The organism is Kribbella sp. NPDC049584 (genome assembly GCF_040675555.1).
Lineage (GTDB): Bacteria > Actinomycetota > Actinomycetes > Propionibacteriales > Kribbellaceae > Kribbella.
The window spans coordinates 1-226735 of record NZ_JBFAPF010000004.1 but is presented as its reverse complement, the minus strand read 5'-3'; the positions used below and the strand labels follow the sequence as shown (position 1 = coordinate 226735).

221 protein-coding genes, 2 pseudogenes and 1 riboswitch (1 of these 224 cut by a window edge) are annotated in these 226735 nt (G+C 68.5%); of the genes and pseudogenes, 98 read left to right on the top strand and 125 right to left on the bottom strand.

From position 1 onward, the window contains the following. Positions 1–866 carry the 5' portion of a peptidoglycan recognition protein gene (locus AB0J62_RS17330; protein WP_363871134.1) on the bottom strand. 514 nt of this gene lie to the left of the window's left edge, so 866 of the gene's 1380 nt are visible here — the first part of the coding sequence; the start codon lies at positions 864–866; its stop codon lies beyond the left edge, outside the window. A gap of 155 nt (positions 867–1021) precedes the next feature. Between AB0J62_RS17330 and AB0J62_RS17325 the strand changes: the two genes are divergently transcribed. Beyond that, positions 1022–1882, top strand: coding sequence for a hypothetical protein (locus AB0J62_RS17325; RefSeq protein ID WP_363871131.1), 861 nt, complete (start codon positions 1022–1024; stop codon positions 1880–1882). A 47-nt stretch (positions 1883–1929) separates the two neighbouring features. Here the strand turns inward: AB0J62_RS17325 and AB0J62_RS17320 are convergent, their stop codons facing one another. The 3 genes from AB0J62_RS17320 to AB0J62_RS17310 form a co-directional block, all read right to left on the bottom strand. Continuing rightward, positions 1930–2838: a hypothetical protein gene (locus AB0J62_RS17320; protein ID WP_363871128.1), complete on the bottom strand. Its 909-nt coding sequence runs from the start codon at positions 2836–2838 to the stop codon at positions 1930–1932. A gap of 4 nt (positions 2839–2842) precedes the next feature. Continuing rightward, positions 2843–3742, bottom strand: coding sequence for a hypothetical protein (locus AB0J62_RS17315; RefSeq protein ID WP_363871125.1), 900 nt, complete (start codon positions 3740–3742; stop codon positions 2843–2845). A gap of 76 nt (positions 3743–3818) precedes the next feature. Then, complete coding sequence (locus AB0J62_RS17310) at positions 3819–5198, bottom strand: NAD(P)H-quinone dehydrogenase (RefSeq protein WP_363871122.1); 1380 nt, start codon at positions 5196–5198, stop codon at positions 3819–3821. 31 nt (positions 5199–5229) lie between these two features. On the opposite strand from AB0J62_RS17310, the gene AB0J62_RS17305 reads away from it, so the two are divergent. Both AB0J62_RS17305 and AB0J62_RS17300 read left to right on the top strand, forming a co-directional pair. After that, on the top strand, positions 5230–5691 hold the full coding sequence (locus tag AB0J62_RS17305; RefSeq protein ID WP_363871119.1) for a gamma-glutamylcyclotransferase: 462 nt from the start codon (positions 5230–5232) through the stop codon (positions 5689–5691). A gap of 10 nt (positions 5692–5701) precedes the next feature. Next, positions 5702–7336, top strand: coding sequence for a phospho-sugar mutase (locus AB0J62_RS17300; RefSeq protein WP_363871116.1), 1635 nt, complete (start codon positions 5702–5704; stop codon positions 7334–7336). A gap of 35 nt (positions 7337–7371) precedes the next feature. On the opposite strand, the gene AB0J62_RS17295 is transcribed toward AB0J62_RS17300, so the two are convergent. The 4 genes from AB0J62_RS17295 to AB0J62_RS17280 all read right to left on the bottom strand — a co-directional run bounded on the left by AB0J62_RS17295 (position 7372) and on the right by AB0J62_RS17280 (position 10514). Next, positions 7372–7821 carry a hypothetical protein gene (locus AB0J62_RS17295; RefSeq protein ID WP_134105292.1) on the bottom strand — a complete coding sequence of 150 codons (450 nt, stop codon included), beginning with the start codon at positions 7819–7821 and terminating at the stop codon, positions 7372–7374. A 170-nt stretch (positions 7822–7991) separates the two neighbouring features. Then, positions 7992–8942, bottom strand: a complete 951-nt coding sequence (locus AB0J62_RS17290; protein WP_363871111.1) for a neutral zinc metallopeptidase — start codon at positions 8940–8942, stop codon at positions 7992–7994. Positions 8943–9054: 112 nt separating this feature from the next. Beyond that, positions 9055–9906, bottom strand: coding sequence for an alpha/beta hydrolase-fold protein (locus AB0J62_RS17285; RefSeq protein WP_363871108.1), 852 nt, complete (start codon positions 9904–9906; stop codon positions 9055–9057). Positions 9907–9953: 47 nt separating this feature from the next. Next, positions 9954–10514 carry a PH domain-containing protein gene (locus tag AB0J62_RS17280; protein ID WP_363871105.1) on the bottom strand — a complete coding sequence of 187 codons (561 nt, stop codon included), beginning with the start codon at positions 10512–10514 and terminating at the stop codon, positions 9954–9956. Between the two features lie 46 nt (positions 10515–10560). Between AB0J62_RS17280 and deoC the strand changes: the two genes are divergently transcribed. Genes deoC through AB0J62_RS17260 form a run of 4 tightly spaced genes read left to right on the top strand, consistent with a single transcriptional unit; the run spans position 10561 to position 14841 of the window. Next, on the top strand, positions 10561–11517 hold the full coding sequence (gene deoC / locus AB0J62_RS17275) for a deoxyribose-phosphate aldolase (RefSeq protein WP_363871102.1): 957 nt from the start codon (positions 10561–10563) through the stop codon (positions 11515–11517). A gap of 5 nt (positions 11518–11522) precedes the next feature. Further along, a complete protein-coding gene (locus AB0J62_RS17270; protein ID WP_134105296.1) occupies positions 11523–12959 on the top strand; it encodes an aldehyde dehydrogenase family protein in 1437 nt (478 codons plus the stop codon). Positions 12960–12978: 19 nt separating this feature from the next. Further along, positions 12979–13824, top strand: coding sequence for an aldehyde dehydrogenase family protein (locus AB0J62_RS17265; RefSeq protein WP_363871097.1), 846 nt, complete (start codon positions 12979–12981; stop codon positions 13822–13824). Between the two features lie 3 nt (positions 13825–13827). Next, the gene (locus tag AB0J62_RS17260) at positions 13828–14841 is read left to right on the top strand and encodes a S66 peptidase family protein (protein WP_363871094.1); all 1014 of its coding nucleotides are present in this window, start codon (positions 13828–13830) and stop codon (positions 14839–14841) included. Here the strand turns inward: AB0J62_RS17260 and AB0J62_RS17255 are convergent. Then, a complete protein-coding gene (locus AB0J62_RS17255; RefSeq protein ID WP_363871091.1) occupies positions 14835–15428 on the bottom strand; it encodes a hypothetical protein in 594 nt (197 codons plus the stop codon). The two genes, AB0J62_RS17260 and AB0J62_RS17255, sit on opposite strands and share 7 nt — an antisense overlap. Positions 15429–15445: 17 nt before the next feature. Beyond that, positions 15446–16456, bottom strand: coding sequence for a serine/threonine-protein kinase (locus tag AB0J62_RS17250; protein WP_363871088.1), 1011 nt, complete (start codon positions 16454–16456; stop codon positions 15446–15448). 52 nt (positions 16457–16508) lie between these two features. Between AB0J62_RS17250 and AB0J62_RS17245 the strand changes: the two genes are divergently transcribed. Further along, entirely contained in the window at positions 16509–17048 is a 540-nt protein-coding gene (locus AB0J62_RS17245) for an RNA polymerase sigma factor (RefSeq protein ID WP_363871085.1), read from the top strand. On the opposite strand, the gene pepN is transcribed toward AB0J62_RS17245, so the two are convergent. From pepN to AB0J62_RS17230, 3 genes are read right to left on the bottom strand one after another with little or no spacing between them, the layout of a single operon-like run. Further along, positions 17035–19482, bottom strand: a complete 2448-nt coding sequence (pepN, locus tag AB0J62_RS17240) for an aminopeptidase N (RefSeq protein ID WP_363871082.1) — start codon at positions 19480–19482, stop codon at positions 17035–17037. The two genes, AB0J62_RS17245 and pepN, sit on opposite strands and share 14 nt — an antisense overlap. 10 nt (positions 19483–19492) lie before the next feature. After that, entirely contained in the window at positions 19493–19867 is a 375-nt protein-coding gene (locus tag AB0J62_RS17235) for a hypothetical protein (RefSeq protein WP_363871079.1), read from the bottom strand. A gap of 9 nt (positions 19868–19876) precedes the next feature. Further along, complete coding sequence (locus AB0J62_RS17230; RefSeq protein WP_363871076.1) at positions 19877–20953, bottom strand: NAD(P)/FAD-dependent oxidoreductase; 1077 nt, start codon at positions 20951–20953, stop codon at positions 19877–19879. Positions 20954–21024: 71 nt separating this feature from the next. Between AB0J62_RS17230 and AB0J62_RS17225 the strand changes: the two genes are divergently transcribed. Then, positions 21025–21729 carry a TetR/AcrR family transcriptional regulator gene (locus tag AB0J62_RS17225; protein WP_363871073.1) on the top strand — a complete coding sequence of 235 codons (705 nt, stop codon included), beginning with the start codon at positions 21025–21027 and terminating at the stop codon, positions 21727–21729. Here the strand turns inward: AB0J62_RS17225 and AB0J62_RS17220 are convergent. From AB0J62_RS17220 to AB0J62_RS17185, 8 genes are all read right to left on the bottom strand, one after another. After that, positions 21726–22601 (bottom strand): LysR family transcriptional regulator, encoded by an 876-nt coding sequence (locus AB0J62_RS17220; RefSeq protein ID WP_363871070.1) that lies wholly within the window; start codon positions 22599–22601, stop codon positions 21726–21728. The two genes, AB0J62_RS17225 and AB0J62_RS17220, sit on opposite strands and share 4 nt — an antisense overlap. A gap of 311 nt (positions 22602–22912) precedes the next feature. Beyond that, positions 22913–23065 carry a hypothetical protein gene (locus AB0J62_RS17215; RefSeq protein ID WP_363872015.1) on the bottom strand — a complete coding sequence of 51 codons (153 nt, stop codon included), beginning with the start codon at positions 23063–23065 and terminating at the stop codon, positions 22913–22915. A 26-nt stretch (positions 23066–23091) separates the two neighbouring features. Beyond that, entirely contained in the window at positions 23092–23400 is a 309-nt protein-coding gene (locus AB0J62_RS17210; RefSeq protein WP_363872012.1) for a hypothetical protein, read from the bottom strand. A gap of 17 nt (positions 23401–23417) precedes the next feature. Continuing rightward, positions 23418–24860 (bottom strand): FGGY family carbohydrate kinase, encoded by a 1443-nt coding sequence (locus AB0J62_RS17205; protein ID WP_363871067.1) that lies wholly within the window; start codon positions 24858–24860, stop codon positions 23418–23420. 9 nt (positions 24861–24869) lie between these two features. Next, the gene (locus tag AB0J62_RS17200) at positions 24870–26333 is read right to left on the bottom strand and encodes a mannitol dehydrogenase family protein (RefSeq protein WP_363871064.1); all 1464 of its coding nucleotides are present in this window, start codon (positions 26331–26333) and stop codon (positions 24870–24872) included. Then, complete coding sequence (locus tag AB0J62_RS17195) at positions 26330–27175, bottom strand: carbohydrate ABC transporter permease (RefSeq protein WP_134105309.1); 846 nt, start codon at positions 27173–27175, stop codon at positions 26330–26332. The genes AB0J62_RS17200 and AB0J62_RS17195 overlap by 4 nt, the downstream gene beginning before the upstream one ends. After that, the gene (locus AB0J62_RS17190) at positions 27172–28134 is read right to left on the bottom strand and encodes a sugar ABC transporter permease (protein ID WP_363871060.1); all 963 of its coding nucleotides are present in this window, start codon (positions 28132–28134) and stop codon (positions 27172–27174) included. Before AB0J62_RS17190 ends, AB0J62_RS17195 begins: the two co-directional genes overlap by 4 nt. 12 nt (positions 28135–28146) lie before the next feature. Continuing rightward, complete coding sequence (locus AB0J62_RS17185) at positions 28147–29532, bottom strand: sugar ABC transporter substrate-binding protein (RefSeq protein ID WP_363871057.1); 1386 nt, start codon at positions 29530–29532, stop codon at positions 28147–28149. Positions 29533–29640: 108 nt separating this feature from the next. Here AB0J62_RS17185 and AB0J62_RS17180 point away from each other — a divergent pair, with 108 nt between their 5' ends. Further along, complete coding sequence (locus AB0J62_RS17180) at positions 29641–30588, top strand: sugar-binding domain-containing protein (RefSeq protein ID WP_363871054.1); 948 nt, start codon at positions 29641–29643, stop codon at positions 30586–30588. 6 nt (positions 30589–30594) lie between these two features. Continuing rightward, the gene (locus AB0J62_RS17175) at positions 30595–31389 is read left to right on the top strand and encodes a phosphotransferase (RefSeq protein ID WP_363871051.1); all 795 of its coding nucleotides are present in this window, start codon (positions 30595–30597) and stop codon (positions 31387–31389) included. On the opposite strand, the gene AB0J62_RS17170 is transcribed toward AB0J62_RS17175, so the two are convergent. Beyond that, entirely contained in the window at positions 31346–31777 is a 432-nt protein-coding gene (locus tag AB0J62_RS17170) for a hypothetical protein (RefSeq protein WP_363871048.1), read from the bottom strand. The genes AB0J62_RS17175 and AB0J62_RS17170 overlap by 44 nt on opposite strands. Positions 31778–31837: 60 nt before the next feature. Here AB0J62_RS17170 and AB0J62_RS17165 point away from each other — a divergent pair, with 60 nt between their 5' ends. Beyond that, positions 31838–32437, top strand: coding sequence for an ATP-binding protein (locus AB0J62_RS17165; RefSeq protein WP_363871045.1), 600 nt, complete (start codon positions 31838–31840; stop codon positions 32435–32437). A 151-nt stretch (positions 32438–32588) separates the two neighbouring features. Beyond that, positions 32589–33206 (top strand): hypothetical protein, encoded by a 618-nt coding sequence (locus AB0J62_RS17160; protein WP_363871043.1) that lies wholly within the window; start codon positions 32589–32591, stop codon positions 33204–33206. Between the two features lie 5 nt (positions 33207–33211). Here the strand turns inward: AB0J62_RS17160 and AB0J62_RS17155 are convergent, their stop codons facing one another. The 6 genes from AB0J62_RS17155 to AB0J62_RS17130 form a co-directional block, all read right to left on the bottom strand. Continuing rightward, entirely contained in the window at positions 33212–34486 is a 1275-nt protein-coding gene (locus AB0J62_RS17155) for a thymidine phosphorylase (protein WP_363871040.1), read from the bottom strand. Beyond that, a complete protein-coding gene (locus tag AB0J62_RS17150; protein ID WP_363871037.1) occupies positions 34486–34896 on the bottom strand; it encodes a cytidine deaminase in 411 nt (136 codons plus the stop codon). The genes AB0J62_RS17155 and AB0J62_RS17150 overlap by 1 nt, the downstream gene beginning before the upstream one ends. After that, positions 34871–36160, bottom strand: a complete 1290-nt coding sequence (locus tag AB0J62_RS17145) for an ABC transporter permease (RefSeq protein WP_363871034.1) — start codon at positions 36158–36160, stop codon at positions 34871–34873. Before AB0J62_RS17145 ends, AB0J62_RS17150 begins: the two co-directional genes overlap by 26 nt. Continuing rightward, positions 36157–37362 carry an ABC transporter permease gene (locus tag AB0J62_RS17140; protein WP_363871031.1) on the bottom strand — a complete coding sequence of 402 codons (1206 nt, stop codon included), beginning with the start codon at positions 37360–37362 and terminating at the stop codon, positions 36157–36159. Before AB0J62_RS17140 ends, AB0J62_RS17145 begins: the two co-directional genes overlap by 4 nt. Beyond that, positions 37363–38913: an ABC transporter ATP-binding protein gene (locus tag AB0J62_RS17135; RefSeq protein ID WP_363871028.1), complete on the bottom strand. Its 1551-nt coding sequence runs from the start codon at positions 38911–38913 to the stop codon at positions 37363–37365. Between the two features lie 118 nt (positions 38914–39031). Next, entirely contained in the window at positions 39032–40108 is a 1077-nt protein-coding gene (locus AB0J62_RS17130; protein WP_363871025.1) for a BMP family ABC transporter substrate-binding protein, read from the bottom strand. 274 nt (positions 40109–40382) lie between these two features. Between AB0J62_RS17130 and AB0J62_RS17125 the strand changes: the two genes are divergently transcribed. Further along, a complete protein-coding gene (locus AB0J62_RS17125) occupies positions 40383–41564 on the top strand; it encodes an amidohydrolase (protein WP_363871022.1) in 1182 nt (393 codons plus the stop codon). Positions 41565–41788: 224 nt separating this feature from the next. On the opposite strand, the pseudogene AB0J62_RS17120 reads toward AB0J62_RS17125, so the two are convergent. Next, positions 41789–42148: pseudogene (locus AB0J62_RS17120) on the bottom strand (AraC family ligand binding domain-containing protein); the annotation flags it as partial. A gap of 23 nt (positions 42149–42171) precedes the next feature. Between AB0J62_RS17120 and AB0J62_RS17115 the strand changes: the two are divergent. Next, positions 42172–42999: a M55 family metallopeptidase gene (locus AB0J62_RS17115; protein WP_363871019.1), complete on the top strand. Its 828-nt coding sequence runs from the start codon at positions 42172–42174 to the stop codon at positions 42997–42999. Here AB0J62_RS17115 and AB0J62_RS17110 read toward each other — a convergent pair. After that, positions 42974–43708 carry an alpha/beta hydrolase gene (locus AB0J62_RS17110; RefSeq protein ID WP_363871016.1) on the bottom strand — a complete coding sequence of 245 codons (735 nt, stop codon included), beginning with the start codon at positions 43706–43708 and terminating at the stop codon, positions 42974–42976. The genes AB0J62_RS17115 and AB0J62_RS17110 overlap by 26 nt on opposite strands. 54 nt (positions 43709–43762) lie before the next feature. On the opposite strand from AB0J62_RS17110, the gene AB0J62_RS17105 reads away from it, so the two are divergent. Together AB0J62_RS17105 and AB0J62_RS17100 are read left to right on the top strand one after the other, a co-directional pair. After that, entirely contained in the window at positions 43763–44173 is a 411-nt protein-coding gene (locus AB0J62_RS17105) for a MarR family transcriptional regulator (RefSeq protein WP_363871013.1), read from the top strand. Between the two features lie 44 nt (positions 44174–44217). Next, entirely contained in the window at positions 44218–44640 is a 423-nt protein-coding gene (locus tag AB0J62_RS17100) for a DUF2000 domain-containing protein (protein ID WP_363871010.1), read from the top strand. Between the two features lie 18 nt (positions 44641–44658). Here AB0J62_RS17100 and AB0J62_RS17095 read toward each other — a convergent pair whose 3' ends face one another. The 5 genes from AB0J62_RS17095 to sdhC all read right to left on the bottom strand — a co-directional run bounded on the left by AB0J62_RS17095 (position 44659) and on the right by sdhC (position 49223). Further along, entirely contained in the window at positions 44659–45819 is a 1161-nt protein-coding gene (locus AB0J62_RS17095) for a sialidase family protein (RefSeq protein WP_363871007.1), read from the bottom strand. Between the two features lie 106 nt (positions 45820–45925). After that, positions 45926–46630: a succinate dehydrogenase iron-sulfur subunit gene (locus AB0J62_RS17090; protein ID WP_134105327.1), complete on the bottom strand. Its 705-nt coding sequence runs from the start codon at positions 46628–46630 to the stop codon at positions 45926–45928. Beyond that, on the bottom strand, positions 46630–48372 hold the full coding sequence (gene sdhA, locus AB0J62_RS17085; RefSeq protein ID WP_363871003.1) for a succinate dehydrogenase flavoprotein subunit: 1743 nt from the start codon (positions 48370–48372) through the stop codon (positions 46630–46632). Before sdhA ends, AB0J62_RS17090 begins: the two co-directional genes overlap by 1 nt. Positions 48373–48379: 7 nt before the next feature. After that, on the bottom strand, positions 48380–48844 hold the full coding sequence (locus AB0J62_RS17080; protein WP_363871000.1) for a succinate dehydrogenase hydrophobic membrane anchor subunit: 465 nt from the start codon (positions 48842–48844) through the stop codon (positions 48380–48382). Between the two features lies 1 nt (position 48845). Further along, entirely contained in the window at positions 48846–49223 is a 378-nt protein-coding gene (sdhC, locus tag AB0J62_RS17075) for a succinate dehydrogenase, cytochrome b556 subunit (RefSeq protein WP_134105324.1), read from the bottom strand. Positions 49224–49406: 183 nt separating this feature from the next. On the opposite strand from sdhC, the gene AB0J62_RS17070 reads away from it, so the two are divergent. Further along, a complete protein-coding gene (locus AB0J62_RS17070) occupies positions 49407–50216 on the top strand; it encodes an MBL fold metallo-hydrolase (RefSeq protein ID WP_363870996.1) in 810 nt (269 codons plus the stop codon). On the opposite strand, the gene AB0J62_RS17065 is transcribed toward AB0J62_RS17070, so the two are convergent. The 3 genes from AB0J62_RS17065 to AB0J62_RS17055 all read right to left on the bottom strand — a co-directional run bounded on the left by AB0J62_RS17065 (position 50213) and on the right by AB0J62_RS17055 (position 55762). Next, positions 50213–51439: a glycosyltransferase gene (locus tag AB0J62_RS17065; protein WP_363870993.1), complete on the bottom strand. Its 1227-nt coding sequence runs from the start codon at positions 51437–51439 to the stop codon at positions 50213–50215. The genes AB0J62_RS17070 and AB0J62_RS17065 overlap by 4 nt on opposite strands. After that, the gene (locus AB0J62_RS17060) at positions 51439–52563 is read right to left on the bottom strand and encodes a glycosyltransferase family 1 protein (RefSeq protein ID WP_363870990.1); all 1125 of its coding nucleotides are present in this window, start codon (positions 52561–52563) and stop codon (positions 51439–51441) included. Before AB0J62_RS17060 ends, AB0J62_RS17065 begins: the two co-directional genes overlap by 1 nt. Positions 52564–52684: 121 nt before the next feature. Beyond that, on the bottom strand, positions 52685–55762 hold the full coding sequence (locus tag AB0J62_RS17055; protein WP_363870987.1) for a M14 family zinc carboxypeptidase: 3078 nt from the start codon (positions 55760–55762) through the stop codon (positions 52685–52687). 129 nt (positions 55763–55891) lie between these two features. Between AB0J62_RS17055 and AB0J62_RS17050 the strand changes: the two genes are divergently transcribed. Continuing rightward, positions 55892–57466 (top strand): methylmalonyl-CoA mutase family protein, encoded by a 1575-nt coding sequence (locus AB0J62_RS17050; RefSeq protein WP_363870984.1) that lies wholly within the window; start codon positions 55892–55894, stop codon positions 57464–57466. Between the two features lie 16 nt (positions 57467–57482). Here AB0J62_RS17050 and AB0J62_RS17045 read toward each other — a convergent pair whose 3' ends face one another. Beyond that, positions 57483–58127 carry a GNAT family protein gene (locus tag AB0J62_RS17045; protein WP_363870981.1) on the bottom strand — a complete coding sequence of 215 codons (645 nt, stop codon included), beginning with the start codon at positions 58125–58127 and terminating at the stop codon, positions 57483–57485. Between the two features lie 35 nt (positions 58128–58162). On the opposite strand from AB0J62_RS17045, the gene AB0J62_RS17040 reads away from it, so the two are divergent. Continuing rightward, complete coding sequence (locus AB0J62_RS17040) at positions 58163–58393, top strand: helix-turn-helix transcriptional regulator (RefSeq protein WP_363870978.1); 231 nt, start codon at positions 58163–58165, stop codon at positions 58391–58393. Here the strand turns inward: AB0J62_RS17040 and AB0J62_RS17035 are convergent. The 8 genes from AB0J62_RS17035 to AB0J62_RS17000 form a co-directional block, all read right to left on the bottom strand. Then, a complete protein-coding gene (locus AB0J62_RS17035) occupies positions 58365–58595 on the bottom strand; it encodes a hypothetical protein (protein ID WP_363870975.1) in 231 nt (76 codons plus the stop codon). The genes AB0J62_RS17040 and AB0J62_RS17035 overlap by 29 nt on opposite strands. After that, positions 58596–61358 (bottom strand): AAA family ATPase, encoded by a 2763-nt coding sequence (locus AB0J62_RS17030; RefSeq protein WP_363870972.1) that lies wholly within the window; start codon positions 61356–61358, stop codon positions 58596–58598. It abuts the gene before it with no gap. A 240-nt stretch (positions 61359–61598) separates the two neighbouring features. Further along, entirely contained in the window at positions 61599–63101 is a 1503-nt protein-coding gene (locus AB0J62_RS17025; RefSeq protein ID WP_363870969.1) for an amino acid permease, read from the bottom strand. Between the two features lie 94 nt (positions 63102–63195). Further along, the gene (locus AB0J62_RS17020; protein WP_363870966.1) at positions 63196–63915 is read right to left on the bottom strand and encodes an FCD domain-containing protein; all 720 of its coding nucleotides are present in this window, start codon (positions 63913–63915) and stop codon (positions 63196–63198) included. A gap of 9 nt (positions 63916–63924) precedes the next feature. Then, positions 63925–64701 (bottom strand): 3-oxoacyl-ACP reductase, encoded by a 777-nt coding sequence (locus tag AB0J62_RS17015; RefSeq protein ID WP_363870963.1) that lies wholly within the window; start codon positions 64699–64701, stop codon positions 63925–63927. Then, positions 64702–66048 carry an aldehyde dehydrogenase family protein gene (locus AB0J62_RS17010; protein WP_363870955.1) on the bottom strand — a complete coding sequence of 449 codons (1347 nt, stop codon included), beginning with the start codon at positions 66046–66048 and terminating at the stop codon, positions 64702–64704. Next, positions 66045–66752, bottom strand: coding sequence for a gamma-glutamyl-gamma-aminobutyrate hydrolase family protein (locus AB0J62_RS17005; protein WP_363870952.1), 708 nt, complete (start codon positions 66750–66752; stop codon positions 66045–66047). Before AB0J62_RS17005 ends, AB0J62_RS17010 begins: the two co-directional genes overlap by 4 nt. Further along, positions 66733–68085: a glutamine synthetase family protein gene (locus AB0J62_RS17000; protein ID WP_363870949.1), complete on the bottom strand. Its 1353-nt coding sequence runs from the start codon at positions 68083–68085 to the stop codon at positions 66733–66735. The genes AB0J62_RS17005 and AB0J62_RS17000 overlap by 20 nt, the downstream gene beginning before the upstream one ends. A gap of 172 nt (positions 68086–68257) precedes the next feature. On the opposite strand from AB0J62_RS17000, the gene AB0J62_RS16995 reads away from it, so the two are divergent. After that, complete coding sequence (locus tag AB0J62_RS16995) at positions 68258–69202, top strand: zinc metalloprotease (RefSeq protein ID WP_363870946.1); 945 nt, start codon at positions 68258–68260, stop codon at positions 69200–69202. 57 nt (positions 69203–69259) lie between these two features. Then, positions 69260–70387: a D-alanyl-D-alanine carboxypeptidase family protein gene (locus AB0J62_RS16990; RefSeq protein WP_363870943.1), complete on the top strand. Its 1128-nt coding sequence runs from the start codon at positions 69260–69262 to the stop codon at positions 70385–70387. 5 nt (positions 70388–70392) lie between these two features. Here the strand turns inward: AB0J62_RS16990 and AB0J62_RS16985 are convergent, their stop codons facing one another. The 6 genes from AB0J62_RS16985 to AB0J62_RS16960 are packed head-to-tail and all read right to left on the bottom strand — an operon-like array spanning position 70393 to position 75734. Further along, on the bottom strand, positions 70393–71466 hold the full coding sequence (locus AB0J62_RS16985) for a YhjD/YihY/BrkB family envelope integrity protein (protein ID WP_363870940.1): 1074 nt from the start codon (positions 71464–71466) through the stop codon (positions 70393–70395). Between the two features lie 28 nt (positions 71467–71494). Then, a complete protein-coding gene (locus AB0J62_RS16980) occupies positions 71495–72025 on the bottom strand; it encodes a 2'-5' RNA ligase family protein (protein WP_363870937.1) in 531 nt (176 codons plus the stop codon). A gap of 7 nt (positions 72026–72032) precedes the next feature. Then, a complete protein-coding gene (gene trpS, locus AB0J62_RS16975) occupies positions 72033–73088 on the bottom strand; it encodes a tryptophan--tRNA ligase (RefSeq protein ID WP_363870934.1) in 1056 nt (351 codons plus the stop codon). Between the two features lie 51 nt (positions 73089–73139). Next, the gene (locus tag AB0J62_RS16970; protein ID WP_363870931.1) at positions 73140–73541 is read right to left on the bottom strand and encodes a hypothetical protein; all 402 of its coding nucleotides are present in this window, start codon (positions 73539–73541) and stop codon (positions 73140–73142) included. 58 nt (positions 73542–73599) lie between these two features. Continuing rightward, positions 73600–74943, bottom strand: coding sequence for an N-acetylglucosamine/diacetylchitobiose ABC transporter substrate-binding protein (gene ngcE, locus AB0J62_RS16965; protein ID WP_363870928.1), 1344 nt, complete (start codon positions 74941–74943; stop codon positions 73600–73602). A 41-nt stretch (positions 74944–74984) separates the two neighbouring features. Then, positions 74985–75734, bottom strand: a complete 750-nt coding sequence (locus AB0J62_RS16960) for an SIS domain-containing protein (RefSeq protein WP_363870925.1) — start codon at positions 75732–75734, stop codon at positions 74985–74987. A 246-nt stretch (positions 75735–75980) separates the two neighbouring features. Here AB0J62_RS16960 and AB0J62_RS16955 point away from each other — a divergent pair, with 246 nt between their 5' ends. After that, positions 75981–76979 carry a BadF/BadG/BcrA/BcrD ATPase family protein gene (locus AB0J62_RS16955; protein ID WP_363870922.1) on the top strand — a complete coding sequence of 333 codons (999 nt, stop codon included), beginning with the start codon at positions 75981–75983 and terminating at the stop codon, positions 76977–76979. A gap of 55 nt (positions 76980–77034) precedes the next feature. Here AB0J62_RS16955 and AB0J62_RS16950 read toward each other — a convergent pair whose 3' ends face one another. Next, positions 77035–77418 carry a YciI family protein gene (locus tag AB0J62_RS16950; RefSeq protein WP_363870919.1) on the bottom strand — a complete coding sequence of 128 codons (384 nt, stop codon included), beginning with the start codon at positions 77416–77418 and terminating at the stop codon, positions 77035–77037. Positions 77419–77514: 96 nt separating this feature from the next. Here AB0J62_RS16950 and AB0J62_RS16945 point away from each other — a divergent pair, with 96 nt between their 5' ends. Beyond that, positions 77515–78357 (top strand): alpha/beta hydrolase, encoded by an 843-nt coding sequence (locus AB0J62_RS16945; RefSeq protein WP_363870916.1) that lies wholly within the window; start codon positions 77515–77517, stop codon positions 78355–78357. Here AB0J62_RS16945 and AB0J62_RS16940 read toward each other — a convergent pair whose 3' ends face one another. Next, positions 78358–79956: an MFS transporter gene (locus tag AB0J62_RS16940; protein ID WP_363870913.1), complete on the bottom strand. Its 1599-nt coding sequence runs from the start codon at positions 79954–79956 to the stop codon at positions 78358–78360. Positions 79957–80068: 112 nt separating this feature from the next. On the opposite strand from AB0J62_RS16940, the gene AB0J62_RS16935 reads away from it, so the two are divergent. Both AB0J62_RS16935 and AB0J62_RS16930 read left to right on the top strand, forming a co-directional pair. After that, complete coding sequence (locus AB0J62_RS16935) at positions 80069–80659, top strand: helix-turn-helix domain-containing protein (RefSeq protein WP_363870910.1); 591 nt, start codon at positions 80069–80071, stop codon at positions 80657–80659. Between the two features lie 14 nt (positions 80660–80673). Next, positions 80674–81927 (top strand): MFS transporter, encoded by a 1254-nt coding sequence (locus AB0J62_RS16930; protein WP_363870907.1) that lies wholly within the window; start codon positions 80674–80676, stop codon positions 81925–81927. Here the strand turns inward: AB0J62_RS16930 and AB0J62_RS16925 are convergent. After that, positions 81878–83200, bottom strand: coding sequence for a hemolysin family protein (locus tag AB0J62_RS16925; protein WP_363870904.1), 1323 nt, complete (start codon positions 83198–83200; stop codon positions 81878–81880). The genes AB0J62_RS16930 and AB0J62_RS16925 overlap by 50 nt on opposite strands. A gap of 167 nt (positions 83201–83367) precedes the next feature. Here AB0J62_RS16925 and galT point away from each other — a divergent pair, with 167 nt between their 5' ends. Further along, on the top strand, positions 83368–84414 hold the full coding sequence (gene galT / locus AB0J62_RS16920; protein WP_363870901.1) for a galactose-1-phosphate uridylyltransferase: 1047 nt from the start codon (positions 83368–83370) through the stop codon (positions 84412–84414). Continuing rightward, complete coding sequence (gene galK / locus AB0J62_RS16915; RefSeq protein ID WP_363870898.1) at positions 84411–85538, top strand: galactokinase; 1128 nt, start codon at positions 84411–84413, stop codon at positions 85536–85538. Before galT ends, galK begins: the two co-directional genes overlap by 4 nt. Here the strand turns inward: galK and AB0J62_RS16910 are convergent. Then, positions 85531–86343 (bottom strand): DeoR/GlpR family DNA-binding transcription regulator, encoded by an 813-nt coding sequence (locus AB0J62_RS16910; protein ID WP_363870895.1) that lies wholly within the window; start codon positions 86341–86343, stop codon positions 85531–85533. The two genes, galK and AB0J62_RS16910, sit on opposite strands and share 8 nt — an antisense overlap. A gap of 115 nt (positions 86344–86458) precedes the next feature. On the opposite strand from AB0J62_RS16910, the gene AB0J62_RS16905 reads away from it, so the two are divergent. From AB0J62_RS16905 to AB0J62_RS16890, 4 genes are all read left to right on the top strand, one after another. Further along, the gene (locus AB0J62_RS16905) at positions 86459–87589 is read left to right on the top strand and encodes a GNAT family N-acetyltransferase (protein WP_363870892.1); all 1131 of its coding nucleotides are present in this window, start codon (positions 86459–86461) and stop codon (positions 87587–87589) included. Positions 87590–87735: 146 nt separating this feature from the next. Continuing rightward, entirely contained in the window at positions 87736–88401 is a 666-nt protein-coding gene (locus tag AB0J62_RS16900) for a GNAT family N-acetyltransferase (RefSeq protein WP_134105359.1), read from the top strand. 81 nt (positions 88402–88482) lie between these two features. Next, complete coding sequence (locus AB0J62_RS16895; RefSeq protein ID WP_363870888.1) at positions 88483–89304, top strand: CAP domain-containing protein; 822 nt, start codon at positions 88483–88485, stop codon at positions 89302–89304. A gap of 229 nt (positions 89305–89533) precedes the next feature. Then, positions 89534–90511: a CAP domain-containing protein gene (locus AB0J62_RS16890; RefSeq protein ID WP_363870885.1), complete on the top strand. Its 978-nt coding sequence runs from the start codon at positions 89534–89536 to the stop codon at positions 90509–90511. Positions 90512–91056: 545 nt separating this feature from the next. On the opposite strand, the gene AB0J62_RS16885 is transcribed toward AB0J62_RS16890, so the two are convergent. After that, complete coding sequence (locus AB0J62_RS16885) at positions 91057–91233, bottom strand: hypothetical protein (RefSeq protein ID WP_363870882.1); 177 nt, start codon at positions 91231–91233, stop codon at positions 91057–91059. 533 nt (positions 91234–91766) lie between these two features. Here AB0J62_RS16885 and AB0J62_RS16880 point away from each other — a divergent pair. Continuing rightward, positions 91767–92273 carry a hypothetical protein gene (locus AB0J62_RS16880; protein ID WP_363870879.1) on the top strand — a complete coding sequence of 169 codons (507 nt, stop codon included), beginning with the start codon at positions 91767–91769 and terminating at the stop codon, positions 92271–92273. A gap of 28 nt (positions 92274–92301) precedes the next feature. Here the strand turns inward: AB0J62_RS16880 and AB0J62_RS16875 are convergent, their stop codons facing one another. Continuing rightward, a complete protein-coding gene (locus AB0J62_RS16875; protein ID WP_363870877.1) occupies positions 92302–92619 on the bottom strand; it encodes a hypothetical protein in 318 nt (105 codons plus the stop codon). A gap of 64 nt (positions 92620–92683) precedes the next feature. Here AB0J62_RS16875 and AB0J62_RS16870 point away from each other — a divergent pair, with 64 nt between their 5' ends. Next, entirely contained in the window at positions 92684–93037 is a 354-nt protein-coding gene (locus tag AB0J62_RS16870; protein ID WP_363870874.1) for a hypothetical protein, read from the top strand. Between the two features lie 71 nt (positions 93038–93108). Further along, positions 93109–93369 carry a hypothetical protein gene (locus AB0J62_RS16865; RefSeq protein WP_363870871.1) on the top strand — a complete coding sequence of 87 codons (261 nt, stop codon included), beginning with the start codon at positions 93109–93111 and terminating at the stop codon, positions 93367–93369. On the opposite strand, the gene AB0J62_RS16860 is transcribed toward AB0J62_RS16865, so the two are convergent. After that, entirely contained in the window at positions 93345–94298 is a 954-nt protein-coding gene (locus AB0J62_RS16860; RefSeq protein WP_363870868.1) for a helix-turn-helix domain-containing protein, read from the bottom strand. The genes AB0J62_RS16865 and AB0J62_RS16860 overlap by 25 nt on opposite strands. Before the next feature lie 82 nt (positions 94299–94380). Between AB0J62_RS16860 and AB0J62_RS16855 the strand changes: the two genes are divergently transcribed. Both AB0J62_RS16855 and AB0J62_RS16850 read left to right on the top strand, forming a co-directional pair. Beyond that, positions 94381–95142, top strand: coding sequence for an MBL fold metallo-hydrolase (locus AB0J62_RS16855; RefSeq protein ID WP_363870865.1), 762 nt, complete (start codon positions 94381–94383; stop codon positions 95140–95142). Positions 95143–95252: 110 nt separating this feature from the next. Beyond that, the gene (locus tag AB0J62_RS16850) at positions 95253–95723 is read left to right on the top strand and encodes a lamin tail domain-containing protein (RefSeq protein WP_363870862.1); all 471 of its coding nucleotides are present in this window, start codon (positions 95253–95255) and stop codon (positions 95721–95723) included. On the opposite strand, the gene AB0J62_RS16845 is transcribed toward AB0J62_RS16850, so the two are convergent. Next, positions 95720–96571 carry an MOSC N-terminal beta barrel domain-containing protein gene (locus AB0J62_RS16845; protein ID WP_363870859.1) on the bottom strand — a complete coding sequence of 284 codons (852 nt, stop codon included), beginning with the start codon at positions 96569–96571 and terminating at the stop codon, positions 95720–95722. The genes AB0J62_RS16850 and AB0J62_RS16845 overlap by 4 nt on opposite strands. A gap of 58 nt (positions 96572–96629) precedes the next feature. Here AB0J62_RS16845 and AB0J62_RS16840 point away from each other — a divergent pair, with 58 nt between their 5' ends. Then, the gene (locus AB0J62_RS16840) at positions 96630–97232 is read left to right on the top strand and encodes a helix-turn-helix transcriptional regulator (protein WP_363870856.1); all 603 of its coding nucleotides are present in this window, start codon (positions 96630–96632) and stop codon (positions 97230–97232) included. Here AB0J62_RS16840 and AB0J62_RS16835 read toward each other — a convergent pair. Then, on the bottom strand, positions 97195–98001 hold the full coding sequence (locus AB0J62_RS16835) for a fused MFS/spermidine synthase (RefSeq protein ID WP_363870853.1): 807 nt from the start codon (positions 97999–98001) through the stop codon (positions 97195–97197). The two genes, AB0J62_RS16840 and AB0J62_RS16835, sit on opposite strands and share 38 nt — an antisense overlap. A gap of 16 nt (positions 98002–98017) precedes the next feature. Beyond that, positions 98018–99103 (bottom strand): glycerophosphodiester phosphodiesterase, encoded by a 1086-nt coding sequence (locus AB0J62_RS16830; protein ID WP_363870850.1) that lies wholly within the window; start codon positions 99101–99103, stop codon positions 98018–98020. A 192-nt stretch (positions 99104–99295) separates the two neighbouring features. Between AB0J62_RS16830 and AB0J62_RS16825 the strand changes: the two genes are divergently transcribed. After that, complete coding sequence (locus AB0J62_RS16825) at positions 99296–100288, top strand: malate dehydrogenase (RefSeq protein WP_363870847.1); 993 nt, start codon at positions 99296–99298, stop codon at positions 100286–100288. Between the two features lie 58 nt (positions 100289–100346). Here the strand turns inward: AB0J62_RS16825 and AB0J62_RS16820 are convergent, their stop codons facing one another. The 4 genes from AB0J62_RS16820 to AB0J62_RS16805 all read right to left on the bottom strand — a co-directional run bounded on the left by AB0J62_RS16820 (position 100347) and on the right by AB0J62_RS16805 (position 109157). Further along, complete coding sequence (locus tag AB0J62_RS16820) at positions 100347–103592, bottom strand: S8 family serine peptidase (protein WP_363870844.1); 3246 nt, start codon at positions 103590–103592, stop codon at positions 100347–100349. Positions 103593–103662: 70 nt separating this feature from the next. Beyond that, positions 103663–106980, bottom strand: coding sequence for a S8 family peptidase (locus tag AB0J62_RS16815; protein WP_363870841.1), 3318 nt, complete (start codon positions 106978–106980; stop codon positions 103663–103665). Between the two features lie 180 nt (positions 106981–107160). Further along, entirely contained in the window at positions 107161–107871 is a 711-nt protein-coding gene (locus AB0J62_RS16810; protein WP_363870838.1) for a transporter substrate-binding domain-containing protein, read from the bottom strand. A 56-nt stretch (positions 107872–107927) separates the two neighbouring features. Beyond that, positions 107928–109157, bottom strand: a complete 1230-nt coding sequence (locus AB0J62_RS16805; RefSeq protein ID WP_363870835.1) for a hypothetical protein — start codon at positions 109155–109157, stop codon at positions 107928–107930. 110 nt (positions 109158–109267) lie between these two features. Between AB0J62_RS16805 and AB0J62_RS16800 the strand changes: the two genes are divergently transcribed. Both AB0J62_RS16800 and AB0J62_RS16795 read left to right on the top strand, forming a co-directional pair. Then, positions 109268–110542 carry a glycoside hydrolase family 18 protein gene (locus AB0J62_RS16800; protein WP_363870832.1) on the top strand — a complete coding sequence of 425 codons (1275 nt, stop codon included), beginning with the start codon at positions 109268–109270 and terminating at the stop codon, positions 110540–110542. Next, the gene (locus AB0J62_RS16795; protein ID WP_363870829.1) at positions 110543–111184 is read left to right on the top strand and encodes a phosphotransferase; all 642 of its coding nucleotides are present in this window, start codon (positions 110543–110545) and stop codon (positions 111182–111184) included. Here the strand turns inward: AB0J62_RS16795 and AB0J62_RS16790 are convergent. Next, positions 111172–112092 (bottom strand): helix-turn-helix domain-containing protein, encoded by a 921-nt coding sequence (locus tag AB0J62_RS16790; protein ID WP_363870826.1) that lies wholly within the window; start codon positions 112090–112092, stop codon positions 111172–111174. The genes AB0J62_RS16795 and AB0J62_RS16790 overlap by 13 nt on opposite strands. A 71-nt stretch (positions 112093–112163) precedes the next feature. Here AB0J62_RS16790 and AB0J62_RS16785 point away from each other — a divergent pair, with 71 nt between their 5' ends. Next, entirely contained in the window at positions 112164–112475 is a 312-nt protein-coding gene (locus tag AB0J62_RS16785; RefSeq protein ID WP_363870823.1) for a cupin domain-containing protein, read from the top strand. 4 nt (positions 112476–112479) lie between these two features. Here AB0J62_RS16785 and AB0J62_RS16780 read toward each other — a convergent pair whose 3' ends face one another. After that, a complete protein-coding gene (locus AB0J62_RS16780; RefSeq protein ID WP_363870820.1) occupies positions 112480–113421 on the bottom strand; it encodes a hypothetical protein in 942 nt (313 codons plus the stop codon). Positions 113422–113482: 61 nt separating this feature from the next. Then, on the bottom strand, positions 113483–114469 hold the full coding sequence (locus AB0J62_RS16775; protein WP_363870817.1) for a pirin family protein: 987 nt from the start codon (positions 114467–114469) through the stop codon (positions 113483–113485). 237 nt (positions 114470–114706) lie between these two features. Here AB0J62_RS16775 and AB0J62_RS16770 point away from each other — a divergent pair, with 237 nt between their 5' ends. Continuing rightward, positions 114707–115564, top strand: a complete 858-nt coding sequence (locus AB0J62_RS16770) for a bifunctional methylenetetrahydrofolate dehydrogenase/methenyltetrahydrofolate cyclohydrolase (RefSeq protein WP_363870814.1) — start codon at positions 114707–114709, stop codon at positions 115562–115564. A gap of 37 nt (positions 115565–115601) precedes the next feature. Next, positions 115602–115871: a DUF3017 domain-containing protein gene (locus AB0J62_RS16765; RefSeq protein WP_363871989.1), complete on the top strand. Its 270-nt coding sequence runs from the start codon at positions 115602–115604 to the stop codon at positions 115869–115871. Here the strand turns inward: AB0J62_RS16765 and AB0J62_RS16760 are convergent. Beyond that, positions 115858–116478 (bottom strand): helix-turn-helix domain-containing protein, encoded by a 621-nt coding sequence (locus AB0J62_RS16760; protein WP_363870811.1) that lies wholly within the window; start codon positions 116476–116478, stop codon positions 115858–115860. The genes AB0J62_RS16765 and AB0J62_RS16760 overlap by 14 nt on opposite strands. Before the next feature lie 66 nt (positions 116479–116544). On the opposite strand from AB0J62_RS16760, the gene AB0J62_RS16755 reads away from it, so the two are divergent. After that, entirely contained in the window at positions 116545–117177 is a 633-nt protein-coding gene (locus AB0J62_RS16755; protein WP_363870808.1) for a hypothetical protein, read from the top strand. Positions 117178–117223: 46 nt separating this feature from the next. Next, positions 117224–117688: a GNAT family N-acetyltransferase gene (locus AB0J62_RS16750; RefSeq protein ID WP_363870805.1), complete on the top strand. Its 465-nt coding sequence runs from the start codon at positions 117224–117226 to the stop codon at positions 117686–117688. Here the strand turns inward: AB0J62_RS16750 and AB0J62_RS16745 are convergent. From AB0J62_RS16745 to AB0J62_RS16725, 5 genes are all read right to left on the bottom strand, one after another. Continuing rightward, positions 117685–118368 carry a hypothetical protein gene (locus AB0J62_RS16745; RefSeq protein ID WP_363870802.1) on the bottom strand — a complete coding sequence of 228 codons (684 nt, stop codon included), beginning with the start codon at positions 118366–118368 and terminating at the stop codon, positions 117685–117687. The two genes, AB0J62_RS16750 and AB0J62_RS16745, sit on opposite strands and share 4 nt — an antisense overlap. 20 nt (positions 118369–118388) lie before the next feature. Then, complete coding sequence (gene fes, locus AB0J62_RS16740; RefSeq protein WP_363870799.1) at positions 118389–119579, bottom strand: enterochelin esterase; 1191 nt, start codon at positions 119577–119579, stop codon at positions 118389–118391. 115 nt (positions 119580–119694) lie between these two features. After that, a complete protein-coding gene (gene purH / locus AB0J62_RS16735) occupies positions 119695–121251 on the bottom strand; it encodes a bifunctional phosphoribosylaminoimidazolecarboxamide formyltransferase/IMP cyclohydrolase (RefSeq protein WP_363870796.1) in 1557 nt (518 codons plus the stop codon). Next, a complete protein-coding gene (gene purN / locus AB0J62_RS16730; RefSeq protein ID WP_134105383.1) occupies positions 121248–121874 on the bottom strand; it encodes a phosphoribosylglycinamide formyltransferase in 627 nt (208 codons plus the stop codon). The genes purH and purN overlap by 4 nt, the downstream gene beginning before the upstream one ends. A gap of 10 nt (positions 121875–121884) precedes the next feature. Then, positions 121885–123150, bottom strand: a complete 1266-nt coding sequence (locus AB0J62_RS16725) for a DUF6350 family protein (protein ID WP_363870792.1) — start codon at positions 123148–123150, stop codon at positions 121885–121887. A 175-nt stretch (positions 123151–123325) separates the two neighbouring features. On the opposite strand from AB0J62_RS16725, the gene AB0J62_RS16720 reads away from it, so the two are divergent. Further along, entirely contained in the window at positions 123326–124660 is a 1335-nt protein-coding gene (locus AB0J62_RS16720; protein WP_363870789.1) for a hypothetical protein, read from the top strand. Positions 124661–124722: 62 nt separating this feature from the next. On the opposite strand, the gene sucD is transcribed toward AB0J62_RS16720, so the two are convergent. Together sucD and sucC are read right to left on the bottom strand one after the other, a co-directional pair. Continuing rightward, positions 124723–125613: a succinate--CoA ligase subunit alpha gene (sucD, locus tag AB0J62_RS16715; protein ID WP_134105386.1), complete on the bottom strand. Its 891-nt coding sequence runs from the start codon at positions 125611–125613 to the stop codon at positions 124723–124725. Positions 125614–125627: 14 nt separating this feature from the next. Next, positions 125628–126800: an ADP-forming succinate--CoA ligase subunit beta gene (gene sucC, locus AB0J62_RS16710; protein ID WP_363870784.1), complete on the bottom strand. Its 1173-nt coding sequence runs from the start codon at positions 126798–126800 to the stop codon at positions 125628–125630. A 128-nt stretch (positions 126801–126928) separates the two neighbouring features. On the opposite strand from sucC, the gene AB0J62_RS16705 reads away from it, so the two are divergent. Beyond that, positions 126929–128578, top strand: coding sequence for a glycoside hydrolase family 13 protein (locus AB0J62_RS16705; RefSeq protein ID WP_363870781.1), 1650 nt, complete (start codon positions 126929–126931; stop codon positions 128576–128578). A 76-nt stretch (positions 128579–128654) separates the two neighbouring features. Here the strand turns inward: AB0J62_RS16705 and AB0J62_RS16700 are convergent, their stop codons facing one another. The 4 genes from AB0J62_RS16700 to AB0J62_RS16685 form a co-directional block, all read right to left on the bottom strand. Then, on the bottom strand, positions 128655–129509 hold the full coding sequence (locus tag AB0J62_RS16700; RefSeq protein WP_363870778.1) for a carbohydrate ABC transporter permease: 855 nt from the start codon (positions 129507–129509) through the stop codon (positions 128655–128657). Beyond that, entirely contained in the window at positions 129509–130570 is a 1062-nt protein-coding gene (locus AB0J62_RS16695) for a sugar ABC transporter permease (protein ID WP_363870775.1), read from the bottom strand. The genes AB0J62_RS16700 and AB0J62_RS16695 overlap by 1 nt, the downstream gene beginning before the upstream one ends. A 97-nt stretch (positions 130571–130667) precedes the next feature. Continuing rightward, positions 130668–131951 carry an ABC transporter substrate-binding protein gene (locus AB0J62_RS16690; RefSeq protein ID WP_363870772.1) on the bottom strand — a complete coding sequence of 428 codons (1284 nt, stop codon included), beginning with the start codon at positions 131949–131951 and terminating at the stop codon, positions 130668–130670. A gap of 392 nt (positions 131952–132343) precedes the next feature. Further along, a complete protein-coding gene (locus tag AB0J62_RS16685; RefSeq protein WP_363870769.1) occupies positions 132344–132763 on the bottom strand; it encodes a cobalamin B12-binding domain-containing protein in 420 nt (139 codons plus the stop codon). A 132-nt stretch (positions 132764–132895) separates the two neighbouring features. On the opposite strand from AB0J62_RS16685, the gene AB0J62_RS16680 reads away from it, so the two are divergent. The 4 genes from AB0J62_RS16680 (at position 132896) to AB0J62_RS16665 (ending at position 136734) form a co-directional block, all read left to right on the top strand. Beyond that, the gene (locus AB0J62_RS16680) at positions 132896–133759 is read left to right on the top strand and encodes an alpha/beta fold hydrolase (RefSeq protein ID WP_363870766.1); all 864 of its coding nucleotides are present in this window, start codon (positions 132896–132898) and stop codon (positions 133757–133759) included. 218 nt (positions 133760–133977) lie between these two features. After that, positions 133978–134877 carry a M23 family metallopeptidase gene (locus tag AB0J62_RS16675; RefSeq protein WP_363870763.1) on the top strand — a complete coding sequence of 300 codons (900 nt, stop codon included), beginning with the start codon at positions 133978–133980 and terminating at the stop codon, positions 134875–134877. Between the two features lie 61 nt (positions 134878–134938). Beyond that, positions 134939–135457 carry a DUF6886 family protein gene (locus tag AB0J62_RS16670; protein WP_363870760.1) on the top strand — a complete coding sequence of 173 codons (519 nt, stop codon included), beginning with the start codon at positions 134939–134941 and terminating at the stop codon, positions 135455–135457. Next, on the top strand, positions 135421–136734 hold the full coding sequence (locus AB0J62_RS16665) for a lanthionine synthetase LanC family protein (protein ID WP_363870757.1): 1314 nt from the start codon (positions 135421–135423) through the stop codon (positions 136732–136734). The genes AB0J62_RS16670 and AB0J62_RS16665 overlap by 37 nt, the downstream gene beginning before the upstream one ends. On the opposite strand, the gene AB0J62_RS16660 is transcribed toward AB0J62_RS16665, so the two are convergent. From AB0J62_RS16660 to AB0J62_RS16640, 5 genes are all read right to left on the bottom strand, one after another. Next, entirely contained in the window at positions 136724–137704 is a 981-nt protein-coding gene (locus AB0J62_RS16660) for an NAD(P)-dependent alcohol dehydrogenase (RefSeq protein ID WP_363870754.1), read from the bottom strand. The two genes, AB0J62_RS16665 and AB0J62_RS16660, sit on opposite strands and share 11 nt — an antisense overlap. A 135-nt stretch (positions 137705–137839) precedes the next feature. After that, a complete protein-coding gene (locus AB0J62_RS16655; RefSeq protein WP_363870751.1) occupies positions 137840–138523 on the bottom strand; it encodes a TetR/AcrR family transcriptional regulator C-terminal domain-containing protein in 684 nt (227 codons plus the stop codon). A 39-nt stretch (positions 138524–138562) separates the two neighbouring features. After that, positions 138563–139123, bottom strand: a complete 561-nt coding sequence (locus tag AB0J62_RS16650; protein ID WP_363870748.1) for a hypothetical protein — start codon at positions 139121–139123, stop codon at positions 138563–138565. A 163-nt stretch (positions 139124–139286) separates the two neighbouring features. Then, positions 139287–141602, bottom strand: a complete 2316-nt coding sequence (gene pcrA, locus AB0J62_RS16645) for a DNA helicase PcrA (RefSeq protein ID WP_363870745.1) — start codon at positions 141600–141602, stop codon at positions 139287–139289. A 52-nt stretch (positions 141603–141654) separates the two neighbouring features. Continuing rightward, on the bottom strand, positions 141655–142011 hold the full coding sequence (locus tag AB0J62_RS16640) for a hypothetical protein (RefSeq protein WP_363870742.1): 357 nt from the start codon (positions 142009–142011) through the stop codon (positions 141655–141657). A gap of 98 nt (positions 142012–142109) precedes the next feature. Here AB0J62_RS16640 and AB0J62_RS16635 point away from each other — a divergent pair, with 98 nt between their 5' ends. Next, positions 142110–142709: an ATP-dependent Clp protease proteolytic subunit gene (locus AB0J62_RS16635; protein WP_363870739.1), complete on the top strand. Its 600-nt coding sequence runs from the start codon at positions 142110–142112 to the stop codon at positions 142707–142709. A gap of 76 nt (positions 142710–142785) precedes the next feature. Beyond that, positions 142786–143394, top strand: a complete 609-nt coding sequence (locus AB0J62_RS16630; protein ID WP_363870736.1) for an ATP-dependent Clp protease proteolytic subunit — start codon at positions 142786–142788, stop codon at positions 143392–143394. Here the strand turns inward: AB0J62_RS16630 and AB0J62_RS16625 are convergent. After that, complete coding sequence (locus tag AB0J62_RS16625) at positions 143391–144461, bottom strand: serine hydrolase domain-containing protein (protein ID WP_363870733.1); 1071 nt, start codon at positions 144459–144461, stop codon at positions 143391–143393. The genes AB0J62_RS16630 and AB0J62_RS16625 overlap by 4 nt on opposite strands. A 44-nt stretch (positions 144462–144505) precedes the next feature. On the opposite strand from AB0J62_RS16625, the gene AB0J62_RS16620 reads away from it, so the two are divergent. Together AB0J62_RS16620 and AB0J62_RS16615 are read left to right on the top strand one after the other, a co-directional pair. Next, a complete protein-coding gene (locus tag AB0J62_RS16620) occupies positions 144506–145234 on the top strand; it encodes a PIG-L deacetylase family protein (protein ID WP_363870730.1) in 729 nt (242 codons plus the stop codon). Positions 145235–145275: 41 nt separating this feature from the next. After that, the gene (locus AB0J62_RS16615; protein WP_363870727.1) at positions 145276–146034 is read left to right on the top strand and encodes an alpha/beta hydrolase; all 759 of its coding nucleotides are present in this window, start codon (positions 145276–145278) and stop codon (positions 146032–146034) included. Between the two features lie 68 nt (positions 146035–146102). Here the strand turns inward: AB0J62_RS16615 and AB0J62_RS16610 are convergent, their stop codons facing one another. Next, positions 146103–147425, bottom strand: coding sequence for a C1 family peptidase (locus AB0J62_RS16610; RefSeq protein ID WP_363870724.1), 1323 nt, complete (start codon positions 147423–147425; stop codon positions 146103–146105). Between the two features lie 138 nt (positions 147426–147563). On the opposite strand from AB0J62_RS16610, the gene rpsR reads away from it, so the two are divergent. Continuing rightward, on the top strand, positions 147564–147806 hold the full coding sequence (rpsR, locus tag AB0J62_RS16605) for a 30S ribosomal protein S18 (protein ID WP_130443954.1): 243 nt from the start codon (positions 147564–147566) through the stop codon (positions 147804–147806). 12 nt (positions 147807–147818) lie between these two features. On the opposite strand, the gene AB0J62_RS16600 is transcribed toward rpsR, so the two are convergent. The 3 genes from AB0J62_RS16600 to AB0J62_RS16590 form a co-directional block, all read right to left on the bottom strand. Next, entirely contained in the window at positions 147819–148811 is a 993-nt protein-coding gene (locus AB0J62_RS16600; RefSeq protein WP_363870720.1) for an ABC transporter permease, read from the bottom strand. A 63-nt stretch (positions 148812–148874) separates the two neighbouring features. Next, entirely contained in the window at positions 148875–149516 is a 642-nt protein-coding gene (locus tag AB0J62_RS16595; RefSeq protein WP_363870717.1) for a response regulator transcription factor, read from the bottom strand. Continuing rightward, complete coding sequence (locus tag AB0J62_RS16590; RefSeq protein WP_363871986.1) at positions 149513–150889, bottom strand: PspC domain-containing protein; 1377 nt, start codon at positions 150887–150889, stop codon at positions 149513–149515. Before AB0J62_RS16590 ends, AB0J62_RS16595 begins: the two co-directional genes overlap by 4 nt. Before the next feature lie 365 nt (positions 150890–151254). Between AB0J62_RS16590 and AB0J62_RS16585 the strand changes: the two genes are divergently transcribed. The 10 genes from AB0J62_RS16585 to AB0J62_RS16540 all read left to right on the top strand — a co-directional run bounded on the left by AB0J62_RS16585 (position 151255) and on the right by AB0J62_RS16540 (position 161418). After that, a complete protein-coding gene (locus AB0J62_RS16585; RefSeq protein WP_363870714.1) occupies positions 151255–152592 on the top strand; it encodes a PspC domain-containing protein in 1338 nt (445 codons plus the stop codon). After that, a complete protein-coding gene (locus AB0J62_RS16580) occupies positions 152589–152786 on the top strand; it encodes a hypothetical protein (RefSeq protein WP_363870710.1) in 198 nt (65 codons plus the stop codon). Before AB0J62_RS16585 ends, AB0J62_RS16580 begins: the two co-directional genes overlap by 4 nt. Before the next feature lie 114 nt (positions 152787–152900). Next, on the top strand, positions 152901–154037 hold the full coding sequence (locus AB0J62_RS16575; protein WP_363870707.1) for a Cmx/CmrA family chloramphenicol efflux MFS transporter: 1137 nt from the start codon (positions 152901–152903) through the stop codon (positions 154035–154037). A gap of 26 nt (positions 154038–154063) precedes the next feature. Continuing rightward, positions 154064–154288, top strand: a complete 225-nt coding sequence (locus tag AB0J62_RS16570) for a cold shock domain-containing protein (RefSeq protein WP_363870704.1) — start codon at positions 154064–154066, stop codon at positions 154286–154288. A 57-nt stretch (positions 154289–154345) separates the two neighbouring features. Beyond that, the gene (locus AB0J62_RS16565; protein WP_363870701.1) at positions 154346–155497 is read left to right on the top strand and encodes an L-histidine N(alpha)-methyltransferase; all 1152 of its coding nucleotides are present in this window, start codon (positions 154346–154348) and stop codon (positions 155495–155497) included. Further along, entirely contained in the window at positions 155494–156057 is a 564-nt protein-coding gene (locus AB0J62_RS16560) for a hypothetical protein (protein ID WP_363870698.1), read from the top strand. Before AB0J62_RS16565 ends, AB0J62_RS16560 begins: the two co-directional genes overlap by 4 nt. Positions 156058–156235: 178 nt before the next feature. Continuing rightward, complete coding sequence (locus tag AB0J62_RS16555) at positions 156236–158257, top strand: hypothetical protein (protein ID WP_363870695.1); 2022 nt, start codon at positions 156236–156238, stop codon at positions 158255–158257. A gap of 106 nt (positions 158258–158363) precedes the next feature. Beyond that, complete coding sequence (locus tag AB0J62_RS16550; protein ID WP_363870692.1) at positions 158364–159629, top strand: extracellular solute-binding protein; 1266 nt, start codon at positions 158364–158366, stop codon at positions 159627–159629. A 101-nt stretch (positions 159630–159730) separates the two neighbouring features. Then, positions 159731–160546 carry a sugar ABC transporter permease gene (locus AB0J62_RS16545; protein WP_363870689.1) on the top strand — a complete coding sequence of 272 codons (816 nt, stop codon included), beginning with the start codon at positions 159731–159733 and terminating at the stop codon, positions 160544–160546. Continuing rightward, complete coding sequence (locus AB0J62_RS16540) at positions 160546–161418, top strand: carbohydrate ABC transporter permease (protein WP_363870686.1); 873 nt, start codon at positions 160546–160548, stop codon at positions 161416–161418. Before AB0J62_RS16545 ends, AB0J62_RS16540 begins: the two co-directional genes overlap by 1 nt. 3 nt (positions 161419–161421) lie before the next feature. Here the strand turns inward: AB0J62_RS16540 and AB0J62_RS16535 are convergent, their stop codons facing one another. Further along, complete coding sequence (locus AB0J62_RS16535) at positions 161422–161886, bottom strand: hypothetical protein (protein WP_363870683.1); 465 nt, start codon at positions 161884–161886, stop codon at positions 161422–161424. A gap of 10 nt (positions 161887–161896) precedes the next feature. Next, complete coding sequence (locus AB0J62_RS16530) at positions 161897–162979, bottom strand: hypothetical protein (protein ID WP_363870680.1); 1083 nt, start codon at positions 162977–162979, stop codon at positions 161897–161899. Between the two features lie 217 nt (positions 162980–163196). Here AB0J62_RS16530 and AB0J62_RS16525 point away from each other — a divergent pair, with 217 nt between their 5' ends. Beyond that, positions 163197–164390, top strand: coding sequence for an AI-2E family transporter (locus AB0J62_RS16525; protein ID WP_363870677.1), 1194 nt, complete (start codon positions 163197–163199; stop codon positions 164388–164390). Between the two features lie 14 nt (positions 164391–164404). Here the strand turns inward: AB0J62_RS16525 and AB0J62_RS16520 are convergent, their stop codons facing one another. Continuing rightward, entirely contained in the window at positions 164405–165370 is a 966-nt protein-coding gene (locus AB0J62_RS16520) for an LLM class flavin-dependent oxidoreductase (RefSeq protein WP_363870674.1), read from the bottom strand. A 94-nt stretch (positions 165371–165464) separates the two neighbouring features. Between AB0J62_RS16520 and AB0J62_RS16515 the strand changes: the two genes are divergently transcribed. The 3 genes from AB0J62_RS16515 (at position 165465) to AB0J62_RS16505 (ending at position 169020) form a co-directional block, all read left to right on the top strand. Further along, the gene (locus AB0J62_RS16515; RefSeq protein ID WP_363870671.1) at positions 165465–166613 is read left to right on the top strand and encodes an enolase C-terminal domain-like protein; all 1149 of its coding nucleotides are present in this window, start codon (positions 165465–165467) and stop codon (positions 166611–166613) included. Between the two features lie 9 nt (positions 166614–166622). After that, positions 166623–167573, top strand: coding sequence for a dihydrodipicolinate synthase family protein (locus AB0J62_RS16510; protein WP_363870668.1), 951 nt, complete (start codon positions 166623–166625; stop codon positions 167571–167573). A 223-nt stretch (positions 167574–167796) separates the two neighbouring features. Continuing rightward, positions 167797–169020, top strand: a complete 1224-nt coding sequence (locus AB0J62_RS16505) for a hypothetical protein (protein WP_363870665.1) — start codon at positions 167797–167799, stop codon at positions 169018–169020. A 10-nt stretch (positions 169021–169030) separates the two neighbouring features. Here AB0J62_RS16505 and AB0J62_RS16500 read toward each other — a convergent pair whose 3' ends face one another. The 5 genes from AB0J62_RS16500 to AB0J62_RS16480 form a co-directional block, all read right to left on the bottom strand. Next, complete coding sequence (locus AB0J62_RS16500) at positions 169031–170056, bottom strand: zinc-dependent alcohol dehydrogenase family protein (protein WP_363870662.1); 1026 nt, start codon at positions 170054–170056, stop codon at positions 169031–169033. A 13-nt stretch (positions 170057–170069) separates the two neighbouring features. Continuing rightward, entirely contained in the window at positions 170070–170345 is a 276-nt protein-coding gene (locus AB0J62_RS16495) for a ubiquitin-like small modifier protein 1 (protein ID WP_134105426.1), read from the bottom strand. Next, positions 170342–171601 (bottom strand): threonine synthase, encoded by a 1260-nt coding sequence (thrC, locus tag AB0J62_RS16490; protein ID WP_363870657.1) that lies wholly within the window; start codon positions 171599–171601, stop codon positions 170342–170344. The genes AB0J62_RS16495 and thrC overlap by 4 nt, the downstream gene beginning before the upstream one ends. A 13-nt stretch (positions 171602–171614) precedes the next feature. Further along, a riboswitch (SAM riboswitch) is annotated at positions 171615–171757 on the bottom strand. An 82-nt stretch (positions 171758–171839) separates the two neighbouring features. Then, positions 171840–173087, bottom strand: a complete 1248-nt coding sequence (locus AB0J62_RS16485; protein WP_363870654.1) for a cation:proton antiporter — start codon at positions 173085–173087, stop codon at positions 171840–171842. A 3-nt stretch (positions 173088–173090) separates the two neighbouring features. After that, positions 173091–174038, bottom strand: coding sequence for a DNA-3-methyladenine glycosylase 2 family protein (locus AB0J62_RS16480; RefSeq protein ID WP_363870651.1), 948 nt, complete (start codon positions 174036–174038; stop codon positions 173091–173093). 47 nt (positions 174039–174085) lie between these two features. On the opposite strand from AB0J62_RS16480, the gene AB0J62_RS16475 reads away from it, so the two are divergent. Continuing rightward, on the top strand, positions 174086–174553 hold the full coding sequence (locus tag AB0J62_RS16475) for a hypothetical protein (protein WP_363870648.1): 468 nt from the start codon (positions 174086–174088) through the stop codon (positions 174551–174553). On the opposite strand, the gene otsB is transcribed toward AB0J62_RS16475, so the two are convergent. From otsB to AB0J62_RS16460, 3 genes are read right to left on the bottom strand one after another with little or no spacing between them, the layout of a single operon-like run. Continuing rightward, the gene (otsB, locus tag AB0J62_RS16470) at positions 174519–175352 is read right to left on the bottom strand and encodes a trehalose-phosphatase (RefSeq protein WP_363870644.1); all 834 of its coding nucleotides are present in this window, start codon (positions 175350–175352) and stop codon (positions 174519–174521) included. The two genes, AB0J62_RS16475 and otsB, sit on opposite strands and share 35 nt — an antisense overlap. Further along, the gene (locus AB0J62_RS16465) at positions 175349–176023 is read right to left on the bottom strand and encodes a LytR C-terminal domain-containing protein (protein ID WP_363870642.1); all 675 of its coding nucleotides are present in this window, start codon (positions 176021–176023) and stop codon (positions 175349–175351) included. Before AB0J62_RS16465 ends, otsB begins: the two co-directional genes overlap by 4 nt. Before the next feature lie 2 nt (positions 176024–176025). Beyond that, positions 176026–176334, bottom strand: coding sequence for a DUF3263 domain-containing protein (locus tag AB0J62_RS16460; RefSeq protein ID WP_130443900.1), 309 nt, complete (start codon positions 176332–176334; stop codon positions 176026–176028). Between the two features lie 148 nt (positions 176335–176482). On the opposite strand from AB0J62_RS16460, the gene AB0J62_RS16455 reads away from it, so the two are divergent. The 6 genes from AB0J62_RS16455 (at position 176483) to AB0J62_RS16430 (ending at position 183851) form a co-directional block, all read left to right on the top strand. Further along, positions 176483–177886 carry an amidase gene (locus AB0J62_RS16455; protein WP_363870638.1) on the top strand — a complete coding sequence of 468 codons (1404 nt, stop codon included), beginning with the start codon at positions 176483–176485 and terminating at the stop codon, positions 177884–177886. Next, on the top strand, positions 177877–178878 hold the full coding sequence (locus AB0J62_RS16450; RefSeq protein ID WP_363870635.1) for a Gfo/Idh/MocA family oxidoreductase: 1002 nt from the start codon (positions 177877–177879) through the stop codon (positions 178876–178878). The genes AB0J62_RS16455 and AB0J62_RS16450 overlap by 10 nt, the downstream gene beginning before the upstream one ends. 7 nt (positions 178879–178885) lie before the next feature. After that, a complete protein-coding gene (locus AB0J62_RS16445; protein ID WP_363870632.1) occupies positions 178886–180283 on the top strand; it encodes a trehalose-6-phosphate synthase in 1398 nt (465 codons plus the stop codon). Next, a complete protein-coding gene (locus tag AB0J62_RS16440) occupies positions 180270–181691 on the top strand; it encodes an FGGY family carbohydrate kinase (RefSeq protein ID WP_363870629.1) in 1422 nt (473 codons plus the stop codon). The genes AB0J62_RS16445 and AB0J62_RS16440 overlap by 14 nt, the downstream gene beginning before the upstream one ends. Positions 181692–181952: 261 nt before the next feature. Further along, on the top strand, positions 181953–182375 hold the full coding sequence (panD, locus tag AB0J62_RS16435; protein ID WP_363870626.1) for an aspartate 1-decarboxylase: 423 nt from the start codon (positions 181953–181955) through the stop codon (positions 182373–182375). Between the two features lie 18 nt (positions 182376–182393). Further along, a complete protein-coding gene (locus AB0J62_RS16430; protein WP_363870623.1) occupies positions 182394–183851 on the top strand; it encodes an aminopeptidase P family protein in 1458 nt (485 codons plus the stop codon). A gap of 68 nt (positions 183852–183919) precedes the next feature. Here the strand turns inward: AB0J62_RS16430 and AB0J62_RS16425 are convergent, their stop codons facing one another. Beyond that, positions 183920–186583 carry a LuxR C-terminal-related transcriptional regulator gene (locus AB0J62_RS16425; RefSeq protein ID WP_363870620.1) on the bottom strand — a complete coding sequence of 888 codons (2664 nt, stop codon included), beginning with the start codon at positions 186581–186583 and terminating at the stop codon, positions 183920–183922. Between the two features lie 9 nt (positions 186584–186592). On the opposite strand from AB0J62_RS16425, the gene AB0J62_RS16420 reads away from it, so the two are divergent. Continuing rightward, a complete protein-coding gene (locus tag AB0J62_RS16420) occupies positions 186593–188104 on the top strand; it encodes an FAD-binding oxidoreductase (protein WP_363870617.1) in 1512 nt (503 codons plus the stop codon). A 48-nt stretch (positions 188105–188152) separates the two neighbouring features. Here the strand turns inward: AB0J62_RS16420 and AB0J62_RS16415 are convergent, their stop codons facing one another. Continuing rightward, positions 188153–190096, bottom strand: coding sequence for a M13-type metalloendopeptidase (locus tag AB0J62_RS16415; RefSeq protein WP_363870614.1), 1944 nt, complete (start codon positions 190094–190096; stop codon positions 188153–188155). A 134-nt stretch (positions 190097–190230) separates the two neighbouring features. On the opposite strand from AB0J62_RS16415, the gene AB0J62_RS16410 reads away from it, so the two are divergent. Both AB0J62_RS16410 and AB0J62_RS16405 read left to right on the top strand, forming a co-directional pair. Next, positions 190231–191166 (top strand): superoxide dismutase, encoded by a 936-nt coding sequence (locus tag AB0J62_RS16410; RefSeq protein WP_363870611.1) that lies wholly within the window; start codon positions 190231–190233, stop codon positions 191164–191166. Between the two features lie 28 nt (positions 191167–191194). Next, complete coding sequence (locus AB0J62_RS16405) at positions 191195–191365, top strand: hypothetical protein (RefSeq protein WP_363870608.1); 171 nt, start codon at positions 191195–191197, stop codon at positions 191363–191365. 14 nt (positions 191366–191379) lie between these two features. Here the strand turns inward: AB0J62_RS16405 and AB0J62_RS16400 are convergent, their stop codons facing one another. Further along, complete coding sequence (locus AB0J62_RS16400; RefSeq protein ID WP_363870605.1) at positions 191380–191673, bottom strand: HU family DNA-binding protein; 294 nt, start codon at positions 191671–191673, stop codon at positions 191380–191382. Between the two features lie 83 nt (positions 191674–191756). Further along, positions 191757–192542: a phytanoyl-CoA dioxygenase family protein gene (locus tag AB0J62_RS16395; RefSeq protein WP_363870601.1), complete on the bottom strand. Its 786-nt coding sequence runs from the start codon at positions 192540–192542 to the stop codon at positions 191757–191759. Between the two features lie 34 nt (positions 192543–192576). Between AB0J62_RS16395 and AB0J62_RS16390 the strand changes: the two genes are divergently transcribed. The 13 genes from AB0J62_RS16390 to AB0J62_RS16330 all read left to right on the top strand — a co-directional run bounded on the left by AB0J62_RS16390 (position 192577) and on the right by AB0J62_RS16330 (position 204529). Then, positions 192577–193416 carry an AraC family transcriptional regulator gene (locus tag AB0J62_RS16390; protein ID WP_363870598.1) on the top strand — a complete coding sequence of 280 codons (840 nt, stop codon included), beginning with the start codon at positions 192577–192579 and terminating at the stop codon, positions 193414–193416. 83 nt (positions 193417–193499) lie between these two features. After that, entirely contained in the window at positions 193500–194534 is a 1035-nt protein-coding gene (locus AB0J62_RS16385; protein WP_363870595.1) for an LCP family protein, read from the top strand. A gap of 20 nt (positions 194535–194554) precedes the next feature. After that, entirely contained in the window at positions 194555–195310 is a 756-nt protein-coding gene (locus AB0J62_RS16380; RefSeq protein ID WP_363871983.1) for a YndJ family protein, read from the top strand. Beyond that, complete coding sequence (locus tag AB0J62_RS16375) at positions 195307–195870, top strand: DUF1990 domain-containing protein (RefSeq protein WP_363870592.1); 564 nt, start codon at positions 195307–195309, stop codon at positions 195868–195870. Before AB0J62_RS16380 ends, AB0J62_RS16375 begins: the two co-directional genes overlap by 4 nt. Positions 195871–196022: 152 nt before the next feature. After that, entirely contained in the window at positions 196023–196700 is a 678-nt protein-coding gene (locus tag AB0J62_RS16370; protein WP_363870589.1) for a uracil-DNA glycosylase, read from the top strand. A gap of 145 nt (positions 196701–196845) precedes the next feature. Then, complete coding sequence (locus AB0J62_RS16365; RefSeq protein ID WP_363870586.1) at positions 196846–197559, top strand: DUF969 domain-containing protein; 714 nt, start codon at positions 196846–196848, stop codon at positions 197557–197559. Beyond that, positions 197556–198527, top strand: a complete 972-nt coding sequence (locus tag AB0J62_RS16360; protein ID WP_363870583.1) for a DUF979 domain-containing protein — start codon at positions 197556–197558, stop codon at positions 198525–198527. The genes AB0J62_RS16365 and AB0J62_RS16360 overlap by 4 nt, the downstream gene beginning before the upstream one ends. Before the next feature lie 10 nt (positions 198528–198537). Then, positions 198538–199503, top strand: a complete 966-nt coding sequence (locus AB0J62_RS16355) for a DUF2891 domain-containing protein (RefSeq protein ID WP_363870580.1) — start codon at positions 198538–198540, stop codon at positions 199501–199503. A 158-nt stretch (positions 199504–199661) separates the two neighbouring features. Then, positions 199662–200849, top strand: coding sequence for an ROK family transcriptional regulator (locus tag AB0J62_RS16350; RefSeq protein ID WP_363870577.1), 1188 nt, complete (start codon positions 199662–199664; stop codon positions 200847–200849). 10 nt (positions 200850–200859) lie between these two features. Further along, positions 200860–202116, top strand: coding sequence for a 6-phospho-beta-glucosidase (locus tag AB0J62_RS16345; RefSeq protein ID WP_363870574.1), 1257 nt, complete (start codon positions 200860–200862; stop codon positions 202114–202116). Further along, complete coding sequence (locus tag AB0J62_RS16340) at positions 202104–203108, top strand: BadF/BadG/BcrA/BcrD ATPase family protein (protein WP_363870571.1); 1005 nt, start codon at positions 202104–202106, stop codon at positions 203106–203108. Before AB0J62_RS16345 ends, AB0J62_RS16340 begins: the two co-directional genes overlap by 13 nt. A 134-nt stretch (positions 203109–203242) precedes the next feature. Then, complete coding sequence (locus tag AB0J62_RS16335; protein WP_363870568.1) at positions 203243–203959, top strand: hypothetical protein; 717 nt, start codon at positions 203243–203245, stop codon at positions 203957–203959. Between the two features lie 39 nt (positions 203960–203998). Further along, entirely contained in the window at positions 203999–204529 is a 531-nt protein-coding gene (locus tag AB0J62_RS16330) for a hypothetical protein (protein WP_134105459.1), read from the top strand. Between the two features lie 2 nt (positions 204530–204531). On the opposite strand, the gene helR is transcribed toward AB0J62_RS16330, so the two are convergent. Together helR and AB0J62_RS16320 are read right to left on the bottom strand one after the other, a co-directional pair. Then, positions 204532–206688 (bottom strand): RNA polymerase recycling motor ATPase HelR, encoded by a 2157-nt coding sequence (helR, locus tag AB0J62_RS16325; protein ID WP_363871980.1) that lies wholly within the window; start codon positions 206686–206688, stop codon positions 204532–204534. Positions 206689–206788: 100 nt separating this feature from the next. Then, complete coding sequence (locus AB0J62_RS16320) at positions 206789–207619, bottom strand: hypothetical protein (RefSeq protein WP_363870564.1); 831 nt, start codon at positions 207617–207619, stop codon at positions 206789–206791. A 180-nt stretch (positions 207620–207799) separates the two neighbouring features. Here AB0J62_RS16320 and AB0J62_RS16315 point away from each other — a divergent pair, with 180 nt between their 5' ends. Further along, a complete protein-coding gene (locus tag AB0J62_RS16315; protein ID WP_363870561.1) occupies positions 207800–208255 on the top strand; it encodes a GNAT family N-acetyltransferase in 456 nt (151 codons plus the stop codon). Here AB0J62_RS16315 and AB0J62_RS16310 read toward each other — a convergent pair. The 6 genes from AB0J62_RS16310 to AB0J62_RS16285 form a co-directional block, all read right to left on the bottom strand. Next, positions 208242–209114: a neutral zinc metallopeptidase gene (locus tag AB0J62_RS16310; RefSeq protein WP_363870558.1), complete on the bottom strand. Its 873-nt coding sequence runs from the start codon at positions 209112–209114 to the stop codon at positions 208242–208244. The two genes, AB0J62_RS16315 and AB0J62_RS16310, sit on opposite strands and share 14 nt — an antisense overlap. Position 209115: 1 nt before the next feature. Then, positions 209116–209874 (bottom strand): neutral zinc metallopeptidase, encoded by a 759-nt coding sequence (locus tag AB0J62_RS16305; protein ID WP_363870555.1) that lies wholly within the window; start codon positions 209872–209874, stop codon positions 209116–209118. A gap of 131 nt (positions 209875–210005) precedes the next feature. Beyond that, complete coding sequence (locus tag AB0J62_RS16300; RefSeq protein ID WP_363870552.1) at positions 210006–210878, bottom strand: neutral zinc metallopeptidase; 873 nt, start codon at positions 210876–210878, stop codon at positions 210006–210008. Beyond that, positions 210878–212164: a neutral zinc metallopeptidase gene (locus tag AB0J62_RS16295; RefSeq protein ID WP_363870549.1), complete on the bottom strand. Its 1287-nt coding sequence runs from the start codon at positions 212162–212164 to the stop codon at positions 210878–210880. Before AB0J62_RS16295 ends, AB0J62_RS16300 begins: the two co-directional genes overlap by 1 nt. 18 nt (positions 212165–212182) lie before the next feature. Then, positions 212183–213385, bottom strand: a complete 1203-nt coding sequence (locus tag AB0J62_RS16290; protein ID WP_363870546.1) for a neutral zinc metallopeptidase — start codon at positions 213383–213385, stop codon at positions 212183–212185. Positions 213386–213693: 308 nt separating this feature from the next. Next, complete coding sequence (locus AB0J62_RS16285; RefSeq protein ID WP_363870543.1) at positions 213694–214479, bottom strand: methyltransferase domain-containing protein; 786 nt, start codon at positions 214477–214479, stop codon at positions 213694–213696. Between the two features lie 63 nt (positions 214480–214542). Between AB0J62_RS16285 and AB0J62_RS16280 the strand changes: the two genes are divergently transcribed. Together AB0J62_RS16280 and AB0J62_RS16275 are read left to right on the top strand one after the other, a co-directional pair. After that, positions 214543–215277 carry a methyltransferase domain-containing protein gene (locus AB0J62_RS16280; RefSeq protein WP_363870540.1) on the top strand — a complete coding sequence of 245 codons (735 nt, stop codon included), beginning with the start codon at positions 214543–214545 and terminating at the stop codon, positions 215275–215277. Positions 215278–215297: 20 nt separating this feature from the next. After that, entirely contained in the window at positions 215298–215720 is a 423-nt protein-coding gene (locus AB0J62_RS16275; protein ID WP_363870537.1) for a hypothetical protein, read from the top strand. A 7-nt stretch (positions 215721–215727) separates the two neighbouring features. Here the strand turns inward: AB0J62_RS16275 and AB0J62_RS16270 are convergent, their stop codons facing one another. The 9 genes from AB0J62_RS16270 to AB0J62_RS16230 all read right to left on the bottom strand — a co-directional run bounded on the left by AB0J62_RS16270 (position 215728) and on the right by AB0J62_RS16230 (position 225893). Then, positions 215728–216186 (bottom strand): class E sortase, encoded by a 459-nt coding sequence (locus AB0J62_RS16270; protein ID WP_363870534.1) that lies wholly within the window; start codon positions 216184–216186, stop codon positions 215728–215730. Between the two features lie 264 nt (positions 216187–216450). Further along, complete coding sequence (locus AB0J62_RS16265) at positions 216451–216987, bottom strand: MOSC domain-containing protein (RefSeq protein WP_363870531.1); 537 nt, start codon at positions 216985–216987, stop codon at positions 216451–216453. 5 nt (positions 216988–216992) lie between these two features. Further along, a complete protein-coding gene (locus AB0J62_RS16260; protein WP_363870528.1) occupies positions 216993–217709 on the bottom strand; it encodes an aminoglycoside 3'-phosphotransferase in 717 nt (238 codons plus the stop codon). Between the two features lie 48 nt (positions 217710–217757). Beyond that, the gene (locus AB0J62_RS16255) at positions 217758–218756 is read right to left on the bottom strand and encodes a LacI family DNA-binding transcriptional regulator (protein ID WP_363870525.1); all 999 of its coding nucleotides are present in this window, start codon (positions 218754–218756) and stop codon (positions 217758–217760) included. 28 nt (positions 218757–218784) lie between these two features. Beyond that, positions 218785–219660, bottom strand: a complete 876-nt coding sequence (locus AB0J62_RS16250; protein ID WP_363870522.1) for a carbohydrate ABC transporter permease — start codon at positions 219658–219660, stop codon at positions 218785–218787. Next, complete coding sequence (locus AB0J62_RS16245; RefSeq protein ID WP_363870519.1) at positions 219657–220613, bottom strand: ABC transporter permease subunit; 957 nt, start codon at positions 220611–220613, stop codon at positions 219657–219659. Before AB0J62_RS16245 ends, AB0J62_RS16250 begins: the two co-directional genes overlap by 4 nt. Further along, positions 220613–222238, bottom strand: a complete 1626-nt coding sequence (locus AB0J62_RS16240; protein WP_363870516.1) for a sugar ABC transporter substrate-binding protein — start codon at positions 222236–222238, stop codon at positions 220613–220615. Before AB0J62_RS16240 ends, AB0J62_RS16245 begins: the two co-directional genes overlap by 1 nt. A gap of 166 nt (positions 222239–222404) precedes the next feature. Beyond that, positions 222405–223244, bottom strand: coding sequence for a DUF11 domain-containing protein (locus tag AB0J62_RS16235; RefSeq protein ID WP_363870513.1), 840 nt, complete (start codon positions 223242–223244; stop codon positions 222405–222407). A 135-nt stretch (positions 223245–223379) separates the two neighbouring features. After that, on the bottom strand, positions 223380–225893 hold the full coding sequence (locus AB0J62_RS16230; protein WP_363870510.1) for an adenylate/guanylate cyclase domain-containing protein: 2514 nt from the start codon (positions 225891–225893) through the stop codon (positions 223380–223382). Between the two features lie 122 nt (positions 225894–226015). On the opposite strand from AB0J62_RS16230, the gene AB0J62_RS16225 reads away from it, so the two are divergent. Further along, complete coding sequence (locus AB0J62_RS16225) at positions 226016–226639, top strand: hypothetical protein (protein WP_363870507.1); 624 nt, start codon at positions 226016–226018, stop codon at positions 226637–226639. Here the strand turns inward: AB0J62_RS16225 and AB0J62_RS16220 are convergent. Next, a pseudogene (locus AB0J62_RS16220) lies at positions 226636–226735 on the bottom strand (IS481 family transposase); the annotation flags it as partial. The gene AB0J62_RS16225 and the pseudogene AB0J62_RS16220 sit on opposite strands and share 4 nt — an antisense overlap.

Here is a 226735-nt window from a genome sequence, read left to right as displayed (position 1 = left end):
CGCGCGGTGGACTCGAGCATCGCGGCCGGCGGCGCGGCCTGCTCGAAGTTGCCGATCAGTGCGACGCCGAACGAGTTCGCGTTGAACGCGGCCGTGTGCGCGCCGAGGACCGGCAGTTGCGCACCGCCGTACCTGCCTTCGAAGACGCGGCCGAAGCGGTCGACGAGGAAGTTGTACCCGAGGTCGCACCAGCCGCGGCTCTTCACGTGGTACGCATACATCGCCCGCACCATCGCCGGGACCTGCGTTCGCGTGTAGTCGTTGCGATCGGCGGTGTGGTGCACGAACGCCGCCAGCACGGTCGTCGTGTACTTCGGACGCGCGCACGCGGCCCCGTTCTGACTGCGCAGTCGCTCGTCGGCGCCCCAGCGCTTCCGGCTCACCATCAACGGCATCGGGTACGGCGCTCGCGAGGCGGCGGGCTCGATCGACTGCGCAGACGGCTCACCGGTATCGGACGCGAGCACACCGGGCTGGATCAGCACGACCTTCGCGCCGGCGATCGTCGTACCGGTACCGGTCGTGGCACTCGCCTGGACGCCGGTGGCATTTCCGACCCACAAAGGTTCGGTGCCGCCGCGTTCAATTCCTTCAGTTACCAATGGATCTGGACCGTGATCGTCTTCCACCGATAACGATTGCCAGTCGGTCCATTGTCCGTCCTGCTCGACGCGGACCTTTGCGGTGACGTTCTGTGTGCCTTCGGGCCAGGTGACGGCGACCATGCCGAACGGGTCGGTCTGCGCCCGGACGGACGGGCCGTCGAGCGGGATCTCCTGGTAATCGGCGGCGGAATCGTCGTGCTGCAGAGGAATCAGGGTGGCCGCGGTCAGCACGAGTGGGAGTAGTCGGGCAGTCCTGCGCATGAGCCAGCCTTCCGGCGGTGTACGACGGGCGCTGGGCGGTGTCATCGATTATGCGCGGTCGGTGATGCTTTCCCCGGGATTGCGTCACCCTGCGTGGCGTCGGCGTCTTGAGGGATTCGATAGGCTCTGCGTAAAGCCCCCGAGAGAGGCCCGACATGGACTTCATCCTGATCATCGCTGTCGTGGTGATCGCGGTTCTGGCGTACCGCTCGTATCGTCGGACCCAGCTGCAGAAGCAGCAGCAGCACGAGATCACGGCCGCCGAGCTGGAGTCGGTGAAGCGCACCGCCGACGAAGACATCACTCGCTTCGGCGAGGAGCTGCAGGACCTCGACCTGGAAATGGTCGGCAAGGACCTCGGCGACGGTGCCCGCCAGGACTACCAGCGCGCCCTTGACTCGTACGAGTCCGCCAAGCAGGCGATCGGCCAGGTCACCCAGGCGGATCAGATCAAGCACGTGGTCGAGATCCTCGAGGACGGCCGGTACGCCGCGGCCTGCGTGAAGGCCCGCGTCAACGGCCAGCCGCTGCCGCAGAGGCGGCCGGCGTGCTTCTTCAACCCGCAGCACGGCCCGTCCGTGGTCGACGTGATGTGGTCGCCGCCCGGTGGCGCGCCGCGTGAGGTGCCGGCCTGTGCGGCCGACGCCGAGCGGGTCCGCGCCGGCGCCGAGCCGGACGTCCGCAAGGTCATGGTCGGCCCGCAGCGCGTGCCGTACTGGGAGGCCGGACCGGCCTACTCGCCGTACGCGCAGGGTCTGTTCGGCGGCGTCGGCGGTGTGCTGACCGGCATGTTCATCGGCACCGCGCTGGGCGGCATGTTCGCCGGCGGCGGGTACGGCGACTACGGAGCCGGTTACGCGGACGGCCAGGCCGACGGCGGTGACTACGGCGACGGCGGCGGAGATGGTGGCGACGGCGGAGGCGGCGACGGCGGGGGCGACTTCAACCCCTTCGACGGCGGCGGAGACGGCGGCGGCTTCGACTTCGGCGGCGGAGACTTCGGCGGCGACTTCTAGAACGTGACAACAGCCCCGGTGACCAGGTCACCGGGGCTCTGTCGATCTCAGTCGCCGTTGAGAGGCGGGTTGCCCTCAGCGGTGTCGAGGAAGTAGACGGGATCCTTGTAAGTGCCCGGCAGTTTGCCGAGGCCCTTGATCACGGTGGCCGTGCCGTTGGTGTGACCAACCGCGTACAGGTACGCCGATCCCGTGTCCTTGTCGATCGCGGTGAGCAGCGTGCTCTGGTTCCCGCACTTCTCGGCGACCAGCGCCTCGAAGCCCTGCCAGGTGGAGGTCCGGATCGGCCTGACGATCGGCTTCAGCGGCGCGGTCCGCGGGATCCGGATCGTGTACAGGGCACCGCCGCGCGTGTTCGCGAGAAAGGTGTCGTAGGTCTGCGTCTCGCTGATCAGCGCCATCGCCTTGACCGCCGCGAAACCGCTCGCGGTCTCGTGGCGGTAGACGCCGTCCGGGCCGCCGGCCCAGCGGTGCAGCACGCCGGTCCCGCCGAGCAGGCCGTACCAGGCGAGGAAGTTGTCGCCGGAACCAGGCGCCTTCTGCCAGAAGGACTGCTCGACCATGGTGAAGTTGCCCCAGCCGGACCCGACCTTGTCCAGCCGGAGCGGCGGCTCGGTCGAGCCGGTCGTGTAGGTGGCCTGGTACATCGAGTCGTTCAGAACGACGAGTGCGGTCGACGCCGCCGTGCCATCCGGACCGGCTCCGCTGTTCGTCCAGGTCGAGCTCGCCTTCGTGATCCCCGCGGTGAAGACGTGCGGTCCGGTGCTCTGCTTGGCCGCAGGCGGCGCCGACGCCGTGACGGCGGCATCGGCGAAGTTGCCGCCCGAGGTGATCGAGCCGACGCCCATCGTGCAGGCGGCGGTCGCGGACGCGCCCGCCGTCGTGGCCGGAACAGTTGCCAAGGACCCCAGCAGTACGGCGGAAGCCGCGACTGCGGATGCCCGCTTCAGACTCATCGCGTCACTCTCCGAACAGGGGCGCGGTGCCCTCGGCCGTGTGCAGGTAGTAGACGGGGTCCTTGAAGGTGCCGGGGACCTTGCCCAGTCCCTGGATGACCGTCGAAGCACCGTTGGCGTGGCCAACGGCGTACAAGTAGGCCGAGCCGGAGTCCTTGTCGATTGCCGTGAGCAACGTGCTCTGGGTGCCGCACTTCTCCGCGACCAGGAAGTCGAAGCTCTGCCAGGTCGACGTGCGGACCTTCTTGACGGTCGGCGCCGCTGTGCTCGTCGGAATGTGGACGGTGTACAGCGCGCCGCCGTCGGTGAGCGCCAGGAACGTGTCGTAGGTCTGCGTCTCGCTGATTAACGCCATCGTTTTGACGGCGGAGTAGCCGGCGTATCGCGTGACCTGCTTGTTCGGCCCGTACCGGTACAGCACCCCGTCTCCCCGCAGCCGGTAGTCCGACCCGCGCACGGTCTTGCCCCAGTAGAACGACGACTCGATCGCCTTGTACCCCTGGTACCCGACGCCGAGCGACCTCAGGCTGCTGGTCGGCTTACCGGTCGAGTCGTGCCCGTACTCGCCGTAGTACAGCGTGCCGTTCACAACGACCTGGCCGTACGTCGTGTCCTCGCCCGCGACACCGACGGTGGTGGTCCAGGTCGACGCGATCTTCGCGAGCCCCGGCGCGAACAGGTGCGGGCCGACCCCGCGCGACGACTTGATCGGCGACAACGCGGTGACGCTCGTGTTGGCGATGTCCCCGCCGGCCGTGATCGACCCGACCGACATGCTGCAGGCTGCGGTGGCAGTCGTGGGAGCGGCGATCGCGGTACTGCCCGAGGAGGCCCCCAGACCACCCAGCAGCACGGCGGAAGTCACGGCGACGGCGGAGGCTCGTTTCAGCAGGAAGTTGTTCACACCACACCCGATGCACCCTTCGCCACCGAAGTTGCGTCCTCCGCCCCTTGCTGGGCGTTTCTTCTTTGTTTGTCGCTCAGTTCCTCAGGTGGAGGCGGCGGGCGGCTTCGGCGATCGAGCCGGAGATCGAGGGGTAGACGGTGAAGGACTGGGCTACCTGGTCGACGGTGAGGCGGGCCGCTACGGCCAGCGAGATGGGGTGGATGAGTTCGCTGGCTCGGGGGGCTACGACGACGCCGCCGACGACGATGCCGGTGTTCGGGAGGCAGAAGAGTTTGACGAAACCATCGCGGACGCCCTGCATCTTGGCGCGGGCGTTGTCGGCCAGCGCGACCTTCACGACCATCGCGGTGCTGCCGCCGGCGTCCACGACCGCCTGGGACAGACCCACAGTGGCGATCTCGGGCGCGGTGAAGACGTTCGCGGAGACCGTTGACTGGTCCAACGGCGCCACGGCGTCGCCGAGGGCGTGGGCCATCGCGATCCGGCCCTGCATCGAGGCCACCGAGGCCAGCATGAGTACGCCGGTGCAGTCGCCGGCCGCGTAGACCCCGCGGGCGGTGGTCCGCGAGACCCGGTCGACCTTCACGAACCCGCCGTCGGTCAGCGACACGCCCGACTCGACCAGATTCATGTCGTCGGTGTTCGGCAGCGATCCGACCGCGAGCAGCGCGTGCGAACCCTCGACCTTCCGGCCGTCGGTCAGCGTCACCACGACCCCGTCGCCCTGCCGTTTCACCGACTCGGCCCGCGACTTGCTCAGGACCGTCAGCCCGCGCCGCTTGAACACGTCCTCCAGCACCGCGGCCGCGTCCGCGTCCTCGCCCGGGAGCACCCGGTCCCGGGACGACACCAGGACGACGTCGCTGCCGAGTGCGTCGTACGCGCTGGCGAACTCCGCACCCGTGACGCCGGACCCGACCACGATCAGCCGCTCGGGCAGCTCCTGGAGCTCGTAGACCTGCTCCCAGGTGAGGATCCGCTCGCCGTCGGGCTCGGAGCCCGTGAGGATGCGCGGCCTTGCCCCGGTAGCGATCAGGATCACATCGGCGTCCAGCCGCTCGTCGCCGACGACCACCGTCTCCGGCCCGTCGAGCCGGCCCCGGCCCTTGATGACGCGCACCTTGTCGGAGTCCAGGCGGCGCTGGATCCCCTCGGACTGGGCGGCCGCCAGCGCCTTGACCCGTTTGTTGACGACGGAGAGATCGACACGCACGGAGTTCGCCGGATTGTCGTCGCCGTCGTCGAGCCGCACTCCCAGCTCGCCGGCCTCCTCGACCTCGGTCATCACCTCCGCGGTGGCGATCAAGGTCTTGCTCGGAACGGCGTCAGTACGCACGCCGGAACCGCCGATTCCGTCGGAATCGACGACCGTCACCTCCCCGCCGAGTTGGGCGGCCGCACTCGCCGCTTCGTACCCGCCAGGACCGCCACCGATGATCACAACTCGCGCCACAAGAGGCCATTGTTCCGTATCCTCTTTTTCCGTGACCCTGTACGCCGCGTTTGCGTCGAATCTGGACCCGAACCTGATGGCCGAGCGGTGCCCGTACTCCCCACTGCGCGGGACCGGGTGGCTGCACGGCTGGCGCCTCACCTTCGGCGGCGAGGAGCTCGGCTGGGAGGGCTCGATGGCCACCGTCGTCGAGGACCCGTCCGACCCGGCCAACCAGGTCTTCGTCGCGCTGTACGACGTCCATCCCAAGGACGTCGAGCGCCTGGACGAGTGGGAGTGGATCGACCAGGACGTCTACAGCAAGATCCAGGTCCGGGTGCAGACCCTGGACGGCGAGCAGCTGGCCTGGATGTACGTGCTGAACGCCTACGAGGGCGGCCTGCCCTCCGCCCGCTACCTGGGCATCCTCGCCGAGGCCGCCGAGGCCGCCGGCGCCCCGGACGACTACGTGGCCGACCTGCGTTCGCGCCCCTGCCAGTCGTCGGGTCATTAGAGTTCGCCATGTGACCGTAGATTTGAAGGCTGCCGCAGAGGCCTGGCTGAGCGAAGACCCCGACCCGGACACCCGCGCCGAGTTGCAGGCGCTGCTGGATGCCGGGGACACAACCGAGCTGGCCGACCGCTTCGCCGGCACGCTCGAGTTCGGTACGGCGGGTCTGCGCGGAGCCGTCGGCGCCGGACCGAACCGGATGAACCGGGTCGTGGTGATCCGCGCCGCCGCCGGACTCGCGGCGTACCTGAAGGCCAAGGGGCTCACCGACGGACCGGTCCTGATCGGGTACGACGCGCGCCACAAGTCGGACGTGTTCGCGCGGGACACCGCCGCCGTGATCCGCGGCGCCGGGCTGGCCGCCGTACTGCTGGACCGCCCGACGCCGACCCCGGTGATCGCCTTCGGCATCAACCACCTGCACGCGGTGGCGGGCGTGGTCGTGACCGCGTCGCACAACCCGCCGCAGGACAACGGCTACAAGGTCTATCTGGGCGACGGCTCGCAGATCGTGCCGCCTGCCGACGCGGAGATCGCGGCCGCCATCGCCGCGGTCGGCCCGCTGGCCGAGGTGCCGCGCGGCGACGACTGGCAGACCACCGGCGACGACCTCCTGAACGCGTACCTGGACCGCATTGCCGACCTGGTGCCGGCGGATGCGCCGCGCGAGCTGAACGTCGCCTACACGCCGCTGCACGGCGTCGGACGGACCCTCGTCGAGGCGGCAGTCGCCCGCGCGGGGTTCGCCGTACCGCAGGTGGTGGCGTCCCAGGCCGACCCGGACCCCGACTTCCCGACCGTCTCGTTCCCGAACCCGGAGGAGCCGGGCGCGATCGACGCGGCGCTGGAGCTGGCCCGTTCGATCGGTGCGGACATCGCGGTCGCGAACGACCCGGACGCGGACCGGTGCGCGGTAGCGATCCCGGACGGGTCAGTCGCAGCCGGCTGGCGGATGCTGCGCGGTGACGAGCTCGGCGCGCTGCTCGGCGAGTTCCTGCTGGCGCCCCGGCCGGACGGCGTCGCCGCGTGCTCGATCGTGTCGTCGTCGCTGCTCGGAAAGATCGCCGCGTCGTACGGCGTCCGGTACGTCGAGACGCTGACCGGGTTCAAGTGGATCGGGCGGGTGCCGGACCTGGTCTTCGGATACGAGGAGGCGCTCGGGTACTGCGTCGATCCGTCGGCCGTGAAGGACAAGGACGGCGTCTCGACGCTGGTCCGCGTACTGCAGCTGGCCGCGCAGGCGAAGGCCGCGGGGCGGACGTTGCAGGATCTGCTGGACGACCTCGCGGTCAAGCACGGCCTGCATGCGACCGACCAGCTGTCGGTACGGGTCGACGACCTGTCGCTGATCGCTCAGGCAATGGAAGGGCTTCGCGCCACGCCGCCCACGACCCTGGGCGACTACACCGTCGAACGGATCGACGACCTGAGCCAGGGGTCCGAATCACTGCCCCCGACGGACGGCCTGCGGTACACGCTGTCCGACGGGGCCCGCGTCGTCGTCCGGCCGTCCGGCACGGAGCCGAAGCTCAAGTGCTACCTGGAAGTGGTCGTGCCGGTCAGCACGGATGTCGCTGATGCTCGGCGCCGGGCAGGCGAGAACCTGTCCGGCATCAAGCAGACCCTGTCGACCGCGCTGGGGATCTAGCGCCTGGGGAGCACCTGGCGGGTGGCTCCCCGGCGTCAGCGTGCGGCTGCGGCGGCTTCGGCTTCCTCGGTGCGCAGGGAGCTCTGCAGCGACGAGTGCAGGATGCGGAGCGTGCTGGTGGACTGCATCAGCGCGTCCCGCTCGTCCGGGTTGCGGTTGGCGAGGGCGGTGATCTCGTTGATGCTGGCCTCGATCCGGGCGATCCGGTCGGCGACCGAACCCTCCTGGCTGCTGGCCTTGCGGATCGCGTCGGACGTGACCGTCCAGACGTCTTCCTTGTCGTTGGTCCGCCGCGACATGTCCACCATCTGGCTCAGCGCCGCGAGGTCATGGTCGACCTGGGTGCGCTCCACCGGCGAGGTGATGCCGGTCGTCGCCTGCCGGAGCCGGGTGACGTGCCCGGACAGCTCCGACCAGGTGGAACGACCGCTCTTGATCTTGTCCAGCACCTTGGCGTACTCGGTGTTGAACTCGTCGTAGTTCACTGTCCTTGACTCCTGCCGTTCGAGGCTCGACTCAGAAACTCTAGGGCGTCCGCACCCGAAACAAGTAACCACACGATCGCAGATCGTGCGGGTGTCGCCAAAACGCAACAGCCGCCCGGTACGGCAACGCGTACCAGGCGGCTGAGTTACGTCGGAGAATCGCGGCGAGATCAGGCGACGTACGCCGAGCTCGCGTTGAAGGTGTTGCAGTTGCCCGCGACCGTGTAGCTGTGCCGCGCGTTGAAGCCGGCGGTCACCCAGAAGGCGTGGTTCTTGATCGAACCGTGGTCCCGCACGCCGCCCGGCTGGTCGCCGCTGTTGCTGATCACCCAGTTGTACTGGGTCATGAAGCCACCGCTGAACGGGTAGTTGCGCTTGTTCGCGCCGTCCACGGCACCGCCCAGGCAGGACGCCTGCAGCTCACGACGGCGGCTCTCCTCGAGCTGCGCGGCGTAGGTGCTGAAGGCCCGCTGGCGCGCCCAGGACGCGTTCAGGATGCCGGTCAGCCACTGGACGTGGTGACCGTACTCGTGCGACAGCGTGAAGGTCGCGTACGCCCGTGCCATCGTCGGGCTCTGCGCCCAGTAGTTCATGATCACGTACGCCGGGACGTAGATGTAGCCGTTGTCGACACCGCAGAAGAACGCGGTACCACCAGTGACCACGCCACACTTCGAGTTGACCGCGCTCGAGTTGTGGACAACCAGCTTCGGAGCGACCTTGTACGCCGCGCCGGCCTGCTTCAGCGGCAGGGCCCAGGAGCCGTAGAGGCACTTGTACAGGTTGTTCTCGTATGCGACGACTCCCGCGAACGTGCGCAGCGAGACGTTGAGCTCCTTGCACTTCGACGTGGGGATCGCGCCGGTCTTGTACAGCTTGTTGTAACGCACGACGTTCGTCAGCGACGACTTCGTGGTGAGTCCGTCTCCAGCCGGCGGCGGGCCGGCCACCAGACCGGTGCCGATCTCGATCGGCTTGGTGTCGGCGGCCTGCGTTGCGGCAGTCGTCGTCGTGCTGGAGGTCTGCGCCGCCTGGGCGTTGGGCAGCGCCAGCGCGGCGAAGCCGGCCAGGGCACCGACCGTGGCCACGCCGCGCAGGGTGATGCGGGAGAGGTTGACCATGAGCTCCACTCTCGATGTGTCTAGGGACCTGTCGGACCAATCCTGAGGTGCACAGGGGTTCACCCGAGCTTGAACACGGGCTCTGACGCGGCGATTCGCGCCACAGTTCCCCTCACTGCCCCAGCTTTCCGCCCAGGAATCGCAACTGGTCAGGGAGCATACGCCGCCAGTAACCGGGGGTGTGGGCGCCGGCCTGCTGTCCGCCGGCCGCGTGCAGTTGCTCGCGCAGCTCGTGCGCGGCCGGCGCGAACGGGTCGTCCCGGCCGCAGTCGATGCGGACAGCAACATCGCGGAAGCCGACCGGCCGGCCGAACACCTGGCTCTGGTCGAAGTCCTCGGGCCCGTCGAACGCCCCGGGCTGTACTTCGTCGTACTCGCGGAAGAGCGCCGGGCTGAGGGCTCCGACCGCGACCGCTCGCGAACCCGGCCGGACCCGTCGCTGCCAGTACTGCAAGGCCACCCAGAGCAGGGCTCCGTACCCGCCCATCGACCAGCCGAGAACGCCGTACCGACCGGTGCGCAGACCGCGATCGGCCAACCGGGGAAGGAATTCCTGGTCCAGCATGAAGCCGGGATCGTCGCCGTCGGCCCGTCGATGCCAGTAGCTGTTCGGGCCGCCGTCGACGGTCGCGAGCGCGAAGGCCGGCGTACCCGCCCGGACCGTCGCGGTCAGGTAGCGGTCGATGCCGAGGTCGTTGATCGCCGATGTGTGGTCGCCCCCACGACCGTGCAGGACGAGTACGACAGGCAGGGCCTCCGAGGCGTCGTACCCGTCCGGGTAGATGACGCTGTAGCCCACCTCGGTACGGCGGCCGAAGGAGTGGAAGCTGCCCGATATCACCGGACCGGCAGGCACATCGGGTACGACGCCGTCCGGGCCGGTGAGGCCGAGAGCGTCGTGCAGCCGCGCCCGGCCGGGAATCGCGCCGGTCTCGAGAGCCGCTACCCCGGCGACTCCGACCACACCTGCCGCGACCCCCGTGCGGAGAAGGACGCGGCGACTGAGCACGGTCAGCGGGCCAGCGCGGCCACGATCGCGACGACGGCGAGGACTCCGATCGCGATCAGCTCGGGCCTGGCCCAGCTGGTGATCACCTCACCTCGCGACTGCTCGGAGTACTGGCCCTGGAGGGTCTCGATCCGGTTGACCACGAAGTCGGCCTTGGACAGGGAGTTGTCCGCCGCCAGCTTCCGGCCGCCGACACGCTGCTTGCGAAGGTCGCGCATGACCAGTTGGACGCCGGGCGCGCGGAAACGGTTCGTCTCGGTGTGCACCCGGAGGGTGTCGGTCACATCGACGCCGGTCACCTTCGACCACGGGATCAGGTGATCCCGCAGGTGGTTACGCAGCAGTAGATTCTCGGGGCTGAGCGTCACCGACGGCCGCATCAGGCCGACGTACGCGAGCACCATGAAGATCGCGATGATGCTGCCGACAAGCAGCCCGGTGGCGGTCCGCCACTCCAGGACCACGTCGGCCAGGCCGAGGACCCCGATCACCAGGACGATGGTCCCGGTGATCCGGTTCGACGCAGACAGGTACTGCTCGCTCTCGGGCGACTTCGACTTCACCGGGACAAAGTAACTGGCTGTCCGGAACAGCACTAGACTGCCACAGGTGACCACACTCGACAGCGGCGTCGACAGCCTGGCCGACGTGACCTCGTCCGAGGACCGGCTGCGCCGGTTCCTGCTCGGGCTGCCGGGCGTCGACCAGGTCGGCGCCGAGGCCCGGGCCGCCACCCTGGGCACCCGGTCGATCAAGACCACCGCCAAGGCCTACGCACTCGACCTGGCGATCTCGATGATCGACCTGACCACGCTGGAGGGCCAGGACACTCCCGGCAAGGTGCGGGCCCTGTGCGCGAAGGCGAAACGGCCCGACCCGGCAGACCCGACCGCTCCGCAGGTCGCCGCCGTCTGTGTCTACCCGGATCTGGTCGCCACCGCGAAGCACGAGCTGAAGGGCTCCGGGATCGGCGTCGCGAGTGTCGCGACCGCCTTCCCCAGTGGACGTTCCAGCCTCGCCATCAAGGTCCAGGACACCAAGGACGCGGTCGCGGCCGGCGCCGACGACGTCGACATGGTGATCGACCGCGGCGCGTTCCTGTCCGGGCGGTACGGCCTGGTCTTCGACGAGATCGCCGCGATCCGCGAGGCCGCCGGCGACGCGCACCTGAAGGTGATCCTGGAGACCGGCGAACTGGTCACCTACGACAACGTCCGCCGGGCGTCCTGGCTGGCGATGCTGGCCGGCGCCGACTTCATCAAGACCTCCACCGGCAAGGTGTCCCCGGCCGCGACGCTGCCGGTGACGCTGGTGATGCTGGAGGCGGTCCGCGACTACCACGAGGCCACCGGGCTGCACATCGGCGTCAAGCCGGCCGGCGGGATCCGGACGGCCAAGGACGCGATCAAGTACCTGGTCACGGTCAACGAGACCGCCGGACCGGACTGGCTGGACCCCGAACTGTTCCGCTTCGGCGCCTCCAGCCTGCTGAACGACCTGCTGATGCAACGCACCAAGCTGGCCACCGGGCACTACCCGGGCCCCGACTACTTCACCTTGGACTGACAGGCATGAGCAGATTCGAGTACGCACCGGCCCCCGAGTCGCGGGCCATCGTCGACATCAAGTCGTCGTACGGCCTGTTCATCAACGGGCAGTTCACCGACGCGACCGACGGCAAGCCGTTCAAGACCGTGTCGCCTGCCTCCGAAGAGGTGCTCGCCGAGGTGAGCGAGGCCGGTCCCGCCGATGTGGACAAGGCCGTTCGCGCGGCCCGCAAGGCCTTCGAGAAGGTCTGGGGCCCGATGAGCGGCAAGGACCGGGCGAAGTACCTGTTCCGGATCGCGCGGCTGATCCAGGAGCGCTCGCGTGAGCTGGCGGTGCTGGAGTCGCTCGACAACGGCAAGCCGATCCGCGAGTCCCGCGACGTCGACATCCCGCTGGTCGCCGCGCACTTCTTCTACTACGCGGGCTGGGCCGACAAGCTCGAGTACGCCGGTGTCGGCGACGACCCGCAGCCGTGGGGTGTCGCGGGCCAGGTGATCCCGTGGAACTTCCCGATGCTCATGCTGGCGTGGAAGATCGCCCCGGCGCTGGCGGCCGGCAACACCGTCGTGCTGAAGCCGGCCGAGACGACTCCGCTGACAGCGCTGGCGTTCGCGGAGATCTGCCAGCAGGCCGATCTGCCGCCGGGCGTGGTGAACATCGTCACCGGCGCCGGCCGGACGGGGCAGGCGCTGGTCGAGCACCCGGACGTCGACAAGGTCGCGTTCACCGGTTCGACCGAGGTCGGCCGGGCGATCGCCAAGTCGGTGGCGGGTACGCACAAGGCGGTCACGCTCGAGCTGGGCGGCAAGGCGGCGAACATCGTCTTCGAGGACGCGCCGATCGACCAGACCATCGAGGGCATCGTCAACGGCATCTTCTTCAACCAGGGCCACGTCTGCTGCGCAGGCTCGCGGCTCCTCGTCCAGGAGAGCGTGTACGACGAGGTGCTCGCGCGACTGAAGCGCCGGATGGGCACGCTGCGCGTCGGCGATCCGCTCGACAAGAACACCGACATCGGCGCGATCAACTCCGCCGCCCAGCTGGCGAAGATCCGCGAGCTGTCGCAGATCGGCGAGGACGAGGGCGCCGAGCGCTGGTCGCCGGAGTGCGAGCTGCCGGCCAACGGCTACTGGTTCCCGCCGACCGTCTTCACCGGGGTGTCGCAGGCGCACCGGATCGCCCGCGAGGAGATCTTCGGCCCGGTGCTGTCCGTGCTGACGTTCCGTACTCCGCAGGAGGCGGTCGAGAAGGCGAACAACACGCCGTTCGGCCTCTCCGCCGGGATCTGGACCGACAAGGGATCGCGGATCCTCTGGATGGCGAACCAGCTGCGCGCCGGCGTGGTCTGGGCGAACACGTTCAACCGCTTCGACCCGACCTCGCCGTTCGGCGGGTACAAGGAGTCGGGCTACGGCCGCGAGGGCGGTCGCCATGGTCTGGAGGCCTACCTTGCCCACTAAGGACACTCCGAGGCTGGAAGTGCGCAAGACTTACAAGCTCTACGTCGGCGGCGCCTTCCCGCGCAGCGAGTCCGGCCGGTCGTACGTCGTGACCGATGCCAAGGGCAAGTTCCTGGCGAACGCGTCGCAGGCCTCCCGCAAGGATGCCCGGGACGCGGTCGTCGCGGCCCGCAAGGCGTTCGCCGGCTGGCACGCGCGGACGGCGTACAACCGCGGTCAGGTGCTGTACCGGATCGCCGAGGTGATGGAGGGCCGGCACCAGCAGTTCAGCGCCGAGGTGGCCGCGTCCGAAGGGCTGTCGATCTCCAAGGCCCGGGCGGTCGTGGACGCGTCGATCGACCGCTGGGTCTGGTACGCCGGGTGGGCCGACAAGCTCGCCCAGGTGGTGGGCTCCAGCAACCCGGTCGCCGGTCCGTACTTCGACTTCTCGTTGCCTGAGGCAACCGGTGTGGTCGCGGTGCTCGCGCCGCAGGACTCCAGCCTGCTCGGCCTGACCAGCGTGATCGCGCCGGCGATCGTCTCCGGTAACACGGTCGTCGCGGTCTCGTCGTACGAGCGGCCGCTGCCGGCGATCACGTTGGGCGAGGTGATGGCGACCTCCGACGTACCGGGTGGGGTGGTCAACATCCTCACCGGTTCGGCGTCCGAGGTCGGCCCATGGCTGGCGTCGCACATGGACGTCAACGCGATCGACCTGTGCGGGATCGTCGATCCCGAGGAGGCGACCGAGCTCGAGATCGCCGCGGCCGACAACCTCAAGCGGGTACGCCGTCCCGCCGAGGAGGACTGGTCCGCGGACCAGGGCCTGTCGCGCCTTACGCAGTACCTCGAGCTGAAGACCGTCTGGCACCCGATCGGAGTCTGATCCTTGCTGAAGCCAGGTGACCGGGTCGCGATCGTCTCGCCGTCCCGGGGGTTGCCGGAGGTCTTCCCCGGGCCGTACGAGCTGGGGCTGCGGCGGCTGCGCGACGACTTCGGCCTGCACCCGGTCGAGTATCCGACGACCCGGAAGCTCCAGTCCACGCCGGAGGAGCGCGCCGACGATCTGCACGAGGCGTGGTCGGATCCGTCGATCCGCGCGGTGTTCGCGAGCATCGGCGGCGACGACCAGCTCACCGTACTGAAGTACCTGGACCCGGCCGTCTTCCAGGCGAACCCGAAGCCGTTCTTCGGGTACAGCGACAACACGAACCTGCTCAACTTCCTGCACACGTTGGGTTTGCCGGCCTTCCACGGCGGCAGCGTGATGGTGCAGTTCGGCCGTGGCGGCGCGCTGCACCCGGACACCGAGCGGTCGTTGCGGGCGGCAATGTTCACCGGCGGCGAGTTCGACCTGACGCCGGCCGAGGGGTGGACCGACGTCGACCACGACTGGGCAGTCCCGGCGAACCTCGAGACCGAGCCACCGCTGTTCCCCGGCACCGGGTGGACGTGGAGCGGTACCCAGACGGTCAGCGGGAAGCTCTGGGGCGGCTGCATCGAGATCCTCGACTGGCAGCTGTCCGCCAACCGCTGGATGCTCCCGACCGAGTCGTACGGCGGCGTGTTCTTCGGTGAGACCAGCGAGGAAATGCCGACATCCGAGGCGGTCTACCGGATGCTCCGCAACCTCGGCGAACGCGGCCTGCTCGAGCGCTTCGACGCGGTCCTGTGGGGGCGTCCGAAGTCCACGTCGCTCTTCCAGGAGCTGACGCCGGAACAGTCCTTCGCCTACGTCGCCGGCCAGTACCTCGCAGTCGACCGGGCGCTCGCGGAGTACAACCCGACCGCCCTGGTCGTGAAGGGCCTGGACATCGGGCACACGGATCCGCAGTTCGTGCTTCCGTACGGCGGCCAGGTCCGGATCGACCCGGCCGCGGAACGGATCACGGTCGTTTACTGAACGCGGGTCCTGGTGAGGGCTGGATTCGGGTCGGGATAGCAGGCAACCGGAGCTGTGGTGGAGAGGAACTTCCACTTGATCTTGGCCTGCAGGGTGAGGCCGGGGTCGTCGTAGCTGGTGCCTTTGAGCTTGGTCTCGATCGTCGAGCCTGCTCGGCCCGACTTGAGGCGGACGTTGAGGGTCGGCAGTTGGAAGGTAGCCCCGCCGGGGATCGGACCGGCTACTTTGACGACGACCGTGTTTCCGTCCAGCTGCACGGACGGGGTCGAGTTGAGCCCTGAGCCGCCGGACAGTTTCGCGCCGAGGTAGGACGTGTTGGCGGGGATCGGGATGCGCAGGGCGAGGTCGCGGACCTCCTGCAGTTTGAAGCCTTTGACCTCACTAGGGAGCGTCCCCGGCTGGAGGTCGACGGCCACGGTGAACCGCGTGTTCGGCCGGACGGTAGCCGGCGCGGTCGCATTCACGGCTTGGCGCAACGAGAGGGTGTGCCGGCCGAATTTGGTGTCTGCCCGGCAGGCGTAGCTGGCTAGGGGTTGCGTCGGAGTCAGCAAGGCGAGAGTCACCACGAGACTGCAAAGAGTAGCCATATGACTACTCTATGGAGTTATCTGCCGAAGAGGAACCAGCCGCCGACACCGGCTGCCACGAAGACGACCGGCAAGGCGAGCAGGAACCATATCCGCGTCCGGCGACGTCGCCGCACCGGTGCGTCCGTCGCGACAGTGGTGTCCAGGTCTTCGTCGGTGATCGCGGTGCGCTCCTCGGCGCGCTGCGGGGCCTCCTGCTCGAGCCGGTAGGCCTCCGCCTCGAGCCGCTCGGCCAGGGTGTCCGCCCGCTCCCAGCGGTCTTCGACGCGATAGGCCAGCGCCCGTCCGAAGATGTCGTCGAGCGGCCCGACCGAGTCGTGCAGCACCGGGCGCAGGCTCGGCGGCGGCAGATCGGGGTCGCGGTTGAGCACCTCGCCGATCGAGCCCGCGACGTACGGCGGATGTCCGGTGATCAGCGCGTACGTGACCGCGCCGATCGCGTAGATGTCCGCCCGCTCGTCGAAGCCACCCTCGCCGCGGCCCTGCTCGGGTGCCATGTACGACGGCGTGCCGACGGCCTGGGTGAGTCCCGAGGCCTCCGCGGCCCGTTTCGCGAGGCCCAGGTCGGCGAGCACGATCCGATGGGTGCCGCCGCCGGACTCGTCACCCGGTCGGAGCAGCAGGTTGGCCGGGGTGACATCGCGGTGTACGACGCCCTCGCCGTGCAGCGCGGCCACAGCACGGGCCAGGTCCGCCCCCCACCACAGCGCATCGACGGCATCCAGCGGGCCTTGCCGGAGTATGTCCCCGAGCGTGCCGCCGCCGATGTAGTCCATCACGAAGTACGGGCGGCCGTCGTCGAGCTTGCCCAGGTCGAAGACCCGGACGACCCGGTCACTGGCGATCCGCCGCATCAGGCGTGCCTCGGACAGGAAGCGTTCGCGCACGTCGGCGCGCGACGCCCAGTTGTCCGCGAGAACCTTGACGGCGACGTCGACATCCAGGTCGTCGTCGTACCCCCGCCACACGGTCGCGAACGCGCCAGCGCCGATCTTGTCCCGTAACCGGTACCGTCCGATGACATCCATCCGGGCTATTGTCGACCACAACCGAGCTCAAACGGGGCTCAAAAGGGGGAGCATGACCGAGGAGTTGGAAGAACTTGCGGCCCGCGCGGCGTCGGGGGACAAGACAGTGCTTCCACAACTCCTGCAGGCCATCCGGCCGCAGGTGCAGCGTCGGGTAGCGAAGTTCCTGCCGTACCGCGAGGACGCCGAAGAGGCCGTCCAGGACACCTTGCTGCAAGTGGCCAACAAGGTGCACACCTTCAAGGGCACCGGCAGCTTCGCCGGCTGGGTGACGGTCGTGGCCACTAACCAGGCCCGCCAGACCTACCGGTCACTGAAGCGCCGCTCGGTCGAGCAGTCCGCCGAGGTGCTGCCGGAGTCGGTCGACCCGCGCACCACGTCGGTGATCGCCGGCTCCCGCCTCGACCTGCTCGAGGCCCTCGAGGCGCTCGAGTCCAGCCACCCGCAGCTCGTGCAGCCGCTGGTCCTGCGCGATCTCGGCGCGCTGTCGTACGCCGAGATCGCCGACGAGCTCGACGTACCGCTCGGGACCGTGAAGGCCCGCATCCACCAGGCCCGCAAGGCCGTCGCGGAACGCCTCACCGTCCACTGAACCTGCGGCGTACCTCGACCGCGCGGCGGAGATCGTCGAGGAAGTCCGCGGTCTGGCGGCGGATGCCGGACACCACGGACTCGTCCGCGATCAGCGCCTCGGCCGGGGCGATCAGCTCCGGGTCGACGGAGAAGCGCGGTGCGATCCGGTGGGCGGTGAGCCCGAGGACCATGCCGGCCCGGATCTCGCCGGTGTGCGGGATGTCGGTGAAGAACCGGCGGGCGTACGACGCGGTCACGGCAGCCTGGGCCGGGTGCCAGAATCCCTCGGCCGCGGCCAGTAGTTCCTTGACGCCGACGGTCGGGTCCGTCATGATCCGCGTCCAGGCGGCCTCCTTGCCGTCGGGCAGCGCGGCCCGGCAGCGCGCGGCCTCGTTGACGCCCTCGGTCGACCGGTCGCGCGACAGTTCTGCGTCGATCTCCGCGGCGCCGTACGCACCGAGCCGTACCAGCCGAAGGACGATCGCCCAGCGGAGGTCCGCGTCGATCTCCAGCCCGTCCGGACTGCCGGCGCCTTCCAGCCAGGACGTCAGCAGGCCGGCGTCGTCCGTGGTCGCGATCAGCCCCCGTGCCGTCACCAACTGAAGGCTGCTCCCGGGCGCCGTGCTGCCCAGCTTGTCCCGCAACGCGTCGGCCGCGACGCCGTGATACTCGTCGTAGTCCAGATACCGGCCGAGCAGCCGATTCTCGAGCCACTGCACGAGAGAGCCGACGGCGATGTCGCTGCTCTCACCCGGAAGCGCGGCCACGAACATCTCCAGCGCCCGCCGCGGATCCAACTCCGCATCCGCCACCGAGTCCCGCACCGAGTTCCACACCACCGCCCGCGTCGTCCCGTCGGCGATTGCCGGCAGCACCGCCGGCAGATTGCCCAGGCTGATCGTGTCGAGCCGGATCTTCGCCCAGGTGTCGTCCTTCGCATCCGGCACGACCACAACGGCTTCGTTGCCTAACGCAACTTCAGCCGTGTCCTGCTCGAGGACCACGTCGACCGAGGTGTCCGATCCGTCGGCGGTGTACCCACTGACACTCAGCTTGTGGAGCCGGCGGGAGTCGTCCGGGCTCGAACGGCGCAGCACAACTCCGACCTGCGTCCGTTCAGCGGAGATCGTGTCCAACCCCGCTGTACGCAACCATTGGCGGGACCAAGCATCCAGGTCGCGCGCCCCTGCCTCGGTCAGCTTCTCGATGAACTCGGCCAGGTCCGCGTTCCCGTACTCGTGCGCCTCCAGGTGCGCGTTCACACCCTTGAGGAACACGTCGTCACCCAGGTACTTCGCCAGCTGCTTCAGAACGGCCGCGCCCTTCGCGTACGAGATCCCGTCGAAGTCGTCCAGCGACTGCCGCGCATCCTTCAAGCTGTCCGGTGCGACCGGGTGCGTCGAGCTGGTCTGGTCCGTCTGCAACCCCCACCACTTCCGCACGAACGCGAAGTCCGTCCAATTGTCCGCGTAGCTCGTCGCGTCCTCCGACACGCGGTGCGCCATGTACTCGGCGAACGACTCGTTCAGCCACATGTCGTTCCACCACTTCATCGTGACCAGGTCGCCGAACCACATGTGCGCCATCTCGTGCACGACGATCCGCGCCCGGGTACTGCGTTCCGCCTCGGTCGCCCGGCCGCGGTACACCAGGCTGTCCGCGAACGTCACGCACCCCGGGTTCTCCATCGCGCCGAGGTTGAAGTCCGGCACGAACGCCTGCCAGTACTCGCCGAACGGGTACCGCCGCCGGAACAGCCGGTGGTACTCGTCGAACGCCTCGCGGGTGGTGCGGAACAGGTCCTCGGCGTCCCGCTCCAGATGCTCCTTCAACGACTGCCGGCAGGCGAGTCCGAGCGGGATCCCGTCGTACTCGCTGCGGATCAGGTGGTACGGGCCGGCGACGAGCGTGACGAAGTACGTCGACAGCGGCTTGGTCTCGGCGAGCACCCACTCCCCTGCCGCAGTCTGCGTGGCGGCGCCGTTGCCCAGGACGACCCAGTCCTCAGGGCACTTCACCGTCATCGTGTACGGCGCCTTGAGGTCGGGCTGATCGAAGCAGGGGAAGTACCGTGGTGCGGACTCCAGCGACGACATCCCGTACGTGTAGACGCGCCCGTCGGCCGCGTCGACCGACCGCACCAGGCCCTCGCCGTCCGCGGAGTACTTGAGCTCGGCAGTCACGACGAGCTCGTTCTCGGCCGTCAGCCCTGGGAGCGGGAGGCGGCCGCCGTCGAGCGCGCCGACATCGAGCGACTCCCCATTGAGTACGACGCTGATCAGCCGCTCGGGCTTCACGTCCACCCAACTCGTGGTGCTCGTGGCGCCGAAGCGGATCCGGCTGGTCGTGACGAACGTGTCCCCCGAGCCGGTGAGGTCGAACGCGACCTCGTACGACCGCAGGTCCAGGTCTGCCGCCCGTTGCCGGGCCTCTTCTACTGTGAGCGCACGCATGAGTGGCACGCTATCCCGGCGAGGTGTGAGCCTTGGCCGCCGCGAGCTGTGCCACGGCGCGAATCTCCTCGTTCGTCGTGTTCTCGAGTACCGCCGCGATCAGCTCGGCGTCCGCAGGCTCGGCGAGAACGGTCAGCACGTTCAACGCGCTCACGTGATCGAAGCCGGCCCGGAGGTCGTCGCTCGCCGCGGCCGGCGGCTGCGCGAGGATCTCGCGCGCGACGCCACGGACCTCGTCGGCCATCGGTTCGAGCGGGTTGCCGCCGCTCACCCGCGTGTACGCCGCGGCCACCTGGTACATGTTCAGCGCCCGGCACACCATGCCGATGTTCTGGCTGTGCAGCAACGCACCGAACGCCTGCAGCGGAATGCCGACCTCGTCCATACCCGCACGCTAGCTGAAGAACGCGAGCACCTTCTGCGCGGCATCAGGCCCGGACATCATCTTTGCGACCTCTGCCGAGCTCTCCGCGACCTTGGCGGTGCGCTCGAACATGGCCGGCTCATACTGCTCCAGTGCGGCGTCCAGGTCGTCCGGATGCGCGGCAATCGCCTGCGCGAGCTCGGCCGCGTCCCGCATGGCCTGATTCGCGCCCTCACCGTGCGACGGCATCAGGTGCGCCGCATCCCCGAGCAGGGTCACACCCGATCGGCGCGGCCAGGTCAGACCGATCGGCAGGAGGTACGCCGGGCGCACGACGAACGGCTCCTCGCAAGCGGCCAGCAAACAGCGGAACTGCGGAGCCCACTCCTCCGGAAGGTCGGTCGCGGCCGCCGGGTCCAGATCGGACCGACCGTGGATCGACACGCTGACCTGGATCACGCCGTTGCCGTTGCGTTGCGCGCCCAGCATCCGGTCCGGGCCGAACGCCCAATAGTTGCCGCGCCCAACCATCTCGGCCAGTTCGGGCTGGGTCCGGTCGGCATCGTGGATCGAGCTCTGCACCACGACCTTGCCGGAGTACGTCGGCTCGACGTCGGTGAGCAGCGGGCGGACCCGGGAGTTCGCGCCGTCCGCGCCGACGAGCAGCTCGCAGGTCGCCGTACTGCCGTCGGCGAAGTGCAGGAGGTATCCGCCCTCGTGTGCTTCCGCGGAGGTGAAGGCGCTCCCCCAGCGGACCGTCTGCGCGGGGAGTGAGGCCAGCAGGATGTCCCGCAGGTCGGCGCGGTCGATCTCCGGGCGCAGCATCGGCGCGTCGTCCGGGGTGTCCTCCTGGAGCAGCATCGTGCCGGTGTGGTCCAGCATTCGCAGGTCCTGGCCTTCGCCCCGCGCGGCCGCGAGGAACTCCCGCTCGAGACCGGCCGCTTGGAGGGCGGCCTGGCCGGTGTCGGTGTGCAGGTCGAGCATGCTGCCCTGGCTGCGGGCGTCGCCGGACGCGTCGCGCTCGAACACGACGGAGTCGATGCCGTGGACGTGCAGGATCCGCGCGAGCGTAAGACCGCCCGGACCGCCGCCGATGATCGCGATCATGCTGCGCTCCTCTCGATACAGTGTATTGATTTATACACTGTATCGAACGAGACGGGTGTATCGTCTTGCCGGTGACCGACAGCCAGCTGATCTGGGAGCGGCCCGAGCCGACCGAACGGCGCCGGCCGAGCCCGCTCAGTCGCGAGCGGATCGTCCGTGCCGCGATCGACCTCGCCGACGCCGACGGGCTGGACGCGGTGTCCCTGCGAAAGGTCGCCGCCGCGCTCGACGCCGGCCCGATGCGCCTCTACCGGTACGTCGACACCAAGGACGAGCTGCTCACGCTGATGGTCGATGCCGCGTACGCCGAAGTTCCGGCGCCGGCCGGAGCGACCTGGGACGCCGTCCTCCGATCGATCGCCACGGGGATCCGGTCCGTAGCCCTGCGGCACGAATGGTTCGCTGAGCTGCTCGGTGGCCGGCCGCATCTCGGTCCGGCGACCCTCGCCCACGGCGAAGCGTCCCTGACCGCTCTGCGTTCCACCGGGCTCGACGATCTCGGCACTGTCACCGGCGCTCTTGCGGCGTTGAACGTCTACGTGATCGGCGCAGTCCGCAAGGAGGTCGCCGAACGCCGGGCCCAGCGCGCCAGCGGCCTCGACCAGCGGCAGTGGCAGCATGCGACGGCGCCGTACCTGCTCCGGATGTTCGCGACCGGCGCCTATCCCGCGATGGAGGAATGGGTCCACGACGCGCCCCATCTGCAAGCCGACGAGGTCTTCGAGCTCGGCCTGACTTACCTGGTGGAAGGCATCAGGAGCAGCCTGCGCGCCTAGGCACCGGCCGCCGCGTGCAGGTGGCTTGCGAGCAGGTGGGCGGACTCAGGTGCGTCAGCGGCGTAGCAGAGCAGATGTGCGCGGGTGGACCAGGCGTCCTGCAGCGGGCAGATATCCAGCGCGGCGATCGCGTCGACGGCCCGGCGCGGGACGATCGCCAGGCCAGCGCCGGCGGTGGCGAGGGTGATCAGCATGTGCAGGGTCGGTACGACGGTGCGGTAACGCGGGGCCGGCGCATGCGGGCCGAGGCGCTCGTCCATCCATTGCGTGAGCGGCGAGTTGCGGTCGAGTCCGACGAGCGGGTGCTCGGCAACCTCGGCGTAGGCGATCGAGGTGCGGCCGGCGAGGGTGCCGCCGGCCTGACCGATGACAACCAGTGAGTCGTCGGCGAGCGGTTCGGTCCGCAGCGGGGTCGGTTCGTCGTCGAGGATCACGCCGAGGTCGGCCTCCCCGGCGGCGAGCAGTCGCACGCTGCGGACGGTACGCCGCTCGCTCACGGTGACGTCGTACTCCGGATGCTCGCGGAGGAAGGTGGCGAGGGCGACCGGGACGAGCTGATGCATCGCCGAACCACCGGCGACGAGCCGGATCGGGGCGGTCCTCGAGACGGCGTACGACGCGACCGCGCTGTCGAGCCTGGTCGTCTCGGCGAGGACCTCGCGGGCGTGCCGGGCCAGCGTGGCGCCCGCGGGAGTCAGCCGGACGCCGCGACGTTCGCGGACCAGGAGCGGTACGCCGGCCTGCGCCTCGAGTGCTCTGACCCGCGCGCTGGCCGAAGGCAGGCTGAGGTGCATCGCTCGCGCACCGGCGGTGATCGAGCCCTCTGCCGCGACCTGCGTGAAGAGCCGGAGATCGTCGAGGTCGTAGCGCATGGCATCAGCCTACGTCTCAGCCTGAGGCTGGCTACGGAGATCGCGCATTGTGGAAGGCGGTTGCGGCCCTGATCCTCGAAGGGTGAACCGCGCTCAGCTGGCAATGGCCTACCAGGCTTGCGAGGTCGCCGACCTGGCGACCGCGGCAGTAACGCTCGAGGACCCGGCCGAGGCCCGCGAGCAAGCTGCTCGCGTGCTTGCGGCGGCTCGCCAGCTGACAGAAGCCGCCGAGCGCCTCGCCAACCCGGCTGCGCCGACAGACTCTTTACAGCTGTTCGCCTATCAGCATCCCGAGGAGGCGGCGGCTGATATCAGTGAGTGGGTCCGCCGCTGCCGAGGTCACGATTACCCAGACGCTGACGTTCGCGCTCGCGGTTGAGGTAGAGGCCGGTCGCCGTCGACACGCTGGTGAGCAGCCAGACGGCGACGCCGGCGTCGTCGGTCACGCCGATCAGCGGCAGCACATCGGGCAGGATGTCGATCGGCGAGATCAGGTAGACGAGCGCCAGTAGCCAGATGAACGGCCGGCTCTTCGGCAGGTCGGCGTACGCGCCCTGGCGGACGTCCCGGAGCAGCCGCGGGCGCGCTGGAAGATGTCCCCGACCGGCACCGGCTCGCCGCGGGCGATCTTGCGCCGGCGTACGCGACGCCGCCAGACGACGCCGAACGCGCCGAACGCCACACCCACCGCGAGCAGTACGCCGCCGACCAGTGCCGCAGGCATCCCGGCCACGTCCCCGTCCCGGAAGATCAGGGTCAGCAGCCCGATCAGCCCGAGAAACCCACCGAAGTACGCCATTCACCAACTGTAGGGGCTCAGCGGTTGTAGGGCTGGGACAGCAGCGGGCGGGTGTTGGTGAGGACCTGCTCGTAGTTGGCGCGGATCTTGGCGGCGTCGACGCTGATCGCGGGCTCGGGTTTGCCGACCGGGACCGGCCAGGTCGGCAGTTCGCCGGTGAGGGCCCAGGCTGCTTGCCGGGCGGCGCCCAGAGCGACGTACTCGGCTGGTTCGGGGAGTACGACCTCGGCGCCCAGGAGGGCTGGAGCGAGGGCTTGTACGGAGCGGGAGCGGGCGCCGCCGCCCAGCAGGTGGACCCGGTGGACGGGGAGGCCCTGCGCGCGGAGCGCGTCGACGGCGTCGGCGAGGCCGCAGAGGAGGCCCTCGACTGCGGCGCGGGCCATCGCCGCGGGCTGCATGGTTGCGCGGGTCAGGCCGTAGATCAGGCCGGTGGAGTGCGGGAGGTCCGGCGTACGCTCGCCGTCCAGGAACGGGAGCAGCACCAGGCCGTTGCTGCCGGACGAGGTGATCGCGGCCTCGTCGAACTCGGCCAGGTCGAGGCCGAGCATGTTCGCGGTCGCGGACATCACGCGGGCCGCGTTCAGCGTGCAGACGAGCGGCAGGTACTCGCCGGTCGCGTCCGCGAAGCCCGCAACCAGGCCGGTCGGGTCCGCGGTCGGGTTGGCCGACCGCGCGAACGCCGTACCGCTGGTCCCGAGGGAGACGGCAACGTCACCAGGCTGCAGGTCGAGCCCGAGCGCCGCCGCCGCGTTGTCGCCGGTGCCGGCGCCGATCGCTGCGCCGAACGCCGTCTGCCCGACGATCTCGCCCGGACCGGCAACCCGCGGAAGCGCCAACTGCCGCCCGAACGCAAGCTCAACCAGATCGGTCCGGTAACTGTTCGTCGCCGCCGACCACCACCCGGTCCCGGAGGCGTCTCCACGGTCAGTGGTGATCCCCTCGATACCGCTCCGATCAGCCGCCAGCCGATGCGTCATCCAGTCGTGCGGCAGCACAACCGCGGCAGCCCGCACCGCGGCCTCGCGCCTGACCGCGTCGGCGCCGCGGGCGGCTTCGTCGCGTAGCCAGCGCAGCTTGGTGACGGTGAAGGAGGGGACGGGGACCGAGCCGATCGCTTCGGCCCAAGCCTGGGGCCCGCCGAGCTCGGCGACGAGTTCTTCGGTGGCGTCAGCTGAGCTGGTGTCGTTCCAGAGCACGGCGGGGTGGACCACCTCGCCGGAGTCGTCCAGCAGGACCATGCCGTGTTGCTGGCCGCCCACCGCGATCGCCTCGACGCCGTCCAGCAGGCCGTCGGACGCGGTCTCCCACGCCTTCCACCACTCGGCGGGGTCCACCTGGGTGGCGTCCGGGTGTGGTGCCCGCCCCTCGCGTACCACCGCGCCGGTCTCGGCCTCGCACACCAGAACCTTGGTCGCCTGGGTGGAGCAGTCCACACCGGCGACCAGCCTCAGCTCAGTCATGTTCCGACGCTACAGGGCTTCGAGCGTGGCGCGGGCACCGATCTCGTGGAGCGACTTCAGAGCAGCCTTGTACTGCGTGACGAACCGCTCGTCCGAGGCGAGATCACCGAACAGATCCGGATCCGAGATGAACACCAGCGGGTCCTCCCGGTTGTGCTGCGCGCGCTCGACCAGCTTGTCCCGAAGCCGGTCGACCACCTCGATCGCATTGCCCTGCTCGTCGGTGCCCTCGGCGTACCGCGCCCAGGACGCCACGACCAGAACTGAACGCTTGATCTCACGATCGGCCGCCAACTGCTCACGCACCACCGGGAGCAACCACTTCGGGATCCGGTCCGAGCTCTCCGCGCACAACCGCGCCAGCGTGTCCCGCACCTCCGGGTTCGCGAACCGCTCGATCAGCTGGTGCTTGTAGCGGTCAAGGTCGACCCCCGGCACCGGCGGCAGCGTCGGCGTACCTTCGTTGTCCATGTAGCCGAGCAGGAAGTCCACGAACAGCTTGTCCTGGCACACCTCGTGCGCGTACCGATAGCCGGCCAGGTACCCGAGGTAGCACAGCGCCTGGTGCGAGGCGTTCAGCAGCCGCAGCTTCATCAGCTCGTACGGCTCGACGTCCTCGACGATCTGTACGCCGACATCCTCGTACGGCGGCCTGCCGAGACCGAAGTCGTCCTCGAGCACCCACTGCGTGAACGGCTCGCACACGACCGGCCAGCCGTCCTCGATCCCGAACCGTTCGGCCAACGCCTCCCGGTCCGCATCCGTGGTCACCGGCGTGATCCGGTCGACCATGCAGTTCGGGAACTTGACCTCGCTCTCGAGGAACTCCGCGATCTCGGCGTCCTTCAACCGGGCGAACGACGACAGCATCTTCCGCGCCACGTGCCCGTTGCCCGGGATGTTGTCACACGACATGACGGTGAACGGCGGTACGCCGGCCGCCCGCCGTCGCGCCAGCGCCTCGACGATGAACCCGAACGCGCTCCCCGGCGTCGCGCCCGGCTCCAGGTCGGCGGCCAGCGACGGGTCGGACGCATCCAGCTCGCCCGTCACCTGGTTCACGTGATACCCGCCCTCGGTGATCGTCAACGACACGATCCGCGTCGCCGGGTCCACCATCCGGGCGAGCACCGCTTCAGGATCGTCCGGCGCGAACAGATACCCGGCGATCGACCCGATCACCCGGGGCTCGAGGGTTCCGTCGGGATGCTTGACGACCAACGTGTACAGGTGGTCCTGGGCGGACAGGACGTCGTACATCCGCCGGTCCTGGGGCAGCACCCCGACACCGACGATCCCCCAGTCCAGCGCCTTGCCGTCGTTCATCAACCGGTCCAGGTACATCGCCTGATGCGCGCGGTGAAACCCGCCGACCCCGAAGTGCACGATCCCCGGCGTCAGCGCCGTACGGTCGTAGGAGGGCACACCGACATCATTGCCGAGGGCATCGAGAGTGGCAGCAGCCAGTTTCACTTGACCGCCCCCAGCGACAGACCCTGGACGAGCTTGTCCTGTGCGGCGAACCCGGCGATCAGCACCGGCAGCGACACCACGATCGAGGCGGCACAGACTTTGGCGAGGAACAATCCTTGACTGGTCACGAACCCAGTCAAGAACACCGGCGCGGTCTGCGCCACTGTGCCGGTCAGCACCCGGGCGAACAGCAGCTCGTTCCAGCTGAAGATGAAGCAGATCAGCGCGGCCGAGGCGATACCCGGTGTGACGACCGGTGCGACCACGGACCGCAGCGTGCGGGTCAGCGACGCTCCGTCGACGGAGGCCGCCTCGAGGATCTCGACCGGTACCTCGGACAGGAAGCTGCGCAGCATCCAGACCGCGATCGGCAGGTTCATCGAGGTGTACAGGATGATCAGCAGCCAGATGTTGTCCAGGAACCCGACCGATTGCGCGAACAGGTAGATCGGCAGCAGGCCTGCCACCACCGGCAGCATCTTCGTGGACAGGAAGAAGAACAGCACGTCGGTCCACTTCTTCACCGGCCGGATCGACAGCGCGTACGCCGCCGGGAACGCGAGCAGGATGACCAACGCGGTGGACAGGATGCTCGCGGTCAGCGAGTTCGCGATCGACGGCCACGGTCCGGTGTCGAAGAACGAGCGGTAACCGTCGAGCGTCAGCGGCGCCGCGATGTCCGGCGGGTTCTTCGCCGCGTCCTCCTCGGAGTGGAACGACGTCAGCAGCATCCACAGCACCGGCAGCACGAACAGGATGCCCACGATCCAGGCCACCCCGGACAGGACGAACCCGCCACCGCGGTTCTTCTTGCCGGTAACGATCGTGACTTGGCCGCTCATCGACCGGTCTCCTCTCGGAACAGCGTGGACACCGACCGCAGTGCGAATGTCGCGATCGCGATCGTGCCGATCACGACGATGACGCCGGCGGCCGAGGCCCGGCCGTAGTCGTGTGCGGTGTAGAAGGTCTGGTAGATCGTGTACGGGAGGTTCGCCGTACCGAGACCGCCGGACGTGATCGTGAAGACCGCGTCGAAGTTCTGTACGACGTAGATCGAGCCGAGCAGGGCGGACAGCTCGAGGTACTGCCGCAGGTGCGGGAGCGTCATGTAGCGGAAGATCTCCCACTGGTTCGCGCCGTCGATCCCGGCCGCCTCGATCACGTCGAGCGGGCGGCTCTGCAGACCGGCCAGCAGGATCAGCATCATGAACGGCGTCCATTGCCAGACCAGCGCGAAGATGATCGACCACAGCGGCTGGTTGCTGATCCAGTCCGGCTGTGGCGCGTTGTCACCGAAGATCCACTTCAGCACGCCGTTGAACAAGCCGTACGTCGGGTTGTACAGCGCGTGCTTCCACAGCAGGGCCGCGGCGACGGGCACGATCAGGAACGGCGTGATCATCATCGTCCGGACCGCACCGCGGCCGCGGAACTTGCGGTCCAGCAGCAGTGCGATCAGCAGACCGAGGACAAGGCTGATCAGCACCACACCCGCGGTGAGCAGGATCGTCACCCAGATCGCGTGCCGGGTGTTCACGTCGGTCAGCACCCGGCGGAAGTTGTCGATCCCGGCGAAGCCGCGCTCGTCGGGGTAGTAGGCGTTCCAGTTCATGAACGACACGATGATCGTGACCACGAACGGCAGCTGGGTCACGATGATCATGAAGACCAGCGCCGGCAGCAACGGTCCGCGCCGGGCCCAGTCACCGGCCTTGCGCATCATCGTGCCCTCTGAGCCGGGCGGCGCCGCACGCCGGCTCGGCTTCACCGCCGCGGGCTTCTTGGCGTCAATGCTCATGAGCCGCACCCCTCACTTCGCTGCGCGCGAGCGGTATCGCTCGGCGACGTCGTCGGCGAGCGTCTGCCCGCGTTTCAAAGCCTTGTCGACGCTCATCCGCCCGGCGATCGCCGAGCTCACGTCCTGACTGACCTGGGTCCCGAGGTCCGGGAACTCCGGGATGTCGACGAACTGGATCCCCGGCGCCGGCCGCGGCTGGACGCCCGGGTTCTTCGGGTCGGCGCTCTCGATCGCCGACTTGGTCGGCTCGGCGAACGCGGCCGCCTCCTTCACGTACTCCGGGATCTCGTACGTCGACGCGCGCTTACCGGCCGGAACGTTGGACCAGCCAACCTTCTCGCCGACCAGTTTCTCGTAGTCCTTGCCGGAGGCCCAGGAGATGAACTTCCAGGCGTTGTCCTTCTTCTTCGAGGCTTCCTGGATACCCCAGGCCCACGCGTACAGCCAGCCGGAACTGTCGGTCTTCACTACCGGAGCGGGCGCGTAGCCCATCTTGCCCTTCACGGGCGACTTCGGCGCCTCGAGCGAGCCGGCCGCCGACGTCGCGTCGTACCACATCGCGACGTTGCTCTGGATGGTGTTGTTCAGGCACTCGGTGAAGCCGGCCTGCGGTGCGCCCGCCTCGCCGTGCGCGCGGACGAGATCGACGTAGAACTTGGTCGCCTCGGTGAACTCGGGCGAGTTGACCTGGGCCTGCCAGTCCTGGGTGAACCAGGTGCCGCCGAAGGTGTTCACGACCGTGGTGAGCGGGGCGAACAGCTGGCCCCAGCCGGGCTGGCCGCGCAGGCAGATGCCGCGCATCCCGGGCTGGGCGTTGTCGACCTTGGCCGCGATATCCGCGACCTGCTGCCAGGTCGGCTTGTCCGGCATCGTCACGCCCTTGGCGGCCAGGATGTCCTTGCGGTACATGAGGAACGACGACTCGCCGTAGAACGGTTCTCCGTAGATCTTCCCGTCGTCCGCGGTCATCGACTGGGTCATCGGCTTGAGGATGTCGTCCTGGTCGAACGACGGGTCCTTGTCGATGTAGTCCGACAGCGGGGCGATCCACTTGCTCTTGGCATAGATCGGGATCTCGAAGTTGCTGACCGACGCCACGTCGTACTGACCGGCCTGGCTGGAGAACTCCTGGCTGATCTTGTCCCGGACGTCGTTCTCCGGGAGCACGGTGAAGTTCACGTGGATGCCGGTCTGCTTGGTGAAGTTGTCGGCGGTGAGTTTCTGCAGGTCGACCATCTGCGGGTTGTTCACCATCAGCACATTGATGCTGTCGGCACTGTCGCCGCCACCGGCGCCACCACCCCAGCCGGCGCACCCGCTGGCCGCACTGAGTACCAGCGCGATGCCGACCGCCGTAAGCCTTCGTCCGGGCACTAGCCGCTCCTTCGGTCCGCTCATTTGAGCATGCCTCCGCTCACAGATTGAGTGAACCGGGAAGGCCTTGACCTGTCAAGAGTCTGTGCAACACTTGGGTCCGGTGGTGCTCATATGAGCGGGGAGGCTTTGATGGAGTCCTTCGGGCCGGCGCAGTTGGTGCTCACCGCGTCGATCGCGCGCCGGTACTACGTCGACGGGCGGTCGAAGGTGGAGATCGCGGACGAGTTCCGGCTCAGCCGGTTCAAAGTCGCGCGTCTGCTCGATCAAGCGCGCAGTAGTGGGCTGGTGCGGATCGAGATCAGCCACCCCGGGGCCATCGACCTGGACCTGTCGGTCCAGCTGCAGGAGGCGCTCGGACTGCGGAGGGCGATCGTGGTCGACACCCCAGAGGTAGACGACCCCGCTCTGCGGACGCAGCTCGGCAAGGCGGCCGCTGACCTTCTGTCGGAGATCGTCACCGCTGAGGACGTCCTCGGCCTTGCGTGGGCTCGTGCGGTGACCGCGATGACCGAGCAGTTGACGACACTCGCACCCGTGCCGGTCGTCCAGCTCACGGGTGCGCTCACCCGCCCGGACGTCGAGGCAAACTCCGTCGAGCTGGTGCGCCACACGGCGCGCTTGTCCGGCGGACCGGCGTACCTGTTCTATGCGCCGCTGGTCGTGCCGGATGCCGCGACGGCGCGGGCGTTGCGGCAGCAGCCGGAGGTGGCGGAGGCGATCAGCCACTTCGACTCGGTCAGCAAGGCTGTGGTCGGGCTCGGGTCGTGGGCGGCCGGGCAGTCGACGCTGTACGACGCGATGGACGAGAAGGCCTGTGAACAGCTGGAGAAGCGCGGCGTGGTCGCGGACATCTCCGGGGTGTTCGTGGACGCGGACGGCGAGCCGGTGCAGAGCCGCGTCACCGATCGGGTCATCGCGATCAACGCCGAGCAGATGGACAAGATCGACGAGGTGATCGCGATCCCGTACGGGCTGGCCAAGGTGGCCGCGGTGCGCGCCGCCGTACGCAGCGGGCTGGTCAACGGGATCGTTACCCACGCACCTCTGGCGAAGGCCCTGCTGAACGAGACAAACTGACCCGCGATGCCTTTGCCCGAGGTTGAGACCCAGTTGCTCGGCGGTACTGCGAACCGTGGGCTGGTCGTGCGGGTCGGCGACACCGTCCGCCGTCCGTTGCGACCCAGCAGTATGGCCACGCATGCCTTGCTCGAACACCTGGAGCGAGTCGGGTTCGAGGGCGCTCCGCGGTTGCTCGGGATCGACCCGCAGGGGCGGGAGGTGTTGTCGTACCTGCCGGGCGAGACGGTCACCTCGCCGTACCCGGACTGGTCGATGACGGACGAGGCGCTGGACAGCGTCGCGCACCTGCTGCGGGAGTACCACGAGGCGGTGGCGGACTTCCGGCCGGTCGGGCTGACGTGGGCAGAGCCGGTGCCGTCCGCGTACGTCACCGGGCTGATCAGTCACAACGACCCGAACCTGGACAACGTCGTCTTCCGCGACGGTGTTGCGGTCGCCCTCATCGACTTCGACCTCGCCGGCCCCGGCTCACCCCTCTGGGACGTCGCCACCGCGGTCCGCCTCTGGGCGCCGCTCCGCCCCGACGCAGACGTCCACGACGTACGCCGAGGCCGGTCCTTCAGCCGCCTGCGCCGCTTCGCCGACGCCTACGGCCTGACCGACACCGATCGCCTCCGCCTGGTCGACGCCGCCGCCGACAACCACATCTGGTGCATGGCCTACGTCCGCCACGGCGCCGAGTCCGGCCACCCCTGGTTCCACCAACGCTGGACCACCGGCGAAGCAGAACTCACCAACCGCACCAACGAGTGGTTCACAAAGACGGCGGACGCACTACGGCAGGCGCTCGTTCACTAACCGCCTCCGCGACCCCCTCGTAGTACTTCTCCTGCAGCCGCTTGACCCAGTGCGGAATGAAGACCGCCGTCGCAGTCGGGAACGGCGAGACGCCGTCCGCAGTGGTCAGCAGCGAAAGCACGAACATGACCACGACGAGGCCGGCGACGAGGATCCAGCCGTTGCGGCAGATCCATGGCCCACCGTCGGCCACCAGGCCGCGCCGCGTTACCGCACCTGCGGCGAACAGCAGCCCGTTGAGCGCGAAGACGACCGCGGTTGCGAGCTGAAACCATCGCTCAGCGTCGGCGTACGCCCCGAACGGCCGGACGATCAGTACGCAGGCGGACGCGAGCCACCCGGCCGCGACCAGCGCGTAGAAGGCGGCACCCAGCTTCATCTTCGGCATGTCTGGATATCGGTGGGGCGGGATTCGGTGTTACTGCAGCAACTGGCGGAGAATGGGGTGGTGCGTTCACGGGTGGTGTTGCTGGCGGGGCCTTCGGGGGCGGGGAAGTCGCGGCTGGCGGAGCAGGTGGGGTTGCCGGTGGTGCGGCTGGACGACTTCTACCGTGACGGGGACGACGAGGCGATGCCGCGGTCTCCACTCGGGATCGTCGATTGGGACGACCCACGGTCCTGGGACGGCGAGCGTGCGGTCGCGGCACTCGAGCAGCTGTGTACGGCGGGCAGCGCGGACCTCCCGATCTACGACATCGCCGCCGACGGCACCGTCGGCCACCGTCCCGTCAGCACCGAGGGCTCCGCGCTGATCGTTGCTGAGGGCATCTTCGCCGACCAGATCGTGGGCGCGCTCCGCGATCGCGACCTGCTCGCCGCCGCGATCTGCGTCCGTCACCACCGTCTCGTCACGTTCTTCCGCCGCTTCCAGCGCGACCTCCGCGAGCACCGCAAACCCCCGCTGACGCTGCTCCGGCGCGGACTCCTGCTGCTCCGCGACGACCCAGCAGTCGTCCGGCGCTGCGTCGAGGCTGGTTGCGAACCGCTCCATCCGAAGGCCGCCCGCCGCCGGATCGAGACGCTTCTCACTCCGTCCACGTCCCAGTAAAACAAGACTGTTTGCTTGGAGTTCACCATCTTCTGATGGCATCGCCCTCGGAACTGTCGGATGCGCTCGGGGGCGAGTAGCTGGACGGAGAGGGACCGTGACGCGGACTGCGCGGAGTCAAGCCGTGGGCGCTGCCGTTGTAGTAACCGCTGTGCTGCTGAGTGTGACTGCCTGCGGCAGTGAGGACGGCGCGTCGGCCACCGCCGCCGAGACCCCCACGGTCAAGCACTCGCTGTCAGGCCCGGCCCAGAAGGCGAAAAGCTCGCTCGTCGGTCTCGCCGTACTGCCTCGCGGCTATATCGCGGACCCGCGGGCCAACTCCACCGGCCCATTCACCGCGACGGCGTTCCTGAACACCTGGTCCGCCGACCCAGCGCTGGACCGCGCTCTGCTGCTGAACGCGAGCTTCGCCGAGGGATACCGCGCGTCCCGGCTCAGCCCCGACAAGAAGAAGCGCTTCACGCTGCAGCTGTTCAAGACCGGCTCGGCCGGCAAGGCAGCGGTCCTGCAGAAGGGCTTCTGGAGCCAGGACACCCACGAGCACCCGTTCAACCTGCCCGGCGCGCTCTCCGACGCCCGGGTCGAGTACGACGGGGGCACCGACCAGTCCACCGCCATCGCCGAGGCCAGCCTGGCCGTCGGGCCGATGGTCGTCGAGATCAGCGTCCGCGAGGTAGGTGCCCTGGGCAGCAACCTCACCCCGGACACCGCCCTCGTCACGGCCCTCGCCGTCCAACAGCGAGCCCGCCTCACCGCAACCTCCAGCTGAACGCCTCAGCCGATCCGGTCGATGACCAACGGACCTGGCTCGTACGAGTCCGCGACCGCGACGGCGTCGGTCAGAGACTCCAGCGCACGCTCGATCCGGCTCGGGTCATCCGTGTGAAGGGTCAGCAACGGCCGGCCTTCCTGCACCTGATCGCCAGGCTTCGCATGCAGCTCGACCCCGGCCACCGCTGACACCGGGTCCTCCTTGCGCGCCCGACCGGCCCCGAGCCGCCACGCGGCCACCCCGACAGCCAGCGCATCGAGCTTGGACAGCGTGCCAGACGCAGGAGCTGGTACGACGTGCTGCTCCGGCGCGACCGGGAGCTCCGCGGACGGATCGCCGCCCTGGGCCGAGATCATCGCGCGCCAGACGTCCATCGCCGTACCGTCGTTCAGCTTCTCGGCCGGGTCGACGTCGGTCACGCCGGCCGCGGCGAGCATCTCCTTGGCCAGGGCAACGGTCAGCTCGATCACGTCCGCGGGACCGCCGCCGGCCAGCACCTCGACCGACTCGCGGACCTCGAGCGCGTTGCCGGCGGTCAGACCGAGTGGGACCGACATGTCCGTGAGCAAGGCAACGGTCTTCACGCCGGCGTCGGTGCCCAGGGCAACCATCGTCTCGGCGAGCTCGCGAGCATCGGCCAGATCCTTCATGAACGCGCCCGAGCCGACCTTCACGTCCAGCACCAGCGCGCCGGTGCCCTCGGCGATCTTCTTGCTCATGATCGAGCTGGCGATCAGCGGGATCGCCTCGACCGTGCCGGTCACGTCCCGCAGCGCGTACAGCTTCTTGTCGGCCGGAGCCAGACCGTCACCGGCCGCGCAGATCACCGCGCCGACGTCCTCAAGTTGCTGCATCAGCTCGTCGTTCGACAGCGCCGCGCGCCAGCCCGGGATCGACTCGAGCTTGTCCAGCGTGCCGCCGGTGTGGCCGAGACCCCGGCCCGACAGCTGCGGTACGGCGACCCCGCACGCCGCGACCAAAGGGGCCAGCGGCAACGTGATCTTGTCGCCGACGCCGCCGGTCGAGTGCTTGTCCGCGGTCGGCCGGGACAGCTTGCCGAAGTCCATCCGCTCGCCGGACGCGATCATCGCCGCGGTCCAGCGGGCGATCTCGCGCCGGTTCATCCCGTTCAGCAGGATCGCCATCGCGAGTGCGGACATCTGCTCGTCGGCGACGTCGCCCTTGGTGTAGGCGTCGATCACCCAGTCGATCTGCCCGTCGCTCAGCTCACCCTTGTCCCGCTTGGCCCGGATGACATCCACCGCGTCGAAACTCATCAGTTCTCCAAGTCCTCCGGCCCGAACGCGTCGGGCAACAACTCACGCAACGGGCGCGGTCCGGTCGGCGTCTCGAGGAGCAGGCCGGGCCCGCCGTTCTCATGCAGCAGTTGGCGGCAGCGACCGCACGGCGTCAGCAGATCCCCGTGGTGGTCCACACAGGTGAACGCCACCAGCCGCCCGCCGCCGGTGCGATGCAGCTCGGAAACCAGCCCGCACTCGGCACACAACGTCAGCCCGTACGACGCGTTCTCGACGTTGCACCCGGCAACAACCCGCCCGTCGTCCACCAACGCCGCAGCACCGACGGCAAACCCCGAGTACGGCGCGTAGGCCCGCCCCATCACCTGGACGGCCAGCGCGCGCAAGGCCGGCCAGTCGATCTCACTCGGTGACGTAGGGCTCACCATCGGCCTTTGGTGCTCTCACTCTGCCTACCAGGCCGGCGACCGCGATGATCGTGGCCAGGTACGGTGCCATCAGCAACAGTTCGCCGGGGATCGGCGTCTGGATGATCTGCAGCTGCGACTGCAACTGCGTCGCGAAGCCGAAGAACAGCGCCGCGACCGTCGCGCCGATCGGGTGCCAGCGGCCCATGATCAGCGCGGCCAGGGCGATGAACCCGTTGCCCGCGGTCATTTCCTTCGAGAACGAACCGGCGTACCCGACGGTGAAGAACGCGCCGCCGAGCCCCGCGAGGATGCCGGCGGCCAGTACCGCGGAGTACCGGATCCGCTTGACGTTGATCCCGACCGTGTCGGCGGCCTTCGGGTGCTCGCCGACCGCGCGGATCCGCAGGCCCCAGCGGGTCTGGAACAGCACGAACGTGACGACCGCGACCGCGAGATAGGTCAGGTACACCAGGATCGTCTGGTTGAACAGGATCGGGCCGAAGAACGGGATGCTGGCCAGACCGGGGATCTTCACCGCCGACAGCACTTCCGGCGTGTTCAGTTTGTTCGCGTCCGGCTGCAGGAACTCGTCGAACAGGAAGCCGGTGATACCGGTCGCGAAGACCACCAGCACGACCCCGAGCACGACCTGGTTGACCAGGTACTTGATCGAGAACACAGCGAGCAGCGCGGCCATCAGCACGCCGGTCGCGGCCGCCGCGATCAGGGCGGCCGCGGCGTTGCCCGTCGTACTGGAGACGACGGCCGCGGTGAAGGCGCCGGTCAGGAACTGGCCCTCGATCGCGATGTTGATGACGCCGGCCCGCTCGGACAGCACACCGGCGAGCGCGCCGAGGATCAGCGGGGTGGCGAAGTTCAGCGTGCCCTGGAACTGGTTCGCCAGCGGGAACGTCTTGCCCGCCGAGGCCCAGCACAGGAACGCGCCGATGAAGCAGATGCCGAGCAGTGCGGCCAGCCAGCCGGCGTACCGCTGCGGCACCCGGCGGACGATGTACGCGGCGGCCGCGGCGACGCCGAGGATGCCGAGCAGCAGACCGACCGCCTGCGCGGGCAGATGCAGCAAGTTGTTCTGCAGATCGCCGGAGACCAGCTGGAACGTCGCCTTGCCGCTCTTGGTGAAGATCGCCAGCAGCAGGCCGATCAGCGCGAACACCAGCATCAGGCCGCCGACCCGCAACCGCCGGGTCCGATCGGCCGGCGCCTCGATGACCTGGGCCTTCGCGGGCGCCGCGGGTACCTCGTCGGGAGTCGTCTCGGTCATCCGTTCCAGCCTTTCGCGAGGACGGTGCCGGCGCCGCGTTCCTTGGGCAGGAAGCGGAAGATCGAGCGCACCAGCGCCGGGGCCGCCACGAACAGCACGATCACGGCCTGCAGGACCGTGGTCAGCGTCAACGGGGTCTGCGTGATCAGCTGCATCTGCAGACCCCCCGCGTTCAGAGCGCCGAACAGCAGACCGGCCAGCACGGTGCCGAGCGGTGTGCCGCGGCCGAGCAGCGCGACCGTGATCGCGTCGAAGCCGACCGATGCGGCGACGCCGTCGGTCAACGGCAGGTCCGTGCCGAGCACCTGCTGGGTTCCGGCCAGACCGGCGAGCGCGCCGGCGACGACCATCGCGATGATGTACGCGCGGCCGACCGACATCCCCGCCGTCCGCGAGGCGTCGGCGTTCGCCCCGACGGCGCGCAGCTCGAAGCCGATCGTCGAGCGGTTCAGCAGCCACCAGACGAAGATCGCGGCGAGCAGCGAGAGGATGAAGCCGGCGTGCAGCCGGGTGCCGCCGAACTGCGGGTACTGCGCGTTGGCGTCGACGATCGGCGAGATCGGGTCGGTCCGCCCGGGCCGCTGGAACGCCGACGTGGTCAGCAGCCAGGCGAGCAGATAGAGCGCGACGTAGTTGAGCATGATCGTCACGATCACCTCGTGCGCGCCGGTGCGGGCCTTCAGCAGCCCGACGACGCCGCCCCACAGCGCGCCGCCGAGCAGTCCGGCGAGGATCGCCACGATCAGGTGCAGACCGGCCGGCAGGTGCCAGGCGAACCCGACGTACGCCGCCAGGATCGCGCCGGCGATCAGCTGCCCCTGCGCGCCGATGTTGAACAGTCCGGTGCGGAACGCGAGCGAGACCGCCAGGCCGCCGCAGATCAGTGGAGTTGCCTGGGTCAACGATTCGGTGATCGCGGTGACCGACCCGAACGCACCGAGGGCGAGCGCCTTGTAGGCCTCACCGACGGCACTCGCGGCCGCGGAGATGGTGTCCATCGGCGCGGCGCCGAAGTACCCCATCGCGGTCTTCACCTGCTCGTCGCTGACGATGATCAGGATCGCGCCGACCACCAGGGCCAGCACGATCGCGCTCAGCGAGACCAGGCCCTGGACCGCCCACGACGGCAGGCCGGAGCGCTGTGGTTCCTTGGCCGGTACGGGCGCGGCCGGGGCCGGCTCGACCGTTGTGTCTGTGCTCATCTAGATGGTTCCCAACGTGGTCGGGTTCTCGATCGCGACATCGTGCGCCTCGGACCTGGAGGCGCCGGCCATCATCAGGCCGAGCTCGTCGCGCGGGGTGTCGGCCGGTACGACGCCGACCACCTTGCCGCGGTACATCACCGCCACCCGGTCGGTCAGGGCGGCGATCTCGTCCAGCTCGGTCGACACGATCAGGACGGCGGTGCCGTTGTCACGTTCCTTGACGATCCGGCTGTGCAGGAACTCGATCGAGCCGACGTCGACACCACGGGTCGGCTGCGAGGCGACCAGCAGCTTCAGCGGCCGGGACAGCTCGCGGGCCAGCACGACCTTCTGCTGGTTGCCGCCGGACAGCGACGACACCGGCAGGTCGATGCTCTGGGTGCGGATGTCGAACTCCTCCACCCGGGCCTCGGCGTTCTTGTTGATCTCGTCGGTCCGCAGCGCCAGCCCGTTGCCGAACGGCGCCTTGCGGAACAGGTCGAGGATCAGGTTCTCCGCGACCGTGAACGAGCCGACGAAGCCGTCGTGGGCGCGGTCCTCCGGGACGTACCCGATGCCGGCCTCGAGCCGCTGTCTGGTCGACCTGCCGGTCAGGTCCTGGCCGTCCAGGGAGATCTTCCCGGCCGCGATCTGGGTCAGCCCCAGCAATGCCTCGGCGAGCTCGGTCTGACCGTTGCCCTGGACACCGGCCACCGCGAGGATCTCGCCGGCCCGGACCTCCAGGTCCACGTCGTCGACGGCGGTGAACCCGCGCTCGTCGATCACGGTCAGCCCTTCGACCCGCAGTACGACGTCCTTCGGCTGGGCCGGCTCCTTGTCGACGACCAGGTCGACCGCGCGGCCGACCATCAGCTCGGCGAGCTGCTCCTCGGTCTCCGACGGCTCGGCCTGGCCGACCACCTTGCCGCGGCGGATCACGGTGATCTTGTCCGCGATCGCCTTGACCTCTTTGAGCTTGTGGGTAATGAAGACGATCGACGTGCCGTTCTCCTTGAGCTGGCGCATCACCGCGATCAGCTCGTCGATCTCGGCCGGGGTCAGCACCGCGGTCGGCTCGTCCAGGATCAGCACCCGGGCGTCGTTGCTGAGCGCCTTGATGATCTCGACCCGCTGCTGCACGCCGACCGGGATGTCCTCGACCAGCGCCTCCGGGTCGACCTCGAAGCCGTAGCGGTCGGACAGCTCGGTGACCAGGGCGTCGGCCTTCTTGCGGTCCAGGATGCCGCCGGCCCGGGTGTTCTCCCGGCCGAGCATGATGTTCTCGGCGACGGTGAACACCGGGACGAGCATGAAGTGCTGGTGCACCATGCCGATACCGTGCTTGATCGCGTCACTCGGCGAGGTGATCTTCACCTTCTCGCCGTCGATCAGGATCTCGCCCTCGTCGGGCTGCAGCATCCCGTAGAGCATGTTCATCAGCGTGCTCTTGCCGGCTCCGTTCTCACCGAGCAGGCAGTGGATCTCGCCCGGCTCGATCACCAGGTCGATGTGGTCGTTGGCGACCAGCGAGCCGAAACTCTTGGTCAGGCCGGACAGCTCGAGATGCATGCGGGCAGCCTCCCCTTCAGACGGCGAGCCAGGCTCTTCATACCGCGAGCCAGGAGGGCTGGACCGGTGGGTCCGCTGCCTTCCTGGCTCGCACCGTACTACGCAACTGCGTGATCGATCAGGACGCCTTCGGCTGAACCTTCGACTCGATCGTGATCTTGCCGCTGATGATGTCGGCCTTGATCGTGTCCAGCTCGGACTTCACGTCCGCCGGGACCTTGCTGTCGAAGTCGTGGAACGGCGCGATCGCCGTACCACCGTTCTGCAGGGTGCCGGTGAACTGGGTGTTGTCGAACTTGTTGTCGACGACCGAGATCACCGCGTCCTTCACGGCGACGTCCATACCCTTCTCGACGCTGCTCATCAGCACCGAGCAGTACTCCTCGGCGCTGATGCAGCCGTCGGTGTCGACCCAGATCGCGTTGACCTTGCCGTTGCTGGCCTTGGCCGCCTGCAGACCGCCCAGACCCGACGGGCCGGCGACCGGGAACAGGATGTCCGCGCCCTGGGTGATCAGGTTCTGCGCGTTGTTCTGCCCCTTGGCCTTGTCCTCGAAGTCGCCGGTGAACAGGCCCTTCTGCTTCTGGTCGTCCCAGCCGAGCACCTGGACGTTCTTGCTCTTCTGCGTGTTGTAGTACCGCACGCCCTGGGCGAAGCCGTCCATGAAGATGGTCACGGTCGGGATCTGCAGACCGCCGAACGTGCCGACCTTGCCGGACTTCGTCATCGCGGCGGCCAGGTAACCGGCCTGGAAGCTGGACTGCGCGGTGTTGAACAGCAGCGGCTTCAGGTTCGCGATGGGCGCCTTCGGCGCGGAGTCGACGATCGCGAACTTGATGTTCGGGTTCGCCTTGGCGGCCGCCTCGGTGGCGTCCTCGAGCTTGAAGCCGACGGCGACGATGACATTGCACTTTGCGCTGACCATCGCGGTCATGTTGGTCGTGTAGTCGTTGTCAGACTTCGACTCGGCCTTGACCTCGGTCAGGCCCTTCTCCTTCACGGCGTCCTGCAGGCCCTTGTACGAGGTCTGGTTGAACGACTTGTCGTCGAAACCCCCCGAGTCGGAGACCATGCAGGCCTTGAAGTCCTTGTTGGCGCTGCCGCCAGAGCTGCTGTCGGTCGGCTTGCTGCCACACGCGGCAACGGCGAGCGTCAGCACGCCCACGATCGCCGTTCCCCGCACGTACTTCTTCACCGGACGTCTCCTTCGTCGACCAGATACCTTTGCCCGGCACGCCTTCCCCCACGTGCCGCATCCGCAGACTATAGGGCGCGCCCCGTCATTCTTTGAACGTTGCGCAGACCTCGATACCGGAAAGTGACCGGCATTCTCGTCACATTTCGACAACTTCTCCGGTATGGTCACCGGCTGCGCCACCCGCGTCACGGTGTGCACGCTCCGTGGCGGCTCTCACGGTGCGTGGTCGGCCCGATGGGTCTTTGTACCGGCTCTGGTGCACAATCGCGGGATGAGTCATCAGTTGCTGGTCGCGGACGTGCTCGCCCGGGTCGAGGCGGTGCGCGAGGAGATGGTCGACGTACGCCGGGACCTGCACACCCACCCCGAACTCGGGTGGCACGAGGTCCGCACGACCGAGATCCTCGAGAAGCGGCTGGTCGAGGCGGGGCTGTCCCCGCGCGTGCTGCCGACCGGGACCGGCCTGATCTGCGACATCGGAGCCGGCGACTCGTGCGTCGCGCTGCGGTCGGACATCGACGCGCTGCCGGTGTCCGACGGCGTGGACACGCCGTGGCGGTCGACGATCGACGGCGTGGCTCACGCGTGCGGTCACGACGTACACACGGCTGCGCTGTTGGGTGCGACGCTGGTTCTGGCCGGAATGGCCCGCGACGGGCAGTTGGACCGGCGGGTGCGGGTCATCTTCCAGCCTGCGGAGGAAGTGATGCCGGGCGGAGCGCTCGGCGTCATCGCAGCCGGCGGACTCGACGGGGTCCGCCGTATTTATGGGCTGCACTGCGACCCGCGGCTGCAAGTTGGTCAGGTCGGCCTGCGGGTGGGTGCGCTGACCGCTGCTGCCGACCGGATCCTGGTCCGGCTGACCGGGCCGGGCGGTCACACGTCGCGGCCGCATCTGACTGCGGACCTCGTCTACGCGATCGCGACCCTGGTGTCCGAGCTCCCCGCCGCGCTCTCCCGTCGGGTCGATCCGCGCGCCGGCATGTCGCTGGTCTGGGGGCGCATCACGTCGGGCTCGGCCGCCAACGCGATCCCATCGCGCGGCGAAGCTGAGGGAACGCTGCGCTGTCTCGACGTCAACGCCTGGCGGTTGGCCGAGGAGCTGATCCCTTCGCTGGCCGAGCAGATCGTCCGCCCGTACGGCGTGCAGGTCGACACGGAGGTCACCCACGGCGTACCACCGGTCATGAACGACGCGACCGCGATCGGGATCATCCAGAACGCCGTACACCAGACCCTCGGCTCCAGCGCGATCGCACCCACGGACCAGAGCCTCGGCGGCGAGGACTTCGGCTGGTACCTCGAACACATCCCCGGCGCCATGGCCCGCCTGGGCGTCCGCCACCCATCCGCGGAGACCGCCGCCGACCTCCACACCCCCGGCTTCTCCCCCTCCGAAGAGGCCATCACCCTGGGCACCACGGTTCTGACCTCAGTCGCATTGCTGGACTGACGTCGGGCGCCGAAAAGCACATGTGTGCTCCCGGCGAGCGTGATCCCGTCGGTCACCTTCGAGTCCAGCAGTTCACGCAGCTTCACGGCCACGCCGGAGTCGTAGCGATCCGACGGCGCGACCACGGTACGACGTAGGTGCTGTGAGAGCCGTTCTTCGATCAACGTCAGACGGCTCTGCGCTTCCAGATCCTCCTGGCCGTCACGGAGCACTCGATGCAGCTGGTGGATCCGGTGTCTGAGAAGCGGGTCGACGTACTCCGGCTGATCGACGGCCGCGCCGATCAGATGGTCGCCGCCGAGCCGGTCAGGCGCCAGGTACAGCACCCGCTTCCGGAACCCCTGGGGCAGGACCGACCGGCCGTCGTGCGGCACGTGCGGTGGCAGCAGCGAGACCTGCGCCTGGGCCAGGCCGTGCTCGCGGTGGTCCAGGTCGTACCGGACCGCGCCCTCGTCGACGATCAGCACGGTCCACGCGTCGTGGGTGTGCGTCGGGTAGGCATGCGACGGGAAATGGGCGTGCAACACCTCGACGACCCCGGTCAGTCCGGGCCGCCACGCCCGGACCTCGGCGCCGCTGCTCATAGTCAGAACATACGCTGCAGGGCGTGAAGGTATACGTGAGCGCGGACATGGAAGGCATCACCGGACTGGTCGACGCGGAGGACGTCCAGCCGCCGGGGCGCGACTACGAGCGCAGCCGGGTGATGATGACGGAGGACGTGAACGCCGCGATCCGCGGTGCCTACGCCGCCGGCGCGACCGCCGTACTGGTCAACGACGCGCACGGTCCGATGCGCAATCTCCTCCCCGACCTCCTCGACCCGCGGGCCCGCCTGATCAAGGGGCGGCCGAAGCCGATGGGGATGATCGAAGGCCTGTCTCCGGAGTACGACGCGGTGCTGTGCATCGGCTTCCACGCCCGCGCCGGCGTGCTCGGCGTACTGAGCCACAGCTTCATGGGCCACGAAATCGAGGACATCTGGCTCGATGACCGCCCCACCGGCGAGATCGGTCTGCTCCACGCGGCGGCAGCGGCGTACGGCGTATCTGTGGCCCTCGTGACCGGCGACGACGCTGCCTGCGACGAGACGAAGTCCTGGGACCCCGCGGTCGCCACTGTCCCGGTCAAGTTCGCGAAGGACCGGTTCGCGGCCCAGTTGGTCCCGGTCGCCGAGGCTCGCCAGTCCATCGAGGCCAGCACGACCGATGCGTTGGCCAACCTGACCACGCCGCCGGCCGAGCGCGGTCCCCACCGCCTGACCGTCCGCTGGCAGTCGGCCTCCGTCGCCCTGCATCTCGCGGCGATCCCCGGCGTCGACCGGCAGGACGATCGCACGGTGACCGTCGAAGGCGACATGCTCCAGGTCTACCGCCTCTTCAACCTGTTCCTGCGCGTCTGCACAGCCGTCACCTCGAACCCGCCGTACTGCTGATGACCTTCAGGAGGAGGTCGGGGCTTTCCAGTTGGGGGAGGTGACCGGTGTTCTCGAGGAGTTCGAAGCCGGCGCCGGGGATGGCATCGGCATACGCGCGACCGTAGACGGGGTCGGCGATGCGGTCGCTGTCACCCCAGATGACCGTGGTGGGGACGGTGATCGCGGCCAGCCGGGTCTGGAGGGTCGGGTCTTCCATCGTGGCGGCGTAGACGGCCAGGGCGGCTCTGTTGCCGGCTAGTTGCGCCTGGGCGGCAGGTGGGAGCTGGGTCGGGTCGATGCGGAACGCATCGGGGTTGAAGTAGCTGAGGTCGGCCAACTCGGGGAACGTCAGCGAGAAGAAGTCCGCGACCGGATGGCCGGGAACCTGCAGGCCGACGCCGTCGACGATCACCAGCGACGTGACTCGGGGCGAGTTGAGGAGAGCGAGCTCGGCCGCGATCCAGCCGCCGATCGAGTTGCCGATCACCAGCACGTCCTCGAGATCGAGCCCGTCGAGCAGGTCGGCGTACGACGTGGCGAGGCCGGCGATCGTGGTGAGGTCCTCGGGGCGCGGGGTCCCGCCGAAGCCGGGGTGGGTGGGTACGACGACGTGGGCGGGCAGCTCGGCCGCCATGCGTACGCCGAAGGGCGCGACGGTCTGCGGGCCGCCACCACCGTGAAGTAACAGGACAGGTCGGCCGCTGCCGTGCTCCTCGAAGGTCTGCATATAAGGAACCTTAGATCAGTTTCCTTATATAAACAACCTGCTATTGTGTTCGCCGTGGAGCCTTCCGTGCAGGACATCGGGATCGCGGTCAAGCGGTTGCAGTGGCGTCATCACAGCGAGGCGAGCAAGCGGCTGGCCGGGCTCGGCGTCTCGCTGCCGCAGTGGGACGTGCTGCGCCGGCTGCACGAGGCTCCGGATGCTTCGCTCCACGACCTCGCCCAGCGCACGTTCCAGACCGATCAGTCGATGGGCTCGCTGGCCACCCGGATGATTGCCCGCGGGCTGATCGAGCGGGTCGACGGCCGCGGTCGCGCCGTACGCCACGTGTTGACCCCCGAGGGCGAGCGGATCCGCAAGGCCGGCGCCAAGATCCTCGAGGCTGTCCTCACCGAGTCGCTCAGCTCGTTGAGTGCGGCCGAGCGGTCGACGTTGTACGAGCTGCTGACGAAGGTCGGAGAGGCTTAAAACGTACAAGACCGTGGTCGGGGTCGCGGGTGAGGATCGGTGCTGTGGATGAGCCGATCAGATTCGATACGAAGATCGCCGTACTGCTGCGCGACGATCTGGCGGTGTGGCAGCGGTTGAACGTGACCGCGTTCCTGGTCAGCGGGATCGCGGCGACGCACCCGGAGGTCGTGGGCGAGCCGTACGAGGATGCGGACGCGACGATGTACCTGCCGATGTTCCGGCAGCCGGTGCTGGTGTTCGAGGGCAGCAAGGAGTTCATGGCGACGGCCCACGAGCGTGCGCTGCGCCGTGAGATCGAGCACGCCGTCTTCACCCAGGACTTGTTTGCTACCGGCAACGACCGCGACAATCGCGCGGCGGTGAAGGCGGTGTCGACCGCGGACCTCGACCTGGTCGGGATCGCGTGCTACGGGCCGAAGAACGCGGTCGACAAGGTGCTCAAGGGCGCCGCCATGCACCACTGAGCTCCGGCGTACAGGGCGTCAGCGGGGCGCGAACTTCGTCCAGGTGGCGCCCTCGTCGGTGCTCAGGACGACCTCCGTCGTACGCCGCTTCGGCACCTCGAAGCCGTACATCAAGTGCTCGTCCCCGGCGAGATCGGCGAGATCACCCGGGTAGCCGCGATCAAGGTCGGCCGCCCCGTCCCGCACCCGGTACAGCCGCGGCCGGTCGTTCGGCCGGCCGCCGAGCATCATCGCCGTACCGTCGTCGAACGCGAGCGGCGGCGTGTTCAGGCTCTGCGGCGGGTGCTGCACGAGCGTCCAGGTCGCCCCGCGGTCATGCGAGATGCGCATCTTCGCGACCGCCTGCCCTGTGTCGCCGACGATGACCGAGGTCGTCACCACGGTCTGGCCGTCCGGGCTGACCGCGAGCTTCCCGAGCTGGTTGTGGCTGTCGAGCGCCTGCGATTGCCAGGTCTTCCCGCCGTCGTCGGTCCACAGGATGTCGGTCCGCCCGATCCCGCTCAGCACCCAGCACCGCCCGGTCGTGTCGCAGACCGGCGACCGGCTGCCGCGGGTGTCGAGCATCCGGACCGACGACTCCTTGGGGTTCACCACCACGATCCGGCCCGGCACGACCTGGTCGGTCAGGATCTCGCCGGGCCCGAACGTCGACGTGGACAGCCTGTACCGTAGCCGGGTCAGCACCGGGCCGTCGTACGTCATCCGGAACATCATCGTGGTGTCCCCGGTGAGCGTGCCCTCGCGCGGCGGGGCGACCGCGATCGCCTCGTCGCCCGACGCCAGTGTCGCGTACGGGACCGGCCACTCCGGCGAGGTCGCGCGGGCGCCGTCGCGATCGAGTACTGCGGCGTACCGGCAGTTCGGGCCGCTCGTGCAGTCGGACCAGCCGGCCGCCCAGCGGTTCCGCGTCACCATCGTCATCGACAGCACCTGCGCCCGCTCGGCGTTCACCACGGCGGTCCCGGACCGCCCGGCGGCCGCGGGCTCGATCGCGACCGGCCCCGAGTCGGCGTCGACCCGGTGCGAGACCCAGAGCACGGCCGTAATGACGACCGACGCCGTGGCGGCCAGTACGCCGAGCACGAGCAGCGGCGGCTTGCTCCGCGGCATGCCGCAGCGCTCCAGCAGCTCCACCAGTCGGGGGTAGTAGCGGTCGAGGAACTCACGGACGCGCTGCACACTCACCCCCCGGGCTGACGAGCAGCCCCTGTCCTCGCGAGGGCAGAGGCTGCGTGGCACACGAATTGGCCGGGATGAAGTTTAAGGGACGGCGGGCGCAGCCCGATCACACCCGACGGAAGATGAGTGCGCGCTTCACTTCCTGGATCGCCTTGGTGACCTCGATGCCGCGCGGGCAGGCGTCGGTGCAGTTGAAGGTGGTCCGGCAGCGCCAGACGCCCTCCTTGTCGTTCAGGATCTCCAGCCGCTGCTCGGTGCCCTCGTCGCGGCTGTCGAAGATGAACCGGTGCGCGCCGACGATCGCCTGCGGGCCGAAGTACTGCCCGTCGGACCAGAAGACCGGGCAGGACGTCGTACAGGCGGCACACAGGATGCACTTGGTGGTGTCGTCGAAGCGGTCGCGGTCGGCCTGCGACTGGATCCGCTCCCGCGTCGGCTCATGACCGCTGGTGACCAGGAACGGCATCACCGCGCGGTACGCCTCGAAGAACGGGTCCATGTCGACGACCAGGTCCTTGAGCACCGTCAGGCCCTTGATCGGCTCGACGGTGATCTCCTTGTCCGGGTTCAGGTCCTTGATCAGCGTCTTGCAGGCCAGCCGGTTCCGGCCGTTGATCCGCATCGCGTCCGAGCCGCAGACGCCGTGCGCGCAGGACCGGCGGAACGTCAGCGTGCCGTCCTGCTCCCACTTGATCTTGTGCAGCGCGTCCAACACCCGGTCGGTCGGCTGCAGGGTGACGGAGTAGGTCTTCCACTCGGCCTCGTCGACGACCTCGGGGTTGTACCGCAGGATCTTGACCTTGACGTCCATCAGTACTTGCGCTCCATCGGCTTGTAACGGGTCTGGACGACCGGTTTGTAGTCGAGCCGGATCGTCTCGTTGCCGTCGGCATCGACCTCGCGGTACGCCATCGTGTGCCGCATGAAGTTGACGTCGTCGCGGGTGGCGTAGTCCTCGCGGAAGTGCCCGCCGCGGGACTCCTTGCGCTCGAGCGCCGACACCACCAGCACCTCGGCCAGATCGATCAGGAAGCCGAGCTCGACCGCCTCGAGCAGGTCGGTGTTGAAGCGCTTGCCCTTGTCCTGGACCGCGACGTTCGCGAACCGGAGCTTGAGCGCCTCGATGTCGACCAGCGCCTGCTTCAGCGAGCCCTCGGTCCGGTACACCTGCGCGTTCAGGTCCATCGTGGCCTGCAGGTCCGACCGGATCGCCGCGATCCGCTCCTCGCCGGTCGAATTGCGCAGGCCCTCGACCAGCTCCACGACGTACGCCTCGGGGTTGTCCGGCAGTTCCTCGAAGGTGGCCGTCTCGGCGTACTCCGCGGCGGCGATCCCGGCCCGCCGGCCGAACACGTTGATGTCGAGCAGCGAGTTCGTGCCGAGGCGGTTGGCGCCGTGCACCGAGACGCACGCGACCTCGCCGGCGGCGTACAGGCCCGGGATCACGTCGTCGTTGTTGGCCAGCGCTTCGCCCTTGATGTTGGTCGGGATGCCGCCCATCGCGTAGTGCGCGGTCGGGAAGACCGGGATCTGCTCGGTGTAGGGCTCCACGCCCAGGTACGTCCGGGCGAACTCGGTGATGTCCGGGAGCTTCGCGTCGATGTGCGCGGGCTCGAGGTGGGTCAGGTCGAGCATCACGTACGCGCCGTCCGGACCGCAGCCGCGGCCCTCGCGTACCTCGTTCGCCATCGCGCGGGCGACCATGTCGCGCGGCGCCAGGTCCTTCACGGTCGGCGCGTAGCGCTCCATGAAGCGTTCGTTGTCCTTGTTGCGCAGGATGCCGCCCTCACCGCGGGCTGCCTCCGACAGCAGTACGCCGAGACCCGCCAGGCCGGTCGGGTGGAACTGGAAGAACTCCATGTCCTCCAGCGGCAGGCCCTTGCGCCACACGATGCCCATGCCGTCGCCGGTGAGCGTGTGCGCGTTGGACGTCGTCCGGAAGACCTTGCCGAAACCGCCGGACGCGAAGATCACGGACTTGGCCGAGAACACGTGCAGCTCGCCGGTGGCCAGCTCGTACGCGACCACGCCGCTGGCCTTGCCGTCGGTCATCAGCAGGTCGAGAACGTAGTACTCATTGAAGAATTCGACGTTCTGCTTGATGCACTGCTGGTACAGCGTCTGCAGGATCATGTGACCGGTACGGTCCGCCGCGAAGCACGACCGCCGTACGACGGCCTCACCGTGGTTGCGGGTGTGGCCGCCGAAGAACCGTTGGTCGATCTTGCCCTCGGCGGTCCGGTTGAACGGCAGGCCCATCTTCTCCAGGTCGAGTACCGCGTCGACGGCCTCGCGGCACATCACCTCGGCCGCGTCCTGGTCGACCAGGAAGTCACCGCCCTTGACCGTGTCGAAGGTGTGCCACTCCCAGTTGTCCTCCTCGACGTTGGCCAGCGCGGCGCACATGCCACCCTGGGCCGCGCCGGTGTGCGACCGGGTCGGGTAGAGCTTGGTGAGTACGGCGGTACGCGTGCGCTTGCTGGATTCGAGAGCCGCGCGCATCCCTGCACCGCCCGCGCCGACGATGATGACGTCGTACTGATGCTGCTGCATGACTTCCTTACTTACAGACAGACAATGTGGAGTTGGGGTCCAGGCACGGGTCGAAGGTGAAGATCACCAGGGTGCCGAGGACGACGATCACGAGCGCCGCCGTGATCAGCAGGGCCTTCAGCCAGAACCGGGTCTGGTCCTTCTCGGCGTAGTCGTTGATGATCGTGCGCAGGCCGTTCGAGCCGTGCAGCATCGCCAGCCACAGCATCAGCAGGTCCCAGACCTGCCAGAGCGGGTTGGCCCACTTGCCGGCCACGAAGCCGAAGTCCAGCGCGGTGATGCCGCCGCCGAGCATCAGGTTCACGAACAGGTGTCCGAGCACGAGGATGACGAGCGCGAGCCCGGACAGCCGCATGAACAGCCAGCTGTACAGCTCGAAGTTGGTCTGGCCCGAGTGGTTCCGGCCGCCGCCCTTCAGCGAGCGGGCCTTCGAACTGCTGCGCGGTGCCGCGATCCCGGGAATCTCAGTCATCTCAGCCTCCGAACACGTGGGTCAGATGGCGGATGACGAACGGGACGAACAGCACGACCCAGATCACTCCGACGCCGATCATCAACTGGCGCTGGTAGCGCGGGCCCTTGGCCCAGAAGTCGATCAGGATCAGCCGGATGCCGTTGAAGGCGTGGAACAGGATCGCGGCCACCAGCCCGACCTCGAGCAGGCCGACGACCGGGTTCTTGTAGGTGCCGATGACCTCGTTGTACGCGTGCGGCGAGACCCGGACCAGCGCGGTGTCGAGCACGTGCACCAGCAGGAAGAAGAAGATCCCGACACCGGTGATGCGATGCGCGACCCACGACCACATGCCCTCCCGGCCGCGGTACAGCGTGCCGGCTGGTTTGCTGGGCACCAGACCCTCCTCGCCCGAGTTTGCCGAATCGTCTCGATGCTAGACCCGCGGGCTGCGGTGAAATGTCCTGACAGCTGTGACATCGATCGCGGTGGATGTGATCTCGGTCGCGTCGTAGCTTGACCTCAACCGCGCTTGAACACGTTGGCTGACGGCACATCAGAACCGAAGGGGAGAACTACAGTGAGTTTCTGGATCTGTGCGACCTGTGCGGTCGAGCATTCCGAGCAGGTCGACGTGTGTGCGATCTGTGCCGACGAACGGCAGTGGGTGCCCGCCGACGGGCAGCACTGGACCACGCTCGAGGAGCTGGCCGGGACCGAGGTGACGATCGAAGAGGTCGAGCCGAACCTGTACGGCGTCCGCTCGAAGCCGCCGATCGGTATCGGGCAGCAGTCGATGCTGGTCGTCACCGACGAGGGCAACCTGCTCTGGGACCCGATCGGGTACGTCGACGACGACGCCGTACGCCGGGTCCGCGAGCTGGGCGACGTGGTGGGGATCATCGCCAGCCACCCGCACATGTACGGTGTCCAGGTCGAGTGGAGCCACCGCCTCGGCGACGTGCCGGTGTACGTCTCGGAGGCCGACAAGGAGTGGGTCGCCCGCCAGGACCCGGTCATCCGGACCTGGTCGGGCGAGCTGAAGCCGCTACCCGGAGTGACCGTTCTCCAACCAGGCGGTCATTTCCCGGGCAGCGCGGTCGTGCACTGGCAGAACGGTGCCGAGGGCAAGGGTGTGATCCTGTCCGGCGACACGATCTTCGCGAACCCCGACCGCACGTCGGTGAGCTTCATGCGCAGCTACCCGAACCGCATCCCGCTGTCCGGCGCGGTCGTCGACCGGGTCGCCCGCTCCCTCGACCCCTACGAGTACGACCGCCTCTACAACAACTTCGGCGCCTCGATCCCCACCGACGCCAAAGCCGTCGTACGCCGCTCCGCCGACCGCCACGCCGCCTGGACCCGAGGCGACTACGACCACCTGACCTAGGCGGCGAGGCGGGAGTGGGCGACGCGGTGGTGGAGGGTGAGCATGCGGTTGACGCAGGTCTGCCATTCGTAGCGTTCGGCGCGGTGGCGGGCGGCTGTGCGGCGGCCGGGGACGTTTGCCAGTGCGAGGACTGCGTCGGCCAGGGCGGAAGGGTTGGCTGCCTCCCAGCGGCCGCAGGTTTCGTCGACTAGTTCGCGGGCGCCGCCGGTGTTCGCGGTGACGACCGGAGTGCCGGCGGCGAGGGCCTCCAGGACGGCCAGGCCGAAGGTCTCGCCGGGGCAGACGGACAGGGCGATGTCGGCCTCGGCGAGGTGCTTGGCGAGGGTTTGGCGGCCGTCGACGTACCCGTGGAAGGTGACGGGCGCGTCGCCCGCGATCTCGATGAGCTCGTCGAGGTGCGGGCCGGTGCCGTACACGTCCATCTGCAGCTTCACGCCGCGGCGGTGCAGTTCGACCGCCGTGGCGACCGCAAGATGCGGGCTCTTCTCGCGGGAGAGTCGGCCGGCGTGCACGAGCTTGAGTACGCCGTCGTCGACCGGCAGGCCCCGTGACGGGTGGAAGGTCTCCAGGTCGACCCCGAGCGGGATCCGGACCAGCGGCGTCGTCACCTCGTCGAACTCCGCGGCCGCGTAGCGGGACGTGACCACGACGGCGTCGTACGTGCGGCTGAGGATCCGGTAGAGCGCGGCGACGGTCGCGACCACGTGCAGCTGGCTGGCCTTCACCCCCTCGGCCCGGCGCTGGACACTCTCGCCGGTCCAGCGGCTCGTACGCTGGCTGACTTCACCGAGCATCCGGCCGGGACGCAGTACGTCGTGGCCGCCGAGCTGACCGGGACGGGCCGAACCCAGCGCGAGCATCGCGTCCAGGCGTTCGTGGCTGAACAGAATCGTGCCGATGTCGTTGCGGCGGGCCCAGCGCGCGACCGGGAGCAGTGTCGACTTGTCCGAGATCTCGACCGTGGTCGGCCCGAACTTCTTCAGTACGTCGATCACGTTCCACGGGTTGGTGATGAGGCGGTACCCGCCGCTCACCTTCGGCGCCTTCACCCTGACGACCGTGCCGAACTCGGTCTCGGCCACCTCGTCGCGCTCGCCCGGCGTGATCACGATCCGCTCGGCGCCGGCCTCGACGTACCCCCGGCCGATCTGCTCGATCGCGGTCCGCATGCCACCGGAGGTCGGTCCGACGAAGTTCGCCAGCTGGGCGATCCGCAGCCCCATCACGCGACCCGCCGGATCGCCGCTGCTTCCCGCAGTACTTCGGCGTAGTGCCGGTCGACCAGGTCGTCGACGACCGCGGTCCAGGTCCGGGACTGGACGCGCGCCAGTCCGGCGGCGGCCATCCGGCCGCGGGCCTGCGGGTGGTCGAGCATGATCTTCACCTGGTCACGCAGCGATCCGGGCTTGCCCGGCTCGAACAGCAGGCCGTTCTCGCCCGGGTGGATCAGGTCGAGCGGTCCGCCCGCGGCCGGGCCGACGGTGGCGACGCCGGAGGCCTGAGCCTCCTGGATCGTCTGGCAGAACGTCTCGTGCTCGCCGGTGTGCACGAACACGTCCAGCCCGGCGAAGATCGAGGCCAGGTCGACGCCGCGGCGCATCCCGAGGAACGTTGCCGTCGGCAACGCATTCTCCAGCGAGGCGCGGTCCGGCCCGTCGCCGACGATCACGATCCGGCAGTCCAGCTCGGTCAGCTCGGCGAGCCGGCGAACCTTCTTCTCCGCGGCCAGCCGGCCGACGTACCCGACGATCGGCTTGCCGTCCGGGGAGATCTGCCGGCGCCACTGTTCGTCGCGGTGCTTGGGGTCGAACAGGTCGAGGTTCACGCCGCGGCCCCACAGATGCACCCGCGGTACGCCGCCTTGCACCAGCGCGTCGACGGAGGCGGTCGAGGGCGCCAGCGTGCGGTCGGCGCGGGAGTGCGTCCGCCGTACCCAACGCCAGATGCCGCGGTCGGCGGCGGCGTACCAGGGGTACTGGCGGGCGAAGCCGGCGATGTCGGTCTGGAAGATCGCGACGGTCGGCAGCCCGAGCTTGCGGGCCGCGCGTAGACCGTACGCGCCGATGATGAACGGTGAGGCGAGGTGCACGAGGTCCGGCTTGAAGTCGGCCATCGCCCGCTCGATCGACGGATCCGGCAGACCGACCGGGTATTCCTTGTAGCCGGGCGTCCGGAAGCTGCGGGCGCGGATCACGGGTACGTCGCCGTACGCGTCCGGCCCCGGTCCGGGGGCGATGATCAGCAGTGCGTGCCCACGGGCGCGCAGCCGGTCGGCGACATGGCGAGCCGTGTTCGCCACGCCATTGATCTGCGGCAGGAAGGTCTCGGCCACCATCACGATTCGCACACTTCGAAGGTTCCTCACCGCGTATGAACCCTGGGCGACGCTCTCGTGACACGGCGTCGATGCCCTGTCGACACCTGCAGGGATTTGAAGTGTCCTTCAGGTGTCGACAGGGCCCTGCCAGTTACGAGGTGGTGAACAAGTGAGTCATCGACCGGCGGACCAGGTCGGTGCGCATCGCCTGTGTCGTCAAACCTTCGGCGCCGAACCCGAGGTAGACCGTGTCGGGTGTGGTCGTACCGGCGCCCTCCTGGAAGGCTGTCGTGGTGCGGATCCAGTCGTTCGGGTTCGCGGCCAAGCCGGCCGGCGCACCTGGCACCGTCCAGCCGCCGAGGTCGGTCTCGAACGAAGTCTGCTCCGTACTGGCGTCCCTCGTGATCGAGACGTCGTCGACGAAGGCACCGAGGCCCTGCGTCTCCCAGTCGCTGACATAGGTGATCGACAGCTCGACCTGGTGCCCGGCGTACGGCGTCAGGTCGATCTTCCAGTCCTGCCAGCCCGCGCTGGATCCGGAGGACGCACTCCAGGAGCCGGTGCTACCGGTCGGTGAACAGTCGGTGCCCTGGTAGTGGGCCAGGAACGGATGCAGCGTCACCCAGCCGGCCGGGCAGCTCTGCCCGGTGTCCTGGGTGGTGTGCCCGTTCATGTCCGGCAGCGTGGTCCAGTCGTCCTGGCCGACCGTGTGTGCCTCGACCATGACGTAGTCCCAGTCGGCCTCGGTGTCGTAGGAGAACTTGAACGACATCGAGCCGCTCGTGAACCCGTTGAGGTCGACGGTCCGGGTCAGCCGCTTGTAGCTCACGTTCGCCTGCTGGCTGTAGACGTACTGCGAACCGGTGAACGGATCGAACGGCGCGCCGCCCGGCCGATCCCACTTGAGCGGCGCCGAACTCGCGAACTGCGGGAACTGCGCCACCGGCAACACACTCGACGTCAGCACGAAGGCACCCGTGTGGTCCTGGTTGTTCGCCGAGTCGCCACCGTTGAGGGTCCCGCTGAACCCGTTGAAGGCGCCGGATGTTCCGCGAATCGGAACCGGGCCGCCGTTACTGCTGCCGCTGTTGTCGATGAACGTGTACGCGCCCAGCCAGTACTGCTCGAAGTCGTTCAGCAACGGCAGGCACGGGTACGCCTGCGGCGTGGTGCATTCGCCCTGCTGCTCCTGGAACGGGTTGTAGTAGTAGGCGCCGTCCTGGTTGGCGGCGTACCCGGCGTACTTGCCCGTGTACAGCAGCTTGCCGCCCTCGTTCAGGTAGTCGCGAACCGACAGCTCCAGATCGAGTGCCAGCTCGGCCGCCGTACCGGCAGGCTGGCCGACCTTCCGCGTGATGATGTCGTCGCCGGTCTCCCAGACGACGGCCTTGTAGTGCGAGAGCACACCCAGCGGGTGCGGCGCGGTCCGGTTGTTGGCGTCCACGTCGTACACGTCAGAGGTGATTCCGGCAGCGGTGAGCGCGTCGGCGTACTTGCCGGCGTACTTCGCCGTCGTCACGCCCTGCGCCGGGCTCGCGCCGGTGGTGTCCTCGGCGGCCAGGATCAGCACCTTGCCGCCGATGTCGGTCGCGACCTTGTACGTGAAGTGCTGACTGGCGACCGCGCCGGTGCCCGCCTTGTTGCCGCTGAACCAGACCTCTACCGAGTCGCCGGGCTTGGTACGGCGGACCGTGCCGCGGAACTCCGCGTAGTAGCGGTTGTTGGTGTTGCCGTAGCGCTCACCGCCCGTCCACTCCGACGTCTTGTCGGTGATCAGGTCGCCGCCGTTGATCCGGTAGTTGATCCGCAGGTTCTTCAACGCCCGCTTCGCGATCACCGCGACGGGCTGAGTCGTGCCGTACGAGACCGGGAACGGGTCGGCGACCAGATCCGCGGCCTTCCGGCCGACCACCGAGACCGGGTCATCGGGGTCCTTGGCGGACTTCGCGACCGACAGGGCGAACGGGATGTTCTTGGCGAACTCGGCCTGGATCAGGTTCTCGTCGTCGGGGAAGCTGAAGACGCTGACGCAGTCCTCCGGCAGCCACTGGTCGTCGGGATCGACGGCGGACGCGCTCTGGCAGGTCGACATCTCCGGCGTGAACGCCATCGTGCCGTAGGCGTTCGCGGCGTGGTCGTCGGTCTCGCCGTTGGTGGTGTACAGCTCGGCAGAGATGTCGGGGTCGTAACCGGGCACCGCCGGGTTCGCGTCGTCGCCGGCCATCGCCTCGGAGATCACGTCGTCGGGCGAGGGCGTGCTGACCTGCCAGCCGACGCCGTACAGCAGCAGCTGGGCGGCCGAGTGGTAGTTGACCAGTTCGGTGAACCGGACCTTCTTCATCAGCTGGTCGAGGGCTTTCGCCTCCGGCTCCGAGGCCGGGCCGGTCCCGCGGTAGGTGTCGCTGCTCGGGTCGGGGGACGAGCCTTCGTTGTCGTACCCCCACTTGGTCGGCAGGTTGCGGTTCAGGTCGACGCCGTCGCCGGGGGCGATCACGCCGTCGGCGTTGTTGTCGCGGAGGTTCTTCCGCCACAGCCGGTCGCCGGTGAACGTGTAGTCGTAGCCGTCCGGGTTGGCCACCGGCAGGAACCACAGCTCGGTCGTGTTGACCAGCCTGGTGATCTCCGGGTCGTGGCCGTAGCCGTCGAGGTAGTAATGCATCAGCCGCCGAACCATCTCCGGCGTGATCCACTCGCGGGCGTGCTGGGTGCCGGAGTACAGCACCGACGGCCTGGTGCCGTCCGGGAGCAGGCGTGCGCCCAGACTCACCTTGACCGCGACGATCGGCTTGCCCTGGACGGTGGCGCCGATGGTGACCTGCTTGGCCAGCAACGGATGCGCTGCCGCGGTCTGCTGCAGCTCCTCGAGGATCCCGCCGGGACCGGAGTACTGGCGGAACACCGCCGGGCCGGCCGCGGCGAGCCTGGCGGCCTCGTCGGAGGCCGCGTGGCCGTTGACCTGCTTGACCTTCAACTGGACGCCGTCCGTGCGGAGCTTGGCGGCCTGCCGCTCGGACATCACGACCTCGGCCTGGCCGGACCCGTCGACGGCGATGTCCGAACGGTCGACACCGATGTCGGCGACCTTCTGGAGTTGCTCGGCGTTCAGCTTGCCGACGTACACCTCTAGGCCTTCACCTCCCCGGCCCGGTGCTGCGGTGGCCGGCGGTCCTGCGGCCAGCGCGCCGGCTACGACAGCCAGTACTGCGACGAATGTGGCGGTTCTTCGCATGAGTCGTCCCTCCCCGGTCGACTGTGTGCCTGCAGCGTCCTGTGAGGCACGTCACGAGTCAACAGCTCGAGGCGCTGCGGGTGCCCGAGGTCATACCAGTGCGGTGGTGGTTCGGCCTACGGTGGGGGGATGAGTCATCGCAGCGAGTCGGGGTTCGAGTTCGCGCCGGTGTACGAACCGCTGGAGGGGTTCGATCCGGCGGTGAAGCTGGGGGAGCCGGGCCAGTTCCCGTACACCCGGGGCGTCTACCCGACGATGTATACGCAGCGGCCATGGACGATGCGCCAGTACGCCGGGTTCGGCACCGCGGCGGAGTCGAACCAGCGGTACCACCAGCTGATCGACCACGGGACGATGGGCCTGTCGGTCGCGTTCGACCTGCCGACGCAGATGGGCTACGACTCCGACGCGACGATCGCGCACGGCGAGGTCGGCAAGGTCGGGGTGGCGATCGACTCGATCGACGACATGCGCGTGCTGTTCGACAAGATCCCGCTGGACCAGGTCTCGACGTCGATGACGATCAACGCGCCCGGGTCGGTGCTGCTCCTGCTGTACCAGTTGGTGGCCGAGGAGCAGGGCGTGTCCGCCGACAAGCTCACCGGCACGATCCAGAACGACGTACTGAAGGAGTACATCGCCCGCGGGACCTACATCTACCCGCCGAAGGAGTCGCTGCGGCTGATCAGCGACATCTTCGCGTACTGCCAGACCGAGCTGCCGCGCTGGAACACGATCTCGATCTCCGGCTACCACATGGCCGAGGCCGGGGCCACGCCCGCGCAGGAGATCGCGTTCACCTTGGCGAACGGGATCGAGTACGTCCGCGCCGCGGTCGCATCCGGGCTCGACGTGGACGAGTTCGCGCCGCGGCTCTCGTTCTTCTTCGTCGCGCGGACGACGCTGCTGGAGGAGGTCGCGAAGTTCCGTGCGGCGCGGCGGATCTGGTCGCGGGTGATGCGGGACACGTTCGGCGCGAAGAACCCCAAGTCCTTGATGCTGCGATTCCACACCCAGACGGCCGGCGTCCAGCTGACCGCGCAGCAGCCCGAGGTCAACCTCGTCCGCGTCGCGATCCAGGGCCTGGCCGCCGTACTGGGTGGGACTCAGTCGCTGCACACCAACTCGTACGACGAAGCGATCGCGCTGCCGACCGAGAAGGCGGCCCGTCTCGCGCTGCGCACGCAGCAGGTCCTCGCGTACGAAACCGACATCACCGCGACCGTCGACCCGTTCGCCGGCTCGTACGTCGTCGAGTCACTCACCGACGAGGTCGAGGCCGCCGCGGTGGAGCTGATGGACCAGGTCGAGGAGTACGGCGGCGCCGTCGCCGCGATCGAGAAGGGCTTCCAGAAGCAGGAGATCGAACGCTCGGCGTACCAGATCGCCCAGGAGATCGACTCGGCCGAGCGGGTGGTGGTCGGCATGAACAAGTTCAGGATCGCCGAGGAGGAGCCGTACGAGCCTCTCCGCGTAGACCCGACCATCGAGGCCCAGCAGATCGCCCGCCTGGCCGAGCTGCGCGCCACCCGCGACCAGGCAGCCGTCGACGAAGCCCTGGCCGCCCTGAAGAAAGCTGCCCAAGGCAACGACAACTGCCTCTACCCGATGAAGGACGCGCTCAAGGCCCGAGCCACGGTCGGCGAAGTCTGCAACACCCTCCGGGACGTCTGGGGCGTCTACGTCCCCGCGGACACCTTCTGACCAGATCCCGGTCGCGTCACGACAAGGGCAGGTAGGTCCGGCACGCCTCGACGTTGTGGAGCTGGATGTCGTCCCGGCGGTGCTTCTCCCAGTTGTCCCTGGTCAGTCGCCAGCGGTTCAGGAGACCGGGTTCGCCCAGGCGGGTGGCCCAGTCCGAGCCGTTCGGTTCGTAGCCGAGGGCTCGTGAGATCGCGTTCGAGCCGTGGTTGTCGACGAACGCGTCGCTGCTCGCCTCCTTCGCGCCGAGGCCCTCGAACGCGAGGTGCAGGATCGCGGCGCGCATCTCGTGTCCGAGACCACGGCCGCGTTCATCGGTGGACAGCCACGAGAAGCTCGTGACCGTGCCAAGGGTGGAGAAGTTCACGCCGATGAGGTCCTGCATACCAACGGGACGCCCGTCCACGACGACCACGAAGTACAGCCGCCAGGCGTCGGTCTCGACCTTGCCGCGGCCACGCCAGATCGCCCGCATCCACTTGGCCACCCGCTGGTCGGGATCCGGCTCGTAGAGCGAGATCGGGTCGTCGTACGGCGGCGGGTCGGCGTGCGTCTTCCCGGCGCGCACCACATCCGCCAACTCGTCCAGCAGGTCGTCGGTCGCGCCCCGCAACTCCAACGTCGGCGTACTGACCCGCACCTCGAGAAGCGGATAACTCGTCATGCGCCGATCCAACACCACTGGAGGATGCGGCGAAGGTGGTGCATGCGCATCCGGCGCATCTGGTGCGGGCGTTCAGCCGCGAGTACGGCATGCCGCCGCACCGGTACCTCACCGGCAGGCGGGTCGATCTCGCCCGTCGGTACCTGCTCGACGGGCATCCGGCCGCCGAGGTGGCAACGCTGGCCGGGTTCTACGACCAGTCACACCTCAACCGGCACTTCCGGAAACTGCTCGGTGTCACACCGGCGAGCTTTGTGAGGCCTTAGCCGCCTTGTACGCGCGCACACCCCAGGTGCCGAGCAGCGCGGCGATCAGCAGGTTCACGATGACCAGGATCGTGTGCGCCACGTAGTACCCGGTCGGGCGCCCCTCGGTGTCCATCAACGCTTTGATGAAGCGCAGATAGGTGATGACGTTCCAGGCCGCGATGGCGAGCAGGACGAGAGCATGTTTCCGTTCGAGCTTCACCTAACCATTGTGACCGGGGCGGTCCACCATGCGGAGCAGCTGGGTGCGGTTGGCGACACCGAAGCGCCGGTACAGGCGGGTCAGCTGGGACTCGACCGCCTTCACCGACAGGTAAAGAGCCGCGGCGATCTCGCGGTTGGTGGAGCCGTCGCGGACCATCGAGACGATCTGCTGCTCGTTGTCGGTCAGCTCCGAGGGCTGCCGGCTCCGGCTCGGTACGTCGAGGCGCGCCAGCTCGGTCTCGGCCACCTCGCGCCAGGCGGGAGCGCCGTACGCCTCGAACTGCTCGATCGCGTCCAGGAACGCGGTCCGAGCGACCGAACGGCGACGGGCCTGCCGGGCGACGCGGCCGCGGGTGAGTTCACACCGCGCGAGGTCGAGCGGGTAGACCCGGTCCCCCGCCGTGCTGATCGTCTTCTCGAGCAGGTCCAGCGCCGCGGCCGGGTCGCCCTGCTTGGCGATCAGCAGCGCCTCGGACCGGGCCAGGCCGATCATGACCACCTCACGGTCGAGGTTCTCGGCGCGGGTGCGGATCTCGGCGATCAGCCTGGCGGCGTCGTCGAGCCGGCCGGCCGCGACGAGCGCCTCCGCGTAGTCCGCGTGCCACGGGATGACGGCGGGGTCGTACGGCATCGCGGCCTCGCCCGACGCCGCGATCGCGTCGAACGACTCGACCGCGCGCTGCGGGTCGCCGGTCAGCACGGCCATCAGCCCGATGCTCGCCAGCGCGGGGCCGGTCCATTCGTCGTTCCCGACCAGGCGGACGCCTTCGAGCGCGGCCTCGGCGAGCTGACGGCCCATGGCCGCCGAACCACCGACCCACTCAGCGCGGCTGGCGATGACCATGCCGACCTCGGCCTCGTCACCGATGTCCTGCATCAGCTGGTAGCACTCGTGACCGGCGGCGAGTGCCTCGGCGCCGCGCCCGCTGCGCTCGTAGATCGCGGTCGCCGAGATCAGGACGGACGCGAGCCAGCGCATCGCGCCATGGTCGCGGACATCGTCGACCAGTGCTGTGATCCGGGCGATCGCCTCGTCCGTCCGCCCGCGGAACAGCTCCCGCATCGCGGCCATCTGGCGGGCGTTCACCACGGTCTTGGTGAGCGGCAGTCCCTTCGCCAGCTCGGCGGCCTGCTCCAGCACGGCGTCCGCGGACTCCTCGGCGTCACGCGCCATCAGCACCGAGCTCGCCGCGCTCAACGCGTCGACGATCGCCTCGGTGTCGCCTGCCTCCCGCGCCAGCGCCTCGGCGACGCGAGCGTCCTCCTGCGCGTCGTCCAGACTGCGATCGAAGTAGTGGCTGTGACTGCGCTCGATCCGCACCCGTGCCTCGAGCCGCTTGTCGCCCTTCGCAGCCGCGAACGCCTCCGCGAGCAGCTCGACCCGGCGATCGCGCTCCGGCCAGACCGCATCCGCGCTGAGCAGCAGCGCGGGCACCTTCGTCTCCGGCTTCGTAGCAGCCTGTACGGCGTACTGCGCCATGTCGGCCGACTCCGCAAGATGACCAGCGGCCGCGGCGTCATCGGCGGCCCGGGTCAGACGGCGGGCCCGGTCGTCCGGCCGCGTGATCGGCGTACGTTCGGCGCTCAATCGCCACAGGGTCGCGGCGGCGCCGGGCGCGCCACGGCCGGCGGCGACGGTCGCGGCCTCTTCGATCGCGGCGGCCAACTCCGGATCGGCCTCCTGGGTGGCGAGGGCGCGGTGGGTCGCGTTCTCGACCGGCTCGTCGACCACGGCCGCCAGCAGGGCGTGTGCCTGCCTGCGGGCGGCCGACGTCGCCTCGGCGTACACGAACTCGCGAAGCAACGGGTGGGTGAAGCGAAGGCGCTCGGCGGCGATGTCGATCAGCCCGAGGGACTCGGCCTCGGCCAGGTCGGCCTCGATCGGGCGGTCGAGGGACCGCGCGAGCTGGGTCGTGGTCGGGCGCGGCGAGGACGCGGCATGCAGGAGCAGCTCGTGCGCGGCCGGCGCGAGCGTGGAGAGGCGGTCGCCGAGCAGCGTCTTGAGACGGCTGGACACCGGGAGCGGGTCGTTGGGCGAGACGCTCTTCGGATGCCGCAGTACGGCGCGACCGAGCTCGAGAGCCATGAACGGGTTGCCGGCGCTCGCGGTGAAGATGCGGCGGGCGGTGCGGACCGGGAGCGGGTTCGAGAGGCGTTGGCGAAGAAGCGCGAGAACGTCCGGCTCGGTCAACGGCGGAACCTCGAGCTGCAGCACAGGCTCGGGGCATGCGTCGACCATCACCGGCAGATCGCCGTCGGCCACCTGCTCGGTGGCGAGCAGATGCACGCCCTCGGACAGCCGGCGGGCGCAGAACGTCAGCACTTCGAGGCTCGAGGGATCCACCCACTGGATGTCGTCGACGACCAGCAACACCGGTCCGGTCGTCGCCAGGCGGCGAAGTACATGCAGGACAGCGAGGCGTACGGCGAGCTCGTCGCGCACCGTGTCCGGGGCGCTCGCCTTCAGCAGCGCGACCTCGAGCGGCTGGCGGAGGTGATCCGGGAGCACGCCCCAGGCGAACTCGAGCTGGTTGGACAGCAGGTCGAGAAGCGTGACGTACGGGAGGCCGGCCTCGGAGTTGGACGGGGCAGCACTGAGAATCCGGCAGCCCTTCCGGCCCCGATCCGCGACGAGGGCCCGCCCGAGAGCGGACTTGCCGATACCGGTCGGGCCGTACAGCAGCACGCTTCCACTGGTCTCGAGCTGCTTGGTAGCGCGCTCAACCAGTCCGGCACGGCCGACCAGTTCGTCGTCAGTCATCTAGCTCCCCGAAGGCCGATCCCTGTCGAAGTGGCCCTCGTTGATTATCACAGGAAACGACCGTTCGACACGGCAAGTGTCACATGTGGAAATTCGATGGTCACCATCCTGTCACCGACTCTTGCCCAGATCCGAGCAGTCGCGACGGCACGATCGTGCCGGGGCACCGGATGGTCTGCAGTTGTAGACAAAGTTCAACCGCCTGCCGCGATCTTGCGCGACAGGCGGTTGAACGCAGGACTAGATCGACTCGAGATCGCGTTCGATGGCGGCGAGTTCCGCCTCGCTGCCCTGGACCTTCGGGCCGGTGAACCAGCGACGGGCGGACAGGAACCAGTACGCCGCCGCGAAGCCGAGCACGACCAGAACGGCGATCGGGGTGTAGTTGAAGGTGCTGGCGGTGACCGGGCTGACCTGGGGAAGCATGAACAGGATCGTGATGAACGCGACCCAGGCGATCGCCACGATGCCGATCGGGCGGCTCCAGCGGCCGAGGTTCCACGGGCCGGGCTGGAAACGGTCACCCTGGAGGAGCCTGAGCAGCGTCGGCAGGACGTAGGCGATATACAGGCCGATCACCGCGATCGACGTGACCGCGGCGTACGCCGTCGCGTTCCACAGGTACGGCAGGCCGAGGATGAACGCACCCGCCGCGGCCAGCCAGATCGCGTTAGTGGGCGTCCGCGTGCGGTGGTTGATCTTGTGCCAGAACTTCGAGCCGGGCAGCGCACCGTCCCGGGAGAACGCGTAGATCATCCGCGAGTTCGCCGTCACCGACGACATCCCGCAGAACAACTGGGCACCGATCACGACCAGTAGGAGGATCTTGCCAGTCACCGCGCCGACCGCGTCGATGAAGATCTGCGCGGGCGGTACGCCGGTCGAGCTGTGCAGCGAGCCGTCGTAGTTCTGGATCGCGAAGGTCAGGCCGATCAGCAGCACCCATCCAGCTGCCAACGACACCAGGATCGACATCACGATTCCACGGGGACCGGAACGCGCCGCGTCGTGCGTCTCCTCGGTCATGTGCGCCGAAGCGTCGTACCCGGTGAAGGTGTACTGCGCCAGCAGCAGGCCGAGCAGTGCGACGTAGAAGGTCGAACCCCAGCCGGTGTTGTTCACGAAGTGGCCGAACACGAACGAGGCCGACTGGTGCTTGTCCGGCACGAACACCAGCGCGCCGACGATCAGCAGCACACCGACGATGTGCCACCAGACGCTGATGTCGTTCAGCCGCGCGACCAGCTTCACGCCGAACGAGTTCAGCAGGCCGTGCAGCAACAGGATCAGCCCGAACAGCAGGATCGTGTGCCCCGGCGTCGCACTGAACCCGAACTGCAGATCGAGGAAGGCGTTCAGGAAGAACGCCGCTCCGAAGTCGATGCCGGCCGTCACCGCGACCTGGCCGAGGAAGTTGAACCACCCGGTGAACCACGACCAGGCAGCACCGTTGGACGGCGCCAGCTTCGCGGACCAGTAGTACAGGCCGCCCGCCGTCGGGTAGCTCGAACACACCTCCGCCATGGCGAGGCCGACGAACAACGTCATCAGCCCGACGATCGGCCAGCCCCACACGATCATCACCGGGCCGCCGGTGTTCATCCCGAACCCGTACAACGTCAAGCAGCCGGACAGGATCGAGATGATCGTGAACGACACCGCGAAGTTCGAGAAACCGGACATCGTCCGGTTCAGCTCCTGTGCGTAACCCAGTTGGTGCAGGCGATCCTCGTCGTCAGTCATTGAGCCTCCTAGACCCAGCCAGACACAGCGCCTCAATGGTCTTCCCCCAGACCTTTACGCAATGGAGGCACCCGCCATCGCGAGTGTCAAGCAGTCAGGCGAGAAAGCCGTGCAGCAGGACCGCCGTACCGGAGAGGTGTTCCTGCATCGCCTGGCGGGCGGCGTCCGGATGGCCGGCCAGGATCGCGGTGACGATCGCCTGGTGCTGTTCGTTGGAGTGCTGGATGTTGCGCTCGAGCAGCGGGATCGCGTCGAGGAGTTCGTTCAGGCGCATGCGGACGTCGGCCATCGCGGACGTCAACGACGGCGAGCCGGTGACCTCGGCGATCGCCAGGTGCAGACGGGAGTCCAGGCGGCGGTAGTCGGCGAGCCGGGCGGCCGACGTGTCGGCGAGGCACCGTTCGAGGTGGTCTCGTTCGGCGTCGCTCAGCTCCCGGGTGGCGGCGGCTTCCGCGGCGCCGGTCTCCAGTACGAACCGCAGCGTGAGGGCGTCGTCCAGTCCGTCGGCCAGGTCGCGAGCGAGCCGTTTGGCCGGCGTACGACGGGGTTTGGGCAGCTTCTCGTTGACGAACGTGCCGCCGTACCGGCCGCGGCGGGATTCGACGTACCCGGCCTCGGTGAGCGCATGGATCGCCTCGCGGAGCGTGACCCGGCTGACGTTCAGCCGGGCCGCGAGCTCGCGCTCCGGCGGCAACCGGTCGCCGGGCACGACGACACCGAGCTTGATTGCCTGTAGCAACCGCTCGACCGTCTCCTCGAACGGGTTCCCGGCCCGGACCGGCCGGAACACCGCCTCGTCTGCCTGAACGACCATGCCCCCAGACTAGATCGGTGTCACATAAGCGCCGGAGATTCCCCCGTCGACGAGGAAGGTGTTGGCGGTGATGAAGGACGAGTCGTCGCTCGCGAGGAAGGCAACCGCGGCGGCGATCTCGTCGGGTTCGCCGAAGCGGCCCATCGGGACGTGGACGAGCCGGCGCTGGGCCCGCTCGGGGTCCTTCGCGAACAGCTCGGTCAGCAGCGGCGTGTTCACCGGGCCCGGGCAGAGTGCGTTCACCCGGATCCCCTGCCGGGCGAACTCGACCCCGAGCTCGCGGCTCATCGCCAGCACGCCGCCCTTCGAGGCGGAGTACGAGATCTGGGAGGTCGCCGCGCCCATCACCGCGACGAACGACGCGGTGTTGATGATCGAGCCCTTGCCCTGCCGTTGCATGTAAGGGATCGCGGCCTTGCAGCACAGGTAGACCGAGGTCAGGTTGACCTCCTGGACCTTGCGCCACGCCTCCAGGCCGGTGTCCAGGATCGACGCGTCGTCGGGCGGCGAGATGCCCGCGTTGTTGAACGCGATGTCCACGCTGCCGTAGGTGTCGAAGGCCTGCTTGAAGAGGTTCTCCACGGCGGCGGCATCGGTGACGTCGGTCGCGACGAACAGGCCGCCGACCTCGTCCGCTGCCTGTTTGCCCGCGTCCGGGTCGAGGTCGCCGATCACGACGTGCGCACCCTCCGCGGCGAGCCGCCGTACCGTAGCCAGACCGATCCCGCTGGCCCCGCCGGTCACCACCGCGACGCGGCCCTCCAGCCGATGCGCATGTGAGTCCATTCAGTCCTCCGTGCTGATGAAGATGTTCTTGGTCTCGGTGAACGCGTTCAGCGCGTCTGGACCGAGCTCCCGGCCGAGGCCGGACTGCTTGTAACCGCCGAACGGCGTCGAGTACCGCACCGACGAGTTCGAGTTGATCGAGAGGTTGCCGGCCTCGACCCCGCGACCGACGCGGATCGCGCGACCGACATCGCGTGTCCAGATCGAGCCGGACAGCCCGTACTCGCTGTCGTTCGCGATCCGCACCGCGTCGGCCTCGTCCTCGAACGGAATCACTGCCACGACCGGGCCGAAGATCTCCTCCCTTGCCGCCCTGTCGCTCGGGGGCGCCAGCACGGTCGGCGGGAACCAGAACCCTGGTCCGGCCGGCGCCGTTCCCTGAAAGGCGGGTTCCTGGGTGTACGACGCGACCCGTTCGAGCTGAGCCTTGGAGATCAACGGACCCATCTCCGACGCCGGATCACTCGGATCGCCGACCTTGAAGTTCTTCACCGCGGGCTCGAGCAACTCCATGAACCGGTCGTACACCTTACGTTCCACCAGAATCCGCGACCGCGCGCAACAGTCCTGCCCCGCGTTGTCGAACACGCCGTACGGCGCCTGCGCTGCCGCCTTCTCCAGATCCGCGTCCGCGAAGACGACGTTCGCGGACTTGCCGCCCAGCTCGAGCGTCACCCGCTTCACCTGGTCGGCGCAACCGGCCATGATCTGCTTGCCGACAGTCGTGGATCCGGTGAAGACGATCTTGCGGACATCCGGGTGGGTGACGAACCGCTGCCCGACCGTCTTCCCTGGACCGGGGATGACTTCGAACACGCCCGGCGGCAGGCCCGCTTCGAGCGCGAGCTCGCCGAGGCGGATCGCGGTGAGCGGGGTCAGCTCGGCCGGCTTGAGTACGACGGTGTTGCCTGCGGCAAGGGCCGGTGCGAAACCCCAGCCGGCGATGGGCATCGGGAAGTTCCACGGGACGATCACGCCGACCACGCCGAGCGGTTCCTGGAACGTCACATTGATGCCTCCGGCAACAGGAATCTGCTTGCCGAACAGGCGCTCCGGCGCGGCCGCGTAGTACGTCAGGACGTCGCGGACGTTGCCCGCTTCCCAGCGGGCGTTGCCGATCGTGTGGCCGGCATTCTCGACCTCCAACGCGGCCAGGTGCTCCAAGTTCGCATCGACCGCGTCGGCGAACCGCCTGAGCAGCCTGCCGCGGTCGGCCGGGTTCACGTCCCGCCAGGTCTCGAAGGCCTTGGCTGCTCTCGCGATCGCGGCGTCGGCCTCGGCCTCGCCGGCGAGCTCGATGGTCCGGATCACCTTCTCGGTGGCCGGATTGAGTACGTCGTACGTCATTGCGTGCTCCTGATCAACGCGGTGAACAGCCGCAGGTCCTCGGGGGTCTCTTCCGGGTGCCATTGCACGCCGAGTGCGAAGTCCTTGCCCTCTACTTCGGCAGCTTCCACGGTCCCGTCGCCGGCGCGGGCGGTGACCTTCAAGGCCGGCGCGACGAGGTCGAGGGCCTGGTGGTGGTAGCAGTTGCCGGTCGCGCTGTCGCCGAGGATCCGCGCGGTGAGCGTGCCGGGCTCGATCTTCACCTCCGTGGTGCCGAAAACCGCGGGCTGCGGTCGGTGCTCGTCGTGCGCGACGACGTCCGGCAGGTGCTGGTGCAAGGTGCCGCCCAGCGCCACGTTCAGCATCTGCAGGCCGCGGCAGATCGCGAGCAACGGAAGATCCTGGTCGAGGGCCGCTCGGATCAGGACGGTTTCGTGGTCGTCCCGCCCCGGCCTGGTGTCGACGGTCTCGGGATGCGGCGTCGCGGCGTACGAGGCCGGGTCGACATCGCATCCACCCGCGATGACGAGACCGTCGAGGATCTCGAGCACGGACGGATCAGTGCCGACCGGTGGCAGCAGGAGTGGTGTGCCACCGGCTGCGGCGACCGCGTCGAGGTAGACGCGCGGGACCAGCGCGGCCTCGCGGTGCCAGATGCCCCAGGTCGCCGGCTCCAGGTACGTCGTGATGCCGATGCGCGGACGTCTAGAGCCGTTCGAAACCACGGACCCGCTCCCAGTCGGTGACGGCGGCGTCGTACGCGTCGAGCTCGACCCGTGCGGCGTTCGCGTAATGGTCGACCATCTCGTCGCCGAACGCCTCACGCGCCAGCTTCGAGCCGGTGAACAACGCGGCGGCCTCGCGCAGGGTGGACGGCACGTGTTCCTTGTCGGACTCATAGGCATTGCCTTCGAGCAGCGGCTCGAGCTCCAGTTCGTTCTCGATGCCGTGCAGGCCGGCGGCGATGATCGCGGCGACGGCCAGGTACGGGTTGACGTCGCCGCCAGGGAGGCGGTTCTCGACCCGGAGCGAGTCGCCGTGGCCGACCACGCGCAGCGAGCAGGTGCGGTTGTCGAGACCCCACGCGATCGCGGTCGGGGCGAAGCTGCCCTTCGCGAATCGCTTGTAGGAGTTGATGTTCGGGGCGAGCAGGTAGGTGAACTCCGACAGGGAGGCGAGCTGTCCCGCGATGAAGTGCTCCATCATCTGCGAGAACCCGTAGTCACGGTCGCCGGCGAGGACCGGATCGCCGTCGGTGGAGCGGAAGCTCAGGTGGATATGGCAGGAGTTGCCTTCACGTTCGTCGTACTTCGCCATGAACGTGAGGCTCTTGCCGTGCTTCGCGGCGATCTCCTTCGCACCGGTCTTGTAGATCGAGTGGTTGTCGCAGGTGGTGAGCGCTTCGTCGTACCTGAAGGCGATCTCGTGCTGGCCGAGGTTGCACTCGCCCTTCGCGGACTCGACGTACAGCCCGGCGCCGGTCATGCCGTTGCGGATGTCGCGCAGCAGCGGCTCGATCCGGGAGGTGCCGACGAGGGAGTAGTCGACGTTGTACTGGTTCGACGGGGTGAGACCGGTGTAGCGCTTGTTCCAGGCGGTCTCGTACGTGTCGTCGAACACGATGAACTCGAGCTCGGTCCCGACGTACGCCTTGAGGTTCTTCTCCGCGAGCCGGTCGAGTTGCTTGCGCAGTACCTGCCGCGGCGAGGCGACGACCGGCTGTCCGTCCAGCCACTGCACGTCGCACAGCACCATCGCCGTACCTTCTAGCCACGGGACCAGCCGGAGAGTGTCGAGATCGGGCGCCATCACCATGTCGCCGTACCCACGCTCCCACGACGACATCGCGTAGCCGTCCACGGTATTCATGTCCACGTCGACAGCCAGCAGGTAATTACACCCCTCGGTCCCGTGCTTCAGCACCTCCTCCAGGAAGTACCGAGCCCCACACCGCTTCCCCTGCAACCGCCCCTGCATATCGGTGATCGCCACCAACACCGTGTCAACCTCACCGGCCTCCACCAGCCCCCGCAACTCCTCCACACCCAACACGGCCACTCCCGGAGTCTATTGGTCTACGTCCAGTCCATTGACTCAAGCCTAGCCAGAACTGTCAATGCGGTGCCGTGGCACCAGGGGGTCAGGGAATGGGTTGGCACTTCGCGGGATGGTGGGGAAAATCGGCGGATTCGGCCGCACCGCCCAAGTGGCCCGATTCTGGAGGACCGCTATGCGATCTTTCGTCACCCGTCCCCGCGCCCTGGCCGTTCTGCTGGCCGGTACGGCGCTCGCTTTCAGCCCATTGGGAGGACAGGCGACTGCTCAGTTGCCTGTCAACCAGACCGGGAACCCGGCGTGTTTCACGCCGGAGGACGGAGCCGCCGCGCGTGGTGGCTTCGGTGCTGACCACCGGGAACTGTCGGTGCCCGAGCAGAAGGCCATCGACGCCAGGACGGCGCAGATCCTGAAGGCCAAGCAGGCCCGTGGACTCGCACCCACGGCCGGCAAGCTGGCCGCGGCCAGCGTCCCGGTGTACGTGCACGTCATGCTCAGCACCTCCGGGGCCGGCGACGTCACCGCGACCCAGATCGACCAGCAGATCGCCGAGCTGAACCAGGACTACGCCGGCGGCGAGTCCTCACAGGCCGCGAACACCGGCTTCACGTTCTATCTGGCCGGCACCGACCGCTACAAGAACAACAACTGGCACAACGACCGGCAGAGCACGCAGTACCGGTCACAAACGCGCAAGGGTGGTAAGAACGCCCTGAACATCTGGCTGGTCGACTTCTCGTACCTCGGTATCGCGACGTTCCCGTGGGACTACGCGAGCAACCCGAGCATCGACGGCATCCGGGTCCAGTACAGCTCGCTGCCCGGCGGGTCGGCGACCAACTACAACCTCGGCAAGACCGCGTCCCACGAGGCCGGCCACTGGTTCGGGCTCTACCACACGTTCCAGGGCGGCTGCACGAGCACGAACGACTCGGTGTCCGACACGCCGGCCCAGAGCAGCGCCTCCAGCGGCTGCCCGACCGGCCGGGACTCCTGCTCGCTGCCGGGGCTGGACCCGATCCACAACTACATGGACTACTCCTACGACTCCTGCTACAACCAGTTCACGCCCGGCCAGTCAACCCGCATGAGCAACATGTGGACCGCCTACCGTGCCTGATCGGGGCATGAGACCCGACTGTGACATCTGCACCGTCGGGCAACTAGAGTGCCCGCGATGCGTTTGCTTCTGACGGCCTGCGCGACCACCGCCCTGGTGGCCACCGGACCTCTGACAGCTGCCGCCGCCGACCAGGGCCCGCAAGGCCCGGTCGGCGGCGACCTGCTGACGGCGAAGCCGACGGTGATCGCCGACGGGGCGGCACCGCCGGCCGTGCAGGCGTCGGCGTACGTCGTGGCCGACCTGGACACCGGTCAGGTACTGGCGGCGAAGGCCCCGCACGCGAAACTCCGCCCGGCCAGCACGCTCAAGACGCTGACCGCCCTCGTCCTGCTGCCGAGGCTGAAGAAGACCGATCCGGTGATCGGGTCGGACGCCGACGCCGGGATCATCGGCAGCAAGGTCGGTGTGTACCCCGGCCTGCACTACACCGTCGACCTGCTCTTCCAGGGCATGTTCCTGGCCTCCGGGAACGACGCCGTCCATGCGCTCTGCGCGCACGACGAGGGCGGCATCCCCGCAACCATCCAGCGGATGAACGCGAAGGCCAAGGAGATCGGCGCGCTCGACACGCACGTGACCGACCCGACCGGGCTCGACGCCGACGGGCAGTACTCCAGCGCGTACGACCTGGCCCTGTTCGCGCAGGCGGGGCTCGCGCGCCCGGACTTCGCGAAGTACGCGTCGACCAAGTTCACGAACTTCCCGAACGCCGGCAACAAGGGCACGTACCAGGTCGCGAACCAGAACAAACTGCTGTTCAACTACGACGGCGCGCTCGGCGTCAAGACCGGCTACACCACGCTGGCCCGGAACACGTTCGTCGGCGCCGCCCGGCGCAACGGCCACACGCTGGTCGTCACGATGATGAATGCGCCGCACGGCATCACCGAGGACGCCAGCAACCTGCTGACCTGGACATTCACCAACTACAGCAAGCTCAAGCCGGTCGGCACGCTGGTGAAGGCCGAGGGTCCGCCGAAGACCACGACACAGGGCAAGCCCGCCGACAAGCCCGATTCGGGCATCGCCAGGCCACAGCGCAGCCGGACGGTCCTGAGCCCTGGCCAGGCCGTCCAGTCCCTCGCCTTCCGCGTCCCGGTCTGGGCGTACGCCGGACCGCCGGTCCTGCTCCTCGGCCTGTTCCTGCGCCGACCGCGCACGCTCCGCCGGCGCCGTCACTAACAGCGCTAGCGACGTACTGAGCGCACCGCTCGCGCGAACTGGACGGCCATCGTGGTGAGCGTCGCGCCCAGCACCGCACCGGCCGCCACCGCGACCGTGTCCGCCTTCCGCTGCGGGACAGGCACCACCTTGTACCGCTTGCCCGGCGGCCCGAGCAGCAACGGCTCGGGCTCCTTGGCCTGCCGAGTCTCCTCAGCCGCCTCGGCCTCCTCGACCGGCTCCGGGCTCTCCGACGCGGTCTCCAGGTCGAGCGTCGCTTCCTTCGTCCACGCCGCGATCAGCATGATCACCCGGGTCATCAGGTAGGTCCACACCAGCAGCGCGAGCGGCAACGCCAGAGCGCCGTACGCCGCGTTCGTGCCGATCACGTGGTTTACGTACAGGTTGCCGAGCCGCTGCGCGAGATAGAACACGACCCCGCCGGCCAGCGCGGCGATCAGCGCGACCTTCCGCGGCAGCAGGATCCGGGGCAGCGCGGTCTGCATGTACAGGAACAGCACGGCGCCCGCGGCGATCCCCAGCACCGCGCTGACCAGGCTCAGGCCGCCGTGCGCCAACCAGGTGTCTTCGAGTCCGGCGGCGTCGACGATCCGCTTGGACAGCCCGGTCAGGATCGACGAGGCGCCGGTGGCGATCACGCCGATCAGGCCGAGGCCGAGCAGCGCACCGAGGTCAACGACCTTGAGCTTGACCACGTTGCCGGGCTCGTCGTCGAGCTCGTGCATCGAGCGGATCGAGGCACGGAGCGAGTCGATCCACCCCAGCCCGGTCAGAAGCAGTGAGATCCCGGACACCAGCCCGATGGTTCCCGCGTGAGCGATCAGGCTGTCGATGTCGATCTTGTCGCCGACGCCGGGCAGGTTCTTCTCGAGAGTCTCCTTCAGGGTCTCGATCGCCTTCTCACCGAGAAGCGGCCCGATGATCGCAGCGGCCAGCACGATCAGCGGGAACAGCGACAGGAACCCGAAGAAGCTCGTCGCGCCGGCCAGCCGGTTGCCGCGCCGGTCGCCGTAGCGCTGCCAGGCTCGCCACAGCTGGCTCCGGCTGAACCGTTTCCAGGCGCGCTTGAGCTGTTTCATGAGTCTCCTGTACCCGCGACGAGGAGGCTCAGCCTGCCAGCGGGAACGACCTTTGCGGCCGCCACACGCCGTCCGCGCCGTGTTCGTAACGACTGAAATACTCGACGTCGAAGGCGCAGTCGTACTCCGACAGGGCGTCGTACGCGCGGTCGAGCGCGTCCTTGTCCAAGTCGTGCGCGACCGTGACGTGCGGGTGGTACGGGAACCGCAGGTCGATCTGCAGCGGGCCGGAACGCACCTGCGACTGCAGCACCTCGCACGACGAGATGCCCTCGGCCAGCGGCACGAACACGACCGGCGAGATCGGCCGGAACGTCGCCGTACCGCGCAGCCGGATCCGGAACCGCGGGAACCGGGCGGCGACCGCGAGCAGGTGCTCGTCGATCACGCCCAGGTCGGTCGCCGCGATCTCGGTCGGCGGCAGCAGCGTGACGTGGGTGGGGATCGACGCGGCCATCGGATCGCCGAACTCGGCCCGGAACTTCTGCAGCTCCGAGCCGTACGGCTCCGCGATCGGGATCGCGACACCGATCGTCGTCATCGGCGTCATCGGCGTCATCGGGGGCCTACCGGCCCTGTGGCGGGCCGGCGACGAAGCCGAGCCGGTCGTAGACCCGGGCCAGGGTCGGTTCGGTGACCGCGCGGGCCCGCTCGGCGCCGGCGGCGAGGATCGCGTCGAGCTGCGCCTTGTCGTCGAGGTAGCCGAGCGTCTTCTCGCGGAACGGCGTGACGAACTCGACCACGACCTCGGCCAGGTCCTTCTTGAAGTCGCCGTACCCGCGGCCGGCGTACTCGTCCTCGAGCTCGCTGATCTTGCGGCCGGTGAGCGCGGAGTAGATCGTCAGCAGGTTCGCGACGCCGGGCTTGTTCTCCTGGTCGAAGATCACGTCGCGGCCGGAGTCGGTGACCGCGGACCGGATCTTCTTGGCGCTGACCTTCGGATCGTCGAGCAGGTCGATGATGCCGGCCGGGGACGAGCTGGACTTGCTCATCTTGGCGGACGGGTCCTGCAGGTCGGAGATCTTCGCGGTCTCCTTGACGATGTACGGCTCGGGCAGCCGGAAGGTCTTGCCGAACCGGTGGTTGAACCGCTGGGCGAGGTCGCGGGTCAGCTCGAGGTGCTGGCGCTGGTCCTCGCCGACCGGGACGCGGTCGGCCTGGTAGATCAGGATGTCCGCGGCCTGCAGGATCGGGTAGGTGAACAGGCCGACGGTGGCGCGGTCGGCGCCGCCCTTGGCGGACTTGTCCTTGAACTGCGTCATCCGGCTGGCCTCGCCGAAGCCCGTGATGCAGCCGAGCACCCAGCTCAGCTGGGCGTGCTCGGGCACGTGCGACTGGACGAACAGGGTGGACCGCTCCGGGTCGATACCGGCCGCGAGCAGCTGGGCCGCGGACCGGCGGGTGCGCTCGCGAAGGGCCTTCGGCTCGTACTCCACGGTGATCGCGTGCAGGTCCACGACGCAGTAGAACGCCTCGTGGTCCTCCTGCAGGGCCACCCACTGCCGCACCGCGCCGAGGTAGTTGCCGAAGTGGAAGGAGTCCGCCGTCGGCTGGATCCCGGACAGCACCCGAGGGCGCCGCTGGGAACCGGCTGCGGAGGGGTCAGACGCAGCTTGGGACATACGCCCGATTCTGCCAGCGTCCCTGTCGCGGTCATCACCCGGGCGGTATACCTACCAGGACCACCCTCGGGAGGCCAGTTCCTGTTCCTCCTGCCAGCGCTTCTCTTCGGGTTGCTTGATCTCCGGGTCCGGTACGCCGGCCAGCCGGCACGCCTCGTCCAGGAGGTCGTCGTACGCCGCCTCCAGCGCCATCAGGCGATGCGCCTTCGCGTAGACATGCGGCGTGGACTCCACCCGGCGGATCTTGGTGGACAACGTGCCGAGCCGGGTCTGCAGCCGGAGCGTGTCGAACGGGTCCGGCGGCGGGATCGGACGACGGCGGAGACGACCGCGTGCCTGCGCCGTCAGACGCTGCAGCCGGCGCCGCCAGCGGGCCGGCGGCGGGCTCGGGAGCAGAAGGCTGAGCAGGGCACAGAGCATCAAGAACAGAACCGCTGCTCCGAGCCATGCCATGTCGCCACTCCTCAGCACGAGAGTACGGCGAGCAGCGCTCGACGGCGATAGGAATATGTCAGTCCCGGTGGTACTTCGTCACCGCGTCGTCCTGTTTGAGCTTGTCCGCGGCGGCCTGGATCCGCGCGGTCCACTCCGACTGCTGCAGCCCGCCGGCCAGGAACTGCCCGGTCGCGGTGGCGGCCGCGTTCGCGAAGTCCGGGTACCAGCTGTCGAAGTACCAGGTGATGACCTGATCACCCGCCGCCGTCAGCAGGTCGCGGGCGGAGCGGAGTGCCGTGCTCAGCTCCAGGCCGTCGGCCGCGCCGCGGACGATCGTGAGCTGGTTGGACTCGGAGCTCACCTGCGCCGCGACGTCCTGGGACAGCAGCGCCCGCAGGTACTCCAGTCCGCCGGCCTTGTTCTTCGCCTTCTCCGGCACCAGGAACGGCGCGGTCGCCGCGACATGCAGCCCGCTGGCGAGCGCCGGCGACGCATCCAGCGGCGGTACGGCGAACATCGTCAGCCCGAACCGCTGCGGGATCAGCCCCTTCATCTCGTTCTCGAGCCAGTTCCCGCACGGCAGCATCCCGGCCTTCGAGGCGAGGAAGCGCTTCTGCGAGCCGATGTGGTCGTACTGCGCGCTGCCCGCGGCGATCAGGCCGCGCTTGGTCAGCTCGCCGACCGCAGCGATCGCCCGCGTGACGCTCTCGTCCTTCCACGCACCCGCGTCGAGGTTGTCGATGCGTTTCAGCACGTCCGCTCCGCCGGTCTTGGCGGCCAGCGTGAGAACCAGTTCGAGGATGTAGTACGGATGGGCGCCGGCGTAGATGAACGGGCCGAGGCCGGCCGCCTTCATATCGGTGCCCAGGGCAAGCAAATCCGGCCACGTGTGCGGGACGTCCCAGCCATTGGTCTGGAACAGGCTGGCCGAGTGCCACAGCCCGTAGACGGTTGCGATGTAGTTGAGCGTGCGCTGCGTTCCGTCGTACCGGCCGATGTCGAGCAGCTCCGGCAGCAGTTGGTCCTTGACCTTCGCGGCCTGGTTGTCCCAGGACGGCGCGTCGAGCAATTGCTGCAGGTCGGTCAGCTGCCCGTCCTTCACCAACCGGCCGAGCTCGAGCTCCTGGTCGCCGGTGTTGAGCACGACGTCAGGCGGGTTGCCCGCGGCGAACCGCGGCAGCAGGGCGTCCGACAGCTGCGGCGTCACCTTCGGCGCGACAACGGCGCTCGCATACTTCTTCCGGTACGCCGCCGCCGCGAACCCGCCGTACTCCTCGCTGGTCACGACGTCGAGCGGAGCGTTCGCGTCGACGTCGAACGGGTTCTGCGGGGAGACGGTCCGGGCCGGCGGGGCCGATGAGCATCCGCTCAGGACCACGCCGGCCAGCGCACCCTGCAGCAATGTCCGCCGTTTCAGCATTTCGGCAGGCTATTACTTCAGGGTGGCTGCGGTCAGACAGTTCAGGCGGTCCGACGGATGCGTCCGGCGTACTTCGCCTCGAGCGCGTGGTTGTGCTCGTCGCCGCCCGGGATGTTCGCGGACAGGTAGACCGGCGGGGTCTCGCCGGCCTCGGTCATCCGGCGCAGCACCTCGGCGACCATCATCTGCGCGATCAGCGCGGCGGTGATGGACGAGACCGCGCAGACCTTGCCGCCGCCGTCGGGCAGGTCGAGCACGGAGTCGCCGTACGGCGCGTGGTTGTCGAGCACCACGTCCGCGAAGTCGATCAGCTTCTTCCCGGACGGGTGCCGGGAATCCATCCCGCCGGTGTGCTGCAGCGAGGTGATCGCGATCAGCGGGTGGCCCTTCTCCTTCACCACGCTCGCGAGCTCGACGATCGAGCCGTTCACGCCGGAGTTGGAGGCGATCACGAACAGGTCGCCCGGCCGCGCCGCGGACAGCTCGTAAAGCTTGCGGGAGTACTTCGGGTCGCGCTCGAGCTCCGCACTGCGCAGCAGCTCCCGCGGTTCGCCGCCGAGCAGGACGAGGTCGCGCAGCGCGATCCGGTTCGTCGCGATCAGGCCGCCGGCCCGACCGGCGATCTCCATCGCGAGCGCCTCGGAGTGCCCGGAACCGAACGCCTGGATCACGCCGTCGGCGCGCAGGGACTCGGTCATCAGGTCGGCCGCCTGCTGGATCGGACCGTCGATCTGCTCGGTCACGGCGGCCAGAATCGGGGTCAGCGCGTGCACATAGGACTGCGCACTCACGCCACTCGTCTCCCCTGATCCCCCGTGCTTGCTGCTGGCCATCAGCGGCCCTACCCCTCGACTAATCTGCTGGTTACGACACTCCGGGTGCCGACAAGTGCGCAAGTTTGCGGTTTGCTGGACAGAACTTTTCTCAACTGGCAGCTAAAGTCAAGGCTCATCCCCGGGATCTCCACGGATCGGGACCGTCGCGTGAGTTCTTTGTGCTTGTAAAGAGGCTCTTTTGAGCAGTTTGGAGCATTGCGTATGTCGGTCGAACGCCCCTTGCCGGCCGGACCGCTGGTCCTGGGCGGTGACCTCGGTGGCACCTCCACCCGGATCGTGATCGCGGACTCCGAGGGCAACGTGGTCGGTCGCGGAGCCGCCGCGGGCGGAAACCCGACCAGTCATCCCGCAAGCGCGGCAGCCAACTTCGGCCAGGCGCTGCACGCCGCGCTCGCCGGTCTGGACGCGTCCGAGGTCAAGGCCGCTGTGGTTGGCATGGCGGGCGGCTCGGCGCTCGGACGGCCTGATGTGGCAGCCCAGTTCGACGCTGCCTGGAGCGGCGCCGGCCTCACCGTGACCCCCGACTACATCGGCGATCTCGAGGTCGCCTTCGCCTCGGGTACGCCGGAGCCGGACGGAGTCGTGCTGATCGCGGGCACCGGTAGCAACGTCGGGCTGGTCCGCGATCACCAGCTCGTGCGGACCGTCGGCGGGCACGGCTGGCTGCTCGGCGACGAGGGGTCCGGGTTCTGGCTCGGCCGGGAGGCTGTGCGCAGTGTGCTGCAAGCTCTCGACCTTCGCGAGCCGCTCGGCCTCCTCGAACAGGCCGTCGTGCAAGCAGTGCTGCCCGATCGGGACCAGCATTCCGTTGCACACCGCGAAGGGTACGACGCACTCCGCGACGATCTGGTGAGGACGGTCAACAGCCGGCCACCGGTTTTGCTCGCCGAGTTGGCACCGGCCGTCATCGCGGCGTACGCACAGGACGACAAAACCGCCCGTGCCCTGGTGAAACGCGCAGCCGAACTGCTCACAGAGACAGTCGCCCGGCTGAAGACAGCCTCGGACCAGGGCCCGATGGTGCTCGCGGGAAGTGTCGCGGGTGAATCGTCGCCGGTCGGCCAACTCATCCGCCAGCACTTCGCCGGCGAGGTCCTGACCGCCCGCGACGGCGTAGGCGGCGCGACCTGGCTGGCCCTGGGCGCCCTGGACCCCGCCCTGGCCACGACCGGAAACCACTCCCGGCTGGTCGAACACTGACAAGGTCCTGCGGCCGGCCCATCGCTCTGCGGTGAGGTGGGCCGGCCGCAGTACGTCAGTCGAAGACTGATACCGGGCGGACTTCTACCGCCACGAACTCCGCTTCGGGGATCGTCGCGGCGATCTCCTCGGCGCGTTCCGGACTCTTGACGTCGATGAGGAAGACGCCGGCCAACTGCTCCTTCGCCTCGGAGTAGGGGCCGTCCGTGGTGGCGCGGATGCCTTCGCGGACCCGGACGACGCGGGTCTTCGACGGTGGGTCGAGCGGGACCGCGTTGATCAGTTCCCCGGAGGTGTGGAGCTCGTCGAGCAGGTTGTTGAGCTGAGCAACCAGCGCGTCGCGGGCCTTCTTCGGGAGTCGCTTGCCTTCCTCGGTGTTCAGGAAGGACGGGTGACCCCAGGTGATCGGGTTGCTGTGAATCAGCAGCAGGTACTTCATGGTCGGGCATCCTTTCGGGAGCTGAAGGGGATCTTCGCAGCAGAGGTCGGACACGATCGGGAGCACTCGACATTTCGGCGATTTAGGGTGAACGGCATGGACGAGACCGACTTCCGCCTGCCCGACGGGCGGATCCTGCACGGGTACGACAGCGCGCCCGGCGACGACGGACGGCTCGCGGTCGTCTGGCACCACGGCACGCCGAACTCGGGCGCCCCGCCGCAGCCGCTGTTCGAGGCCAGTGAGCGGCTGGGCATCCGCTGGATCTCGTTCGACCGGCCCGGATACGGCGGCTCGACCGCTGCGCCGGGCCGCACGATGGCCTCGGTCGCGGCCGATCTGACCACGGTCCTGGACACGCTCGGCATCGGCACGTGTGCACTGATGGGGTACTCCGGCGGCGGCTCGTACGCGCTCGGCTCCGCCGCAGTCCTCGGCGAACGGGTCGAGGCGGTCGCGACGTTCGCCGCCATCGCGCCGTACGACGCTCCCGGCCTCGACTGGTACGACGGGATGATCGCGTCCGGACTCGCCTCACTCCACGCAGCGGCCGACGGCCGGGCGGAGAAGTTGCGGTACGAGACCTCGGGCGTCGAGTACGACCCGGAGTTCTTGCCTGCGGACATCGCCATGTTCGACGGCCCGTGGAGCTGGCTCGGCTCGGTCGCCGGCCCCAAGTCCATGCCGAACGGCCCCGACGGCCTGGTCGACGACGACTGCTCCTACGTCGTGCCCTGGGGCTGCGACCCGCCAAAGATCACCGCGCCGACGCTGCTCGTCCACGGCACCGCCGACGGCATCATCCCCTGCGCACACGGCCGCTGGCTGGCCGCCAACCTCCCGACCGCAACCCTCGACCTGCACGAGGACCTCGGTCACATCTCGATCCTCGCCGCCGCCGAACCCGCCCTCGCCTGGATCCGGGACCGGACCGGCTGATCAGCGGTTCGCGAGCAGGTGCCGCGTGCGCGGCGGTTCGAGGGCGAATTCCGCGGCCTTCCGGTAGAGGCTCGCGTCCAGTCCCGTGATGCGCTCGTTGTGCTGCCGTAGATGTTCGGACCAGGTCGCGACCTCGAACACCTCGACGTACAGGTCAGGTGTACTCACGTCGCGGTACACCGCCCATCGGCGCGCACCGGTGCGTTGCCGCGAGACGCCGACCCGGGCCAGGGCCGAGCGGAACTGCTCCGCGTTCTCCGGCGGCACGTGGTACATGACCTCGATCAGGACCGGACCTGCGCGCGGATCGATCTCCGGTTCCGCCTCGCTGAGGATGCCGATCTCCGGCTCCGGCCACGGCTGGACCACGGTCCGGTCGAGCTGCCCGGTCCGGGCGTGGATCGGGATCAGCGGCAGCGAGGCCACGCCGAGCAACAGCAGCACGCCCGACACCAGCAGCGTCGTCGACGCTCCGAGGACGGCGGCCAGCAGGCCCCAGATCAGCGCACCGACACCCTGGCCGCCGAGGAAGACCATCAGGTAGACAGCCAGCGCGCGGGCCCGGACCCAGGTAGGCAATGCGAGCTGCAGCGTCGTGTTAAGGGTCGACAACGCGCCCAGCCAACCGGCTCCGGCCAGTACGAAGATCACCGCAACGATCGTTGCGTTGTGCAACAAAGCGACGGCCAGTACGCCGATCGCGTAGGCAACGGTCGCGCACCCGAGGAGCGTGTTGCGTCCGATGCGCGTTCGGACCGGCTTGAGCACCAAGGCTCCGCCGACCGCACCGAGCCCGAGCGCCGCGAGCAGTACGCCGTACCCCGACGAGCCGAGACCCAGCCGGTTGACCGCGGCGACGGGTAGCAGACCCCAGAGCGCGGACGCCGGGAGGACGAACAGCATCGCGCGCAGCAGCACCCGGCGTACTCCGGGCGCATAGACGACGTAGCGGACGCCGGCCCGCAGTGCGGGCACCATCGGCTCGCCGGCCGCCGCCGCCGCGTTCGGCCGGTGCCAGCGCAGGAGGGCAATCAGGATCGCCAGGTATGACACCGCGTTGATGGCGAACACCACGGCCGGGCTGGTCAGGCCGAGCACGAAACCGGCCAGCGCGGGACCGATCGCCCGGGCGAGGTTCACGTTGAGGCTGTTCAGCGCGGCAGCCTCCGGCAACTCCTCGCGAGGCACCAACTCGGGCTGGATCGCCTGCCAGGCCGGGCTGGTCAGCGCCTGACACGCACCGAGCACGAACGTGATCGCGATCAGCGCGGTCGGCGTCAGCAGCCCGTTGGCGCTCAGCGCTGCCAGTCCGCCCGCGACGACCGCCATCGCCAAGGTGGCTCCGGCGATCAGTCGTCTGCGATCGAGTACGTCGGCCAGCACGCCCGCCGGAAGCGAGACGAACAGCACCGGGAGCAGGCTCGCGGCCTGCACGATCGAGGCCAGGGCCGCCGCGTTCGGCTGATGGACCACGGTCCACTGCGCTCCCACGGACTGCATCCAGCTGCCGATGTTCGATCCGAGCTGCGCGATCCAGAGCACCCGGAACATGCTGCGGCGCAATGGCGCCCACGCAGACGACGACTGCGCCACGGACACGACTGCTCCTCGGACCGGCAGATAGGACCGTGCGCATCGTACGGCGACCCGGCCTGCCGCGCATTCCAAGCAACAGCTTGACATCCGATTCAGGTCGGCGCATATTCCAAGCATGTCTTTGGAGAAGGATCCGCGACGGTCCCGGTTGCTGGATGATCCGCTGGCGATCCGGGCGATGGCGCATCCGGTGCGGCTGGACCTGCAGTCGCTGCTCGGGCGGGAGGGGCCGATGACCGCGGCCGATGCGGCGCGGCGGCTCGGGATCAGCCAGGCGCTGGCGTCGCATCACCTGCGGCAGCTGGCGAAGTACGACTTCGTCGAGCCCGCGCCGGGCAAGGACAACCGCGAGCGCCCGTGGCGGTTGGTGTCGACGTCGCAGTCGTGGCGCGATGCCGTTGCGACACCGGAAGGCGCCGCGGCGGCCGACGTACTCGAGCAGCTGCTGGCCGAGCGCGCGCTCGAGCGGTTGAGCCAGTGGCAGCGGCAGCGCCAGAGCGAGGACGCGGTCTGGCGGGACAACTCGGGCATCGGCCAGAGCGGGTTCTACCTGACCGCGGACGAGCTGGAGGAGCTCGTCGGGCAGGTCGACGCGTTGCTGCAGCGCTGGGTGGACGAGCGGCCGATCGACGACAAGTCCGTCCGGCCGCCGGGCAGCCGGCACGTCTTGTTCACCCAGATCGTCACGATCTCCCCCGAAGAGTAGAGCGGAGTAGGCAGATGAAGGACTTGTGGGGCGTCCTTGCCCGCCAGCGCGACTACCGCTTGATGTTGAGCGCCGGCCTGATCTCGCTGATCGGTGACTGGCTGCTGCGGACCGGTCTCGCCTTCCAGGTGTACGTGCTGACCGGCTCCACCTTGGCGAGTGGTGGCCTGCTCCTCGCGTCGTTCCTCCCGGCCGTCGTACTGGGCTCACTGGCCGGCGTCTTCGTGGACCGCTGGAACCAGCGGACCACGATGATCGTGACCAACGTCCTCAACGCCGTTGTCCTCCTGCCGCTCATCGCCGTGAACAACGAGAGCAAGATCTGGATCGTGTACGGCGTCGTACTGGCGCAGAGCTGTCTGCAGCAGTTCTTCCAGCCGGCCGAGCAGTCACTGGTTCCCGTGCTGGTCAACGACGAGCAGCTGGTGACCGCGAACGCACTCAACAGTCAGATCCGCGACCTCGCCCGGCTCATCGGCGCAGCGCTCGGTGGTGTCCTGGCAGCCGCAGGCGGATTGACGCTGCTCGCGCTCGGCGATGCCGCGACCTTCCTGATCGCCGTCGTGCTGGTCGCGCGGATGCGCCACCGCCAGGTGCGGCCCGAGAATCCGGAGCAGACCGCCGGCGGCGCGATCAAGCGCCTGAAAGAAGAGTGGACCGAAGGACTGCGGTTGTGCGTCGCAGGTCCGGCGATCCGGCTGTTCTTCGTGTTCTGCATGGTCACCGGCGTCGGCGAAGGGATCATGAGCACGCTGTTCGCGCCGTTCGTCAGCTCGCAGATCGGCGGCGACGGGCAGGTCTACGGCCTGATCGTCTCGTCCCAGGCGGTCGGCGGGATCGTCGGCGGTCTGGTTGCCGCCGCGATCGGCTCGCGTTGGCCGGCCGCCAGACTCTGGGGCATCGGCGCCCTGGCCTTCGGCCTGATCGACGCCACCCTGTTCCTCTACCCGTTGGCGTCGGACAGCGTGATCCCCGCGTTCGTCTGCATGATCGTCGTCGGGCTGCCCGGCGCGCTCACGATCGCCGGCATGATGACCGTCTTCCAGAACCTCACCGTGGACGGCACCCGCGGCCGCATCTACGGCGCGGTCGGCGCCGCCGAGAGCGTCGCGGTGCTGATCGGCATCACCGCGGCCGGCTTCCTCGGCGACGCTGTCGGCATCATCCCGGTCCTCGTCTTCCAGGGCCTCGGGTACGTCGTGGGCGGGCTGGTCGTGCTTATCCGGCAGCGGGTGCTGGAGACTCGGGCTGCTCCGCTTCCGGTTTGATCCGGTGCAGGCGGACCCGGGCGACCCGGCGGCCGTCCATCTCGGTGACCGTCATCGTGTGGGTGTCGAGGCGGACCTCGTCGCCGGTCGACGGGACCTTCCCGAGCCGGGCGGCGAGGAACCCGCCGACGGTCTCGTAAGGGCCGTCGGGCAGCTCGATCGTGGTGGCGTCGGCGAAATCGTCGAGGTTCAGCAGGCCGTCGACGACGATGTCGCCGCCGCCCAGGCGGGTGGTCTCGGCCGCCTCCTCGTCGTACTCGTCCTTGATGTCGCCGATCAGCTCCTCGACCAGGTCCTCGAGCGTGACGATGCCGGCGGTGCCGCCGTACTCGTCGAGGACGATCGCGAGGTGGGTGCTGCGGCGGCGCATCTCGGTCAGCGTCGGCAGCAGCTTCGCGGTGTCCGGCAGCATGAGTACGTCGCGTGCGAGGTCGCCGACCCGCACCGACCTGGAGGCGACCGCGGGGTCGAACAGGTCGCGGACGTGGACGAACCCGACGATGTCGTCGGCCGAGCCGTTCGTCACCGGGTACCGGGAGTGCGGCCGCTCGGCGGCGAACTTGACCGCTTTGTACGCCGGCATCTCGCCGTCGAGGAAGTCCACCTCGGTCCGCGGCAGCATCACCTCGCGCAGCTGCCGGCTGCCGGCCTCGAAGACGTCGTCGACGATCTTGCGCTCCTCCTCGCCGAGCGACTCGTGCGCCGAGACCAGGTCGCGGAGCTCCTCGTCGGTCATCACCTCGCGGTTCGCGTTCGGGTCGCCGCCGAGCGCACGGACCACCAGGTCGGTCGACTTCGACAGCAGCCAGATCACCGGCCGCGCGCCGGAGGCGATCTTGTCGACCAGCGGCGCGAGGCCGAGCGCGAAGGTCTCGGCCCGCTGCAGCGCGAGGCGTTTGGCGGCCAGCTCACCGATGACGATCGAGACGTACGAGATCAGGATCGTGATCAGGACCAGGGCGACGGTGTCGGCCAGACCCTCGGGCAGCCCGAGCTTCTGCAGGTGGGGCGAGAGGCTGTCGGCCAGCGTCGCGCCACCGAAGGCGGCCGAGAGGAAGCCCATCAGGGTCACGCCGATCTGCACGGCGGACAGGAACCGGTTCGGGTTGGCGGCGACCTTGGCGACGGTCTCGCCGCGCTTGCCGCGGTGCGACAGGGACTTCAGCTGGCTCTCCCGCAGCGACACGAGGGCCATTTCGGCGGCGGCGAAGACGCCGCCGATCAGCACGAAGACCAGAATCAGAACGATGTTCAGTAGCAGGGTGTCGTTCATGGGTGGGATTTCCTAGCGCCCTCTCGTCAGACCACGAGAGGGCGGGCGTTGGGCGTAGTCGTCCATCTACCAAGACTACCGGCCGCCCGGGCTACCGTGCTTGTTCGAGTTTGTTGGTTTACGATGATTCCTGGCCGGACGCGTCGTACGGCCGGGAGGGGCACACGATGAAAACACCGCGCGGTGTACGCCGTACCGACACCAAACTGTCGGACGGACGCGAGCTGATCTACTACGACCCCGCCGACGCGCCGGTGCGGGTGCCGCTCGAGGACACCCGCGGTCTGACTGCCCCGCAGCCGCAGGTCGATCTGCGCACCGACCCGCTGACCGGCGACGTGATCACGTACGCCACCCACCGCAACACCCGGACCTACCTGCCGCCCGCGGACGAGTGCCCTCTGGACGCCAGCAAGCCGGGGCGTCCGACCGAGATCCCGGACCACGACTACAACGTGGTGGTTTTCGAGAACCGGTTCCCGTCCTTCGCCGGCCCGGGCCGGACCGAGGTCGTCTGCTTCACCAGCGACCACAACCGCTCGTTCACCGACCTGTCCCAGGGCCAGGCCCGGCTGGTGGTGGACACCTGGGCCGACCGGACCGCCGACCTGAGCGCCCGGCCCGACATCGAGTACGTGTTCCCGTTCGAGAACCGGGGCCGTGAGATCGGCGTCACCCTCAGCCACCCGCACGGCCAGATCTACGCCTACCCGTACATCCCGCCGCGGATGAAGACGCTGCTGGCCCGCGCCCGCGAGCATCAGGAAGTTGCTGGCAGCAACTTGTTCGCCGACGTGCTGGCGGCCGAGCGTAAGGAGGGCACGCGGGTCATCGGCGAGAACGGCAACTGGACCGCGTTCGTGCCCGAGGCGGCCCGCTGGCCGGTCGAGGTGCACCTCTACCCGCACCGTCAGGTGTTCGGTATCGACGAGCTGTCGGTCGGCGAGCGCGACGACTTCGCCGAGTTGTACCTCGACGTACTGCAGCGACTCGACGGCCTGTACGGCGAACCGCTGCCCTACATCGCCGCCTGGCATCAGGCCCCGGTGCGGATCGACCGCGAACTCGGCTACCTGCACCTGGAGGTGTTGTCGATCCGCCGGGCGAAGGACAAGATCAAGTACCTGGCCGGCTCGGAGTCCGGCATGGGCGCGTTCATCAGCGACACCCGGCCCGAGGACGTGGCCGAGACCCTGCGGAAGGTTGGCCAGTGAGCTTCGAGGATGTTTTCGGTACGGCGCCCGACGGCAGCTGGCGCGCACCGGGGCGGGTCAACCTGATCGGCGAACACACCGACTACAACGACGGGCTCGTGCTTCCGATTGCCCTGCCGAACCGGATCGTCGTCACCGCGTCGAAGCGGGACGACGGGCGGATCGCGGTCGCTTCCGCCGGCCACAAGGGCGTCACGGAGTTCGCGATCGACGACTTGGCTCCGGGATCGGTCGGCGACTGGGCGGCGTACCCGGCCGGCGCGGCCTGGATCCTGCGCGAGTCCGGTTATGCGATCGGCGGCGCGAACCTGCGGTTCGAGTCGGACATCCCCTCCGGCGCCGGTCTGTCCTCGTCCGCGGCCCTGCTCTGCGCGACGCTGGTCGCCCTGCTCGGTCTGCGCGACCTCGACGTCGACCCCGCCGAGGTCGCCCGGCTCGCCCAGAAGGCCGAGAACACCTACGTCGGTGCGCCGGTCGGACTGATGGACCAGATGGCCTCGATGTGCTGCACCGACGGCCATGCGCTGTACTTCGACATCCGCGCGATGTCCACCGAGCAGATCCCCTTCAACCCCGCGGCCGACGACCTCGCCTTGCTGGTCGTCGACGTGAAGGCTCCGCACCGCCATGTCGACGGTGAGTACGCCGCGCGCCGGAAGAGCTGCGAGCAGGCGGCGGCCGAGCTCGGCGTACCGGCGCTGCGTTCGATCGCTTTCGAGGACCTCGACGATGCGCTGGCGCGGCTGTCCGACGACGTCGTACGGCGTCGCGTGCGGCACGTGGTGACCGAGATCCGCCGGGTGGAGGACGCGGTCGCGTTGATGCACGCCGGCAGGCTGCGCGAGGTCGGCCCGCTGTTCACGGCGTCGCACGCGTCACTGCGCGACGACTTCGAGATCACCGTCCCGGAGCTCGACGTCGCGGTCGACACCGCGCTCGAGGCCGGTGCGCTCGGTGCGCGGATGACCGGCGGCGGCTTCGGCGGTTGCATCATCGCGCTGGTGGAGGCGGATGCGTCCGAGTCGGTGCTGGCCGCGATCGAGAAGGCCTTTGCGGAGCACGGTTTCAGCGCACCCAGCGCGCTGGCCGCGACACCGTCGGCAGGCGCGTCCCGCGTCAGTTAGCGATGACGAGGTCGCAACCGGTGTCGCGCATGGCCTTGCGGGCGGCGGTCGACAGGCCGTTGTCGGTGACGATGACGTCCAGGTCCGACCAGGTCGCGAACGTGCTCAGGCCGACGGTCCCCCACTTGGTGTGGTCGGCGACCACGACGATCTCGCGGCTGGCGGCGATGAACGACCGGTTGGTCTCGGCCTCCATCAGGTTCGGGGTGCTCAACCCGTGTTCGGCGTCGACACCGTGCGCGCCGATGAACAACAGGTCGAGGTGCAACGACGCCAGCGCCGCGGTCGCGATCGGCCCGACCAGCGCGTCCGACGGCGTCCGGATGCCGCCGATCAGTACGACGGTGCGGTCCGAGCGCGCGTTGCCGTGGAACACGTCGGCGATCCGTGCCGAGTTCGTCACCACGGTGAGGTTCTCCACCCTGAGCAACTGACGAGCCAGCGCGTACGTCGTGGTACCGGCGCCGATGCCGATGGCACTGTCCGGCTGGACCCTGGTCGCCGCCTCGGCCGCGATCGCCTGCTTGGCCGCGGACTCCTGCGTCAGCTTGGCGTCGAAGCCCGGCTCGTGGGCGCTGCGCAGGCCGACCGAGGTCGCGCCGCCGTGCACCTTGTGCAGCAGGCCGCTGGAGTCCAGGGCGTCGAGGTCGCGCCGGATCGTCATGTCCGAGACACCGAACCGATCGACCAGCTCGGCCACGGTGATCGCGCCGCGACTGTTGACTTCGGCAACGATCGTGGCCTGTCGCTGAGCGGCCAGCTGCCCACCCCGGCCGCGTGGCGGCTCTGCTCCGGCTGCGTTCACAGCCCACAGCCTAATCTCGATTGCTCTCCGTGTCAGGGAAGCAGTGCCCGATGATGAACTCGCATCCCTCGCTCAAATGCGTTGCCCGGCCGGTGGCAGCGCGTCACCCTGAGATATGCGATTCCCCGAGGACGTTCCGGTTCTGACCGACGCAGTCGTGACCTTGCGTGCCCACACCGTCGACGATGTCGAGCCCGCCTACCGGATGTGCCAGGACCCGGTGATGCAGGAGTGGACCACGATCCCGGTCCCGTACCTGCGCGAGCACGCGGTCAGCTTCCTGACCGACGTGGTCCCGAACGGCTGGCGCACGAACACGATGTGGGCCTGGGCGATCGAGTACGAAGGCCGCTACGCCGGGACGATCGACCTCGGTGACGGCGAGGGCGGCGTCGGGGAGGTCGGGTTCGCGCTGTCGCCGGAGGTCCGCGGCAACGGGGTGATGACGCGGGCACTCAAGCTGGCGGTGCGCTACGCGTTCGACGGTCTCGGCTGGGAGCGGGTGATCTGGCGGGCGTTCGTCGGGAACTACGCCAGCCGCCGGGTCGCCTGGAAGGCCGGCTTCCGCGGGCTCGTCCGCGTGCAGGGCGGCGGCCGCGCGCGCGGTGTCCGCAAGGACGAGTGGGTCGCGACGCTCGGCGGCGAGGACGAGCTCGAGCCGCAGGGCAACTGGTGGTCGACGCCGATGCTCGAAGGCGCCGGCATCCGGCTGCGCGGGCTGCGGGACTCGGACGCGCAACGCGTCCAGGAGGCGTGCAGCGACGAGCGGACGCAGTACTGGCTGGCCGGCATGCCGTCGCCGTACCGGCTGGAGGACGCCGAGGGGTTCATCAAGACCCGACTGCACATGATGGCCGGCGGAGAAGGCGTCGCGTGGGCGGTCGCCGATCTCGCCACCGACGAGCTGCTCGGCAACCTCAGCATCTTCGATCTGAACGACCGGATCGACCGGACCGTGGGCGAGATCGGGTACTGGATGCACCCGGACGCGCGCGGTCGCAAGGTGATGACGTCCGCGGTCGAGCTGCTGATCCCGCACGCGTTCAAGCCTGTCGCGGAAGGCGGTCTCGGCCGGCGCCGGCTGGTACTGAAGGCTGCCGAGGGCAACAGCGCGTCCGCGCACGTTGCCGAGGCCAACGGATTCACCCACGTCGGCACCGAGCGCGCGGCCAGCCCGCGCCGCGACGGCAACTACGACAACCTGCTGACCTTCGACCTGCTCGCCGACGAGTACGCCGCCCACTGACCACCCGCTGACTGGCCGTGAGGGGTTGCGCAGCGGGCGGCTGAGCGGTAGTGGTGACAGGCTGCAGGCGGAAATTCACGGCCAGTTGGTGACAAGCGACACCAGTTCCCCTCGCCGTGACGGGTGCGGGCTGCTTGAATCGACAGGTGAGAGATCGTGAGGAGCTCGTCCGCCGCTGGCAGGCTGGGTGGTCCGTCTCGCGGGGCTGGACCACAGTGGAGGACGACAACGACGGCATCTTGATCGTCCGTGCGGGTGAGGAGAGCCGGCCGACGGAGTACGTCGTACTGGATGCCGACGACAAACCGGAACGTGTGGAGCGCGCCGCCCAGCTGGCCTCGGCCGACGGCGGCGGGCGCGGCGCGGGCTGGATCACCCTGGCCACCGATGACAAGGAAGCCCGGATCGAGCAACTGGAGGACCTCGGGCTCGAGGTCCAGCAGGACCAGGACTGGCTGATGACGATCCAGCTCTCGGAGCAGCCGGCGTTGAAGCTGCACGAGCGCTATGCGTTGCACACCGAACTCGAGGACGACCTGATCATCACCCGCGCCACCTTGCACGGCGGGGTGGTGTCGAGCGGGCGGATGGCGGTCGTCGGCGAGGACGCGGTCGCGGACCGGATCGAGACCGACCCGGCCCACCGGCGACGCGGGCTCGGCAGCGCGGTGATGGCGTCGCTGGTCGAAGCGGCCGCGGCGAAGGGCGCCAAACGCGGCATCCTGATCGCCTCGATCGACGGCCTGCGCCTGTACCGAAGCCTGGGCTGGAAGGTCATCGCCGACATCGTCATCGCGCGCTCAACCGTTTGAAACGGCTGCGATAGTCAAAGGTTCGTCAAGGGCGGGGCTTGCGAGGGTCGGTAAACGCCCGCCTGGGCAAGGGTGCTCACCATGACGAACCACAAACGGTCACTTGGTAGTGGCGTGGCCGGTCCTCTCATCGCGTCGCTGTCTGCTCTGGTCCTGCTGGTCGGCGTCGGGTGGTTCGTCGTACGTCAGACCGGTAGCAGCAAACCGACGAGCCAGGAGAACCCGATCACGTCCGTCGCCCCGGCCGGCGACGACGCCCCCAAGGCGACTCCGCTCCGTCCGACGAGCCCGGCGTACACCCGTCGTCGTACGCCGACTACGCCGCCCACACCCACGCCGACGCGCGCCACCACGACGACGCCGACCCCGAAGCCGACCCGTTCGACCACGGCGCCGAGCCGGAGCAGCACGCGTACGCCGACCCCGAGGCCGACGAAGACCACGTCCAAGCCGACGCCGAAGCCGAGTCACACCGCGACACCGAAGCCGACAGCAACGACCAAGCCCAGCGGTGGAGCCGAGGCACAGGTGCTTGCCCTGACCAACCAGGAGCGGGCCAAGGCCGGCTGTGGACCGCTGCGAATGAACAGCGCGCTGACCAAGGCCGCCGAGGGGCACGCCGCCGACATGGTCGACCAGCACTACTTCGCGCACGACAGCCTGGACGGCCGCAGCCCGTTCGACCGGATGAAGGCGGCCGGGTTCACGGGCGGCGCGATGGCCGAGAACATTGCCGTCGGCTACTCGAGCCCGTCCGCAGTCGTCACCGGCTGGATGAACAGCCCCGGCCACCGCGCGAACATCCTCAACTGCACCTACACGATGATCGGGATCGGCTACGACAGCGGCCAGGTGAAGCCGGACTGGGGCAACGGAAGCTGGGTGCAGGACTTCGGCGGATGACCGGTGGTTGATCGGTGGTTGATCGGTGGTTGATCGGCGGTTCCGGCTCGGTTCGTTAATCGTTGCCCGGGGAACCTTCGGGAATCGTTAAGAGGCGTCGCCGACCTGTAACGATGACCTCGCGGGTCCGTTAAGGTTCCTGTTCGGTAACCAGGGGGGACCTGGCTGGACCAACGGGGAACGACGCGACACTCGGTACGACGAAAAATGAAGAGGATTCGCCCATCCCATGACGGATTCGCCTACCCCCCGGCGGCACCGCGGCAGTAGACGAGCTCCCCGGCGGAGCCGTGGCCTGGTCGCCCCTGTCGTCAGCGCGTTGTCGGTGCTGCTCGCGATCGGCCCGGTCGTCTGGCTGATGTCCCACGACCACTCGCGGACCGACGGCGCCGCCAAGGTCCTGAACGTGTCCGAGGACACCCGCATCGACGGCGGATCGGGCGACAACGCCGGTACACCGCTCGTCACGATCACCAGGACGTTGCCGAACGGTCGCACGACCACGGCCGTCGTCGGTACGCCGGCACTCGGTCCGGGTGCGACGTCGTCGTCCACCTCGGCGACTCCGACCAGCCCCGGTACGCCGAGCGACACGCCCACCGGCGTACTCACGACTCCGACTGCTCCGACGGTCGGCGTGACGACCGTGACCGTGCCGCCGAGCTCGCCGGGCAGTACGCGGACGACCAGCGGTGGCGGACGGCCGAAGCCGACGTACCCGACCAAGACCGCGAGTACGACGCCGGAGCCGACCAAGACGCGGACCACCGAGCCGACGGACACTCCTCCGCCGCCGAGTGGTGGCGGCACGAGTACGCAGGAGCGGCAGGTCCTCGACTACACGAACCACATCCGTCAGCAGCAGGGCTGCGGTCCGCTCCGGCTGGACAGCGCGCTCGTCGAGGCGGCCGGTAAACACGCGTCGGACATGGTCCGGCGGCACTACATGGATCACACCAACCCCGACGGTCAGGACCCCGGCGACCGGATGGCGGCTGCCGGGTACCGCGGGTCGAGCTGGGGCGAGAACATCGCGGCCGGCTACGACAGCGCCCAGAAGGTGGTGGCGGCCTGGATGCAGAGCGACGGCCACCGCAAGAACATCCTCAACTGCCGGTTCACCACGATCGGCATCGGCTACGACCCGGGGCAGGTCAAGTCCAGCTACGGACCGGGCAGTTGGGTCCAGGACTTCGGCCGGAGCTGAGGCCGTTGTGGTTGTCATTGTGTGGAGATCACCGAGTGCGGCCGAGACGTTGTCTCAGGCCCACAATGTCCGGCCGGTTCACGGCCGGTCGCCGCGGGTAGATCCGACCTTGTCATGTCGCCGGACGTTCCTGGGGGGCTCCGGTGAGACGGCTGATGAGGCACGTCTTGGGGGCGCGACTTTGAAGGGAACAACGACATAATGTCCGAGTCCGGAAACGGCCGGTACAAACCACGCAGGAAGGCGACCCGAGCCGCGTCACGCTCGACGCGCTCCGGCAACCGGTCCACCCCGCCCGCGGAATCCACCCCGCCCACACCACCCGAACCACCGCGCTACGCACCGCGTTCCAGCGACGAATCCCCGTTCTGGGCCACGACGCAGAACGCTGGTGCCTCCAACGAAAACCCGTTCTGGGCCGGAAGCAACCAGTCCCGCCCAGCAACCCCCCAGTACGCCCCCCGCGGCGCCCTCCCGAGCTACACCGCCCCCGAAGACCCAACCCCCGGCCTACCCACCCGACCCCCCGCCGAAAAGCCGGACTCCTACGGCTCGGCCACTTCCGGCGACTCGCACGGTTCGGTCGCTTCCAGCGATTCGTACAGGTCATCCGCTTCCGGTGACTCGTCCAGGTCAGCTGCATCCGGCGATTCGTACAGGTCAGCCGCTTCCGGCGACTCGTACAGGTCAGCCGCTTCTGGTGACTCGTACGCGTCCTCCACCGGGCGTCGTCCTGCTGGTGCTCCGTCGTGGGTGTCGCAGCCGATCGCCGGCGCCGAACCCGAAGCCCCTACCCGCGCCCGCCGCGCGGCCCGTCGCCCGGAAACCCCGGAACCAACCAAGCGCACCCCCCTGGCCGAAACCGCCGGCACCTGGTCCACCCGCCAGGCCACCGACGACTGGGCCTCACTGACCACAAGCACGCCGGACACTCCCTCCTCCACCCCTGCGACCCCCGCCGCGGCAGCGGCCGACGCCCTCGCCGCCACCGGCCGTACGCGCCGAGCCGCCCGCAGGTCGGCGCGCGCTGACACCGCAGACGCGGCCGGACCCGGGGCCGGGGCCGCCGCGAGCGCGGCGGGCTTCGGGTCCGCAGGCGCTGCCTTCGGGTCGGCTCGCGCTGACTCCGCGAACGCAGCTGGGTTCGGGTCCGCAGGCGCTGCTGACCTCTGGTCAGCTGCTACCGGCTCGACGAGTGCGACCGGCGCCGGAGCTTCTGGCTTCGGGGCGGCGCGCGCTGGCTCCGCCAGCGCTGATGGATTCGGGTCGGCTGGTGCTGCTGCTGACCTTCGGTCAGCTGCCGCCGGCTCGACGGCTGCGGCGGGCGCTGGCGTTGCCGGGTTTGGCGCGACGCGTGCTGGCGCCGCAGGCGCAGGAGCTGCTGGCGCCGGAGCTGCAGGCGCCGGAGCTGCAGGCGCCGGGGCTGCAGGCTTCGGGGCCGCGAGTGGTGCTGACTTCCGCTCAGCTGGTGCTGGCTCGGCTGGTGTTGCCTCGGATGGTGTTGCCTCGGCTGGTGTTGCCTCGGCTGCCCTTGGCTCGGCTGGTGCTGGTGCGGATGGTGATAGGACGGCTGCCCGCGGTGCTGCTGGTCGCGGTGCCGGTGGTGCGGGTGCTGCTGGTCGCGGTGCCGGTGGTGCGGGTGCTGCTGGTGGGCGTGGGAGTTCTGGGGGTAGTGGGCCGGGGCGGGGTTCTCGGCGGGGTAGGGAGCGGGGGGCTCGGGGGCGGCGGGCGGCTATTGCGGTTGCTTCTGTGTTGCTGGTGATTACGCCGATCTCGTGGATCTTGTTGCATCAGCCGCAGAACGACGATGCGGATGCTTCGGTGCCGATCGTCACGCGGACCGACGACACGTACATCACCCCGACCACGAAGGCTGCCGTCGCGACCCCGACGACGAGGCCGACGGTCCCGCCGACGGCGACCCCGACAGGCTCGCCGACGGTCACTCCGTCCACCAGTCCCACGGCGAACCCGACGGACACGCCCACGGACTCGACCTCCCCGACCACGGTCCCGTCGGAATCCCCGAGCACCACCGACCCGACCGACTCCCCAACCTCGGAGAAGGCAACCAGCGCCCCGACGTCACCGGGCCGTACGACCTCCACCGGTCGTCCAACCCAGACCCCGACGACGACCCCGCCACCGCCGCCCCCTCCGGTCGACGGGCAGATGACGAGCAACGAACTGCAGCTGTTCAACATGATCGACAACGCTCGCGTCAACCAGGGTTGTGCACCACTGCAGCAAGACCCGGACCTGACGAGCAGCGCTCGCTCAGATGCCGTGAGCAGGTCGAAGTCAGGTTCCACGAACAGCACCGGCAGTTCGAAGACGACCGCAGGCGGTGACGAGGTGACCGCACAGCAGGCTTACAACCAGATGATGTCCCAAAGCCGCAGCACGGTCCTCAACTGTGGTCTGACGACATTGGCGGTCGGTCTCGGAACAACCGACCACTGCAAGATCCTGCTCTGCCTGACCGGCACCGCGAAACGCTACGCATGGGTCGCCGATTTCGAGTAGTACCGCGCTCTTCCTGCTGGTTGGTGTGATCATGGTTGGGCGACCTGGTCCACCAACCTGCGGGAGGCTGGATGTTCTCCGAGCGTGACGACGTGGATTCAGGCGGCCCGGCGCACTACGGGATTCATCCGGACGCGTTCGCCGAGGAGCGGCCCGACCCGCGCCCGGAGGAGGCCAAGCGGATGGGGCTGAGCCGGCATACGGAGGAAGGCGCCGTGCTGTACTTCGCTTCGTCGCTCGACCGCGGCAAGACCGGGCACCGGATGATGGCCTGGATCCTGCTCGTCACGTTCGCCGCGCCGGTCGTCTACATCCTGCTCGTGCTGCTGTAGAACTCCTGCCGATGCCGCTGCGGCGTCGTCCCCAGCAGCGCGTGGAAGTGGTGCCGCAACGCGTCGCTGCTCCCGAACCCGCTCGAAGCCGCCACCCGCTCGACCGGCAGATCGGTTGTCTCCAGCAACAGCCGGGCCCGGTCCAGCCGTTGCCGCAGCAGCCACGCCTGCCCCGAGCTCCCGGTCCGCGCCCGGAACTGCCGCGTGAACGTACGCCGCGACAGCGCTACCGCCCCGGCCCACTCGTCCAGCGACACGGGCTGGTCGAGCCGCGCCCGCGCCCACACCATCGCCTTCTCGATCACGTCGTCGCTCGGATCCGGCGGCACCGGCACCGGGATGTACTGCGCCTGCGACCCGCTCCGATGCGGCGCCACGACGATGTCGCGGGCAACCTTCTCGGCCTCCTCGACCCCGTGATGCACGCGTACCAAATGCAAACAGCAGTCGAGCGATGCCGCCGTACCGGCCGAAGTGATCACGTCGCCCAAGTCCGACCACAGCACGTCCGCGCGCACAGCCAACTCCGGATGCTGAACGCGCAACTCGTCGGCCCACCGCCAGTGCGTCACCACCTCGCGCCCCGCCGCGATCCCGCTCTCCGCCACCAGGAACGCGCCGATGCACAGCCCCACCACGGTCGCCCCGCGCGCATGGGCCCGTTGGATCGCATCCAGCAGTACGTCGGACGCCTGCCGGCCGGGCTCCCAACTCGGTAGCACGACGACATCGGCCCGCTCCATCACCTCGAGCCCGTGATCCACGCTGATCCCGAACCCCGCGTTGGTCCGCATCGGCCCCGGCGTCTCGGCGCAGACGAGTACGTCGTACTGCGACGTCCGACCGCGCCGCTCGCCGAGCACCAGGCACGGGACGGACAGGTGGAACGGGCTCATCCCGTCGTACGCGAGGACCGCGACAGTACGCATAAGGACAGTATGGCCCGATCTTCGGTAACTATGGCTCCCGGGCCAATGGCCACCCCGGCGCCGCGGCGGAAGGATCGTGGTCATGGAGATCACGCACATCGGCGGCCCGACCGCCGTACTGAACCTCGGTGGCCTGACGTTCCTGATCGACCCCGCCTTCGACGAGCCCCGCGACTACCAACTGCCGGGACGGGTGATGACCAAGCTGATCGGCCCGGCGATCCCGGCCGAGAAGCTCGGCCCGATCGATGTCGCGCTCGTCTCGCACGACGAGCACAAGGACAACCTCGACGACGCCGGCCGCGCGCTGCTGGCGACCATCCCGACCGTCCTGTCGACCCCGGGCGCGGCCACTCGGATCGAAGGCGTCCGCGGCCTGGAGAACTGGGAGTCGATCGACCTGCCCCGACCGGACGGTGGCGTCATCACGGTGACCGGCGTACCCGCGCTGCACGGCCCGGAGGGTGCGGAGAAGGTGCTCGGCGTCGTGACCGGGTTCGTCCTGCAGGGCGAAGGGCTGCCGACCGTGTACGTCGCCGGCGACAACGCGTCGCTCGGGCTGGTGAAGGAGATCGCGGACCGCTTCGCGCCGATCGATGTCGCGGTCCTGTTCGCGGGCGCCGCGCGGACCGCGCTGCTCGATGGAGCCAACCTGACGCTGACCTCCGCGGACGCGGTCGAGGCAGCGCGTCTGCTCGGCACGGCGACGATCGTCCCGGTCCACACCGAGGGCTGGGCGCACTTCACCGAGGGGCCCGACCAGCTCGTCTCCGCGTTCCGGGAGGCCGGGTTGGAGGATCGCTTGAGGGTGCTCGAGCACGGGGTCGCGACACCCGTTGATTGAGCCCTTGACGAGCACGGAGCGTAACGACTAGCGTGCGACCGCCGGGGGGAACCGGCAGCTGTGTTCACCGGGCCGGGGGGAGATCGGCCCACTGCCGAAGGGGAATTCCAGTGTTCGCACGACGCTTCCGCACGCTCTTTTCCGCCGCGACGGCCGCGGTGGTGCTGGCCGGTACGGCGGTCCTCGCGCCGCTGACGGCCGACGCGGCGATCACCGCCGTACTCAGCGGGATCCAGTACGACCCGCCGGGCGCGGACGTCCGCACCAACGCCCAGATCAACAACGAGTTCTTCACTGTCCGCAACATCAGCAGCCGGCCGATCAACCTGTCCGGCTTCCGGGTCGCGGACGTGGCCAACCACGTGTTCGTGTTCCCGCGCGGCTACGTGCTGCCGGGCCGCTCGACGGTCATCGTCCGCACCGGCAAGAACCGCAACCGGGCGCTGACGCTGTACTGGAACCAGAGCTGGTACGTCTGGAACAACACCGGCGACACTGCCCGCTTCCAGACGCCGGCCGGGAAGACCTTCGACACCTGCACCTACAAGGCCGTCACCGGCCGCTCGCGGGTCGGCTGTTAGTCCTGAGCCGGATCGGTGCCGTCCGGGATCCACTCCCGGACGGCGATCTCGTCGCCGACCCGAATGGTGCCTCCGGCAAGTACTGCGGCCTTCACGCCGAAACTGACGCCACCGCCGTACGCCGGTTCGCGCCGGTACGTCGCCAGTGTCCTGGTCGGCTCCGGACCGGACTTGGCACCGGTCAGCTGATCGACGGTCGGAACCGCACACCGGATACCGCGCGCCGAGTAGCCGATCTCGACCGCGCCGGCCGCCATCCGCAGGACCTTGTCCTCGGTGTGCGGCTCCGGCCAGCCGGACACGACGATGTTCGGCCGGAAGCGATTCATCGGAATTGCCTCGCCGCCGTGCTCGACGATGCGCGCATTGAGTCCGTCGAGCGACGACAGCGACGTGATCATCAGCGCGTGCGCGTCGCCGTATCCGGTGAGGCCGCGATGCGCGCCCCAGCCGGGCCGTTCGTGTTCAGGCGTGACGCGGACCAGCGCGGCCGGCGTACCGAGGCAGGCCGTGAACCATTCGTCCGCGGCCGGGTCCTGGACGACGCCCTGGCCGAACCACTTGCCGAACAGGCTGACGTCGCGCCGCTTGCCGTCGTACTGGATCGCCAGCTCGAGATCGGGTGCATCGGGGGCGGACAGCCGGAGGCGGTCGCCGGCGAGCTGTGCATGGAGTGTCGCCATCGCGGGGAGCTTGCGTTGGCTGAGGAAGGTGCCGTCCGGTTCGACGAGCATGAACAACCGGTCGTTCACGAGGCCGGTTGGACCGACCTCCGCTGAATCGACCGGGATCCCGGCGAGACCTTTCACCGGGTAGTAGGCCAGGGCGGCAACCTTCGCGACAGTCACACGGTCAAGCGTAACTGCCGCTTGCTCTGTTGAAACGTGTTGAGTTATGTTTGAACACGTGGAGGATGTCGAGCTATTCGCGGGTGCGTTGCAGCGGGTACGACGTCATGCCGGGCTGAGCTATCGGCGGCTGGCGGACCGCGCGCACTACTCCCATCCGCACCTGATCCGCGCGACGAACGGCAAGCAACTGCCGACGTGGGAGGTCGCCGAAGCGTTCCTGACCGGGTGCGGGGTGCCGGCCGACCTGCTGCCGGTCTGGCGCCGGCGATGGGAGGAAGCCAGCCGCGATCCGCGCGACATCGTCGGATTGCTGGAGAGCGCCGAGGACCTGGAGGACCTGGGTGCTGCTGTCGCAGCGCTCGTCCGGCCGCGCTCGATGCGAGCGCTGGAGCAGGAGACGGGTATCCCGCGGACCACGATCCAGGCATGGTTGCGAGGCTCCCGCCTGGCGAGGCCGGACCGGCTCGATCACCTGGTCCGCTCGGTCGGCGCCACCCCGGCCGAGCGAGCAGCGGTAGCCGACGCCGTCGAGCGCCTCAGCTCCGGCCCGGAGCAGCTGGGTGCCGCCCGGGAGCGGCTCAGCGCAAGCCAGGAGCAGCTCGGTGCCGCCGGGGAGCGGCTCAGCTCCGGAAGACTGAGGGCGGCGCCTGCGGCGTGACGTAGCCTTCCGCGTCGGTGAGCGGGGTGGCCTTCCCGGCCAGCTCGTCGAGCGGCATCACGTCGTACGGCGGTTGGGCGCGCCGCCCGGCGTCCGTCAGCTCGGGAACTGGCTGCCGCGACGCGACCATGATGACGTTGCCGAATCCCTTGCCTCGCAGGATCTTCCGCTCCGCGAGCACCACCCCGGCCCCGATCGCGGCCCGCACGGTCGCCGCAGTACGCCGGATGAACGGCAACCCCGCTTTCCCGTCGATCAGATTCGCCACCAGTACGCCGGTCGGCCGCAGCACCCGCGCGCACTCCGCGAAGAACTCCGCCGTCACCAGGTTCGCCGGCACGGCCTCATGCTCGAACGCGTCGAGGATGACCACGTCCATCGAGTCGTCGTACACCTCACCGATCCCGGCCCGGCCCGTGACCGGCCGCACCTTGATGCCGGTCCGCTTCGGCAGCGGAAGCGCCTCGCGGACGAACTCGGTCAGGTCCTCGTCCGGCTCGAGCACGATCTGCCGGGACCGCGGTCGCGTGACGGCGACGTACCGCGGGATGCTCAGCGCGGCCCCGCCGACGTGCAGGACCGCGACCGGCTGACGTCTTGGCGCGATCGCGTCCACGACGTCGCCGATCCGGCGCATGTACTCGAACGGCAGGTGGGCGGGATCGGCCAGATCAACCTGGGACTGCGGAGAACCGTCGATCCGCAGCACGAACGTGCCGTCGTGCTGCGCTTCCACACTCGCCAGCCCCGAGGCCGTCCGCCGTTCCACCCGCCCATCCTGTCAGTCAGCGAGTTTCCTTCTCCTCGTCCACCGCGATGTCGGCGTTGTCGGTGAACAACCCGTCGATCCCGGTCTTGCGGTACGCCGCGATCTCGGCGAACAGGTTGCCCGAGTCGTTCGGTGCGCCCGAGCTGTCGAAGTCGGCCGGTAGGAAGGTGTTCTCGACCCGGAACGTGTACGGGTGCACGACCAGACCGGCCTTGTGCGCGTCCGCGACGAGGCTGGTCGGCTTGCCCAGCTTGCCGGCCGCGTCGAGCGGGATGATCTGGTCCTTGCTCGGCCCGACGCCGTCGGCGTACGTCGCGACCTCGCGCAGACCCTTCGCACTGACGATGTCGGCGTACGTGCGCTTGTCGCCGGAGGCCACGAAGTCGTACGGCGCGCCGGCCGAGCTGGTCAGCTGGACCAGCGGGACCCGGAGTTGCTTGTCCAGCGCCTTCAGGTTCGACACCTCGAAGGACTGCACGAAGACCTTGGCGTCCGGCCGGTTCAGGCCGTTGCGGCTGAGGGTCTTGATCAGCTCCGGCTCGAGCGGCAGGCCCTGCTGCCGGAAGTACGTCGGGTGCTTGGTCTCGGGGTAGATGCCGATCGGGCGGCCGAGCTCCTTGGACAGGCGCTTGCTGAGGTCGATCACTTCCTGGAAGGTCGGGATCTGGTAGTGCCCGTCGAAGACCGTGTTGTGCTGGCGGACCGCCGGGATCCGTTCCTTGGCGCGCAGCGTCTTCAGCTCGGCCAGCGTGAAGTCCTCGGTGAACCAGCCGGTGGTGGCGACACCGTCGAGCAGCTTGGTCTTCTTGCGGCCGGCGAACTCCGGGTGGCTCGCGACGTCCGTCGTACCGCCGATCTCGGGTTCGTGCCGGGTGACCAGCACGTGGTCCTTGGTGGTGACCAGGTCGGGCTCGATGTAGTCGGCGCCCATCCGCGCGGCCAGCTCGTACGACGCCAGCGTGTGCTCGGGCCGGTAGCCCGACGCACCCCGGTGCCCGACGATGACGAAGTCGTCGTGCTTGGTCGCCTCGACGGACTGCGGCACGAGAACCGACGCGACCACCGCAATCGCCGAGACGGCGACCGGGACCAATCGCTTCATGAGTTACTCCTTACACATCAGGGACTTTGCGCCACACTCGGGCACCGCATCGGCTCCTCGACGTACGCCGGATGACCGGTCAGTGAATGATGTATTGGGATGTGAGCTATTCGGCCGCCCCCAGCGTTGGTGCCGGCCGCCGGGCTTGCTAGCGTCCGAAGCACACCATCAATGAGTTTCTAGGAGCGTGTCGTGAGCACTACACCGGTGAAGGTGGCCGTTACCGGGGCCGCGGGGAATATCGGATACAGCCTGCTGTTCCGGATCGCGAGCGGGGCCCTGCTCGGGCCGGACACCCCGGTGGAGCTGCGGCTGCTCGAGATCACCCCGGCGCTGAAGGCACTCGAGGGCGTCGTGATGGAGCTCGAGGACTCCGCCTTCCCGGCGCTGGCCGGGATCGAGATCGGCGACGACCCGAACGTGGTCTTCGACGGTGTCAACGTCGCGCTGCTGGTGGGTGCGCGGCCGCGGACCAAGGGGATGGAGCGCGGTGACCTGCTCGAGGCCAACGGCGCGATCTTCACCGTCCAGGGCAAGGCGCTCAACGACCACGCCGCCGACGACGTCCGGATCACCGTCACCGGCAACCCGGCGAACACGAACGCGCTGATCGCGAAGAGCAACGCGCCGGACATCCCGGCCGAGCGGTTCTCCGCGCTGACCCGGCTCGACCACAACCGGGCGCTGGCGCAGCTGGCCAAGAAGACCGGCGTGCACGTCACCGACCTGAAGAAGCTGACGATCTGGGGCAACCACTCCGCGACGCAGTACCCGGACATCTTCCACGCCGAGGTGGCCGGCAAGAACGCGGCCGAGGTCGTCAACGACCAGGCCTGGCTGGAGAACGAGTTCCTCCCGACCGTGCAGAAGCGCGGCGCCGCGATCATCGAGGCGCGGGGCGCGTCGTCGGCGGCCTCCGCCGCGGCCGCCACCATCGACCACACCCGCGACTGGCTGGCCGGCTCGGCCGACGGTGACTGGCTGTCGATGGCGGTCGTCTCCGACGGTTCGTACGGCGTCGCGGAGGGCCTGATCTCGTCGTTCCCGGTGACCGTCAACGACGGCAACTGGGAGATCGTGCAGGGCCTGGAGATCAACGACTTCTCCCGCGGCAAGATCGACGCCTCGGTCGCCGAGCTCGGCGAGGAACGCGACGCGGTGAAGGCCCTCGGCCTGATCGGCTGATCGCCCCACAGCACACCGAAGGCCCCCGGGACGCCGTCCCGGGGGCCTTCGCTTGTTCTCACCGCATGCTGTACGCGGCGATCACCGTTTGCGTCGTACTGTTCCCGGCCGCGTCCGTCACCGTCGAACGCAACGAGATCGTCTTGCCTGCAGGCGTCGGGAAGATCGCCTTGCTGCCGGCAACCGGCGCCTGTTTCCAGGTCGCTCCGCCGTCATCGGAGTACTGGATCTTCACCTGTTTCACCGTGCCCTGCACTGGGCCCTGGACCGTGAACGGCAGCACGGTGAGCGGCTTGCGCGCCATCGTGTTGTTGCCGTCCACCTCCGGCTGGTAGCCGACGGTGTAGATCGCGACACCCGGCTGGTCCGCCGATGAGGTGAACGTCGCCTCGACATCCATCCGCGTCGAGAACGGCCAGACCTCTTGCGTGCCGGTCGTGACCAGCCTGTACGACGCTTTGCCCGCCGGCAGGCCGGTGGCGTCGACGAAGCCGAACCGGTCCGAGCTGCCGACCGCGGTCCCGTCCCGGTAGAGCGTCGTACTCCCGGACTTGCCGGCGATATAGCCGGTGTGACCGTCCGCGTCGGTGAGAGTCTGCAGGGAGACGGTCAGCTCCTCCGCGGACCGCTTGGCCGCGCTCACCGACGGCACGAACACCGCCGCGTTCCACCGCTCCCGGTAGTGCTGGCCGGCCTTGTAGATCACCGGTTTGCCCTCGAGGTGCCAGTTCCCGAACGGCACATCCGAACCGTCGATGTCCTGTTCGGTGGTGCCGAACCAGCCGTACGGCGTCTGGTCCACGTAGTAGCGGATCGTCCGCGGCACGTCGAGCCGGATGACTCTCGCCCAGCCGCCATCGCCGGTCGGCCCGACCGCGAACAGCATCTTGAAGACCCGCGCCTCGGCGGTCGCGTTGACCGTGCTGTCCACGGTCGCGAGGTCGGACTGCTTCACCTTGCGGTCGAACCCGGTCGGGAAGTCGCCGGGCTGGAAGTTCGCGATCCCGTACAGGTACGGCGTGTTCGTGAACAACCCGTCCGCGCCGGGGACACCCCACTGCGACATGACGTGCCCGGTCAGCTCTGACGCGGGAAGCTTCGGACCGGCGTTGTAGGTGAACATCGTCCCCGACAAGAATCCGCCGGCGGAGTACGTGTACACGCCGTCCTTGATCTTCCGGTCGAACCCGATGTCGGAGTTGGCCTGCACTGCGTCGGCCTTCGGCACCGAGGTCGTCACCGGCTTCGCCTTCCGCGCGTCGAGGACGACCGTCTGGTCCGCCGTGAGCTTCACGCTCGGGGCAATCAGCGTGAAGAAGACCCAGTCCTCCGTCCCGCGCTCGAACTCCTGGAACTGGTTCAGCATGTACTCGCCCTGCGCCAGCCTGAGCGTCACCGTGCCGTTCTCGTCCGGCGAAACCATGTCGTTCTCACCGTTGTCGACGCCCGTGACGGACACCGGGTAGTCCGGGTCCGGGGCGCCGTTCGGCTTGATCAGCTTGACGGTGAGCGTGTACGTCGGGCCTTCCTTGTCCACGCCCACCGGTACGACGACCGTCTGGCCGCCGCCGGTGGCGGTGATGCGACCGCTGTAGAGGCCGTCCGCGCCGCCGAGGCTGGTGTCCGACGTCGCCTGCACGGACGCCGTACCGCCGGCCGGGACGGTCACCGAGTCGGCGCTCAGCTTCAGCGCGCCGGCCGGAGCCGCCGTACCATCGGGGCCGTCCAACACCGACGACAGCGATAGCGTGACGTTCGCGCCGCCGAGGTTGCGGTAGGTCACCTCACGGGTCACCGGCTCGTCGTCGGTGTGCGGGTACGACGCTTTGCCGAACGACACGCTGCCGGGCTCGGAAACCACGCTCTGCTTGATCGCTGTCGTCAGGTCGATCCGTCCCGCGCCTTGCTGGAAGGACGTCTGATCCGCGGCAACCTTCGCCGAACCCATCAGCGCGGCCTTCAACTCGGGCGGCGTCCAGGACGGGTGTTCCTGCAGCAGGATCGCGGCCGCGCCGGCGGTGTGCGGCGTCGCCATCGATGTACCCGAGAGCCGCAGGTACTTGTCGCCGACCGGCTCGCCGATCGACGAGTCCTTCGACTTGGCCGCGACGATGTCCGTGCCGGGCGCGGTCACGTCCGGCTTCACCGCACTGTCACCGATCCGCGGACCGCGGCTGGATTGCAGGTTGAGCTGGTCCTGCTTGGTCACGTTGCCGACAGTCAGCGCCGCATCCGCGCTGCCCGGTGAGGCGATCGTCCCGTCGCCCGGCCCTTCGTTGCCGGCAGCAACAACAAACAGCGTGCCGGTCTGTGCGGTCAGCCGGTTCACGGCCTCCTCGAGCGGGTCGACGTCCGGGGTGTCCTGACCGCCGAGGCTGAGGTTGACGATCTTCGCCTTGACGTCGTTCGCGGCCCAGTCCATGCCGGCAAGGATCGCTGACTCGTCGCAGCCCCAGACCTCACAGACCTTGCCGTCGTAGATCCGGGCATCGGGTGCCACGCCCTTGTACTTCCCGTCCGAGGCAGCGCCGGTGCCGGCGATCGTCGACGCGACGTGCGTGCCGTGGCCGACCAGATCGTCGGCGGACTCGGTGGTGAAGTTCTTCTCCCCCACGACCTGCGTCGCGAGGTCGGGATGGGTCGCGTCGATGCCGGTGTCGAGCACGGCGACCGACACGCCCTTGCCGGTGTACCCGGCCGCCCACGCGACCGGTCCACCGATCTGCGGCACCGACTGGTCCAGCAGCACCTTCCGCTTGCCGTCCAGCCACAGCTTGGTAAATCCGCCGGAGCTCATGAACGCCTTGGCATCCGCCTTGTTCACCTTCATCGCCGCACCGCCGATCGACGGCAACTGGCGGGTGACCCTCGTCCCGGCCGGCACGGCACGCTTCGCGGTCCCGGCGTACGTCGTCAGCACCGGGATGGTGCTCATCGAGGCGTCGTCGTACTTGTCCCTGACCAGCTCGGCGACGTCGAAGAGCCGGCGGTCGATCTTGCCGTCGCCGACCGCCTTGGTGACGTCGGCCGGGATCACGTACGAGTGATCCTTGGTCCGGTACGTGGTGAAGCCGACGTGCTGCCGGCCGGCTCCCGGTTCGATCGCCGCCTTGGCGAGATCACCGCCGGGCAGGACGACCCGGTCGCCGGTGATCAGCGTGACGCTGACATCCTTACCCACCGCGGAACGGGCGGTGGCCGCCGGGCCGGACGGGACCGCGTGAGCGGTTCCTCCCAGACCGGCGGCCAGGCCTGCGACCGCCAGTACAGCGATCGCAGGCGTTCCTCTGCGCGTGAATTTCACAGGGCCTCCCCAGAAATCGGTTGTCTGCGCACCGGGGTAAACGCGACAACCGACCTCCGGGGTTGCGTGCTCAGCCCAACGGATAGGCGCCGATAACGGTCAGATCCGTAACGTTGCCGGCCCCGTCGACCAACTGCGACTTCAGCGAGACCCCCTTGGCGCCCTTCGGGGTCACGAAGATCGCCTTGTAACTGCCGTGCCCGGTGGGCGCGACCGCGGCGTCGTGCCAGGTCTTGCCGTCGTCGCCGGAGACCTGGATCGTCAGCTTCCGGATCTTGGGCAGCGCCTGGCCGGGCTGCGCCTCGACCACGACAGGCAGCACGGTGACGGGCTTGCGTTCGGCCACGTTGTGGCTGTCCACCGTCGGCCGGTAGCGGATCCCGAGCAACGGCAGCGGCTGCTGATCGGTGGTCGTTGCCGAGGAGAACGTCCAGCGCAGCTCCATCCGCGTGCTGAACGAGCTGAAAGACTGCCTCGTCTGCGTCGATTCCAGCGTGTACGTCGACTTCTCCGCGGGCAGGCCGCTCGCCTCGACGTACCCGAAGTACGGCGACTCGGCGACGACCTTCCCGTCCCGGATCAGCTTGCTGGACTCGGCATCGGTGGCGCTGTAGCCGTTGTTGCCGTCGGCGTCCGCTAGACCGTAGGCGGACACGATCAGGTCGTTCTGCGCGCGGGCCGCGAGGTCCGGCGCCGTCGTGAAGGCCGCGGCGTTGACCCGCTCGCGGTACGACTTGCCGGCCCGGTACGACTTCGCCGGCGACAGCAGCCGGCTGATCGTCTGTGGGAACGGGTCGTTCGGATCCGTGCTAGGGATGATCTCGTCGGTCTCCAACTGCCAGGTGGCCGGCTTGCCCTCGGCGTACAGCGTCGTGGTCAGCGGGGCCTTGCCGTAGTCGAGGACCGGCGACCAACCGCCGTTCATACCAGGACCGTTGCCGATCAGGACTCGCTCGATGGCCCTGTCACTCGTGGCATTGGTGGTCTGTTTGACGACGGCCTGGTCCTTCGTCTTGACCGCCCGCACGAACCCCGTCGGGAACACTCCGGGGAACGTATTGAGCTGACCGACGACATACGGCGAGTCGTTGAACGAGCCGTTCGCGTCCGGTTTCGCCCATTGGGACCCGACATGGCCGGTGAGCTGGTCGGGTGGCAGTGCAGGACCGAGTTGCGCGCTGTAGACGGCGTCGAAGTCGAACGCCAGACCCGCGTAGCCGAATCCGTAGCTGCCGTCGGCGGACGTCCGGTCGAACCCGACATCGGCCAGGGCGACCTTCGCATCGGTCTGCGGAACAGTCACCTTGACCTGCTTGGTTGCGCGGGCGTCGAACACAACCGTGGTGTCCTTGGTCAGCTGGATGGAGGGCTGCACCAGGCTGTAGCTGGCGAAGCTGCCGTCCGGCTGCTCGACGAACTGGCTGGCCTGGACCAAGTATTCGCCCTTCAGCAGCCGCATGGTGATCGTGTCGCTGCCGTCACCGAGGAACTGGAAGAAGTTCCGCTCCATCGCGGTCAGGACGCCGTCGACCGGAGCCGGCGTACCGTCCGGGCCGATCGCCTTCAGCGTCAGGGTGTAGCTCTCCTGCTCCTTCTCCACGCCGATCGCACTCGTGACGCTGACATCGCCACCGGTCGCGGTGATGCGCCCGGAGTACAGGCCGTCGGGACCGTTGTGCTTGGTGTTCGAGGTCGCCTGTACGGACGTCGTACCGCCGGCCGGGACGGTCACGGAGGTTGCGCTCAGCTTCAGCGCGTCGGCCGGCGCGGCGTTGCCGTCCGGACCGTTGAGCGACGCGGTGAGGTTGAGCGTGACGGCCTGGTCGCCGAGGTTGCGGTACGTCAGCGTCTTGGTGACCGGGGTGTCGTCGTCGTGCGGCCAGACCGCCGTACCGAACGAGACGTTGCCGGGTTCGGCGATCACGGTCTGTTTGATGCCCTTGGCAACATCTACCCGGCCGGCGCCCTGCTCGAACGCGGTCTGGTCGGTGGCCGGTCTGGCCGAACCCATCAGCGCGCCCTTGAGCTCGGCGGCCTTCCAGTCCGGGTGTTCCTGGGCCAGGATCGCGGCAGATCCGGCCACGTGCGGCGTCGCCATCGACGTACCGTCGAGGCGCAGGTAATCATCGCCGACCGGCTCGCCGATGATCGAGTCCTTCGCCTTCGCGGCGACGATCGACACACCGGGTGCGCTGATGTCGGGCTTCACGGCTCCGTCGCCGACGCGCGGTCCGCGGCTGGAGAAGTCGGCCAGCCCGTTCTGCTTGTCGACCGCGCCGACGGTGAGCGCAGCATCGGCACTGCCCGGCGAGCCGATGGTTCGCTCGGTCGGTCCGTCGTTGCCGGCGGCAATCACAAACAACGTGCCGGTCTCGGCGGTCAGCCGGTTCACGGCCTCCTCGAGCGGGTCGATCCCCGGGGTGTCGGTACCGCCCAGGCTCAGGTTCACGACCTTCGCCTTGACCTCGGTCGCGGCCCACTCCATACCGGCCAGGATCGCGGAGTCCGGGCAGCTGCCGAAGTCGTCACAGACCTTGCCGTCGTACAGCCTTGCGTCGGGGGCCACGCCCTTGTACTTGCCGTTCGACGCGGCCGCCGTGCCGGCGATCGTGGAGGCGACGTGGGTGCCGTGGCCGAAGTGGTCTCCGTCCGGCGCGTCGGTGAAGTTCTTCTCCCCCACCACCTGGGTCGCGAGGTCCGGGTGCGACTTGTCGATGCCGGTGTCGAGGACGGCGACCGGGATGCCCTTGCCGGTGTACCCGGCCTGCCAGGCGGTCGGGGCGCCGATCTGCGGGACCGACTGATCCAGCGTGACCTTGCGCTTGCCGTCAAGCCAGATCTTGTCTATCCCGGCACCGGCCTGGACACGTGCGGGCTTGGTCACCTCCAGCGCGGCGCCGTTGATGACGGGCAACTGGCGTGAGACCTTCGCGCCCGGGATCGCCGCCCGCTTCTGGGTCTTGCCGGTGTACGTGACGATCAGCGGCAGCGTGGCGCTCGACTTGTCGTCGTACCCGTCCTTGATCAGGCCGGTGACGTCGAACAGCCGGCTGTCGAGCTTGCCGGTCGACAGTTGCTCGCGGACGTCCGACGGTACGACGTACAGGTGGTCGTGCAGGCGGTACGAGCTGAACGCGACATTGGTACGGCCGGCGCCGGGCCGCACCGCGGGCTTGGCCGGATCGCCGCCCTTCAGCGTGACCCGGTCGCCGGTGATCAGCGTGACGCTCGTGTCCTTCGGCTTCGCAGCCTTGGCGGTTTCCGCGGCCGGTGGATGAGGTTGCGGTACTGCGGATGCATGGCCCGGGGCGGAGAGCCCGAGGCTCAAAGCGGCGATCGAGGCGACGGCGGCTACGCCGAGGCGCCTCGATCGTGGTGTGGATACCACGATGAGTCCCTCCCGATCGTTGTCCTCACATCGGGCCGCCCGACATCTCCTCACGGAGCGGAGCCGAACGGCCACTCACCGGTAGATGTCCGGACTGGACCAAAAGGTTGCCTGCACCACCTGCCACGGCAGGTTGCTGCCTGACTACTGCCCGTAAGGGTGGCCGAGCAGACAGGACGATCAGGCAGGTGGAGCGACGGTGGCGTCCGGCTGGCCGGACGCGGCGAGGGAGGCTGCGATGAAACCGTTGGCCTTGAGATCCTCGATCACGTCGTGGAGGTAGGCGACGGTGTCGGGGTGCTTCGACCTGGAAGTGCCGACAGCCTGCTGGATCTGCATGAACCGCTCGTCGATCAGCCGGAGGTCGGGATGTTCGGCGACGTACGCCGTGATCGGCTGGCGGATCCCGGCCGCCGCCTCGAGCCCTTCGGCCCGGAACACGTCGACACCCTCCGCACCGCGCACAACCGTTGCCTTCTGCAACGTTCTGGTCAGGTAGAGGTCGTACGCCGAGCCTTGCTTCACCCCGATCCGCACACCGTCGGCGTCGACATCGGCGACCGTGGCGAGTGGTGAATCCCGCGGCACGGCGTACACGCCCTCGATGACGACGTACGGCGCGGTGAAGGCGACCTCCTCCGCGCGGGCCGGGTCGATCGCGAGGAAGCAGATGTCCGCCTGCCCGGTCGTCATCGCCTCGAACGACTTCCGTGCCGCGTCGAAACAGACCAGCTGCAAGGGCAGGTTCAGGCGTTTCGCCAGCTCCCGCGCGATGTCCACCGTCACCCCGCCGGGCGCGTCCGGCGTACCGTTCGCCAGCACGGGGTTCCCGAGGTTGATGGAGGCCCGCAGTACACCGGTCGGCGCGAGATCCGCCTGCACAGTCGTCATACCCGCGACCCTATCCGTGCCCTATGCCGCGGCCGACGATCGATTGACGGATCCCGTCAGTCGTAGTCCCTCACGGCAGCGCAGGCAGCCGCACTCAGTTCGTCGTCCTTCGACGGCGCGAACACGCTGGTCGTCGGAGTCGGGTTCGCCCGGAGCAGCCGCGTACGCTGCCAGGTCGGCGGGTGGTCGGCGTCCGTACGGCCGTTCTGCGCCTGATCCAACCGGATCACCCGGACCAGCTCGTGGTCCGGGATCTCTGCCGCGGTACGACGCAGGAGGTCGAGCGGATCGCTGATCGGGCCGCGGCGGATGGCGCGTTCGAGCGCCCGGTAGCCGGTATCGGCGAGCAGCAGGCGCTCCAGCGATCGCGCGGTCGGTTCCGAGCCGACGAGTTCCGCGATCCGGCGGTCGATGCGGTACTCGCGCCGTTGCCGGCCGGAGAGGTCGAGCCGTCGCAGCAGCCGCCGGTACCCACGGATCGGCGGGCCGAGGACCGCATTGGCGATCTGGACGAGCCGGCTGTGCAGGACCTGATCGTCACTTCCCTGCCCGACCAGGACGACCACTCCCTCCGACGACTTGAGCTTGCCGTTGCCGGCCGAGTCGAGCGCCCCCGGCTGCACGGTCGCGGCGAGTTCGTCGAGGATGTGCTCGGCCGCACCGAGCACGCGATCGTGCGTGCCGCGCTGGTCGTCGTACATGGCATGCGCGAGGACGGCGTACCGCTCCTGGGGGTTGAGCACAGCCCAGGCCGGGAGGCCGAGTCGCAACACCCGGCGGTACCGCCAGCCGATGCGGTCGATCGCGATCCGGGTGTCGGTGGTGACGACGACGCTCTCGAGTTTTGCGGTACCGGTCTGGACGGCTAGCCGGTCGAGGACGTCGTACAGCTGCGGGGCTTGTTGTCTCGTCACCGCCTGGGCGTTGCCGGGCAGACGGTTCAGGCGTGGGCGGAAGATCGCCGTGATGACGAAGAGGATCGCCGCGAACGGCGCCGCGAACAGCAGCGGCCGGTAGAACCCGAGCAGGGCCAACCCGCCGAGCAGACTCGGCAGCGGCACCACCAGGACCGGCAACGACAGGAGAAATGCGCCGACCGAGCGCTCCGGGCCTCCGGTCTGCCCGCTGATCAGTACGTCGGCCAGCTTGCTCTCTCGCTCGACCTCACGACTCGGTTCCACGGGCCGCGGGTCCAGGTTCCAGCCGCAGTGCTGACACCAGACGGCGTACCGCCGATCCCCCGGAAGTTCCCGCCCGCAGTCCGGGCACCCCACCAAACTTTCCACAGCGCAAGAATGCGGCTTGGCAGGGGGCATCGAGAGTTTTTTGCAGAGTCATTGTGTAAGTCGGTGGGCGGTCCTACTGTGTGCGCATCAACTCATCCGATGGGGGTGCAATGAAGCGTCGGAGTGTGGGGCTGCTGGTGGCCGCTGCGATGGTCGTGCCAACGATCGTCGCCGTGCCCGCGGAGGCCCACGGTGATCACAGTGACAAGCGAGTGGTGGGGTACTACACCAACTGGAGTGGGTACGCCCGGAACTACCTCGTCAGCGATCTCGTGAAGAGCGGGGCCGCGGCCAGGCTGACCCAGATCAACTACGCGTTCGGCTTCGTCGACGCCCAGGGGAACTGCACCAGCAGCGATGCGTGGGCCGACTACCAGCGACCGTTCACCGCCGAGCAGAGCGTGAACGGCCAGGCCGACCAGCCCGGACAGGTGCTCAACGGCAACCTCAACCAGTTCAGAGAGCTGAAGCAGAAGTACCCGAAGCTCCGGATCAGCATCTCGCTCGGCGGCTGGACCGGCTCGGCGCACTTCTCCGACGCGGCGCTCACGCCGGCCTCCCGGGCCGCGCACGTGAAGTCGTGCCTGGACATGTGGCTGAAGGGCAACCTGCCCGGCCTCCCCGCAGGCGCCGCGAAGGGTATTTTCGACGGTGTCGATCTCGACTGGGAATGGCCGGCCAGTGAAGGCAACCCGGGCAACGTGATCCGGCCCGAGGACAAGCAGAACTTCACCGCGCTGGTGCACGAGTACCGCACGCAACTGGACAAGCTGTCCGGCCGTCCCGGCAAGTACAACCTGACCGCGTTCCTGCCCGCGAACCCGACGATGATCGACAAGGGGTTCGAGGTCCGCAAGCTGTTCAAGGACCTGACCTTCGGTACGACGCAGGGATACGACTACCACGGCCCGTGGGAGACCCTCACCAACCAGCAGTCCGCGATCGACGGACCGAAGGGCGATCCGACCACACCGGAGTTCAGCTCGCAGGTCACGATCGACGCGTACCTGTCCCGCGGCGCACCGCGCGACCAACTGGTGATGGGCGTGCCGTTCTACTCCCACGGCTGGACCGGCGTGACGAACGCGAACCACGGCCTGTTCCAGCCGTCGACCGGCCCGGCGCCCGCGACGTACGAGGCAGGCACCGAGGACTACGGCCTGCTCAAGGCTCATCTGTCCGACTACACGGTCTATCGCGACAACCGCGCCGGATTCGCCTGGCTCTTCGACGGGACGACGTTCTGGACCTGGGACGACCCGGTCGAGATGGCCCGCAAGGCGAAGTACATCTCGCACCGCGATCTCGGCGGCGCGATGATCTGGTCCCTCGACGGCGATTCAAATGGCGAGCTGATCTCGGCGTTGCACCGTAACCTACGCTGAGTGGATCTGAATGCTCTCCAGGACAGGTTCGGCGCGGGTAGCGCCGAGCCTGTCCACGTCGGCTGCTCCGGCGCCACGGTCGTCCGGCTCGACCGCGGGCCGGAGCGCCTTTATTACAAGGCCGGTGCCGGCGTCTCTGCTGAGGCGGACCGCTTGGCCTGGCTCGGCTCGACCGGGTTCCCGTGCCCCCAGATCGTTGATCGCGGCAACAACTGGCTGCTCACCACGGAGCTGCCCGGCCGCGATGCGTCTCAGGAGTGGCCCGCTGCCGACCGACCCGGCGTACTCGCCGCGCTCGCCGAAGGCCTCCGTCGCCTCGACGAGCTCAGCGGCTGTCCGTTCAGGTCGATGTTCCCGGGCGCCGGCGACGCGGTCACCCATGGGGACTATTGCGCGCCGAACGTTTTCGTCGACCCCGAAACCCTGCGCTTCACCGGCGTCCTCGATCTCAGCCGGCTCGGCGCCGGCGACCGGTACATCGACCTCTCGCTGATGTTCGGCAGCCTCCGCGGCGACCTCAACCCACAGTACGGCGGCCTGCCCGCGGCCCGGCGGTTCGTCGAGCTGTACGGCGGGGATCCGGACGACCCGCGCATCGAGCACTACCTCACCCTCGACGTCACCGACGACTACCTGCCCTGATAGGCCCGCCGATAAGCACTGGGCGTCGTCTGCACAGCAGTCTTGAACCGTCTGCGCAGGTTGGTGGCCGATGACAATCCCACTTTCACCGCGATTGTCTCGACCGGGAGGTCCGTTTCCTCCAGCAGGACACGGGTTCTGGCGATCCGTTGGGCGAGCAGCCACTGGCCGGGTGCCATGCCGAGCTGGTCGGCGAACCGCCGTGCGAGCGTCCGCGGTGAAACGTTCGCATGACCGGCGAGGTCCTGGAGCGTGAGCGGCTCGGCGAGGTGATGGGTGGCCCAGTCGAGGAGCTCGCCCAACGACTCGACCGGCGCTTGGTCTTCGGTGCGGTACTGCGTCTGACCGCCTTCGCGATGCGGCGGCATCACCATCCGCCTCGCGACCCGCGCCGCATGAGCGGCACCGTGATCGCGTCGCACCAGTTGCAGACACAGATCGATCCCGGTCCCCGACCCGCCACTCGTCGCCACATCGCCGTGATCGATGTACAGGACGTCCGGATCCACGTGTACCGCGGGGAATCGGCGTTGCAGCTCATCGGCGTACCGCCAATGCGTCGCGGCCCGGCGCCCGTCGAGCAGCCCGGTCGCGGCGAGCGCGTAGGCGCCCGAGCAGATGCTGACCAGACGGGCTCCCCGCCGATGTGCTCGCGTGAGTGCTCGCAGCACCGGCCCGCTCGGCTCGCGATTGATCGGCAGCCAACCCGGTACGACGATCGTGTCCGCGCGATCCAGCGCTCGCAGACCGGACGTGACCACCATGTCGAAACCCTCGGTCGTGCGGATCGGTCCCGGCTCCTCGGTGCACACGCTGAACCGGTACGGCGCCTCGCGGAACACGGCCGCCGCACAGCCGAGCTCGAAGCTCGCCTGCGGTGCGCTGACCAGAGCGACAACCCGGTGCATGGCAAGAAAGTACCTGATCGGGACTATCCAGACACTGGGTCCCGACCTTCGGAACGCGGAGGATCAGAGCTATGCAGAACTATGAGTGGGCGTCGGTCGACGACGCACCGGTCCGTGAACTCTTCCCCGGCATCACCCTGCGACCGCTCTGGTCCGGCGAGGTCGCGAAAGCCTTTGTCCTGCAGATGGATCCGGGCTCCTGCTGGGAAGGTATCGACGTACACGATCCGGGACCGGAAGAGGTGTTCGTCGTCGACGGCGTGTTCAACGACGGGACCCGCGACTACCCGGCCGGTTCGTTCATCCACGCCCCGGCCGGGTCGTCGCACGTACCGCAGTCCGCGAAGGGCTGCACGTTGTTCTTGTTCTACCCCGAGGGCTAGCCGATCAGGGTTTGTTGAGTTGCACGACGTTGAAGTCGGTCCCCGGCGGAGCACCCGGACCCAGCGGCGGCGGGAAGCCGAGATCGAAGCGGGCGTTGACCAACGCGAGCCGGTGACCGTCCGCGCCGACCGCCGTCGGGACCCGGAACAGCGCATTGGTGACCGTGGCAACGATCCGGCCCTTCCTCAGGTCCGGGCTGAGCTGGATCTTGACGAGCTGGTTGGCGAAGTTCTGCACCACCCACAGCGTCCTGCCCTCGAGCAGGATGCCGTCCGGCGTACCCGGAGTGAGCGCGCCGCCGGTGAGCGAGATCGTTCGGCTGGCGCCGGTGCATGGATCGACCAGATACAGCTCGGCGCGCGACGACTGGCCGACGATCAGCACCCGGCCGTTGCTGGGCGCCGCGATGCCGTTCAGGTTCGGGAAGTCGCCGAGCACCGCGGCGGGTCCGCTCAGCCGGATCGTCCGCGGCTTCCCGATCCGGTGCCCCGGCCCGATCGGAACCAGGTAGATCACCGCGTGGAACGAGTCGGTGAAGTACGCGCCGGCCGGCGTGATCACCACGTCGTTGATCAGGCTGTCACCGGGCGTGCTGAGCACGAGGTCCGCGATCGTCGAGCCGTCCCGCGTGCTGTAGACGTACGCGTGGCCGGTGAAGCCACCCGCCACCCACAGCCGGTGCGCGGAAGCCTCGACCTTCATCCCCGCGGCCGACCGGCCCGGCGGGGCGTCGACGAGCACCGCGCCCTTTCCGCTGTGCAGGCTGCCGCGGTAGATGTCACCGCTGGTGAGCGATCCGACGTAGAACGTGTGATGCGGACCGGTGGCGATCCCCTCCGGCGCGAAGTCGGTCGGTAGCGGGATCGACGCCGGGAAGGGTGCGGCCGCGGCAACCGTCAGTGCCACCGCGGACACAATCAGCGCAAGTTTCCTCAAGATGGACATGGCACCCCCTGAATCCCCTTGTTTTGAAGGTAGATCCAGGGTTTCCGGTCGTCCAGAGCAACTATTCGGTACTGCGCAGTTCGGTGGGCGCGCCGTGCACTGCGGGGATCGAGCCGAGCTTGCCGGCCTGGAAGTCCTCGAAGGCCTGGATGACCTCGGCGCGGGTGTTCATCACGAACGGTCCGGCCATCGCGATCGGCTCGCGGATCGGGCGGCCGCCGATGACGAGTACGTCGAGGTTCGGCTCGGCCTGCGCTTGCGTCGTACCGGCCTGGGTGCGGATCGTGTCGCCCGGGCCGAAGACGGCGAGCTGACCCTTGCGGAACGGGCGCCGCTCGGCGCCGACCGTGCCCTGACCGGCGAGGACGTAGACCAGCGCGTTGTAGTCCGGCTGCCACGGCAGCACCAGCTCCGCGCCCGGGCTGACGGTTGCGTGCACGAGCGTGATCGGGGTGTGGGTCGAGCCGGGTCCTTCGTGGCCGTCGACCGAGCCGGCGATCACGCGGATCAGCGCGCCACCGTCTGCCGTCGACAGCAGCGCAGCGTCGCCGCCGCGGATGTCCTGGTAGCGCGGCGCGGCCCACTTCTGGACCTTCGGCAGGTTCACCCAGAGCTGGATGCCGTGGAACAGGCCGCCGCTCAGCACCAGGTGCTCCGGCGGGGTCTCGATGTGCAGCAGGCCGCTACCGGCGGTCATCCACTGAGTGTCGCCGTTGGAGATGATGCCCCCACCGCCGTTGGAGTCCTGGTGCTCCATGATCCCGTCGAGCATGTACGTGACGGTCTCGAAGCCGCGGTGCGGGTGCCATGGGGTGCCCTTCGGCTCGCCCGGCGCGTACTCGACCTCACCCATCTGGTCCATGTGGATGAACGGGTCCAGGTCGCGGAGGTCGACGCCGGCGAAGGCACGCCGTACCGGGAAGCCCTCGCCCTCGTAGCCGCTCGGCGCGGACGTCACCGACTTCACCGCGCGCTCGTGCGCGATCGCCGGGTCCGGCTGGGTGATGCGGGGCAGGACGGTGATGTCACTGACGGTCACGGCGGGCATGTTGGCTCCTCGCTGGTTGATAGTTCAAGAATAAACTACCTGCCCGAACCACGGCAAGAGCGGGTGCATTCCCGCCTCACAGGAACCTTCCAGCCGATCCGCCCGAACCTGCGCCACTGACCAAGTCCGCCGATCACTCCGACGGCCGGCGCAATCACGCTCGGCACGGGGCTCGGGAGCGGGTTGGTCAGTGGCGGACGTTCGGGTGGTGTGGGGCGCATGGCAGACTCTGGTGGCGTGACAGCTCAGATTCTGGATGGCAAGGCGACGGCGGCGGCGATCAAGGACGAGCTGAAGGTCCGGGTCGCGAAGCTGGCCGAGCAGGGCGTGGTGCCCGGGCTCGGCACGATTCTGGTCGGTGACGACCCGGGCAGCCGCGCGTACGTTGCCGGCAAGCACCGCGACTGCGCCGCGGTCGGGATCTCCTCGATCCAGGTCGAGCTGCCGGACACCGCGACCCAGGACGAGATCGCCGCGAAGGTCCGCGAGCTCAACGACAACCCGGAGTGCACCGGCTTCATCGTCCAGCTCCCGCTCCCGAAGCACGTCGACACCAACGCGATCCTCGAGCTGATCGATCCCGTGAAGGACGCCGACGGCCTGCACCCGATGAGTCTCGGCAAGCTCGTCCTCGGCCAGGACGGTCCGCTCCCGTGTACGCCGAAGGGCTGCGTGGAGATCCTGCGGCGGTACGACGTACCGATCGCCGGGGCGCACGTGGTCGTCGTCGGGCGTGGGGTCACCGCGGGGCGCCCGATGGGCCTGCTCTTCACCCGGCGGAGCGAGAACGCGACCGTCACCCAGTGCCACACCGGCACGAAGGACCTCGCGGCGGTGGTCCGCACCGGCGACATCGTGATCGCCGCGGCCGGGTCCGCCGGCCTGATCACCGCCGACATGGTCAAGCCCGGCGCCGTACTGCTCGACGTCGGCACCAGCCGCAACGCCGAGGGCAAGATCGTCGGCGACATCGAGCCCGCCGCCCGCGAGCAGGCGTCCTGGATCGCCCCGATGCCCGGCGGGATCGGCCCGATGACGCGGGCCATGCTCCTCACCAACGTCGTCGAAGCAGCCGAAGCGAGCCTGCCCCAGTGACCACCGGACCTGCGCTGAAGGTGAGAGTGACGTGCTGATGGCTGCAGAGGCCCAGCGGCGCAGCCAATGGCCGCTAGCGTTGTCACTCCTGGCCGCGCTCACCGGCCTGGTCGTGCTGTGGTTCTACGACTGGCGCAACGGCGTACTCGTCTTCGCCGGCGCGGTCGGCCTGGCCGGTCTCCTGCGCGCCGCCCTCACCGACACCGCCGCGGGCCTACTCCATGTCCGCAGCCGGATGTTCGACACGACGTTCCTCCTGCTCACCGCGGCAGCCATCGCAGTACTCGGGCTCATCATCCCGAACTGACCCCGAACAACTGCTCCAGTACGGCGGTTGTCATCCAGTCCGCGACCTCTTCCGGCGTCCAGGCGAGATCCCGGGTGAACTGGCTGTAGAGCTGCGGCCCGAGGACGACCAGCAGAATGTCGCGCGCCCGAGTGCTGGAGAGGCCGTCGCGCAGGGGGTGCTTGGTGCTGAGGAACGCGATCGCGCGCTCGTACCCCGCCCGTCGCAGGCCGTCGTTGTACTCGTAGCTCTTCCGCGCGTTCTCGTCGCCGAGCACCGCCCACACCAGCGGCGCCGCCCGCTCGAACACCGCCATCGTCCCGTCGACGAAGATCCGGACGGCCGTCTCGATGTCCGGCGCCTCCTCCGCGGCGCGCCACCACTCCGACAGGTGCGGCGGCACCCGGTCCACACCCTCGACCGCGAACTCGTACGCCGCCTGCAGCAACTCACCTTTGGTGCGGAACGTGAAGTACAGCGTCTGTACGGCGACCCCGGCGTCGCGGGCGATCGCGTCCATCGGCGTCGCGGCGTACCCCTCCTCGGTGAACCGCCGGTACGCCGCCGCGACCATCCGGTGCCGTGTCTCCTGGGCCCGTTCCCGCCGCGACTGCTTGACATCTCCCACGGGAGACCACTGTACTGGATGCATCACTAGTGAGTCTTCTAGTGAAATCACCAGCGAGGGGGAATCATGGCAATCGACTCCATCGATCACGCGGTCGAGCTCAGCAGCCGGAGGTGCGGCGGAATCGCCGCCATCGCGGGCGCGGTCCTGGCGATCGCGGGAAACACGGCGCTGCTCTTCATCAACCCGGTGGTCAGCGAGGACTACCTCAGCTATCCGGTCACGCCGGCCCAGTTCCGCTGGGGGCAGGTCTTCTTCGCCCTCACCCAGGCGCTGATGGCGATCGGCATCTACGCATTGGTGCGCTCCGACGCGGTACGCCGTACGCGTTCGACGAACGTCTTCGCGGCGCTGGCAGTCATCGGCTTCGCGATCACCGCGCCAGGCGAACTGGTGCTGATCCTGGTCGCCGACAAGCCGTTCGACTCCACCGCGGTCAACGCCGCGAGCACTGTCTTCGGCATCGGATTGCTGATCGCTGACATAGGCCTCATCGGGTACGGCGTTGCGGCCGTCCGCGCCCGTCGCTGGCCCCGGGCCTGGGCCGCGCTGCCGCTGATCCTGGGAGCCTTCCAACTGTTCGTCGTCACTCCGCTCGCCATCGGAGTCAGCTTCACCAGCATCCTCACCTACGCCGCGATCGCCCTGGCCGATCTACTGGTGGCCGCGATCGGCGTACGCCTCCTCGTCGCGGACTGACCCGCGCCTGAGGAACTGGAGCTGCGGAAGTGGAATGATCCGGCGCATGCTGACGATCCGCTCCGCCACCCGCGCCGACGCGCCGCGCGTCGTACAGATCTATGTCGACTCGTGGAACGACGGCTTCGGCGACCTGATGCCGTCCATCGAGGTCAGCGACACCCGCATCGCCCGCTGGTCCGACACGCTTGCCGATGGCAACTGGTGGGTCGCCGAGGCCGGCAACACCGTTGTCGGCCTCGTCGGCATCGGCCCGAGCCGAGACCCCATCGACCCCGACCTGGGCGAGCTCGACACGATCGCCGTCGACCCGGCGTACTGGCGCCAAGGCGTAGGCAAAGCCCTTATGCAGAAGGCATTACAGGCTCTCGCCACCACGTACCCCGAAGCCATCCTCTGGACCCTGGCCAACTACCCCCAAGCCCAAACCTTCTACACCTCAACCGGCTGGACCCCCGACGGCGCCTCCCGCGACAACGGCCGCCAGGTCTCGTACCGCCGCCGGTTTTAGATGCTCCAGTTCCAGGGAGCGTAGATGCTGACGCGCACTGCGTCGAGCAGCGGCGCGGCGTACTTGACCGAGCAGCCCTTGGCGTAGGCATTGCGGGCGGCGAGGACCTTCGCGCGGGTAAGGTTCATACGCTTCACCTGGTACGCCGTCACGAGCTGCCGATCGGGCCATGAGTCCTCGGTGTACGCCCGCGCCATCCAATCGTCGGACGTCGGATCCGCCGCCGACCCCAGCGCTCGCCCGGCCTCGCTACCACTGATCGAGCCAAGGAAATCGCCGACCTTGTCACCCCGCAGGTGACGCCCTGGCGGGTTGTAGTTCGTCGTGGTGTTGTACTCGTACTGCGGACTCCACTCCTCGTAGGAGCACGCAAAGATCACCTGCGCGTACCCCTCCGGCGGCACCTGGAGCGCAGCGTTCGGCGTCTGCAACCGGACCACACTGATCTGCTGGTAGGCCGACGCAGGAAGCTCCGGCCTTCGCGGCAAGGGAGTCGTCGGGAACGGCGCAGGTTGCGTCACCCCGGGAGTCTGAGCCCCGGGCGTCTGAGCGCCGGTTCGGCCGGGTGGCTCGATCCCACGCAACCCCAGGCTCGGCGTACTCCCAGCCCGCGGCGCCACCTCGTCCCCGCAGCCGGCCAGCGCGAGCACGAGAACCAGCAATCCCCCCAGCCTCCGCATGTCCCTCCCAGCTCGGATCGTCAACGGGCAGCGAGCGCGACCAACGCGTCGGCCAGCGAGCCGCGCCAGCAGGCGTAGTCGTGGCCGCCGTTGTATTCGGCGTACTCAAGGTCGTAGCCCTTGATGCGCAGGATCGTACGCAGGTGGCGGTTCGCGACCAGGATGGACGGACCGTGATCGGGTGTCAGCCCGCGCTCCATCAGTCCGGCCTCGAGATAGAGGCGCACCGGCTGCAGCTCGGCCTCGGCGTACTGGCGCGTGAGCCACTCATGCTCCGGATCATCCTCCGGGCTCCACCAAAACGACCCCGACTGGCTGATCACGTTGCCGAACACGTCCGGCCGCCGCAGCCCCGCGAACGCAGCAGCCTGTCCACCGTGGCTCTGCCCCGCCACGATGGTCAGCGCCGGATCCGTCGTGATCCGATACCGCTCACGGGCCCAGGGCAACAATTCGTCGGTCAGATACTCGAGAAACGCCGCCCCACAAGGAAGTTCACGGTCTCGGATCTCTTGGGTCAAGCTGTCGACGAGTACGCCGACCATCGGCGGAATCCGGGCATCCAAGATCAGGTTGTCGAGGATCGTGTCCATCGGCATCGTGCCACGCACGGTGTCGCCATCGAAGAACACGCACAACGGGTACGGCTCGTCGTCGGGTCGATACCCGGGCGGCGTGTAGACCCAGATGCGACGCTCGTTGCCGAGGATCTCGCTCCGGTGTGAGTACTGCGCGAGCTCACCTTGTCGCCCGCCGGACCGCGGCGCGATCCACGGCTGCGCGGGCGCGTCCGGCAGTTCGACCAGCGACACCACGGTCTCGTCGCTGCCCAAGGCTTCGTCCGCGGGAAAGACGAACCGCGCGGGGTTCAGCGGATCCGCAAACCACTCCGCCGTACGCTCCCGCCAATCCAGATCCGGGGTCTCCACATCGTCAACCGCCAGCCGATACGTGCAGCGCAGATCCCCTCGAACGCGAACGGTCAGGTACCAAACGTCGGTCCCTCCAAGCCGCCGCATCTGGTTCCTGGGCGGGTCCCACCCGGCGGGCCCACCGAACACCGAAACCCCGCCGATCGCGTCCGTCGTCCTGTACAGAAAGGTCAACCAAAGGTCGCCGTCTTCACCGGCCACCGGTTCGACGAGCGGCGCACCCTGCACGGCAATGTCCGCCCAGAATTCCTCCGTCCGATCCGGATCGAGCTCCTTCAACCGTGGACTATCGATCCGCTCAGACAACTACCTCACCCCAGGTCGTCAGTGGAAGTGGCGGTTTCCAACGGAGCGCATGGCACCGCCGACCATTATTGCCAGCGACGAGAAGCAGTTAGTGGAAGAAGTGGCGGGTGCCGGTGAAGTACATCGTGATGCCGGCCTTGTTCGCGGCTTCGATGGCGGCTTCGTCCCGGATCGAGCCGCCGGGCTGGACGACTGCCTTGACGCCGCCCTCGATCAGGACCTCGAGACCGTCCGGGAACGGGAAGAAGGCGTCAGAGGCAGCAACGGACCCGGCGGCGCGGTCGCCGGCGCGCGAGACGGCGAGGCGGCAGGAGTCGACCCGGTTGACCTGGCCCATACCGACGCCGACCGAAGCGCCGTCGGACGCCAGCAGGATGGCGTTGGACTTGACGGCTCGGCAGGCCTTCCAGGCAAAGGCCAGGTCAGCCAGCACCTCAGGCGAGGCCGCACTGCCGGCCGCCAGCGTCCACGCGGACGGGTCGTCGCCCGGAGCCTGGAAGCGGTCGCGGTGCTGCAGCAGCAACCCACCGCTGATCGCACGCATCTCGACGGTCTCGTCGGCAGACACCGCCGGCGCCACGAGCAGCCGGATGTTCTTCTTGCCCTGCAGGATCTCGACGGCCCCGTCCTCGAACGCCGGCGCGACCAGCACCTCGGTGAAGATCTCCGCGACCTGCTTGGCCATCTCGACCGACACCGGCGCGTTCGTCGCGATCACCCCGCCGTACGCCGACACCGGGTCACACTCGTGCGCCCGCCGGTGCGCCTCGGCAATGTCCTTGCCCACGGCAATGCCACAAGGGTTCGCGTGCTTGATGATCGCAACCGCCGGCTCGCTGAAGTCGTACGCCGTACGACGCGCCGCATCGGCGTCGACGTAGTTGTTGTACGACATCTCCTTGCCGTGCAGCTGCTCCGCCGCGGCCAGTCCGCCCCGGCCGTTCAGGTACAGCGCCGCCGGCTGGTGCGGGTTCTCGCCGTACCGCAGTACGGCGGACTTGTCCCACGCCGAGCCCACCCACGCCGGGAACCCGGAGCCCTCTGACGTGTCCGTCAGAACAGAGCCCATCCACGACGCGACAGCGATGTCGTACTCGGCCGTGTGCACGAACGCCGCCGCAGCCAGCTTCTGCCGCTCCTCCAGCGAGAACCCCGTCTCGAGCGCCGCATAAACCGATGCGTACTGCGAAGGCGACGTCACCACCGCGACATTCGCGTGGTTCTTCGCCGCACCGCGCACCATCGACGGCCCGCCGATGTCGATCTGCTCGACGCACTCGTCCACCGAAGCACCGGACGCGACTGTCTCGCTGAAGGGGTACAGGTTGCTCACCAGCAGCTCGAACGGCTCGACCCGCATCTCGCGGAGCTGCTCGACGTGCTCGTCCCGGCGTACGTCGGCCAGCAGGCCGGCGTGCACCATCGGGTGCAGCGTCTTGACCCGCCCGTCGAGGCACTCCGGGAAGCCGGTCAGCTCCTCGACCTTGGTGACCGGCACACCGGCTGCCGCGATCCGGGCCGCGGTCGAACCGGTGGAGACGATCTGCACCCCGGCGGCGTGCAGCGCGGAAGCGAGCTCCTCCAGACCGGTCTTGTCGTAGACGCTGATCAGCGCCCGGCGGATCGGCCTGCGGTCGGTGCTCACTTCAGTCGAACCTTTCGTCCGGTGATGGTCCAGCCTTCGCGGACGAGGCGGCCGACCCACTCCACCAGCTGGCGGCGTTCGACCTCCTTGATCCGCTCGGTCAGGGTGTCTTCGGTGTCGTCGTCCTCGACCGGTACGACGACCTGCGCGATGATCGGCCCGGTGTCGACGCCGCCGTCCACGAAGAACAGCGTCGCCCCGGCGACCTTCACGCCGTACTCCAGCGCGTCCCGCGGACCGTGGATCCCCGGGAACGCCGGTAGCAGCGCGTTGTGGGTGTTGATGTAGCGGTCGCCGAACGCCTCGAGGAAGTCGTCGCCGACCAGCTTCAGGAAGCCCGCGGAAACGACCAGGTCGGGCTTGTACTCCGCGACCGACGCGGTCAGCGCCCGGTCCCAGTCCGCCCGGTCCGCGTAAGCCTTCACCTTGTGCACGAACGTCGGCACTCCGGCGGCCACGGCGCGGTCCAGCCCCACGATCCCCTCGCGGTCCGCGCCGACGGCGACCACCTGGGCGCCGTACGCCGGATCCGCGCAGGCGTCCAGCAGGGCCTGCAGGTTCGATCCCGATCCCGAGACGAGCACGACGAGGCGCGCAGGACCGGGGTCAGAAGCAGAAGTCACGGCGGGCAGCCTATCGCTCCGCGTCGGCCTCTTCCGCAACCGGTCGGCGGGAGGCGGCCACGGCGGCCGTGATCGCAGCCCCGATCGCCATCCCCGCGGCCAGTACGCCGGCCGCCGGCAACGCCCCCGGAACACCGACCGACGACATCCGCCCCGGCCCCGCCGAACCACCCGACATCGCCAGCAGCGCGAAGATGATGATGCCTGCGAGCAGCGCCGCCATCGCGCCCCGGAGCGCGAACGCGTCCCACCCCAGCACGTCGGCGTCCCGCTCCACGAGCCCTCGCCGTACGACGACCAGCCCCGCCACCGCACCCGCCGCCAGCGGCACCAGCGCGGTCAGCACCAGCAGGTACGACGGAGTCGCGCCGTCGGCAGGGACCGCGGCCAGCAGGGGAAAGGCCGGCAGGTTCCCGACATCCACCCCGGTCGGCGCGATCGTGGTCCCGGTCCCCAACTGGAACCCGGGCCCCGCAAGGAACGCGACGACGTACAGCACCATGTTCGGCACCAGCATCAGGCAGATCGCGAACAGCACAACGGACCCGATCACGCCCGCATCCAGCAGCTCGAGCATCCCGGTGATCCGTGAGAAGTGGACCGCGAGGAGTACGGCGTACAGCAGCGCGGCGATCGCTATCACCGTCAGCACTGCGGCAAATGCGGCCGGAACCACGTCTCGCAGACCGGCCGGCGTCGCGTCCGCGATGTCTTCCGCCGCACCGGACTCGACCAGAATCCCGGCAGCACCCGCCACGAACGCCAACGAGAAGGCACCGAGGAAAGCCGACAGCGGCGACACCTCGAGCGCACCGTCCGACGTGAGCAACGCCACGACCAGCGCACCGAGGCCGTAGACCAGCGCGAACGCTCCGGCCAGCGAGAGCAGGTCCTTGGTCCGGTCAGCCGCGCTGGACCGGGCCGCGGACTTGCCACCGCGGTACAGACACCAGGCGAAGAACAGCGTCAGACCGAGCGGTGCGACGCTGATCCGGCCGGCGCTGGTCGTGCCGGCACCGATCGTGACGGCGGCCTTGTGCGCGACCAGCCAGGCCGAAGCCCCGGCCCGGACCGCGCCGGACGCGCCGCCGAACGTCGCACCCAACCAGCCGATCACCGCGACCGCGGCACATGTGAGCAGACCGGTGAGCAGGCAGGCTCCCGCGGAGATCACGGCCGACACGACCAACGGCTTGGTCTGGGCGGCGATCTCCGACGTGGGCGTAGCGCTCGATTCACCGTCCCGGGCGCCCGGGCGGCTCAGCATGTCGGTCATCTGACTCCCATGGTCTCCCCGCGCACGGACGCCACTCGTCCTGACACGCCGGGTGTGGGAGACTTCAGGCCGCTTGCTCACGCTGAGTTCCCTGGTGTTCGGCTGGTGGTAGCGGAGTGGGAGCGGCGTTGGTCTACCCGGTACTGTCGGGTGGAATCAGTCAGGAGGTCGAGCTTTGGCCGGTTCCCACCGTGCATCACGCGGCGGCGGTCGCGCCGCTGCGCGGGAGGCGCGTCGCCAGAAGGCGCGTAAACGGAACCAGACGATCGCCGCCGGCATCGCGGTCGTGGTGCTGGTCGGCGGCGGCGGGGTCGCGGCGCTGAACGCGTTCGGCGGCGACAAGTCACCCGACCCGAAGGCCGGGAGCAGCGCGTCGGACGACAAGCCGGCCAACTCGAATGTGCTCACCGACGACAAGGCACTGCTGGACGCCGCGGGCGCGAAGACGCTCGGCGCTACCGGTGCCTGGACCGTCACCCAGACCGCCGACGGCGATTCGGCGCCGGACAGCGTGTTCGCCTGCCAGGCGCAGCGGTTCGCCGACCCGGCCGGCGTGCGGACCTGGGTCCGCATGTTCCAGAACGCGACGACCAAGGACACGGCCGTCCAGTACGTCGAGGTGTCGAACGACAAGGCCTCCGCGCTCAAGACGTACAACGCGGTCGTCCACTGGCTCAGCCAATGCACTGCACCGCAGACCCGGCTGTCGTCCGGCTACGTGACGACCGGCGTCGGCGAGCGTGGTGTGATCGCCGTGTTCGGCCAGGTGCCCGGATCCAAGACGAAGTACAAGACCGTCGCGGTCGCGCTGGCCGGCCAGGCCACTATGGTGCTCGAGCACGACACCCTGGCCGCCACGCCGCCCAGGCCGGACGCCGTGCTGGCCACGGCCAACGTCGCGGCGAAGAAGATCTGCGCCCAGTCCGGCGGCTGCGGCACCGGCGCCCCGGTCGCGAAACCGGCCCTGCTGCCGAACGTCGACGCGCCGGGCTTCATGGCCTCGGTCGACCTGCCGCTGCTGTCCGAGATCAACAAGCCGTGGGTGAGCGCCCCGGCCGCGAAGGGCAACAGCAGCGGCGGCTGCGAGAAGATCGACTTCAAGAAGGCCAAGGCGCTGAAGTTCGGCACGGTCACGTACGTGACGCCGGAGGCGAAGGTGCCGACCGAGTTCGGCCTGGACGACACGGTCGCGAAGTTCCCCAGCGCGGCCGCCGCGGCGAGCTACGTCACCCAGATCCGCAAGAACGTCGATTCCTGCGAGAAGAACGTCTCGAACGCGAAGGTCGAGGCGACCGGCACCATCCAGACCAGCACGATCAAGGGCAAGAGCTGGAAGGCGACGTACGACACCGGTGACGGGAAGAAGTACATCTACCGGATCGGGGTCGCCGGGTCCGGGGACCGGGTGGTCTACATGCTGTTCCCGGTGCTGAAGGAGCTCGACATCACCGACACGGCGTTCAACGAGACCGTCGCCCGCGCCGTCGACCGCTCGGCCGCCTACAGCTAGGTCAGCCCGCACACAGAAAACGGGACCTGCTCCCGGAGGAACAGGTCCCGCTTTCCGCGGTACTACTTGCTCAGGTTCTGCATGATCTCGCGCATCAGGTTGGCGGTCTCGGACGGCGTCTTGCCGACCTTCACGCCGACCGCCTCGAGGGCCTCCTGCTTCGCGGCCGCAGTGCCCGAGGAACCGGACACGATCGCGCCGGCGTGACCCATGGTCTTGCCCTCCGGCGCGGTGAAGCCCGCGACGTACCCGACGACCGGCTTGGTCACGTTCTCCTTGATGAACGCGGCCGCCCGCTCCTCGGCGTCGCCGCCGATCTCACCGATCATCACGATCGCGTCGGTGTCCGGGTCGTCCTGGAACGCCTGCAGCGCGTCGATGTGCGTGGTCCCGATGATCGGGTCACCGCCGATCCCGATCGCGGTCGAGAACCCGAACTCCTGCAGTTCGTACATCATCTGGTAGGTCAGCGTGCCGGACTTCGACACCAGACCGATCCGGCCCTGGCCGGCGATGCTGGCCGGGATGATGCCTGCGTTCGACTCGCCCGGCGTGATGATGCCGGGGCAGTTCGGGCCGATGATCCGGGTCTTGCCGGACGCCTGCGCGGCGGCGAAGAACGCGGCGGTGTCGTGCACCGGCACGCCCTCGGTGATCACCACGACCAGCGGCACCTCGGCCTCGACGGCCTCCAGGACGGCGTCCTTGGTGAACTTCGGCGGGACGAAGATGACCGACACGTTCGCGCCGGTCTCCTTGACCGCGTCCGCGACGGTGCCGAACACCGCCACCGACTTACCGTCGAAGTCCTGGCTCTGGCCCGCCTTGCGCGGGTTCACGCCGCCGACGATGTTGGTGCCCGAGGCGAGCATCCGGGTGGTGTGCTTGGTGCCCTCGGAGCCGGTCATGCCCTGGACGATGACCTTGCTGTCCTTGGTCAGGAAGATAGACATTGTTCGGCGATCCCTTACTTCGCAGCCAGCTCGGCGGCGCGCTTGGCGGCGCCGTCCATCGTGTCGACCCGCTCCAGACCGGCGAGGCCTGCCTCGTCGAGGATCCGGCGGCCCTCCTCGGCGTTGTTGCCGTCCAGCCGGACGACCAGCGGCTTGGTGACGGCCTCGCCGCGGCTGGCGAGCAGCTCGAACGCCTGCACGATGCCGTTGGCGACCGCGTCGCAGGCGGTGATCCCGCCGAAGACGTTCACGAACACGCTCTGCACCTGCGGGTCCGAGATGATGATCTCCAGGCCGTTCGCCATCACCTCGGCGCTCGCGCCACCACCGATGTCCAGGAAGTTGGCGGGCTTCACGCCGCCGAACTCCGCACCGGCGTACGCGACGACGTCGAGCGTGGACATGACGAGTCCCGCGCCGTTGCCGATGATGCCGACCGAGCCGTCCAGCTTCACGTAGTTCAGGCCCTTGGCCTTGGCCGCCGCCTCCAGCGGGTCGGCCGCCGAGATGTCCTCGAACTCGGCGTGGTCCGGGTGCCGGAAGTCCGCGTTCTCGTCCAGGGTGACCTTGCCGTCGAGCGCCTCGACGTTCCCGTCCTCGAGCTTGACCAGCGGGTTCACCTCGACCAGCGACGCGTCCTCGGCGATGAACACCTCGTACAGCTTGACGATCTCCGGTACGACGGCGTCGATCACGTCGGCCGGGTACTTCGCGGCCTGCGCGATCTCCCGCGCCTTCGCCTCGTCGACACCCGTGGCCGGGTCGATCGAGATCTGCGCGACCGCGTCCGGGTTGGTGTGCGCGACCTCCTCGATCTCCATCCCGCCGGCGGCGGAGGCGATGCAGAGGTAGTTGCGGTTGGCCCGGTCGACCAGGAACGAGAAGTAGTACTCCTCGGCGATCGCCGCGGCCGGGACGATGTTCAGGATCTTGACGACGTGACCCTTGATGTCCAGCCCGAGGATCTCGCGGGCCTTCTCCTCCGCCTCGTCCGGGCTCGAGGCCAGCTTGACGCCGCCGGCCTTGCCGCGCCCACCGGTCTTGACCTGGGCCTTCACGACCACCCGGCCGCCGATCTTCTCGGCTGCCGCGCGGGCTTCCTCCGGAGTCGTGACAACCGCACCCACGGTCGTCCGCACTCCGTGCTTGGCGAAGACCGTCTTCGCCTGGAATTCCATCAGATCCACGAGTGTGGTCCCTCTCTCGCCTGTACGGGCTTCTGACAGTAGCCACCCTCGTGCCGCGAGCAACAGCCGGGGTCCCGGCTGAGACGACGGTCACAGGCCGACGGGCGTCTCATGTCAGGCTAGGTCACATGAGTGACCCTGCAGCCGACTCCAGGACCAGACCAGCTGACGACTGGTGGCGTAGCGCCGTCGTCTACCAGGTGTACCCGCGCTCGTTCGCCGACGCCGACGGCGACGGGACCGGCGACGTGAACGGCATCCGGGCTCGGCTGCCGTACCTCGCCGACCTCGGGGTCGACGCGATCTGGATCAGCCCCTGGTACCCGTCCCCGCTGCTCGACGGCGGATACGACGTGGCCGACTACCGCGACATCAACCCGGAGTTCGGCACGCTCGCCGACGCCGACGCGTTGATCGCCGAGGCGCACGCGCTCGGCCTGCGGATCCTGATCGACCTGGTGCCGAACCACTGCTCCTGGGAGCACCCGTGGTTCCAGGCCGCGCTCAAGGCCGGCCGGGGTTCGGCGGAGCGCGACCTGTTCTGGTTCCGTGACACCAAGGACGGCGGCCCGCCGACCAACTGGCCCGCCGCGTTCGGCGGCGGCGCCTGGCAGCAGATCGAGGACGGGCAGTGGTACCTGCACCTGTTCGACATCTCCCAGCCGGACTGGAACTGGGACAACCCGAAGGTGATCGAGGAGTTCGACGCGATCCTGCGGTTCTGGTTCGACCGCGGCGTCGACGGGTTCCGGATCGACGTGGCCGACTCGATGGCCAAGGACCCGACGCTGCCCGACGTACCGCTGCACAACGGTGAGCCGACGCGGGAGAAGTACGTCGGGAACCCGTTCTACGACCAGCCCGGGGTGCACACCATCCATCAGCGCTGGCGTGCGATCGCCGACGAGTACGCCGATACGCCGCAAGGCGCGCGGGTCTTCGTGGCGGAGGCGTGGCTGTCCCCGGCGGAGCGCCTCGCGCAGTACGTACGGCCGGACGAACTGCAGTCCGCGTTCAACTTCGATGCCTTGCGGGCCACCTGGGACGCGAAGGACCTGCGGGAGGTGATCGACCACACCACCGAGAACCTGTGGGCGGTCGGGGCGCCGGCGACCTGGGTGCTGAGCAACCACGACACGATCAGGCACCGCACGCGGTACGGCCGCGACAAGCGGGACGCGCTGGAGGGCGCGGGCGTCGTACCGACCGATCTGCAGCTCGGACTGCGCCGGGCGCGGGCCGCCGCGCTGCTGGAGCTGGCGTTGCCGGGTGGCGCGTACATCTACCAGGGCGACGAGCTCGGGCTGCCCGAGGTCGAGGATCTGCCGGAGGACGTGCTCGACGATCCGACCTGGGAGCGTTCCGGCCACACGGTCCGCGGCCGCGACGGCTGCCGGGTCCCGATCCCTTGGTCCGGCACCGAGCCACCGTTCGGCTTCGGGCCCGGCACCGGCCAGCCCTGGCTCCCGCAGCCCGCCGACTGGGCGGGTCTGACCGCCGAGTCGCAGGCCGGGGACCCGGACAGCCACCTGAGTCTCTACAAGGCGGCGCTCCGGATCCGCCGTGACCACCCGGCTCTCGGCGACGGCCGTCTCGTCTGGGACGCCGACGCTCCGGCCGGCGTGCTGTCATTCACCCGCGAACCCGGGTTCCGCTGCGTGGTCAACATCAGTGACGCGCCGGTCACTCTGCCGCCGCATCAGCAGGTCCTGCTCGCCAGCGAACAGCTGGCGGACGGCGTACTGCCGGTGGACACCACGGTCTGGCTCGCCGTCTGATCCAACGCGAAACGGCCGGAGCCCAAGGCTCCGGCCGTTTGTCGTTCCTAGCGGTTTCGATCCCGATCGGGCCGGCTCACTTCACGCCACCTGCCGTGAGGCCGGCGACGATACGGCGCTGGAACAGCAGTACGGCGATCACGAGCGGGATCGTCACCACCACACCGGCGGCCATCTGGCTGCCGAACGGTTGGTCACGGCCCGTCGTACCGGTGAACTGCGAGACGATCACGTTCGCCGTCTGGATCGACTTCTTGTTGGTCATGCTCAGTGCGATCAGGAACTCGTTCCAGGCCGCGATGAACGTGATGATCGCGGTCGTGAACACACCGGGCGCCGCCAACGGGATGATGATCTTGCGGAACGCCTGGGCCGGCGTACAGCCGTCCACCATCGCCGCCTGCTCGAGTTCCTGCGGCATCTGCCGGAAGAACGACGTCAGGTTCCACACCGCCAGTGGCAGTGCGAACGACAGGCTCGGCACGATCATCGCCTGGTAGGTGTTGATCCACTTGATGTCGACGAACAGCTTCAGCAGCGGCACGACGAGCGAGATGCCCGGGAACATCGACGTGGTGATGATGATCGCCAGCACGATGTTCTTGCCCCGGAAGTCGAGCCGGGCCAGCGTGTACGCCGCCACCATGCCGATCACCAGCGTCAGGATCGTCACCGACCCGGCCACGATCAGGCTGTTCAGCAGACCCCGGCCGAAGCCGTTGGAACCGCTGAACACGTCCTTGAAGTTCTGGATCGAGAACGGCGCCGGGATGATGCTGTTCGAGAACTGGTCCGACGGCTTGCGGAACGCCGAGACGACCATCCAGTAGAACGGCGCCAGGCAGTAGATCACGATCACCGCGACACCGAGCAGCGGCGCCCACCGGCGCAGCGGACCGGCCTCGGCCGGCTGGGGAGCTACGGCAGCCATTACATCCCACCTCCGCCCGCAGCGACGGCACCGACCGACGCGTTCGTGGTCTCCTTGTCCTTGACCGCGTTCTTCTTCCGCCAGCGCCTGCCGTTGCCACCGCCAGGCTTCTTGGCTCTGGCCTCACCGATCACATCTGCTCCGAGGATCTTGACGAACAGGTACGCGACCACCGCGACGTAGATGAACAGCACCGTCGCGTAGGCGGCCGCCGGGCCGTATCTGGTGTTGAACGCCTCGTCGTAGGCCAGCATCGACAGCGTCTCGACCGAGTCCTTGTGCGCGCCGACCAGGACGAACGGCAGGTCGAAGATCCGCAGCGTGTCGAGGATCCGGAACAGCACTGCCACCAGCAGTGCCGGCTTCACCAGCGGCAACGTGATCCGGGTGAAGGTCTTCCACGCGGTCGCCCCGTCCACCTTCGCGGCCTCGTAGACCTCGGCCGGGATGGTCTGCAGCCCGGCCAGGACCAGGAGGCCGATGAACGGTGCGGTCTTCCAGGTGTCGGCGATGACGACCGACAGCTTCGACTGCCAGCCCTCGGTCGACCACAGGATCTGGGTGCCGATCAGGGTGTTGGCGATGCCGTCGGCCTGGAAGATCCACTTCCACAGCAGCGCCGAGATGACGGTCGGGATCGCCCACGGGACCAGGATGCTGGCCCGGACGATGCCGCGGCCCTTGAAGGCCTTGTGCATGATCAGCGCCATCGCGACGCCGAGAACGGTCTCCAGCACGATGCAGACCACGGTGAAGAACGTCGTGTTGTAGAACGCGTTCCAGAACCGGCGTCCGGTGTCGCCCTTGAAGATGGCGGTGTAGTTGTCGAGCCCGACGAAGGTCGAACCCTTGACGATGAACCCGTTCGCGTCGAGATGCTGGCCGCTCGTGAACAGCGACTCCCGCAGCGCCGACATGATCGGGAACAAGACGACGACGGCGAGTACGAGCAGCGTCGGCGAGAGCAGGACCGCGGCCAGCCGGCCGGTGCCCTCGTTGAACCGTTGCTGCTTCTTCGGCTCCTTGGCCGGCCGCTCGAGGACCGGCATGGTCGCAGTCACCTGCGCCTCCTTTGCTTCCCGGGCGGAACCCGGGCAGGGACCGGCCGGGGCCGGTGCGTGGTCATAACCTCCCCACGCACCGGCCCCGGCACGACGATCATTGCGTGATGAGCGACTGCAGCTTGGTCTGCAGGTCGGACAACGCCTGATCCGGCGTCGACTTACCGTTCAGCGCGTTGTACGCCGCTTCCTGGATCGCAGCCGTCACATCGCCGTACTTGACCACCCGCGGCCGCGGCTGCGCGCCGAGGATCGAGGCCTTGAGCGGCGCGAGGTACGGGAACTGCTTGTTCAGCGTCGGGTCGTCGTACAGGGACTGCCAGGTCGGCGCCTGCGACGTCTTCTCGATGTTCGCCTTCTGGCGCGCCTCGCTCGCCATGAAGTTGATGAAGTCGATCGCGGTCGCCTTGTTCTTCGCGAACGAGCTGATCGCGTAGTCGTGACCGCCCAGCGACGAGACGCCGGCGCCGGTCTTGCCCGGCAGCGGGGCGACCGCGAACTTGCCGGCCACCTTCGAGGAGCCGTCGGTCTTGCTCGCCAGGCCGTAGACGTACGGCCAGTTACGCAGGAAGAGCAGCTTGCCGTCCTGGAACGCGCGCCGGCTCTCTTCCTCCTTGTAGGTGATCGCGGCCTTCGGGATGGCGCCGGTCTTGAAGCCGTTCACCAGTTCGTCCAGTCCGGCCTTGGCCTCCGGGGTGTTGACGTTCGGCTTGCCGTCCTTGTCGACGACGACACCGCCCGCGGAGTTGACCGCCTCGGAGAAGTTGACCGTCAGGCCCTCGTACTTCTCGAACTGACCGGCGTAGCAGCTCATGCCCTTGGCCTCGGGCAGCGCGGCCACCTTGGTGCAGTCCGCGGTCATCTCGTCCCACGTCTTCGGGGCGTCCGCGATACCGGCCTTGGTCAGCAGGTCCTTGCGGTAGTAGAGCAGACCGCCGTCGGAGGTGATCGGCACGCCGTACAGCTTGTCGCGGTACTTGGCGGTCTCCACCGTCGCCGGGATCAGCTTGCCCAGGTCGGGCACCTTGTCCTCGGGGATCTGGGTGATCCACTGGTTCGCCGCGAACTCCGACGTCCAGACCACGTCCATCACCAGCACGCTGTACGCGTCGGACTTGGCCGTGGCGTTCTGCACCATCTGCTGACGCTGGGCGTCGGCGTCCTCGGGCAGCTCCTTCAGCTCGACCTTCTCGTTCGGGTGCGACGCGTTCCACGCGTTGAGCTGGTTCTGGAGGTTTCCGGAGGTGTCCTTGCCGGTGGCAAGGGTGATCGGCCCCCGACCCTCGAGCGCGCCGGCCGAACTACCCCCGCCGCTGCTGCTTCCGTCATCGCCACTACCACACGCGGTGGCCAGCAGCGCCAGGCTGCTTGCCACGGCCACGAAGGCCGTCCTGCGTGCGTGTGATCGTTCAAACCTCATCGTTTACCTGCCCTCTCCCGATGGGACGTATCGCCTTGGTCCGGCCCGGTTGATCGCAGACCCCCACCGCACTGCGATCCGCCATGTCCGGACAGTAACCGAGAACGGGGCCGATGTGTTCTGAGCCACACACAGTCCCGTCGACGGTCTCTGAAACGGACAGCCGCATGGCTGTATGCGACCGCGTTTGGGAAGCCCGCACAACCGGGCATTTCCTAACGATTCGGTATTACCGATTAGTAACCTGGCTGAACCGGACAGGAGTGTTCAGAACGACTCCGGGCAGTCGTCATTACGCTCCGGAGCGGATCCGGGACTCCGGTAGCCGTACAGCGGCGGTTCTCAGCCTGAGCTCAGGCCGGGGACGCCGAAGCGTCGCCGACGTTGCCGCGGACCCACTCGACGATCTCGGTCGTGGTCGCGCCGGGGGTGAAGATCTTGTGTACGCCGAGCTCGGCCAGCGGCTGCAGGTCGGCCTCCGGGATGATCCCGCCGCCGAACACCACGATGTCCTCGGCATCCCGCTCGTCCAGCAGCTCACGCACGCGCTTGAACAGCGTCATGTGCGCGCCGGACAGCACCGACAGCCCGATCGCGTCCGCGTCCTCCGCGATCGCCGTCTCGACGATCTGCTCGGGCGTCTGGTGCAGTCCGGTGTAGATGACCTCCATGCCGGCGTCGCGCAGCGCGCGGGCCACGACCTTGGCGCCACGGTCGTGACCGTCCAGACCGGGCTTGGCGACGACAACGCGCAACGGGCTCGTAGCAGGCATGCTCGCAGGCTAACCGGTGGGAACCTCACGGATAAGACACGGAGCTGTGTGTTCCCCGCCACGCAGGATGGGAACCGGTTACCTTGGAAGAGATCGGACCAATCGGGGGGTCTGGTTTGTGAGGAGTCGCCCATGAGTTCCTGGCAGGACGACCTCCGCGGCGCGCTGGACGGACTCGCGTACGGCGCCCGCTCCGCACTCTCGCCCAGCGTGCTGCAGGGTGCCGCCGTCGAGATCGGCTGGCTGACCACGCACCTGGCGATGTATCCGCTCGGCGTGATCGGCATGGCCGGCGGCACCTCGCGGGCCCTCCCGGCGCGGCTGAACCTGGCCGGCCTCGGTCCGGCACAGCGCGGCCTGCTGGTCAGCGACGTCAGAGCCGCCGGTACGCCGATCCTGCTGGCGCACGGGATCATCGACAACCACACGATCTTCGCGCTGATGCGCCGGCAGCTGGCGCGCCGCGGGTTCAGCAGCATCCACACGTTCTCGTACTCGCCGCTGACGCTCGACGTACGCCGTACCGCGGAGCGGATGGGCCGGGAGATCGAGGCGATCTGCGAGGACTCCGGGTCGGACCAGATCCACGTCATCGGGCACAGCCTGGGCGGACTGATCGCGCGGTACTACGTCCAGCGGCTCGGCGGGGACGAGCGGGTGCACACCTGCGTCACGCTCGGCACGCCGCATCAGGGCACCGTCGCGGCCAAGCTGCTGCCGTGGCCGCTGGTGAAGCAGGTCCGGCCGGACAGCGAGCTGATGGCCGAACTGGCCGAGCCGGCGCCGGACTGCCGGACCAGGTTCGTGGCGTTCTACAGCGACGTCGACCAGCTGATCGTGCCGCAACGGCGGGCCCGGATCCGCCACTCCGACCTGATGGCGAGCAACGTCCGCGTGCACGGGGTCGGTCACCTGTCGCTGCCGTTCCACGGCGAGGTGGTGCACCAGATCACCGGGATGCTCGCCCACCTCGACGAACAGCCCAAAACTGCCTGACCCGTCAAACTTCTGGGCGCTCGCGGCCGATGCACGTGCAGGCGCGCATGCAAAAGTTTCGTGAAGGAGAGGCAGAAAACGCCGGGACAGGGTTTGTGGCCCCGTGACTGATCCGTTATCGTGCGTCAGGTCCCTAGCGGGAATAAACCCCCGCAAGGGATGGGACGAGCCTCCCTAGCTCGGCCCAAGCCCCTCCCCTGTGACCGAAAGGCCACGTTGTGTCCCAGCACCGTGCCGCGGGAGACCGCGTCACGCCCGGCAACGCTGCGCGCAAGCCCGGCGCAGGACGTCATAGTGCCAAGCATCGCGTCGCCAGGCGTAACACCCCCAGCAGTACCCAGATCGTCGGACTGACCGCCGCGCTCGCCGCGGCCGCCGGAGCCGTCGGCTTCAGCGCCAGCACGCTGGCGTCGCCCACCCAGGCGAACTCCGCGGTGAACCTTGCCGCCCTGGGCCTGGACAGCGGTCAGCAGCTGTCCGGCATCACCACGGCCCGCATCCAGGCCCGCCAGCTCGCCACCCGTGACTCCTCCCGGGTCCAGCTGGCCGACACGACCAAGAAGCAGTCCGCCGCCGCGCAGCTGGCCAAGGCCCGCGCCGCGAAGCTGACCGCCACCCAGGCACTGACCGCGAAGCGCGCGAGCGCTCTGGCCGCCGCGAAGGCGAAGGCCGACCTGGCCGCGAAGACCGCCCGCGAGTCGGCCACCCGCTGCCAGATCATGGTCACCGGCTACCACATCACCGCGACCTTCGGTCAGGGCGGCAGCCGCTGGGCCCACAACCACACCGGCCTCGACTTCGCCGCCCCGATCGGCACCCGGATCGGCGCCGTGATGAAGGGCGTGGTGATCTTCGCCGACTGGGCCGGGCCGTACGGGCGTCAGGTCCAGGTCCGGCACGAGGACGGCACCGTCACCTGGTACAACCACATGTCGAAGTTCAGCGTGACGGTCGGCGAGACCGTGTACGCCGGTGACCAGGTCGGCGCGGTCGGGATGACCGGCAACACCACCGGCCCGCACCTGCACTTCGAAGTACACCCGAACGGCGGCGAGGCCGTCGACCCGGACCCGTGGCTCCGCAACCACTGCGGCCTCAACCCCTACACCGCCGGCTAGTAGCACCCCCGGCCCGGTAATCCCCGAGCAGCGACCTGGCACCACGGCTAAGCTGCGGCGCATGCGCCCGGCTGCTGGCGAGGTACTGCACTTCTCCGAAGATCCGACCATCACGACCTTCCGTCCGTACGTCGCGAGGACGAACGGACAGGTCACGCCGTACGTCTGGGCCGTCGGCCACGACCGCGCCCCCGACTACTGGTTCCCGCGGCAGTGCCCCCGTGCGATGGCATGGGTAGGCCCCGCGACGACTCCCGAGGACCGCGACCGCATCATCGGCGCCGGCTCCGGCACCCGCGTGCACGCCGTCGAGTACGGCTGGCTGGACGCGATCCGCTCGGTCGAGCTGTACGCGTACCGCCTGCCGGCCGACGAGTTCGTCGAGCGTGACGCCGCGGTCGTCGCAACGACCGAGGTCCAGCCGCTCGGCCCGGCCGAACGTGTCGGCGACCTGTTCGCGCTGCACGAGGAGGCCGGGATCCAGTTGCGGGTCCTGCGGCGGCTGCACGACTTCTGGGCCGAGACCGTCGCCAGCACCCTCGAATGGAGCGGGATCCGGATGCGGAACGCCAAGCCATGACGTACGCCGATGTGGCCGAGGCGGCCTGGGCCTGGGTGCGGACTCAGGTCCGGTGGGACGACGACGGGCCGTGGATCCCCGAGTCCGGGGGCGGGGACAAGCCCGTCGAGTACCTCGACGGCATGCACAGCGGTATCGGCGGGCTCGCATACACGTTGGCGGAGATCCGGCTGACGCGCCCGTGGACGACCGCCGAACAGGACCTGGCGACGGGGATCGCCGACCGCATTCGTGCCCTGATCCCGAACGACCGGTCGACCACGTTCTTCGACGGTCAGGTCAGCTCGATCGGGATCCTGAGCGCTCTCGGCGAGCCGGGAACGTACGCCGCGCTGCACCGGATCCGGGACCTCGCGACCGACGACGGCTGGCCGGAGAGCTTCCTCGACGAGCCTCGGTACAAGCCGGGTGCGTTCGCGAACGACGTCACCCTCGGCACCGCGGCGGTCCTCCTCGGCGCGGTGTGGGCGATGCGCCGTGGCGAGGACGCCTCGGCGCTGGCGTCGCACGCGGCCGACGTGCTGCTGGGCGAGAAGGAGGAGACTGCTGCCGGCGTGAACTGGCAATTCGTGTCCCGGCGGTTCCGGACCGACGAGCCGAGCGAGATGCCGAACTTCACGCACGGCCTGGCCGGGATCGCGACGGCGCTCGCCGTGGCGGGCGTGGACCTCGGCCGGCCCGAGCTCATCGACGTGGCACGGCGCGGGGCCGAGCATCTGGTCAGCATCGGGATCAACGACGACAAGGGTTTCCGGGTCGCGCGGGTGATTCCGTGGGCCGAGCGGCATGGCGACGAGTTCACCTACAACTGGTGCCACGGCGGGGCCGGGACGGCGCTGCTGTTCAGCGCGCTCGAGTACGCCGACGTGAGAGAGGTGGCGGGCGAAGCGCCCGGGACGTGGCACCGGCGTTGCTTGGACAGCGTCCGGAACTCCGGGATCCCCGAGCGACTGCACCCCGGCTTCTGGGACAACGACGGGCGCTGCTGCGGTACTGCGGGAGTCGGCGACGCATTCCTGGACGCCGGCGACGACCAGGACCTGGAGTTCGCCGTCCTGATGGGTGACACGTTGCTCGACCATGCGCATCACGAGGGCAGTCACGCGTACTGGCGATTCATCGAGCATCGCAACGAGGATCCGCTGCTGCCGCCCGGGGTCGGCTGGATGCAGGGGGCGGCCGGCATCGCGGCGTACCTGTTCCGGCTCCAGCGGGTGCTGGGCGGCGATCAGCGGGTCGTGGAGCGGATGGACAACTGGTGGGCGATCAGACGGTGACGACGACCTTCGCGCGGGCGTGTTCGCCTTTCAGGTAACGCATTGCGTCAGCCGTCGCGGCGAGCGGGTAGGTGCGGTCGATGATCGGCACAAGCTTCCCGGCCTCCGCAAACTCACGCAGGGTGGCGAGGTTCTGCTGGCTCGCTTTCACCGTCAGTAGGACGATCCGGCGACCGACGAACGGCGACAGCAGCGTGCCGCGCATCATCAGGCCCATCGGTCCGAGCAGGCTCCCTCCCTTGTAGACCCCGCCGCCGGACAACACCAGCAGACCACCGGGCTTCAGGACCCGACGAAGGTCGGACAGCGAGCGATTGCCGACCAGATCGAGGACGACGTCGTACCTGCGATCCTCGCGCGCGAAGTCGGTTGTGGTGTAGTCGATCAGCTCGTCGGCGCCGGCCGATCGGACCAGCTCGAGATTCCGCCAGCTGCAGACGCCGATGACGTTCGCGCCGTACGCCTTGGCCAGCTGGACGGCGAAGGTGCCGACGCCGCCGGATGCGCCGTTGACGAGAATCTCCTGGCCTGGTTGGAGTTTCGCGACATCGCGGATGCCTGTCAGCGCGGTGTTGGCAGCCAGTGGCATCGCCGCCGCCTGCTCGAAGGTCAGGTTGGCGGGCTTGCGTTCGATGCGGTGCTCGGGAGCGCAGACGTACTCCGCGAAGGCGCCGGGGGCGTCGCCGTACACCTCGTCGCCGGGCTGGAAACGGGTGACCGCGGGCCCGACCGCTTCGACCGTGCCGGCGAAGTCGGTGCCGCGGATGCGCTCGTTCGGGCGGCGCCAGCCGAGGTCCGCGGACGGGCGGGCGATATACGGGTCGCCACGCAGAACGTGCCAGTCGCGGGCGTTGAGCGCGGCCGCGCGAACGCGCACGAGAACTTGGTCGCCGACCGGCCGCGGGGTGTCGACGTCAGCAAAGCGCAGCACGTCGGGTGAGCCGTACCGGTTCTGAACGATGGCTTTCATGTCCCGCCCCTTACAGTGTAAGTCAATCTTACGTCGTAAGGCTGACTTACACCGTAAGAAACGTCAAGGGGTGGAGCGTGGGGGTTGTGGCGGGGTTTCTAGCGGGGGTTTGTCCGGGCCGGGGGCCGGCGGGGGCTAGCGCGTGGCGAGGCGGGCTAGGCCGTCCAGGATTAGGTCGAGGGCGAACTCGAACTCTTGCTGGTCGTCGCACCAGCCGATCGTGGAGTCGGGGTCGTCGTGGGCGACCTCGGCGAGCATGCCGGCCAGGTTCGGGACCTGGGCGGCGAGGTCGGCGAGCATCCGGGTGTCGGCGTCCGGGTTCGGGCTCGCGTCGGCCGGGTCGAACAGTTCCTGGCTGAAGCCGAGCGCCCGGCTGCCGAGCGCGTGCAGGGCGTGATGGGCGAGGTCGTACGAGAAGCCGCCCGATCGCATCAGGCCGACGAGCCGGTCGTGGTAGATGACGACCGCCGGGCGCATCGTCGTACGGCTCTCCAGGAGTCGCGGGGCCCACGGGTGCCGGAGGAGCACGGCCCGTGCGGTGAGGATGCGGTGCCGCATCGCGGCCTTCCAGTCGTTCACGACGGTGAGGCGGTCGACGGCTTCGTTGAGCTCGGCCATCAGTACGTCGACGATGCCGTCGAGCAGATCGTTCTTGTTCGCGACGTGGTAGTACAGCGACATCGCCTCGGCACCGAGCGCCTCGCCGATCCGGCGCATGGTGACGGCGTCGAGGCCGTCGGCGTCTGCGATCTCGACCGCGGCCCGCAGTACCCGGTCACGGCTCAGCGGCGTCCGTGGCGCCGGCGCCTGACTAGCCACTGTTGATCCTCCAAACGCTGATTCGTACAGCGTAAGGGGTCAGCGCTGCCAGACCTCGGCGGTGGTGAGGAACGCCGACGAGCCCGGCCTCTCCGGCGACCCGTCGACCTGCACGAAGCCCGGGACGGAAGCGCCGCCGATCGAGACCGTCGCCGACCGGACCGGCGCGATCACCAGGCTGAGGCTGTGATTTCCCTCGGCGAGCGGGAAGTTGTCGGTGGCGAACAGCCGCCGGTCCAGCACCCCACCCATCTCGATCTGGATGTCCGCGGCCTTCGCGCTCAGCCCGTCGGCGAGGTTCATCGAGACCTGGACCAGATCGCGCTCGACGGCCGGCTCGTGCCACGGCAGCCCTTGCACCTCGAGGAACGAGCGGACGAAGTACCGCTCCAGCCAGGCGGCGAGGTCGACGTCCTCGGAGACCACCCGGACGATCCCGTCGAACCACAACACGACCGCCGTACCCGCGCCGCGGATGGACCAGTCGACCATCCAGATCGAGGCGTACGCCGTCACCTTGCCGTTCTCGTCGAACAGCCGCAGCCCAGGGTTGGCCCCCGCCAGGATGATCCGGCGGTTGTTGCCAGCCGATTTGGACATGAGGGAGGACGCTTCCGGGAGGGGGCGAAGAAACTTGATTGTCTCAATCTCCGGCCCAGATGCAACGCGAACGTCCGAAAGGTTGACGCGGAGTTGCGATTACCGGCCGCCGCCGACCCACCACGGATGGCCACGGATGGCCACGCTCGACCGACGCAGGGGCTTAGATCTTCTCCACCGGCGCGTACCGCAGCAGCAGCCGCTTGACGCCCTCGGAGCCGAAGTCGATATCGGCCTGCGCCTGCTGACCTTCGCCGCGGACCACGACGACCGTGCCCATCCCGAACGTGTCGTGAACGACGCGGTCACCCGGGTTGAGACTGATCACCGGCTTGTCGGAGGCGCTCCGGCGCGTTGGCTCGTACCGGCTCGGGATGCCGCTGCCGCGAACCGTCCCGGTGCCGGACCAGCGCGTGATCGCGGACTCGTCGCGCCGCCAGTCGAGCAGCTCGCCCGGGATCTCCTCCAGGAACCGCGACGGCGGATTGTGCTGCGGAGCGCCGTACGCCGAACGCACCGCCGCGCGCGAGATCGCCAGCCGCTGCCGGGCCCGGGTGATGCCGACGTACGCGAGCCGGCGCTCCTCCTCGAGCTCCTTCAGGTCGGTCAGCGACCGCGAATGCGGGAAGACGCCGTCCTCCATGCCGGTCAGGAACACGACCGGGAACTCCAGGCCCTTCGCGGTGTGCAGCGTCATCAGCGTGACCACGCCGTCGGTCGCCGCATCCGGGATCTGGTCCGCATCGGCGACCAGCGCGACCCGCTCCAGGAACGCCTGCAGATCGGCGGCTTCACCGGCCGCGGTCCGCTCCTCGACGAATTCGCGGGCCACCGAGATGAACTCGTCCAGGTTCTCCAACCGGGTCTCGTCCTGCGGATCCGGCGACTTCTGCAGCGTCTCGTAGTACCCCGAGCGGTGCAGCGCGACGTCGAGGATGTCGTCCGGCGGCGCACCCGAATCGACCATCGCGGTCAGCTCGTCGAGGATGTCCACGAAGGCCTGTACGGCGTTGACCGAGCGCGACGCCATCGCCGGCGCCTCGCCGGCGCGGCGCATCGCGGCCGCGAACGAGATCCGCTCGCGCGCCGCCAGGGCCTCGATCGCCGCCTCGGCCCGATCGCCGATCCCGCGCTTCGGCTCGTTCATGATCCGGCGCAGCGAGACGGTGTCCTCCGGGTTCGTCAGCACGCGCAGGTACGCGAGCGCGTCGCGGACCTCCTTGCGCTCGTAGAACCGGACGCCGCCGACCACCTTGTACGGATGGCCGGTGCGGATGAAGACCTCTTCGAAGACCCGGGACTGCGCGTTGGTCCGGTAGAAGACCGCGACGTCGGACGGCTTGATCCCGTCGGCGTCGGTGAGCCGGTCGATCTCGTCGGCGACGAACTGCGCCTCGTCGTGCTCGTTGTCGGCGACGTACACCGCGATCTGCTCGCCCTGGCCCTGGTCGGACCAGAGGTTCTTCGCCATCCGGCCCTCGTTGCGGGCGATCACCGCGTTGGCCGCGGACAGGATCGTCTGGGTGGAGCGGTAGTTCTGCTCGAGCAGGATCGTCTCGGCGCCGGCGAAGTCCTCCTCGAAGGCGAGGATGTTGCGGATCGTGGCGCCCCGGAACGCATAGATCGACTGGTCGGAGTCGCCGACCACCATCAGCTCGGCCGGCGGCGCCGTAGGCCCGTTGTAGTCCGCCGGATCCTCGCCGCAGAGCTCGCGGATCAGCGTGTACTGCGCGTGGTTGGTGTCCTGGTACTCGTCGACGAGCACGTGACGGAAGCGGCGGCGGTAGTACTCACGGACGTCGGGGAACGCCTGCAGCAGATTGACCGTGGTCATCAGCAGGTCGTCGAAGTCCAGCGCGTTCGCCTGGGCGAGGCGCTCCTGGTACGTCCGGTAGCACTCGGCGTAGGTCTCCTCGAGATGGTTCTCGGCCTTCGCCGCGGCCGTCTCGTGGTCGATCAGCTCGTTCTTCTGGGTGCTGATCCAGTTCAGCACGGCGCGCGGGTTGTACCGCTTGACGTCGAGGTCGAGCTCGCGGCACACCAGCGTCATCAGCCGGCGCGAGTCGGTGTCGTCGTAGATCGAGAACGTCGAGCTGATCCCGAACCGCTTGATGTCGCGGCGCAGGATGCGCACGCACGCCGAGTGGAACGTCGAGACCCACATCAGCTTCGCCCGCGGCCCGACCAGGTCCACCACCCGCTCGCGCATCTCGGCGGCGGCCTTGTTGGTGAACGTGATCGCCAGGATCGACCCGGGGTGGGCGTCGCGGGCCGCCAGCAGGTAGGCGATCCGCCGGGTCAGCACCCGGGTCTTGCCCGAACCCGCACCGGCCACGACCAGCAGCGGCTTGTCGGAGTGCACCACAGCCGCACGCTGCTGCGGGTTCAGCCCCTCGAGCAGCGAATCCGGGTCGGTCCGGGACGTCTTCGGCTCCTCCAGCGGCACTGGGAGCTCATCAGGCGAGAACAGCGTAGTCATCACTCAACACCTTAGGCGCTCTCCCCGACACTTTCCGAAAACCGCAGGTCGGCTAGGACAGCTGGCGGGTGAGGTGTAGGACGACCGGGGTGGGGGCGCCGAGCCAGAGCATTTTTGCGGAGCGGTCGTCGTGCGACGTGATCCGTAGGCCGGGGACGCCTTCGATCTGGCCTTCGTAGTCCTTTGCGGCGAGGTGGGCGACGACGTCGGCGAGTTCGGGTCCGTCCGACCATTCGATCCGCGCCAGGTCGGGACGCGCCTGCCACATGTCGACCCAGCCCGCCGGGTCCTCGCTGAACAGCGTCGTACGCAGGATCATCGACGCCGCACCGAGCAGCGTCGCCGCCGGGGTCGCGGTCAGTTCCAGCAGGGTGCGCTCCTGCGCGGTCAGGTCGTCAGTCAGAATCACCTGCCGGAGCCTGCCACAGCATCAGCTTTGCTGTGGGCAGACTTGCCGTGAGCAGAAAAGCTGGGGTACGCCGTGCCGTCCGCGTCAGGGTGGATGACATGGCAGAAGACATGAAACCGCCGATGTTCAACGAGACCGCCCGGCAGCGGTTGCTCGCGCAGCGGATCGTCGTACTTGACGGAGTGCTCGACGACGACAACGGGACCCTGCTGGCCAGCCAGATCATGTCGCTGGCGGCCGAGGACCCGGACACCGACATCGCGTTGTGGATCCATTCGCCCGGCGGTTCGGTGCCGTCGATGCTGGCGATCCGGGACGTGATGCGGCTGGTGCCGTGCGACGTGGCGACGCTGGCGATCGGGCTGGCCTGCAGCGCGGGCCAGTTCCTGCTGTCGGCCGGTACGCCGGGCAAGCGCTACGCCCTGCGGCACGCACGTGTCCTGATGCACCAGGGATCGGCCGGGATCGGCGGCTCCGCGGTGGAGATCGAGATCCAGGCCAACGACCTGCGGCACATCCGCGACACCGTGCTCGGGCTGATCGCCGGGGACACCGGTCAACCGTTCGAGACCGTGCACGAGGACTCGCTGCACGACCACTGGTACACCGCCGACCAGGCCCGCGAGTACGGCTTCATCGACCACATCGTCGAGTCGTTCGACCAGGTCATGCCCAGGAAGAAGGAGGTTGCGGCATGAGCGAACGCAGTGAGTTCATCAGTCAATACAGCGCCTGTCGTGTCTCATCCGCGCCCGGAGCGAAGCGAGGACGTGGATGAGCACCTACACGATCCCGAACGTGATCGCCCAGCACCCGCGGGGCGAGCGGATCATGGACGTCTACTCGCACCTGCTCAGTGAGCGCATCATCTACCTGGGTACGGCGATCGACGCCGGCGTCGCGAACGCGCTGATCGCACAGCTCCTGCACCTCGAGGTCGACAAGCCCGACCAGGAGATCAACCTGTACATCAACTGCGAGGGCGGCGACATGACCGCGATGCTCGCGATCTACGACACCATGCAGTACATCCAGTCGCCGGTCGCGACGTTCTGCGTCGGGCAGGCGATCTCGGCCGGGGCGGTCCTGCTGGCCGGCGGTGCGGCCGGGCGTCGCGCCGTACTGCCGCATGCTCGGGTCGTGCTGCACCAGCCGGCCGCGCGCGGTCAGGGCACGATCCCGGACCTGATCCTGCAGGCCGACGAGGTGGTGCGGGTCCGCGGCCAGGTCGAGTCGATCCTGGCCCGGCACACCGGTCAGTCGATCGAGCAACTGCGCCACGACACCGATCGCGACCACGTGCTGACGGCAGAAGGCGCCAAGTCGTACGGCCTCGTCGACCATGTGATCACCGAACGGCTCCCGGTCCCCGCGCTCGCCTAGCCGGCGGCCTCGAGCACCTTGTCGGCGACGGCGGCGTGGTGGGCGAGGTCGGCGGCAGGACGGCCGACCCGGTTGGTCAGGTACGCGTACGCGATCTGGCGATCCGGGTCGGCCCACCCGATGCAGCAGTTGCTTCCGTTGTGACCGAACGTCCGCGGGCTGCTGAGCGAGCCGAGCGCCGTCGACGCGTCCTCGATCCACCGCGGTCCACCGAGCTGGAACCCTTGCGACCAACGGATCGGCGCCCGCGCGGTCCGGTCGACCTCACCCTCGCTGCTCGGCTCGCACGCCACCGCAAGCGTCTCCGGCCACAGCAGCGCTCCGGCGAGCAACCCCTGATAGAACGTCACCAGGTCCCGCGCCGTCGCCGATATCCCAGCCGCCGGTACGACGGCCTCGCGCGTACTGCGCCGATTCACGACGGACTGGATGAACGGGCCGAGCGGACCCGCGGCGCGGATCGGCACATGCCGCTCCCACGCGTCGACGGGCAGCCCGAGGTACGTGTCGGCGACTCCGAGCGGGTCCAGGATGAACTGTCGGATCAGCTCGTGGATCGGGACTCCGCTGCAGCGCCGCGCGACCTCGCTGAGGATGAACCCGAAGGCGAGCGGGCTGTACGCGACCGTGCCGATCGGCCAGCGGGGCTTGGTCTCCTCGATCCGGCGCAGCGATCGGTTCCAGTCGGTCATCGCGCGGACCTCACCGACGTACGAGCCGGCGTTCGTCACGCCGGACCGGTGCCGCAGCACGTGACGGACGGTGATCTCGCGCTTCCCGTTCTCCCCGAACTCCGGCCAGTACGCCGCGACCGCGTCGTCCAGGTGCAGCCGGCCGGACTCGACAAGCTGGTGGATCACGACGGCGAGGTACGGCTTGCTCGCGGAGAACAGCCAGAACAATGCGTCCGGTGCACACCCGAAGGACCTGTCCACGACCACCCGGCCGTGGCGAACGACGCACAGCTGACCAGCAGCGCCGCGCGCCTCGATCAACTCAATCGCTTGTGTCAGTCCGGCGGGATCGAGGCCGGCGTCCTGCGGATCGCACGTGCCACCGAACTCCATGAATTCAACTGTGCCTGTCGGGGCAAACCGTTAGGGTCGTGACTGTGACAGTGCCTGAGGCGAATCCGCGGCCGGACAGTGAGATCGAGCGGGTTCTGGTGGTCGTCGCGCACCCCGACGACATCGACTTCGGCGGGGCCGGCACGGTCGCGTTGTGGACCAAGGCCGGTATCGACGTGCACTACTGCATCGTCACCGACGGTCAGGCCGGCGGCTTCGAGCCGGATCGCGATCGCGCCGAGATTCCCGCCGTACGACGGGCCGAGCAGACGGCCGCCGCCGAGCATGTCGGGGTCCACGACCTGCACTTCCTCGGGTACGTCGACGGCGCGGTCGAGCCGACGTTCGAGCTGGTCCGCGACATCAGCCGGGTGATCCGCACGGTCCGCCCGCAGCGCCTGCTCACGCAGTCGCCGGAGCGCGTCTGGTCCCGCCTCCAGGTCTCCCACCCGGACCACCTGGCCGCGGCCGAAGCTGCCGTGCGAGCGTTCTACCCGGCCGCCGGCAACCCGTACGCGTACACCGATCTGGCCGAGGAGGCCTGGGACGTCGACGAGCTGTGGATGATGGACCATCCAGACGTCAACCACCACGTCGACATCACCGACACCTTCGACCAGAAGCTGGCCGCCCTGATGTCCCACACCAGCCAGCACCGCGACTCCGATGCCATGGTCAGCGGAATCCGGGCACACTTCGCCGAGGTCGCCGCGGGCGCCGGCTTCCCGCCGAACCACTACGCCGAGGATTTCACCGTCATCCGGATGCAGTAATCGGTTTGCTGGGAAGCGGTTCGACCCGGGATGGTTCGACCATGACTATCTCGTACACCGTGGTCGGCGACGGGCCGACGGTTCTGCTCGTTCACGCCGGGGTCGCCGATGCCCGGATGTGGTCCGCCCTGGTGGAAGACCTCCGCGACGACCACCAGGTGATCACGCTCGACCTGCGTGGGTTCGGCGAGACGCCGCTCGAGGCCGGAGCGAAGTACTCCGACGCCGGTGATGTGCTCGCGGTTCTGGACGAGGTCGGCGCGGGCGCGGTGTCTGCCGTCGGAGCGTCGTACGGCGGGTATGTCGTACAGCAGGTGGCGAGCCGGGAGCCGGAGCGGTTCGCCCGCGTGGTCCTCCTGTGCGCCCCGACCGACAACGTCGAGCCGGACGAGGCACTGCGCGCACTCTGGGCCGAGGAGAACGCCTTGGTCGACGCCGGCGACGTCGCGGGCGCCACCGAGCTCACCGTCAACCGCTGGATCGGCCCCGACGCGACCGCCGAGTCCCGCGACCTCCTCCGCACCATGCAACGGCACGCGTACGACGTCCAACTGGCCGCCGGCGACGTCGACAACGAGGAATGGCCGGTCGAGCCCGAGCGGATCACCGCTCCCGTCTGGCTGGTCACCGGCGGCCACGACTTCCGCTTCTTCACCGACAGCGCCGACTACCTGGCCGAACGCCTCCCCACCTCCGACCGCACCGACCTGCCCTGGGCAGGCCACCTCCCGCTCCTGGAACGCCCCGCCGAAACCATCACCCTGATCCGAACAGCCCTCACCGACCCGGTCGATGAGTAATCCGGCGACGCACTGAACGTAGAACGGACCCCGGCCGAGGGCCGGGGTCCGTTTGTTCACTGGCTGGGTCAGTCGGCGAGGGCGCCCATCGGGTCCCAGGCCGGGAGAACGATCGGCTCGTCGTCGAGGCGGGCCTGGAGCTCGGCGGGCAGGGCGGACCGGCGTACGGCGATCTCGAAGACGTGCTCACCGAACCACGAGTCGTTCATGGTCCAGAAGCCGTTGTCGGCCTTCTCGTCGCCCCAGCTGTTCTCGACCCGCCAGCGCCGCGGCTTGCCGTCGACCAGGTCGACACCGGTGAATAGCATCGCGTGCGTCATCAGGGTCTCGTGGTGCACCAGCCGCTCGGCCTTGTCCAGCGTGAACTCGGTGTCGTAGACCGAGCCGTAGTCGTAGAGCTTGGCGTCCCAGAAACCGAGGTCGGAGTTCATCTGCTTGCCGACGTCGCAACCGAACCAGACCGGCTCGCCACCGACGATCGCGTCCTGGGTGAGCTGCTTCATCAGGTCGATCTCGACGTTCAGGTAGACCACCGGCGGGGCGTCGATGACGTTGCCGAGGTAGTCGACGGTGAAGGTCTTGCCGACCGGGCTGGTCTTCCGCGGGTCGTGCACGAGGCAGACGTAGTCGTCGACCGGCAGCTGCACGTACTCCGCCGCGAACTCGGTCGGCGTGGTCCAGCCGTCACGGTGGAAGCCCTTGTCGGAGTCCTTCCACTGCCACAGGAACTTCTGCGGCGGCGTGCCGAGGTGGATGCTCAGCACCCGGTGCACGGTGGTCAGGATCTCGCGCTTGCGCTCGCGGCGGGCCTCGTCACCCTCCAGCGCCCGCAGGTCGCGCGCGCCCTGACGCAGCAGCTTGCGCAGCGTGTCGTTCAGCTGGGCGGTCGCGGACGAGCTCTCGGTCTCCGGCATCGCCGACTTCGGCACCAGGCCGTGCTTGCGGACGAGCGCGATGAACATGTTCCACTGGCCGCCGTCGCTGATCGGGTCGGACAGCAGGTGCGCCACCGTCCGGTCGTCGGCGTCCCGGTCGGCGGTCTCGATCATCGCCTCGAGGAAGAAGTTGGCCCGCTCGAACTTGTCCCAGAACAGCACGTAGTTCTGCGAGAACTCGAAGTCCTTGACCCCGAGCTTCCCGGCCGCGCCGACCCGGAGCAGGTTGAGCCCGGCGAACATCCAGCACCGGCCGCTCTTCTTCTGGTTCGTCACCTTCCAGTCGTCCAGAAGGTTCGACACCGAATGATCGATCGAGGTGACGACCTGACGGTCGAGGGCAATGCTGTTGACCGGCGTCTGCGTGACGGCGTTCTGCATCACCCGGTACTGCGGGTTCGACGCGAACTCCTTCTCGAAGAGCGCGAGCTGATCGGCTGTGAGATTCCGCTCCATAAGAGTCGACGGTATAACAGCCACCAAGACCGGAGCGCCGCTACCGGGGTGGCGAATCCATGCCCTGGCCGAAACGCGCCACCGATGGGACGCCTGAGTTACGCTAGTTGAAAACGACATTCAAGAAGGAGTGGCGTCATGGCCCGACGTCCGGCCCCGACCGGCAAGCGCAAGCCGAAGCAGAACCCGCTCGACCGCGACGGCATCACCTACATCGACTACAAGGACACCGCGCTGCTGCGGAAGTTCATCTCCGACCGCGGCAAGATCCGCTCCCGCCGGGTGACCGGACTGTCGGTGCAGCAGCAGAAGCAGGTCGCCCGCGCGATCAAGAACGCCCGCGAGATGGCCCTGCTGCCGTACACGTCGGCCGGCCGCTGACCGGCTCCTGAGCTACTGCAGCCGGACCCGGGGATCGATCACGCTGTAGGCGAGGTCGACGATCAGGTTCATCGCGACCAGCAGCACCGAGCCGAGCAGCACCGTGCCCATGATCACCGGCAGGTCGTAGTCGCTGACCGCGTCCAGCGCCAGGACGCCGAGCCCCGGCAGGTCGAAGATCTTCTCGGTGAAGATCGCCCCGGACAGGCTGGCGGCCAGGTCGAGGCCGAAGATCGTGACGACCGGGATCAGCCCGGCCCGGAGCGCGTGCCGGTAGGTGACGGCCCGGTCCGACAGCCCCTTGGCCCGGGCGGTGCGGATGAAGTCCTCGTTCAGCGTCTCCACCATCGATCCGCGGGAGTAGCGCGCGTAGTCGGTGCACCCGTACAGGCTCAGGATCACCCACGGCGCCACCAGCCCGGTGAACCAGTGCAACGGGCTCTCGAGCGGCGACACCCAGCCGCTCCGGGGCAGGATCGGGTAGAGGATCGTCAGGTAGAGCGCCGCCATCAGGCCGACGATGTAGTACGGCACCGAGCTGATCAGCAGCGTCCCGCTCATCATCAGCCGGTCCCCCGGCGTGCCGCGTCGTCTGGCCGCCATCGCGCCGGCCGACACGCCGATCGTCAGCACGAGTACGCCGTACCCGAGGACCAGCGAGGCGGTCACCGGCAGCCGGGCCATCAACGTGCCGGTCACCGGGCGGTCGTTCTTGAACGAGAAGCCCAGGCAAGGCACCGAGCAGTGCTGGACCACGCCCGACGTCTCGAAATCACGGCCGACCACGATGCCCTTGGCGTACCGGCTGAACTGCTGGACCTTGGGCTCGTCGAGGTGCAGGTTCGCCCTGATCTCGTTGTACCGCGACTGCGGGCACTTGCGTTCACCGCAGATCGCCGCCGCCGGATCCGTCGGCGCGATGAAGAACAGCGCGAACGTCGCGACCAGCGTCACCGCGACCACGCTGAGCGCGGACGCCAGCCGGCGCACCACGTAATGCAACACGGCACTGCCCCCCTCGAAATCCCACTCGGTCGGTGGAGATTACCTCGAAGGGGGCAGTCAGGGTCAGACCAGGCGGCGGTCGGTTGCCCAGCGGGTCAGTTCGTGCCGGTTGGACAGCTGCAGCTTCCGCAGTACCGAGGAGACGTGGGTCTCGACGGTCTTCACCGAGATGAACAGCTCGCGGGCGACCTCCTTGTAGGCGTAGCCGCGCGCGATCAGCCGCAGTACCTCACGCTCACGCTGTGAGAGCCGGTCGAGGTCCTCGTCCACCGCGGCGATGTCGATCGCGCCGGAGAAGGCGTCCAGCACGAAGCCGGCCAACCGCGGCGAGAAGACCGCGTCACCGTCGGCGACCCGGTTGATCGCGTCGATCAGCTCGGTGCCGGAGATGTTCTTGGTCACGTACCCGCGGGCGCCGGCCCGGATCACGCCGATCACGTCCTCGGCCGCGTCCGACACCGACAGCGCGAGGAACTTGATGTCGGGGTGCCGCTGGTGCACCTGCTTCATCACCTCGGTGCCACCGCCGCCGGGCAGGTGCACGTCGAGCAGTACGACGTCGGGCTCGGTGCCGACGATCGCCTTGACCGCGGTGTCGACGTCGGATCCCTCCCCGACGATGTCGACCGAGGCGCCGATCTCGCTGCGCACCCCGGCCCGGAACATGTCGTGATCGTCGACGACGACAACGCGCCTGCTGCTCATCTGTCCATCTCCAGTCGCACCTCGGTGCCAGTCTCCGGATCGGACCGCACTGTTGCGCGGCCGCCGTGCCGTTCCATCCTGCCCATCACACTGTGCCGCAAGCCCAGCCGGTCGTCGGGTACCTCGTCGACGTCGAAGCCCTTGCCCCGGTCGCGGACGAACATCTCCACCCGGTCGCCGTCGACCTCGACGAACACGTCGATCTTCGCTGCACCGGAGTGCTTGGCGGCGTTCACCATCGACTCGCGGGCGGCCCGCACCATCGACGACAGTCCCTCGGTCAGATCGCAATCTCCGACCGTGATCACCTCGATCGGCACACCGTGCGAATCCTCGACCTCGGCCGCGGCCCGCTTCGCCGCGCTGGCGATGGTCTGGTCAGTGGTGTCGTCCTCGTCGTACAGCCAGGACCGCAGCTCGCGCTCCTGCGAGCGGGCCAGCCGGGTCACCGCCTTCGGGTCCTCGGCCTGCTTCTGGATCAGCGCGAGCGTCTGCAGGACCGAGTCGTGCAGGTGCGCGGCCATATCGGCACGCTCCTGCGAGCGGACCCGCTCAGCGCGCTCGGCGTTCAGGTCGCGGCTCAGCCGGTGCACCCACGGCCCGGCGATCACACCGATACCGACGACGGCGAGCAGCAGAGCGATGAGTACGTCGCCGACCATCGACAGGCGGCCGTTCTGGACCAGGAACAGGGTGACCGCGGTACCGATCAGGATCAGGCCGACGGCGATCCGGATCAGCGACTTCCAGCCGCCCTTGCCGAGCACGAGGCCGAGGATCGGAACGCGGATGTCCTGCGTCCACTTGTCCTTCTGGTTCTCGTCGGCCTGCCGCCAGATCAGCGCCAGACCGGTCGCGGCGAACACCAGCGGCCAGAACAACTTCCCGGCGATCCCGAACCCGGCGACCTGCAGCAGCAGGCACAGACCGATGCCGATGGCCACCAATGCAGGTAGCTGGCCGCGGCTCTTCTCCCGCTTCCGCTGCTTCGCCTCGGCCACCGGGGGCGGCGGCTCGTCGGAGCGCATTCCGCTGCGGGTGTGCGCGGCCAGTCCAGGCGCGGCCGGCACGTTGTCCGGAGCGAGCGGCATCAGGAACCACAGGGCCGCATAGATCAGTACGCCGAAGCCGCCGAACACCGTCGTCGCGATCAGAACCAGCCGCACCATGGTGTCGGAGACGCCCAGGTGGTCCGCGATCCCGCCGGCCACACCAGCGACCACGCGACCTTCTGTACGCCGGTATGCCCGGCGAGGCGGGTCCGTGGGCTGCCGAGGGGGAAAGGCTCCGCCGACTCCCGATGGCGGTCCAGCCTGACCAGGCGGCGGGGTCCATGCGCGCTGCTGACCACCAGCGGCGTGCTCCGCGGCCATGCGGGCGGCGTAAGCGGCGTACGGGCCTTGGTACTGGGCCGGGCCTTGCGGGCCCCAGCCTTTGTAACGCCACTGCTCCTGGCCATCGGGCGCAGCCTGGGCAGGGGGTTGCTCGGGCCGGCCTCCGTTCGTGGAGGTCCCGCCCGGCGGCGCGGCTGCTGGCTGGCTCATCACCACGATCGTCACATGTGGACGGGCCGCACACCAGCAGGCTTGTCCCGGGCCGCCTCCTCAGCGCCCGCCCGCCTGGCTCAGGGTCGCCTCGGGGAGAACCCCGAAACCCTCGCCTGCCACGCGCCGACTCCGGGGATCGTCAGGGTGCATCCCGATGGTCCGCATCTGACCAAGGTGTGAGTATCGATGACATGGAGCAGAACCAGAGTGGACCCGGTGGGTTCGACCGCGACCGCCTGCAGAACCCGCAGACGTGGCGGCGCAGCAGGTCGGACCGTTGGGTCTCCGGTGTCTGCGGCGGCATCGGCCGCGCGCTGAACATCGACCCCGTGCTGATCCGCGTGGTCATGGCCGTACTGATCCTCAGCGGCCCCGGGATCATCTTCTACATCGCCGCCTGGGCGATGATGCCCGACGAGGGCAGCGACCGCTCGGCGGCGCAGAATCTGCTCGGTGACCGGATCCGTCCCGACCACCCGTGGTTGTGGCCGGTCGTGATCGGCGCCTGTGTCTTCGCCGCGATCGCGATGATGTCGTCGTTCGACTTCGGCCGCTTCGTTCCCGGGCCGCTGATCGTGCTCGCGGTGATCTGGGTGGTGGCCAAGCAGCGCAAGAACGGCGGGATCGGCCGCGGCCGGCGGAACCAGTACATGGGCGGCCCGAACGCGAACTGGACCGGACAGGATACCAACTGGACCGGTCGCCCGCAGGACACCCCGCCCGCTCAGCAAGCCACTTCGGCGTACGCACCGTCCCAGAACGACCCGTCAGCTCCCCCGGCGGGTCCGTCGTCCTCGGCCACACAGCGACCCCAGGACCGCACCGTCGAACCGGTCCAGCCTGTGTGGACCGAGGACGACCCTCTCGGCCTGTACGTCGACGAGCCGGCCGGCACCACCCCGCCGGTCAGCACCCGGCCGGCCGGACCGCCCGCGAAGGGCATGCGCGGGATCAAGTCGATCGTCGTCGTACTGACCGGTCTCGCGATCGGCATCGCGGCGCTGGCGGGCGCGTCGACGGCGACCATGCTGGTCGTCGGCCTGGCCACACTCGGCGCCGGCATGTTGCTCGGCGGGTTCGTCGGCCGCACGCTGGCCCTGCTGCCGCTGGGCATCCTGCTCGCGGCCGGTGCGGTGGCGAGCACGGTGTTCCCGAACGTGCCGCACAACTTCGCCGACACCAACTACGTCGCGCCGACCGGGCAGACCATCACCGCGACCGGGACGAGCTACCAGTTCGACGCCGGCTCGGTGCATCTCGACCTGACCCACGCGAAGTTCGGCCCGGGCGCGAAGGTCGACGTCCACGGCGGTGCCGGCGAGGTGATCGTCAAGGTCCCCGCGGACGTCGACGTGACCGGAAACCTGTCGGCCGAAATGGGAGACGTAGCCTTCCTCGACCAGCACCAGGGCGGCCATAATGCCGAGCTGAACCTCAACGACCTCGGCACGGACGGCAAGGCCGGTCCGCAGCAGGTCACCCTGGACCTGGACGTCAGGCTGGGCAGCATCAAGGTGGAGCGCGGATGAGCCAGCCACGAAAGACCGGACCCACCCGGCCGGACGTTCCCGGCGTGGTCGCCGGGGCCGTCCTGACCGGCGCTGCCACGATCTGGATGCTGACCGAGAACGGCGTCCTGCAGACCGACGACCTCGGCGTCACCAGCGCCTTGCTACTGGTCGCGGCAGGCGTCCTAGGCCTGGCCGCCTCCCGCCGCGGCTAACTCGGTGGACGGCGTCCCGGCCGTTGCCTAAGCTCCACGCCATGTCCAGCCCGGAGGCCGACAGACCGTAACCACCGATGACGCATTCCATCGATGGTCTACGGGAGTATCTCCATGCCTTTCGTGCTGTACCTGCTCGGCCTGGCCGTGTTCGCCCAGGCGACCTCCGAATTCATGCTGTCCGGGCTCGGCCCGGACATCGCCCACGACCTGGGCGTTTCCATCCCCACCGCCGGCTGGCTGACGTCGGCCTTCGCGCTCGGCATGATCGCCGGCGCCCCGGCGATCGCCGTCCTCGGCGCCCGGTGGCCGCGCCGGCGGACGTTGCTGGTGACGCTGAGCGTGTTCCTCGCCGTCCATGTGGTCGGCGCGCTGACGACCAGCTTCACCGTTCTGCTGATCACGCGGGTCCTGGCCGCGCTCGCGAACGCCGGCTTCCTGGCCGTCGCGCTCGCCACCGCCACCAGCCTGGTCCGCCCGGACGCCAAGGGCCGGGCGACGTCGGTCCTGCTCGGCGGTACGACGCTCGCGTGCATCGTCGGCGTACCGGCGGGCGCCCTGCTGGGCTCGGCCCTCGGCTGGCGGTCCGCGTTCTGGGCGGTCGCGATCATCTCGCTGCCCGCGCTGGCGGCGATCCTGCGCTCGGTCCCCGCCCGGGGCAGCGGCCCGGTCACGATGCGGCTCGGGATCCGGCCGCGGCTCGTCGTACTGCTGCTGCTCGGAGCCTTCGTCAACGGCGCGACGTTCTGCTCGTTCACGTACTTGGCCCCGATCGTGACCGATGTCACCGGTCTCGGCGTCGGCTGGGTGCCGCTCGTACTGGCGCTGTTCGGCCTCGGCTCGTTCGCCGGCGTCACCGTCGCCGGCCGGTACGCCGACCGCGGCGACCACCTGCTCGTACTGGTTGCCAGTGGCATCTTGCTGCTCGGCTGGTGCGCATTCGCCCTGACCGCCGCTCACGTCGTACCGACCGTCGTTCTCGCTTTCCTGCAAGGCGGTCTGTCGTTCGCGGTCGGCTCGACGCTGATCGCCTACGCCCTGTACGCCGGTGCCGAATCGCCGGTCCTGACAGGGGGTCTCGCGACTGCCGCGCTGAACGTCGGAGCGGCCGCCGGGCCGGTCCTCGGCGGGCTCGCGATCGGGGCCGTCGGGTTCCGCGGGCCGCTGTGGGTCAGCGCCGCGCTCGTGGGCACCGCGCTCTGCGTGGCGGCAGGCTCGGTTAGGCTTGTTGATCGCGAGGGGCCTGGATAAGCGGGTCCCGTGGTCGAGGAGTTCCGATGGTGCGCGGCACCGTGAAGTGGTTCAACGCCGACAAGGGCTACGGTTTTCTTGCCGTCGAGACCGGTGGCGACACCGACGGCAACGACGTCGACGACGTGTTCGTGCACTGGAGCAAGATCGTGTCGGACGGCTACAAGACCCTCGAGGACGGCCAGCAGGTCGAGTTCCAGATCGTCGACGGGCCGAAGGGCCGCGAGGCCGACGCGGTGACCCCGATCTGACCAGCGGTATGGTCCGGCAACCGATAATCTGACGTCTCATCGTGTGAGGGGTGGGACGTGGCAGAGCCGGTACCCGTGATCCGGAAGCTCGAGCATGCGCTGGCCGACGACGATTTCGCCTGGTCGCTGCTGCTCGTCGGTGAGGATCAGACCGACAAGCTCGCGACGCTGACCGGCGACCTGCGCGGGCCGGTGTCGACCACCGGCGACGGCAAACAGATCACGTCCGGCTTCTCGTACTGGGGTATCGGCCCGACCATCGCCTGGGCGAACGCCACCAACGACCCGTTCTACCTGGTCATGAAGGCCGGCGCGGAGTCGTTCCTGCGGCACTGGCGAAAGGTCCGTCCGCACGTCGAGAACGGCGGCTTCCACCTGGTCAGCCTCGGCGTCGGCACCGGCGTGAAGGACCGCACGATCCTCAGCGACATGCTCCGGAACAACCGGGACATGTATTACATCCCGGTCGACATGAGCTCCGAGATGCTGCGGATGGGCACGCTGGAGCCGGTCCGGGGCGCCCGCTTCCCGGTGTCGCAGGTGCTGCCGGTGCAGCTCGACTTCTCGATCGCCGACAACATGGACGAGCTCACGCAGATGCTCGCCCGGCTGGTCGGCAACGACCCGATCCTGTTCACGCTCACCGGCAACACGCTGGCCAACTTCGAGAGCGACGAGGAACTGCTCAGCATCCTGACCGGGGTGCTGCGGCCGCAGGACCGGCTGCTGCTCGAGGTCGCGAGTACGACCCGGCTGGACCAGGAGACCGCGGACGCGGCCGCCGACGAGTATCACCAGACCCGCGCGTTCGCGGAGTTCGTCACCAGCGCGCTGCGGTACAACACCGATCTCAAGATCAACAACGACCGGGTCAAGTTCATCGGCGAGGTCGAGGACGAGGACGCGCTGCTGGTCAAGATCCTCTGGCAGAACGACACCGACGCCGAGATCCGGATGGAGCTGCCGGACCACACCGAGGTGGTGCTGCCGATCGGTGACACGATCCGCCTCTACACCACCCGGAAGTACTCCACGGCCCGGCTGAAGCGGCTCACCGAGGCCTGCCGGCTGACGCCGGTCGAGGCGATCCAGTCCCAGTTCCGGTACACCCGCCGTCCGAACCCGTTCGGCCTCGAGCTGCTCCTGCTCGCGCCGGATGCGGCCGGTGAGACGGCGCACAGCCTCGCCGACGACATCTGGGCGACATGACCCGGCGGACCGTCGTCACCGTGGTGACGTACGGCCTGCTCGCAGTGGCGTTCGTTCTCGGCATCATCTGGTTCTTCTGGCCGGGAAACTCGCGGTGGGAGCCGGCCGTCAACACCCTCACCCTGGTCGCCGGCCTGAGCGGCATCTTCGTCGAGCGGCTCACGGCCGAGGCAGAGCGGCGTACCGAAGTACTGCGTGCTGTGGTGGACGAGCTGCAGGAGAACACCCGGCTGCTGAACGACGAGCGGTTCTCGCCGGACGCGCCGACCTCACGCCAGGTGTACCCGCGGCTGGTGGTGTCCGCGGTGGATCTCGCGCTGGTGTCGGGTGCGCTCGGACTGCACCGGGACGCAGACCTGGTCGGGCTGCTGCATCGCTGGCGGGACACCGTGCATCTGTTCAACCGCCGGCTCGACCTGACCGAGATCAGCACGTTCTCGAACACGATCTCGCCGGCCGAGCTGGCCGCCTTCCACCGCGCCCTGCACCGCGAGAACAGCTACTTCGCCGCCACTCGTGGGATGCTGCAGAATCTGCTCGCCACCATCCCGCAGCCTTAACGGCCGAGGCCGAAACCGAAGCTCCTGCTGCCACACACCCCTCCCCCGCCCCTGAGCGAAGCGAAGGGCGGGTTGATCTTTCCTTCATTGGGTTTTTCTGCCGAGACGTTGACTTCGTGATGCCGTCGGAGCTTCACTTTCGGACAGGACCGTAAATACGGCACCCCGGAGGCATCGCATGCGATCAGCCCGCTCGCTCATCGCGGTGGCACTCGCCGCCGTACTCGTCACGACCCTGACCACTCCCGCTGCTCAGGCCGGGCATCATCCGCCGACAGCGACCCTGACCTCGTTGGGCGTTCCGCTGTCCGACGTACTGCTGATCGGCGGTACCGTCGCACCCGGCCCGAACGGCAAGACCGCGATCTGGAACGTGTCCAGCGGCAGTCCGGCGTACCTCAACGCCATCGACCCGGCCACCGGCGACAGCCTGCTGTCAGCGGCGCTGCCCGGCGCGGACGGCAGTTACGCGGTCGCCGCCGCGCCCGACGGCACGATCTACGCCGGCACGTACAACAACGGCCACCTGTACCGGTTGAAGCCCGGCGCGACCACGGCCGAGGATCTGGGCCGGCCACTCGCGTCGGAGACGTTCATCCTGCGGATCACCGTCGACGAGCAGGGCAATGTGTACGGCGGTACGTACCCGCACGGGCGGGTGTTCAGCTACGACCACGCGACCGGCGCCGTCCGCGACTACGGCACGATCAAGGCCGGCCAGGGGTACGTCAAGAGCATCGACTACGCCGACGGCAAGCTCTACACCGGCACAGAGCCGGATGCGTACTTCCAGGAGATCGACGTGGCCACGGGGGCGGTCACCGAGATCCCGGCGCCGCCGACGATGGGCGACCCGAAGGACAAGGTCGTCTACGACCTCAACGTCCGCGGCGGCCGCGTGTACACCCGGGTCAGTACGGCGTTCCCCGGCCCGATGTACGTCTGGGACATCGCGTCGCGGACCTGGGTCGACGAGATCCCGAACGAGCACGGCCTGGACATCTCGCCGATCGGCGCGGACGGCTCGCTGTACATGATCCAGGCGAGCGAGCTGAAGAAGTACGACCCGGCCACCAAGACCTTGACCGGGACCGGCCTGACCTTCACCGGCCGGATCCAGAACGCCCGCTCGATCGGGTACGCCGACCTGGACCTCCCGGACTACCCGGGGACCAGCGTGGTCGGCACGCTCTGGCGCGGCGAGGAGTTCCGGTACAACCCGCAGACCGGCAAGTCCGAGATCTTCCAGACCAAGGTCCGGCGGGAGCCGATCGAGATCCTGTCCGTGGCCGGCGGCAAGGACAACATCTACGCCGGCGGCTTCCTGAACGGCGGCGTGTCCGTCGTCAACCCGGACACCGGCGCCGCGACGTTCAACCGGTTCTCGCAGGTCGAGGCGCTGATGGAAAGCTCGAACGGCACGGTCTGGATCGGCGCCTATCCGGAGGCCCGCCTCTACGCATACGACACGTCGAAGCCGTGGAGCAGTCCGGAGTACTCCCCGGGGCCGCCCGGTACGCCGGACAACCCGGTCCAAGCGCTCAACCTGAAGCCGGACCTGTTCCAGACCCGGGCCCGCGCACTGGCCGAGGTGAACGGCAAGATCGCGGTCGGCACCGTGCCGGACGGCGACCGGCTCGGCGGCGCACTGGTCATCTACGACCCGAAGACCGGTACGGCGGAGAAGTACCGCAACGTCGTCCAGGACGAGTCGGTCTTCGGCCTCACCGCGAACTGCGGCATCGTGTACGGCGGCACGTCGATCGCCGGCGGGCTGACCACCACACCGCCGACCCGGGAAGCGGGCACAGTATTCGCGTGGGACGTGGCCAAGAAGCAGAAGCTCTGGGAGACCGTGCCGGTGCCGGGTGCGGCGACGGTCTCGTCGGTCACGATCGGGCCGGACGGCCTGCTGTGGGGCGTCGCGGGCAAGACAGTGTTCGCGGTGGCCCCCGACAGCGGCAAGCTGAAGAAGTCGTTCACGCTCGGTACGACGACCTCGAGCGGGGACATCGTGTCCACACCGGAGGCTGTCTACGTGAGCATCGACCTGAACAAGATCTACCGGATCGAGCCCGGCAAGAAGGCGGTGCCGACGCTGTTCGTCGAGCACGCGCACCGGCGGCTCGGGGTCCGGGGAGATCATCAACTGCTGATGACGAGCGGGTCCGAGCTGTTCCGGATTGATATCAGCCGTTGACAGCAGAAATTCCGCCCGGCTACTTTCGGTCCTGACCGTTATTCGCCAAAAACTGTCCAACGCTGCACTACTTCCGGCCCTGACTTCCGGACACCCTGGGGGTGCGATGAAATCCAGCGTCCGCCGCATCGCGGCACCACTCACGGCACTCGTACTCGCCGCCGCGCTCAGTTCCTGCGGCGGCGGCGACTCGGGCTCGTCGGACTCGAAGAAGAGCGTCACGCTCTGGATGTACCCGGTGATCGCCGACCAGGCGGCCAGCGACGCCTACTGGAAGAAGGTCGAGACCGACTTCGAGGCGGCGAACTCCGGGATCGACCTGAAGCTGGAGATGCAGCCCTGGGCGAACCGGGAGGAGAAGGTCGCGGCGGCGTTCTCCGGCAAGAAGGGCCCGGATGTCCTGCTGATGATCCCGGACCAGATCCCGCAGTACGTCAAGAGCGGCTCGCTGGAGCCGATCGACGACGTGGTCGCGCCGGAGAAGGACAAGTTCCTGCCGGCCGCTATCCCGGGTCTGAGCGTGGACGGCAAGGTGTACGGCGCACCGATCTACCACACCGTCACCTCGACGATGTACAACAAGACCGTGCTGGCCAAGGCCGGGATCGCCAAGCCGCCGGAGACCTGGGACGAGATCAAGGCTGCCGCGCCGAAGATCAAGGCGGCCGGGTTCTCGACGCTGGACTACTCCGCCGCTCCCGAGGCGACGCTGAACCTGAACTTCTACCCGTTGCTGTGGCAGGCCGGCGGCAAGGTGTTCGCCGACGACGGGAAGTCGGTGACGTTCAACCAGGCTCCGGGTCTGGAGGCGCTGACGTTCCTGAAGTCGCTGTGGGACGAGGGCGCGATCCCGAAGACCGCGATCAGCGCGGGGAACGTGGTCGCCGACTCGCCGTTCGGCAAGGGTCAGGTCGCGATGACGATGACCAGCGTGCCGGCCGACGTCGCGACGGTCACCAAGACCTGGGGCGCCGCGAACGTCGAGATCGGGTCGCCGCTGACCGGCAAGAAGCAGGTCGGGTTCGGACTGCCGGGCGGTCTGGTGCTGAACGCGGCGTCGGACAACGTCGACGCGTCGAAGAAGTTCCTGTCGTTCATGATGCAGGCGGCCCAGCTGGACGCGCTGAGCAAGGCGTCCGGGTTCTACTCGCCGCGGACCGATGCCAAGTCCGAGTCGACCGACCCGAACGCGGCCAAGTTCCGTGACGCCCTGCAGTACGCCGTACCGGGCGAACCGAACGCGTCCGCGCGCCAGGTGATGTCGTTCCTGAGCACGGAGATCCAGGCCGTCCTCACCGGCAAGAAGCAACCCCAGCAAGCCCTCGACGACGCAGCCAAACAAGCCAACGACCTCCTGTCGAGACAGCGTTGACGGAGGCACGCCAGGTGCCGGACACGGGTCGGGCGGGACCCGTGTCCGGTCGGCGCAGATCGATCCGGCGCCCGTGGGTCGGACTGTTGTTCGTTGCGCCCATGCTGGTTTTGTTCTTGGTGTTCAGGTTTCTGCCGGTGGTGGGCGCGTTCCTGCTCTCTTTGACCGACTACCGGCTCAGCGGCAAGTGGGATTTTATTGCCCTCGACAACTACACGCGGTTGTTGTCGGACAACGTCTTCCACCAGGCGCTTCTCGTCACCGTCACCTACACCGTGATCTTCGTACCGCTGACGGTCCTACTCTCGCTCGGCACCGCAGTACTGCTCCACCAAGTGGTCTGGAAGCGCGGGTTCTTCCGCGGCGTGTTCTTCCTCCCGTACGTGACGAGCATCGTGCTCGCCGCGGTCATCTGGAAGTGGATCTACGACGCCCAGGACGGCCTCCTGAACGCGGTACTCGGGCTGGTGAACATCGGCCCGATCGACTTCCTCAGCCAGTCCGGCACCGTGCTGCCGTCGATCGCGGTGACGTCGGCGTGGAAGGGTTTCGGATACTCGATGCTGATCCTGCTCGCGGGCCTGCAGGCGGTGCCGAAGTCGTACCTCGAGGCGGCGATGATCGACGGCGCCGGGACCTGGCAGCGGTTCCGCTACGTCACGCTGCCGCAACTCCGCCCGGTGCTGTTCTTCGTGCTCGTGATCGAGACCATCGGCGCGTTCCAGGTTTTCGACGCGATGTACGTGATGACCGGCGGCGGGCCGGTGCGATCCAGCTATTCGCTCGTGTACTTCCTGTACGACAGCGGTTTCAAGTACTTCGACTTCGGTTACGCCAGCGCGATCGGTCTGGTGCTGTTCCTGATCGTGCTGATCGTCTCGCTCGTGCAGCGCCGGCTCGTCGGGAGGGACGACTGATGGTCAACGTACTCGAACGCCCGCCGGTGCGGGCTGTCACCGAGACCAAGTCCGCCGGGCGGCGTACGGCGGCCCGGCTGACGTTGCCGACCTTGCTGACGCTGATCGCGATCGTGACGACCGTTCCGTTCGCGGCGATGGTGATGGTCGCCTTCGCGCCGCCCAGTGGGCGGACGTTTCCCGATGCATTGAACCCGGCGAACTTCACGCTGGACAACTTCTCGCGCGTGCTGTCGAGCTCGGACATCCCGCGGTGGACGGTCAACTCGCTGCTCTACTCGCTCGTCTCGGTCGTCTGCGTGCTGCTGTTCGCGTCGATGGCCGGATACGCGTTCGCGAAGAAGAAGTTCCCGGGGCGGGAGATCATGTTCTGGGCGTTCCTGGCCACGCTGATGGTCCCGTTCCAGGCGACGCTGATCCCGTCGTACATCCTGGTCTCGCGGTTCGACTGGGTGGACAGCTACTGGGGCCTGATCGTCCCGACGCTGGCCAACTCGCAGGCGGTCTTCCTGATGCGCCAGTTCATCATGCAACTGCCCGACGAACTCTTCGAAGCCGCGGAGATCGACGGGGCGTCGGAGTGGCGCATCTTCACGACCATCGTCGTACCGCTGATCCGTCCGGTGCTGGCGACGCTGGGAATCTTCGTCTTCCTCTGGCACTGGAACGATTTCCTCTGGCCGCTGGTCATCGGCCAGTCCGGCACGATGCAAACCCTCACCGTCGGCCTGGCCACGCTCCAAACCCAGGCCGTCCCGATCAACCAGGTCATGGCCGGCGCCACGATCACCGTCGTCCCCAGCCTCCTGGTCTTCGGGCTGCTCCAGCGCTACCTGACTGATTCCATCGCCATGTCGGGGCTGAAAGCCTGAGGGCTACTTGCGGTCGAGCATCTGGCGTAGTTCGTCGCCGTGAACGGTCAGGGCCCAGATGACGAGGACGTCGACGGCGATGGTGATCGTGGACCAGATGGGGTACGCCGCGAGGAACGCCATATTGAGCAGGATGCTCGCGATCGCGACGATCACCCCGACCACGCGACCCCACACCCGGCCGCTGAGGAGGGCGATACCGGCTATCAGGATGAAGACGGCTACGCCCAGGTGGATCCAGCCCCAGCCGTCGTAGTCGAGGTGGATCGTCAGGCGGGACGGGCGGACCAGGTAGTAGGTGTCGTCGAAGATCGCCACGAACCCCTGGAACGCGTGGATCATGCCGAGCACGATCATCATCACCCCGGCGAAGAGGATCCAGCCGACCCAGCGGCTGGGCCACTCCGGCACCTCGACCTCACCGGGCCGTCGATGGGCTCCGCTCAGGGTTTCCTCGGGCTCCGGCATGGCGCTCTCCTCAGCTCACGGCTTTGGCTGCCGCGGTCGCGCGGAATTCGCTGACCGGGTGATACCGGTCGTAGAGCATCGTCAGAGTGGTGACCAGGAAGACGAAGTACAGCGTGTCCGGCAGCGACAGGTCCCCGTTGCCCCGCGTCAGCAGCAGGTCGGCGACGAACACCAGCGCGATGTTGATGACCAGCAGGACGAGGAACGAGAACGCGGCCGAGTCCCACCCGTACCCGCGCCGCGCGCTCCACAGCCCGATCGCGGAGTTCAGCACCACGAAGAACGCGATGCCGAGGAACAGCCTGAGGTCGCTGGTCTGTACGCCCGGCAGCACCCGCCCGTAGATCACGCTGGTCAGCCCGATCAGCACGATCTTCTCGACGGCTGCCATGTCCAGCACCCGGTTGTGCGCGGCGCGGTACGCCATCCGCTCGCTGGCCTCGTCCATTTCCACCGGCAACGGGTCAGCGGTCAGCCGCAACGTCCAATCGGGCGGACTCAGCCGCGGACGGATGACGAAGTACACGACTGCGGCAAGGATCAGCAGCGCCACGATCAGCGCAGGGAGGAACCACGGTACGTCGCGGATCGTGTCGGTCAGATCGAGCTTGAGGATGTGGATCCAGGTCTCCTGCGGCAGCTTGATGAAGATCCAGATCCCGGCCGCGACCTTGACCCAGAACCGGAACCCGTACCGCATCGGGTTCCGCCGCGCACGCACGCCCTCGTAGGCGATGAAGAAGTACTCGAACGTGTTCGGGAATATCAGCAGCAGGAACCGCAGCCCGGTGAGCTCGAACAGCACCGCGCCGACCTGACGGTAGAAGAACAGGAACCGGCTGATCTTGACCGCCCCCGGGTTGCTCCAGTTCCGCAGGCTCGCGAGGTAGGCGATCGACAGGTAGAACACGTCCATCGCCTTGTCGTAGCTCTGATAGTTCGGCGGTTCGACGTCGAAGATCTGGAAGATCGTCTGGTCGACGCCGTCGAGGAGCAGACAGGCGATGATCGCCGGCAACGGGTACCGCAGGATGAAGAAGGGCAGCACGAAGCGCGCGAGCACGACGGCCCAGAACACCACCTGGACGTCCATCCGCCACTCCCATCCGTCCGACTCAGGCTACGACCGGAACCATCTCACCGGCTTCACCTCAACCCGGGTTTTCCACGGTCGGTCGACGTCACTGGGAGGACCGACTCACCCTTGACGTACGACGCCCGCCGCCGCCTCCTCCGGGACGCGTGATGCCGCCGGACCGGATGTCGGAGATGTTCGAACCCCCTGGTCCGACGCGGAGGAGAGCTACGACATGCCTGACTCCGCCGACACGCCACCGCCGGAGATCGCTGCTCCGTCCCCGGCGGCTGGTGACACGGCGGCTGGTGACGCGGCGGGTGGTGACGCGGCGGCCTCGTGGTCCCTTCCGCGGGGCGTGGTGGTTCTGCTCGGGACCGCCGGGGCGATCATCACGGCCGGCGGGCTGCACGGCTTCTCGAGTATCGCGGGGCCGGTGTTCCTGGCGCTGATCCTCACGATCGCGGTCAGTCCGTTGCGCCGGTACCTGATCCGGCGTGGCGTCCGCACCTGGATCGCCGCCCTGATCGCGCTCGTCGTGGTGATCGCCATCCTGGTCGGCCTCGCCGCCGCGCTGGCCCTTTCCCTCGCGCGGCTGGCGACGCTGCTCCCGACGTACCAGGACACATTCGCGCAGCTCATCAGCGACGCCCGCAGCTGGCTCGCCCACCGCGGCATCGGCAACCAGGAGATCCAGCGCGTGCTCCAGGCGGTCGACCTCGGCAAAGCGCTGGGAATCCTGCAAGGCTGGCTGACCAAGCTGTTCGGCGTGTTCTCCGACCTCGGGTTCATCGTGATCCTGCTGTTCTTCATGGGCATGGATGCCAACAGCTTCACCGCACGGTTGACCGAGGCCGCAAAACACCGGCCCGGAATCGCGCGCGCACTCACCAGCTTCGCGCGCGGCACGACGCGGTACCTGGTCGTTTCCACCATCTTCGGCCTGATCGTCGCCGTCGTGGACGTGGGCGTCCTCTACGTGCTGAGCGTCCCTCTACCGTGGCTGTGGGGTCTGCTCGCCTTCATCACGAATTACATCCCGAACATCGGCTTCATCATCGGCGTCATCCCGCCCGCGCTGCTCGGTCTACTGGACAACGGCTGGTCCGCGCTCATCTGGGTGATCATCGCGTACTGCGTCATCAACTTCGTCTTCCAGTCGATCATCCAACCGAAGATCGTCGGCGACGCGGTCGGCATGTCCACCACGCTGACGTTCCTGTCCCTGGTCTTCTGGGCCTGGGTCCTGGGCCCGCTGGGCGCCATCCTCGCCATCCCCCTGTCCCTCCTCGCCAAAGCCCTCCTCCTGGACGCCGACCCCTCCACCCGCTGGGTCAACGGCCTGATCTCGGGCACCGACGACACACCTGAGAAGCAGCCGGAGCGTCCCGCCGCGGCCATCCCACCGGCCACGCCAGAGTTCAGCTAGCTCCCGCGGGACTCCTACACCAGCCCCCCGAAGGCCTCGATCGACCGCAGCGCGTCCGCTTGCGACATGCCCGGCGGCTGGATCCGCAGGATGATCCCGTCCGCGCCCAGCTCCTCGTAGTGCGCCAGCCGATCAGCACACTCGGCCGGCGAGCCGATCACGCTACGATCCACGATCTCGTCCCAGCCCTGCGTGTACCGGCTGACATCCGTCGACGTACGTTTCCACCCGGTGTAGGCGTCGTACAGGTCCCGCAGCGGCTCCTCCAACGCCGTCCGCGCCTCCTGCGACGTCGCACCGCAGTACCCCTCGCGACACAGGATGACCTCCTGTCCGAGCGTCCCCTCCCCGCGCGGATACGACAGGTACTCCGAGATCTTCGCCGGGAGGTCCGCGTCCAGCTCGTTGAACGACGTCGTCCACCCGTCACACATCCGTGCGGTCCGCTTCAGCACAGCCGAGACCCGGCCGCCGTTCCAGATCCGCGGCCGCGGCGACTGCACCGGTCTCGGCGACAGATACGCGTCCTGGATGCTCGTGAACTTCCCGTCGTACGTGACCTCGTCCGACGTCCACAGCCGCGTCAGGATCTCCAGCCCCTCCTCGAACCGCCCGACCCGCTCCGACTGCGTCACGCCGTACAGCGCGAACTCCTCCGGCCGGTACCCGAGCACGAATCCGGCCGTCAGCCGCCCACCGGACAGTACGTCGATATGCGCCAGCGTCTCGGCGAGTACGACGGGGTCGTACAGCGGGGCGACGATCGCCGCCGTGGCGATCCCGATCCGGGACGTGTGCGCGGCCAGCCATGTCATCGACGTGAGGATCTCGTGGTACCCGGGCCGGTGCAGGTGCCGTTCGCCGAGCACGACCCACTCGAACCCGGCCTGCTCGGCGAGCTTCGCCTGCTCGACCGCGTCGGCCAACCGGGGCCGCTCGTCCGGGGTGCCGTAGAGGTTCAGATAGAGACCCAGCCGCATCGGGGTGCCACCTTCCGTTGACAGGGAGCGCTCAGGGTATTTACGGTCTTGACCGTAAATGCTTTCCGCTCAGATTGCGACCCTAGGAGCCGGAATGAGTCTTGCAGCAGAACCGGCAGGGTTGCCGGCCGGGGCACCAGCGGTATCCGGCCCGGCGGACGCGACGTCCTCGGCACCGATCAGCGCGATCAAGACGCGCGTGGTCAGCGCGCGGTACCGCCGTCCGTTCCAGATCAGCAGCGGTATCAGCACCGAGCTCATCAGCCTGGTCGTCGAGGTGCATACCGCCGACGGGGCCGTCGGGATCGGCGAGACCTCACCGATGACGGCGTACACCGGTGAGACGCTGGCCGGCGTACAGGCTGCGATCGAGGAGCACCTCGCGCCGGCCCTGATCGGCCGCGACCCGCTCGACCGGGCCGGTGCGCACGTGGTGATGGACGGCGTACTGCGCGGCCAGCAGGTCGCCAAGTCCGGCCTCGACATCGCGCTGTACGACCTGGCCGGCCGGCTGAGCGGCTGGCCAGTCCACGCCATCCTCGGCGGCAGCGTCCGCGACCGCGTGCAGACGACATGGGTCGTCGGCCTCGGCACGCTGGACGAGATGGCCGCGGAGGCAGCGGAGTACGCCGAGCGCGGCTTCATGCACCTGAAGGTCAAGGGCGGTCAGGATCCGGCCAAGGACCTCGAGCTGATCCGCGCCGTCCGCGCCGCGATCCCCGACGACGCTGAGCTGTGTTTGGACGCAAACGAGGGGTACGACGCGACCACGGCGCTTCCATACCTCGCCAAGATGAGCGCCGCCGGGCTGACCCTGCTGGAGCAGCCCCTGCCCCGCTGGGACCTTGCCGGGCTCGTACGGCTGCGGGAACGCCTCGACGTACGCGTGATGGTCGACGAGAGCATGCACTCGCTGCACGACGCCATGGAGATCGCGCGACGCGGTGCGGCCGACGTACTGAACATCAAGATCCTCAAGGTCGGCGGACTCCATCGCGCGCTGCAGATCGCGAATGTGGCCGAGGCTGCGGGGCTGGCTGTGAAGGTAGGCTCGATGCCGGAGCTGGGCGTGGCCACGCTGGCCGCCGTACACCTGGCCGCCGCCGTGCCCGGTGCGACCGTTGCGGCGGACCTGGTGGGGCCGTTGATGGTCGACGAGGACCCGCTGGCGCCGAGTGTGTTCGCCGACTGCGACGGCTGGATCGACGTACCGAAGCGCCCTGGTCTCGGGCACGATGTCTGAGAGGACTTCATGCACCCACTAGTAGAGCGGCTGCGTGGCGCGCTGCTTCCCGCTGTCGTCACACCGATGGACTCCGACGGCGTCGTCGCGTACGACGCCCTCACCGCGTACGCCGGCGCACTGACGGCGCAGTCCGTCGGCGGGATCGCGGTGTGGGCGCACACCGGGCGCGGGCTGTACCTGTCATCCGGCGACCGCGCGAAGGTGCTGGAGACCTGGCGGCAGGCGACCGACGTACCGATCGTGGCGGGTGTCGGCGTACCTCGCTCTGCCGAGGCGGCCGGGCTGCACGAGGCAGCCGATGCGACCGTTGAGATGGCGCTGGCCGCAGCGGCAGGCGGGGCGGACGCGGTGATGGTCTATCCGCTGGCGTCGCTCGGCGAGCTGCCCCACGGGGACGCGCAGGCGGTGGCGTTGCACGAGCGGGTCGCTGCGGAGAGCGGACTGCCGCTGGTCGGCTTCTACTTGCACGGGGAGGCAGGCGGGTACCCGTACTCGCCTTCGCTGATCCGCGAGCTGCTGTCGCTGGACGCGATGCTAGGCGTGAAGACGGCGACGCTGGACCGGGCGATCGGCTGTCAGGACGCGATCTGGGCCGGGCGTGGCACCGGCAAGCTGCTGATCACCGGCGAGGACCGCATGTACGGGCCGTCGTTCATGTGGGGCGCGGACACGGCACTCGTCGGGATCGCGTCGGCCCAGGTGGAGCTGTCGGCCGCCGTACTGCGTGCTTGGACCGCCGGTGAGCACTCCGGGTTCCTGTCGGCGTCGGAACGGCTGGACCGGTTTGCGGCGGCGACGTTCTACGCGCCGATCGAGGGGTACGTGCAGCGGATGCTGTGGGCGGCCGAATGGGAGGGCCTGGTGCCGGCCGAGGCCGCGCACGATCCCTACGGTCCTGACCTGCCACCGAGCGAACGCGAGCTGGTGATCCGCTGCCTCGAGGAGCTCCACACCTAGCCGGGCAGTGGGGTGGCGCGCTCCCTCCGACGCTCCACCACACCGCCACCGTCTGCGGACCGCCTGAGGGTGACGGCAATTATGGTCTTGACCGAAACTAAAAGAGAGCGCACTGGACGTCAAGATCTCGGCGCTCCCTGCGCTATTCTGCGAGTTGAGGGCCAGACCAGAAGTCGTCGGAGGATGCCGTGCGGATCAGCTCAGCTTCGGGCCCGGTGACCTGATGGCGCTCACGGTCGGCGTCGTCGGACCGGAGGACCTGGTCCAGCGCGTGACCGCGGTCGGCGCACCGAGCGGGACCACCCTCCTCCCGCTGGCCTACCGGCATGAGACCGAAGCGGTCGAGCTGGTCGAGCAGGCGCACTCCGACGTCGACGCGTTCCTGTTCACCGGCGTCGTCCCGTACACGATCGCCACCGAAGCCGGGGTGATCGACCGGCCGGCGATGTACGTCTCGTACGACGGCGCGACGCTGCTGCGCGCACTGGTCGAACTGCTGCGGCTCGGGCACAACGTCACGCAGTTCTCGATCGACACGCTGCGCCGGTCCGAGGTGATCGAGACGCTGATCGAGGCGAAGCTGCCGACCGAACACATCCACGTGCTGCCGTACCGGCCGGGGCTGACGTCGGACGACATCGTCGAGTTCCACCGGACGGCGCGCGAGAAGCACAACACGAAGGTCGCGATCAGCTGCCTCGGTTCGGCGTTCCACCTGATCGAGAACGAGATGCCGTCGGTGCGCCTGGCGCCGTCGCGCTACTCGATCCGGTCCACTCTGCAGGCACTCGTCCTGACGACGACCGGTCAGCATGTCGGGGATGCCCAGGTCGCGCTCGGGGTGATCGATCTACCTGAGCCGGATGACGCGCTCGCCGCCGACCTCATCACGCTCGGCGGCAGCCTCGCCGCTCTGCCCGACGGGCGGCACCTGGTCGTCACCACACGCGGGTTGCTGGAACAGGCGACGGAACAGTTCTCCCGCATGCCGTTACTCGACCACCTCGCGGCGCGACACAGCACGGCGTACGTCGGGTTCGGCGTCGGCCGGACTGCGGCCGAAGCGGAGGCGCTCGCCCGCAGAGCCGTCAGCCGGGCGCCTTCGATCGGGTCCGTCGCCGGCGTGGTCTCCATGTCCGACGACGTCGAGATCGTCATCGAACCGAGCGGCGACCAGCCCACCACCGCCCGCGGCACGGAAAGCCTGCCGCTCCTCGCGCGCCGGGTCGGCCTCAACCCCCAGACCCTCGCCCGAATGCGAGAACTCACCGCCACCCTCCCCGACGGTCTCACCACCCAAGACGTAGCCGACCACCTGGCCGTCCAACTCCGCACCGCCCGAAGAGTGCTGAAACGCCTGGAACGAGCCGGCCTGGCCGCCCCCACCGGCACCCAACAACACGGCCGCACCGGCCGCCCACCCACGGTCTACCTGATCCGCCTGTAGACGACTCTCGTCAAGCGACGCCTGGGGTGATGACGGTTATGCCGGCCGGGGTTCCATCGGACAGTGCTGCGAGGGCGGCGGGGGTTTCGTCGAGGGTGATGGTGCGGGTGATGAGCTCCGCGGGTTGGAGGTTGCCTGACGCAACCAACGCGAGCATCTCGGGGTAGGCGTGGGCGGGCATGCCGTGGCTGCCCAGCCAGGACAGTTCCTGGCCGATCAGGCGACCCACGTCGAGCTGGACGCCGGAGGGGAGCAGGCCGACCTGGACGTGGCGGCCTCGGGGGCGGAGGGACGACAAGGCTCGCTGGACGATGTCGCTGGAGCCTAGGGCGTCGATCGTCACGTGGGCACCGCCGAGATCCTGGATCTCAGCGGCGACCTGATCCGAGGCCTGAACTGTGTGCACGGCGCCGTACTGCACGGCCAGTTTCAACGCGTCGGGATTGGTGTCGATGGCAACGACTTCCGCACCCAGGGCGCTGGCGATCATGACGGCGGACAGGCCCACGCCGCCGCAGCCGAAGACGGCGACGCGTTCGCCGGCACGGACCTTGCCGACCTGGTGGACCGCGCGGAACGACGTCGCGAAGCGGCAGCCCAGGCCGGCGGCGGTGGCGAAGTCCATATCGTCGGGAAGACGGACTAAATTCACGGCGGCGTATGGCACAGCGACGTACTCCGCAAACGAGCCCCAGTAGTTGAAGCCGGGCTGGAGCTGGTTCGGGCAGACCTGCTGGTTGCCCTCCAAGCACTGCTCGCACGTGCCGCACGCGCAGATGAAAGGAGTAGTGACCCGGTCGCCCACCTGCCAGCCAGTCACCCCGGCGCCCACCGCCGCGATCGTCCCCGCCAACTCGTGCCCGGGCACGTGCGGCAGCACGATGTCGGCATCGTGGCCCATCCAGCCGTGCCAGTCGCTGCGGCACAGCCCGGTCGCCTCGACCCGCAGGACGACCGCGCCGTCCGCCGCGACAGGCCTCGCGACGTCCCGGACGACGGGCACGACGCCGTACTCCTCAATGACTACTGCGCGCATCGAGACAGCTTAATCAGCCGCCCGCGACCGCCGGGATGATCGAGACCTGGCCGCCGTCCTTGATCGCGGTCTGCAGGCCGTCGGCGAACCGTACGTCGTCATCGTCGACGTACACGTTCACGAACCGGCGCAGCTCGCCCGCGTCGTCCAGCACGCGACCCTTGATCCCCGGGTACGACGCGTCCAGCGAGTCGAGCACCTCGGTCAGCGTCGAGCCCTCCGCGGACACCTCGGACACGCCTTGGGTGTACGGACGCAGGATGGTCGGAACCCGAACGCTCACACTCACTGCAGGCCTGCCTTCACGAAGGCGTCGTACGACGCGGGGATGGTCACCTTGGGGCCGACCCGGTCGGCCACGGCGTCGAGCGTCTTCAGCCCGTCGCCGGAGTTGATGATCACGGTCTCGGCCTCGGGGTCGAGCTGGCCGGTCGCGATCAGCTTCTTCAGCGTCGCGACGGTCACGCCGCCGGCGGTCTCGGCGAAGACGCCCTCGGTCCGGGCCAGCAGCTGGATGCCCTCGACGACCTCTTCGTCGCTGACGTCCTCGATCGCGCCACCGGTCCGGCGGGCGACGTCCAGGACATACGGCCCGTCCGCCGGGTTGCCGATCGCCAGCGACTTCGCGATGGTGTCCGGCTTGACCGGCTTGACCACGTCGTGGCCGTCACGGAACGCCTGCGCGACCGGAGAGCAGCCGGTCGCCTGCGCGCCGTACACCTTGTAGTCGGTGGCGTCGACCAGGCCGAGCTTGCCGAGCTCGGTGAAGCCCTTGTCGATCTTGGTCAGCTGCGAGCCGGACGCGACCGGGATCACGATCTGCTGCGGCAGCCGCCAGCCGAGCTGCTCGGCGATCTCGAAGGCCAGCGTCTTGGAGCCTTCGGAGTAGTACGGGCGGACGTTGACGTTGACGAACGCCCAGCCCTCCTCCTCGCCGGCGATCTCGGAGGCGAGCTTGTTCACGTCGTCGTAGTTGCCCTCGACGGCGACCAGCGTCCCGCCGTACACGGCGGTGGTGATCACCTTCGGGCGCTCGAGGTCATGAGGAATGAACACGACCGAGCGGATGCCGGCCCGGGCGGCGGCCGCGGCGACGGCGTTGGCCAGGTTGCCGGTGGAGGGGCAGGCGAAGACCTTCATGCCCAGCTCGCGGGTCGCGCTGAGCGCGGAGGCAACCACCCGGTCCTTGAAGGAGTGGGTCGGGTTGCCGGAGTCGTCCTTCACCCACAGCTTGCGCAGGCCCAGCTCGCGGGCCAGGTTGCGAGCGTCGATGAGCCGCGTGTACCCCGGCTCGGTGTTCGGGTAGCTGGCCACGTCGACGGGGACGGGCAGCAGCGGCTGGTACCGCCAGATGTTCTTGGGTCCGGCCTCGATCTGCTCGCGGGTGATCGTCGGGTACTCGTATCCGACCTCGAGCGGACCGAAGCACTCCATACAGGCATAGAACGGGCCGAGCGGCGACTTCGCCCCACAGGCGCGACAGCTCAGGTGCGTACCGTTGCCGAAGGCACCTTCACGGATCGTGTGGGTGGCGGTCTGGCTCATGAGTGAGGTTCCCCTCTCATCTTCCCCGGGGGCCGGATCTCGGCGCGGGACGGATTTGGCACCGTTCCCTCGCTGAGATCACCCCGGACGGGGTCTCCACGGGGAGGGTTGCCGGGACGTCAACGGGCCGTTTCCCTCAGTCCCTCTGGATGAGCTGCCCCCGAGATTACCCAATCGGGTCCATATTGTGTCTTGTGATCCCAGCATCCGAGATAGGCGATCTCAGCTCCGCGGCCGCTCAGGCGGTCCGGTCCCGGCGTACGTCGAGCATCCGCATCAGCGGCGTCGCGGCGACGCCGTGGACGACCACACTCAGCACGACGGTGAAGCCGACGGTCGCCCACAGCCACGCCAGGTCGGTGCGGAAGTCGGCGCCGGCGTACGCCAGGTAGAAGACCGACCCGACGCCGCGGATGCCGAACGCAGCGGTGACCCAGCGTTCGGAGCGACGCATCGGCGTCCCGGCCAGCGACACCCAGGCGGTCAGTGGACGGAGGACCAGCACCAGCAGGAGGCCCAGAGCGGCACCCGCGAAAGTCAGCGGCCGCAGCAGCCCGGCCGTGATCGCCGAGCCGAGGAGCAGCAGGATCCCCCAGGTCAGGATGTGTTCGAGCTGCTCGACGAACCCGTGCAGCTCCTCGTGGAAGTCATGGTGCCGCTCGGCCGCGCGGAGCGTCAGAGCGGCGATGAACACGGCGATGAATCCGTAGCCGTGCAGCACCTGGGCGAGCCCGTAGACACCGAGCGTCATCGCGAGGGCCAGCACGGGTTCACGCGACTCGGCCAGGCGGAAGGTGCGCGAGGGTGCGGAGAAGGCCATTTTGCCGAGCAGCCAGCCGACCCCGACGCCGACCAGTACGCCGATCGCGGTCCGGCCGATCAGATCCCAGGCGAGCCACTCGAGCGCCCAGCCACCCACCGCACCCTTGGTGGCCCCGAAGACGGCTGCGTACACGAACGGGAACGCCAGACCGTCGTTCAGACCCGCTTCCGAGGTCAGCGCGAAGCGGACCTCGTCGTCCTCCTCCGGCTCGGCGTCAGCGCCGGTCGACGGGCCCTGGACCTGTACGTCCGAGGCGAGAACCGGATCGGTCGGCGCGAGTACGGCGCCGAGCAGCAAGGCGGTCGCCGGCGCCAGGCCGAGCAGCCAGCCCGCACCGGCGACTGCCGCGATACAGGCGGGCATCGCGACGAGCAGGAGCCGCCAGGTCACCTTCCACCGATGCCAGCCGATCGGGCGGTCGATCGCCAGGCCGACACCCATCAAGGCGACCAGGATGGTCAGCTCGGCCAGGTGCTTGGTGAGGCCGGACTCGACGATCGGACTGAGGTGCGACTGGTCGACAGCGAGCCCGAGGAGCACGCCGGCACCGAGAAAGCCGATCGGTGCGGAGACGGCGTACCGGCGGAGCAGACGCGGCAGAACGGCGCCGAGCAGCAGCGCCAGGCCCGCGACGAGATACAGGCCGTCCCCGTTAATGGTCATGGCCTAGCGCAGTCGATGGGTCGCGCCCGGAGTGTGGGTGGGTAGCGCCTTGCGCGGGCCGTAACGGGGATGACCGATGCCGGTCAGCTCCAACAGCCGTTGCACCCGGAAACGGTGTCCTCGATAGGGCTCGATCAGCTCGGCGCAGCCGTCGTCGTCCAGCTCCTCGCCGATCAGGGCGTACGACACGTTGCGCGACACGTGGTAGTCCGCGAACGAGAACGCATCCGCGTCCCCATGCGCCCGCTGCCGTACTTCGGCTGCCGTCCACACCCCGACTCCCGGCAGGGACCGCAGCCGCCGCTCGATCTCCTCGGAATCGGTCAGCTCGAGCGTCCGCTCCAGCGCCTTCGCGCGCGTGGCCGCCGTCAGCACGACCCGCGACCGCCGCCCCTCGACACCGGCCCGCAGCCACTGCCACGACGGGATCCGCCGCCAGTCCTCCGGCGCCGGGGGCACCATCATCTGCCGCCCGTCCGGCGCGGCCGGCCCCGGCGCAGGTTCGCCGTACTCACGCAGCAGCAGCCGCCACGCCCGGAACGCCTCCTTGCCGGTGACGACCTGCTCGATCCCCGCAGCCGCCATGGCCTCGAACACCGCCCGCGTCCGTGGAACCCGCAGATGGGGAAACCGCCGCGCCGCATCTACCAACGCCCGATGCTCCGGCAGCGGCTCGAACCCGTCCCAACTGTCCCGGTCCCCCAGCAACTCCGGCACGCCGTCGAGCGCCCACTCAGCCCCGGCGCCCCAGGCCTCGGCCTCCACACCCCCGGCGTACGGCGTCAACCGCAGCTGCACGGGTCCGTCAGGCGTCCGAGTGGCGCGCCACACCGTCCGCCGCCCCGCATCGAACACGTACGCCGGATCGCCCGGCCCCTTCCGAAGGCCTCCGATCACCGAATGCGGATCGACCACCCGCCCCGCGCGCCAGACCCGCACCACCGAACTCACCCGCCAAGTCTTACCCACCCCGCCGACAGAACCGCATACTGGGCGGCATGACGACCTGGCAGTGGGTCAAGTTGGTGGGAAACTTCCTCAATCTGTCCACGCCGGCCGGCGCCTTCGTCGGCGTCCTGGGACGAGCGACATTCACCCGCGGCCCACGCGGCCTGTACTTCGCGAACGGCTACAAGCTCGGCTTCCCGGTCGCCGGCGCGTTCACGATCGGCAATGTCATCCTCAGCAAGAACGACCGCTCGTACTTCGACGATCCGGCGTTGCTGCGGCACGAGGAGCGGCATTCCTGGCAGTACTTCTGCCTGATCGGGTTGCCGATGCTGCCGTTGTACGTCGTCGGCGTGGTGATCTCGTTCCTGCTGACGGGCGATCCGGCGTCACGGAATCCGTTCGAGCGGATGGCCAACCTGAAGGACGGCGGGTACGTCGAACGGCCGATCCAGCCGCTCGGGAAGACCGTGACGCAGGCGTTCAGCGTGCTGAGATCGCGTCCGAAAGGGCCGTGAGGACGGTCACCACGCCGCTCGGTTCGTCGACGACGATATCCGCGGCCTCGATCAGCTCGGTCGCGTTCGACGACCGCGTCGCCAGCAGTACGGCGTTCAGACCGTGCTCGCGCTCCTCGGAGATCGCCCGGTACGCGGCGAGGTCGCCCAGGTCGTCCCCGGCGTACAGGATCGACCGGGCGCCGGTCGACTCGATCAGGCTGCGGATCGCGACGCCCTTGTCGATGCCGCGCGGGCGCAGCTCCAGCACGAGGTTGCCGGGCTCCAGTTGCAGCTCGGTCTCTTCGGCCAGCGCGGTCAGCGGCCCACGCAGCAGCTCGAACGCACCGGTCGGATCGTCCAGCCGCCGCGTGTGCACAGCCAACGAGCTGTCCTTGTCCTCCACAAAGGCATCCGGTACGCCGGCCTCGGTCAGCAGGCCCGGCAAGCGGCTTCGGGCCGTCGCGACCCCAGGCGGCACCGGCGCGGTGGTGACCTTGCCGGTCGCGGCGTCCCACCGCTCGAGACCGTAGTGGCCGAGCACGACGAGCTGGCCGAGACCTGGGTGAGCGCTCACTCCCGAGAGCTCCGTAGCCACGAGCGCAGGACGACCGGTCACGATCGCGACTTGGCCGACCGACCGGGCCAGCCGGGCCAGCGCGTCCAGGGAGCCCTCGACCGGCCGGGAGCGGGCCGGGTCCTCGACGAGCGGCGACAGTACGCCGTCGAAGTCGGACGCGATCACTGCGGTCGCCGGATCGGCGACGATGGCTTCCCAGCCTGCCCGCCCGGCGTCGGTCTCGATGACCGGAGTACTCATCCGGCGTAGTCCGAGGTGAGGATCACGGTCAGGCGATCCTTCTTCATGTTGTCCAGCGCGCCCTTGCTCCGGCCGACGCCGATGTCATGCGCGAGCTGGTTCGCGGCGTCGAGCATGCCCGGCGGGTAGTACACGGTGCTTTCGGCGATCTTGCCGTGCCAGTTGTCGGGCGAGCCCGCGACCGTCCAGCCGGCCTGCCGCGCCCGGCCCGCGACCTCGTCGGCCAGACCCTTGCGCTGCGTGTTGTTGTACACCTCGATCGCCGGCCGCTCCTCCACCGGGATCGTCACCGGCTGCGTCCCAGGCTGTGTCGCCGGCGGCTGGGTGGGCGGCTCGGTCGGTTGCGACGTCGGTGCGGTCGACGACGGCGCGCTCGTCGGCGCCATCGACGGCTTGGACGGCTTGGACGGCGTGACCTCCGGCGGCGTCGTGGTCTGGGTGGAGGGCCGCGGGATGCTCGCGGCGACCGTGGAGGGTCCGGACGACGGTTTGGCCGACGGCTTGCTGCTCGGCTTCGATGCTGCGCCGGCCTGCTCGTCGGCCTTGCTGTCGTGCCCGCGGGTCCCGAACAGCACCAGCAGGCCGGCCACGATCGCGACGACGGCAGCCACGGCGACGAGGGAGGACAGCACCTGACCCCGCTCGCCACGGGATGCCCGAAGGCGGGACATGGTCAGACCTCGATGCCCAGTCGGCGTGCGGAGCGGGCGCGCTGGCGGGCGGCGCGGAGGCGGCGCAGGCGCTTGACCAGCAACGGGTCGTGCGCGAGGGCCTCGGGCCGGTCGATGAGCGCGTTGAGAACCTGGTAGTACCGGGTCGCCGACATCTGGAACTGGTCCCGGATCGCCTGCTCCTTGGCGCCGGCGTACTTCCACCAGTGGCGCTCGAAGGCCAGGATCTGGCCGTCCCGTTCCGAGAGTCCGGCAACAGCCGGCGGCGCAGCTTCGGCGGGGCCGGAAGAGCTGGCGTTGGCGCTGTCCATCTGCTGCTGACTCCTGTGCGGTCGGTGATCGTCCGTCCGCGCTCCACTGTACGTGCTGAACAACAGCGATGTCATTCACCCGTGACACGACACGGAGCGTGTCGTCGGCGGACGGCCGGGTGTCACCAACTCTGGCAGGATCTTTGCCGTGAGCTCAACTTCTTCCAGCCAGGCGCTGGTGGACGAGCTGCAGGCCCGGATTCGTGAGGTGGACCCGCTGGTCAACGCCATCTGCACGCCCAACCCCGCCGCTCTCACCGAAGCCGCCCGTCTCGACACCGAGCGTGAGGACGGGCGCGTTCGCGGCCCGCTGCACGGCGTACCGGTCCTGGTCAAGGACAACATCGACACCGCCGACCTGCCGACCACGGCCGGCTCCTTGGCGCTGGCTGAGCAGCCGCCCCCACCGGATGACGCCCCGCTGGTACGCCGGCTGCGCGACGCCGGCTGCGTGATCCTCGGCAAGACCAATCTGAGCGAGTGGGCCAACTTCCGCGGCTCGGCGTCCTCCTCCGGCTGGAGCGCGTACGGCGGTCTCACGCGCAACCCGTATGCCCTGAACCGCTCAGCGGGCGGCTCCTCGAGCGGCTCCGGCGCCGCAGTCGCCGCTGGGCTGGCGGAGTACGCGATCGGGACCGAGACCAACGGCTCGATCGTCTGTCCGGCCGCGCTGAACGGCATCGTCGGCCTGAAGCCCACTGTCGGGCTGATCCCGCAGCAGGGCATCGTCCCGATCTCGCACTCGCAGGACACCGCCGGCCCGATGACCAGGACCGTCACCCAGGCGGCGGCACTGCTGACAGTTCTCACCGGCAACCAGACGGACTACACCGAGGCCTGCCGGGGCACTGACCTCAGCAACGTGCGCATCGGCGTACCGCGTGGGCCGCTGTGGGGCTACTCCACCGGGCTCGACCAGGTGACCGAACACGCGCTGGAGACCCTCAGCAGTTGTGGAGCGACGCTGGTCGACCACCTGTCCCTGCCGACGCCGGGTGGCGACGAGGACCAGTTGCAGGTGCTGTCCCATGAGCTGAAGGTCGACCTGGCGGCGTACTTGGCCACTCGGGTCCCCGGGGGTCCGCGGACGCTGGACGACCTGATCGCTTTCAACAAGGACCACGCGGACCTAGAGCTGCAGTGGTTCGGGCAGGAGCTGTTCGAGCGGGCGGCGACCACGGACGGCCTCAGCTCCCCGGTGTACGTCGCCGCGCGACTGACCGCGCTCCGGGCCGGCCGGGACGGCATAGACGATCTGCTCCGCGAGAACCAGCTCGACGCGCTGGTCAGCCCGTCGTACTCACCCGCCTGGGCCATCGACCTGGTGAACGGCGACCATGTGCTCGGCGGTTCGTCCTCGCACGCGGCACTGGCCGGCTATCCGCTGCTCTCGTTGCCGTCCGGAATGGTCTCCGGACTGCCGGTCGGGATCACGTTCAGCGGTACGGCACGGAGTGAGGTCACGCTCATTCGCTTGGCTCACGCGTTCGAAACCGCGAGAATCGCAGCAGACGGACCGTTCCCGAGCCCGGAGTTAACCCAGTGGGTATAGACCGTGTCAGATGGGGCATCGTTGCTACTGGCAACATCTCTACCCAGTTCACGCACGATCTGGGGCTGCTCCCCGACGACGCCGTCGCCACCGCGGTCGCGTCCAGGTCCCAGGACAGCGCGGACCGGTTCGCGGCCGAGTTCGGCATCCCGAACGCGTACGACGACTACCGCAAGCTGATCGATTCCGGTGACGTCGACGTCATCTACATCGGTACGCCGCATCCGCAGCACTACGCGATCGCGCGGGCCGCGTTGCAGGCCGGCGTCGCCGTACTGTGCGAGAAGCCGGTCACGCTGACGGCCAAACAGGCGAGGGACCTGGTCGCGGTCGCGACCGAGCACAAGACCTTGTTCGCCGAGGCGATGTGGATGCGGACCAACCCGGTCATCCAGGCGGTCTTCGCCGACCTGGCCGCCGGAGTGATCGGCGAGCCGCAGCAGGTCGTTGCGGACTTCGCCTTCTACAAACCGTCGCTGCCGTCGCGGTTGCTCGACCCGGCGCTCGGCGGCGGTTCGCTGATGGACGGCGGCATCTACCCGATGACGTTCGCCTACATGGCGCTGGGCCGACCGGCTGAGGTGAAGGCCGTCGGCTCGCTCAACGAGGACGGCGTGGACCTGAACGTCGCCATGGCCTGGCGGTACGACTCCGGAGCCGTCGCCGCGCTCACCTGCGGTCTGCGCTCGCAGAACCCGTGGGTCGCGTCGATCAGCGGGCCGGAGGGCAGTCTGCAGCTGCCACACCGCTTCCACCACCCCGACTACTACGTGCGTACGACTGCTTCCGGGGCGGAGCGGATCGACGTGCCGACGCATGGGCGTGGGTACCGCTATGAGGCAGGGGCAGTGATCGAAGCGCTGCGTGCGGGGGCCCTCGAAGTACCGGCGTTGCCTCATGCCGCCACGCTCGAGATTCTCGACCTGCTGGACGAGACCCGGAGCCAGATCGGGGTCCGTTACCCCGGTGACGATGACGACCTGAGTGGATGACGCTGAGATGCCGAACGGTAGGAGTTCCTTCGTAGTGGTGGCCAACCGGCTGCCGGTCGACCGGATCGAGATGCCCGACGGCAGTACGGCGTGGCGCCGCAGTCCAGGCGGCCTGGTCACCGCGCTCGCGCCGGTCATGCAGACCCACCACGGAGCCTGGATCGGCTGGACCGGCAGCCCGGACGAGAAGGTCGACCCGTTCGACAACGACGGGATGCATCTGGTCCCGGTGATGCTGTCGGCCGAGGACGTGCAGCTGTACTACGAGGGCTTCTCCAACGCGACGCTCTGGCCGCTGTACCACGACGTGATCGTGGCGCCGGAGTTCCACCGCGAGTGGTGGGAGTCGTACGTCGCGGTGAACCGCCGGTTCGCGGAGGCCGCGGCGGAGGCTGCCGACGACAACGCCGACGTCTGGGTGCACGACTACCAGCTGCAGCTCGTGCCCGCGATGCTGCGCCGGCTGCGTCCCGACGTACGGATCGGGTTCTTCCTGCACATCCCGTTCCCACCGACCGAGCTGTTCGCGCAGATGCCGTGGCGGCGGCAGATCCTCGACGGGCTGATGGGCGCGGACCTGGTCGGTTTCCAAAGACCGGGCGCCGCCTCGAACTTCGCCCGCCTGGCCCGCAACCGGATGGGCCTGCGGACCCGCGGCGACCGCATCCACCTGCCGGACGACCGGATCGTTCGGGCGAAGGCTTTCCCGATCTCGATCGACGTCAACGAGCTGGAGAGCCTGGCCCGTCAGCCCGAGACCACGGCCCGCGCGGCCGAGATGCGGCAGGAGGTCGGCAACCCGACGCACATCCTGCTCGGCGTCGACCGGCTCGACTACACCAAGGGCATCCGGCAACGGTTGCGCGCGTTCGGCGAGCTCCTCGACGAGAAGCGGATCTCGGTCGACGACGCGGTCTTCATCCAGGTGGCGACGCCGTCGCGGGAGCGGGTCGAGCAGTACCGCGTCCTGCGGGACGAGATCGAGCTGCTGGTCGGCCGGATCAACGGCGAGCACGGCCGGATCGGCACGCCGGCGATCAACTACCTGCACACGTCGTACTCGCGGACCGAGATGGCGGCGCTCTTCCGGGCCGCGGACGTGGCCGTGGTGACACCGCTGCGGGACGGCATGAACCTGGTCGCCAAGGAGTACGTGTCGACGCGGTACGACGACACCGGCGCGCTCGTGCTGAGCGAGTTCGCCGGCGCGGCGGACGAGTTCCGGCAGGCTTTCCTCGTGAACCCGCACGACATCAACGGCATGAAGGACACGATCGTCGACGCGATGAACACCGACGACCGCCAGCTCGGCCGCCGGATGAAGGCGATGCGCAAGCACCTGGCCGCACACGATGTGAACGTCTGGGCGCAGAGTTTCCTCAAGGCGCTCCATGACCAGGACTGACGAGCGGGTTCTCGCTCTCGATCTCGGTACGTCGTCGGCACGCGCGCTGGTGCTGTCCGGCGACGACGCGTCGCCGATCCCGGGCGCACTGGCCCGGCACAAGATGGCCCCGACGTACGGCTCGGACGGCTCCGCGACGCTCGCCCTGCACGAGTACGTCGAGGGGCTGCTCGGCTGCCTGGACGAGCTGCAGCAGAACGGTCATCTCGAGAACATCGGCGCGATCGTGCTGTCCTCGCAGTGGCACTCGATCGTTGCGCTTGACAACAAGGGCGCCGCGCTGACGCCGGTGATCACCTGGGCCGACACGCGCTCGGTCGACCTCGCCCCGTCCGTTGACGAACGCGCCTTCCATGCCCGCACCGGCGCCTGGCTGCACCGGCTGTACTGGACCCGCCGGATTCCGTGGCTGTTGTCGACCGGTTCCCCCGCGGAGTTCGCCGGGCTGCCCGATCTCGTGCTGGAGCGGCTGACCGGCGAGCGGGTGACGTCGGTGTCGATCGCGTCCGGCACCGGGACGCTCGACCTGGCCACCGGCCTGTACGACGACGAGGCGCTGGACATCGCCGGCGTACGCGCGGACCGGTTGCCGTCGATCGTGCCGACCGGGTGGACCGGGTCGTTGTCCGCGGAGTACGCACGCCGCTGGCCGGGGCTGGTCGGCGTACCCGTGCACCCGCCGACGGGAGACGGTGCAGCGTCGAACGTGGGGACGGGCGGGTACGACGTGGGGACGGCTGCTGTGACGGTGGGGACGTCGGCCGCCGTACGCGTCGTGCATCCGATCGACGACGCGCCTGAGCTGCCGTGGGAGCTGTGGCGGTACCGGGTCGACGACAAGCGCGCGGTGACCGGGATGGCGTTCTCCGCGGCCGGGAACCTGCACGCGTGGCTGACCGGCGTACTGCGGCTGGAGGCCGACGAGCTGGCGGGCGCGGAGATCGGGGCGTCGCGGGCGATCGCGATCCCGTTCATGGCCGGCACCAGGCCGCCTGCGACGGTGACGAGCGGGTCCGGGGTGTTCTTCGGGTTGTCGTTCGACGACACTGCGGCGGATCTGCTCGCAGCGTCGTTGCTGGGCGCGTCGCTGGAGGTCGACCGCGGGCTGCGCATGCTGGACTCGCTGTTCGGGCGACAGTTGGACGTCGTACTGGGTGGCGGCGGCATCGACGCCTCCGAGTGGTGGCGCCGCTGCCTGACCGCGACGTTCGCGCGGCCGACCACGGTGTGCGCTGAGGCCGAGGTGGGTGCGCGCGGGGCGGCGGCCGTGGCTCTGGGTCTGTCCCCCGCGCCGGGCGGCGAGTACCTGGCCCCGGTTGACGTTGAGGTCGAGCGCGTGGCATCCATGCGCCCGCGGTACGAGGCCCTCCGCGAGCTCGCCGTACAAGCCTCCAAACAGCGGGCCTGATCCGGGCACGTACTGCGTACCGGCGGTGATGGCGCTGCTCGGGCGCCGCGCCTGGTACTCCCCCGCCGGCTGGACCGGCTGCTCCCGAACGTCGACGTCGAAGGCGAGACCCTCCTCCCGCCGGCTCCCGACCCACGCCGAACTAGCCTCTCGCTGACGCCACCTTTCCGGAACATAACTGCCACCATGCGGCAGTTATGTTCCGGAAAGCCGTGACGGCGGCCACTGACAGCAGGCCCCGGGAACCGCATCATGGCCGCCATGTGGCGCGAGATCATGAAGTCGAAGGTGCACCGGGCGACGGTGACGCAAGCGGATCTGCACTATGTCGGATCGTGCACGCTCGACGCGGACCTGATGGACGCGGCGGATCTGCTGCCCGGCGAGAAGGTGGACATCGTCGACATCACCAACGGGCAGCGGCTGTCGACGTACCTGATCGAGGGCCCGCGCGGGTCCGGGGTGGTGGGCATCAACGGGGCGGCGGCGCATCTGATCCACCCGGGTGATCTGGTCATCCTGATCGCCTACGGGATGTTCGACACCGCCGAGGCGAAGGTCTTCGAACCGAGCGTAGTCTTCGTGGACGAGCACAATGCGATCACCCGCATCGGCTCCGACCCCGCCGAGGCGCTACCCGACAGCGGCACGCTCCGCGGCGACCAACTGCACACCCCGCGTTGAGACGAGGACTGGTCGACGATGACCGAGAACACCGCTGACACCGCTGACACCGCCGACACTGCTGCCCCGAAGACCGCTTCGCATGACAACGAGCCGAGCCAGAAGCTGCGCGCGTTCATGAACTCGGGGTGGGCCGACTCCGAGCGGCACGACCTCGCGCTGAGCGACGTCGGCGTGTGGGCGGCGAAGCGGCGGGACGCACTGTCCCAGGCGTTCCCGGGCGAGCGCCTGGTCGTCCCGGCCGGCACGTACAAGGTCCGCTCGAACGACACCGACTACGTCTTCCGCCCGCACACCGACTACGTGTGGCTGACCGGCAACCAGACCTCCGACGCAGTCCTGGTTCTCGAGCCGAACGGCACCAGCGGCCACGACTCGGTGCTGTACTTCCGGCCCCGCGCGGACCGCTCGCAGGGCGAGGAGTTCTGGCGCGACCGGATGTACGGCGAACTCTGGGCCGGCCGGCGGCCGTCGCTGACCGAGACCGCGAAGGAGTTCGGTATCGAGACGCGCCACGTCGACCAGCTCGCCGACGCGCTCAAGGGCGACGTACCGACCCGCGTCCGCCGGGGCGAGGACGAGTCGATCGCTCCGCTGCTGAGCGGCGCCCGGATCGAGCAGCTGAAGGACGGCGAGTTGGCCGCGACGCTGTCGGAGCTGCGCCTGGTCAAGGACGCGTACGAGCTCGAGCAGCTCCGGGACGCCGTCGCGATCACGCACCGCGGGTTCTCCGACGTACTCGCGGAGATGGACAAGGTCCGGCAGTACGGCGAACGCTGGATCGAGGGCACGTTCTGGCGCCGGGCACGGGCCGAGGGCAACGATGTCGGCTACACCTCGATCGCCGCCGCCGGTCCGCACGCGACCACGCTGCACTGGATCGAGAACGACGGCCCGGTGAACGACGGCACGCTGATGCTGCTCGACATGGGCGTGGAGAACCGGCAGCTGTACACCGCCGACATCACCCGCACGTTGCCCGTCAACGGCGAGTTCACGCCGCGCCAGCGCGACCTGTACCAGCTGGTGCTGGACGCGCAGAACGCCGGGATCGCCGCGCTCAAGCCCGGCGCGGCGTTCCGCTCCGGGCACGAGGCGGCGATGGAGGTCATCGTGCGCGGCCTGGACGCGATGGAGCTGCTGCCGGTGACGGCCGAGGAGGCGCTCGACCCGGAGAGCCGCCTGTACCAGCGCTACACGCTGCACGGCGTCAGCCACATGCTCGGGCTCGACGTCCACGACTGCTCCGCGGCCCGCGGCGAGACCTACCGCCAAGGCACCGTCCAGCCCGGCTACGTCCTCACCGTCGAGCCCGGCCTGTACTTCCAGTCCGACGACCTCACCGTGCCCGAAGACCTCCGGGGCATCGGCATCCGCATCGAGGACGACGTCCTCATCACCTCCGACGGCACCGAGAACCTCTCGGAGGCCATGCCACGCACCGTCGAGGGCCTGCAGAACTGGATGGCGTCCTAACCTGCCGGGTCGCTCGGTGCGAGGCAGGTCGAACAAGCGAACACCGCCGCCGGCCGGCCACGGATCGGCTACGGAACCTGCAGAACGGCGAGTTCGGCACGGGCCTCGGCGGCACGGTCGGGCACCAGCGCCAGGGTGCTGACCCACTCGAAGCGGGCGCCGAGGTCTTTGAAGGCATCGGCGGCCGACAGCAGTGCCTCGCGGTCGTCTGTCGAGCGCGCCGTCGCGCGGGTGAGGCAGGCTGCGGCCCAGTCGTTCTCGGCCGCTTCCGGCGCCGTGGCGGCGAGGAGGTCTGAGGCTTCGGGAAGCGCAGCGACGACGGCGAGTTCCGCGGCGGCGGCTCGTGCGTACGGCGCCCACCAGCGTTCGGAGAAGTCCGCGAACGCCCGCCGGGCGATATCGGTCGCCTCCTCGACGGCGCCGAGTTGTACGGCGACCCGCGCCCGCGCGAACGTGTACGGAGCTGCCAGCCAGGGCGCATCCTCCACGTCCGTGCACCGGCCGACCTCGAGCGCCCGTGACTGCCAGACGTCGAACAGGCCGTCGTCGCGCAGACCGTGCACCATCGCGGCCGCGGACAGCGCGGACGCCATCCACTCGATCGGCGGAGAGCCCGCGCCTTGCCACCGGTCCCAGAGGGCGTCCGCGTGCTCCACGCAGGCGTCGAACTGCCCGGTCAGCGCCTCGACCCGGATCATGCGCGGCAGCGAGATGTACGGATGGTCGCCGACCGGATCGTCCGCCGCGCCCACGGCCGCAAGGGCCGCGGGCAGGTCGCCGACGGCGGTTGCTGTGGTCGGCGCGACATGGAAGGCGTCGATGATCTCGGCCGCGGCGTACGGCTCGTGCCGAGGCAGCGGTCCCGCCAACCGCATCCGTTCGACGGCGTACGAGCGTGCGTCGCGCAGCCGTCCCGCGTTCCCGGCGGCCACGGTCAGCGCATCGAGCGCACCCGCGATCAGCACCGGATCACCGGTCCGCCGGGCCGCATCGACGGCCTCCTGGGCGAGCTCCGGATCAGCGCCGATCCGCCGGCCGCCGTGCTCCCAGGCCTTGGCCGTCGCCAGCAGAGCGGTCACCTGTGAGTCACCGGGCCGCGCGCTGTCCACGGCCTGCTGGAGCAGTTCCTGGCTGCGTTCCCTGGACAGGTCGTACAGCGACCCGGTGGGATACCGGTTCGCGGCGATCACGGCCAGGGCCAGCATCGTCGCCCGAACGTTGCCATCAGCAACCGCCCGGTCGGCCGCGTCGAGCAGCAGCTGGACCCCGGTCTCCGCGTCCGAGATCGCGAGCGTGGCATCGGCCGCCGATCGCAGGTCCAGCGCGGCGGCCACACCGTCCGGGGCACGCTCGGCCGCCGCCCGGTAGTGGCCGATGGACTCCCGGAACTCCCGCCTGGCGAACCCGAGATGGCCGAGCGAGCGCGCCAGCCGATGCGCCTGCGGATCCGGCTCCGCGGCCGTTGCGGCGAGGGCGGCCCGGAGATCACCGGCCACTTCGTCGTACGGCTGCTCCCAGTCAGCGCTGTCGAGCCGGTTCTCCAGTGCGGCGGCCGTGTCAGCGGCCCAGCGCATCCAGCGATCTTGTGCGGTGCCCAGTTCGCCCTCGGTCAGTTGCTCGCGGGCGAACTCCCGGATCGTCTCGAGCAGCCGCCAGCGCGATCCCCGGCGTACGGTGAGGCTCTTGTCCGTCAGCCGCCCGAGCAGGTCCGCCACCTCGCCCCGCCCGAGCTCCGGGCTGGTCGCGCTGGCGGCATCCAGGTCGAAGCCGCCGACGTAGATGGACAGTCGCCGGAACAGCAGCCGCTCCTGGTCGTCCAGTAGCTCGTAGCTCCAGCCGATCACGGCAGCCAGCGACCGGTGCCGGGCGTCCACGCCACGACCGCCCGCCAGCAGCCGGAGCCTGTCGTCGAGCGCGGCCTGCAGGCCATCGGCGCCGAGCGAGCCGATCCTGGCCGCCGCGAGCTCGATGGCCAGCGGCATGCCGTCCAGCCGCGCGCAGATCTCCGCGAGATCGTCGGCCGGGGCGGTGAAAGCCGGATCGACGGCACGCGCCCGGTCGCTGAACAGTTCGGTCGCGGCGTCCAACGGCGGCAACAGTACGGTCGCCTCCGCGGGTACGCCGAGCCGCTCCCGGCTGGTCGCGAGAATCGTCACCTCGGGACAGGTGCGGAGCAGCCGTTCCGCGAGTACGGCGACCTCGTCGACCAGGTGCTCGCAGTTGTCGAGAACGAGCAGCCACCGGCCTTGCTGCAGGTGCTCGATGAGGACCTGCTCCAGACTCTGCGGCGGCCGCTCGGTCAGCCCGAGCGCAGTTGCCACCGCGCGGGCCACCAAGCCGTCCCGAACCGGAACCAGGTCGACAAACGCGCCTGCGGAGCCCAGCTCGGCCGCGACGACTGCTGCCAGTCGCGTCTTGCCCATGCCGCCAGGTCCGAGCAGGGTCACCAGGCGGGACTGCCCGAGCGCCGTGCGGACCGCGGTCGCCTCGGTGGAGCGCCCGACAAAGGTGGTCCGGCCGGCCGGCAGCCCGCTCATCCCAGGCCCGCGGCGTGATCCGGCCAGGTCGGCGAGCTCGCGGCGATCCGTCACGCCGTACTTACGGAGCAACGACGAGACGTGGCTCTCGACCGTGCGGACGGAGATGTGCAGTGCCCCGGCGATCTGCGCGTTCGACCGATGAGCGGCTACCGCCTCCAGTACTTCGGCCTCCCGCGCGGACACCTCGTTCACGCGCCCATCATGACCGATCAGCAGATCCCTCGTGGCCGCTCCGTGGTGGATCCGTGGTCGGCACGGATGTGGGCTGCGGGTCGCCGGCGCGAGGGTCGTCGTACCAGAACCACTCTTGGAGGCAGCGATGAGTACGGCGATGACGACAACGCGCAGGACCCGGCCGGGCGCGGTGTTGCTGTGGGTGACGCGAGGGCTGGTCCGGCGATGACGATCACGGCCTTCGACGGACTCCTCACCCGGCCGGGGGATGCGGACTACGACTCCGGCCGGGCGGTCTGGAACGCGATCGTGGATCGCCGGCCGGCCTTGATCGCGCGCTGTGCGAGTACGGCGGACGTCGTTGCGGCACTGCGCTACGGCCGCGAGGCCGGGCTGGTGATCGGGGTTCGCGGCGGCGGGCACAGCTTCCTCGGGCTCCCGGTGGTGGAGGACGGTCTGCTGCTCGACCTGTCCGCGATGAACTCGGTGTGGGTCGACCCGGTCCGCCGCCGGGCTCGCGTCGGCGGGGGCGCGCTGCTGGGCGCACTCGACGTCGCCAGTCAGCGGTACGGGCTCGCCACCACGGCCGGCAACGTCTCGCACACCGGCGTCGGCGGGCTCACCCTCGGCGGCGGGGTCGGTTGGCTGGCTCGCGCGCACGGGCTGACGTGCGACAACGTGACGTCGTACGAGCTGGTCACCGCGGACGGCGCCGTACTGCGGGTCAGCGCGACCGAGCACCCGGATCTGTTCTGGGCACTGCGCGGTGGAGGCGGCAGCTTCGGCGTCGTGACCGCGTTCGAGTTCCAACTGCACCCGGTCGGGACACAAGCGTTGACCGTCGACCTGTTCTACGAGCTGGACGATGCCGATACGGCGCTCCGCGGCTGGCGGGACCTGTTCGCGGACGCGCCGCGGCAGGCCACGCCGGTGGCCCGGATTGGCAGGCGGGACGAGTACGGCGGACGCCTGATCGCGAGTATCGGCTACGTGTGGGTCGGCGATGTCGACGAGGGACGGCGGCTGCTGCCGTCGTTCGAAGGGATCGGCAATCCGATCGGTCGCCGGATCACCGAGCTCAGCTACCTGGATCTGCAGACCCAGTCCGACGACGTCGAACGCCACGCCCTCCGCCGTTACTGCAAGGGGCACTACCTGCGATCGTTGCCGGACGCCGCCATCGACGCTTTCCTTGCCTCGGACAACAATCCGGGAGCACGGTTGACGCTGTGCGGCGGCGCCGTCGGCGATGTGCCGGACGGTGAGACGGCGTACAGCCATCGCGATGCGCTGGTCGAGTTCACCACCGGCGACGACTGGAGCGATCCCGGCGAGGACGAGGCCCGCATCACCGCGGCCCGAACCTACGCCGCAGGTCTCGAGCCCTACACGAGCGGGAGCTATGTCAACACCATCGCCGACGAGGATCCCGCCGCCGTGCACCGCGCCTACTCCCCGGACAAGCTCGCGCGCCTGCACCAGGTCAAGGACACCTACGACCCCGACAACGTCTTCACCCGAACCGCCTTGCACCGCTGATCCCCTGCCGGCCGGACCCGAAGTGGGCCGGCCGGCGGGGGGACGCGGTCACCAGATCCGGACCCGTTCGTCCGGGGCCAGCCACATGCCGTCGCCCTCTTGCACGTCGTACGTGGCGTGGAAGGCGTCGATGTTCTTCACCACCGCGTTGCAGCGGAACTCCGGCGGGGAGTGCGGGTCGATGGTCAACCGGCGAGCAGCCTCCTCCGGACGGGTCTTCGTGGCCCACGCGTGCGCCCAGGCAGCGAAGAAACGCTCGCTACCGGTCTCATCCGGCTCAGCGCCGGCCTGCGACAGTTGGTAGGCCGCATAGGCGATCGACAGGCCGCCCAGGTCGCCGATGTTCTCGCCGAGGGTGAGCTTGCCGTTGACCTTCTTGCCGGGCGTCTCGGCCGGCTCGAGGGCGTCGTACTGCGCGACGAGCTTGTCGGTGCGCTGCTCGAAGGCGGCCCGGTCCTCGTCGGTCCACCAGTCGTTCAGGTTGCCGTCGCCGTCGTAGCGCGAGCCCTGGTCGTCGAAGCCGTGGCCGATCTCGTGCCCGATCACCGCGCCGATCGCGCCGTAGTTCGTCGCGTCGTCGGCGTCGAGGTCGAAGAACGGCGGCTGCAGGATGCCGGCCGGGAAGACGATCTCGTTCATCCGCGGGTTGTAGTACGCATTGACCGTTTGCGGCGTCATCTTCCACTCGTTGCGGTCGACAGGCTGACCCAGCTTGGCCAGGTCCCGCGCGGTCTCCACCGCGACCGAACGGCGAACGTTTCCGAACAGGTCGGTCGGGTCGACCTCGAGGGCCGAGTAGTCCTTCCACTCGTCCGGATACCCGATCTTCGGCACGAAGGCGCCGAGCTTGTCGAGCGCCCGCTGCCGGGTCTCCGGGCCCATCCAGTCCAGCGCCTCGATCCGCTGCCGGTACGCGGCGACCAGGTTCTGCACCAGGTCGACCATGCGGGCCTTCGCGGACGGCGGGAAGTGCTCGGCGACATACAGCTTGCCGAGGGCCTCGCCCAACGACTGCTCGACGGCGCCGACGCCGCGCTTCCAGCGCTCGCGCAGCTCGGGTGCCCCGGTCAGGGTCTTGCCGTAGAAGGCGAAGTTCTCGTCGACGAACGCCTGGCTCAGCAGTGGCGCCGCGCTGTGCACGATCCGCCAGCTCAGCCACTCCTTCCACCGGTCCAGCTCGACCTCCTGCAACGCGGCCGCGGCCGCGGTGAGGAAGTCCGGCTCGCGGACGACGACCTGCGCGAAGGCACTCTCGGGCACCCCTGCGCCGGCCAGCCACGTCGACCAGTCGAAGCCGGGTGTGAGCTCCTCGAGCCCAGCGCGGTCGAGCTTGTTGTAGGTCAGCTGCACGTCCCGGTCCTTCACCCGGTCCCAGTGACCGTCGGCGATCCGGGTCTCCAGCTCCAGGATCCGCGCGGCGGACCCGGCCGGGTCAGGCAGTCCGGCCAGGTCGAGCAGCTTCGTCACGTGCTCGACATACGCCGAGCGGATCGCGGCGAAGTTGTCGTCGTGGTAGTACGACTCGTCGGGCAGGCTGAGGCCGCCCTGGGTCAGGTGGACGATGTTCTCGTCGGACTTCTTGGCGTCGGCGTCCACCCAGTAGTGGAAGACGCCCGGCACGCCCTGCAGCTCGAGCTGCCCGAGGACCGAGACCAGGCCGGCCAGGTCTTTGGCGTCCCGGACCAGCGCGAGCTGGTCGGCGATCGGCTCGGCACCCAGCCGCTCGATCGTCTCGGTGTCCATGAAGCTCGTGTAGAGGTCGGCGATCTTCCGCGGCTCGCTGCCCTCCGGGTGGCCGGCCGCGACGGTCTTCTCGACGATCGCCCGGACGTCCTGCTCGGCGGTGTCCCAGAGCGCGTGGAACGCACCGTGGATCGCCTTGTCCGCGGGAATCTCGTGCTCAGCCAGCCACTTCCCGTTGACGAACCGGTACAGGTCGTCCTGCGGCCGCACCGCGACGACCGGCTCCGAGCTGTCGATTCCTGCTGTCATCCCTGACCCCTTTTGTCCCATGTCCAGTTGCTGTCAGCGAACATACCCGGTTCGCGATCAGGCCGGTCTGAACTATCCACAGGATCCAGCCGTTCTCCCAGGTAAAGAACACGGATCAGGGAGGACCCCGCCAAATGCCACACCTCGTCCGTCGACTCACCACCCTGCTCGCTGTGCCCGTCGTACTGCTCGGGCTCGTGAGCACCTCGGCAGCAACCGCTGCTCCAACGACCTCGTTCCCGACCCGGATCGAGCTGCCCGACGGATTCCAGCCCGAAGGCATCGCGATCGCGCGCGGTACGGCGTACCTCGGCTCGCGGGCCGACGGGGACATCTACGCGGCCGATCTGCGGACCGGACGCGGCAAGGTGATCAGCCAGGGCCCGGGCACCGGTTCGCTCGGGATGAAGGTGGACCGCTTCGGCCGGCTGTTCGTCGCCGGCGCCGCCGGTGGGAACGGCCGCGTGATCGACACCCGCACCGGCAAAGTGCTGGCCAGCTACACGTTCACCACCGCGACACCGACGTTCGTCAACGACGTCATCCTGGGCAAGGACGCGGCGTACTTCACCGACTCGCAGCAACCCGTCTTCTACAAGGTGTCGCTGCACCGGCTGAACGCGAAGCCCCAGACCATCCCGCTCAGCGGCGACTACCAGCACCTGCCCGGCAACAACGCGAACGGCATCTCGCTCACGCCGGACGGCCGCGCGCTGATCATGGTGCAGTCGTCGACCGGCTTCCTGCTCCGGGTGGACCCGCGCACCGGCGTCGCCCGGCGGATCGACATCGGCGACGCAGTGATGACGAATGGCGACGGGCTGCTGCTGATCGGCCGCACGCTGTACGTCGTCCAGAACCGCTCGAATCAGATCTCGGTCATCACCCTGAACAAGCTCGGCACAAAGGGCACGGTGGTCGACCTGCTCACCAGCCCGGACTTCGACGTACCCACGACGGTCGCCGCCTTCGGGAACCGCCTGTACCTGCCGAACGCCCGCTTCTCGACGCCACCGACTCCGACTACGCCGTACTGGGTTACTGCCGTGAGCCGTTCCCGAGTGCGGTAGATCGTCCTACCTTGATTGGGGAGGAAACATGAACAAACGCACCATCACAGCTGTCGTCGGGCTGTCGGCACTCGTGCTGGGCGGCATCACCACGTCGTCCGCCGCGGCCGCCGCACCGCCGGGCCCCACTGTCGTGAAGCATTCCGTCGACGACGGCCACTGCGACCAGATCCGCTTCCTGACCCCGTCGGCCCAGTAGCTGGGAGCAGCCAGTCAGCCGGCCGTGCGGAGGTTGCCCCGGGCCGCGGCCTTGAGGCGGCTTCCGCACGACAGGCGCACGGAGTACGCGGCCGGGATCGACAGCGGCTCCCCGGTCTGCGGATTGCGGCCGGTGCGCGGCGCCCGCAGCACGCGCTCGATGCTGAGCAGGCCGGTCAGCGACACCTTGTCGCCGCGCTGCACGGCCTCGGTGACGACGTCGCCGAGGGCGTCGAGGACCTTCTCGGCCTGGTTCCGCGGGATGCCCGCCTTGTGTGCCACGCCGGCGATCAGTTCATTCCGGTTCACGGCTCTCCTCAGACTCGGTTCGGCTTCCGAGCGGAACCTTAACCAAAATGATTGTCGTTAGCGAGAACCTCTCCGGATATCGGTCAGAGGCCGTCGTGGTCGTGCCAGTGGTTCTGCCAGCGGGCGTCGATGGCGTCATCGGCGAGCTGGTACCTGATGTCCGTCGACAACCGTAGCTCGGTCGACACGTTGTCCAGGGCGGCATGCACGGTGTGCGCGGTGTGGACCACCACATCCCCGGCCGCGTAGTCGGTGACCAGCCAGTTGGCGTCGTACTCCGCCGCCAGAGCGGGCAGATCCGCGGTGATGGATGCCGCAGGCCTCTTGAGCCTCCCCGCGGCCTCCTCCTCGAGCACGCGGTGGTGACTGCCTTGCAGGTACGTCAGGCCCCCGTGGCTGACCGGGCAGTCGCCCAGCGGGATCCATGCTGACAGCACCTGGTCAGTCCCATCGCGCAGGTACACCAGGTCGTAGTGCGCCTGTGTCGCGGTACCGATGCCGTTCTCTCCCGGTGCCGTCTGCCGGATGATCTTCCGGCGGTGCAGGAACGGCTCACCGCCGAGGAACCACTCGAACCAGCCCTTCAACGCCGGCTGCGCACAGAACGCGGCGTACTCCGGCCCGGGCACGATCTCCTCGAACAACACCTTCCGGTACGACGCCCTGTCGGTAGCGGCACCCGTCAACCCGAAGTAGTACTCGCGGAACTCCCGTACCACCGCAGGGTCGAGCAGTCCGGTCAGGAACAGGTAACCGTCCCGCTTCAACCGGGCCCGCAACTGGGCCCGATCACCACGCTCTTCCTCGGGTACTGCGACCAGTTGACCCAGCCGCTGCTCATTCAGCACATATCCGTTCGACGTCAGCACCCGTCCATTCCAGCCAACCTCCACGATCAGCGGAATGGACAACAGTGCCGAGCTCTTGGACTCTTGTGAGGTGCCCGACTGGTCGATCTACCTGACTCCAGGTTCTATCGAGCGACAACTTGGACTCTTCTGCCTCGGAGCGGGTGAGCAGACGCACGGCTCGGACAACACCAGAGAACGCGCCCTCGGCTGTCACGCCCTGGTCTGGCTCAAGGAAGGGCGCGGTCACCTGCTGCACGGACCTGACCGTCAGCTGCATGAGGTCAGAGCGCCTGCGATGCTCTGGCTCTTCCCCGGCGTGCTGCACGGCTACCAGCCGACAACGAGGTGGCGTCAGGCTTGGACCCTGTTCAGCGGCTCAGCGGTCGACGCACTGACGACACTCGGCCACCTGGACGTCAGCCGACCGGTCCGCCGCTTCGCTGACCCGCGTCCGGTCGACCGTGCATTCAGCCGACTGCTGCGCGTCAGCACACAGCACAACCCGGTGCAGCTCACAGGTGCTCTCTACGATGTGATCGCCGAAGCTGCGACGACCACAGGTGACGATGTCGCCGCACAGCTCGCCGAGCTCGCCAGTACACCGATGAGCGTCCAGGCCTACGCCAGTGAGCTTGGTCTCACCGTGAAGGAACTGCGCGACGCAGTACGGCGTACGACGGGCTCAACCCCACATGAACTGGTCCTGACCACAAGACTCAGCAATGCAAAGGTTTTGCTCGCCGAGGAGGACCTGCCGGTCGCGGCGGTCGCCAGGCGGGTCGGGTACGACGATCCGGCGTACTTCACCCGGTTGTTCACCGCCAGGGTTGGGATGTCGCCCGGCGCGTTCCGGCGATCTGGTTCGCTCTCGGGGCGGATTTCCTCCCTTTGACGGAGGCGGGAGCTACTTTCCGACGTGTAAAACCATTCAGTGGGGTGACGTGTCGGGTGCCGGGCACCGATACGGTCGTGTCTATGAGTGAAACGCAGCCCATCGACCCGCGCTACGCGAACCGGTCGCCGCGGACCCAGTCGGCCGGCAGGCCGAAGAAGCGGCGCAACTGGTTCCTCCGCATCGTCGGACTGATCGTCCTGCTGTTCGTTCTCATGCTGATCGCCGTCCCGCTGTACGCGTGGAGCCGGATCGACAAGATCGAGGCCATGCCGACCGGACAGCGCCCCGCCGAGACCTCGGGTACGACGTACCTGATGGTCGGATCGGACGCCCGCGAGGACCTCAGCCGGGCCGAGCGCGCCCGGCTGCACACCGGCGGCGACGCCGGGCCGGCGCGGACCGACTCGATCATGCTGATGCATGTGCCGAAGTCCGGGCCGACGGTGCTGATCAGCATCCCGCGTGACAGCGCGGTCAACATCCCGGGCGTCGAGGGCAAGCAGAAGATCAACGCCGCCTTCAACAAGAGCCCCGCGCTGCTGATCCAGACCATCGAGAACGTCACCGGGCTGCGCGTCGACCACTACGTCGAGGTCGGATTCGGCGGCTTCGCGTCGGTGATCGACAGCATCGGCGGGATCCAGATGTGCTTGCCGAAGGCAATGAAGGACGACAAGGCGCATATCAACCTGCCGGCCGGCTGCCAGAAGCTCGACGGCGTGAACGCGCTGGGATACGTGCGGTCGCGGCACGCCGACAACCAGAACGACTTCGGCCGGGTCGAGCGGCAACGGCAGATGGTCGGCGCGATCGCGAAGAAGGCCAGCTCGCCGTCGACGTTCCTGAACCCGTTCCGCTACTACAACGTCGCGACCAAGGGTGTCGACGCGCTGACCGTGGACAAGGACATGAGCCTGTTCGACTTCATCCGGTTCGCGCGGGGCATGCGAGCCATCTCCGGCAGCGGCGGCGTCACGCTGACGGTGCCGATCAGCGACGACAACTACAAACTGTGCTGCAACCGCGGCGACGCAGTGAAATGGGACACCGCGAAGGCGAAGGCACTCTTCGACGCCATCAAGAACGACAACACGAGCGGTCTGAAGAGCAGTTGATCGCTCTGGTCCACGCGGTAGTGAGCCTTGGCATGCTCATCGTCGTACCCCTGGGGCTCACGCTCCTCCCAACGCGAACCACCAGCACCCGCTGGTGGTTCGCGTTCGCGGTTCCAGGAGCAGTAGCACTCTGGCTCCCGCGTGGTCCACTGTCGACCGCACTGGCGTCGGTCTACTTCGCCGGCACAGTCGTGCTGATCGCACTAGCTGCGCGGCATTTCCTGCAGCGCAGGTCGTTGGACGCGCAGCAGGTCGCGTTGTACACCGCACTGGCCACGCCGTCGATCGCGGCGCTCGCGCTGGTCGCCGAGCGTTCGTCGTACGAGCTGTTCGGCTTCAACCTCACCGTGCTGTCGCTGACAGTCGCCCACTTCCACTTCGCAGGCTTCGCAGCCGCACTGATGGCCTACCTGTCCGCGGACGGTTTGGCGGCCGTCAGCGTCCCGCTAGGCACCGGGCTCGTTCTGCTCGGGTTCTTCCTCGGCGATCCCGTGGAGCTCGCGGGAGCCGTCGTGCTGACCGCAGGGATGTGGCTGGTGGGCTGGAACCTGTGGAGACGGTCGCGGACGGCCGATCGGGGTACAGCGGTCTTGCTGGTCGTGTCTGGTTCGGTGTTGGTGGTCACGATGCTTTTGGCGGTCAGTTGGGCACTGGGACATGTGGCGAACACGCCGTACCTGCCGTTGGAGTGGATGGTTGCCACCCATGGCGTGGCGAATGCGGTCGGGTTCGCACTGTGCGGCGTACTGGCGATGAAACGGGAAGGGGCCCGATGAAGCTGGAGGATCTGGCGGGGCTGCGGTTCGGGTACGACGTCGTGGGATCGACGCGGTACGACGAGACGCCCGCGGGGTATCACCGGTTGGAGTATCGAGAGCGGATCGGGCACGGGGACGAGGTGTTCCGGCGGGCGGCTGATGCGTTGCTGGGCTGGCAGATGCAGCCTGCGGCCGGATTGCCGATGACTGCGACCGACTCACCCCCGCAGATCGGCACCAACTCGCTCGGTCGCCTCGGACCCGGTCTGCTGATCGGCCAGTCGCCCCTCGCGCGTATCGGCCTTCCGGTCCCCTGCCGGGTCGTCTGGACCGTCAACGAACCAGACCGCATCGGCTTCGCGTACGGCTCGCTGCAAGGGCACCCGGAGGCCGGCGAGGAGTCCTTCGTCATCACCCGCGAGCCGGACGGCATCTACTTCACCATCCGCGCGTACAGCCGCGGCGCCACCTGGTACACCCGCCTGGCCGGCCCGCTGGCCCGCAAAGCCCAGCAGTACGCCGCCCACCGCTACACCAAAGCCCTGCAACGCCTGGCAACCACCTGGCGCGCCACATAGCCCGACCGATAGCAAAGGCCCCGCAAGCTCATACCTTTGCGGGGCCGCGACCTTTGTACACGGCGTAGCGATACCAGCGTTTGAGCGACACGCGAACAGTGGGCGACAACCCGGGGTGCACGGCCGGTCGCGGTGCTGCAAAACTGTGGCGGGTGAGTCCCAAGACGTTGACGGATCTGGTGGCGCCGGACTGGGCCGATGCTTTGGCGCCGGTCGAGGACACGGTCGCGAAGATGGGTGAGTTCCTGCGCGGCGAGATCGCCGCGGGGCGGTCCTATCTGCCGGCGGGTGAGAACGTGTTGCGCGCGTTCAAGCAGCCGCTGCAGCAGGTGAAAGTGCTGGTGGTCGGCCAGGATCCGTACCCGACTCCCGGGCACCCGGTGGGCCTCAGCTTCTCGGTGGCTCCCGACGTACGGCCGATTCCGCGCAGCCTCGCGAACATCTACCGCGAACTGATGGCCGACGTCGGCGTACCGGCTCCGTCCAACGGCGACCTCACGCCGTGGGCCGAGCAGGGTGTGCTGATGCTCAACAGAGTGCTGACCGTGCAGCCGGGCAAGTCCGGTGCGCACCGCGGCAAGGGCTGGGAGAGCGTCACCGAACAGGCGATCCACGCGCTGGTCGACCGCGGCGGTCCACTGGTCGCGATCCTCTGGGGCCGTGACGCCCAGACGCTCAAGCCGATGCTGGGCAGCACGCCGTACGTCGAGAGCGCGCATCCGAGCCCCATGTCCGCCGACCGAGGCTTCTTCGGCTCCCGGCCCTTCAGCCGGGTCAACGCCCTCCTCGAGCAGCAAGGCGCGACTCCGGTCGACTGGCGCCTGCCCTAAACGACCTCTCGCCGATAACGCGCCGGACCCCCGTGGTCACGGCGCGTTTTCACGTGTCCGGACAATTTGTTCGAATGATGCATTGCAGGATCGTTCAACAATCTCCTATGGTGAGCGGAATCGCCCTGTCCCTCCGGGAGGAACCATGTGGGTTCTGCTCGCCATCGCGGTGGTGGTCGTCGGGTTCGCCCTCCGGATCAACTCGATGCTGGTCGTCACCGCGGCCGGGATCGTGGCCGGCCTGATCGGCGGCCTGTCTCCGGTCAAGATCCTGAACGCGTTCGGCGACGGTTTCGCCGGCAGCCGGTCCGTCACCGTCTTCATCGTCACTCTGCCCGTCATCGGCCTGATCGAGCGCTACGGCCTGCAACACCAGGCCCGCAAGCTGATCAGCAAGTTGAAGGTCCTCACCACGGGCCGCCTACTGGCCCTCTACATGCTGATCCGGCAAGGCACGGCCGCGGTCGGCCTGACCAGCATCGGCGGCTACGCGCAGGCCGTCCGGCCACTGATCCATCCGATGGCCGCCGGCGCGGCCGAGCGTAAGTACGGCAAGTTGCCGGAGAAGATGCAGGAGAAGATCAAAGGCTTCGCCGCCAGCGCCGACACCGTCGGGGTGTTCTTCGGCGAGGACATCTTCGTCGCGATCGGCTCGATCCTGCTGATCACCGGCTTCGTCGACACGACGTACGGCCTCAAGCTCGAAGCGATCGACATCGCCGTCTGGGCGATCCCGACCGGGATCTGCGCGCTGCTCATCCACGGCTCGCGGCTGTGGCTGCTGGATCGCACGCTCGACAAGCTGGCCGCCGAGGCCGACGCCGAGGCCACCGACAACGACGAGGAGGTGGCCCGATGATCAAGGTCGAGTGGTTCTACTGGCTGTGCGGGATCTTCTTCCTGCTGATCGCGATGCAGGCATTCAACGACCGGACCAACCGCAAGCGCCTCGGCAGCGCGGCGTTCTGGGGCATCCTCGGTCTGTCGTTCTGCTACGGCACGTTCGTGGTGCACAAGCAGGCCCCGTCCTGGCTGCTCGGCATCGCGGTCATCGGTATCGCCGTGCTCGCCGGCGCGGGGTTCCCCGGGCGCGGTCAAGAACGCACGACGACACCGGAGCAGCGGGCGCGCTTCGCCGACCGGTTCGGCAACAAGCTCTTCCTGCCGGCGCTGGTGATCCCAGTGGTCGCGGCGATCTTCGGCGCCTGGCTCGCCAAGGTGAAACTCGGCAACGGCAAACCCCTTCTCGAGACCGGATCGGCCACGATCATCGGTCTCGGCGTCGCCTCGATCCTGGCGCTGATCGTCGGCATGATCCTGTTCCGGCCGAAATCTCCGGCCGTACCGTTGCATGAGGGCCGGCGGTTGCTCGAGCACATCGGTTGGGCCGCGATCCTGCCGCAGATGCTCGCCACCCTCGGCCTGCTGTTCACGGCGTCCGGAGTCGGCAAGGCGGTCGGCCGCGTCACGGATCACCTGATTCCCAAGGGATCGCTGATCGCCGCGGTCGCGCTGTACTGCATCGGGATGGCGATCTTCACGATCATCATGGGCAACGCGTTCGCGGCCTTCCCGGTGATGACGGCCGCGGTCGGCTGGCCGCTGCTGGTGCAGCAGTTCCACGGCACACCGGCGGTCGTGTTCGCGGTCGGCATGCTGGCCGGCTTCTGCGGCACGCTCTGTACGCCGATGGCCGCCAACTTCAACCTCGTCCCCGCGGCATTGCTGGAGATGAAGGATCAGTACGGACCGATCAAGGCCCAGATCCCGACAGCGATCCCGCTCCTCGCCTGCAACATCGCGATCATGTACATCTTCGCCTTCTAAGGAGTCGCACATGGAGTACGCCGCCGCCTGGGCCGACATCGCCTGTGAGGTGCTCGAAACGCCGTACCCGTACGGCGCTGCGCACGCGTCGACCGGCCCGGACGACGTCGACGTCACCCCGGATCGCCTGCATCCAGCCTTCCACGGGTCGTACGACTGGCACTCCAGCGCGCACATGCAGTGGTCCCTGGTCCGGTTGCTCGCACTGGCACCGGACCAGGTCGGCCGGCGCCCGATCGAAGTACTCGACAAGCGTCTGACACCGGAGGCGATCGCCACCGAGGCGGAGTACCTGCGCGAGCGGCCTTCGTACGAACGCCCCTACGGCTGGGCCTGGGCGGCGATGCTGGTCGCCGCTGGTCGCCAGACGCAGTGGGCGGATGCACTGAGCCCACTTGGTGAAGTCATCGCAGACCTAGTACTGGAGTGGCTGCCGAAGCAGGCCTATCCAGTGCGCCACGGGGTGCATCTCAACTCCGCGTTCGCGCTCGCATTGTTGTTCGAGGCGTACGACGAGCTGGGCCGCGCCGATGTGGTCGAGGCGATCCGGTCTCGGGCGCTGGAGTGGTTCGGCGACGACACGTCGTACGACACGCGATTCGAGCCCTCCGGGACGGACTTCCTGTCCCCGGCGTTGACCGAGGCAGAGCTGATGCGCCGCGTGCTGCCGGAGGCGCAGTTCGCGGACTGGCTGTCCGCATTCCTGCCAGGGCTCGGCAAGGACGCGCATCGGCATTTGCTCGAGGTGCCGATCACCGACGACACGGGCGACGGGCAGCTGGCTCACCTGTCCGGGCTGGCGTTGAGCAGGGCTTGGCAGTTGCGGACGATCGCGCCCGCTCTGCCGGACGTCGCCTCGGTGCTTCGTCAAGGCGCGGATCGTCAGGTCGAAGCGACGCTGCCGACCGTCACCGGCGGCGACTTCATGTCAACCCACTGGCTGGTGTCGTTCGCCCTCCTGGCCGACCAGGCCTAGACCTACCGACGTACCGAGTCAGACCCTCTCCGACAGCCGCGGATTGACACCCGGCGAAGTCCGCCGTACGGTCTCGCGTTAATAGGAAACTTTCCTAACAGATCGCGTGATCCGCGCGGCGAGTACCCGCGAGCGGCGAAGGGAGGCAGGGTTGGCTCATGGCAACAACACCCGGAACGCCGCGCCTGCTGCGCGCGATGAACGACCGCGCCGCCCTGGACCTGCTGCTCAGCCAGGGTCCGCTCTCCCGCACCACGCTGGGCAACCTGACCGGTCTGTCCAAGCCGACCGCGTCCCAGCTGCTCGCACGGCTGGAGGCTGCCCACCTGGTCCGCCAGAGCGGCACCACCGCCGGTCGCCCGGGCCCGAACGCGCAGCTGTACGAGATCAACGGCAGCATCGCGTACGTCGCGGGCCTCGACGTCACGCCGGCCCGGATCCGGGCCGCGGTGGCGGACCTGACCGGCAAGGTGGTCGGCGAGTACGAGCTGGCCACCCCGGGCCGCAGCGCCAAGGGCACAGTCGACCGGGTGGTCAAGGCGATCGAGGGCGCAGCCGGCGAGGCGGGCCTGAATCGCGAACGCCTGCACCGGGTCTCGATCGGTACGCCGGGTGGTTTCGACCCGACGACCGGGCGGCTGCGGTACGCGACCCACCTGCCCGGCTGGCACGCGCCGCATCTGCTCGAGGAGTTGGCCGCCGCGATCGCCGTACCGCTGGAGGTCGAGAACGACGTCAACCTGGCCGCGATCGCCGAGCAGCGGGTCGGCCACGCCCGCGAGCACGACAACTTCGTGCTGCTGTGGGGCGAGGAAGGCATCGGCGCCGCGATCGTGATCAACGGCCGGCTGCACCGCGGCGCGACCGGTGGCGCGGGTGAGGTCGCGTTCCTGCCGCTCCCGGGTACGCCGCTGGTCCGCAACGTCGGCCGCAACAACGCCGGCGGCTTCCAGGAGCTCGCCGGTGGCGAACCGGTCCTCGAACTCGCCCGCGAACACGGCCTCAAGGCCCGTACGCCGGAAGCCGCGATCGCGCTCGCGCTGCAGACCGAGGGCGCGGGCGACGCCGTACTCGCGGAGTTCGCACACCGGCTGGCCGTTGGACTGGCCGCCATCGTCGCGGTCGTCGACCCCGAGCTGATCGTGCTCGCCGGTGGTGTCATCACCGCGGGTGGCGAACGCCTGCGCGGCCTGGTCCAGGACGAGCTCGCCGATCTCGCCGTACCGCGGCCGCAGCTGCTGATGACCGCGATCAGCACCGATCCCGTGCTCTCCGGAGCACTGCAGTCCGCCCTGAGCACGACCCGCGACGAGGTCTTCGACACCGCTGGTCCACCTGTCACCTAGGAGCCGCAGCATGAAACTCACAGTCGTTGGTGGCGGGTCCACCTACACGCCCGAGCTCGTCGACGGCTTCGCCCGGTTGCGGGACACGTTGCCGGTCTCGGAGCTGGTGCTGGTCGATCCGGCGGCGGACCGGCTCGAGCTGGTCGGCGGCCTGGCCCGCCGGATCTTCGCAAAACAAGGGCATGCGGGCCGGGTGATCACCACGTCCGACCTCGACGCGGGCATCGACGGGGCGGACGCCGTCCTGCTCCAGCTGCGCGTCGGCGGGCAGGCAGCGCGCAACGAGGACGAGACGTGGCCGCTGGAGTGCGGTTGTGTCGGCCAGGAGACGACGGGTGCCGGCGGTCTCGCCAAGGCACTGCGGACCGTGCCGGTCGTGCTGGACATTGCAGAGCGAGTACGACGTACCAATCCGGACGCGTGGATCATCGACTTCACCAACCCGGTGGGGATCGTGACGCGTGCGCTGTTGTCGCACGGACACAAGGCCGTCGGCCTGTGCAACGTGGCGATCGGGTTCCAGCGCCGGTTCGCCGCCATGCTCGGCGTCACGCCGGAAGAGGTGTCGCTGGACCACGTGGGGTTGAACCACCTGACCTGGGAGCGCGCGGTCCGCGTCAACGGCGAGGACATGTTGCCGAAGCTGCTCGCCGAGCACCTGGACGAGCTGTCCGAGGACCTGATCCTGCCGCCCGACGTAGTACGCGAGCTTGGCGTTGTGCCGTCGTACTACCTGCGCTACTACTACGCGCACGATGCGGTGGTGAAGGAGCTGCTCACGAAGCCTTCTCGTGCCGCGGAGGTCGCAGCTCTGGAGAAAGAGCTGCTGGACATGTACGCCGACCCGAAGCTCGACGAGAAGCCCGCTCTGCTCGAGAAGCGCGGCGGTGCGTACTACTCCGAGGCTGCGGTCGCCCTGGCATCGTCACTGCTCAACAACACCGGCGACGTGCAGGTGGTGAACACCCTCAACAACGGCACGTTCCCCTTCCTCGCCGACGATGCGGTCATCGAGGTGCCTGCCACGGTCGGCGCGGAGGGTACGACGCCGGAGCCCGTCGCCCCGCTGGAACCCCTGTACGCCGGACTGGTTGCGCACGTGACGGCGTACGAAGACCTGGCGTTGGAGGCCGCTGTGAAGGGTGGATCGGAGCGCGTATTCAGGGCGCTGCTGGCACATCCTCTGATCGGGCAGATCTCGATCGCCCAAGAACTGACCGACAAGCTGCTGGCGCACAACGAGGCGTATCTCCCGTGGGCGCGCTAGTCCCGGGCGGAGTACTCGCCTTCGACGCCGGCAACAGCAAGACAGACGTCGCACTGGTCGCCGCAGACGGGACAGTGCTCGGTACGGCGCGTGGTGGCGGGTTCGAGCCACAGAAGCTCGGACCGGTCGCCGCGGTGGCCGGACTGGAACCGCTGGTACGCACTGCCGCGGCAGAGGCCGGACTATGCCTGGGCGACGTACCGCTGGTGCAGCAGATCTCGGCGTGCCTGGCGAACGCTGACCTGCCGATCGAAGTCGAGCAGCTGACCGCTGTCTTCGAGGACTGCGGTTGGGCGGAGTCGGTGTACGTCACCAACGACACGTTCGCTCTGCTGCGCTCCGGGGTAGACGAACCGCGGGGTGTGGCAGTGGTGTGCGGCGCAGGGATCAACTGCTCCGGGATGTTGCCGGACGGGCGGACCGCTCGCTTCACCGCACTGGGGAAGCTGACCGGCGACTGGGGCGGCGGTGCACAGCTGGCCGAGGAGGCGTTCTGGTCGGCGTCGCGCGCAGAGGACGGCCGCGGTCCGGCGACCGCGCTGCTCACCGCGCTGCCGACGCACTACGGGATGCCGTCATTGGCCGCGGTGATCGAGGCGTTCCACTTCGGCGACTTCCCAGCACCGCGGCAGCTGGAAGCCGTGCCGGTGCTGTTCCAGGTCGCGGCTGCCGGCGACGCTGTTGCCTTGGGCATCATTCAGCAGCAGGCCGAGGAGATCGTCGCGATGGCGGTCAGCGCGTTGCGGCGGCTCGAGCTGCTCGGCGAGCGCGTCACCGTCGTACTCGGTGGTGGCGTTCTGACCGCGGGGCACTCCGTCCTGCTCGATCGCGTGACGCGTCTGCTCGCCGACGTCGCTCCGAAGGCGGTCCCGCGCGTGGTTGACGTACCGCCGGTGGTGGGTGCGGCGTTGCTCGGGCTCGACCACACGGCCGCCGGAGCGAGCGCCCAGGAGCGTCTACGCGCAGCCTTCGCGCCGCCGCCGGCTGCTTAACCCCGCCCTCCTCCCACTCCGAGCGGAGCGAGGGGTGAGGATGTTGCAGCACTGTTTCATTGGGGAGCGATGCAAACTCCCGCAGGTGATGTGGCGTCCCACGAACAGGACCACATCCACTCGGGAGGTCGATGATGATTCGAAGGATCATAGGTCTCGGCAGTACTGCGGCACTCGCGGTGACAGCACCGATCGTGCTCACCGGAGCGGCCGCGCCGGCCAACGCAATCACGACGACGGCTAGCTGCAGCAAGCTCGCGTCTGCGACGAACATTTCCGCGGCGGCGTACGCCGACCGCTTGGTGCGCGCGTGGGGCAGCGGTGCGACCGCAACCGCCAACTGCTACGCGTCTACGGCCGTTACCCGCACGCTCTACGGACAGGCATTGCCCGGTGGTATCCACTGGCGCCGGGTCTCGACCGAAGGCGCCGCCGGCACGATCTACGTGACGTACCACGACGACGCTCGCGGCGGGAACCTCACGATCGGCGTACAGAACGTCGGTCTGCGCGCGCCGAACGGCTGGCACGCGGCGTACACCGCCAGGTTCAGCGGCGAGCCGCCGGCCTGGAACGCGGTCCAGTGGTCGGACAATCTGGTCCGGGCCTGGGGACGCGGTGACACGAAGTGGACTGCGTACTACGCGACGCCGACCGCGGCCGCGCAGCTGCACAAGATCGCCGCGAAGGGCGGCTCGCACTGGGCGCGCAGCTCCACCGAGGGCGCGGCCGGTACGACGTATGTGACGTATGGGAACGACGTCACCAGGCACACGCTGGTGATCGGTGTGTCGAACGTCGGGCTGTCCCAGGGCGACGCGCACGCGGCGTACACGGTGCAGTACCGCTGATCGCTTGAGCTCGCCCTGTTTCGGTGTAATCATGATTACATGAGTACACAGACCGAGCAGGAGAAGGTGCGGGGCTGGCTGACCGGGCGGTTGCCGGGCGACTGGTTCGAGGGTGAGCCCGAGCTGTCGATCGACCGGGACGAGATCCTGATCGTCGGCCGGATCCCCGCGCCCGAGCAGAGCAAGGACGTGAGCGACTCCGAGCGCTCCGCCGCCGAGGCGGGCCGGATCAAGCAGTTCCGCGAGGACACCCGGGACCACCGGATCGAGATCGCCCGCGAGCTCGAGCACGCCACCCGCCGCAAGGTTGCCTGGGGCGTCCGTTGCGGCGAGACCAGGACGATCTTCACCTCGCTGTCCGCTCCGGTGATGACCCGCCTCCGCCAGCCCGAACGCCAGGTCCTCGACACGCTCGTCGACGCCGGCGTGGCCCGCTCCCGCAGCGATGCCCTCGGCTGGTGCGTCAAGCTGGTCGCCCAGCACAGCGAAAGCTGGCTGTCCGACCTCCGCGAAGCCATGCGCAAGGTCGAGGACGTCCGCGAGGCAGGCCCCGACACCTCGGAGAGCTGACCTCACGAGGTCGTGAGGATCACCAACTGCTGGGTCGCGCGGGTCATGGCGACGTACCGGTCGACTGCTGCCTCGAAGGTCTCGGGATCGATGAGTACGACGAGGTCGAACTCGAGGCCCTTCGACAGGGCAGGAGTCAGCGAGCGGATGCGTGCGGTCGTCGGTACTGCGTCGCCGCTCGCGCTGATCACGCAGGCGATGCCATCGCCCTCCTCGGCGAGCCACGCGTCAAGGATCGAGCCCAGGTCGGCAACCGAGCCGTGGACCACCGGACGGTCGCCCTTGCGGATGGACGTCGGAACATTCGCGTCCGGCAGGACTGCCCGGATGACCGGCTCGGCTTCGGCCATCACCTGTTCCGGCGTTCTGTAGTTGACGGTCAGGGTCGCCACGTTGATCTGGTCGAGCCCGACCCGCTCGAGCCGTTCCGGCCAGGTCTCCGTGAAGCCCTTCCTGGCCTGGGCGCGATCGCCGACGATCGTGAAGCTTCGCGACGGGCAGCGAAGCAGCAGCATTTGCCACTCGGCGTCGGTCAGCTCCTGCGCCTCGTCCACGACGACGTGTGCGAACGGGCCGGCCAGCAGGTCCGGGTCCTTGCGGACCAGCCCGGCCGGGTCGACCAATGCGTCGGTGAAGTCCTCACCGCGCAGCATCGACACGAGTCCACCGCCGTACTCGTCGTCGCCGGCCGCTATCAGGTTGTCGACGACCTCGGACATGCGTTCCCGCTCCGCCGCGGCCGCTGCCTTCCGCCGGCGTGCACGCCGCGATGCCTCAGGATCGCCGACCCGCAGCCAGGCGGCATCGAGAAACGGCAGGTCCTCCACTGTGAACGCGTACGGGTCCTCGCGCTGCAGCAGCTTGACCTGTTCGGGTTCGAGCCAGGGCGCGCACCTGCGCAAGTACGCCGGGACGGACCACAGATCCGCGACGACGTCGTTCGGTTCGATCAACGGCCAGGCCTTGTCGAACGTCGTCCGCAGGTCTTCGTTCTGTTCCAGGGATCTGCGCAGCATCTCTTCCGAGATGTCCTCGTCGTCCTCCTTGTCGATCAGGATCGTCAGCAGCTCTTCCCAGACCACGTCGCGTGCTTCGTTGTGCGGGGTACCGGGATCGGGCGCTTCGAACGCGTCGATCCAGTCGGCCGCCGTGAGTTCGAGCTCCGACCAGTGGGTCTCGACGATCATTCGCTTCGTCGGCGCTTCCTCGTAGAGCCGGACGGCCGGTTCGATCGCTGTCACCAGCTCGGCCGACGCCTTCAGCTGTGCGACGTCGGGATCGTTCTCGGGCTTTGCCGCGGCGCCTTCGGGGACGAGGTCCCGGAGCGTGCACGTTTGCACGCCTTCCTCTCCCAGGCTGGGCAGGACGTCGGCGACGTACGCCAGGTACGGCTGGTGCGGGCCGACGAACAGTACGCCGCCATGCCGCTCGCCGAGCCGGGGATCGGAGTACAGCAGGTACGCCGAACGGTGCAGCGCGACAACTGTCTTCCCGGTGCCCGGACCGCCGTCGACGACTAGCGCACCGCGAGACCCCGCACGGATGATCGCGTCCTGGTCGGCCTGGATCGTCCCGAGGACGTCGCGCATGCGGGGTGACCGGCTGCTGCCGAGGCTGGCGATGAACGCGGACTGGTCGTCGAGCGCCGCGGCGTGTCCTGCGAACTCGTCGGCGTTGAACACCTCGTCCCAGTAGTCGCTGATCCGGCCGCGAGTCCAGCGGTATCTGCGCCGGCTGACCAGGCCCATCGGGTTGCCGTGCGTCGCTCCGAAGAACGGCTCGGCCGCCGGGGAACGCCAGTCGATGAGTAGGCGGCGACCTTCGCTGTCGGTGAGGCCGAGACGTCCGACGTACACAGGCTGCTCGGGGTCATCCGCGCTGACGACGTGCCCCAGACACAGGTCGAGGCCGAAGCGGCTGAGGAGGCGGAGACGAGTCGTCAGCCGGTGGACCTCCAGGTCGCGGTCCATCGCCTCCTGGCCGATGCCACCAGGTGCTTTGCGGGCCGTCTCGAGACGGTCGGTCAGGTCGGCGATCGATTGCTGGAGGGTCTCCGCGATGGCCGCGAAGTGCTTCTCGTCGCCGGCGATCAGTGCCGGGTCGGCTTTGGCTGCAAGGTGTTCGGGAAGGTCGAACGCACTGGTGGGCACGGCCGCGATTCTGAAGCACAAGGTGGGGCTTGCGGCAAGCCCGGTCTTCGGTTATAGATTGGAAATAGAGGGGAACACGTTTCTGTGCTCCCCTCTATTTCTTTGCCTGCTACTGCCCGGACTGCCAGTTGGCGTTCGGCTGGGTGCCGTTGGAGTAGCCGGCGCTGTGCGCGGCCGGGTGCTGCTGCTCGGGAGGCATGGGCTGCTGGTAGCCGTTGTCGTAGCCGCCCTGGGCCGGGTACGACGGCGTACCGTTCATCGGGTTCTGGTCCGCGGTCGGCTTCACCATCTTGTCGCGATCGAACAGGTTGGCCAAGGCGCGGCCGGCCATCTCGCGGCCCCCGAGGCCGAAAGCAAGACCGAGGGCGAGCGCGGCGCCGGCGAGCACGATCAGCAGCGTGTTGCCGGTCAGCTGGACCGCGATACCGAGCTGGGTCAGCGCGGCGAACGCGGCGTACACGAGGATCGCGTACTTGCCCACCTTGGCGAGCGTTTCGTTGCCGGTGGCACCACGGATGATCGCGGCCAGGAAGTTCGCGAACAGCGCCGCCAGGCAGATGATCACGATCGCGGCGAAGATCCGCGGGATGTAGCCGAGCATGTCGCTCATGAAGTTCGAGATCTCCGGTACGCCGAGCGCGGAGGCGAACATCGTGAAGCTGATCAGGAACACAAACCAGAACACGACCTTGCCCAGCATCGCCGAAGCGGTCAGCCCCGTGCCTGACCGTTGCAGCACGCCGGACACGCCGGCTCTGTCCATCCATTGGTCGAAGCCGACCCGGCCGAGCAACTTGCCGACGAGTTTGCCGAGCACCTTGGCGACGAAGTAGCCGATCACCAGGATGACCAGACCGCCGAGCAGGTTCGGGATGAACGACAGCAACTTGCTGAAGGCATCTTCGAACGGCCCGGTGAAGTCGATCGCTAATGCGGACATCGGGACTTCCTTCCGAATTGGCCCGCATCCGCTGTCGCGCAGCACTGCACACGACCCCGGCACACGGGCGGATGCAGTGGTGTCCAGTAGTACTCGTACCCTTGGTTGCGCAGGGCAAACAGCCCGCTACGGCGGGTCCCCCTAGGAAAAGTGTTTGCGTAAGTTTGAGATGCTGCGACCATGCCCGAAATCGTGATCCGCCGCGCCACCGCCGCCGATGTCGGCCCGATCGTCGCGATGATCGCCGACGACCAGCTCGGCGCCACCCGCGAGTCCCTCGACGACCTCACGCCGTACCTGGCCGCGTTCGAGCAGATCGATGGTGATCCCAACCAGTTGCTGATGGTTGCTGATCGCAACAACGAGGTCATCGGCACGCTGCAGCTGACGATCATCCCGGGCCTGTCCCGCCGAGGCTCCACCCGCGGCCTGATCGAAGCTGTCCGGGTGGCGGCGCCTGCCCGCGGCTCGGGCCTCGGCACCAAGCTCATCCAGTGGGCCATCGAAGAATCCCGCACCCGAGGCTGCACCCTGGTCCAGCTGACCTCGGACAAGACCCGCACCAACGCCCACCGCTTCTACGAAAACCTGGGCTTCACAAACTCCCACGAGGGCTTCAAACTCAAACTCCGGTAACGCTGCTCGCGGGCGCGGCCCAGGTGATGCAGCCGCTCGGTCCCCTCGCCTTGAACGCCTGGTGCAGCCAGTGGTCGAAGTTGATCGAGTCCGCCGCCCCGCGGTCGTAGCCGGGGTGACCGTAGTGCGACAGACGTTCACCACGGATCCGAAGTGTCTTCTGATTGGCGCCGAAGAAGGCGGCGGCGAAGCAGTGCGCCTGCATCTCGCTGCGGTTCTCCTCCACCTGCTGCGCGGCGCCCTGGGCCTCCGAGTAGCGATCGCCGTACTGATCGGCTATCCCCGTCAGCCATTGCACGTGATGACCGTACTCGTGGGCGATGAGCCATTGCACCGACGCCGCGGTGTCTTCCTGGGTGGCACCCGGGACGACGTACTCCGGCCAGTTGAAATAGATGCCTCGGTTGGAGTCGCAGTACAGGCCGTAGTACCCCTTCTCCATCTGGCCGCACGCGGTCTTGGTCCCCGGCGGCGACGGGTAGACGGCTTCCGGCGGGACGAAATCGAAGCCCGCGCGGGTGACGATCGGCCCCCAGCCCTTGTTCAAGCACCCAACGAACGCGGTGGCGTACCTGATCATCGCCTGCTGGTTCGAGAGCTTCGCTGTCGGCAACGAGCAACCGACAGCCGTCACCTGCCCGGCCCGGTACAGCGGGTTGTGCAACAAGAACTCGTCCTCGATCGGCGCCGGCTCACCGACTGCCCGTGCGACGGGTGTCCGGGACGGCGCAGTGCTCGACGCAACAGTCGGCGTCGGCACCACGCCGCGCCTCGGACCGTCCGGCGTGCAAGCACCTGCGAACATCAAGCAGAGGGCGGCTGCGACGGCCAAGGCGGCGCGTTTCGGTGTACTGCGCATGTCAGCTGACTCGCTTTGCCGGCGCGGTGAAGGTGTTGCATGCTGAGGAGTTGCCTGCGGCAAAGCCGCGGAGGCTCCAGTATCCGTGGTTGTTGCGGGAGCCGTGGTCACGGACGTGCGTGGGGTTGTACTCGTCGCCCATGTGGCGGACCATGTCGCGCCACATCTCGAGATGCCGGCCGTTGAGACCGAAGGTACGCCGGTTGGCGCCGAGGAACGCCGCACCCAGGCAGCTCGCCTGCAACTCGAGACGGCGCTCGTCTTCGAGTCGCTCGCTGCTGGTGGAGTATGCGCGCATGTCGTACGCCGTCAGGATGCCCACCGACATCTGGACGTGGTGGCCGAACTCATGCGCGACCGTTTCCTGGAGGTCGACCAGAGCGGCATCCGGATCGGTCCCGAGCGACCTGCGGTCGAGGCAGATGACGCTGCCCTTGGGCTGGTAGAAAGCGTCGCTCTCCTTCGGCGGATCGTCGCAGAGTGGCGAGTCCGGCCCCTTCCCGACGGAGAACGCCGCGACCTGCGCGCTGCCGTAGTACGCGTCGGACTTCAGGATCAGCGGCGTCCACGCCTTCTGCATGCAGGCGACTGCGGTCCGGGCATATTTCAGCATCTCGCTGTCGGAGCGCAGTACAACTGACGGCAACGTGCATGGCACGACCCCGACCTTGCCCGCGCCGTACAGCTTGTTTCCCGCGGTTGATTCGGCCACCGGATCGATGACAGGCAGCGGCTTGGCCGGCGATGCACGGGGCGTCACGGAGGGCTTGGTGGGTCTGGGCGAAGGCATCGCTGAGACCGTCGGCGTCGGTGCGGCGACGGTCGGCGTGCAGGCGGTGAGGGACAGGGCGCACAATGCGGCGGTGGCTGCGGTTAGGTATTTGGGGAGGTTCATGTGACTCGCTTTGCGGGGGCGAGCCAGGTGTTGCAGGCGGAGGGGGATTTGGCTTTGAAGGCGGCGGTGGCCCAGAAGGTGCTGCTCTTGTGGGAGCCGTGGTCCGGGGGTGTCTCCGGTCGATCGTCGTCGCCGGCGTCCGCCGCCTCGCGGTAGTCCTTGAGCTTGGCGCCGCGCAGGTCGAGGGTCTGCTGGTTCGCGCCGAGGAAGGCCGACGCGAAGCAGGACGCCTGCAGTTCGTGGCGGCGCATCTGCTCGAGACGAGCCGCGCCGGTAGCTGCTGTCCACCGCATGTCGAAGTACGACGAGATCTGGACCAGCTGTTGCACGTGATGGCCGAACTCGTGCGCGAACGCGAACTGGAGATCCGCGCGGGCGTACTCCCGGTCGCGATCGCCATCCTCCACGAACTGCTGCCAGTCGAGATAGATCCCGAAGTTCGTCCCGCAGTAGAACCCGGCGTACTTGCCGCGAAATGGCCCGCATGCCGTCCTCGCGCCTTGCTTGACGGTGTACACGGTTGCGGTGAAGTACTCGGCCTGTGCACGCGCGACCATCGGTTTCCAGGCTCGCTCGAGGCAGCCCAGCATCACGTTCGTGTACTGCTGCACTTCTTTCTGCGTCTGCAACGCGAGCTGCGGAACCTTACAGGCCACCGCCGGGATCCGTCCCGCCGAGTAGATCTTGTTGTGCAGCAGGAATCTGTCCTCGGGCGAGCGGTACGGCGTGGTCGACGGCGCAACCGGCGTCGGGCTCGGAATCGGGGTCGCGGCAGTTGATGCGGAGACGGCGGCGGGCGCACGCGACGGCGTGCACCCCGCGGACAGCAGCATGGCCAGAGCAACGACCGCCGCCGGCCCGCCGCGCATCAGCTCACCTTGGCGGCGGGTGCGGTGAAGGTGTTGCAGGAGGCGGGACTGGCGGACTTGAAGGCGGGGTCCGCCCAGACCCAGTTGTTCTTGCGGGAGCCGTGGTCGCGGAGCTTCTTCTTGCTGTACTCGTCACCGGAGTGCTGCGTCTCCCACTGCCACACGTGCAGCTTCTCGCCGGACATGCCGAGCGCCTTCTTGTTGGCGCCGAGGAACGCCGCTCCGAAGCAGGTGGCCTGCAACTCCAGGCGGCGGGACCACTCGAGCTTCATCGCCTTGGAGTTCGTCCACCCCTCGCGGGAGGTCTCCGCGGTGAGCATCTCGGTCATCTCCTGGACGTGGTGGCCGTACTCGTGCGCCATCGTGTCGAGCATCCAGACCCGAGCACCTTCCGGGCTGTTCTTGTAGTACGCGAGGTCGCTCTTCCAGCTGATGTTGATGCTCTCGTCGTAGCCGCAGTAGAACGCCGTATCCGACTCACCGGTGCAGGTGTCCTCAGCCGTGGCCTGGCTGGTCTGCAGCCTCAGTTTCGGCGCCCGGAAGTCGTACCCGGCCCGCTTCACCACCGGCTCCCACGCCTTGTTCAGGCAGGGCAGCAGCGCCTGGTAGTAGCGCAGGATCGCAGACTGCGAATCCGGTTTGATCGCGGGTTCCTTGCAGCTGATCGCGGCCACCTTGCCCGACGTGTAGATCTTGTTCTTCTGCAGGCGAACCATGTCCGGGATCCCTGGGACAGTAACGGTGACCGTCGGGTCCGGCGGGGTCGGGATCGGGACCTGGGACTTCTTCACCGATGGTTGCGAGAGCGGGTTGTCGACCCTGGTGTCGTAGGAATTGATCAGTTTGAAGCCGGCGACGGTGGCGCCGGTGAGCATGACCAGGACCAGGACCGAGAGGCCGGCGATCACGCGGCGCGAGTACTGGCGCGGTGCCTTGACCGGCGGCGGTTCCGTCGAGAACTGCGGTACGCCGCGCGACGGGTTCTTGTGCCAGCCCGTCGTCCGCTGGCCGCCGATCCGGCGAGTGCCGGTGAGCGGAGGCAGCGGGCCGCCCGTGAGCGGTGCGACCGGTGGGCCGCTGTACTCGCTCGTGGTACCCGGTTCGGTCGGGATCGGACGGGCCTTGCGGCGTACCGGGGAGTCGTCCAGCGCGACCGAGCGAGCCTTCCCGAGGCTGTCGGGTTGCCGGCTCTTCAGGGTCAGCGGACGCGTCCCGGCGGCCGGCTCCTCGCTGCCGCCGGGCAGGAAGTGTCCCGGCTTCGGCGTACCGTCCTCGGACTCAGGCATCGGCCATTCCCATCTCGCTCAGCTGACCTTCGCGGATGCTGCGACGAAAGTGTTGCAGCTGCCCGGGTTGGAAGTCGCGAAGCCCTGGTTCATCCACAGAGCCAGGCTCTTGCTCGAGCCGTGGTCGGGGGTCTTGTCCTTGGTCTTGTCGTCACCGCGGCGCTGGATCAGCCCGTTCCACTGGTTCAGCAGTTCACCGCGTAGCGGGAAGCTGTTTTTGGCCGCGCCGAAGAACACCGCGCCGAAGCAGTACGCCTGCAGGGCGGCGCGCCGCTGCTGCTCGAACTGACTGGCCTTGTTGGCCGCGGTGTCGGCGAGGTTGTCGGCCGCGTCGGCCATCCCGGTGAGGTTCTGCACATGGACGCCGTACACGAAGGCGAACGACTGTGCCATCTCCGCGCGGATCTCGGCCTTGTGCTTGGGGTAGTCCTCGACGATCTGCTGCCACGGCATCGTCGCGCTGCCGCCCTGGTCGTCCTGGCAGTACAGCGCGAGATCCTTCTGTACGCCGCAGGCCGTCTCGTCGCCCTCGTTGTAGATGATCAGCCGCGGCGACCGGAACTCGAACCCGGCCTTGGTGACGAGCGGTTCCCAGGCCTTGTCCATACAAGCCGTCAGCGCCTCGTAGTACGAGCGCACGTTCTCCATCGACGTCGGCCGGAACGCGGGCTCCTTGCATTTCACCACCGGCATCGCGCCGGCCGCGTAGATCGCGTTCTTGCCGACGATGTCGGCGTCCGGCGTACCCTTCCCGACCGGCTCGGTGGTCGTCGGCCCGCCGGTCGGCTTCACCGACGGTGTCACCATCGGGTTCACGTTGAAGGTGTCGGACGAGAACACCTTGACGGCGAACGTCACGCCGCCGCCGACGAACAGCAGCGCGGCGACCACGATCAGCGCGATCAGGCCCTTCGAGCGCCGTTTCGCCGGGTCGAACGGGATCGGCTGCGGGTGGAAGACCTCCCGGTACGCGGCGGTCGCCCGGTCGTCGGCCGGCGGCGGTCCGAGCCGGTTGCTGGACAGCGCCGTACGGCGGGAGTCGATGCGGGTCCCCTGCAGCTGAGGCGGGATCGGCGGGGCCTCGCCGCCCAGTCGCGGCGTCGGCGCGGCCAGTGGTCCGGCCGGCGGCGGCACGGTTGGTCGCTGCGCTTCCGTCGAGCCCTGCTCACCCTCGCCGCCAGGCAGGAAATGACCAGGCTTGGGCGCCGGCTTGTCGGCCATGACTCCCCCGCTTCTCCCCAGTACCGGCCTCATGCCGGTTCCACCCGTTCACCAGAACGACCGGAACCCCCCAGTGCCGGCCGACGGCTGATGTTACGGCCTGGACCGCCTTGCCGAAAACCGAGTTGCAGCTATTGACATCGTTTCGCGACCGTTACCCCCTGGACAGATGAACCCCCCTCTGCCCGAAGAGGCACTGGCCCTGTGCTCCGCCTTCCCCGCCGACCAGCAGCCCCGGCCGATCGTGAGCCGCTGGCGGATCGGGTGTTGGTGCAGAGGGACGGGATCCCGATTGAGGTGATCTCGGTCTAGCGGAGGCCGCGGGAGAGGAAGTGGAAGCCGGCGGCGATGAGGTTGGGGTCGGACTCGACCTGACGGGCCAGGAGGACGGCCGATGGGAGCAGGGTGTCGACGGCGTCGGGCGGGGTGTTCTGCAGGACGTTGGCGGCTGGGCCCTCCACTCCGAGGACCTGTACGTCGTTGAGGCCGGCGGTGGTGAGTTCGGTGGCCAGTTCGTCCGCGTGGTGGAAGTACGCGACGGTGAAGCCAGATTTGCCGTCGTTGCGGCCGGATGCGAAGGGTTCGGTGAACAGGTGGAGGTTCTCCGCGGTGAGGTGACCGTTGCTTCCGGCTTCGATCAGACCGCCGTACCGGTTGATCCCGGCCGCGATCACCAGGCCGCCGGGGCGCGTCACCCGAAGCGCCTCGGACAGCGCCTGGGCACGGTCCGACGCCTCGACCAGGTGGTAGAGCGGACCGAGCAGGAGCGTGACATCCGCGCTCGCGTCGGCCTGCCGCAGGTGGCGGGCGTCGCCGACCTCGGCGCTGAACGTGCCCACGGTCGCCGCCTGCTCGACATGTTCGGCGACCGGATCGACCAGCGTGACCCGGTGACCGTCCTCGGCCAGCCAGCGCGCGTGGATCCCGGTCGCGCCGCCGACATCGAGTACGTCGGACGCGGGCGGCAGCCATCGCCGGAGCAGCTCCTGGGTCCGGAGGAACTCCAGGCGGCCGTGTCCGGACCGGATCAGCCGGTCGTCCTCGACGTACCGGTCGCGGTAGAACTCGTGGATCAACGGATCAAGATCAACCATTCCCCCACTGTGCCGTCCGAAAATCCCAGGCACATCCCGTTTTGCCACCGGTACCCTGTGCGCGTGGTCGAGCTGAAGCACGAGGACTATCCGCGGGCCAACGGGTACGACGCCGAGTGGTTGCTGTCCGGTGACATGGGCCCGAATCCCCTGTGGTTGCTGGAGGATCTCGCCCGCGAGCTCGACCTGCGGCCCGGTATGCGGGTGCTCGACCTGGGATCGGGGAAGGGCGCCACCGCGGTCTTCCTGGCGAAGGAGTACGGCGTACAGGTGTGGGCCGCGGACCTGTGGGTCGACCCCACGGAGGCCGCCGCCTACATCGCGCCCCAGGACGGGGTGGTGACGCTCGAGGCGGAGGCCCACACGCTGCCGTTCGCGCAGGGCTTCTTCGACGCGATCGTGTGCATCGACGCGTACGAGTACTTCGGGACCGCGGACAACTACCTCGCCTACATCACGAGCTTCCTCAAGCCGGGCGGTCAGCTCGGCGTCGTGACGCCGGCGATGACCAAGGAGCTCCGCGAACTCGGCCACATCCCGGACCACATCAAGAACGTGGTCGGGTGGGAGGCCCTCGCCTGGCACACCGCGGACTGGTGGCGGTTCCAGTGGGAGATCACCGAACTGGTCGACGTCACCGCGGCGCGGCTGCAGGAGAACGGCTGGGCGGACTGGCTCAGATGGTCCCGCGCGGTCGCGGAGTACAGGGACGAGCGACGGGACGGCTCGCTCGACATGCTGGAGACGGATCAGGGCGAGTATCTGACCTTCGCCGTCCTGGCTGCCCGCAAACGCTGATCGCCTGGCATGCTGGGGGCATGAGCTGGGCTGTTTATGCGGTGCGCGGGCCAGGAGGCGTACGTCGCCTCGACGACATGCCGGTGGACTACGAGCCGCCATCGGTCGGTACGGCGACCGACGTGGTGGCCGCGGTCCGGGAGGTGGTGCCGGATGTCGACACGAGCAAACCGTCCTGGCTGGCGCTGCGAAGTCCGGAGTACGACGTCGAGATGACCATCGGCAAGGGGGTCGAGGTCCGCGACATCACGTTCTATCTGAACGACGGTCCGCGCTCGATCCCGATCGTGATGGAGATCAGCCGCAAGCTCGGGGTCACGCCGTACGACACCGAGTCAGGTGACTTCCTCACCGAGGAGTCCCGGCCGCCGGTGCCGCCGCCGATGACGCCGGACGAGATCAAGATGAACAAGCCGAAGTGGTGGAAGTTCGGCCGCAAGTAACTCCGGCTCAGGCCGGACGGGTGGCGACAAGGACGCCGATCTTGTTGATGCGGTGTTCGGGGTTGCCGAGTTCGTCGTGCCAGTAGTTGCCGGCGGCGTGGTCCTCGATGGTCGCGCAGGTTGAGATGGTGATCATCGCTTGGGTCGGCCTCACCCCCGGTCTGCCCGGTACGGCGGCGTTCTGCTGCGCCTTCTCGGCCGGCTTGCGGAACGAGATCGTCATCGTCCGGCTGACCACGTAGTCGTACACGATCCGGCCGGCGGTGATCAGAATATGGTCCCCGGTCCGCAACTCGGGCACTCGCTCCAACGGGCGTCCGTGGCTGACGCGATGCCCGGTGATGATGAAGTTCCCGATCTCTCCGGGGCCAACTCCGCCGGCCTTTCCCCGCGGACTCGCCGCGACGCCCCGATCCTGGATCTTGGTCCCTGGCCGGTCGTCCGCCGTGCCCACGTAAGCCACCACCCGCAATCCCCGGACTCCGGCCGACGGAATCGTCATGCTGACCGGGCCGGCCGCGGGCCGCGGCTTCGGCGTACTGGGAGGCGGGGTACTGGGCCGCTTGGTCGGAGTGGCAGACGGCGACTCAGTGGCAGTCGACGTGGGCGATGGCCCACCGGCCGGGGTCGTGTCACTACACCCAACCAGCGCGCACAACAGCACGACTACGCCCAGCCTCACCCTCCGAAGGTAAGGCAGCCCACCCAAAACCGCCCGAAATCCGTCGCTTCAGTCCAGCAGGGTGAGATCTGCTGGGCCTAGGTGGAGTACTCCGGAGGTCAGCGGAGTCGTGCGGATGCCGCCATGCCCGCGGAGTGCCTTCATCGCGCCGGGTGCCAGGACCTCGTCCATCCAGGCGCACGGGTTGGCCGGGCGGTTGGCTTGGAACGTGATAGGGCCGGTGCCGGAGTCCAGGGTGAAGCGGCGGCCGGGGACGCGGGTGCCGTCGGCCGCGCGATGGGCTGCCAGTGAGTCGATCGGGAAGCCGCGGAGGGTGATGTTGCGCCGGGTCAAGTGCGGGTCGAGCGGTTCGGGCAGTTCGAGCACCCGGGCGACCTCGTCGAGGGACGCGGCGTCGATCACCGTGATCGCGGCGTTCTTGTGGACCTTCTGGCCGTAGTACCTGTCGCCCACGATGCCCAGGCCGGCGCGAACCTCGATCGACGTCCGCGCGACCGACTCGGGATCCGGACGTGGTCCGTCCTGCGGTCGCCCCTCGAAGGCATGCTGTCGGGAGACGACGAACGCGACGAGCTCAACCAGCATCCGAATCAGCCCCAGGTGAGTGGATCGAGCAGGCGGAAGAACTGCAGGCGGCGCGGGTCAGGCTCCGGGAGCCCGTACGCGTCGAGGAAGGGCGCTGGATCGGCAGACCATTCATCGTGAAGCTGGATCGTGGTCAGCGCCAGATCGGAGTACCGGTCCGCAACGCCCAGCCGGCCCAGGTCGATCAGCCCGGTGACCTCCAGCGTCCGAGGATCGAAGAAGACGTTCGGCAGGCAGGCGTCGCCATGGCAGACGACAGGCTCGAGGACACTCTCGACATAGGGGCTCTCGGCAACCACCTGGTCCAGCAGCTCGGACGGCTGAAGCCGTCGCCATTCGTCGGTCAGGAAGGCCGGGTTCACCGCCCCCCGGCGTACGACGTCCGCCGCCGTGGCGATCACCGCCGCCAACGGGCGCTCGAACGGGCAATCGGTCAACGCGTGCAACGCTCGGAGCACCGATCCGAGGCTCCGCATCGCTGCACCGTGAGCCGAAGGCGGAAGCGCGTCACCAGGCACGCCAGGTACGGCGGAGGTCAGCATGCACGCCCCGTCAGAAGACTCGAGCCAATCGATGACCGTTGCGCCAGGAACTCCAGTGCCGGCGAGCCAAGCAACCCGATCCCGCTCGGCGGCCAGCTCCACAACACCCGGGGCCTGGCAGCACTTGGCGAAGACGTCGCCCTGGCGGTAGACCGTCGCATCGGACTCGCCGACGTCCACCAACGTCCACTCGTCAGAGCACGGCGGCAGCAATTCTCCCCCTGGTGGTCATACCCGGGACGACTCGCGCACGATCAGCTGCCACGGGAAGTCGAACACCTCACCCGGAGCGCCCTCTCGATCGGTCAGCCTGCTCACGATGATCTGCGCGAGCGCGTCGTTGAAGTCGACCGGTCCGACCGTCGACAAGGACGGGTCGAGATGCTCGCCCTCCGGCGTGTTTCCGACGCCGACGATCGCCAACTCCCGCGGTACGTCGATCCGCAGCCGATGCGCAACCCGGACGGCGGCGATCGCGGCGAAGTCCGTCGTGCAGTAGATCGCGGTCGGCCGATCCGGCTTCGAGAGCAACGCCATCGCGGCCCGGTACGCGCCTTCGGGATGCTGCTCGAAGACCTCGATGTCGTCCTCCCGGATCGGCCTGCCGGCGGCACGCAAGGTGTTCAGATAAGCGTCGAAGCGCGCGAAGCCGATCGTCCGTGAGGTCAGCGCACCGACCCGGTCGTGGTGCTCGAGCAGGTGCTCAACCGCGAGATGACACCGCGGCTCGGCACCAGAGCGGATCACGTCGAAGCCCCGCGGCTCGAGCGTCTCGCTGAACGCGACGATCTGCACGCCCTGCGCCGCGAACGCCTCCAGTTCAGCGATCTGCGACGGATCCGGCTTGACGCTGTCGATGAAGATCACGTCCGGCGTCCGGTTCGCCAGCACGGTCCGCCAGTCGCCGTCGGCCACGATCAACGCGGTCTTGCCGAGCGGAGTCACCGCCGTACTGACCGTGGCCGCGACCGCCTGTGACCACGGGTCCGCGAGCACGCTGAGCGAGAGCAGGACCAGGTCCGACTTCCCGGTGCGGATCGCCCGTGCCGCATCGTTGCGCCGGTACCCGAGCCGTGTGGCCGCCTCGCGGACCCGGTCCGCGGTCGTGTCCTTGATCGTGTGGCTGCGATGACGCCCGGACAGCACGTAGGACACGGTCGCGACCGAGACACCTGCCTCCTTCGCCACCATACGCAGCGTCGGCCGATCGGCCGCAGGTGAGGACATAGGACGATTGTAGGAGATCGGTCACGGCCTAACCTTTGACGGCGCCGGTGATGACGCCTTTGGTGAAGTGGCGTTGCAGGAACGGGTACACCATGGCGATCGGGACCAGGGCGACCACGACGACGGCCATCTGCAGGGACTGCGGTTGTGACGGCGGATGTACGCCGAGCTGATCCGCGGACAGCGACTTGCCCTGCAGCACGTACGTTCGAAGGATCACCTGCACCGGCCACTTCGACGTGTCGTTCAAGTAGAGCAGCGCGTTGAAGAACGCGTTCCAGAACCCGACCGCATAGAACAGCCCGACCACCGCGACCACGGCCTTCGACAGCGGCAGCACGATTCGTCGCAGGATGGTGAAGTCGCTCGCGCCGTCGATCCGCGCGCTCTCCAGCAACTCACCCGGGACGTTCATGAAGAAGGTGCGCAGGACAACGAAGTTGAAGGCGCCCAGGGCCCCGGGCAGGATCAGCGACCACAGGCTGTCGAGCAGTCCGAGCTGCTTCACCACCAGGAACATCGGGATGATCCCCGGCGCGAACAACAACGTGAACAGCACCATCAGCAGCACCGGCCGCCCGAACAGCACCGGCCGCGAGGTCGCATACGCCAGCGCGATCGTGACGGCGAGCGCGATCGCCGTACCCACCAGCGTGACGAAAACGCTGACCAGGATCGCCCGGCCCATCAACCCGCCGCCGAACAGCGTTTGATACGCCTTCAACGTCGGATGCGACGGCCACAGCACATACCCGCCGGCGTCGATGATGTCGCGATCGCTGGCCAGGGACGTCGAGATGACGACCAGGATCGGGATCACGATCACCAGCGCGAAGCCGCCGAGCACCAAGGCCTTGATCGCCTGGTACCCAGGAGAAGGACGTTCTTTCCAGATGGGTCTCATGCGCCGCGCCTTTGGAAGATCCCCGGCTCGCCGAGCCGATGGGCCAATGAGTTCGCGCCCCACAACAGCAACGCCCCGACCACGCCCTTGGCCAGGCCGGCCGCGGCGCCGCTGCTCCAGTCGCCGCCGACCACGCCCGCGTAGTACGTGAACGTGTCGAGTACTTCGGCCGCGCCAGGGCCGACCGAGTCGCGCTGCAGGATGAACTGCTCGAAGCCGACGCTGAGGATGTCACCAATCCGCAGGATCAGCAGCAGCACGATGACGGTGCGCAGCGACGGCAGCGTGATGTGCCACATCCGCCGCCACCGCCCAGCACCATCCGCCGCGGCGGCTTCATACAACGACACATCCACAGTGGTCAGCGCCGCGAGGAAGATGATCATCGCCCAGCCCGCGTCCTTCCAGACCAGCTGTGCGACCACCAGCAGCGGGAACGTGTCCGGGTTGGTCATGAACGGAATCGGATCCAGCCCAGCGTGCCGGAGCAGGTTGTTCACGAACCCCGCTCCGCCCAGCGACTGCTGGAACAGCGTCACGACCAGCACCCAGGACAGGAAGTGCGGCAGGTAGGCGATCGTCTGGAACCATCGCCGCAGCCGGTTGCTGACCAGCGAGTCGACGATCAGCGCCAGCCCGATCGGCACCGGGAAGAACAGCAGCAGTTGTACGGCGGCCAGCAGCAGCGTGTTCCGCAACGCGTCCCAGAAGTCCGGGTTGTCGTAGAGGTTGACGAAGTTCTGCAGCCCGTTCCACTCGCTGTGCATGATGCCGAGGTACGGCTGGAAGTCCTGGAACGCGACGACGTTCCCCAGCACCGGCAGGTAGAAGAACACCAGCAGGAAGAGGACGCCGGGGATCATCAGCAGTACCATCTGCCAGTCCCGGCGCCACTTCGCCGCCAGCGGCAGGGCCACCTTCGCCTGCCGCTTCCTGGCACTCGCCTTCAGCATCACGAGCCGGTGACCGGCACGCTCGACGGCAGCACGGCCGCGAACTCGTCGCGCATCTTGTCACCGCCGCCGGACTTCCAGCGCTTCAGCGCCGCGTCGTACGCGTCCATCTTCTGCCGGCCGGTGACGATGTCGACGATCGTGTCGCGGAACGCCGCGGTCAGCTTCGGACCGAGCTTGCTCGACGTGTCGGAGTACGTCCCCGCGGTCGGATTCCGCATCGCGTACTTCAGCAGCTTCTGCTCGGTGGCGTAGATCTTGCGGGTGTCGTCCGGGTACGCCGGGTTGAAGATCACGCTCTCCGGCGAGTTCATGATCTGCAGCGCGCTGACCAGACCGGGGGCCTGCTGGTTGCCGGCCTTGGTGAGGACCGGGTTCTTCTGCGCATCCAGCTGGTACTGCTGGCCCTCGACGCCGAAGTTCTTGATCAGGTATTCCTTCGTGCCGAACGGCGCGGACAGGTAGTCCATCAGCGCGAGCAGCTCACGGATCCGGCCTTCGTCGGTCTTCTTGAACGGCGTGAACCCGACCGTTCCGTAGCCCATGTCGTACGTCGGTTTCGCCTTGCCGTCGTGGCCGAACGGGATCATCGTGTCCACGAACAGCGTCGGGTCGAGGTTCCGGAAGTCGGCGGTCGCCCGTGGGCCGACCGTGACCTGCGCGGCGATCTGGCCGTTCACGGTCTTCGGCGTGGCGTCGGCGAGGTTCAGGTCCGGGTAGAACACCTTCGCCGCCCAGAGCTTGGCGGCGTACTCGACGGCGGCCTTGTAGTTGTCGGTCTCGTACAGGTAGGTGAGCGATCGGTCCTGGTTCACCCGCCAGCCGTTCGGGGCGCCGAACCACTCGCCGAACATGTGCAGCATGTTGATGATCGCCGGCTCGAGGGCGTAGTTCGTGCCGTTGCTCAACTCCTTGCACTTGGCAAAGAACTCGTCAGCGGTCGAGCACTGCAGACCGCCGACCTTCGCCCAGGTCTTCGGGTTGCCCATCATCACCTGACCGAACGGCGTCGACGGGATCGGCGCACCCCAGATCTTCCCGTTCACCACCGCGGTCCGCCAGGAGGCCGGCTTCAGCGCGGCCAGGTTCGGGTACTCCAGCACCGCGTCGCCGGACAGGTACTTGGTCAGGTCCTGGAACTTGGCCTCGAGCATCGGGCCGATGTTCGGGATGCCCTGGTTCGGCGGCAGCCACATCAGGTCCGGCAGCGAGTCGCTGGCGAGCAGCGTGGCGAACTTCTCCGGGTAGCCGGGGTCGGTGCCGATGGTCAGCTTGAGCTCGCCGCCGAGGGCGGAGTTCAGCGCCTGCCACATCGGGTTGCTGCCCATCGGCGGCGGAGGCGTCGCGAACGTCTCGGTCAGTGCGGTCACCGAGCTCTTCAGCGGCGGCGCCTTCACACTCGCGATCGCGTCCGCCGGGAACTTCAGGAACCCGGGCTCCAGGCCGGACTCGGCCCCGGGGAAGTCCGGGTGCAGCCCCTCGAACGGTTTGTACGTCGGGAGCGTGAGCTCACCGGACGCCTTCGCCCCACCGCTCGACGCTCCACCGTCCCCACAGGCCGCCAGCGTCGTCGAAGTGGCAACCGCCGCACCGGTCACCTGCAGAAACCGTCGCCGACTGATCATAGTTGCTCCAAGTTTCGAAGAAGTGCTCACTAATAATCACTTAAACGTTAACCTGGACCGTAAACCTCTGCCGCCTCCGGATGCAAGGCATGAGACAAAAATGAAGCCGGCGGCCGCGGGCTCGAGAACCCGCGGCCGCCGGCCGTCCTACTTGTTCAGTGCGTTGTCAGCACGAGACGATCAACAAGGTCAGCGCCCGGCAGACCTTGGTGGCCTTGTCGTTCGCCGCCACCGGGTCGACCGGTGAGCTGGCCGTCCGCTGCGCCGTCGTGGTCAGCGTTCCGAGCGTCAGCATCCCTGCGGACACGGTCAGCGTGCCGGTCGCGGTCTGTCCGCTCGCGAGCGATGCGATGTCACAGTTGACCGATCGCGTCGTCCCGACCCGCGTGCAGGTCGAGCTGACGTAGGCCAGGTTGGCCGGGAACGTGCCGACCACCCGGACGCCGGTCGCGTCGCTCGGGCCGTTGTTTGTCACGCCGATCGTGTAGGTGATCCGCGAACCGGCAGCCTTCCCGGTGATCGATACGGCGATGTCGGCGGGCGCCTCCTTGATCGTCAGCTCCGGCCCGTCGATGATCTCGAACGAGAAGTTCTCGCCGACGAACTGGTGCTGCAGCTGGATCGTCCCCAGCGGCGCGTCGTCCTTCACCCGGAAGGTGAAGGTGATGGTCTTGGACGCGCCCGGCGGTACGTCGCCGGTGCCGGCCCGGACGCTGGTCCCGAGCGTGTCGCACGCCGTGGCCTCCGGGCAGGACACCAAGTCGACCATGTCCGGCAGCATCGCGTCCTTGGCGTACAACGTCGCCTTGCCGCCCATGACGGTCGACGAGTCGGAGTTGTACACGGTTTGCTTGATCGTAAAGGTCTCCCCGCGGGCGACCGACGTCGTACTGACCTCGATCGCACTCGTCGGCGGCGCCGCCTGCGCGGCCACCGGGACCGTCACCAGTGTCGCACCGGCGACTGCCGTCACCAGCGCGGCACGAAACAACTTCAAGGCATGCATAAGCAAAAGCCCCCCATCCCCATTTGAACCCCAGTAACAACTTCCCCCAGAGACCGCCGATGGCGGTGCAAGCAGTATGGTGGCGACCTTCACAGCCGGTCAACCGCTCGCCGTTGCCTTGTACAACCTCACGCCTCAGAAATCCAGTCTCTGGAGCAGATCCTCGACGCGTTCGGTGCGGCCCGCGAGCCGGTGGCGCTCCCATTCCGCGCGGGAAAGTGCATCGCCGACCAATTCAAGCGCCTCCGCGAGCTCCTCGTCCGCGTACGGGTTGACGATCTCCAGCCGTTCACCCATCGCCTCCTCCGCGCCGAACAGCTCGGCCGCCCCGGCGGGGTCGCCGAGCCGCAGCAGGATGTTCATCGCGGTGTTCGAGAACGCCATGGTCAGAGACGGGCTGCCGAGCGCCACCACGGTCGGCGTCAGGTGGCGAGCCAGCTCCGCGGCCTCGCCGACGCGATCGGCGAGCGCCAGCAGGTAGGCCAGGTTCTGTCCGTGGATGGTGACCTCGAACGCGTCCCCCAGCGACTCGCTGATGCCCAGGGATTCACGGAGCAGCTCCTCGGCCCGGTCGAGATGTCCGAGTGCCTCCTCGATGCCGCCGAGATGACCCAGGACCCGGGCCAGTCGCCAGCTGTCGTCGAGCGTGCGGAGTCGCTCGACGGCTTCGGTCAAGGTCTGCCTGGCCGCGTCCAGATCGCCCTGCTGGCGTTGCGCCGTGCCGAGGACGGTCATCCCGAACGCGATGCCGGCCGCGTCGTCGAGTTCGCGCGACATGGCCAGGCTCCGCGCGGCAACCTGGTAGCCACGATCCGTCTCGCCCTGCAAGAGAAGGACATTGCTCAATCCACGCAGACAGGCGGCCAGCTCGGGCGAGGACGTCGTACCCGCGGCTGCAACGACTTGTTCGTGCCAGCGGCGGCTCTCGATGTGGTACGCGCCGAGCTGCCAGACCCATCCGAGGGCCGAGCACAGACGTAGCGCGGTCCGGAGGTCGTGGTCTGTCGCCCAGGCGAGCGCGGCGCGGTAATTGTCGAGGTCGGCCTCGGCGCGGTCCATCGGCGGCTCCGCCATCGACCTCTTGAGGATCTCGAGTCGCTCGGCCAGGTCGGTGAAGTACGTGGCGTGACGGCTGTAGATGGCCGCTGATTCCTCGGTCGCCTTCAGCTCGTCGGCGGCGTACTGATGGATGGTCTCGAGCAGCTCGACTCGGGTGCCCTCGGGTCCTTCGACGAGCCTGATCAGGTTGGCATCGCTCAACTCTGCCAGGGATTCCAGCGGATCGATGCCGGTCGCAACTTCTTGGATCGCGGCCAGGTCGGCGCCGCCGGAGAAGGCCGCCAGGCGACGGAAGGTACGGCGATGCTCGGGGGTGAGCAGCTCGTACGACCAGGCGATCGTCTCCCGCAAGGTCCGCTGGCGTTCCGGGGTCACGCTGCTCGTCGACGCGATGTCGAGCGACTGGTCGACCCGGGCCAGCAACTCCTTGACGCTCAGCAGGCGAACGCGCGGCGCGCAGAGCTCGATCGCGAGCGGAAGCCCGTCGAGCCGCCGGCAGATCTCGAGTACGTCGTCGGAGTACGTGAACGTCGGCTGCACCGCGCGGGCGCGCTGCATGAAGAGCTGTACGGCGGCAGAGTCCTTGTCCGTGACGGGCAGCGGCGCCACGGGATGCAGGTGCTCGCCGACCAGTCCCAGCGCGCGCCGGGAGGTCGCGACGATCTTCACGTGGGCCGCACCTTCGATGATCTCGGCAACGATCTTGCCGGCGTCGGGGAGTTGCTCGAGGTTGTCGAGGACAAGCAGGAGCGAGCGCTGCGCGAGGTACGCGACGATCCGCCCACGCTCCCTCGGCGGTACGTCGAGCACTTCGGCGATCGTCGTCCACAGCACCGACTCGGACGTGGCCGCCGCCAGCGGAACGAAGTACACCCCGCCGGGGACCTTCGACGCCGCACCGATCGCGAGGCGCGTCTTGCCCGATCCACCGGGACCGGTCAGCGTGACGAGCCGTACATCGGATCGGTCGAGCAGGGCGACGATGCGTTCGACGTCATGCTCGCGACCGAGCAGAGCGGTCGCGGGAGCCGGAAGGCTGGTCGACGTACCGATGGTGCGCGGGGGCGGGAAGTCGGTCTGCAGGCCGTCGACCGTGACCTGGAACAGGTGCTCCGGCTCCGGAATGTCCTTCAAATGATGGGTTCCGAGGTCACGCAGCGTCACGCCGTCGGGCAGTTGGGTGAGCTGACCGGTGACCGCCGAGACCACGATCTGGCCACCCTGCGCCGCGGCACCGATCCGCGCCGCGAGATGGACGTCCATTCCCCAGTAGTCGCCGTCGTACACACCCGGCGTACCGGTGTGGATACCCATCCGCACGCGCAGCCGTTCACCGCCCGGCCATCGGTGCTCCGCCAGCCCGCGCTGCCCGTCGACCGCCGCCCGCACCGCGTCCCCGGCCGTCTCGAACACGACGAAGAAGCTGTCGCCCTCGGTCCCCATCTCCGTCCCGCCGTACGTCGTCCAGACCGCCCGCAGGATCCGGCGATGTCCTTCCAGCGCATCGAGGTACCGATCCCCCAGCCGCCGCAGCAGCACCGTCGACCCCTCGATGTCGGAGAACAACATCGACACCATTCCCCCACCCATGCCGACAGTCTCGACAACTCACCACAGAACGTCGAGAGTTGGCGGCAACTTTTGCCGACGACCTGGTGTCTCATCCGGTGCGCGGCCAAGGAGGCAGCGAACATGAGCTGGGGGTAAGGAAGATGAAGCGGTTCGGAATCGTTGCGGGGGCTGTCTCCGGAGTGGCTGCGCTGGCCGGGGCGGGCGCATTGCTGCTGGGCGGGGCGGTGCCGAGCAACGCCGCCACCGAGCAGATCAGGACGGTTGCCTCGAGCAACAGCACGGCCTCCACGCCGGTGCGCTACAAGACCCGGTTCTTCCTGCACTACGACGAAGGCAACCACGCGATGGCGGTGCTGCCGACGACCTGGCGGGACGTCGAGCTCGGGGACTGGCAGGCGCGCTTCGACGACAGCGCGAACAACCGGATGATCCGGTTCGACGCGAACTACAACTACAAGATCGGCACCGTGACCGCGCTCAACCGCAAGATCGCCGCCCTCAAAGGCACCCGCGGTCTGCACATCGTCGGCACCTCGACGGTCGGGATGAACTCGACCAACCACCAGGGCCGGCTGACCGTGAGCACGGTCGTCTACACCTACAAGAGCGGCAACACCACCCGCTGGGTCGCGACCCGGTACGTCGGCCTCGATGGCAGCAAGAGCGCGGACGTCGAGATCTCGACCGCCGGCTCGCCCGCGGACAGCAAGGTGCTCGGCGCGGTCATCAACTCCGCGACGACCTCCCTGGCCCTGGCCGGCTAGCTGTATGAGGTCATGACGTTGGTGATGTGTTGGTGGAGTCGGGCGGCGGGTGGTTGGTTTCCGGCGGTGGTGTGGGGTCGATGGTAGTTGTAGTGG

Excerpts from the sequence above, each read along its gene's own strand:
- AB0J62_RS17325 (WP_363871131.1), top strand. The coding sequence starts at position 1,022 with ATGGACTTCATCCTGATCATCGCTGTCGTGGTGATCGCGGTTCTGGCG.
- AB0J62_RS17320 (WP_363871128.1), bottom strand. The coding sequence starts at position 2,838 with ATGAGTCTGAAGCGGGCATCCGCAGTCGCGGCTTCCGCCGTACTGCTG.
- AB0J62_RS17290 (WP_363871111.1), bottom strand. The coding sequence starts at position 8,942 with ATGGTCAACCTCTCCCGCATCACCCTGCGCGGCGTGGCCACGGTCGGT.
- AB0J62_RS17270 (WP_134105296.1), top strand. The coding sequence starts at position 11,523 with ATGAGCAGATTCGAGTACGCACCGGCCCCCGAGTCGCGGGCCATCGTC.
- AB0J62_RS17255 (WP_363871091.1), bottom strand. The coding sequence starts at position 15,428 with ATGGCTACTCTTTGCAGTCTCGTGGTGACTCTCGCCTTGCTGACTCCG.
- AB0J62_RS17250 (WP_363871088.1), bottom strand. The coding sequence starts at position 16,456 with ATGGATGTCATCGGACGGTACCGGTTACGGGACAAGATCGGCGCTGGC.
- AB0J62_RS17245 (WP_363871085.1), top strand. The coding sequence starts at position 16,509 with ATGACCGAGGAGTTGGAAGAACTTGCGGCCCGCGCGGCGTCGGGGGAC.
- pepN (WP_363871082.1), bottom strand. The coding sequence starts at position 19,482 with ATGCGTGCGCTCACAGTAGAAGAGGCCCGGCAACGGGCGGCAGACCTG.
- AB0J62_RS17235 (WP_363871079.1), bottom strand. The coding sequence starts at position 19,867 with ATGGACGAGGTCGGCATTCCGCTGCAGGCGTTCGGTGCGTTGCTGCAC.
- AB0J62_RS17230 (WP_363871076.1), bottom strand. The coding sequence starts at position 20,953 with ATGATCGCGATCATCGGCGGCGGTCCGGGCGGTCTTACGCTCGCGCGG.
- AB0J62_RS17220 (WP_363871070.1), bottom strand. The coding sequence starts at position 22,601 with ATGCGCTACGACCTCGACGATCTCCGGCTCTTCACGCAGGTCGCGGCA.
- AB0J62_RS17210 (WP_363872012.1), bottom strand. The coding sequence starts at position 23,400 with ATGGCGTACTTCGGTGGGTTTCTCGGGCTGATCGGGCTGCTGACCCTG.
- AB0J62_RS17205 (WP_363871067.1), bottom strand. The coding sequence starts at position 24,860 with ATGACTGAGCTGAGGCTGGTCGCCGGTGTGGACTGCTCCACCCAGGCG.
- AB0J62_RS17195 (WP_134105309.1), bottom strand. The coding sequence starts at position 27,175 with ATGAGCGGCCAAGTCACGATCGTTACCGGCAAGAAGAACCGCGGTGGC.
- AB0J62_RS17190 (WP_363871060.1), bottom strand. The coding sequence starts at position 28,134 with ATGAGCATTGACGCCAAGAAGCCCGCGGCGGTGAAGCCGAGCCGGCGT.
- AB0J62_RS17185 (WP_363871057.1), bottom strand. The coding sequence starts at position 29,532 with ATGAGCGGACCGAAGGAGCGGCTAGTGCCCGGACGAAGGCTTACGGCG.
- AB0J62_RS17180 (WP_363871054.1), top strand. The coding sequence starts at position 29,641 with ATGGAGTCCTTCGGGCCGGCGCAGTTGGTGCTCACCGCGTCGATCGCG.
- AB0J62_RS17175 (WP_363871051.1), top strand. The coding sequence starts at position 30,595 with ATGCCTTTGCCCGAGGTTGAGACCCAGTTGCTCGGCGGTACTGCGAAC.
- AB0J62_RS17170 (WP_363871048.1), bottom strand. The coding sequence starts at position 31,777 with ATGCCGAAGATGAAGCTGGGTGCCGCCTTCTACGCGCTGGTCGCGGCC.
- AB0J62_RS17155 (WP_363871040.1), bottom strand. The coding sequence starts at position 34,486 with ATGAGTTTCGACGCGGTGGATGTCATCCGGGCCAAGCGGGACAAGGGT.
- AB0J62_RS17150 (WP_363871037.1), bottom strand. The coding sequence starts at position 34,896 with ATGGTGAGCCCTACGTCACCGAGTGAGATCGACTGGCCGGCCTTGCGC.
- AB0J62_RS17145 (WP_363871034.1), bottom strand. The coding sequence starts at position 36,160 with ATGACCGAGACGACTCCCGACGAGGTACCCGCGGCGCCCGCGAAGGCC.
- AB0J62_RS17140 (WP_363871031.1), bottom strand. The coding sequence starts at position 37,362 with ATGAGCACAGACACAACGGTCGAGCCGGCCCCGGCCGCGCCCGTACCG.
- AB0J62_RS17135 (WP_363871028.1), bottom strand. The coding sequence starts at position 38,913 with ATGCATCTCGAGCTGTCCGGCCTGACCAAGAGTTTCGGCTCGCTGGTC.
- AB0J62_RS17125 (WP_363871022.1), top strand. The coding sequence starts at position 40,383 with ATGAGTCATCAGTTGCTGGTCGCGGACGTGCTCGCCCGGGTCGAGGCG.
- AB0J62_RS17110 (WP_363871016.1), bottom strand. The coding sequence starts at position 43,708 with ATGCAGACCTTCGAGGAGCACGGCAGCGGCCGACCTGTCCTGTTACTT.
- AB0J62_RS17090 (WP_134105327.1), bottom strand. The coding sequence starts at position 46,630 with ATGGACGTCAAGGTCAAGATCCTGCGGTACAACCCCGAGGTCGTCGAC.
- sdhA (WP_363871003.1), bottom strand. The coding sequence starts at position 48,372 with ATGCAGCAGCATCAGTACGACGTCATCATCGTCGGCGCGGGCGGTGCA.
- AB0J62_RS17080 (WP_363871000.1), bottom strand. The coding sequence starts at position 48,844 with ATGACTGAGATTCCCGGGATCGCGGCACCGCGCAGCAGTTCGAAGGCC.
- AB0J62_RS17065 (WP_363870993.1), bottom strand. The coding sequence starts at position 51,439 with ATGGGGCTGCGGATCGCCCAGCTGGCGAACTTCGTCGGACCGACCTCC.
- AB0J62_RS17055 (WP_363870987.1), bottom strand. The coding sequence starts at position 55,762 with ATGCGAAGAACCGCCACATTCGTCGCAGTACTGGCTGTCGTAGCCGGC.
- AB0J62_RS17050 (WP_363870984.1), top strand. The coding sequence starts at position 55,892 with ATGAGTCATCGCAGCGAGTCGGGGTTCGAGTTCGCGCCGGTGTACGAA.
- AB0J62_RS17045 (WP_363870981.1), bottom strand. The coding sequence starts at position 58,127 with ATGACGAGTTATCCGCTTCTCGAGGTGCGGGTCAGTACGCCGACGTTG.
- AB0J62_RS17030 (WP_363870972.1), bottom strand. The coding sequence starts at position 61,358 with ATGACTGACGACGAACTGGTCGGCCGTGCCGGACTGGTTGAGCGCGCT.
- AB0J62_RS17025 (WP_363870969.1), bottom strand. The coding sequence starts at position 63,101 with ATGACTGACGACGAGGATCGCCTGCACCAACTGGGTTACGCACAGGAG.
- AB0J62_RS17020 (WP_363870966.1), bottom strand. The coding sequence starts at position 63,915 with ATGGTCGTTCAGGCAGACGAGGCGGTGTTCCGGCCGGTCCGGGCCGGG.
- AB0J62_RS17015 (WP_363870963.1), bottom strand. The coding sequence starts at position 64,701 with ATGGACTCACATGCGCATCGGCTGGAGGGCCGCGTCGCGGTGGTGACC.
- AB0J62_RS17010 (WP_363870955.1), bottom strand. The coding sequence starts at position 66,048 with ATGACGTACGACGTACTCAATCCGGCCACCGAGAAGGTGATCCGGACC.
- AB0J62_RS16995 (WP_363870946.1), top strand. The coding sequence starts at position 68,258 with ATGCGATCTTTCGTCACCCGTCCCCGCGCCCTGGCCGTTCTGCTGGCC.
- AB0J62_RS16990 (WP_363870943.1), top strand. The coding sequence starts at position 69,260 with ATGCGTTTGCTTCTGACGGCCTGCGCGACCACCGCCCTGGTGGCCACC.
- AB0J62_RS16985 (WP_363870940.1), bottom strand. The coding sequence starts at position 71,466 with ATGAAACAGCTCAAGCGCGCCTGGAAACGGTTCAGCCGGAGCCAGCTG.
- AB0J62_RS16980 (WP_363870937.1), bottom strand. The coding sequence starts at position 72,025 with ATGACGCCGATGACGCCGATGACGACGATCGGTGTCGCGATCCCGATC.
- trpS (WP_363870934.1), bottom strand. The coding sequence starts at position 73,088 with ATGTCCCAAGCTGCGTCTGACCCCTCCGCAGCCGGTTCCCAGCGGCGC.
- AB0J62_RS16970 (WP_363870931.1), bottom strand. The coding sequence starts at position 73,541 with ATGGCATGGCTCGGAGCAGCGGTTCTGTTCTTGATGCTCTGTGCCCTG.
- ngcE (WP_363870928.1), bottom strand. The coding sequence starts at position 74,943 with ATGCTGAAACGGCGGACATTGCTGCAGGGTGCGCTGGCCGGCGTGGTC.
- AB0J62_RS16955 (WP_363870922.1), top strand. The coding sequence starts at position 75,981 with ATGTCGGTCGAACGCCCCTTGCCGGCCGGACCGCTGGTCCTGGGCGGT.
- AB0J62_RS16950 (WP_363870919.1), bottom strand. The coding sequence starts at position 77,418 with ATGAAGTACCTGCTGCTGATTCACAGCAACCCGATCACCTGGGGTCAC.
- AB0J62_RS16945 (WP_363870916.1), top strand. The coding sequence starts at position 77,515 with ATGGACGAGACCGACTTCCGCCTGCCCGACGGGCGGATCCTGCACGGG.
- AB0J62_RS16935 (WP_363870910.1), top strand. The coding sequence starts at position 80,069 with ATGTCTTTGGAGAAGGATCCGCGACGGTCCCGGTTGCTGGATGATCCG.
- AB0J62_RS16930 (WP_363870907.1), top strand. The coding sequence starts at position 80,674 with ATGAAGGACTTGTGGGGCGTCCTTGCCCGCCAGCGCGACTACCGCTTG.
- AB0J62_RS16925 (WP_363870904.1), bottom strand. The coding sequence starts at position 83,200 with ATGAACGACACCCTGCTACTGAACATCGTTCTGATTCTGGTCTTCGTG.
- galT (WP_363870901.1), top strand. The coding sequence starts at position 83,368 with ATGAAAACACCGCGCGGTGTACGCCGTACCGACACCAAACTGTCGGAC.
- AB0J62_RS16905 (WP_363870892.1), top strand. The coding sequence starts at position 86,459 with ATGCGATTCCCCGAGGACGTTCCGGTTCTGACCGACGCAGTCGTGACC.
- AB0J62_RS16895 (WP_363870888.1), top strand. The coding sequence starts at position 88,483 with ATGACGAACCACAAACGGTCACTTGGTAGTGGCGTGGCCGGTCCTCTC.
- AB0J62_RS16890 (WP_363870885.1), top strand. The coding sequence starts at position 89,534 with ATGACGGATTCGCCTACCCCCCGGCGGCACCGCGGCAGTAGACGAGCT.
- AB0J62_RS16880 (WP_363870879.1), top strand. The coding sequence starts at position 91,767 with ATGGATTCGGGTCGGCTGGTGCTGCTGCTGACCTTCGGTCAGCTGCCG.
- AB0J62_RS16870 (WP_363870874.1), top strand. The coding sequence starts at position 92,684 with ATGACGAGCAACGAACTGCAGCTGTTCAACATGATCGACAACGCTCGC.
- AB0J62_RS16865 (WP_363870871.1), top strand. The coding sequence starts at position 93,109 with ATGTTCTCCGAGCGTGACGACGTGGATTCAGGCGGCCCGGCGCACTAC.
- AB0J62_RS16860 (WP_363870868.1), bottom strand. The coding sequence starts at position 94,298 with ATGCGTACTGTCGCGGTCCTCGCGTACGACGGGATGAGCCCGTTCCAC.
- AB0J62_RS16855 (WP_363870865.1), top strand. The coding sequence starts at position 94,381 with ATGGAGATCACGCACATCGGCGGCCCGACCGCCGTACTGAACCTCGGT.
- AB0J62_RS16830 (WP_363870850.1), bottom strand. The coding sequence starts at position 99,103 with ATGAAGCGATTGGTCCCGGTCGCCGTCTCGGCGATTGCGGTGGTCGCG.
- AB0J62_RS16810 (WP_363870838.1), bottom strand. The coding sequence starts at position 107,871 with ATGACGACTGTGCAGGCGGATCTCGCGCCGACCGGTGTACTGCGGGCC.
- AB0J62_RS16800 (WP_363870832.1), top strand. The coding sequence starts at position 109,268 with ATGAAGCGTCGGAGTGTGGGGCTGCTGGTGGCCGCTGCGATGGTCGTG.
- AB0J62_RS16790 (WP_363870826.1), bottom strand. The coding sequence starts at position 112,092 with ATGCACCGGGTTGTCGCTCTGGTCAGCGCACCGCAGGCGAGCTTCGAG.
- AB0J62_RS16785 (WP_363870823.1), top strand. The coding sequence starts at position 112,164 with ATGCAGAACTATGAGTGGGCGTCGGTCGACGACGCACCGGTCCGTGAA.
- AB0J62_RS16780 (WP_363870820.1), bottom strand. The coding sequence starts at position 113,421 with ATGTCCATCTTGAGGAAACTTGCGCTGATTGTGTCCGCGGTGGCACTG.
- AB0J62_RS16775 (WP_363870817.1), bottom strand. The coding sequence starts at position 114,469 with ATGCCCGCCGTGACCGTCAGTGACATCACCGTCCTGCCCCGCATCACC.
- AB0J62_RS16765 (WP_363871989.1), top strand. The coding sequence starts at position 115,602 with ATGGCTGCAGAGGCCCAGCGGCGCAGCCAATGGCCGCTAGCGTTGTCA.
- AB0J62_RS16755 (WP_363870808.1), top strand. The coding sequence starts at position 116,545 with ATGGCAATCGACTCCATCGATCACGCGGTCGAGCTCAGCAGCCGGAGG.
- AB0J62_RS16750 (WP_363870805.1), top strand. The coding sequence starts at position 117,224 with ATGCTGACGATCCGCTCCGCCACCCGCGCCGACGCGCCGCGCGTCGTA.
- AB0J62_RS16745 (WP_363870802.1), bottom strand. The coding sequence starts at position 118,368 with ATGCGGAGGCTGGGGGGATTGCTGGTTCTCGTGCTCGCGCTGGCCGGC.
- AB0J62_RS16725 (WP_363870792.1), bottom strand. The coding sequence starts at position 123,150 with ATGACCGACATGCTGAGCCGCCCGGGCGCCCGGGACGGTGAATCGAGC.
- sucD (WP_134105386.1), bottom strand. The coding sequence starts at position 125,613 with ATGTCTATCTTCCTGACCAAGGACAGCAAGGTCATCGTCCAGGGCATG.
- AB0J62_RS16705 (WP_363870781.1), top strand. The coding sequence starts at position 126,929 with ATGAGTGACCCTGCAGCCGACTCCAGGACCAGACCAGCTGACGACTGG.
- AB0J62_RS16700 (WP_363870778.1), bottom strand. The coding sequence starts at position 129,509 with ATGGCTGCCGTAGCTCCCCAGCCGGCCGAGGCCGGTCCGCTGCGCCGG.
- AB0J62_RS16685 (WP_363870769.1), bottom strand. The coding sequence starts at position 132,763 with ATGCCTGCTACGAGCCCGTTGCGCGTTGTCGTCGCCAAGCCCGGTCTG.
- AB0J62_RS16680 (WP_363870766.1), top strand. The coding sequence starts at position 132,896 with ATGAGTTCCTGGCAGGACGACCTCCGCGGCGCGCTGGACGGACTCGCG.
- AB0J62_RS16670 (WP_363870760.1), top strand. The coding sequence starts at position 134,939 with ATGCGCCCGGCTGCTGGCGAGGTACTGCACTTCTCCGAAGATCCGACC.
- AB0J62_RS16665 (WP_363870757.1), top strand. The coding sequence starts at position 135,421 with ATGGAGCGGGATCCGGATGCGGAACGCCAAGCCATGACGTACGCCGAT.
- AB0J62_RS16660 (WP_363870754.1), bottom strand. The coding sequence starts at position 137,704 with ATGAAAGCCATCGTTCAGAACCGGTACGGCTCACCCGACGTGCTGCGC.
- AB0J62_RS16650 (WP_363870748.1), bottom strand. The coding sequence starts at position 139,123 with ATGTCCAAATCGGCTGGCAACAACCGCCGGATCATCCTGGCGGGGGCC.
- pcrA (WP_363870745.1), bottom strand. The coding sequence starts at position 141,602 with ATGACTACGCTGTTCTCGCCTGATGAGCTCCCAGTGCCGCTGGAGGAG.
- AB0J62_RS16635 (WP_363870739.1), top strand. The coding sequence starts at position 142,110 with ATGGCAGAAGACATGAAACCGCCGATGTTCAACGAGACCGCCCGGCAG.
- AB0J62_RS16630 (WP_363870736.1), top strand. The coding sequence starts at position 142,786 with ATGAGCACCTACACGATCCCGAACGTGATCGCCCAGCACCCGCGGGGC.
- AB0J62_RS16625 (WP_363870733.1), bottom strand. The coding sequence starts at position 144,461 with ATGGAGTTCGGTGGCACGTGCGATCCGCAGGACGCCGGCCTCGATCCC.
- AB0J62_RS16615 (WP_363870727.1), top strand. The coding sequence starts at position 145,276 with ATGACTATCTCGTACACCGTGGTCGGCGACGGGCCGACGGTTCTGCTC.
- AB0J62_RS16610 (WP_363870724.1), bottom strand. The coding sequence starts at position 147,425 with ATGGAGCGGAATCTCACAGCCGATCAGCTCGCGCTCTTCGAGAAGGAG.
- rpsR (WP_130443954.1), top strand. The coding sequence starts at position 147,564 with ATGGCCCGACGTCCGGCCCCGACCGGCAAGCGCAAGCCGAAGCAGAAC.
- AB0J62_RS16595 (WP_363870717.1), bottom strand. The coding sequence starts at position 149,516 with ATGAGCAGCAGGCGCGTTGTCGTCGTCGACGATCACGACATGTTCCGG.
- AB0J62_RS16590 (WP_363871986.1), bottom strand. The coding sequence starts at position 150,889 with ATGGCCGCGGAGCACGCCGCTGGTGGTCAGCAGCGCGCATGGACCCCG.
- AB0J62_RS16585 (WP_363870714.1), top strand. The coding sequence starts at position 151,255 with ATGGAGCAGAACCAGAGTGGACCCGGTGGGTTCGACCGCGACCGCCTG.
- AB0J62_RS16580 (WP_363870710.1), top strand. The coding sequence starts at position 152,589 with ATGAGCCAGCCACGAAAGACCGGACCCACCCGGCCGGACGTTCCCGGC.
- AB0J62_RS16575 (WP_363870707.1), top strand. The coding sequence starts at position 152,901 with ATGCCTTTCGTGCTGTACCTGCTCGGCCTGGCCGTGTTCGCCCAGGCG.
- AB0J62_RS16570 (WP_363870704.1), top strand. The coding sequence starts at position 154,064 with ATGGTGCGCGGCACCGTGAAGTGGTTCAACGCCGACAAGGGCTACGGT.
- AB0J62_RS16560 (WP_363870698.1), top strand. The coding sequence starts at position 155,494 with ATGACCCGGCGGACCGTCGTCACCGTGGTGACGTACGGCCTGCTCGCA.
- AB0J62_RS16555 (WP_363870695.1), top strand. The coding sequence starts at position 156,236 with ATGCGATCAGCCCGCTCGCTCATCGCGGTGGCACTCGCCGCCGTACTC.
- AB0J62_RS16550 (WP_363870692.1), top strand. The coding sequence starts at position 158,364 with ATGAAATCCAGCGTCCGCCGCATCGCGGCACCACTCACGGCACTCGTA.
- AB0J62_RS16545 (WP_363870689.1), top strand. The coding sequence starts at position 159,731 with ATGCTGGTTTTGTTCTTGGTGTTCAGGTTTCTGCCGGTGGTGGGCGCG.
- AB0J62_RS16540 (WP_363870686.1), top strand. The coding sequence starts at position 160,546 with ATGGTCAACGTACTCGAACGCCCGCCGGTGCGGGCTGTCACCGAGACC.
- AB0J62_RS16535 (WP_363870683.1), bottom strand. The coding sequence starts at position 161,886 with ATGCCGGAGCCCGAGGAAACCCTGAGCGGAGCCCATCGACGGCCCGGT.
- AB0J62_RS16530 (WP_363870680.1), bottom strand. The coding sequence starts at position 162,979 with ATGGACGTCCAGGTGGTGTTCTGGGCCGTCGTGCTCGCGCGCTTCGTG.
- AB0J62_RS16525 (WP_363870677.1), top strand. The coding sequence starts at position 163,197 with ATGCCTGACTCCGCCGACACGCCACCGCCGGAGATCGCTGCTCCGTCC.
- AB0J62_RS16520 (WP_363870674.1), bottom strand. The coding sequence starts at position 165,370 with ATGCGGCTGGGTCTCTATCTGAACCTCTACGGCACCCCGGACGAGCGG.
- AB0J62_RS16515 (WP_363870671.1), top strand. The coding sequence starts at position 165,465 with ATGAGTCTTGCAGCAGAACCGGCAGGGTTGCCGGCCGGGGCACCAGCG.
- AB0J62_RS16510 (WP_363870668.1), top strand. The coding sequence starts at position 166,623 with ATGCACCCACTAGTAGAGCGGCTGCGTGGCGCGCTGCTTCCCGCTGTC.
- AB0J62_RS16505 (WP_363870665.1), top strand. The coding sequence starts at position 167,797 with ATGGCGCTCACGGTCGGCGTCGTCGGACCGGAGGACCTGGTCCAGCGC.
- AB0J62_RS16500 (WP_363870662.1), bottom strand. The coding sequence starts at position 170,056 with ATGCGCGCAGTAGTCATTGAGGAGTACGGCGTCGTGCCCGTCGTCCGG.
- thrC (WP_363870657.1), bottom strand. The coding sequence starts at position 171,601 with ATGAGCCAGACCGCCACCCACACGATCCGTGAAGGTGCCTTCGGCAAC.
- AB0J62_RS16485 (WP_363870654.1), bottom strand. The coding sequence starts at position 173,087 with ATGACCATTAACGGGGACGGCCTGTATCTCGTCGCGGGCCTGGCGCTG.
- AB0J62_RS16475 (WP_363870648.1), top strand. The coding sequence starts at position 174,086 with ATGACGACCTGGCAGTGGGTCAAGTTGGTGGGAAACTTCCTCAATCTG.
- otsB (WP_363870644.1), bottom strand. The coding sequence starts at position 175,352 with ATGAGTACTCCGGTCATCGAGACCGACGCCGGGCGGGCAGGCTGGGAA.
- AB0J62_RS16465 (WP_363870642.1), bottom strand. The coding sequence starts at position 176,023 with ATGTCCCGCCTTCGGGCATCCCGTGGCGAGCGGGGTCAGGTGCTGTCC.
- AB0J62_RS16460 (WP_130443900.1), bottom strand. The coding sequence starts at position 176,334 with ATGGACAGCGCCAACGCCAGCTCTTCCGGCCCCGCCGAAGCTGCGCCG.
- AB0J62_RS16445 (WP_363870632.1), top strand. The coding sequence starts at position 178,886 with ATGCCGAACGGTAGGAGTTCCTTCGTAGTGGTGGCCAACCGGCTGCCG.
- AB0J62_RS16440 (WP_363870629.1), top strand. The coding sequence starts at position 180,270 with ATGACCAGGACTGACGAGCGGGTTCTCGCTCTCGATCTCGGTACGTCG.
- panD (WP_363870626.1), top strand. The coding sequence starts at position 181,953 with ATGTGGCGCGAGATCATGAAGTCGAAGGTGCACCGGGCGACGGTGACG.
- AB0J62_RS16430 (WP_363870623.1), top strand. The coding sequence starts at position 182,394 with ATGACCGAGAACACCGCTGACACCGCTGACACCGCCGACACTGCTGCC.
- AB0J62_RS16420 (WP_363870617.1), top strand. The coding sequence starts at position 186,593 with ATGACCGATCAGCAGATCCCTCGTGGCCGCTCCGTGGTGGATCCGTGG.
- AB0J62_RS16415 (WP_363870614.1), bottom strand. The coding sequence starts at position 190,096 with ATGACAGCAGGAATCGACAGCTCGGAGCCGGTCGTCGCGGTGCGGCCG.
- AB0J62_RS16410 (WP_363870611.1), top strand. The coding sequence starts at position 190,231 with ATGCCACACCTCGTCCGTCGACTCACCACCCTGCTCGCTGTGCCCGTC.
- AB0J62_RS16405 (WP_363870608.1), top strand. The coding sequence starts at position 191,195 with ATGAACAAACGCACCATCACAGCTGTCGTCGGGCTGTCGGCACTCGTG.
- AB0J62_RS16390 (WP_363870598.1), top strand. The coding sequence starts at position 192,577 with ATGGACAACAGTGCCGAGCTCTTGGACTCTTGTGAGGTGCCCGACTGG.
- AB0J62_RS16385 (WP_363870595.1), top strand. The coding sequence starts at position 193,500 with ATGAGTGAAACGCAGCCCATCGACCCGCGCTACGCGAACCGGTCGCCG.
- AB0J62_RS16375 (WP_363870592.1), top strand. The coding sequence starts at position 195,307 with ATGAAGCTGGAGGATCTGGCGGGGCTGCGGTTCGGGTACGACGTCGTG.
- AB0J62_RS16365 (WP_363870586.1), top strand. The coding sequence starts at position 196,846 with ATGTGGGTTCTGCTCGCCATCGCGGTGGTGGTCGTCGGGTTCGCCCTC.
- AB0J62_RS16360 (WP_363870583.1), top strand. The coding sequence starts at position 197,556 with ATGATCAAGGTCGAGTGGTTCTACTGGCTGTGCGGGATCTTCTTCCTG.
- AB0J62_RS16355 (WP_363870580.1), top strand. The coding sequence starts at position 198,538 with ATGGAGTACGCCGCCGCCTGGGCCGACATCGCCTGTGAGGTGCTCGAA.
- AB0J62_RS16350 (WP_363870577.1), top strand. The coding sequence starts at position 199,662 with ATGGCAACAACACCCGGAACGCCGCGCCTGCTGCGCGCGATGAACGAC.
- AB0J62_RS16345 (WP_363870574.1), top strand. The coding sequence starts at position 200,860 with ATGAAACTCACAGTCGTTGGTGGCGGGTCCACCTACACGCCCGAGCTC.
- AB0J62_RS16335 (WP_363870568.1), top strand. The coding sequence starts at position 203,243 with ATGATTCGAAGGATCATAGGTCTCGGCAGTACTGCGGCACTCGCGGTG.
- AB0J62_RS16330 (WP_134105459.1), top strand. The coding sequence starts at position 203,999 with ATGAGTACACAGACCGAGCAGGAGAAGGTGCGGGGCTGGCTGACCGGG.
- AB0J62_RS16320 (WP_363870564.1), bottom strand. The coding sequence starts at position 207,619 with ATGTCCGCATTAGCGATCGACTTCACCGGGCCGTTCGAAGATGCCTTC.
- AB0J62_RS16315 (WP_363870561.1), top strand. The coding sequence starts at position 207,800 with ATGCCCGAAATCGTGATCCGCCGCGCCACCGCCGCCGATGTCGGCCCG.
- AB0J62_RS16310 (WP_363870558.1), bottom strand. The coding sequence starts at position 209,114 with ATGCGCAGTACACCGAAACGCGCCGCCTTGGCCGTCGCAGCCGCCCTC.
- AB0J62_RS16300 (WP_363870552.1), bottom strand. The coding sequence starts at position 210,878 with ATGCGCGGCGGGCCGGCGGCGGTCGTTGCTCTGGCCATGCTGCTGTCC.
- AB0J62_RS16295 (WP_363870549.1), bottom strand. The coding sequence starts at position 212,164 with ATGCCTGAGTCCGAGGACGGTACGCCGAAGCCGGGACACTTCCTGCCC.
- AB0J62_RS16290 (WP_363870546.1), bottom strand. The coding sequence starts at position 213,385 with ATGGCCGACAAGCCGGCGCCCAAGCCTGGTCATTTCCTGCCTGGCGGC.
- AB0J62_RS16285 (WP_363870543.1), bottom strand. The coding sequence starts at position 214,479 with ATGGTTGATCTTGATCCGTTGATCCACGAGTTCTACCGCGACCGGTAC.
- AB0J62_RS16275 (WP_363870537.1), top strand. The coding sequence starts at position 215,298 with ATGAGCTGGGCTGTTTATGCGGTGCGCGGGCCAGGAGGCGTACGTCGC.
- AB0J62_RS16265 (WP_363870531.1), bottom strand. The coding sequence starts at position 216,987 with ATGCTGGTTGAGCTCGTCGCGTTCGTCGTCTCCCGACAGCATGCCTTC.
- AB0J62_RS16255 (WP_363870525.1), bottom strand. The coding sequence starts at position 218,756 with ATGTCCTCACCTGCGGCCGATCGGCCGACGCTGCGTATGGTGGCGAAG.
- AB0J62_RS16250 (WP_363870522.1), bottom strand. The coding sequence starts at position 219,660 with ATGAGACCCATCTGGAAAGAACGTCCTTCTCCTGGGTACCAGGCGATC.
- AB0J62_RS16245 (WP_363870519.1), bottom strand. The coding sequence starts at position 220,613 with ATGCTGAAGGCGAGTGCCAGGAAGCGGCAGGCGAAGGTGGCCCTGCCG.
- AB0J62_RS16240 (WP_363870516.1), bottom strand. The coding sequence starts at position 222,238 with ATGATCAGTCGGCGACGGTTTCTGCAGGTGACCGGTGCGGCGGTTGCC.
- AB0J62_RS16235 (WP_363870513.1), bottom strand. The coding sequence starts at position 223,244 with ATGCATGCCTTGAAGTTGTTTCGTGCCGCGCTGGTGACGGCAGTCGCC.
- AB0J62_RS16230 (WP_363870510.1), bottom strand. The coding sequence starts at position 225,893 with ATGGGTGGGGGAATGGTGTCGATGTTGTTCTCCGACATCGAGGGGTCG.
- AB0J62_RS16225 (WP_363870507.1), top strand. The coding sequence starts at position 226,016 with ATGAAGCGGTTCGGAATCGTTGCGGGGGCTGTCTCCGGAGTGGCTGCG.